Raw genomic sequence first — 230686 nt, forward strand, 5'->3', positions numbered from 1 at the left:
GACCGCCGCGGCTTCGTCACCGACACCCTCGGTGCCGCGGCCGGCGTCACCCTCGTCGCCTCCACCCCGAACGCCACAGGTACCGCACACGTGGAAGAGCTGCGCGAGGGCCTGCGGTCGCTGTACGCCCTCGACGACGCCTACGGCGGCGGCGACGTGCGCTCGCTCGCCGTGCGCCACCTCCGCCGTATCCGTCGTGTGATCAACACCGGCAGCTATCCCGACAGCATCGGACGCCAACTGGAGCTGCTCGGCGGAGAGACCGCCGAGCAATGCGCGTGGCTGTACTACGACGCCGACGACCAGGAGGCCGCCCGTCGTTACTGGGGCGAGGCGCTGACCACCGCCACCATGCTCCGCAACACCTCGCTTGAGGTGCTGGTGTTGGCCTCCCTGTCGATGCAGGCCACCTACGAGGACCGGCCACGGGACGGCTACAACCTCGCCCGCGCGGCGCGGCAGCGTGCCGAAGGCATGGCCTCGCCGGTGCTGCTGTCCCTCATTGCCGCTCGCGAGGCCCGCGCGCTGGCCGTGATGCGCGACGGCCGGGCCGCCCGGCAAGGTCTCGCTCAAGCCATGCGCTTGGTCGAACGCGCGAACCGCGGCCAACCGCCGCCTGTGTGGGCGGCCTTCCACGGCCCTGCCGAGCTGGAGTACGCACACGGCCTGATGTACGGCACGCCGCCGCAGTGCCGTTCTTACGCGCCGCCCTGACCCACCAGGACCGCGCGTACGGCCGCAACCGGGCCTTGTACCGGCTGACGCTCGCCCGCGGCCTCATCAAGGCCCGCGAGGTCGACGAGGGAGCCGCGGAGGCCATGGGCGCGGTTGAGCAACTGGCCGAAGTCGAATCGCAGCGCGTGAACCGCCGCGTCGTCGAGGTGCGCAACCTCCTCACAGCGGCCGACACCGCCAGCGCCCGCGAGACCGTCGAGGCGCTGGCCGAGTACGTCCACTGAGGAGAACCCGCATGTCTGAGGTGTCGGTGCAGCGCTATGACGGACCTGAAGCGGCCGGGACGTTGGAGACTTTCCTGCCCGCGTACCGCGACATCTATGTCGAGCCGCCGTACTGCGAGGGCCCGCAGGACGTCGCCGACTTCATCGGAATGTTCGCCGTCCAGGCCGAGCGGCCGGTCTTCCGCGTCGCGCTGGCCCGGGACGCCGACGAGGTCGTCGGCTTCGCCTACGGCTTCTGCCTGCCGCCGGACACCGGCTGGTGGCGCAACCTCCGTGAGCCCGCGCCGGCCGAGTTCACCGCCGAGGACGGGCAGCGCACCTTCGCCGTCATCGAGCTGGCCGTGCGCAAGCCCTGGCGGCGACAGGGCATCGCCCGCCGACTGCACACCGCGCTCCTTGAGGGCCTGGCGGCAGAGCGAGTCACCCTCACCGTGCGGCCAGAGCCCGAGGCGGCACCGGCGCAGGCCGCCTACGACTCCTGGGGGTACCGGAAGCTCGGCGCGTCGCAGCCGGGCGACGACGCCCCGGAGTACGAGGCGATGATCCTGCGACTGCGCTGACCCGCCACGCGTCTGCACGGCGTCATCGCCGACCGGAGCGACGTCGAGCAGGCCGCCGGGGGCAATCGGGGTACGGGGCGCAGCCCACGGGGCCTCAGGGGCGGGGGCTCGGGGCGCGGCCCTGAGTCTCGGGAAGGGGCGGGTCAGGGGAGCGACCCCCGCCGCGACCCCGGGTGCGAATCGAGCTAAAGCCGCATATCCTCCCGTACAGGGCGCGCCGATCTGTGGCGCGTACCGGTGCGGGAGGCGCGCGCATGCGGAGACGGCGGCGACGGCGGCTGGCTGCCCGGCTCACCACGGCCGCGGCCCTCGCGCTCCTGCCCGTCGCCGCCACCGCGCACGCCGCACCCGCCGCCCCCGCACCCGCCGCACGCCCGCACACCACTCCACCGGCCTACGCTCCGCACGCGTACGCCGCCCCCCTGTCCCCCGCCACCGACCCCGTCGGCGGGGCGGACGGGTACGCCGTCGTGCTCGACGGCCGGCCCGTGCCCGCGCCCGACATCACCCCCGGGCCCGCCGACCCCGGCGGCGATCCCGGCGCCGACTCCGCCCAGGGCGACGCCCGCGCCTCCGACTTCGTGGCGCCGGTCGCCGCCGCCGTCGTCGTCGTGGCCCTGGCCGCGTACTCCTACCGGCGACGGAGGTCGACCCCCCGGCCGGTGCACCTGCAAGAGGGCGGCCCGCCCCCGCCTCCGCCGACTCCCGTCTCCGAACTCGACGCCCGCGCCAAGGAACTCCTCGTCGAGACCGACGACGCCGTCCGCACCAGCCAGGAGGAACTCGGCTTCGCCACCGCCCAGTTCGGCGACGAGACCGCCCGCCCCTTCGCCGACGCCGTCGCCCACGCGCAGGCCGAGCTGATCGCCGCCTTCCGCCTCCGGCAGGCCCTCGACGACGCGGCCCCCGAGGACGACGCCGCCCGCCGCGCCATGCTGGAGGAGATCCTCACCCGCTGCACCGACGCCAACGCCCGCCTCGACGCCGAGTCCGACGCCTTCGACCAGCTGCGCGCGATGGTGTCGCGGGCCCCGGAGGTCCTCGCCGCCGCCGAGGACGCCGCGCAGCGGCTTCCGGACCGTATCGACGCCGCCGAGGGCACGCTCACCGCGATGGCCGACGCCTACGCCCCCGGCTCCTTCGCCGCCGTCGCCGGCAACCCCGCCGCCGCCCGCGACCGCCTGCAGTTCGCCGTCGAGAACCTCACCCACGCCCGCGCCGCCCTCGCCGCCGACGACCGGCCCACCACCGCCGTCCACGTACGGGCCGCGGAGAGCGCCGTCGGCCAGGCCGGCACCCTCGCCGACGCCGTCGGCCGCCGCGAGCAGGAGCTGCGCGAGGCAGCCGCGGCGCTCACCGACGCGCTGCGCGACATCCGCACGGAACTCGCCGACGCGCAGGGCGTGGTGCGGGGCACGGCCGCGGACGAGTCGAGCGCCGATCTGCAGGGCCGGGTCGCGCGGGCGCAGACAGTGCTGGCGGAGGTGGAGCGGGGGGTGGAGCAGGGGGCGGTCGGCGGCCGGTACGACCCGCTCGCCGCGCTGCGCCGCGTGGAGGAGGCGGACGCGGCGCTGGAGGAGGCGCTCGCCGGGGCCCGGGAGCGGGCGGAAGCCGGGCGGCGGGCGGGGCGGCTGCTGGACCAGGCGCTGGTCGGCGCGCGCAGCTCGGTGGCCGCCGCCCGGGACTTCGTCACCACCCGCCGCGGCGGCGTCGGCCCCGCCGCCCGTACCCGGCTGGGCGAGGGCGAGCGGCACCTGCAGCAGGCCGTCGAGCACGCCGGCACCGACCCGGCGGGCGCGCTCCGGCACGCCCAGCGCGCCGACGAACTCGGCCGCGAGGCACTCCGGCTGGCGGAGCAGGACGTCCAGGGCTTCGACGGCTCGTACGGCGGCGGGCCCTTCGGCGGCCGGTACGGCAGCGGCTACGGCCAGGGCGGCGGACGCGGGCGCATGGGCACGGGGATGCTCGGCGGGATCATCCTCGGCGGCATGCTCGGCGGCTTCGGCGGAGGCCGGGGCGGGGGCCGGGGCGGCGGCTTCGGGGGCGGCTTCGGCCGCGGTCCCGGGAGCTTCGGCGGCGGGGGTACCCGGGGGCGGATGGGCGGCGGAGGCCGTTTCTAGGAGCAACGGACACGGCGTACGCCCCGGAACGTACCCACGACACCCCAGGGAGACCGGGCGGCGGCCTGAGCGGCCCGGCCGCCCGCACCGCCCGCACCGTCCCCGCCCGCACCGTCCGCGCCGCTCGCGCCGCCCGCGTCATCCGCGCCGCCCCGGGCCGCCGCACTCAGTACGCCGACAGCAGCGCTTCCGCGTCCGGTTCCGCCCGCGGGCCGCTGCCCGGCAGCGCCAGCTCGTACCAGACCGTCTTGCCCCGGTGCGTGCGCCTGCTGCCCCAGTTGTTGCTGAGCATGCTGACCAACTGCAGCCCCCGCCCGCCCTCGTCGGTGTCCCGGGCGCGGCGGCGGCGCGGCTGGACCAGGTTGCTGTCCCACACCTCGCACACCAGCGTGCGGTCCAGCAGCAGCCGGAGCCGTATCTCCGGCTCGCCGCCGCCGCTGCGGCCGCCCTCGCCGTGCCGGAGCGCGTTCGTCACCAGCTCGCTGACGAGCAGCTCGGTGGTGTCGATCAGCGGCTCCAGCTGCCAGGCGGCGAGCTGCGTACGGGCGTGTTCGCGCGCGAGCGCGACCGAGCGGGGTTCCGCGGGCAGCAGCCAGTCGCCGACGGTGTCGGCGGGCAGTCCGTGGATACGGGCCATCAACAGGGCGATGTCGTCCTCTCCGTGCCGGGTGTAGAGCGTGTCGAGCACGTGGTCGCAGACGTCCTCCAGCAGCTGGGCGGGGTCGGAGAGCGCCTTGCGGAACTCGTCCAGGCCCTCGTCCAGGCCGTGGTCGCGGGACTCTACGAGGCCGTCGGTGTAAAGCGCGAGCAGCGCGCCGTCCGGCAGCTCGACCTCGACCTCCTCGAACGGCTCGCCGCCGACGCCCAGCGGCATCCCGGTCGGCACCTCCAGCAGCAGCGGCGGCTCGCCGGGCTCGACGACGACCGGCGGCAGGTGGCCTGCGTTGGCGATGGTGCAGCGCCGGGTGACCGCGTCGTAGACGACGTACACGCAGGTGGCGAGGTAGACCTCGTCGGAGACCCCGCCGAGGCCGGCGGCGATCTCGTCGAGCGCGGCGAGCACCTCGGCCGGTTCCAGGTCGAGCATGGCGAGGGTGCGTACGGCGGTGCGGAGTTCGCCCATGGCGACGGCGGCGCGCAGGCCGCGGCCCATGACGTCGCCGACGATGAGGGCGGTGCGGTGGCCGGGCAGCTCGATGACGTCGAACCAGTCGCCGCCGACCTCGGTGGCGGTGTTCCCGGGCAGGTAGCGGCAGGCGATGTCGAGGCCGGCGGCCTCGGGGTCGCCGGGCGGGAGCAGGCTGCGCTGGAGGATGAGGGCGCGGGAGTGCTCGCGGCGGTAGAGGCGGGCGTTGTCGATGCAGACGGCTGCGCGGGCGGCGAGCTGTGCGGCGAGCGCGGCGTCGCGTTCGCCGAAGTCCTCGCTGCCGCGGGCGCGGGAGAACTGGACGAGCCCGACGACGGTGTCGCCGGCGACGAGCGGCACCGCGAGGGTCGTCTGCACCAGCCCGCTGTCGCCGCCCGGCACCCGGCGCACCTGCGCAGTGCGCAGCGCGGCGGCGTGCGGGGAGTGGAACGGGAAGCGGTGGGTGGAGCCGACGGCGGTCACGGGGGCGTCGGAGACGGCGCTGGCGAAGGCGACGCGGCGCAGTTCGGCGCTGCCGTCGGCGATGCCGGGGCGGCCCTCGTCGCCGTCGAGGAGGCTCTGGTAGACGTCGACGCAGGCCATGTCGCAGAACTGCGGGACGGTGACGCCGAGCAGTTCGCGGGCGGTGGTCTCCAGGTCGAGCGAGTTGCCGATGCGGGCGCCGGCCTCGTTGAGCAGCGCGAGGTTGCGGCGGGCGCTGGCGGCCTCGCTCTCGGCGCGGCGGCGGCCGGTGACGTCGGCGGCGATGGCGGCGACGCCCATGGGCCGGCCCGTACCGCTGTGCACCCGGTACAGCGATATCGACCACCGCAGGCTGCCCACCTGCCCCTCCCGCGCGGACGCGGCGCCGCCCGGCGGCTCCTCGGGGGCGGGCCCGAGGATCTGCATGTCGGTGACGGGCTCGCCGGTGTCGAGGACCTGCTTGAGGGCGGCGGTCACGCGCTCGGCCTCGGCGCGCGGGAGGTAGTCGCGGGGGGTACGGCCGGCGTGCGAGGCGACGGTGCCGCCGAAGGCGGCGGCGAAGCGGTCGTTGACGCGTACGAGCCGCAGATCGGTGCCGAACAGCAGGAAGCCCATCGGGGCTTGGCCGAAAACGGCCTGCGAGGCGGCGAGGTCGGTCTCGATACGGCGCAGCGCGTACGCGTCGACGGCGACGCACAGCGCGCCGCGGGCGCCGCCGACGCCGGTGGTGGGCATGACGTACAGCTCGGCGATGCCGTCGACGGCGGGGTGCACGGCGCCGGTCGCGTCCCTCGCGGCCGGTCTGCGGTACGGCAGCAGACCGGTCCACTCCCGCCCGTCGAGGATCTCCGCGACCTTCGCCCCCACGTCCGCCCGCAGCTCCTCCGGAACCAGCGCTTCGGCGGCGTCGCGGCCCAGCACCTCGGCGGCGGAGACGCCGAGGAGTTCCTCGGCGCGGGCGCTCCACTGCTCGATGCGCCCGTCCGCGTCCAGGGCGAAGGAGGCCACCTGGATGTGGTCGTAGATAGAGCCCGGCGGACTGCTCTGCCAGAACGGTGCCTCCACGCGACCGCCCCCTTTGCTGATCCTGCACCGGGTACGCACCGCAGAGTATGCGGGAAGACCCGTATCCGGAACATGGTCGTCGGGTCACGGGTTCGGAACACCCCACCGCTCCCGGCCCCGTCACCGCTGCGTCTGCGAAGTGGTGCCCGCTCGGCACCCGGCGCTACGCCCCCGCCCAGCCCCCTTCCGTACGCCGATGAAGCCCTCCCCCGTACGTTCTAACCAGCAGGCCCCAGCTCGAACCACACCGTCTTGCCCGTTCCCCCGCGCTCGGTCCCCCAGCGCAGCGCGACGCTGGCGACGAGCTGCAGGCCACGGCCGCCTTCCTCGTCCGGCGCGGCGGTACGCACCCGCGGCGGCACCGGCAGCGTGTCGGACACCTCGACGCGCACGCCGCCGCCCGCGCCGGGCCCGCCGACGGGGCGCAGGCGCAGGCCGACGGGGCCGGGGGCGTGCCGCAGGGAGTTGGTGACCAGCTCGCTGACGAGCAGGACGGCGATGTCGCTCACGGGGTCGAGATGCCAGGTGTGCAGGGTTTCGCGGACGACGGCGCGGGCGGTGCGGACGCAGCCGGGGTCGTCGGGGAAGCTCCACTCGGCGGGGCCGACAGGACCGGCATGACCGGCAGCACCGGAGAGCGGAGCGGGAGCAGCGAGAGGGGAAACGGGAGAAAGAGGCGTCACCGCGGCGTGGCGCAGGAACGGGGGGTTGCTCACGCCTACCACATCCCAGCGGAGTTCTGTCGGATTTGCCCGACGTGACGGGAGTAGTAGGTATATACCCATTTCGGGACGAAATATCACCTACGCGCGCGGAGCTACGCGGAGTTGGCGGCGTCCCCGCCGCCGACGCGCTCCACGCGGTATATCTGCCGCTGCTCCGCCGGCCCGAAACGGGAGACCACTTTCTCGGCCTCGGCGCGCGTGGCGTAGCGCCCGACGCGGTAGCGGTTCCCGTTCCCGTCCTCGCGGACGACGACCCACGGGCGTGCGGCGCCGCTGTCGCCCATAAGCCCCACCCCCAGGAAATGTCTGCCCAGGGCACACCCGACGGCCTTCGCCCGGGCACCCTGCTTGCCTGCCGAATATGCCAGAGCTTACGCCCGGTATTCACTCCCCGCATACGGCTTTTCACAAGAAGGGCACTTCCCGGCCGGAAGTTCGAATCGGGGAACCGGAGAAGAGCCCGGGGCGGGGCGCGCGAGGGCGGTCCCGGGCCGGGCTACTTGACGGGCAGGTGGTAGCTGACGCGGTAGCGGTCGGCCGGAATGATCACATCCGCCGTCTCGACCGCCCGCCCCGAGGCGTAGAACGTCCGCTGGACACACAGCACCGGCTGCCCCGGCACCGCACCCAGCGCCTGCGTCTCGTCGGCCAGCCCGGGGCGGGTGCCGACTTCCTCCACGACGTTGTCCACGACGACGTCGATCGCCGCCATCCGCTCCACCACCCCGCGCCCGGCGAGCGGCCCCTCCTCGGGCAGCATCACGGGCGTACGGCCGGTGAGGGCCAGCGGCTCCCAGGAGGTGGACAGCAGCACGGGCTCGCCGGCCGAGCGGAAGACGTAGCGGGTGCGCATCACCGGTTCGCCCGCGGCCACGTGCAGCCGGACCGCGACGCCTCCGCCGGCGGGCTCCTGCGCGCTGCGCGACTCCCAGGAGCCGGCGACCGACTCGTCGGCCTGCTCCTGGCGGAAGGGGGTGAGGTCGCCGAGGCCGCGGTAGCCGGTACGGACCAGCCGCTGCGGCTCGGGCCGCGGGCGGACGTACGTACCGGACCCGGACCGGCCCTCGACCAGCCCTTCCGCCATCAGCACCTTGCGCGCCTCCAGCGCGACGGTGTCGGAGACCCCGTACAGCCGGCGGATGCGGGCCTGGGAGGGAAGCCGCGCGTGCGGGGGCAGTTCGCCGCTGGCGATCTTCCGGCGCAGATCCGCGGCGACCCGGAGATAGGCGGGCTGCTCACCTAGAGGCACCGTTTCTCACCCTCGTCGATGCGGTCGCCGTCCCGGCCCACGCCGTCCCCGGCCTGCACCGTTCCGGTCTGAACACGCGCGAAAGCCTGGCAACCGGCGGCCCGGCCCGCAACCTCAGGGGAGAGCTTTACGGGGCGCGTTCGGCGACCGGCGTACGCCGGGGCACGCCGGGCGTACGAGGTCGCGTCCCGCGAGGCGGTGTAAGCGATCACGAGCTTCGCCCTCCGGTGCCTGGCTCGCGGCGACCTCTCCCTGGGCGCCCCACGCGAAATGGCCCGGTCAGGCGCCGGGAGGGAGTGCCCCGGCCGGTCGAAGCGCCGACGTGACCTGCACGTTCCGGTCCATTGACCGGCTACACCACCCGGCGGGACGCCATCGCGTACGACGGGCCCTACAGACCCAGCACCGCGCGGGCGAGGAGGAAGTAGATCACCAGCCCCGTCGCGTCGACCAGCGTGGTCACCAGCGGGGCCGAGATCACCGCCGGGTCGATCCCCGCCTGCCGGGCCAGTAGCGGCATCACGGAGCCCACCACCGCCGCCCAGGAGCAGATCACCACCAGGGACAGCGACACGGTCAGCGCGATCCGGCCGTCGGTCATGATCGTCGCCAGCACCATGCCCACGACGCCGAGCCCGACGCCCAGCAGGAAGCCCACCCGGCACTCCCGCCACGCCACCCGGGCCACGTCGCCGGGCCGCAGCTCACCGACCGCGATCGCGCGCACCGCGGCCGTCGCGGCCTGGGCGCCGACGTTTCCGCCGGTACCGACGAGCAGCGGGATGAACACCGCCAGCGCGGTCACCTCCGCCAGCTCCCCCTCGAACGCCTGCAGCACGCCGGCGGTGAGGGTGGCGGCGAGGATGAGGAGGAACAGCCAGACGATGCGCGCGCGGGCTAGCCGGAAGACCCCGACCGACAGGTAGTGGCCCTCGACCGGCTCGGCGCCGGACAGCCGCGCCACGTCCTCGGTGTCCGCCTCCTCGATCAGCTCGATCGCGTCGTCGACCGTCAGGATGCCGACGACCCGCTCCTCGCTGTCCACGACGGGCAGGCCGAGGAGGTTGGCCTCCTGCATCAGGCGGGCGGCGGTCTCGGCGTCGTCCGTGGCGTAGACCCGCGGGAACTCGGTGTCCACCAGCTCGATGAGCGGGCGCGCCGGCGGGGCCAGCACCACGTCCCGCAGGGAGGCGACGCCGACCAGGTGCCGGCGGTCGTCCACGACCGGCAGCGTGTAGACGGTCTCGGCGTCCGCTCCGGTGCCGCGCACCCGTTCCAGCGCCTCGGCGACCGTGGAGCGCTCCTTGAGCAGCACCAGCTCCGGCGACATGTACCGGCCGACGGCGTCCTGTTCGTAGCCGAGCAGCGGGGCGGTCAGGGCGCGCTCGCGCGGGCTGAGGCCGGCCAGCACGCGCTGGGCGAAGTTGGCGGGCGCCTCGCCGAGCAGCCGGGCACGGTCGTCGGGGGCCATCTCCTCGACGACGTGCCGGAAGGTCTGGTCGCGCAGCCCTTCGAGGATCTTCTGCTGGTCGCCGGCGCGCAGCTCCTCGAAGACCTCGACCGCGCGGTCCTTCTCCAGCAGCCGGAAGCAGAAGACGGCCGTGACCTCGTCGGCGCGGGCGAGTTCGTCGGCGACGACGTGCGCGGGGTGGTCGGCGAGCCACTGCTGCAGGCCGGCGACGTCGTTGCCGTCGAGGAGGTCGCCGAGGTCGACGTCCGCGGTCATGCCCGTACCTCCCGCCGCACCCGTCGCTGTCGGCTTCACCCTAGATCGTGCCGATTACCGCGCTGAGCAGGGACGTGCCGCACACGTTCGGGGACTACGCGCTTGACCTTGACGTAACGTCAACTTCTACGGTGAGACCTCACCGGCCGTCCGACCGGACCGAGGAGCGAGCAACGCCATGGAGTGGTCCATCCAGGAGATCGCCCGCACCGCGGGCACCACCAGCCGCACCCTGCGCCACTACGGCGAGGTGGGGCTGCTCCGCCCCAGTCGCCTCGCGGCCAACGGCTACCGCTACTACGACGAGCACGCCCTCGTACGGCTGCAGCGCATCCTGCTGCTCCGCGAGCTCGGCCTCGGCCTCCCGGCCATCGCCGAGGTGCTCGACGGCGACCGCGGCCCCGAGGACGCCGCCGCCGCGCTCGACACGCACCTGGAGCTGCTGGTGCAGGAGCGGCGGCGCATCGGCCGGCAGATCGCGTCGGTGAAGACCACACTGCGGAAACTGAGGGAAGGTGAGCCGCTCATGGCGGACGAGGTGCTCGACGGATTCGACCACACCCGGTACGAGGAGGAGGTCACGCGGCGCTGGGGGAAGGCGGCGTACGAGCGGGGCGACCGCTGGTGGCGCTCGCTGAGCGCGGCGGAGCGGGACGAGTTCCAGCGCCGCCAGCGGGACATCGCCGGCGACTTCGCCGCGGCGCACGCCGCCGGCGAGGCGCCGGACGGCGCGGCGGTGCAGGAGATCACCCGGCGCCAGTACGAGTGGATCAGCGCGGGCTGGCAGGGGCAGGGGCCGTCGGCGGAGGCGTTCGCGGGGCTGGGGCAGATGTACGTGGACGACCCGCGGTTCACCGCGAACTACGACGCGCACAGGGAGGGCACGGCGGTCTTCGTACGGGACGCGATGCGGGTGTACGCGGACCGCAACCTGGCGTAGCGGGGGCAACGCCCGTACGGGGTGGGCCGGTACGCCCGGCGCCCGGGTCGCGCCCGTACGCCCGTGCCGCTCGCCCGGCCGTCGTACCCACGCCGAAGGGCCCGTCGACCCCGTCGACGGGCCCTTCCGTACGCCCCCTCACGCCGCCAGCGCGACCGTCTCGACCGCCGGCGTCCGCAGCACCCGCCGGGTGGTGCCCAGCGCGGTGACCATCGTCGCCGCCACCGCCACCCCGGCGACCGCCGCCCAGATCCCGTACCCGGCCTGGGGCAGGACGTCGTCCGTACGCGCCACCGTGAAGGGCACGATCCCGGCCACCGCCGCCAGCGTCCCGAAGAACACCCCGGTCACCGTCAGCAGCAGCCCCTCCAGGCCGACCCCCGCCAGCACCTGGCCGGGCGTCGCGCCCGCCAGCCGCTGCTGGCCGAACTCGCGGCTGCGGTACGAGGTCGCCGCGTACAGCGTGTTGATCAGCATGACGCAGGCGAAGACCGCGATGATCCCGACGACCACGAAGTTCAGCGTCTCCAGGTTCTTGTCGTCGACCGACTGCGTCAGCCCGGCGGCCTCGATGTGGTCGTTCTCGACGGACTGCATGTACAGCGTCGCGACCGAGATGCCCACGAAGAGGACCATCGGCATCAGCACCCCGGACAGCTGCGCGGCCCGCTGCCGCAGCCCGTGCACCGTCAGGTAGCCGCTGCCGCCGCCGAACACCGTCAGGAGCCCGCCGGTGAGCCGCAGCAGCCCGCCGAGCAGCGCCGGCGAGAAGGCCGCGAAGCCGACCGACAGCAGGATCGCCCCGTACGCCGGCGGGCCCATGGCCTCCGGGCCCGCGTCGCCCATGGCGAAGCCGGTCAGGCACAGGACCGCGCCCAGGCCCAGCGCGGCGAAGCCGCCCCAGGTGCGCAGCCGGCGCCGCGGGGCGCGCTGCTCGCGCGCCTTGTTGGCCCGCCGCACCGCGAGGAACGCGGCGCCGACCGAGGCCAGCAGCGTGATGTCGACGCCGGACATCAGCGCGACGGTGCCGAAGACGTGGTCCACGTCGTCCGCGACCTGCCCGCTGTCCTGGAACATGTCCAGCAGGATCCGCCCGCCGATCATGCCGGGCACGATCGCCAGCAGCGACCCGACGAGGGCGACGACCGCCGACTCGCCGACGATCATCCTGGTGATCTGCCCCGGCGTCGCGCCGGTGGAGCGCAGCAGGTCGATCTCGGTGGTGCGCTGCCGTACGGCCACCGTGAGGGTGGAGGCGACGGCGAAGAACACCAGCAGCGAGCCGTAGCCGCCGACGACCATGGCGGCCGTGGAGAGCGACTCCGAGCTGGTGTCGTCGACACCCTCGGCGCCCGCGGTGTCGAGCAGCGAGTTGAACATCATGATGATCGTCGCGCCGAGGAAGGCGGACAGCAGCGTGGCGGCGAAGCGGCCGGGCCGCTGCCGGATCGAGCGCATGGCCAGCGAGAACATCGGTCAGACCCCCATCGGCGCGGTGTGGTGGGCGGCGGGCTGCCGGGTGCTGTGCGGGGCGCCGCCGCCCTCGTACACGTCGCCGAGGTGCGTCATCCGCTCCGCGACGGCGTCGGCGGTCGGGGCGTTCAGCTGCCCCACCAGCCGGCCGTCGGCCAGGAACAGGACCGAGTCCGCGTACGAGGCGGCCACGGGGTCGTGCGTCACCATCACCACCGTGCGGCGGTCGACGCGCACGGTCTCCTGCAGCAGGCCCAGCACGTCGCGGGCGCTGCGGGTGTCGAGCGCGCCGGTCGGCTCGTCGGCGAAGACCACGCTCGGCGCGGCGACGAGCGCCCGGGCGATGGCGACGCGCTGCCGCTGGCCGCCGGAGAGCTGGTCGGGCCGGTGCCGCATCCGGTCGGCGAGGCCGACGCGGGCCAGCACCTCGCGGACCCGGGCGCGGTCCACGCGGCGGCCGGCGAGCTTCAGCGGCAGCACGGTGTTCTGCGCGACGTTCAGCGTGGGCAGCAGGTTGTACTGCTGGAAGACGAACCCGATCCGCTCGCGGCGGAACTTCGTCAGCTCCGTCTCGCTGCCCCCGGTCATCTCCGCGCCGTCGACCATGACCACGCCGCTGTCCGGCCGGTCCAGGCCCGCGGCACACTGCAGCAGCGTCGACTTCCCGGAGCCGGAGGGCCCCATCACGGCGGTGAACGACCCGGCCGGCAGGCTCAGCGTCACCCCGTCGAGCGCGGTGACGGCCGCCTCCTCGGCGCCCCCGGAGCCGTAGACCTTGGTCACCTTGACCAGTCGCAGCGCCTCGTGCGGCGCGCCGCCGGCGACGGGACCCGTGGTCCCGCGGCGCTCGTTGCGTCCGAACATCGTCTTCACCCCTCGTTATCCCGGCACTCCCTGTGCCTGACAACGAAGCTACGGACGGTGACGGGCGCGGACACTGGGCGCACGACCCCAATGCGGGGTGGTGTTACGTACACCCCCGGCGCGCGAGCCCGGCTTTCACCGGCGTCTCCGGGGTTTTCCTGCTCTGGCCGCTGGCCACCGCCGACGGCGCCGCGGGAGGCGTACGTGGCGATGGGGCCACGGTTCCTGCGCCCCCCGCGGAGACGGGGCTCGTCAGCAATAGCCGCCGTAGCAGGTGCGAGTGTAGGTACACCCGCCAGGCAAGCGGCAGTAGACGTACGCATAGTTGCCGCTGCACGATATGCCGCAGTTCCTGAAGGGCGCGCAGTTGCGGCAGTCCTCCGCGTGCGCCTCGGACTTGGGGACCACCCGGGCGAGCATACGGTCGCCGAGAGCTTCGAAGATCTTCTTCATCGGTGTCGGTTCCTTCCGGCTGATGTCGGCACGGTCACGGACGTCACTTCTTGTCGTCGCTGTGCCCCAGCGGCGCTACCAACTTGTCGTCCGAGTGCCCCAGCGGAGCAACCAGCTTGTCGTCGCTGTGCCCCAGCGGGGTGACGTCGGTGGGCATGCATACGGCGCTTGCCAGCGATGCTGTACCGAACATGGCACCGCCGATGAGGGCGACGGTGACGACAGCCCTGGCGGCAATTCTCACTTTGCACTCCTTGTCCTCGTCCACAACCAGCGCCCCCAAAATGACGCACAGCGCGTACAGGTGGTGTACAGGGATCCCTGTACACCACCTGTACGCGGGCCCGCCTAATCTGCTCGCCGAACTCGGTGGTCTGCGGAAGGGATCCCGTCCTATGCCTGTCATCGCCTCCCTCCTGGCCGTCGTCGGCGTGGTGGCCGTGGCCAACCTGGCGTTCACCATGGCGGTCGTCCGGCGGCTCCGGGAGCACGAGGAACGCCTCAGCGGACTGGCCGGGACCGGGGCGATGGCGCCCGCCACACTGGAGATCGGGGACCGCCCCGATGCCTTCGCGACCGTGGACACCGAGGACGGGCCCCTGGACGAAGGCTTCCTCAGCGATGCCGACGGCGCCCTGGTGGGCTTCTTCGCCCCCTGGTGCGAGCCCTGCAAGGAGTGGCTGCCGCGGTTCGTCGAGGCTGCCGCCGCGGACCCCGGGACACCTGCCCTGGCCGTGCTGCTCTCGGACGAGGGCTGGGAGGAGATGGCCGAGCGGCTGAGCCCGGTGGCGCGGGTGGTCGCGGAGCGCAACGAAGGGGTGGTGCACACCGCGTTCCGGTCCATGAACTATCCGACGCTGTACCGCCTGGACGCCTCCGGCGCCGTGGCACGGAACGAGAACGCCGAGGTCGTGCAGGCGTCGACCCGCGCATGACCCGTCGGCAGCGGAAGGACACGGTGGCTGCCGGGGAGAACGGGGCGGCGAAGGCCGCACCGAGCCCCCGGGATCCGGTGCGGCTCACGCCGCGGCTGGCGGCCGGGCATCTCAAGGCCGCCGTAGCCCTGGCGCTTGCCGCGGCGCCTGTCGCCACGGTCGGACACGTTGCGCTCACGCTGCTCGTCGGCGTCCTTCCCGTGGCGGTCACCTGGCTGACCAAGGTGGTGCTGGACTCGCTGGCCGAGGGCGGCACCGGGTCGCTGCTGTGGCCCGCGCTGGGCCTGGCGACGGCCGCGGGCGTGCTGAGCCTCACTCCCCGGGTGATCGGCTATCTCCAGGCCGAATCGCGCCGCCGCATGCAGCTGTTGGCGCAGGAGCGCCTCTTCGCCGGGCTCGATGAGCGGCTCAAGGGCCTGTCGACGCTGGAGAACCCCTGGTTCCACGATCGCGTACGGATCGCCGGCGGGACCGGCAGCGTCGCGCCGGGGCAACTCATCGCGGGCGCCTCCGGGGTCGGGCAGAGCACCGCGACGCTCACCGGGTTCTTCGCCACCGTGCTCTACCTCAGCCCGTGGCTGGCGGCGGCGCTCGCCGCCGCCGCGATACCGACCCTGCTGGTCGAGCTGTCGGTCTCCCGCCGCCGTGCCCGGGTGCTGTGGCGGCTCTCCTCCGCCGAGCGCCGCCGCATCTTCTACGAGTCGCTCCTGACGGACCCCCACAGCGGCAAGGAGGTGCGGCTGCTCGGTCTCGGCCGCCTCTTCCGGACCCGGATGGGCGACGAACTGCGGGCGGCCAACGCCGCCGAACGCGCGCTGGACCGGCGTGAACTCGTCCTGCAGACGTCACTGATGCTGCTGGGCGCCGCCACCGCGGGCGCGGGCCTGGTGTGGGCGATCGGCCGCGCCCGGCACGGTGACATGTCCGTGGGCGACGTCACCGTGTTCGTCGCCGCCGTGGCCGGCGTGCAGGCCGGCCTCTCCGAACTCATCGGGCAGCTGGGCAACGTGCACCAGAGCATGCTGGAGTTCGACCACTACCAAGTGGCCTCCGCCGTGCCCGCGGACCTGGCCGTGCCCGCCCCGGCCGCGGCCGTGCCGCCGCTGCGCAGCGGCATCGTCCTGCGGGACGTCTGGTTCCGCTACACCGACGACCAGCCGTGGATCCTGCGCGGCGTCGATCTCACCATCCCCGCCGGGCGGAGCCTGGCGCTGGTCGGACCCAACGGCTCCGGCAAGAGCACCATCGTCAAGCTGCTGTGCCGGCTGTACGACCCCACTCGCGGCAGCATCACCTGGGACGGCGTCGACCTGCGGGAGACGGATCCGGACCAGCTGCGGAACAGGATCTCCGCGGTCTTCCAGGACTACCTGCAACTCGAACTGCCAGCCGCCGAGAACATCGGCCTGGGGGACATACCACACCGCGAGGACCGCGCCCGCATCGTCGCGGCTGCCCGCGCGGCGCAGGTCCACGACGACCTCTCCCGGCTGCCGCACGGCTACGACACCATGCTCACCCGGATGTTCGTGGACAACGCCGACCGGGACGACCCGGCAACCGGGGTCTTCCTGTCCGGCGGGCAGGGCCAGCGGGTGGCCATCGCCCGTGGGCTCTTCCGCGCCGGACGCGACCTGCTGATCCTCGACGAGCCCAGCTCCGGCCTGGACGCGGAGGCGGAGCACACCATCCACTCCCGGCTGCGGGAGCACCGGGAGGGCCGGACCAGCGTGCTGATCTCCCACCGCCTCAACACCACCCGCGACGCCGATCAGATCGCCGTGCTGCGGGAAGGCCGCATCAGCGAACTCGGCGACCACGACGCCCTGATGCGGGCCGCGGGGAGCTACGCCGAGCTGTTCTCCCTGCAGGCCGCCGGATACGCGGAACCGGTGCGACCGTGACGGCGGCGTGGCCGCTGGCCGGTGGCGCCGTGCTCGCGGCGACGTCGCTCGGCGTCTGGTGGCTCCGCCGCAGCTACCGGGTCGTCTCCATCGTCGGCCCCAGCATGCTGCCCGCCTACGCCGACGGCGACCGGGTGCTCGCCCGCCGCCGCGGCGGGCGGCGGCTGCGGGTCGGCGACGTGGTCGTCTTCGGTGCCGACAGTGGGCTCGGCAGGACGCTGAAGATCAAGCGGGTGGCGGCGCTGCCCGGTGACGCGGTGCCCGACGAGATGGCGTCGGCCGGGAGCGCTCGCGTGCCGCCCGGTCGTTTCGTCGTGCTCGGGGACAACCGCGCGGACAGCCTCGACTCCCGCCAGCTGGGCCCGCAGCCGCTGTCGAGCGTGTACGGCGTCGTGCTCCGCCACCTCGGACCGTCTCGCTAGTTCGGACCATCTCATCAGGAGGAGGCGCACGTGCCTGCCGGCCAGTATCTCGATCTCGCCATCCGGGTGCTCCTGGGCGTGGTCTTCGCCACGGCGTTGGTGTCGAAGCTCCGCCCGGCGGACTTCCGGGAGTTCGTGGAGACGACAGGGGCGCTGCTGCCTGCCGGTCTCCGCCCCCGCCGTCGCCCGCTGGGTACCGCCTACCTGGTCTGCGAGGCCGCCATCGTGCTGCTGGTCGCCGTGCCCTCCGCGGTTCCCGCGGGAATGGCGCTGGCCGCCGGAGTTCTCCTGATGCTGGCTGTCGCGATCAGCCGGCAGGAGCGGAGAGGTGGCCACGTGCTGTGCCGCTGCTTCGGCGCCGGCACCGCCCCGTTGGGCAGGCCGCATCTCGTGCGCAACGTCGTGCTGGCCGTCCTCGCCGTGACCGGGCTGGCGGCGAACGCGCTCGGCTCAGGGGATGCGGACAGCGCCGCCGCGGCGATCTCGGCGGTGGCCGGAGGGCTGTTCTGTGCCCTGCTCGTCATTCGCTTCGATGACCTCCTCTCGCTCTTCACGCCCCCGCCCGCGCCACGCCCGGCCGCGCCGCGCCCCGTCGTCAGGACCCGGCGGGCAGCGGATGGTGATTGAGGACGGCGTTGTGCAAGGCCGACAGCCGCGGCCCCGGCAGCATGCCGATCCGGGCGAGTTCGCGGTACGCCTGCCGGTAGACGGCCAGCGCGGCACCGCCGTCTCCCGCGGTGTACAGCGCCTGCATGAGCAGCAGGTACACGGCCTCGTCGCCCGCGTGCTCCAGCAGATGGCCCCGCAGCAGGCGCTGGGCGTCGTCGCACCGGCCGCCGTGGATGAGCAGTTCAGCGAGATCGAGGAGGGCCCGCCGCCGGTGGTCTCGCACGGATGCCACCCAGTTCCCCAGCATCGGACCGTGCGGGACGTCGCTGAGGACCGGCCCGTCGCAGAGAGCAAGAGCCTGCTTGAGGAGGATCATCCGCTCGTGCGGGACGTCTGTCGCCCGAGACCGGTCCAGCAGGTCGAGGAACATCCGGTAGTCCACCCGGGCCTCGGGCAGCCGCACCGCGTACACACCGTCGTGCAAGGTCTGCACCACCTCCGGGCCGAGGGCCCGGCGGATGAGGTGGACGTAACCGCGTACGTTGACGGTGGCGGACTCCGGCGCCTCGCCCGGCCACAGCTCGGCGACGATCCGCCGCATCGGCACCGGCGCGTCGGCCACCAGCAACTGGGCCAGCAGCGCCCGGGGTTTCGGCCACAGCCGGACGGGGGCACCGCCGTCACGGGCCACCTCGAAGGTGCCGAGCAGTCGAACGGTAAACCGGTTTCGAGACAAGACTTCTCCCGGTCCTGGGACGACATTCCTGGGTGTGGGATACGGCATGCGCGAGTGCTCGGTAGCTAACAGCAGGCCACGGGGTATGTGAAGACCCTGCCGAGGCGTGCCAGGTTTTGCTCAGGTCCTTGTCAAGGTTTACCCGGCAAGGTTGCGCTGCACAATTGCGGAACCGGGAATGGAGCGGGGAATTGCGCGCAAGGAATAAACTGAAAGCGGCGCGGGTTCGTCGCTACGGTGCGGGGCGCGGCGGTGGGCACTGGGCGCACGGGTGTTGACCTGAACCCCGGTTGAGGCCGCAGGCTGGACGGGTGCCACCGACGAGAGGGGAACGGCCGTGATCCTGGTGACCGGAGCGACGGGCAGGGTGGGCGGCCAGGCCGTCGCCCAGCTGCGCGGGGCGGGCGCGCCCGTACGCGCCCTGGTGCGCGACCCCGCCCGCGCGGACCTCCCGGAGGGGGTCGAGGTGGTACGCGGAGACCTCGCCGACCCCGCGTCGATGGGGCCGGCCTTCGCCGGCGCCGAGGGCGTCTTCCTGCTCTGGCCGCTGCCCACCGCCGACACCGCCCCCGCCGTCCTCGACGCGGCGCTCGCCGGGGGCGTACGGCGTATCGCCTACGTCTCCGCCTGGGGCGCGTCCGACGACCCCGACGAGGAACCCGAGGGCATCCTCGGCTTCCACACCGCCATCGAGCGCCTGCTCCGGGCCTCGCCGCTGGAGTGGACCCTGCTGCGCGCCGGCGGCTTCGCCGCCAACACGCTGCACTGGGCGGCCCAGATCCGCGCGGGCGACGTGGTCCACGCCCCGTACGCGGACGCGGGCCGCTCCCTCATCCACGAGGCCGACGTGGCCGCGGTCGGCGTCCACGCCCTGACGCACGACGGCCACGCCGGCGCGACGTACCACCTGACGGGCCCGGAAACCCTCACGCAGGCCGAGCAGGTCCGCACGATCGGCGAGGCCCTGGGCCGCGACCTCCGCTTCGCGGAGTCCCCGCCGGAGGCGGCGCGGGAGGCGTACGTGGCGGCGGGGCTGCCGCCGTCGTTTGCGGACGGGATCCTGGCGGCGCAGGCGCGGCTGGTGGCGCACCCGGAGCCGGTGACGCAGACGGTGGCGGAGGTGACGGGCGTGAAGGCCCGCACGTTCGCAGAGTGGGCGAGGGACCACGCGGCGGACTTCGGCGGGTGACGGCGGCTTACGGTTGACGGCGCTGCCGGCGGCCGGTGCGGATTCCCTCCGTTCGGGGCGCCGGCCGGCCGCCGCCGTCGTCAGCGAGTGCTGCTCGCGGGCGCACTCTGGCACGGGGCGCCGCGTGTGGCTGCGGCCTCAGGGGTTGGTCCAGGCGTCGGGGTCCTCGGCCAGCTCGTGCACGTACCCCGGCAGCCGGGCCGACGCCACGTCCGCGAGGGTGACCTCCCCCAGGATCCTGCGCACGTTCACGCGCAACGCGATCCACAGCGGCAGCAACGACTCCGCCGGACCCACGTACGACAGCTCCGGCGGCCGGGCACCGCGCACCGACACCAGCGGGCCCTCCACCACCCGGATGACGTCGGCGATGGTGATCTCGTCGGCGGGCGCGGCGAGCCGGTAGCCGCCCCGGCCGCCGCGCTGGCTGACCACGAGCCGGCCGCGGCGCATGTCGCCGAGGATGCTCTCCAGGAACTTGTGCGGGATGCCCTGCGCGTCCGCGATGGCCTCCGCCTTGACCGGGGCGTCCTCCTTCGCCGCCGCCAGCTCAAGTGCCGCGCGCACCGCGTAGTCTGCTCGTGCCGAGATCCGCATGCCGGTCATTATGTCTGCAAGGCGCCTTCCCGCTCTGTCAGGGGCATGCGCGTCACCCGCCGCGCCGTTCCCGCAGCCCCGTGGCGGGCCGGCGCGGGCAGGTGCGGGCCGGTGGATGCGGAGTGGCACGGTGTTACGTTCTGTGACATGACCGACCACGCGCTACGGCTGCTGCGGCAGGACCGCCGCCTGGCCGAACTGGCCGCCTTCCCCTTCGACTTCGACCTGGACCGCGCCGCCCACGGCCACGTCGAGGAGGTCCGCCTCGCCTCGGGCGAGCCGCTGGAGACGGTGGCCGGGGACGACACCGGCGGTACGTACTTCGTATGCGCGGACGGCCCGGTGCTCTACGCCGACTCAGAGGGTGGTGCGGGGATCATCGGCTCCAGTGTCGACGAGACCCTGGAACTCCTGATCGGCCTGCCCGGCTGGCGCGACTACACACACCTGTCGCCAGACGACGGCGAGCAGAAGATCCTGGCGTGCGTCGCGGAGACCGAGGACGAGACCCGTAAGCACTACGGAATCGACGAGGAGCGGGCCGAGCTCCGTGCCGCGCTGGGCTTCCCGACACGCTCCCCGGTCGAGCTGGTGGGCATGCTGCGCGCCGCACTGCTGCGCACCGAGCCGGACTACGTACTGCTCAACGCGGACGAGGGGTGCGCGTACAACCGGATAGGCCCGGCCGGTCCCCCGCTGTGGGAGCCGGTGCTCGCGGCGGGCCGCGCCGATCTCGCCCGGCTGCGGGAGGGCGACCGCACGGCATGGCGTGAAATCGCCGAGGACCCGGTGCGGCGCCGGATCACCCTGCGGGCCGCGCAGTTCGACCGCGCCGAGAGCGATCTGGAACTGCTGCGGCAGTTGCTACGGCACGAGACACGGTCGTCGATGACGGACGAGCTGCGGCTCGCGGCCGTGCTGGTGGGGCTGCGCGGGGACACCGGAGATCTGCCGCTGCTGCTTGAGGTCCGGGAGACGGACTACGACACTGCGTTGGGCCTGGGCGGTATGCCGGAACCGGGTGCAAGCGCGGACGAGTTGCGGCAGTGGGCGCAGGCGCTCGACGAGTCGTTGTTCGGGGCAGACCCGTCTGACGAGCCGGTCTCCACATGGACCGACCTGGCGCGGGACCAGGGGATGACGGAACTCGCGCGGGTGACGCTGATCCGCGAACTCGACGACATCTTCATGGACCAGAGCAGACTCCGCCGCCCCGAGGCGCCCCGCACCCTGGCCACGGCTCCGCCGCGCGGGCTGGCCATGGACTTCGAGGAACTAGGCGACCTTCCCCAGGCGCTGCGCGCCCAGCGCCTGTACGCCGCCCTTCAGGAGACGGCATGGGACCGGGCCTCGGCCCGGCACACCCTGGCCCGCATGGAGCGGGAGGCGGGCCGGCTACCGCAGGCAGCGGACAGCCTGGCCGCCGTGCGCGACGCCCTGGCCACCCCGGGCGACGACTCACTGCGCCACTGGCAGCAGGTCAACCTCGGCCGCTTCATCGCCGAGGAGCACTACCGGCTCACCCTCGCCCTGGCCGACGCGGGCAGCCCCGAGGAGGCCCGTGCCCTCCTCACGGCCGCCGACGCCATACTCGGCGAACTCACGGAAAACGCTGCGAACGGCATCCGCGAACTCGCCGAGCAGACCGCCGCGAGAGTGCGGAAGCTCAACTGAGGACGGGAACGCCGGACGGGCGGTCCCGGCACCAGTCGACGAGGCCGTCGGCGTAGCCGCCGTCGGCCCAGACGAGGGTATGTCGCGGTGCAGTGGCAGAGGCGGCCGTTACGGTGGCCGCATGACTGACGAAAGCTTTTGGGACAGCCCCGCGGATCAGCCGGTAGCCCGTCACGGAGAGGGGCGCCTGACCGTGGTCCGCGCGCCTTTCCCCGGCCCGGAAGGGATTCTTCCTGCGCACGATGCGCAGCGGGCCGGGGAGTTCACGGAAGCCTTCGGCACGATTGATGCCGTCCTGGAAGACCTTGGCGCCGTCACCGCCACCGAGGCGATCCCGATGGACACCCGCGCAGACCTCGATCGGGTGCGAGTCGGCTGCTGGGGGAACGTGACCGAGATCTGTGACCCCGCGCTTGCCAACACTCCGGGCATGTTCTCCGTGGACGCGCACGTCCACGCCCTGGCCGAACGGTTCCCCGACGCCGTGATCATCGCCTCCGCCACCATCGACCACAACCCGCGCTACGGGGCATGGAGCATCCTCCACCCCTCCGGACTGGACGTGTTCGCCGAGTTCTGGCACGACGAAGGCGACTGGCAAATCGACGGGGAACCGGCGGACGTCATCGACGTCTTCGGCATCGATCCAGCCCATGCCGAGGCGGAAGGAATCGAAGCCAACGCCGCCCCAGAAACCATCAATTGGGAAAACCTCGCGCGGCTTGCCTGCGCCCGCGTCTACCCGATCGATCGGCGTGGCATGACGGCCTCCGTCTTCCGCGTGCGCCACACCAAGGAGGTCACCAGAGAAATGGAAGAGACCTGGATTGAACGACGGTAACGACCCAAAATCCTCAGCCAATTATCAGTCGGCACACACTGAAGGGCTTCAGGGCCTGCCCGCGGCGAGCATTCCCGCGGACGAATTGATGGTGCCGGGATACTTTGGGTTCCTCGCGAACATAGTCACGCAGAACTACCCGGCGTCCAACCTCATCACCCGCCGGACCCTCGGCTGGGAACCCGCCCAGGCCGGCCGTCAGCCGCTGCCACACCTGCTGCCAGCCGATCCCGGGGAACAGGGCTCCGGCCAGCAGCAGGTACACCACCAACGTGAAGGAAGATCGCGTACCCGCTGCTGCGTCCTGCCGGTCTCGGCCAGCACCTCGTCGACCATCTCGAACGGGATGATCTGCGTCAACTCCCCCAGATGACCCGGCGCGAACGATCCCGCGGCAACCGCTACCGGCCCGGCTCAGCCGGGCGGGGAACAACCGCACTGTGCGGCACGGGGGCCCGGTGCCGCACGGCCTTGCGAGGGGTTGCTACCGAGCGCGCCACTTGGCCGACTTCGAGTCGAATCCCGGGGTGCACTTGATGGCACCCTTCGGGACAACCTTCAGGTAGCAGCTGTTCCCCCCCATGGCGCGGTAGCCTTGGCTTGGGTCCGGGACGCCTCCGATCCAGGCCTGGCCCGGGCCCGCGCACCCCTTGATCGTGGTGATGGGTCCGTTGGTCATGCACCGGAGCGTGCTGTCGTTGTCGTCGAGCGCGATTCTGTTTTCCGTGAAGTTGAACCAGAACTGCCGATCATCATTCTTGTCGCACGTGTCCTGGACCACGAGACCGCTCGACGCGCCCTTAAGACACTTTCCGGTCGCCGCGTTCTGGATCTGGACCATCCCCGCCTTGGGCCGCACGTCGTCCGTCTGGACCGCGTCCGCCGACGGCCGGGCCTCCTCCGACTGAACCGCATTCGCCGCCACCGGAGACAGGCAGAGTGCCAGCGCCCCGACGGCGATCCACGCCTTCTTGCGCACAAAATTCCCTTTCCTCGGCACCGCCCGGCGATCGGCCGGGCCGAGAAGAGCCTCTACCCGGCCCTGGCCATCACGGAATCACCCGACCGGACTAAACTGGAACCCCCGCCACCGGCCGGACAATTGACAACGGAAAGCCACGCGTGTAGGGGTCCACCGCCACGAGGCTGCCAGCGGCCGACCTCCCGCATGGTCTCGGTGGAGTCCTCCCAGATGGCCCACGGTGACGTGCACGGCGGTGATCCCGGCGGCGCGCCACTCCTCGAAGCGTTCGCGGGCGGGATTGTTGAACTGCAGTGCGTCTACGAGCACGGTGGTGTTCCTCTGCGGTGCGGTGGGGGTGTGGATCGGTGGCCGGGTGCGTTCAGCCGGGGAGGCGGGAGAGGCCGCCGAGCTTGCCGAGGGCCGGCAGCTCGTCCCGTAGGCCCAGGTGGCGCAGGGCCCGCCAGAGGGATGCCTGATTGCTCGTCACGACGGGCGGCCCGGTGTCGAGTTCGAGGTACGGCAGCACCTCGAACGTCCGGAACGTGCCGCAGGAGATGAGGAGCGCGTCCGCGTCGGGCGCCGCCTTGTGCAGCCGGCGGCCGAGCCGGTACGCGCTGTCGGCGTCGTGCACGCCGGCCTCGTACGGGTCGGTGAGCTGCAGCCCCTCCATGGCCACCACCTCGAAGCCGAGTTGCGGTGAGGTACGTGCGCAGCGCCTCGTTGACCTCGTCGGTGCAGATGGTGCCGACGGCGACCTTCGTCGCGCCGAGCGCGCGGAGCGCGTCGTTGGCCGCCTGCTGCACCCCAATGCCACCGGGCCACACACCACGTTCCGGCGAGACGCGTCGACCGGCCGCGTGACCCACTACGCTGAGTGGGCTCCGCAGTCCAATCCGAGGAATCCGGCGCCGTGGGAGATGGTGAAGCGTGCCGACATGCAAGGGCAGCCGCACTTCGACAAGAAGAGCGGGCAGGTAATCCCCACACCACACGTCAACTTGCCGGACGGTTCGGCGAGGCCGACCGAGGATTGGGAGATAACCCCTGGTGGCTGACGACCTCTTCACAAGGCTTGACGCCTGGTATGCCGAGCAGTGCGACGGCGAATGGGAGCACGAGTTCGGCATCAAGATCCAGACTCTGGACAACCCGGGCTGGCTCATCCAGGTCGACCTCTCCGGCACGGGTTCGGAAGGGGCCACCCTTCCCGCGAACCTGGATGAGGACGAGTCCGGCACGTGGGTGCACAGCTCCGCGGACGGAACCGAACTTCGCGTTGCCTGTTCCCCCCGAGCGATGGAGAAGGCGATGCGGGTAGTCCTGGAATTCCTGTCGGCCTGAAGAGGGCCGGTACCGGATCATGCCGTATACACGGGCAGCGGTCACGAGGTGGCCGTCTCCTGGCACAAGTCCGGCTACAGTGCGGCGGAGACGGCGACTGCGTCGAGGTCGCCGCCTGCCCCTCCGTCATCCACGTCCGCGACTCCGGGGAGAACCGGCCCACAGCTCACCTTCAGCCCCGACGCCTGGGCCGACTCCGTCGCCTTCGCTCAGACCTGGTCGTCGTCCACCGCGTAGCGGCGTTCCGCCAGCCGCATCGGGCGGGCCGGCTCCGGGGTCGTGGCCACCGTGACGCCCGGGCGGCCCGCTTCGATCACGAACTCCGCGGATGTGGTCGCCGTGGTGTTGTCGGGGCGCCAGACCGTGTCGACGGTGCGGAGGGAGGCGGTCATCCGCTCGCGGGTCACGTCGCAGAGGACGTACGCGCGGCGGTTGTCGATGTACTTCCAGTGCGGGCTCTCCGCCATGATCGGGTCGTACGTCGCGTGGAAGGCCGCCGGGTCGCTGTCGCCGCCGGAGGAGATCGACGAGCCGGTCAGCTCCGCGCCCACCACCGGGCTGGCCGGGTCGTCGAAGTCGGGCTTGAGGTCGCAGACCCAGGTGGCGTGCCGGTCGCCGGTGAGGATCACCGGGTTCTCCGTGCGGCCCGAGCCGAAGAACTCCAGCAGGCGGCGGCGCTGGGCGCGGTAGCCGTCCCAGTTGTCGAGGTCGAAGACCTGCTCGGGGCCGGCCGTGCGGTCGTTCTGGGCCCACATGAGCTGGTTGGCCAGCAGGTTCCAGCGGGCGCCGGAGCGCTCCATGCCGCGTACGAGCCAGCGCTCCTGGTCCGCGCCGGTCATGGAGCGGGCCGGGTCCTCGGACTGTTCGAGGGTGGTGATCTGGTCGCTGCGGTACTGGCGGGTGTCGAGGACGTGGACGGTGGCGAGGTCGCCGTAGCGCACCGACCGGTAGAGCTGCATGTCCAGGCCGTCGGGCATCGAGGCGCGGCGCAGCGGCATGTGCTCCCAGTACGCCTGGAGCGCGGCGACGCGGCGGGCGCGGAAGGCTTCGGGGGTCTGCAGGTCGGGGTCCTGGGGGATCTCGTCGGCCCAGTTGTTGTCGATCTCGTGGTCGTCGAGGGTGACGATCCAGGGGGCGTGGGCGTGCGCGGCCTGGAGGTGGACGTCGCCGCGGTACTGGGCGTGGCGGTTGCGGTAGTCGGTGAGGCTGTACGGCTCGTCGGTGCCCTCGTGCCTGCGGACGGTGGTGTCGCGGGGGACGGACTCGTAGATGTAGTCGCCGAGGAAGGCGACGAAGTCGACGTCCTCCTGCGCGGCGTGGTGCCAGGCGGTGAAGTAGCCGTCCTGCCAGTTCTGGCAGCTGGCGAAGAGGAAGCGCAGGTTGCGCGGGCTGGCGTCGGCGGCGGGGGCGGTGCGGGTGCGGCCGGGCGGGGAGGTCTCGGTGCCGGCGCGGAAGCGGTACCAGTACTCGCGGTCGGGCCGCAGGCCGTGCACCTCGACGTGGACGGAGTGGCCGTGCTCGGGGCGGGCGAGGGCGGCGCCCGACTCGCGTATCCGCGTGAAGGAAGGGGTGTCGGACACCTGCCACTGCACGGGCACCGCTCGCGCCGGCATGCCGCCGCCGGCGAGCGGGTCGGGCGCCAGCCGGGTCCAGAGCACGACCCCGTCGGGCAGCGGGTCGCCGGAGGCGACGCCGAGGGTGAACAGCCCGGAGGGCAACCCGTCGGCGGTGCCGCTGCGTTCGGCGGCGGTGGCGGTGGAGGGGGCGAGCAGGGCCGGGGCGCCGGCGGCGGCGCCGAGGGTACCGAGGGCGAGGGCGCCGCCGGTGCCGAGCACGCTGCGCCTGTCCAGGTTTGAGCGAGAACTCACAGGTTCTTCCTTCTTGGGTGGGAAGATGCCGAGAACTCGCATGACCATGACAGCGGGAAGAGAAGACGCGAGGAAGCGGCGACTACGCCCAGATGGGCACCGCCTGAAGGCTGGGCGACCGGTGTGAGCAGGTGACGGCCGGATGCCGCGCGTGACCGCCGGAGGCCGCGCGGGCGCCGGGCGTACGGAACCGGGAACGGACCGGCGCGTAGCCGACCGGGGCCTGGCTGAACGGCACCGGCTGACCGGGCCCTGCCGACCGGCGCTTGGCTGACCGGAATGCCCGATCTCACCGCCCGGGGGCGGGGACTGACAGCAATCTGCCAACCCCCCCACCGCCTCCGCCGGGTGATGATGGCTGGTACGGCTCCGAAGCGGTGACGCCTGAAGTGGGGTATCAGGATGGCCAGTGGCACCTCCCGCACTCCGTCGTCGCCGACCCCCGGAACCGCGGTCGCCACCCACTGCCCGTACTGCGCGCTCCAGTGCGGCACACGGCTGCGGCCCGACGCTTCCCCGAGCGCGCCCCTGCACGTCGAGCCCGACGCCGACTTCCCCGTCAACCAGGGCGGCCTGTGCCAGAAAGGCTGGACCGCCCCCGCCGTCCTGCGCGCCCCCGACCGGCTGCGCACCCCGCTCCTGCGCGACGGCGCCGGCCGCCTCGCCCCCGCCGGCTGGGACACCGCCCTGGACACCGTCGCCTCCCGGCTGGCGCAGATACGCGCCGCGCACGGCCCCGACTCCGTCGCCGTCTTCGGCGGCGGCGGGCTGACCAACGAGAAGGCGTACCTGCTCGGCAAGTTCGCCCGGGTCGCCCTCGGCACCCGGATGATCGACTACAACGGCCGGTTCTGCATGTCCTCCGCCGCCGCGGCCGGCGTCGCGGCCTTCGGCCTGGACCGCGGGCTGCCGTTCCCGGTCACCGACCTCGCCGGGGCCGACACCGTCCTGCTCGCCGGCGCCAACCCCGCCGAGACCATGCCCCCGCTCATGCGCCACCTCAACAAGGCCGGCGCCCTCGTCGTCATCGACCCCCGCCGCACCCCCACCGCCGAGCGCGCCGCGCTCCACCTGGCCCCCGCCCCCGGCACCGACCTCGCGCTCGCCCTCGGCCTGCTGCACATCGCCGTCGCCGAGGGCCGGCACGACGAGGAGTACGTCCGCACCCGCAGCGTCGGCTTCCGCGCCGCCTGGCGGCGGGCCGCCGGCTGGTGGCCGGAGCGCGTGGAGCTGGTGACCGGGGTCCCGGCGGCGGCGCAGCGGGAGGCGGTACGGCTGCTGAGCGAGGCCCGGCGCGCGTACGTCCTCACCGGGCGCGGCGCCGAGCAGCACAGCAAGGGCACGGACACGGTCGCGGCGTTCGTCAACTTCGCGCTCGCGCTGGGCCTGCCGGGCCGCCCCGGCTCCGGGTACGGCTGCCTGACCGGCCAGGGCAACGGCCAGGGCGGTCGCGAACACGGCCAGAAGGCCGACCAGTTGCCCGGCTACCGGCACATCACCGACCCCGGGGCCCGCGCCCACGTCGCCGGCGTCTGGGGCGTCGAGCCGGACAGCCTGCCGGGGCCCGGGCTGAGCGCCGCGGAGCTGCTGAACGCCCTCGGTACGGCGGGCGGGCCGCGCGCGCTGCTGGTGTTCGGCTCCAACCCGGTCGTCTCCGCGCCGGACGCCGAGCGCGTCCAGCGCCGGCTGGCGGAGCTGGACCTGCTGGTCGTCGCGGACTTCGTACCGTCGGAGACCGCGACCGCGGCGGACGTCGTGCTGCCGGTCACCCAGTGGGCCGAGGAGGAGGGCACGCTCACCAACCTGGAGGGCCGCGTCCTGCGCCGCCGCCGCGCCCTGGCCCCGCCGGCGGGCGTACGCACCGACCTCGCCGTACTCCGCGAACTCGCCGTCCGCCTCGGCGAGCCGGCCGACCGCTTCCCGGACGACCCGCGCCGCGTCTTCGACGAACTCCGCCGCGCCTCCCACGGCGGCACCGCGGACTACGGCGGCATCAGCTACGAGCGGCTGGACGCCGGCGAAGCGCTCCACTGGCCCTGCCCCGCCACCCCCGACGGCGACCCGCCGCACCCGGGCACCCCGCGGCTGTTCCTCGACCGCTTCGCCCACCCGGACGGCATGGCGCGGTTCCAGGACGTCGACCACCGCGAGCCCGCCGACGCGCGCGACGACCGCTTCCCGCTCTGGGCGACGACGGGGCGGCAGCTCGCGCACTACCAGTCGGGCGCGCAGACCCGCCGGGTGCCGGAGCTGGTACGGGCCGCGCCGGAGGCGACGGTGGAGATGCACCCGGACACGGCGGCGCGGGCGGGCCTGGCGGAGGGCGAGCTGGCGCGGGTGCGCTCGGCGCGGGGGGCGGTGCTGGCGCGGGTGCGGCTGGTGGCGACGCTGCGGACGGACACGGTGTTCCTGCCGTTCCACTTTCCGGGGCACGGGCGGGCGAACCTGCTGACGGGGACGGCGCTCGATCCGCGCAGCCGGATGCCGGAGTTCAAGGTGAGTGCGGTGTCCGTGGAGCCGGTGGGGGCGGAGGGTTCGGTGGGGCTGCCGGAGCGGGAGCGGGTGGCGGCGGCGGTACGGGGCGCGGTGGGTTGAGGGGTACGGGCGGTGGTGCGGGCGCCGGTGCGGGCGCGGGGACAGGCGGCGCCCACGTCGTCATCGTCGGCGGCGGCCCGGTCGGCCACCGCGTGGCCGAACGCCTGCGCCACCACGGCCACGACGGCCCCGTCACCCTCCTCGACGCCGAACCCGGCCCCGCCTACCACCGCGTCCTCCTCCCCTCCCTCCTCGACGGCAGCCTCACCCCCGACGACCTCCGCCTGCCCGACCTGCCCGGCGTCCACGTCCGCCACGGCGTCTCCGCGGCCGGTATCGACCGCCGCCGGCGCCAGGTCCGTACGACGGAACACGACCGGCTCCCGTACGACAGCCTCGTCCTGGCCACCGGCGCCCGGCCGCACCTCCCACCCGTGCCCGGACTGCGCCACGCCTCCGGCTGGCCGGTCGACGGCGTCACCGGGCTGCGTTCGCTGGCGGACTGCGCCCGCGTGCGCGGCGACGACGTCGTCGTCCTCGGCGGCGGCCCGCTGGGCGTGGAGACCGCGTCGGCACTCCGCCGCGGCGGCCGGAACGTCACGCTGGTGCACCCCGGCCCGTACCCGCTGGACGGCCTCCTCGACGCCGGGGCCGGCGAGCTGCTGACGCGGTATCTGGCCGGGCTGGGCGTCGGGTTGGAGCTGGGCCGGGTGGCCGCCGAGGTGCGGCCCGGCAAGGTCGTGCTCGACGACGAATGGCCGCTGGCCTGGGACACCCTCCTGTGCTGCACGGGTGTCCGCCCCCGCACCCGGCTCGCCGAGGCGGCGGGCCTGGCGGTACGGACCGGGGTGCTGGTCGACGCCGAGGGGCGGACGAGCGACCCGGCGATCCGCGCGGTGGGCGACTGCACGGAGCCCGCGGGTTCGCTGTTCACGGGCTGGGAGCAGGCGGAGGCGGTGGCGAGGTCGCTGACGGGCGGCAGGGGTTCGTACGGGGGCGGGCGTCGCCACCGGCCGGTGTTCCGGCTGCGGGTTCCGGGGCTGACGCTGGGGGTGCTGGGCGGCGGCCGGGGCGGTGCGGGGGACGAGGCCGTGACGTACCGGGACCCGGCCGGCGGCCGGTACGCCCGCCTGTCGGTGGACGCGCAGGGCCGGCTCACGGCCGCGGTGCTGGTCGGCCTCCCCCAGGCGCTGGCCACGCTGACCCAGCTCTACGACACGGACGCCCCTCTCCCGGAAAGCCGCCTCGCACTCCTCCTCGGCCGCCCCGCGGCGCCTTCCGGCCCGCCGCCGACGCTGCCGCCGGAGGCGGTGGTGTGCCGGTGCAACAACGTGACGAAGGCGGCGCTGGCGACAGCCTGGGACGGGGGCGCCCACGACCCGGGCGCGCTGGCGAAGGCCACGCGGGCGACGACGGGGTGCGGCTCGTGCACGGACGAGATCCAGGGCCTCTGCCGGGAGTTCGCGGAGAGTACGCCGTGAAGCGCCTGCTGGTCATCGGCTACGGCATGACGGCACACCGGCTGGTGGAGGAGCTGCGCTCCCGCGACCGGGAGGACCGCTGGCGGATCCTGGTGCTGGGCGAGGAGCCGCACGAGGCGTACAACCGGATAACGCTGGCGGACAGGTTGCGGGGCGTACCGCCGGAACAGCTCGGGCTCAGCGCCCTGGCCGGCCCGGGCTTGCGGGTACGTACCTCCACGAGAGCGGCGGCGATCGACAGAGCGGCGCACGAGGTGGTGACGGCGGACGGCGAACGGCTGCCGTACGACGCGCTGGTGCTGGCCACGGGCGCGGTACCGGCGCGACCGCCGCTCCCGGGGGCGGAGCTGCCGGGGTGCCACGTGTACCGGACGCTGGACGACGTCAACGCGATCCACGCGGCGGCGTCGGCGGCGGCGGGGCACAGGGCGGTCATCGTCGGCGGCGGCCTCCTGGGCCTGGAGACCGCGGAGGCACTCCACCGCCACCTCGGCGTACGCCCGCACGTGGTGGAGGCGGCCCCGCACCTGATGCCGGCCCAGCTGGACCCCGCGGCGGCAGACCTCCTGGCGACCTGCCTGAGCCGCAAGGGAATCCGGCTGCACGCGGGCACGGCACTCCGCTCCATAGACCCCGGCCCCGCCGGGAGGGTCGCCGGGATAACCCTGGCGGACGAAACCCGCATCAAGACGGGCCTGGTGGTCTTCACCGCGGGCACGCGCCCCCGCGACGACCTGGCCCCGGCGGCCGGGCTGCCGCGCGGCGACCGGGGCGGCTACCTGGTGGACGACGACTGCCGCACACCGGACCCGGACATCTGGGCGATCGGCGACTGCGCCGCGATCCACGGCCGCCGCACGGGCACGGTGGCCCCCGGCTACCACATGGCGGCAACGGTGGCGGGCCACCTCCTGGGCACCCCCACACCCCCACCGCCGCTGTCCCCGGCGGAACCCTCGACGGTGCTGAAGCTCCCCGGCGTGGACGTGGCCAGCATGGGCAACCCCCACGCGACCGCCCCCGGCGCGATAGAACTCACCTACACCCACCCGGCCGCCCGCTACGCCAAACTGATCCTGGACCCCGAAGCCCGCACCCTCCAGGCCGCCATCCTCCTCGGCCACCCCCGCGCCTACCCCCGCCTCCACGCCCTGGTGGGCCACGAACTCCCAGCCCCCGCGGAACAGCTCCTCAGCTGAGCCCCCGCCCGGTGCTTACTGCCGAGTGAGTCCAGCCGGGTCGATGGCGATGGGGACTCTCGAACAAGCGTGCCGCGCGGTGGTCGCCGTGACGTAGCTCGTCATCGACCGGCGGCCCCCGGCTGCTCACGCCCCCGTGAAGACGAAGCCGGCCCAGTGCACGGGATGGGCGAAACCCCTGCGGTCCGGTTCGAGCCGGACGAGGGTACGCCACAGGCTGCGCGCCGCCTCCGCCGGCAGCCCGTGCGGCGCGCCCGGCGCGAAGTGGTCGGCCTTCTCCTTGTTGGTGGTGTCGCGGAGCCAGCGCTGCGCCGCGGGCAGCGCCTCGACCGGCGGGCGGCCGGCGTCCTTCCACTCGGCGTAGAAGCGCAGCATCAGCAGCGCCGTGGACAGGTCGGGGACGCGCCACTGGGAGGCGATGACACCCGCCGCGCCCGCTTCGAGGAGGCCGCTCGCCAGGCTGACGACCTCGTTGGGTACGTGCACGCCGACCGCGCCGGTCTCGCAGGCCGACAGGACGACCAGGCGCAGCGGGCGGCTCCCCCCGCGGAGCCCGAGGATGTCCCGGAGCCGCAGCGGCGCGTCCCCGGCGAGGGTCAGCGAACTGTCGAGTGGCCGGAGGAGATCGGCGCTGCCGTGGCAGGCGAAGTGCGCCACGTCGTACTCGCGAAGCAGCGGAAGAACCGCGTCCGGGGTGGCCTCCTCGCCGGTCAGGACGGCGCCGGCGGCGAAGCGGGCGCGTACCCCGGCGGCTTCGGCCGCCGCGCCCCGCAGGGGTGGGGCCGACACCGGCCGCGGGTCGTGGACGGCGAGGACGCCGGCCTCGGCGGCGCGCCCGGCGCGGGCGACGGCGGCGGCGAGGACGCGGGCGTTGGGGGCGGTACGGATCGTCAGCACGTCGATCGCGTGCCGGCGGCCGTCCGGGGCGTGCGGGGTGTCCGGGGCGTCCGGGGCGTCCGGGGCGGGGGTCCAGGCGGCGTTGAGCGGCAGCATTTCGAGGTAGCCGCTGCGGATCAGCGTCACCGGCCCGCGGCCGGCCAACTCCTCGGTGAGCGGGCCGAGAACCGCCTCCCCCAGCTCACGGGTGACCCGCTCCACGCGCGCCCACCAGTTCAGCGTGCCGTCCTGCAGCAGCGCCCGCGCCCACTGCACGGCCTGCTCGCTCGTCAGCGCGGGCAGGTCCAGGGACCGTACGCCGCCGTCCGCCACGATGAGCGCCACCCCGCCGAACTCGGTCGCGACGAGGTACACCAGCGTCTCGGGCGCGCCGGCCACCACGTCGGTGAAGGACGGCGGGCGGAGGAAGTCGTCCCGCCCGGTGGCGGCCCTGATCTCCTCGACGAGCCCGTCCAGTTCGGCGCGGGCGGCTCGTACGGCGGCGTCCTGGCCGGCGGCGTCCGCGGCCCGGGCGCCGTCGCCCACGTCGCGGTCCAGCCCCGTCGCCGAGGCGGCCAGCCACCGGGCGGCGGCGGCCTCGTAGCGCCGGGCCAGCCCGGTCCCGCCGTGCTCGTTCAGCCACGCGACGTCCGCGGAGCCGAGCCGGAGTGCTTCGCTGAGCGAGACCGCCCGGGCGTTCTCCACCGCCATGACCGCGGCTTCCAGATCCCCGTCCCGGGCGAGGGCGTACGCGGCGAACGCCCCGAAGTCCGGGTTCTGCCCCAGCACCCGGTTGCGCAACCCGCGGCTCACCTGGAGGTGCGCCAGGTCGGCGACCACCTCGGTCGCGGTACGCGACGCCTCCGCCGCCTCCGCCCAGGCTCCGCGACGGGATGCCCGGCGCGACCACTCCTCGGCCGCGGCACGCCGCACCTCGGCGAAGGTCCCGGGCGCGCACAGCTCCCGGAACAGGGCGGTGGCCTCCGCACCGGCCGCCGCATCTCCCCGTGCGGTGTGGGACTCGCTCAGCGCCCGCGCGAGCTGGAAGGCCGCGCGCTGCGCGGGGTACGTCCCGGGCCGGGCGGACCGTATCGCTCGGCGGCCCAGGTCGACCGCCTCGGTCAGATCCGCCGGATCCTCGGTGAGACGGAAACCGAGGTCCGTGACGCCGGCGAGCAACGTGAGCGCATCCGGGCGCATCGGCGAGTCGGCGGGCAGGTACTCCAGCGCCCGCAGCAGCAGCTCCCGGGCGCGGTCGAGGTCGGCGCGCCCGTCCGCGGCGGTGAACCTGGCCATGTACGCGGAGGCGAGGTTGATCAGGCGCTGCGGCAGGCCGGGGTGGCCGGCGGGGTACGTCGCCACCGCCTGCTCGTGCAGGTCGATCGACCGGTCGAGGCGGTCCCGGTCGCCCGTGGCCTCGTAGGACGCGCGCAGCGCGTTGGCGAGGTTGCTGACGGGGATCGCCCGGTCCTGTGTGCCGCCGTCCCAGCCGGACACCGCCCGCTCGTACGCGGCGACGGCCTCGTCGAGGTACGCGAGGTCGCCCGTGACGTTGAAGCGGGCCCGGTACGCGGTGCCGAGGTTGCCCGTGGCGATCCGGTGGAACGAGCCGTCCGGCTCGGCCCCTTCCAGGACTTCTTCGAGCCGCCTGACCGCCGCCGTGAAGTGCGCGGGATCGGCGGAGACGGTGTACCGCTCCCTCCACCGGGCGCCGGCCAGGTTGAGCAGGCTGTCGCGCAGCGGCGCCCCGGGCGGCGTGCGCGCGAGCCGGTCCTCCAGGACGTCGGTGGCGTGCCGCAGCTCTTCCGGGTCGCCGCACGTCTCGTAGCGCCGCACGAGAAGATGGCTGGCGAGCACGGCGAACACATCCCCCGCGGGCCCCTGCGTCTCCAGGCGTCCGCGGACCAGGCCGAGCGCGGTGCCGACGATGTCCCGCCCGTCGGCGAGCGTGGGATGGCGGCCGGCCACATCGATGATCCGGTCGACCACGAGGGTCCAGCCGTACGGTCGGGACTGGGCCAGCACGTCGGGGTGGGCGAGGGATTCCAGGGCCCGGTCCAGGTCGTCCGGGTCGCGGGTCAGCGCGAACCGCTCGGTCCGGCCGCGGGCGAGCACCGGCCCGTCCGCCGCCTCGGCGGCCAGCCGGACGCCCGTGCCCAGGTCGGCCGCGGATGACCCGGCGATACCGCGGTCGATGTAGAGGTCGGCCAGCATGACTCTCACCTCTGCCGGGCGCGGCGGCTCGTCGTCACCGTCCGGTTCGTACGCCTCAAGCCGGGCGATGGCGCGTGTCATCTCTCCCGGATCGCCGCTGCTCCGCGCGTGGCCCGGCTCCGTCATGAGCAGAAGTCGTGACAGGTCCCGGCGGTACGGCAGCGACGCCGGCAACTCCGCGAGGGCGGCGCGCAGCACGGCCACCGTGCCGGCGAGGTTTTCGGGCGTCTCGTAGGCCGTCAGCCAGGGCCCGTGCGCGAGGGCGTGCTTGTACACCGCCAGGTCCCGCAACCGCGACCCGGGTTCCGCCACCGCACGCGCCTGCTCCAGCATCGCCACGCCCCGCCGGAACTCCGCCTCGTCGTCCCGGGCCGCCGCGCGCCCGGCCAGGGTCTCGCCCAGCTCCGTCAGCGCCTGGACGAGCACAGTCCCGCGCGGCCCGAGGGCCACCGCGCGCTCGCCGGCCGCCACGGCGCGGTCGAGGTCGGCCGCCGCGAGCCGCAGTTTGTGGCGCATACGCAGGGTGGAGGAGTAGTCGGCCAGCACACGCGGCAGGTGGTGGTCCGTGTCCGTGGTGGCCGTGGTCAGGCGCTCGAACATCTCGACGGCCCGGTCGAGGTCCGCCGGCTCGCGGTCGCGGTGGAACCGGTCGCGCAGCGACACCGCGAGGTTGTTGGTGTAGAGGGTGTGGTCCCCCAGCGCGACGGCCCGCTCGAACCACTCGATGGCCCGGTCCAGTTCGGCCGGCTCCTCCGCGAGGTGGTGGACGTCGCGGTGGGCGGCCCCGACGTTGTTCAGGCGCTCCGCCCGCTCGGGCGCGCCTTCGGGGGTGAGGCTCAGCGCCTCCTCGTAGAACGTCGCCGCCAGCCGCAGGTCGTCGGCCGCGCCGGTGTACTCGCCGCGGTCGGACAGGGCGTGCCCCATGAGGTCGATGAGTTCCGCGCGCGGGCCCGGCTCGCGAGGGGGCGGGTTCAGGGCCGCATCGGCCGCGCGGACCCGTAAGTCGTGCAGTCCCGGGACGGGACGGGGCGCGAACAGGTGGGCGGCGCGCAGCACATTGCCCACCAGCGTGAGTATCTGCACATGGGAACCGGGGACGAGGACCAGCCGGGCCGGATGGTCGAGGAGCCGCGCGCACAGCGGCACGGCCTCCGGCAGGCTTTCCGGGGAACGCATCCGCTGCTGGATCGTCAGGAGCAGCGTCTGGAACTCGCCCGTACGGTCCGCCCCCGCGGCGAGCCGGGCGATCCCCTCCTCGTCGCCGGCCTCCCGGCAGACATGGATGACGCGCAGCGCGAACCTCGCGGTGGCGGCCAGCAGCGCGTCCTCGTCGGTCTGTCGCCGGCCCTCGGCCTCGTCGGCGAGGACGCCCCGCAGGAACACCGCGAACTCCGGGCTCAGCGCGCGGGGATGCGCCCGGAACCAGTCGCTCAGCCGGGAGAGCTGCTCGGGTGTCTGCGCGTACGCGACCCGGCCGGCCAGGGAGTGCAGCAGGCCGGTCGCCTCGTCGAGGGACTTGCCGTCGGTCGTCATACCCGTCGCACCCGCTTCTCCATGGGCATCCCGCTTGTCTGCGCCGCCCGGTACGCCAGAATGGACCGTGCCCTTCGACGACTTCGACGACGACGACGATACTTCGGCCGGTAGTGCCCGTCTGGCCGATGCCGTCGAACGCCTCGCAGAGGAGCTGCCCCGGCTGCTGCCGGACGAGCCGGGCTTACGGGCCGACTTCGGTGCGCTGCTCGCCGGGCTGCGGCCCGGGGGCCGGCCGGCCGTGGACGAGGACACCCTGGACGAGGCCCTGGCCTTTCTGACCGGCCACCCCCGCACCCGGGAGCGGCTGAACGAACTGCTCGTCCGCAAGATCAGCGAGATCAGCTACGAGCGGACCCACGCGCGCCTCGCCGGCGACCCGTTCGTCGAGTACGACCGCCGCGTCTGCCCCCGGTGCGGGCGGGCCTGGGTGATCCTCGGGGCCGACGATGAGGACGAGCCGCCCGAGCGCTGCCCCGACGACGACGCCGTACTGACCGACGTGCCCGGCGGCGGTACGGGCCCGCCGTGATCGGGGACTTCTGGCGGGGCGTCGGCGGCCAGCTGGCCGAGCGCTGGGCCGCGGCGCTGTTCTCCCCCGCGTTCGCGTTCTGGGCGGGCGGCCTGCTCGCCTGGATGTCGCGCCCCGGGGCGCAGGGCGGTGGCTGGACGGACAGGGCGGTCGCGCTCGGGCGTGAACTCCAGGGCCAGCCGGTGGTCGTGCAGGCGATCTACGTCATCGGCCCGCTGGTCCTGATCGTGCTGTCCGGCCTGGCGCTGCAGCAGCTCGCCTTCCCCGTACTGCGCGCCCTCGAAGGCTACTGGCCGGCCCTCCTCGACCCGCTGGCCGGCCGCATGCGCGCCCGCCACTCGCGCCGGGCCGACGCCCGGTCCGTACGACTGCGGGAGCTGGCGGCCAGGTCGCTCGCGGACCTGACGCCGGAGCAACTGGCGGAACGTGCCCGGCTGGAGCGCCGGCACCGCCGCGTGCCCGCCCGGCGCGTCCAGCGGATGCCGACCCGGCTGGGGAACGTCCTCCGGGCGTCGGAGTCCCGCGTGGGCGCCCGCTACGGCCTGGACGCCGTCGTGTGCTGGCCGCGGCTGTGGCTGCTGCTGCCCGACACGGCACGGCGGGAGACGGCGGCGGCCCAGACCTCGGTGCTGCTGACGGTCCAGGTGTGCGTGGGCGGGCTGCTCTTCACGGTGTGGACCGTGTGGGCGTGGTGGGCGCTGCCCGTGGGCGTGCTGGTGGCCGCCGCGGCGTACGCGAGGATGCTGCCCGCCGCGTCGGCCCTCGGCGACGTCGTGGAGTCGTGCTTCGACCTGCACCGCCGGCTGCTCTACGAGGCGGTGCACTGGCCGCTGCCCGCCAACCCGCGCGACGAGCGGGCCGCGGGCAGGCGCCTGACGGTCTACCTGTACGCGGGCTCCCGCCGGCCGGAGCCGGCCTTCGTCCCGCCGGCACCGCCGGAGCCGCCGCCGCCCGGATAGCCGGCCCGCGTCAGGGCTTGCGCAGCAGGCCGCCGTACTCGTACAGCCGGTTGCTCTCCTTCGTACGGCCGACGTACTCCTTCAGCTCCGGCGGGACCGGCGGCAGCGGCGGCTGGAACGGGTCCGGGCGCCACTTAGCGAGGTTCACCATGCCCGGGGAGACCGGCACCAGGCCGTCGGTGAAGGCGTCGACCTGCTGCGGGGTGCGGGTCTGCCAGGGGACGCGGTTGTTGTTCATGTACTCGGACGAGACCCTGGCGTGCTCCTCGTCGTCCGTGACGGCCTGGGACAGCGCGATGTAACTGCCCGGCACGGCACGGTCGATGACGGTACGCAGGACGGTCCGCGGGTCGTCGGCGTCGGTGAGGTGGTGGACGACGGACAGGAAGAGCACGGCGAGCGGCTCGTTGAAGTCGATCAGCCGCTGCAGGTCGGGGTGGCCGAGGACGACCTCCTGGTCGCGCATGTCGGCGGTGATCACCACGGTGGAGTCGTCGTCGGCGAGCAGCGCGCGGCCGTGGGCGAGGACGATGGGGTCGATGTCGACGTAGACGACGCGAGTGTCCTTGTCGAACTCCTGGGCGACCTGGTGGACGTTGTTGTCCGTGGGCAGGCCGCAGCCCATGTCGAGGAACTGGCGGATCCCGCACTCCTGCGCGAGGTAGCGCACCGCCCGGTACAGGAAGAGACGGTTCTGCCGGGTCATGTCCAGGCCCTCGGGGAAGCGCGGTAATCCGGCGCGGATCATGTCGCGGTCGACCTCGTAGTTGTCCTTGCCGCCGAGCATCCAGTCGTAGGCGCGTGCGGAGGTGGGACGGTCGGTCGGGATGCCGGGTATCGCGGGTCCTTCGTCAGGCGACATTGCCCACTCTCCTTCGTCTCAAGAACGTTCGAACAGACCGACGGACGCCGGGAGATGAGACTATCCACCCCCGCCCACCCGGACCACCGGGCCCCCGATCGCATGACCGAGCCCCGACGGCCCTGGCCGCGATCATCCGGGCCCGGGTTCCTAGTAGTGGTACCTGGCGGCCAGGATCACGATCTCCTCGTCCATGACCAGGTAGACGAGGCGGTGCTCGTCGTCGATCCTTCTCGACCACGCTCCGGGGAGGTGGTACTTGAGCGGCTCGGGCTTGCCGATCCCGCTGAAAGGATCACGTTTGACGTCCTCGATGAGCCTGTTGATCCTGGCCGGCATCTTGCGATCGTGCCTGAGCCAGGACGTGTAGTCGTCCCAGCCCTGATCCTCGAAGGCAAGTCTCACTCGTCACCTTCACCAGGATCAGCCGCGTCCGGATCGACCAGCTCGCGCTCCGACACGTTGACGCGGCCCAGAGCGTTCTCGTACGCCTTGAGCAGCCGCCGCGCGTTCGCGGGCGAGCGCAGCAGGTACGAGCCCTCGCGCAGGGCGGCGTAGTCCTCGGCCGAGACGAGGACGGCGTTGCCGTGCCTGGAGACGATCTCGATGGCCTCGTGATCGTCGTTAACCTTCTTGATCAGCGGAAAGAGAGCCTTGCGGGCTTCGCTCGCGGTTATCGACATGGACTGACTCCCTCCAGCATATGGTACTGAATAACGTACCACTCATTCCTCAGGCGCGGCGGGGCGGCCCGGGTCGCCGGGCCCCGGCACGCGGCGCCCGGCACGCCGGCGGCCCTCGCTCCGACCAGGCCGGCGGGCGTCGCGGAGGTGGACGCGGACGCGGAGCGGGATCGTCCCCCCGATCGATGAACCCCGCCCCGCGCGAGCCACGTCGGTCGCGCGGCCGTCCCCCGTGTGACGGCCGCGCGGCCGGTGACCTCATCCACCATGCGGAACGCACCTGGCATGAACCTTGCAGGCACCTAGAATCCGCTGGTGGTGCCGCCGCCGGGCGGCCTGGCCGACGGGGGACGGTGGGACGGGATGGAGTTTCGGCTGCTGGGCGGGATCGAGGCCGTGGCGGACGACGGCCGTCCGGTGGACCTCGGCCCCGCGCGGCAACGGAGCGTGCTCGCCGCGCTGCTGCTCGACACGGGCCGCACGGTGCCCACCGAGCAACTGGTCCACCGGGTGTGGGGGTACACCGCACCGCAGCGGGCCAGGGAGACGCTCTACAGCTACCTCTCCCGGCTACGCCCTACCCTCTCCGCCTCGGACGCAACCCTCGCCCGCGGGCCGGACGGCTACGCACTCGCCGTCGAGGCGGCGTCGGTGGACGTGCACCGCTTCCGCCTGCTGCTCGCCCGGGGGCGGGACGCGGAGGGGGACACCGACGCCGCGGACCTCTTCCGCGAGGCGCTGGCGCTGTGGCGCGGCGAGCCGTTCCCCGCTGTCGACACCCCGTGGTTCAACACCGCGCGCGACGCCCTCGCCAAGGAGAAGCTGGCCGCGGAGCTGGACAGCGCCGACGTACGGCTGCGCCTCGGTGACCACGCCGCGCTGCTGACCGCGCTCGCCGAGCGCAGCGCCGCGCACCCGCTGGACGAGCGGCTGGCCGCCCAGTACATGACCGCCCTGTACCGCTGCGGCCGGCCGGCCGACGCGCTGGCCCACTACCGGCGGACACGCGGCCTGCTCGCCGGGGAGCTGGGCATCGACCCGGGGCCGCACCTGCAGCGGGTGCACCAGGCGGTGCTCGGCGGCGACCCGGAGCTGAGCACGCCGCCGTCCGCCCGGGCAGCGGCCACCGTACGGCCGCCGTCGCCTGCCCCTGCCACGCCCGCCCCGCCCGCCCCGCCCGCCTGGTCCGCCCAGTGCCAGCTCCCGCCCGCGGTAGGGGGCTTCGCCGGCCGCGCCGACCTCGTCACCCGCCTCGCCGGGCTGCTCGAAGCCCCCGACGCCGCCCCCGTCGTCGTCTCCGGCTCGCCCGGGGTCGGCAAGACCGCGCTCGCCGTCCACCTCGGCCACCGGCTGCGGCCGGCGTTCCCGGACGGCCAGTGGTACGTACGGCTGCAGGGCACCCGCGAACGCCCGCGCGAGCCCGCCGACGTGCTCGCCGGCCTGCTGCGCGTCTCCGGCGTGGACCCCGCCGCGATCCCCGAGTCGCCGGAGGACCGCGCCGGGGCGTTCCGCGGCCGGGTCGCCGACCGCCGCGTCCTGCTGGTGCTCGACGACGCCGCGGACGCCGAGCAGGTACGCCCCCTGCTGCCCGGCACCGCGGGCGTGGCGGTGCTGGTCACCAGCCGCTCCGACCTGCGGGGCCTGACGGCCAGCCACGCGGCCCACCCCGTACCGCTGGACGTCCTGCGCCCCGGCGAGGCGAACGACCTGCTCGCCGGCGTCCTCGGCGAGCGCCGGGTCGCCGCGGAGCCCGCGGCGGCGGCGCAACTGGCGGAGCTGTGCGCGCGGCTGCCGCTGGCGCTGCGCATCGGCGCCGCCAACCTCGCCGCGCGGCCGGGGCGTTCGCTGGGCGCGTACGCGGCCGAGCTGGCGGACGACGGGCGGCTGGCCAAGCTGTCCATCGCGGGCGACCGCGAGGCCGCGGTCCGTACCGCCTTCGACCACTCCTACGCCGCCCTGGAGCCGGCCGCGGCGCGGCTGTTCGGCCTGCTCGGGCTGCACCCGGGGCCGGACTTCACGGCCGCCGCGGCGGCGGCCCTGCTCGGCTGCGCGCCCCCCGACGCCGAGGAGCCGCTGGACCGGCTGGCCACCGCGGGGCTGGTGCAGCACACCGGCGCCGACCGGTTCCAGTTCCACGACCTGCTGCGCCTCTACGCCGCCGAGCGGGCCGCGGCCGACCCGGGCCGCGCGGGCGCGTGGCGGCGGCTGTGCGACTGGTACCTGGCCACCGCGGACGCCGCCACCGCCGTCGACTTCACCGGCCTGGCCCAGCTCCCCCGGCCCCGTACCCCGTCCGGCCGCTTCCGCGACCGGCAGCAGGCGCTCGGCTGGCTCGACGAGGAGCGGGCCAACCTCGTCGCCGTCGCCGCCCGCGCCGCCGCGGCCGGCCCGTACGAGATCGCCTGGCAACTGGCCGACCAACTGCGCATGTTCTTCTACTACCGCCGCCACCTGCCCGAGTGGGAGGCGATCGTCGCCGCCGGCCTGCGGGCGGCGGAACACCGCGGCGAGACCTCGGCCCTGGCGGCGATGCAGCACAGCCTCGGGCTCATGCGCCAGAGCACCGGTGACACCGACGCCGCCCTCGTAGCCCTGCGGCGCGCGCTGGACGGCTACCGCAGCAGCGGCCTGGCGGTGGGCGAGGCCGCCATCCTGAGCAACCTGGCGGTACACGCCGGGCAGCGCGGTGAGATGCGCCGGGCGCTGCGCTGGCAGGAGGCCGGCATCGAGGCGCTGCGCGGCCTTGACCGGCCGGTGCAGTTGGGCACGTCGCTCAACACGCTGGGCCTGATCCACGCGTACCTGGGCCAGTTGGACCGCGCACTCGACCGCACCACCGAGTCGATCGAGGTCTGCCTGCGCCACGGGCAGCCGTCGCGCACCATCAGCCCGCTGATCAACCGCTCCCTCGTCCACCACGACCTGGGACGCTACGAGGAGGCGCTGACGGACGGCGCGGAGGCCCTGCGGCTGTGCCGGGAGCACCGCGAACGCCACAACGAGGCCGACGCCTACGAGGCCCTGGCCCGCGCCCACCGCGGCGCCGGCCGCCTCGACCTCGCCCAGACCCACGCCGAGCAGGCGCTCCAGGCCGCCCGCGAGGTCGGCGACCCCGTCGAGGAGGCGGACGTGCTGATCACCCTCGCGGGCCTGCACCGCCTGCGCGGCCACCTGGTCCCGGCCGCGGACCACCTCGCGGCGGCGCTCGACATCACCCGCCGCCGCGGCTTCCGCCACCAGCAGGCGGAAGCCCACGCCGCCCTGGCCCGCGTCCACCTCGCCACGGGCGAGGTGGCCACGGCCACGGACCACGCGGAACTCGCCCTGGCCACGGCCCGTGACCTGGACCTGCCCCTGACGGAGCACCGCGCCCTGACGGCCCTCGCGGCGATAGCCCGCGCCACGAACGAACCCGCGACGGCCGCGCGCCGCACGGCCGAGGCCCACCGCATCCAGCAACGGACGGGCTACCACCCGGGCCCGGGCGGGTAGAAGAGGCGGCCCCGGGAGGGGCGCGTACGGGCGCGGGATATTACCCGTGATTAGCCTGCGGCCTCCCTTGACGGGCTTCACGGTCCGGCGGCACAGTCCTGCTAATCCGCATTAGCACCCCGCCCTTCCGGCTCACGCCCGCGAGCTAATGCGTATTACCACCAGGAGTCGCGCAGCCCGCCCTCGTAGCCGACAAGCAGCCGACAAGGAGTCCCCCGCCATGACACTCAACCGCCGCCGCTTCCTGCGCACCGCCTCCGCCGCCACCGCGGCCACCGCCGGCGGCACCGTGCTCGCCCTCGGCGAGCCCGGCGCCGCGCCCGCGCTCGCCGCGCCGGGTGGCTTTCCCGACTACCGGTACGTGCGCACCCTGCTCGTCCCCGGCGACCTCTCCTACAACCCCACCAACGAGATCATCTTCCCCTGCATACGCGGCGTCTACGACCGCCTCCCCGCCCCCCTCGGCCGCTACTACCTCTACTACGCCCCCCACGACCGGCCCGGCGGCATCTGCCTCGCCTACGGCGACTCCCTGGAGGGGCCGTTCACCGAACACCCCGGCAACCCGATCGTCTCCAACGTCTGGACCCCGCACTACAACGTCAGCCACGTCTCCTCCCCGCACGTCATGTGGCACGCCGGACGCCGCGAGATGTGGCTCTACTTCCACGGCGAGAACAACACCACCCGGCTCGCCCGCTCCAAGGACGGCATCCACTTCACGTACGACAAGACCGTGCTCACCACCGCCATGCTCCCCGCCGGCACCACCGAGACCTCGTACGCACGCGTCTTCCCGTACGACCTCCCGGGCCGCGACGCCCACTACGTCATGGTGTTCATGCGCAACGACACCGCCAACCACCGCGACATCGGCTGGGGCTGGTCGGCCGACGGCCGCACCTGGGCGTTCGACCCCGCGCCGCTCATCGACCACGCCGCCGTCGGCGCCTCCGACGTCTCCGGCGCGCACCTGCTGCAGCGGGACGGCAACACGTACGTCGTCTACCACACCGACAAGGGCAGCGGCGGGAACATCCTCATCACCGAGGTCGGCGCCGACTTCTCCCGCCGCAACCACCTCGGCGTCTTCTATGACTCCGGCACCGCCGCCCCGGAGAACGGCCGCGCCGCGGCCCCGTCGTTCGGCACCGACCGCGGCGTGCCGTACATGATCTACGAGGCCGGTGAACGCCTCTCCGGCTCCATCGCCATGGCCCGCGGCTGACCGCGACGGACGGTCCGCCGCCGCCCCCGGCGGACCGTCCGACCGCCGCACCCCCACCGGGTCCCCGCCGCCCGCTGTCCCCCGCGCGAGCTACACGCAGGTGTCCTCCCTGCGGTGACGCTTCCGGGCCCACCCGGTCCCTAGCGTTCTGCGCAGCCTTGATTCCCGTTTCCCGGAGGACATCGTGTTCGGCAGCACCCGCAGTACCCCCAGCGTCCGCGGCATCCGCAGCGTCCGTGGCATCCGCGGCAACGGCACGGCGACGGCACTGGTCTGGCTGTGCTGCGCCGCGGCCGGCGCCGGGCTCGTCGGCTGCTCGGAGGACTCGGACTCCGCGGACTCGAAGGCGTCCGACGACGCGACGGCCGCCGCCGCCGGGGAAGGCAACGCCGACGACGACCTGCTCACCGGCACCGAGAAGATCGACGTCGGCGGCCGGTCCGTGAACGTATCGTGCTCCGGCACGCCCGCGTCCGGCCGGCCGGTGGTCGTGCTGCTCTCCGGGGGCGGTGACGACCTGACGAAGCTGGCCGGCATCCAGAAGACGCTGAGCGCGAAGGACCGCGTCTGCTCGTACGACCGGCTGGGCCAGGGCGCGAGCGACCAGCCCGACGGGCCGCAGACCTTGGAGAGCACCGGGGAGGTGCTGACCGGGGTGCTCGACCGAGTCGCCGGCGACCGGCCCGTCGTCCTGGCCGGGCACTCCCTGGGCGGGCTGATCTCCGCGCGGTACGCGCCCGACCACCGGGACCGGGTCAAGGGGCTGGTCCTGATGGACGCCACCTCGCCGACCCAGAACGCCGACCTCACCGAGGAGATCCCGGACTCGGCCACCGGCCCGGCGGTCGAGCTGCGCGAGCAGACCCTCGCCGTCCTCGGCGGCCAGGGCCCGGAGAAGCTGACGGTCACGGACGGAGAGGTACGTTCCGCGGGCGACATCCCGGTCGAGGTGATCCGGCACGGGAAGGAGTACCTCGCCCAGGTGCCGGAGTACGGGCCGGGGCTGGAGCGCGCCTGGCTCGGCGGGCAGCGCAAGTGGCTGGCGCTGTCCGAGCGCAGCAGGCTGAGCACCGCGGAGAACAGCGAGCACTACATCTACGCCGACGAGCCGGAGGTCGCCGTGCGCGCGATCCGGCGGGTGACGTCGCAGGCGGCGGACGGCGCGCAGGCGGCGGGGTAGGCGACGGTACGGCGGCGAGAGGCGGAGCAGGTCGTGCCCGTGCCCGTACGGCGAGCCCGCGGCACCCGCCGGCGCCGCGGCTACACTCCCCCGGTGACGAGTCTTCGGCAACTTCCGGAGCTGTGGCGCCGGTTCGACGTCACGGTCCGGGACCTCCCGCTCGGGCTGCTCATCCTCGTCGCCGCCCTCCTCCCGGCGTCCCACACCCACGGCACCCAGCTCGGCGGCCTTCCCGGCCGCGAGTTCGACGCCCTCGCCGTCGTCGCGGTCGCGTTCCAGTGCCTGCCCCTCGCGATCCGCCGCCGCTGGCCGCTGGTCTGCCTCGTCCTGGTGACGGCCGGCTTCGCCGTCGACCAGCTCCGCGGCTACCACTCGCTCGGCGGCACCGCCCAGGCCATCGCCCTGATGAGCGCCGGCGCCCATCTGGAGCGCCACCGCCGCACCCTCGCGCTGCTGTTCTCCGCCGCGTACGTGGCGCTGGCGGTCGCGCTCGTCGGGGTGGGCGGGACCGAGGGGCCGAGTGAGTTCGTCATGTACTACCTGGCGATGGCCCTGGTGTGGGGCATGGGGTCGTGGCTGCGCTCCACCCGGGCGGCGGAGGCCGAGCACCGGCGCCGGGTCGCCGAGGACACCCGTACCGCCGAACGCACCCGTATCGCCCGCGAGTTGCACGACGTCGTGACCCACCACGTGACGGCGATGGTCGTGCAGGCCGAGGCGGCGCGCTACCTGACCGCCGCGCCCGACCGCCTCGACACGACCCTGACCGCCGTCACCGACACCGGCCGCCGCGCCATCACGGACCTGCGGCACCTGCTCGACCTGCTCAACCCGGACTACGGCAGCGAGACCGGCACCTCGTCGACGGATCCGTCGGTCGGCAGGCTGCTGACGCTCGTGGAGCAGACGCGGCTGGCGGGGCAGCCGGTGGAGTTCACGGAGAAGGGCACGCCGCCGGAGTCGACGGGCAGCGCCGACCTGGTGGCGTACCGGGTCGTCCAGGAGGCGCTGACGAACGCGCTGAAGCACGCGCGCGGCAGCCGCACCTCGGTCGAGGTGCACCACGGCGCGGGCGAGATCACCGTGGAGGTGAGCACGGCCGGAACCACCGCGCCGACGCTCTCCCCCGGCGGCTCCCTCGGCGGTTCCCCCGGCGGCAGCGGCCGGGGACTGGCGGGCCTGCGCGAGCGGGTCGACGTCCTCGGCGGCGAGTTCAGCGCGGACCGCCGGACGGGCGGGGGCTTCGTCGTACGGGCCCGCATCCCGGCTGCGGGCAGCGCCCCATGACCGCGCCGATCCGCGTGCTGATCTGCGACGACCAAGTCCTCGTCCGCACCGGCCTGGTGACGATCATCGATGCCCAGCCCGACCTGGAGGTGGCGGGCGAGTGCGGCGACGGCCAGGCGGCGGTCGACCTCGCCGGCCGGCTGCGGCCGGACGTGGTGCTGATGGACGTACGCATGCCGGTGCTCGACGGCATCGAGGCGACCCGCCGGCTGGCCGGCGCCCGGGTGCCGCACCCCGCGAAGGTGCTCGTGCTGACGACGTTCAACCTGGACAGGTACGTGTACGAGGCGCTGCGCGCCGGCGCCGCCGGCTTCCTGCTCAAGGACGCGCCGCCGGCCCAACTGCTGCACGGCATACGCACCGTGGCCAGGGGCGCGGCGCTGCTGGACCCCGAGGTGACCCGCCGGCTCGTCGGCCGCTACGCCGCCCGCATCCGCCCCGTCGACGGCACCCCGCGCGACATCCCGCTGACGCCCCGCGAACTGGAGGTCCTCCGTCTCATCGCGGGCGGCCTGTCCAACAGCGAGATCGCGGCGGAACTCCAGCTCAGCCACGAGACGGTCAAGACCTTCGTCTCCCGCATCCTCACCAAACTCGACCTACGGGACCGCGTGCAGGCCGTGGTCTACGCCTACCGCCAGGGCCTGGTGACCTGACCGCGCGAGTCTCGCCGACGGCACCGAGCACCGATTCTTCAGGCTCGGCGCCGCCAACGTGCCGTACGGGCTACATCATCTGCTGAATCCACCAGAAGAGCAGGCCCGCCAGCCCGGTGCCGAGGCCGTAATACAGACCGGGCACCAGATGCCTGCTGATCTCACTACTTCGCCTCGGGCACCGGCAGCTCCGCCGGCGTGCGGGGTCGCGGTGCAAACGGGTCTGCTTGTTCCTCGAACGCATGGCAGTGACTTCTCCTGGGGGAAGTTTTCGTGGTACTCGTCAGTGCTGCTCGCAATAGCGTTGGATGCGGTCGGCGATCTCGCTTTCCGGGCGGCAGACCAGGTCGTCGCGGACGTCTTCGCGGGAGGCCAGGCGCTGTATTTCGCGGTGCATGCGGGGCTCCCAGCCGGGTTCGCAGTTGCGGTCGACGTAGTCGGCGAACTTGCTCATGCCGGATATGAACTCATCGTCGGGTCCGCCGTCCTTCTGCAACTGGGTGCGCCAATGGCCGGCCTCGGCGGGCTCACCCAGGCCGAGATGGTGCAGGTGCAGGCAGTAGGCGGCGGCGGGGCTGCCGGCGCCGGCGGCCAGCTGCCACCAGAACTGGGCGCTGTCCCGGTGATCGGCCTGGTACAGCATGCAGGCGAAGACCTGCATGCCGTAGATCGCCCCGTCTATGTCGGACTCCTCCAGCCACACTTCGTGGCACTGCGGCCCGTGGACGCTGAGCAGCCTGGCCAGCCTGCCGACGAAGCCGGTCGCGCCGGCCTGGTTGACGGTCCAGCGCACCAGGATCGACAGCTCGTCTCGCGCCTGCACCACGGGGGAGGCGTCCGTACCGGGGCCCGTATACCCGGCCGGTCCCTCTTGCAGCCGCCTGAGGCCGGCTGCCACGTCGAACCGCCGTCGGCCTGCCAGCATCATCTCCCCGGCCCCCGCCAGGATGTGCTCCACCGTCGTGCTCCGACTGTTCACTTGGCGCCCCCCTCCTTCTTCAGCAACTGCGCCAGCTCCCGCTCCAGGCGCTTCGTGGCCCGGCGGCAGTGATAGTCGACGGTGCTGGCCGTGACCCCCAGGTACCAGGCGATCCGCTCGGTGGGGAACGCGCACAGGTAGCGCAGGACTACCACGTCGAACTGCCGCGGCGAGAGCTTGGCGATCGCCTCGTAGAGCCCGACACCCTCGATCTGCTGCGCCAGGAGCCCCTGGTACTCGTCCAGCACGCGCGCTATCTCACGCCGGACCTCCGACTCCTCCACGTACGAGGCGACCACCCGGCGGAGGATCGCCCACGCCTGCTGACGCAGGTCGCCGTGCCGGCCCAGCTCTTCCCAGCGGTTGCGGATCTGGTGGAACGTCAGGTGGACGGCCTCCGCCGCGGTGTCGTCGTCGAGCCAGTGCTGGGCGTAGGTGTAATAGGCGTCCGCGTTGGCCAGGTACAGCGCCTCGCACACCGGCGGGACGTACAGCATGGCGTGCGTCACCGGGCTGCCGTTGTCCTCTGCTGGAGCTTCTTCGGTCATGAGTCCTTCTTCGAACGGGCCGATACCGAGAATCGGGTGACACCCTGTGTCACCCGGTGAACTGCTGCACCCCAGCCAACCGGACCAAGTGAGCGAACACGCATGCGCAGCGCATCATTTTCGCCCGATGATCACGCATTCCGCGTCACGCACGATCGATAACCAGCAGTAACACTCCATGAACTGCACGTTCCACAATCCGGCGCAACCGCGGTCTACACCAATCCCGCATCGTGACGTGTCTCACAGTGCAACCTGTGGGCTGAGCACTGCACTCTCAACCCCCGGCGGGGGACCAAACCTGACCACAATTCGCACGCTATTGCGCATTCCTCGACCGAGAATGGGAGGCACCGAATAGCTCAGCGCGCCAGGTCGTCGGACGCCGCCTGACGGGGCGCACATGTGGGCCTGATTACTCACCCTTTGCCCCTTATAGACCCGCCACATCACTCCCCGTCCGCCGCAGGCGGTCCAGGTGGCGGCGTACGACCGCCAGCGGCGGACTCTGACGCTGATAGGGGGTTCACGAGATCACGGCAAGCGGCCTTTCAGGCACCGCGCGGAGCCGGTCCAGTGGCGGGGTGTCATGGGTCGGCCCCGGCCGGTGGCGTGGCGCCATGGGTTCCGGGGCCGTGTCGGTGAGTTGGTGAGTCGGTGAGTGGGTCAGGCGTTGGGGAACTCGTCTGCCTTGACCGCCGCTACGAAGGACCGCCAGGCGTCGCCGGTGAAGACGAGGTCCGGGCCGTGGGGGTCCTTGGAGTCGCGTACGGGGACGGCGGGGTGGCCGTCGGCCACCTCGATGCAGCTCCCGTTGCTGGCCCCGCTGTAGCTGGACTTGCGCCACGACAACGTTCTACGGCGTCTGAGCCGGCAGTTGAAGCAACCGGGCGACACCGTCGCCGCGGCGTGCAGACCCTCAGGCGGCGCCGGCCTCCGGCGGCGCGCCGCCCCCGCGCGTGCGATAGCGGGGGGGGGACTCGCCCACCTCGCGTTTGAAGGCGTGGGAAAACGAGCTTTCGGACCCGTAGCCCAGTCGCGCGGCGAGGGTCCCGACGGGCACGTCGTCCTGCGTCAGCGCGCGCCGGGCGAGCAGCATGCGCCACCGCGTCAGGTAGGCGTGCGGCGGTACGCCCGCGGCGGCCCGGAACCGCACGGAACGGCGAGCAGCGTCAACTGAGCCGGCCGGCGCATCCGTTTACAGCCCGGAGAAGGAGCGCTACCGTCGGGAGCGCTCCCAAACGTATGACGTCTGCAAGGACCCGCTCTCCCGGCCGACCCCGTCGGCACCGGGAGGAACCCCCCATGACTGGTCCATGGCCCGGTCACACGAGGAAAGGGAGAAAGAGATGAGATACAGATCCCTCTTGGTGCCGCTTGTGGCTGCGGCACTTCTCGTCATGGCCGCTCCCGGCTCGGCGCTGAGCAGCAGCGCCGACGCGGGCACGACGCCCACACGTGCCGGCGCCGCCGACCCGACCGCCGGATGCGGCCAGGCTCCGACGCTGACCAGCGGTACGCACACCATCTCCAGCAGCGGCCAGAACCGTAGCTACATCCTCAGGATCCCCGCCGACTACGACAACAGCCGCCCCTACCGGTTGATCTTCGGAATGCACTGGCTGGGCGGCACCGCCAACGACGTCGACTCGGGCGGATCCGATGGGTACAACTGGTCCTACTACGGGCTCAGGCGCCTGGCGGACAGCGCGGACAACGGCACGATCTTCGTGGCGCCCCAGGGCCTCAACAACGGCTGGGCCAATTCCGGCGGTCAGGACGTGACCCTCGTCGACGACATACTCGGGGAGATCGAGGCAGACCTGTGTGTCGACACCGCGCAGGTCTTCTCCACCGGTTTCAGCTACGGCGGCGCGATGTCGTACGCCCTCGCCTGTAGCCGACCGGCGGTCTTCCGCGCGGTGGCGGTCTACTCCGGCGCGAACCTCAGCGGCTGCGACGGCGGTACGCAGCCCGTCGCGTACATGGGGCTCCACGGCCTCAGGGACAACGTGCTGCCCATCTCTTCGGGACGGTCGCTGCGTGACACGTTCGTCAGGAACAACGGCTGCGACCAGCAGAACCCGCCCGAGCCGGGGCAGGGCAGCCTGACGCACGTCGTCACCGCCTACTCAGGGTGCGACACCGGGTATCCCGTCGTGTGGGCCGCGTTCGACGGAGGTCACGACCCGGGTCCCATAGACGGGTCCACCGGCGGCGGCTGGCAGACCTGGACATCGGGAGAGGTGTGGAAGTTCTTCACCCAGTTCGACTCGTCCACGCCCCCCACGCCCACCGGCCATTAGATCCTGGGCGGGCAGGCAGAGCTGACACAGGCGTTGGGGCCAGGCACCCGCCCGGTCTGGCCCCACACCTGCCACGCCAGCCCTCTGACCACCCAACGCAATTCCTGACGTGCGCGCGATCAGGACTGCCGAGATCCGGAGGAACAATGAGGAAAGTGCTTGTGCTCGTCGGCGACGCGGCCGAGGAGCTGGACGCGATGTACCCGATCTTCCGCATGCGCGAGGCGGGCTACCAGGTGGACATCGCGGCGCTGACGCGCCGGGACGTGCAGCTGGTGATCCACGACTTCGAGCCCGAGTCGGACGCCTACACGGAGAAGAACGGGCGCAAGCTCCCCGTCGACCTGGCCTTCTCGGAGGTCGATCCGGCGGAGTACGCGGGCTTGGTCATCCCCGGTGGTCGCGCTCCTGAGTACATACGCGTCGACGCCCATGTCCGTCGCATCACGGAGTACTTCTTCGCCCAGAACCTGCCCGTGGGCACGGTGTGCCACGGACCGCAGGTGCCGGCGGCCTACGGCCTGCTGAAGGGTCGCAAGACGGCCGCGTTCGGACCGTTGGCCGTTGACATGGAGATCGCCGGCGCGACGGTCGTCGACGAGCCCGACGTCGTCGACGGGAACATGGTCTCCTGCCGGGGCTGGCCGGATCTGCCGGAGTGGTCGCGGGCGTTCGTGTCGGTCCTCGAACGCTCCAGCGCCGCGGCCTGACCGCCGTCGCGTGAGCTTTCCCGTGGGTGGCGCGCGCCCGGACGTGGCGAGGACGACGCGCCCCGGCATCGAGGGACGGACGGTCCGGGCCGCCGGGTGGGAGACCTATGTGCGCGAGGCGGGTTCCGGCCCGCAGGTCGTCCTGCTGCACGGCTCCGGCCCGGGCACCACGGGCGCCGCCTGGGAGCCGCTCATGGCCGCGATGGCGCCCCGCTTCCGCGTCATCGCGCCCGACTTCGCCGGCTTCGGCCGGAGCAGGCCGCTCCCAGGTTCGGCGTCCGACGACGGGTCCGACGGGTCCGACGGGGAGCACCCCTACGGCCGCCGCGCGTGGACGGCGCAGGTCCTTCAGCTCCTGGACGAGCTGGCGCTGGACCGCTGCGCCGTCGTCGGCAACTCCATGGGCGGCGCCATCGCACTGTCGGTGGCGCATGCCCGGCCGCGGACGGTCACCCGGCTGGTGGGGATCGGCACCCTCGGGCTCGACATGCCGCTGCCGCCGGGTCTGGACCAGCTCTGGGCGTACCGGCCCGGGCGCGCGGCGGCCCGCGGGCTCCTTGAGCTGCTGCACGTCGACGAGGCGTTCCGCACCGACGAGGCCGTCGAGGCGCGGCTGGCCGCCACGCTCGAACCGGGTCCGCGCGAGGCGTTCGCCGCCATGTTCCCGCCGCCGCGCGAGCGATGGGTGCGTGACCTCGCGCTGACCGCCGGCGAGCTGGCGCAGATCCGGGCGCCCACGCTCCTGGTGCACGGCGTGGAGGATCGCGTCGTGCCCCTGGAGTCCAGCACCCTGCGCCTTCTGCACCTGCTGACCGATGTGCGGGCGCACCTGTTCGGGGCGTGCGGGCACGCCTCACCGGCCGAACGACCGACGGAGCTGCACCGGCTCCTGACGACCTTCCTGGAGGAGTCATAGACGGCATCGACGACTTCGCGATCCTGCGCACACCCGCCCAGGTGATCTTCGGCGCCGGGATGGCCTCGGCGACGGGTCCTCTCGCCGCCGGGTACGGCGACCGCGCGCTGGTCGTCACCGATCCGAACATCGCCGGGTCGCCCGGGTTCGCCTCGGTGCGCACCTCGCTGCACGAGGCGGGTGTCGACGTACACGTCTTCTCCGAGGCCGTCGTGGACGTGCCGCAGAGCACCATCACCGAAGCGGTCGAGTACGCCGCGGAGTACCGGCCGGACGTGGTCGTCGCCGTCGGGGGCGGGAGCACCATCGACCTCGCGAAGGTCACCGCGCTGTTGGCGAGCCATCCAGGCCCGCTGAGCACCTACTACCCCGTGGAGTCGGTGCCGGGTCCCGTGCTGCCGCTGATCGCGGTGCCCACCACGGCCGGGACGGGCTCGGAGGTCACGCCGGTCTCGGTGATCACCGACGCGACGACGCAGATGAAGGTCGGCATCGCCAGTCGGCACCTCATCCCGCGGCACGCGCTCTGCGACCCGCTGCTGACCGTGGGCGCACCGCGGACGGTGACCGCTCACTCGGGGATGGACGCGCTGGCCCACGCCGTGGAGTCCTACATGGCGATCCGCCAGCCCCCGGCCCCGTCCTCGGTGCTCGCCCGGCCGCAGGTCGGCAAGAACCTGCTCTCCGACACCCTCGCACTGACCGCGGCCGGCGGCATCTCCGCGAACCTGGCCCGCGTCGTCGACGACGGGGACGACCTGGACGCCCGGTCGGCGATGCTCTACGGCAGCCTGCTCGCCGGCATCGCCTTCGGCAACGCCGGCGTCACCGCCGCGCACGCCCTCCAGTTCGCGGTCGGGGCGGCGACCCACACGTCGCACGGGCTCGGGACCGGTCTCCTGCTCCCCTACGTCATGGAGTTCAACCGGCCGGCGCGCCTCGCCGAGATGGCCGCTCTGGCCGGGGTGATGGAGTGCACCGACCCCGTGGCAGCGGTCCACGAGCTGGGGCTGCGGGTCGGGCTGCCCGCGTCGCTGGCCGAGATCGGGGTCGAGGCCGGTGAGGTCCGCGGACTTGCCGAGGCTTCGATCGGCATCAGGAGACTCATCGACAACAACCCCGTGCGGCTCGACGTGGACGCGCTCGAACAGATCCTGATGGCGGCCTGGCACGGCGAGCCGAACCGGCTCAGCGAGGCACGCGTGTGAGGTCGCGGACCGCGCGCTCAAGATGCCGAGCAGGGCCATTCGCTCAAGACCAGGGTGGTGCGGAAGCTATTGACGCTCCCGTGAACCACGGTCATCATACGTATCACATTCAGCAAGTCGACCAATGGTCGAAATATCGAACATTGCCGCTCAGGCGGCGAGCCGCACCACCCAGGCATCGCATCGCCCGCACCGTCAGGGGCTCCCCCAACCTCGTTGGCGTTCACGGCAACGCGCCACGCGGAATACCCGGGGTGGATCCGACGGCCCCACCACCGGCGCCGGACATGCGATACGGACCCCCCACGAGAGGTCAGTGTCATGCCCTCGTCACAATCGCCATCATCGCCGTTCTCATTAAGCCGCCGCGGACTGCTCGCCACGGCCGGCGCCGCCGCGGCCGGCGGCCTGCTGCTGAGGGTCGGCACCGCACGGGCCGCCGGCCGCCTGCAGGAGTACACCCCGGACTGGCCGTCGGTCGACCAGCACCCACCGGCTCCCGAGTGGTTCCAGGACGCCAAGTTCGGCATCTACTTCCACTGGGGGGTCTACAGCGTCCCCGCGTTCGGCAACGAGTGGTACCCCCGCAACATGTACGCCGGCGGCTCCGCCGAGAACGCCCATCACGGCGCCACCTACGGGGACCCGTCCGCGTGGCCGTACCACAACTTCATCAACGGCGCCCAGGACCTCGCCGGCAACCACGTGCAGTTCGCCCCGAAACTCGCCTCCCAGGGCGGCGCCTTCGACCCCGAGGAGTGGGCGCAGCTGTTCGCCGACGCCGGCGCCAGGTTCGCCGGGCCGGTGGCCGAGCACCACGACGGCTACTCGATGTGGGACAGCGCGGTGAACGAGTGGAACTCGGTCGCCACCGGACCTGGGCTCGACCTGGTGGGCCTGCACGCCGACGCCATCCGGGCGCAGGGCCTGAAGTTCATGGTGTCCCTGCACCACGCCTACCACTTCACCGGCTACTACGAGCACGTACCGGCGCAGTCCGACCCCAGCCTCCAGAAGCTGTACGGCCAGCTCGACCGGAACGCGGGCAGCCAGCTCTGGTACGACAAGCTCGCAGAGGTCATCGACGGGTACGAACCCGACCTCATCTGGCATGACTTCAACCTGCCGCAGGTCAACGAGGACAAGCGGCTGGAGTTCCTCGCGTACTACTTCAACCGGGCCCTCGCCTGGGAGAAGGACGTGGTCGTCACCTACAAGGACGGCTTCAACGACAAGGGCGAGGTCTTCGACTACGAACGCGGCGGTCCGGCCGACATCCAGATCCCCTACTGGCTGACCGACGACAGCATCTCCAGCTCCAGCTGGTGCTACACCGAGGGCATCGGCTACTACTCGCTGGCGGCCATGCTCCACTCGCTGATCGACCGGGTCAGCAAGAACGGCAACATGCTGCTCAACATCGCGCCGATGGCCGACGGCACCATCCCCGAGGAGCAGCAGGCGCTCCTGCGGGGCTTCGGGGACTACCTCGGGCGCTTCGGCGAGTCCATCTACGCCACCCGGGCGTGGACGGACTACGGCGAGGGCCCGACGGAGATGGGCGGCGGTTCCTTCACCGAGCCGGTGGCGGGAACCAGCGAGGACATCCGGTTCACCCGCGGCAAGGACAACACGGTGCTGTACGCGACGGTGCTCGGCTGGCCGGGCGGCATGCTCACCGTGACGACGCTGAGCGCGGACCGGATCGACCTGAGCACCCTGACGGCCGCTCAGCTCCTCGACTCCACGGCCGGGTCGTACATCGACCTGCCCGACACCGTCCAGGACGGTGCCGGCCTGCACGTCTCGATGCCCGCGTCCGACGCGCCGTTCGACGCCCTGGCCTACGTGATCAAGCTGACCTTCTCCGGCGAGATCCCCGACCTGCGCGGGTGAGGACTGCCCGGCACCGGCACTCCCGTCCCCGACACCCGCATCCCCCACCCTGTCACCCGCAAAGGAGCAGACAGTGCAGCCCCCATCGGTTCATCTCCCGGTACGCACCCCGCGCAGGCGGCGCTCCCCGGCCGCGATCGCGGTGTCCCTCATGGCGCTGCTGGCCGCCGTACTGGCCACCGCGTCGACGTCGTCCGCCGAGGTCTCGGCACAGGCCGAAGGCACCTGCGACATCTACGAGTCAGGCGGCACGCCCTGCATCGCCGCGCACAGCACGACCCGCGCGCTCTACGGCTCGTACGACGGCAGCCTCTACCAGATCCGGCGCGCCTCGGACGACACGACCCTCGACATCGGCGTGCTGACGGCGGGCGGCCCCGCCGACGGCACGGCGCAGGACGCGTTCTGCGCCGGCACCTCGTGCGTCGTCACCGTCGTCTACGACCAGTCCGGCAACGGCAACGACCTCTGGTACCAGGGATCGGAGCAGGTTCCCGGCTCCGACCAGAGCAGCCCCGCAGACGCGATGACCGAGTCGCTGGCGGTCGGCGGCGACAAGGTCTACTCACTCCACATCAAGCCCGGGAACAGCTACTGGCGTGACGGCCACGAGACGGGCGTTCCCACCGGCGCCGATCCCGAGGGCATGTACATGGTCACCAGCGGCACACACGTCAACGGCGGCTGCTGCTTCGACTACGGCAACAGCGAGACGACGAGGACGGCCGACGGCGCCGGCACCATGGACGCGATCAACTTCAGCACGCAGTGCTGGTTCGGCGGGTGCGAGGGAACGGGCCCGTGGGTGCAGGCGGACCTCGAATGGGGCCTCTACCCCGGCGGGAGCCAGCAGTGGAACCCCCAGCAGCGTGCCTTCACCGACCCGTACGTCACGGCGATGCTCAAGAACAACGGGACGACACGGTTCGCTCTCAAGGGCGCCGACGCCCAGTCCGGCAACCTCACCACGCTGTGGGACGGGTCGCTGCCCCCGGGATACAGCCCCATGAAGAAGCAGGGTGCCATCGTCCTGGGCAGCGGCGGCGACTGCTGCAAGCCCGGCGGCGGCGCCAACCTCAGCGAGGGCACCTTCTATGAAGGAGCCATGGTCTCCGGCTACCCGTCGGACGAGACCGAGGAATCGGTGCAGGCCAACATCACGGCCGCCGGCTACGCATCATCGGCCAACGGCGGGTGACACAGCGCCGGTCTGACAGCGACGGTTCCCGCCGCCGCCCGGACCCGGCCCGCTTGCCCAGGACACCTTCCCTTCTCCGGCCGGCAGCGCCGGAGCCGCATCCCATTCGAGAGGAACCCCCCACATGAAGAAACAACACCGCAGACGCCCACGCGCCCTCGTGGCGCTCGCCATGGCGCCGCTGCTGGCGGCCGGCGCCCTGACGGCGACCGCGTCCCAGGCCCAGGCCGCCGAGTCCCGGGTCCTGCTGTTCACCAGGGCCGTCGGCTACGTCCACGACTCCATACCGGCCGGCATCCAGATGTTCCAGGAGGAGGCGGCCGAGCAGGACATCGAACTCGTCCAGACCGACGACCCGGCCGTCTTCGACGACGCCGAGCTCGCCGGGTTCGACGCCGTCGTCATGCTCCAGAACTCCGGCATGGTCTGGGACACCGACGCACAGCGCCAGGCCATGCAGGACTACATCACCGGCGGCGGGGGCGTGGTGGCCATCCACAACACCCTCGACGCGGGCATCGAGGACCAGTTCCCCTGGTGGGACGACACCATCAACGGCGGCGCCCACATGCCCGGCCACGCCGCCGGCGGCCAGAACGGCACCGTCCACGTCGAGGACCCGGACCACCCCTCGACCCAGGAGCTCCCCGCATCCTGGACGAAGACCGAGGAGTGGTACAACTTCGCCCCCAACCCGCGGCCGAACGTCCACGTGCTCGCCACCGTCGACGAATCGACCTACGACCCGGGCCAGTTCGCGATGGGCGACGACCATCCCATCTCCTGGTGCAGCGTCGCCTCCGGCGGAAAGGTCTGGGCCACCGCCATGGGTCACGACGCCGCCACCTACGCGGAGGAGCACTTCCGCAACCACGTGATGGGCGGCGTGCAGTGGGCGACGGGCACCGCGCCGGGCGAGTGCGGGGAAGCGGCACCCAACCAGGGCACCTTCGAGAAGAAGACGCTCGACGACGACACCCTCGATCCCATGGAACTGGACGTCGCACCGGACGGCCGCGTGTTCTACATCCAGCGCGGCGGCGCGGTGCGCATCTTCGACCCGGCGACCCAGTCCACCACCAACGCCGGAAACCTCAAGGTGTACACCGGCGGTGAGGACGGGCTCATCGGGCTGGCCCTCGACCCGGACTTCGCCACCAACAACAAGGTCTACCTCAACTACTCCCCCGCCGACAGCGCGGAAGACGTCAACAGAGTGTCCGCCTTCACCCTTCAGGGAAACACTCTGGATCTGGCAAGCGAGCAGAAGGTGCTCGACGTCCCCGCCTACCGCGACCGGACGTTCCCGGAGCCCGGACACACCGGCGGCAGCCTCGACTTCGGCCCGGACGGCAGCCTGTACATCGGCACGGGCGACGACACGGCGCCCAACCTCGAACCGGCCTGGCAGGGCTACGCCCCGCTGGACTGGCGCCCGGGCCACGAGATGCAGGACTCCGCGCGCACCGCCGGCAACACCAACGACCTGCGCGGCAAGATCCTGCGTGTCCAGCCCACCGACGGCGGCGGATACACCGTCCCCGACGGCAACCTCTTCCCCGCGGGAACGGCGGACACCCGTCCCGAGATCTACGCCATGGGCTTCCGCAACCCGTTCCGCTTCTCCGTGGACCCCGCCACCGGCGACGTGCACATGGCCGACTACGGACCTGACCGCCGTGGTGGGACCGACAACCGCGGCCCCGCGGGCCTGGGCGAGTTCAACGTCATCACCGAGCCCGGCAACTACGGCTGGCCCTTCTGCCACGGCAACAACGAGGCCTACGCCCCGTACAACCCCGACAACGGCCAGGTCGGCCAGAAGTTCGACTGCGCCAATCCCGTCAACGAGTCCCCCAACAACACCGGGCTGACCGAGCTGCCGCCTGTCCAGCAGCCCGACATGTGGTACGGCTACGGCGCCTCGGCGGAGTTCCCCGAACTCGGCCAGGGCGGCATCGCCCCGATGGCCGGACCCGTCTACCGCTTCGACGCCGACAACACCTCCACCACCAAGTTCCCGGAGGCATTCGACGGCTCGTCGTTCTTCTACGAGTGGGACCGCGGCTTCATCAAGGAGATGCGCTTCGACGGCGGCGGGCTGGGGTCCGTCAACGCCTTCATGTCCGGCACCAGGTTCATCAAGCCGATGGACATGACCTTCGGCCCGGACGGCTCGCTCTACGTCCTGGAGTGGGGCAGCGCCTTCAACGGCGGCAACAACGACTCCGGCCTCTACCGCATCGACCACGTAGGCGCCGCAGCCACCGGCTGACCCGTCGGATTCCAGACGCCCTGAGTCTGGGACGTTCCCGGACCACCGGGCCACGCAGCACTCCCGCAGGCCCTCCGGTTCACCGGAGGGCCTGCGGGCACCCCACACAAGGAGGCAAAACCACCATGCGCCGCCCCCACCGCAAGCGCAGCCTGCACCGTCTCGCCGCCGCCCTCGCCGCCGCGACGGCCACAGTTCTGATCGCCACCGGCCCCGGAGCCGCCCAGCCGCCGCCCCGGACCCTCGACGACACCGTCACCGTCGACTTCTCGGCCGACCTGGGCGCTCCCCAGCACCACGCCTCCGGCATCCTCTACGGCATCACCGAGGACGGCTCCAATCCGCCGGACGAGTTCTTCACCGGCATCGACTTCCGCTACGAACGGGCCGGCGGCGCCCAACTCGCCCCCGGGGGCTGGGTCTCCGACGGCTACGAGCGGCGCTGGAACTCCACGCTCGCCCAGTACCGGCGCACCGTCGACCTCGGCGGCACGTTCCAGATGCTGCCCCACGATCTCTGGGGTGCCGACGGCAGCGCCATCCCCCGCTTCCCCGGCGACAACGGCGACTGGTCGGACTACGACGCCTTCCTCGACCGCCTGATCTCGGACATCCAGGCCGCCGACATCAATCCGCAGTGGGATATCTGGAACGAGCCCGACCTCTCGATATTCTGGAACCGGTCCCAGGAGCAATACCTGGAAATGTGGGACCGCACCTACGCCAGGATCCGCGAGGAACTCCCGAACGCGGTGATCGTCGGCCCCAGCAGCGCGAACGAGCCCGCTCAGGGCAACGGCTGGTGGAGCGCGTACCTCGACCACATTGCGGCTTCCGGCACCGTGCCCGACATCCTCAGCTGGCACGAGATCGGCGGCAGCCCGCACGGCCAGGACCCCGTGGGCAGCAAGGCAGCCCTGCAGGACATGATCGCCGCGCGCGGCATCACCGTAGACGAGTTTCAGGTCAACGAATACGCCTGGCCCGAGCAGCAGAATCCGGGCAACTCGGGGTGGTTCATCGCCCGCCTGGAGCACGCCGACGTCGACGGCCTGCGCGCCAACTGGGGCTCGGGCAACGGCCTCCACGACAACTTGGCCGGACTCGTCACCCAGGCCGGCGGTGCCTATCAGCCATTGGGCGACTGGCAGCTGTACCACGCTTACGCCCAGATGACCGGCACCCGCGCCGACGTCACCCCGGGCGCCGATCTCGACGGATACGCGACCGGCGACGACGAGGCGCACCGCGCCTCCGTCCTCCTGGGCACCAAGGGCTCCACCGGCAACATGTCCGTCGACCTCACCGGCCTCGACGCCGTGACCGGCCTGGTCCAGGACGGCACCGTGCGCGCCGTCGTCGAGCGCGTGCCGTGGAAGAACGGCGGCGTGGTGAACGGCCCGGAAGCCGTGTCCGACGAGGTGCTGACGGTCGAGGGCGACGCGGCCACGGTCACCGTCCCGTGGACCGACTATCACGACGCCTACACCGTCACGCTGCTCCCGCCGGAAGCGTCGTCACCCTGACGTACCGCACTCGGCCCGCATTCCCCGCGGGCGGGTGCAGCAGGGCCCTGACCAGGACGTGCGTCCTGGTCAGGGCCCTTTCTCGGGCGGCCGGGGCGGTAGCCCCGTGGGTCTCCCGTGGGTCTACTGGGCCGACGGCTCGTAGGGGCACTTGTGCTGGTACCTGGCGACGCCGTCGGTGTCCGCCATCTCCGGGCAGAAGAACTGGGTGTAGCGGGTGTCGTTGTCGATCCAGACCTTCAGCCACGGGATCGTCAGGCGCGTGACGTTCGCGTTCCCCCACACGGGGAATCCGTGACCGCCGCTGCTGAGCTGGACGTAGGCACCGGGGGTGCCGGCCGGCAGGGTGGCGTAGAGCCCGTCGAGAGCGCCGGGGGTGATGACGGTGTCGTCCTCTGCGCCCATGATCATCGTCGGGACCTGGAGGTTGGCCAGGTCCTGCGAGAACGAGGCGGGCGCGAAGGGAACCGCGGCCTGGAGGTCCGGCCGCTGCGTGGCCGCGTGGATGGCGCCGCCGCCGCCCATGGAGTGGCCCATCACGCCCAGCCGGTCGGGATCGACGCGGTCGCTGACCGGGCTCTGCTGGGTGAGGTAATCCAGTGCGGCCAGCAGTTGCTCGCCGCGGGCGTTGTCCCAGTCGGTGGGGGTGTTGGTGTCGATGCCGATGACGACGAAGCCGAAGGAGGCGATCCAGTGCCCCATCCAGGCGCCTTCGGCGTCCCAGCTTGCGGTGTAGCCGGGCACGACCGCGACCGCGCCCCACGTGCCCAGGCTGGTGTCGGTGGGGTAGTAGATCTTCCCGCCGTTGAAGCCGTGGCCGGGCTCGACGTCTATCTCCTCGGTGGCGAACGTCCCGCGCTCGGCCCTGACGCTCTCCACCGTGGGGTCCGGGCCCCGCTCGTACGAGTCCTGCTGGGCGGACGCGGGTTGCATCGCGACCACCGCCATGATCAGGCTGAGGACGGCGGCGAGCGCGGACGCGCCGAGCCGGCTCCACCCGCTTCTCGCGCGGGGGCGTGCCCGGCGGCTCGTCGCGAAGCCCGCGGGCACCGCGATCCTGGTGACATTGCGTTGCATGCTCGTGTGCCTCCTTGTCACTGTGCTGGCCGGGCCATCGCGTGGCTGGCTGCCGCACGAGGCCGACCGGCGTCGTTGCCGATAGGGGGCCGGATCACGGGACACCGGGACTGTTCACTCAGGTACATGCGGATGGCGCTCCGGGACGTGGGCTTGCCGGACGCCACGGAGGAGGGCACAGGTCGTACGGAATATCGAACGACGATCGGCTTTCCGAACGGAAAGTAGGCTCGAAGCGTGTCCACGTCAATGCCTGGAACACGACGAATCCGCTCCGGCCGGCTCCGGCAGGAGCCGTGCCCGCTCCGCGCCGAGCGCGGAGATGCTCCGCACCAAGCGCCTCAGATCTCCGGCCGATCGCCGGCCCACGGGTGCGCGCGCTCGAGCTGGCCGGCGAGCGACAGCAGCCGGTGCTCGGCGTACGCCGGCCCGACCAGCTGCACGCCGACCGGCAGGCCCAGCTCGTCCCGGGACACCGGAACGGCCGCCGCCGGGTAGCCGAGCACGTTCCACGTCGGGTAGTACGCGATACCCATGGTCAGCGCGGCGAGGGTGTGCGTCGCGCCCGCGCCGTGGTAGCGGCCGATCCGCGGCTGCCTGGTGGTCCAGCCCGGCTGGAGCAGCACGTCGTAGTCGCCGAAGAACGCGCGCATCACCGCGTCCAGCCGGGACTCGGCGGCCCGTACCCTGGCCAGCGCGCCGACCGGGATGCGTCGGCCGAACGCGGCGACCCGGCGGGTGCGCGGCTCCAGCCATTCCGGGTGGGGCAGGGCGCCGACGTCGTCGGCGACCCCGCGCAGGTAGCGCGCCATGAACTGGGTGCTCGGCCGGATGCCGAGCGGCGGGTCGGCCTCGGTCACCTCGTGGCCGAACGCGCGCAGGCGTTCCGCCGTCTCCAGCACGGCCTGCCTGCGCACCGGCTCGATCGGCGGCTGCTTGCCCAGGGGCGCCTTCCAGGCCAGCGCGATCCGCAGCCGGCCGGGGTCGGCGTCGGCGGAGTCGCGGTAGAGCCTGCCGGGGTGGTGGTCCTCGTCGACGACTGCGTCGAGCATCACGGCCGCGTCGGCCACTCGCCGCCCGAGCGGGCCGAGGACCGACAGGCCGTGCCAGTGCTCGTTGCCGGCCGGGTCGGTGCCCAAGTCGATCAGCCCGCGGGTGGTCTTGAGCCCGAACACGCCGCAGAAGTTCGACGGTATGCGCACCGAGCCGCCGCCGTCGGTGCCGGTGGCGAGGCCGACTATCCCGGCGGCGACCGCCGCCGCCGACCCGCCGGACGAGCCGCCCGGGGTGTGGTCGGGGCCCCACGGATTGCGGGTTGCACCGTGGGCGAGGGTCTCGGTGAACGGCCACAGGCACCGGTCCGGCGTGTGCGTGTGCCCGACGATCACGGCGCCGGCCCCACGCATCCTGGCCACGGCCGGCGCGTCCCGCTCCGCCGGCGGAAGCTGCGCCCGCCCGCCCCGCGCGGCGACCTCACCGGCCACCTCCGTGTCGTCCTTGACGGCGACGGGCACGCCGAGCAGCGGGGTGCGCACCCCGGCGTCGAGCCGCCGCTGGGCCTCGGCCGCCTGGGCCCGCGCGCTGTCGGCGTAGACGGCGCGGAAGAGGTTCAACCGCGGATTGACCGCATCCGCGCGGCGCAGCACCGCTTCGAGCAGCTCGGGTGCCGTAGCGGCGCCATCGCGCAACGCCTGCGCCTGCGCGGCGGCGCCGGCCCACAACAGCTCACCGATGTCAGCCTGCTCATCCGGCGGCTGTACAGTGCCCACGCCCGCTGCCTCCCGCCCGACCGGCTGACTTGACCAGCCTTCCAGCACACGGCCGGAACGCGGACAGCGGGGTCTAGGAGTGCGAGGCGCAACTGCCTGATCGACCGCCAAAGTCCGCGGCCAGCGCCGCGTAGATGTACTCGCTGCCCCAGCGATCCCCATCGAGGTCGTTCTCGACCAGGTGCGCCTCCCGACGCATCCCGAGGCGCTCACAGACCCGCACAGACCCGGTGTTCTCCACATCCAGCCGTGCGTAGAGCCGGTGCACGCCCAGCCTGTCGAAGGCAAACCCGGCCAGCACCACGGCCGCCTCAGTCGCATAGCCGTGCCCCTGGTGACGTGGGTCGACAGTCCAGCCGATCTCGGCCTGGGCGGCGCGGGCATCGGCCAGGGTGAGCGTCACCTCGCCAAGGAGGCCGGGCTCATCGCGTCGGCACACAGCAAGCGCCAGCTTGTCCCCGTCGGCGCACCAAACCGAGTGCGCCGCGCGCTCGGCCGCAACCTGCTCGCTGCGCTCCCGCGTGTGCGCCGGCCGATACAAGTAGCGCGCCACGCTCGACAGGCTCTGGTAGGCGTACAGGTCGTCGGCGTCGCCGGGAGTGAACAGACGCAGCGACAACCGGGGCGTGGTCATCGGCAGCAGTGAGGCGACGTCCATGCGGACCTCCGGGACGCGGATTTGGATCAAGATGCAGAACTGATCGTCGCATCACGACTGACGGACAGCCACGCCTTTTCCACAGCAGCGCCCGACAGCCCCACTCCACCACGAGGCACGGCATTCCAGGAGTTGTGTACTGACCCACGCTCCTAGCTCGCGCTTGCGGGTGGCGAAGAACGACCCTGCCAGGGCGTTGTCCCAGCCCCCCGGTCCGCGCCTCGGCAGCGCCGATCCGCAGGACGGGCCCGTCGTCCAGTCCCAGCACCACGACGAACCCACCCGTGGGCGCCGGCTCGGCCCGGACGCTGCGTACCGTCTGCCACCGGCCCAGCACCCTGACCTGCCGGCCGGGTTGAAGCGTCACCGCCGCCACCTCCCGCTCGGCGGGGACGGCCACGATGTCCGACGCTTTCAGCTCCGCCCAGACCGTCTTCCCGATGCCACACGCGCGTTCCTCTACGCCCCAGCGGTGGGCCAGGGCCTCCACGACAAGCAGGCCACGCCCGCCGGTCTCGTCCCCGCCCGGACGCCGCACCTCCGGCGTACCGTCCCCCGCGTCACTCACCTCCAGCCGCAGCAGCCCGTCCCCTTGGGAGTGCGCGATGCGCACTCCCACCTGCCGGTCAGGCGGGACGGGGACCCGCAGGGCGTTGGTCACCAGCTCGGAGAGCACCAACTCTGCGGTGTCGACGACGTCCCGGGGGACGTGCCACTCGCCGAGTGCCGCGTGCAGCAGTGCCCGCGCTCGGGGGACGGTGCTGCGGCGCCGAGGGAGGCGGAAGGTGATCTCGCGAGCATTCGGCTGCTCGGGCTGCATGGCCAAAGCGACCCCCTGAAGTTCATGGCGGACTACCTCGCCACGGCGAGGCATGACCGGGTCAACCGGCATTCGCAGCGTAGATTCCATGCAAAATTGCATAGAGCCTTTAGGGCGCGATTCACTCTTTCGAGGCGACTACCCCGTCTCCCGGTCCTGCGGCTGGTAGGCAGTTACCCATGCCTTCTGTGAAGCCCTCCACCATGCTCGGCAGACAACTCGGCGATGAACTCAAGCGACTCCGTGAAGTCGCAGGCGTGTCCATGACCGAGGCCGCTGACGCACTCGACTGCACCAAGGGGAAGATCAGCCGCATGGAGAACGGCCACGTCCCCGTCCGTGGACCTGACCTCAACACCCTGGTGACCACCTACAGGATCGAGGATCAGGAGACCCGTGACCGCCTGAGCGCGCTCGCTCGACAGGCCAACCGCCGTCGGCGCGACGGCTGGTGGCACCAGTACGGCTCCGTGCTCGGTGACGCCTACCGGGACCAGATCGAGCTGGAGGCCATCTGCGACCGGGTACGCACGTACGAAGTACAGCTCGTTCCGGGACTTCTGCAAACTGCCGAGTACGGGCGCGCAGTGACAGTCGCCTCCCGGGCCTGGCAGACAGCCGAGGAGATCGACAGCTTCGTGAACGTACGCCTGGCCCGCCAGCAGCGACTCACCGACGAGACACCGCTGGAGGTGTGGGCAGTACTGGCAGAAGGAGTCCTCCACCAGCACGTCGGCGGCCCCACGGTAATGGAGAAGCAATTGCGGCACTTGCTGACGACGGCCGAGCTGCCCAACGTCACCATCCAGGTGCTGCCGTTCGCACGCGGCGCCCATTCAGGTATGTTCGGCCCGTACCTGGTGCTGACCTTCCCCCAGGTGGCATCACTCGACCTCGTGCTGACCGAGACCCCGACCGGGAACATCTGGGTAGAGCGGGAGCCCGACGTCGCCTACTACCGCACCCTCTTCGACGACGCACGCACCACCGCGCTTCCTCCGACGGAGTCGCACGCGCTGATCCATCGCATGGCGAAGGAGTACCGACCATGAGCCGTGGCCACGGCATAGCCACCGCCCTCGCGGACGCCGCATGGCGCACCAGCAGCTACAGCGGCGGGCAGGGCAACTGCGTCGAAGTAGCTCAAGATCTCCCTCACGAAGTCGCGGTACGTGACAGCAAGGACCGCGAGGGCCCGGTACTCGTCTTCAGCCGCGACGCATGGGCCACCTTCCTCGACCACCTTCGCTGAGCCGACCAGGGTGGACGCCGGCGCTGCAGCGTGAACGCGGTAGGGAGTGGGCGGGCGCCAGAGCTCATTCAAGGAGTGATCCGCTACGGAATGTGACCCTGCGATTTCCGGGTCAGGTGAAGCCGGCGCTCATCTGCAGGGAGGGCAGCATGACGGTTATGGCCGGCCGACCAACTGACGCCCCCGGCGCAGAACTGATCCCCCGCCCGGAGCGGACGCCGGACGCCCTACATACGGCTCTCGCACAGGTTGCCCCGCACCGCCTCGCCGAGATGGAGCAGCAGAAGAACGAGGCGATCGCCTTGTCGGTGAACTCGGGCTCGATCGCTCCGCTGCGCGGCTTCTTGATCACTTGGGCCACCCACATCGAGATCGCGCGGCACGTCGGCACGGCTCACCGGTTGCGCGTCGCCGAGCGCGCTACTCAGACCCTGGACCGGGACGATCCCGCGTGGAAGATCGCGATGGACGACATCCGGGCGATCTTCGATGCAGCCCGCACGGCGGTGGGTGGTGCATGACCTGGGCTTGGGAGTACGAGCCCAACGAGCAATTCGTCATCGGAGGAGAGAGCCCCGTTCCGCCGGCCCTGGTGGTCACGAGCGCGTATAAGTCCTTCAGGTCACCGCCCTCTGACCAGCGGAGCGCGGCCACCCCGCCCCCGGCTAGCCATAACCACCCCCGGCGCCGGCCGGGCTCTAACGTCGCCGTTTCGGTTGACGCTGGTGACTGCGGGCCCTTCCAGCCTCAGACGGGATGCGTCCGTCAACTTGCGGACCGCCGACCGCGTCACAGAGGAAGAAGATCCGGGGCGCCAAGCCTGCGCATCAACGAAGAGGCCGCACAGCTCCCCAGAAGCTGTAATAGTTTCTGTACTAGACTTGCCCTCATGAAGTCACCCCGCCCCGGCGGCACGGAGAACATCTCCGTCTCGATGCCATCGGAACTCCTCGGTGCTCTGCGCACGCGCACCGGCAAGCGCGGCGTGTCCGCCTACGTGACCGCGGCGGTCCGGCATCAGCTCGCGATGGACGGCCTCGCGGAGATCGTGGCCGCCTACGAAGCCGAGCACGAACCGTTGAGCGAGGCCGAGGTCCAGGCCGCGCAGCGCGAACTGTTCGGTGACGCACCGGCACCGTACGCGTCCGGCGACAGCGCCGCATGAAGGCACCCGCGGCCAGGTCCCTGGTCCTTGACGCCCAGGCGCTGTCGCTGCTTCTGCGCAACGACCGCCAGATGATCACCCGGATCGAGGCCGCACGGCGCGTAGGCGTGCCTGTCCTCGTGTCGGCCCTGACAGTGGTGGAGGCCGTCTACGGGAAGACGGATACCGCCCGGCTGCATGGGGTGCTCTCCCGGCTTCAGGTGCAGGACGTCACTCAGGCGGACAGCCTTACCGCGGTGCAGTTGCTGAGCGACGCCGGGGGCCTGCACGGTCACAAGTACGCCATCGACGCTCTCGTCGCCGCGATGGCGCTCCGCGTCCCGGCGCCCGTCCTGGTGCTGACCTCGGACCGCGACGACTGGTCGAAACTGTGTGGCGATCGCGTACAGATCAAGGATGTCTGAGCGTGACGTCTCACCCAGCACGCCACCCGACCTGCTGATCTGCGGTTCTTCCCGGGGCAGCGGGGCGGCCGTTCTCCACGCCTTCGAGGTGTCGAGCCACGAAGGACAAGAGAACGGCCGCCGCGTGTGAGTCTCCCGGTCCGGCGCTCACTGTCAGCCGGCGCTGCCTTCCCGCAGGGTGGTCTCGGCCCGGTTCCCGGCGTAGTCCTCGATCTCGGCGGTCACCTTGCTGTCCGCGCTGGACAGCGTGACCGACAGTGCGTCCAGGGTGGTGCGGCCGCGGATCATGCGGTCGCGCTCGCCCTGGCTGTACGTGGTGTCGAACGGGATCGGCTCGCCGTTCTCGTACACCGTGAGGGTGTGCCAGTCGGCCAGGGTGGGCTGGGTGAGCCGGAGTGAGGTTCCGGACAGCTCGACGGCGGACTTCGGGTACGGCTCGATCTCGGTGTCGGCGAAGCTTCCCGTGGCCGCGACGGTGCTGCCGGCGCCGGCGGGGTCCACCGTGGCGACGAAGGCTGCGCCGTCGGCCGGAGTGCCGCGGAAGGTGGCCGAGGTCTCGCCGCCGCCCGGGGCGAGGACGATGCTCCGGTGGTAGCCCGACCGGTCTCCGTCCTCCGCTGCCAGGGTGACCACGCCGCCCGCGGGGACGGGCTCGTCCCAGGCCACGGTCACCGTGCCGGCCTCGGAGGCCCGGGCGGTGACGTCACCCGGGCCGCGGGTGAAGTCGTACGGGATGGTCGCCGGCTCGCTCTTGCTGCCGTCCTTCCCGACGGCCACCAGCTGGAGCGTTCCCTTGGTGCCGGTGAAGTGCTTGGCGTAGAGGTTGTCGTCGTAGACGCCGCCGAGGTACTCGCCGTCGGCGTAGACGTCGTAGCGGACGACGTCCTCGTAGTCGTCGAGGTCCCACCCCAGGTACAGCTCGTCGGTGGCGGTCAGGGCCTGGTCGATGTGGAAGCCGGTGGGCGCGGCCGGGGTGTGGTCGGCGCCGTCCGTGAGCGTGAGGGCGCCGAGGTTGACCTGGAAGTCGTCGATCGGGCCGGCCTCGGGGGCGAGGCCGAGCCCGAGCGTGGAGACCGTCTCGCCGGCGTACGCGGAGAGGTCGGCGGTCGCAGTGCGCCAGCCGTCGCCGGCGGCTCCGGAGTTCTCGGACTCCTCGATCGGCACGCGGACGGTGTCGTCCGGGTCCGACCCGAGTACGAGCGCGAGGCTCAGCCCGGCCTCGTCCGCGCTCGGTCCGGCATAGGTGAGCTTGACCTTGGATCCGTCCTTCACCCGCAGGTCCGTCTGGTACAGGCGCAGCACCGCGTCACCGGTCAGCTTGCCGCTCACCGCCAGCGAGGAGCCGCCCTCGTACGCGCCGACCGGCTGGTAGTCGAAGCGCTCCGCGGGGACATAGTCCGGGCCGTAGTCGTAGTCGGCCTTCAGGCCGTCCGCACCGTCCCCCTGAAACCACCACTGCCAGGTCACCGGCGTGTCCTGGATGCCGATGTTGCCCCACTCCTGCTCGCCGGCCTGCACTCCGTCGCGCCAGTAGCCGAGGCCGTGTCCGGTGTTGAAGGTGGTGGCGAACGTGGACCCGGTGACGGCGGTGCGCTCGGCGATGTAGGAGGACATGCCCTGCCACTCGCCGTCGGCCGCCGAGCCGGTCCCGGTCGCCGTGCCGGTCCACCACCGCCGCTCGCGGTCGAAGACCGCCGCCTGCTTGGCGTCGTCGGTCTTGTGCTCGTAGTCCGAGTGGACGAAGTCCGCTCCGAGGGTGGCGATGGCGTTCATCGGTGTGCCGTCATCGCCGAGGTTGTCCCGCAGGTCGTACGGCTGGTCGAACTGGTACATGCCGGCCTCGACCCCGGCGAAGACCTGCGTGCGCGGGTTCACGCCGACGGACTCGGCGTAGGCGGCGGAGTCCGTGAGCTTCTCGTGATCCCACCAGTAGTTGAGGAAGACCGAGTCGGCCAGCGGGCCGCGGTCGTCGTTCTGGACGAACGGGGCGTTCCGCTCGGTGAATTCGTTCTCGTAGAGCTTCTCGCCGGTCCCGGCGTCGACCGAGTCGTACCACTGCACGTACAGGCCCTCGGCGCGCAGTGCGGCGAGGAAGTCCATGTAGTCGTCCACGTCCTCGGCGGCGACGCGGCTCTGCTCCTGGTTGATGAAGTAGCCGTCGAAGCCGAAGTAGTCGGCGACCTCGGCGAGCTTGCGCGCGGCGGGGAAGCCGCCGTTCTCGTCGCGTACGAGCAGCTCGCTGTAGGACTGCGGGCCGCGGTCGTTGTCCGAGAAGAAGACGGTGCCCAGGGACCGGGCACCGTTCTTGTGGGCGGCGTTGGTGTAGCCGGGGTTGGGCAGGTTGACCGCGCCGAACTCGAACCAGCGCTGGGTCCACTCGGCGGCGGGGTCGTAGTACTCCTCGGGCACGCCCTCGGTGGGCATGCCGTGCCAGGAGGCGTACGCGTCGGTGTACTGCCAGTAGTTGAAGAGGTACTGGCTGAACTCGTTGGTGTACGGGTGCGATTCGAAGAACGCGTTGCCGTAGTCGCCGGCCAGGGTGAGCATCTGGGTCTCGGCGGGCAGTGCGGGGTCGCGCTGCGTGGCCGGGTCGGCGTCGGCGCGCTGCTGCAGGGGTATCCGGGCGCGCAGCCTGTCGGCGTCGGTGTCCGTGCGCGGGTCCCAGTCGAGGAGAGAGGTCGCCGAGTAGCCGTGCTGGTACGGCTGGTTCGCTCCCTTGGCGCTCTCCCCCTCCCACGGGAGGGTGTCGGACGCCGACGCCAGAGGCACGCTGACGAGCGTCGCGGTGAGGGCGACGGCGGCGAGTACCGTCCGCCGTCGGGGTACGGGTCTGGCCATGTCTCTCCTTCGAGGGGGATCCCCGCCTTCAGGCGGGGAGGGAATCCGGTCCTGAAACAGCGGGCTGGACGGTGCGGGTCAGACCCTCCACGTGCAGCTCGGTCACGGCCGTCGGCGCGCCCGGGTCTGCGAAGACCCGGGCGGCCGGGATCGTGAAGGTGATCTCGGCCGTCGCGCCGGGTTCGATGGCGAGCCGCCCGAAGGCGAGCAGCTCACGGATCCGGGGCGTGCGCCTCCCGCCCGTGCGGTGGGCGAAGACGGGGATCGCCGTCCCGCTCGGCTCGTCGGACCGGTTCGCCGCGGTCACGGTCACGTCGACGACGTCCGGCCGGACCGCCGCGTCCAGGTCGACGACGGCCACGTCGTGGTAGCCCAGGCCGAATCCGAACGGGAGCAGCACCGGCTCCGGGGCGTCGCGGTAGACGTCCGCCGCGCTCTGCCTGTCGTTGTAGCGCACCGGGACGGCCGCGGGGTGCCGGGGCAGCGTCATCGGCAGCCGCCCGGTGGGCTCTGCCGCGCCCAGGAGCGCGTCGGCGGCGGCCTCGCCACCGTACGGGCCGGGATACCCGGCCCACAGCACCGCGTCGCAGTGCGCGAAGGCGACGGTCAGGACATGTGGCCGGCCGGAGACGACGACGGCGGTCACGGGCGCGTCCGTCGCGCCCCGGACCGCCCGCAGGAGGTCGTCCTGCCCGGCCGGCAGCGAGATGTCGGCGAGGTCGACCCCCTCGCCGCCGGTGGCTTCGCCGGCCCGTCCGGCGATGGCGCCGTTGTCCGCGAAGGCGTCGTCGTAGGAGCGGTGGCTGGTGCCGCCGATCACCGCGACGACGGCGTCGGCGCCGGCGAAGGCCGCCGCCCCCACGTCGTCGAAGGTCTCGCCGACGGTGACCTCGGTGCCGGGCAGCGCGGCGCGCAGCGCCTCGGCGACGCTGCGGCCCGCCCCGGTCGGCAGCGGCGGTACGTAGTCGCCGAGCAGCGCGGGGACGTCGTCGGCGTAGGGGCCGACGACGGCGACCCGGCGCAGCCGGCCGGGGTCGAGCGGCAGCACGGCGGTGCCGTCGCTGCCCCGGTCGTTGCTCAGCAGGACGAGCGACTCGGCGGCGAGCCGCCGCGAGGCGGCGCGCGTCGCCTCCTGGGCCGCGGTGAGGCGGACGACCGACCCGGCGGCGTCGGGGCGTACAGGACGACCGGCCTCGCCAAGGAGCCCGAACCGGTCCTTCAGCGTCAGCACCCGGCGGCAGGCGGCGGCGAGGGCGGCGGCGACCTGCCGGTCGGCGGCGGCCAGGGCGGCGAGGCCGGCGAACGACTCGTCCCACAGGGAGATGTCCACCCCTGCCAGCAGGGCGGCCCGGGCGGCGCTCGGCAGGTCTCCGGTCATCCCGGCGAGCCGGTCCACGGCGAGCCCGTCCGCCATCACGATGCCGTCGAAGCCGTGCCGGCCGCGCAGGTAGGTGGTGAGGAGGTCGTGGTCGGCGCAGCAGGGGACGCCGTCGATGTCGTTGTACGCGGCCATGAAGCCGAGCGCCCCGGCGCGCAGGCCGGACTCGACGGGCGGGAGGTGGATCTCGGCGAGGTCGTGCGGGCCGAGGTGCGCGGACTGGCCGTTGCGTCCGCCGACGGCCTCGCCCTGGGCGGCGAGGTGCTTGAGGACGACGGCGACCCCGCCGGCACCCACGCGGGAGCGCGCCTCGCCCTGCATGCCCTCGACGACGGCGCGGGTCATCTCGGCGGCCAGCAGCGGGTCCTCGCCGTAGCACTCCTCGCCGCGTCCCCACCGGGGGTCGCGCAGCACGTCGAGGGCCGAGACGAGCGCGATGTGGACGCCGCTCGCCTCAAGTTCGGCGCCGACGCCGCGGGCGGCCTCGGCCAGGGACTCGGGCCGCCACGTGGCGGCGGCGGCGAGGTTGACCGGCAGAAGGGTGCCGCCGAGGGCCTGGTGCCCGTGCGGCGCCTCCTCCACCAGCAGTGCCCCGATGCCGTGCCGCCCTGCCGCGACGACGGCGTCCTGTACGACCGCGGCGGCTTCGGCCCGCTCCTCCGGCCGGATGCCGTTCACCCACGACCGGCCGGACCAGGCGTCGGCCCGGAAGAGACCGTACAGGGCGCCGAGCCCGCCCCACCGTTCGATCTCCTCGCGGGCGTAGCCGGTCAGCCGGAAACGGCCGCGCCGGTCCCGTTCGACGGCGCGCCAGCCGTAGAGGCGCTGGTTGACCTGGCCGGCCTGCTCCTCGACGGTCATGGCCGCCAGCAGGGCGTCGACGCGCGCGTCCCCGGCGCCGGCCTCGGCCTCGGCCTCCCCGGCGCCCGGTGCCCCCGGCCCCGTCACGTCGCCTCCGGCGCGAGCGCCGCGCTGTCGCTGACCGCGGAGTAGAAGCTGGTCCCGGTGGCGTCGGGCACGTGCACGGCGGTGACTCCGCGTGCCGCCAGGTCGTCGGCCGAGGCAACGGTCTTCGAGGTGGCCACGGCCGGCCTGCGGCCCTGATCCGCCAGGTCCATCCAGGCGGTGAAGACCGCGCCGCCCGGCGCGAGGTCGGCGCGGTGGACCGGGACGTCGGCGTCGTCGACCTCGACGACGACGGCCTCCCGCCGCGCGGCGGGCCCGGCGGCGCGGCGCAGTTCCTCCGCGACGTCGGCGAACGCGCGGCCGACGGGCTTGACGTTCCCGTCGGTGTCGAAGAGGCCGAGCGAGTACTCGAGTTCGGGGAAGTCCGCGAGCTTGCGGTCGACGTCGTGGGAGCACCACCACGTCACCCCCCACAGCGCCGGGCTGTCCGCGGCATGGCGGACGGCCTGCTCGCAGAACGCCGGCGCTTCGGACGCGTCGAGGCAGTTGAGGGGCGCGCCGATCTCCTGCAGCCACACCGGCCGGTCGGCGTCGGTGGCGAACGCGCGGGCGAGTTCGATGAGGTACTCGCCGTGCCGCACGCTCTGCGCCGACATGCCGCCGTAGCGCTGTGCGGTGCCGTTGAAGATCCACGAGTGGATCGCGGTGAGGTCGCCGAGCCGCGCCGCGTGCGTGGGCAGGAACGGATGGTCGTCGAGGTACCAGACGGCGTCGTACTCGGCGTGCAGGCGCAGGGCCCGGCCGTCCGCCGGCACGGCGTCCAGCAGCGTCCTGATCCAGTTCTCGGCGTGCTCGGACGACGCGCGCATCGGGGCGGGGTGCGGATCGCCGGAGAACTGGTTCACCTCGTTGCCCAGGGTGAGGCCGAGGTAGTTCGGGAGGTCGGCGAGGGCGCCGTGCAGCGCACGGGCCAGGCCGGCCTGTGCCTGCAGGGCTCCGGCATCGGTGAACATGTTCGTCGCGTGCCAGGAGGTCAGCCATGCGGGCACGAAATCGTAGCTCGACATGTGTCCCTGGATGACGTCGACCGACGCGTCGAGACCTGCCTCTCCGGCGAGCCGGACCAGCTCGCGCACGTCCGCGAGCGCCCGCGGCCGGATGAGCGTGCGGTTGGGCTGGAGTATCGGCCAGAAGGGGAAGATCCGGACGTGGTCGAGACCCAGCGAGGCGATGTCGTCCAGGTCCCGGCGGAACTCGTCCCAGTCCGGCTCCAGCCAGGAGTAGAACCAGTCCTTGCGCGGCGTGTAGTTCACGCCGAACCGCAGCGCGGTCATCCCTTGATGCCTCCTTGTTCGAGACCGCGCATGAAGAATCTCTGCAGGGCGGCGAAGAACACGATGATGGGTACGAGCGCGACGATCGTGCCGGCCGCGATGAGTCGTGGGTCGTCGTAGAACGTGCCCTTGAGCATGTTCAGCCCGACGGTGAGGGTGTAGTTCTGCTCGTCGGAGAGCACGATGAGCGGCCAGAGGAAGTCGTTCCACGAGCCGACGAACGCGAAGATCGCGACGACCGCCATCACGCCCTTGACCTGCGGCACGCAGACCCGCAGGAAGCGCTGCCAGATTCCGGCGCCGTCGAGCACGGCGGCCTCTTCTAGCTCGTCGGGGATGCCTGCGAAGGCGTTCCGCATCAGCAGCACGTTCAGCGGTGCCACGAGCGTCGGGAGCGCCACGCCGAGCAGGCTGTCGGTCAGGCCCGCGGACCTGACGAGCAGGAACTGGGCGATGATGACCGCCTCGACGGGCACGAGCAGCGCCGCGACGAAGAGCGCCGTCACCAGGCCGCGGAAGCGGAAGCGCAGCCGGGCGAGCGCGAATCCGGCGGCCGTGGCGAACAGGACGTTCCCGCCGACGACGAGCAGGGCGACCAGTCCGGAGTTCAGCACGAACCGCAGCACGGGAACCCGGTCGAGGACGCCGGTGTAGTTGTCGAGCGTCGGGTCGGACGGCACCAGCTGCGGCGGCTGCGAATAGAGGTCGTCGTCCGGGCCCTTCAGCGACAGCGAGAGCTGCCACAGCAGCGGTCCCGCGAGCAGGACCAGCATGAGGACGAGGACCGCGTACCGTACGACCGATCCCGTGGCGATGCGCCCGCGCGGCCGGCTCATCGGTCCCTCCTCTGCCGGTTCTGTGCCACGAGCTGCAGCACGAGGAGGACGGCCATGATCGCGAACATGACGAGGCTGATCGCCCCGGCGTAACCCGTCCGCGCCTGGAGGCCGGTGCCTTCCCGCTGGATCAGCATCGTCATCGTGAGGTTGTCGCCGCCGGTGCCGCCGGTGCCGTCGGTCAGCACGTAGACCTCACCGAAGACACGGAAGGCCGCGATCGAGGAGAACAGCCCGATGAGGCCCATCGTGTTGCGGACCCCGGGCATGGTCACGTGCAGGAACTTCCGCACCGGGCCCGCTCCGTCGACGGCGGCGGAGTCGTACAGCGACGGGTCGATGTTGGCCAGCGCCGCCAGGTAGATGACCATGTAGTAGCCCATGCCCATCCAGATCGTGACGAACATGGCGCTGAAGAGCAGGAGCCAGCGGTCGGTGAGGAACGGGACGGGCTCACCGACGGCCGACACCCAGCCGAGCACCGCGTTGACCAGACCCCGCCGGTCCAGCAGGTTCGTCCACACCAGGCCCACGATGACCGGGGACATGATCACGGGCAGGTAGTAGCTGGTCCGGAAGAACCCCAGAAGACGGCCCTTGCCGGCCACCAGCGCCGCGAGGATCAGCGGCAGGACGACCATGACCGGTACGACGCAGATGACGTAGAGCGTGGAGTTGAGCAGCGCCGTCCTGAAGCGCGAGTCCCCCAGGAGTTCCCGGAAGTTCTCCACTCCGATGAACCCGCCGCCGCGCAGCAGGGTGGCGTCGGTGAAGGAGAGCAGCAGCGTGTTGAAGAAGGGGAAGAGGACGAACGTCGTTATGACGAGGAGCGCGACGCCCAGGAAGAGCCATGGTACGTACCAAGGGCCCTGTGCCCAGTGCACGCGCCGGGCGGGGCGTCCGCGGCCCGCCCGGCGCACCCCCCGCCCGGGGGCGGTGGCCGTATCGGTCACTGCTTCGCGAGCCGGTCGTTGGAGTAGTCGACGGCGTCGTCGAGGGCGTCCTTCGCGGTCTTCTTGCCGAGCAGCGCGCCCGCGATCTCCTCCCGCAGGTTCTCCACGTCGGGGCCGCCGGAGAAGGCCGGCGGCCACCACACGACGGCCTCTCCGACCTGCTCGGCGGCTTCGGCCCGGAGCCGGCCCTCGTCGGTGCCGTCGTCCTTGGTGAAGTACGGGTTGTCGAGTGTGTCCGCGGTGGACGGGAAGACCGACGCCTCCTTGGCGAAGGCCATCTGGTTCCCGGGGTTGGTGACGAACTGGGCGAACGCCTTCGCGGTCGCGGTGTTCTCCGACTCGGAGTTCACCACGAGGGATTCGAGGTACATGTTCGGCGCGGTGTTGGCGATGAGCGGACCCATCGCGACCGCCTTGGCGACGTCCGGCGCGGTCTTCTTGAGGTCGCTCAGCGTGTAGGAGCTGCCGGGGAGCCAGCCGAGTTCACCGGATTTGAACGAGTCGAGTTCGCCGGTCTGCAGCGCGTTGAGGGACTCCTCCGTGAGACCGCTGTCCTTGTACAGCGCCTGGTAGCGCTCGACCAGCTCGACTCCCTTGGCGTCGTTGAACGTGAACTCGGTGCCGTCCTCGTTCATCAGCTCGGCGCCGTACATCCCGAACGTCTCGATGGTGGGCATCCGCCCGATCATGGAGATGCCCTCGTCGCCGCAGTTCTCGGACATGACGGCGGCCTGGTCGAAAAGCTCGTCGTAGCTCTCGGGGAGCTTCTTCGGGTCGAGACCGCACTGCTCGAACAGGTCGGTGTTGAAGAACGACGGGCCCGTGTTGAGGTACCAGGGGTAGCCGTAGGTGCCGCCGTCGATGCCGTCGAACGTCATGGCGTCCCAGGCGGTCGGCAGATAGCCCTTCTCGGCCTTGGGATCGGCTTCGGCGACGTTGAGGAGCATTCCGGCGCCCGCCAGCGTGTAGGCCGCCTCGGGGCCCATGTCGACGACGTCGGGGAGGTTCCCGGCGGCGGCGTCGGCGGAGAGCTTGTCCTGGTATCCCTCGGCGGGCTGGTCCACCCACTTCACCGTGGTATCGGGGTACTTCTTCTCGAAGGCGTCGACGAGCCCGTCGAAGTACTTCTCGTAGCCGCCCTTGAGGTTCCACGTCTGGAACGTGATCTTGCCGGCTATCTTCCCGTCGGCGTCGGAGTCGCCGGAGTCGGAACTCCCGCCGCCTCCCACGCCGCAGCCGGTCAGGGCGAGGGTCAGGGCCGCACCGGCGGCGACGCTCGCGGACGCCCGGCGCTTGGTTCTGCTCATCGGGGTGCTCCTTTGCGGTCGGCGGAGGGCGTCAGCCGGAGCGTGACGACCTGGAAGGGGTCGAGGGAGAGTCGGTTGCCGTCCTGCAGCGCGCGCCGGATGCCGCTGCCGGCGGTGAGGTCGCGTTCGAGGAGGTCGGTCTCGCGTACGGCGGCGTCGGCGCCGAGCACATCCGCCCACCGGAGGGTGGCGGTGGCCCGGCCGCCCTGGGCCTCGTAGACGCGGGCGACGAGGTCGCCGCTGCCGTCGTCGGCGAGCTTGACGGTGTCCAGCACGGGCAGTCCCGTGGCCTGCGTCAGCCGCAGCAGCGGCTCGACGGCGGGCAGGTTCTCGACGACGGGTGCGCCCAGGGCGTGGGCGGCGGCCACGGTCGCGGCGTGGTCCTCGCCCGGGACGACGGCCCAGCGGATCCGGTGGACGCCGAGGTCGGTCTCGGGGTCGGGGAAGGTGGGCGCGCGCAGCAGCGACAGCCGTACGACGGCGCCGCCGCCGGGTCCGCCGAGGCGGGTGACGTCGCAGCCGTAGACGGAGTCGTTGACGACACCGATCCCGAAGCCGGGCTCGGCGACGTGCACGTAGCGGTGGGCGCAGTCCTCGTAGTGGGCGGCGTCCCAGCTGGTGTTGGCGTGGATGGTGCGCTCGACGTAGCCGAACTGCGTCTCGTGGCGGGCGGTGGTGGTGTGCACGGCCAGCGGCAGCGCGACCTTCAGCAGCCGCTCGCGCTCGCGCCAGTCGGCGTCCAGCTCCATGGCGAGCTGCCGCTCGCCCGGCGCCAGGCTCAGGCTCAGGGTGAGGCGGGAGCCGCCGGGCAGGCCCGCGGTGTGCTCCACGGTCACCTCCGCCGTGCCGTCCTTGCGGGTACGGGCCGTCACGGAGACGGGCTCGGTCAGATCGGTGCGCATGCGGGCCGCGTCCCGGTCGATGTCCCAGGCGTCCCAGCGGACCGGCTCGTCGCGGTGCAGCTGCAGCACGCCGAGCGGCTGCCCCTCGGGCACCAGCTCGCGGCCGGTGGCCGCGTCGCGCAGCGAGACGACGTGGCCGGCCGCGTCCACGACGGCGCGGAGCAGGCCGTTGTCGAGTTCGTGTCCGCCGTTGTCCAGCGGGGTCAGCCGTACGGCCTCGGCGGCGGCAGGGCCGGAGGCAGAGGCAGCCGGCGCCGTCTCCCACGCGCCGCGGCCGGCCCAGGGCAGGGGGGAGAGGATCCCGGCGGTGCGGTCCGTGGCGGCGGCGGTGCCGGATCCGGCCAGCCGCGTACAGGAGCGGTCGATCAGGGCGGTGAGCCGCCCGGTCAGGTCCTCGTACGTGGCGCGGGCCTCGCGGTGCACCCAGGAGATGGACGAGCCGGGCAGGATGTCGTGGAACTGGTGGAGCAGCACCGTCTGCCAGATCGCGTCCAGCTCGGCGGCCGGGTACTCCGCGCCGGTGCGCACCGTGGCGCTGGCGGCCAGGTACTCGGCGGTGCGCAGCAGGGCCTCGCAGCGGCGGTTGCCGGCCTTCATGGCGTGCTGGGAGGTGAACGTGCCGCGGTGCAGCTCCAGGTACAGCTCGCCGACCCACACCGCCGCGCCGTCGCCGAACTCGTCCTCCACCTCGGCCGCAGCGTCGGCGAAGAACGCGGCCGGCCCGCGTACGGCGACGCGGGGGGCGCCCTCCAGGTCGGCGAAGCGGGCGGCGCGGGCCAGCATCTCGCGGGTCGGGCCGCCGCCGCCGTCGCCGTAGCCGAAGGGCACCAGCGAGTGCGAGGAGGCGGCCTTGTCGCGGAAGGTGGCGACGGCGTGGTGCAGCTCGGCGGCCGTCACCTCGGCCGCGTAGGTGTCGGCGGGCGGGAAGTGGGTGAAGACCCGGGTGCCGTCGATGCCCTCCCACCAGAAGGTGTGGTGGGGGAAGGCGTTGGTGTCGTTCCAGGAGATCTTCTGGGTGAGGAACCAGCGGAAGCCGGCCAGCCGGGCGAGCTGCGGCAGCGCGCCGGAGTAGCCGAAGCTGTCCGGCAGCCAGACCTCCTCCGGCTCCACGCCGAACCGCTCGGTGAAGTACCGCCGGCCATAGGTGAACTGCCGGACCATCGCCTCGCCGCCGGGCATCGTCGTGTCGGACTCCACCCACATGCCGCCGACGGGCACGAACCGGCCCTCGGCGACCCGGGCGCGGACCCGCTCGAACAGCTCCGGGTAGTACTGCTCCAGCCACGCGAACTGCTGCGCCGACGACATCGCGTAGACGAAGTCCGGGTCCGAGTCCATCAGCGTCAGGACGTTGGCGACGGTCCTGGCGACCTTCCGGACGGTCTCGCGCAGCGGCCACAGCCAGGCGGCGTCGATGTGCGCGTGGCCGACGGCGGTGACCCGGTGGGCGCTGGCGTGGGCGGGCTTGGCGAGCTCGGGGGCGAGCGCCGCCCGCGCCCGGGGCACGGTGGCGGCGAGGTCCTGTTCGTCGGCGGCGTCGAGCGCCGCGTCGACCGCGCGCAGCAGCCGCCAGTGCCGGGGCTCGTCCTCGCGTACCTCGGCCGCGAGGCCGCCGGCGACCTCCAGGTCGCGCACCAGCTCCCACAGGTCGGCGTCGAAGTCGCACACCTCGGCGCGGGCGAGGCGGTACAGCGGCGCGGGCCCGGCCGTGAGCTTGTCGCCGAGCGGCGTGGTGACGAACGGGGGCAGGCCGAGCACCAGCGGGTTGGCGGCGGCCTCGACGTAGACGGTGAAGGTCCCGTCCGCGCGCAACACCCGGGGCGAGGCGCCCGGGCCGGTCAGCCGGAGCCAGCCGCTGCGCGGATGGATCGCCTTGATGACCGAGCCGTCCGGCCGGTGGAGCATGCCCTCGGCCTGGCCGCCCACCGAGTGGTCCTCCCAGCCGAGTTCGAGTACGAGTTCGGTGATCCGCCGGGGGTCGCGGCGGGCCTCCTCGGGCACGGCGCCGTCCACGCGGAGCCAGGTGGTGCCCCAGGCCGGGCCCCAGGGGTCGCCGGCCGCGAGCGGCTCGTAGACGGGGGTGGACCGGCCCGGCAGCGGCGCCAGGCCCAGCGCGTGCGCGGCGGGCACGGGCTCGCCGTCGCCGTCGACGGGCCACGCGGAGACGTTCACGGCGGACGACCGCGTGTGGATCCGGGGCACCAGGCGCTGACGCAGGGCGCGTTCCAGCCGGTCGAGCGTCGTACGCGGCGCGTTGTGCATGTGTGCTTCCCTGGCCGGATCGTGATGGGTAACGAGCTGACCGGACACTAAGGCGCTTAAGTTGCCGGTGTCAACGCCTTCCGGACATGAGATTCCGGGACGTGAGATTCCGGGGCGAGCGGCGGCGGGACGCGCGGGCGCCCGCCGCCGGCGGGCGTCAGCCCGCGTCGGCGGGCGTCTCGCCGACGGTGCTGGCCCGCGGCACCAGCGTGGGCACCCGCTCCTCGAAGTCGGCCACCCGCTCCCCCGCCAGGACCTCCAGCAGGCGCTCCGCCACGTCGGCCCCGAAGCCGGCCGCGTCGCGCCGCAGCGCGGTGAGCGCCGGCTGGAGCACCGTGCACACGGGGGTGTCCTCCCACACGACCACCGCGACGTCCTCCGGGATGCGCAGCGACATCCGCCGGATGGCGCCGACACCGGCGACGGCGAGCACTTCGTTGTCGTAGATCAGGGCGGTCGGCCTGGGGTCGCCGAGCAGCGTGGACGTGGTCGCGGTGTCGCCGGCGCCGGCGGAGAAGTCCGTCGCGTGGCTGCGGCAGTCCGCGATGCCGAGGTCGGCCGACGCGCGCAGGAAGGACTCGACCCGCCGGTGGACGTGGAGCAGGGCTATCGGCCCCGACAGGTAGGCGATCCGCTCGTGACCGGTCTCTTTGAGATGACGCATGATGGACGCCATCGCCGCCGCGTCGTCGATGGACACCGACGGGACGACGCCCGCCGGGTCCGGCCCGCCCGCGATCAGCGCGGGCAGTCCGAGTTCCGCCACGGCCTCGGGGCGCGGGTCGTCGCGCCGCAGGTCAACCAGTACGACGCCGTCGACCCGGTGCTCCCGCTTCCACATGTGGTAGACGTCGACCTCCTCGTCGACGGAGTCCACGACCTGCAGCAGCAGGGCGTACCGCCGACGGCTCAGCACCGCCTGCATGCCGGTCATCAGCCGGTGGAAGAACAGCTCGGAGCCGACGTCCTGCGCGCTGCGCGCGATGACCAGGCCCACGGTCGCGGTGCCGGCGCCGGTGAGCGCGCGCGCCGCGTGGTGCGGCGCCCAGTTGAGTTCGCGGGCCACCTGGAGCACGCGCTGCCGGGTGGCCTCGGACACGCCGGGCTTGCCGTTGAGCGCGAAGGAGGCGGCGGCCTCGGAGACGCCTACCCGGTCGGCGATGTCGCGCAGGGTGGGACGGCGCGCATCGGTTCCCATGTGAAGCCCCATCGTGTCGAGGGTCGCTCATCGTAGACCTGGCCTGCGGACGAGCGGAGCGCCCGGAGTGTGGTTGCCCCGGCAACTTTAGCGCTTTACCTGTGGCTTTTCGGCCACACCCCGGCCACCCGCCACGACGCCACGGGCCGGGCCCGCCGGCTGCCGGCCGGCGGACGCGCACGGCGTCAGGCCGCGTCAGGCGGCGTCAGGCGGTGTTCCCCGGACCGAACGTGCCGCGGCCGGAGCCGGCGACGTAGCGCGCGTAGCCGTCGCGGACGCCCTCGAACCGCGGGGACCGCTCGCCGTCGGGGCCCGCGCCGCTCGCCAGCGGCGGCCGGTCGCCTGTGACCGGCACCAGGACCTCGGCGGTCACGTTCACCGGCACGTCCACGGAGACGGTGGTACCGTCGGCGGCCGTGCGCCACCGCACCCCGACCGGGCCGCGCTGGGTCGGCACCGTGCCGGCGGCGTGGGTCAGCGCGGTGTCCCGCGGCGGGCGGATCCGTACGGCCGCGGCGCCGGGCGCGGTGACCGTGACGCCGAGCAGCACCTGCTGGACGTCGACCAGGGCCGTCGAGCCCCAGCCGTGCGAGAGGCTGTCGCCCCGCTCCGGCGCCTCCCAGGACTCCCACGTGAAGGTCCCGCCCCGGGCCAGGACGTTCGCCCAGCCCCTGGTGCCGGCGTCGGTGAGACGGTGCAGCACCTCGCCGTCGCGGCCGGCCCGGTGCAGGGCGGTCAGCAGCCAGTTCGCCGTCATGGGCCCCATCTCAAGGCCCAGCGCGACGAGGTGGTCGGTGAGGGCCGGCCAGTCGCTCTCCGGGGCGACGCCGAAGGCGATGGCGTAGGCGCCGGCGATCTGGGAGGCGTGGGTGCTCTGCGCGCCCTCGGCGGTGAGCCCGTCGACGTAGATCCCGTCGGGCCGCCGCAGCCGTGCGTTGACCGCGTCGCGCAGCCGGTCGGCGTCGGCGCGCAGGGCCCGGGCCTCGGCCTGCGGCCGGCCCAGCTCGGCGGCGGTGTCCGCGGTCCGGCGCAGGACGTCGACCGCGAGGATGCTCACGGTCGTACGGGCCGCGGTCTCGGTGTCGTAGCCGTACCGGACCGGCCAGTCGATGATGCCGCCCAGGTAGGCGCCGGAGCCGCCGGCGAGGTTGGTGACGAGGCCGGTGTCCGGGTCGACGTAGCGGCGGACGTAGTCGGCGACGGCCGACATCACCGGGTAGGCGTCGCGCAGCGTCGTACGGTCTCCGGAGTTCAGGTAGTACTCCCACACCCAGCCGGGGTACATCTCGGTGAAGTCGGGGATGTCGCGCTTGCCGTCGCCGTTCGGATAGACCGCGTTGAGCCTGCCGTCCGGCCAGTGGCGCCGCTGCGACTCGGCGAACTCCCGGATCGCCTTGCGGGTCAGCGTGCGCTCTCCGTAGCCCGCCATCAGCGCCCGGGAGATGTCCACCGAGTCCGCGAGGAACTGCCCCTTCTCGCGGGTGGGCGTGTCCAGGAACTGCTCCTGCGCGCTGTACACCGCCGACCTCCGCAGCAGCGTGAAGACCGCGTCCAGCGTCTCGTCGGAGCTGTGGAGCGTCGCCGCCCTGCCGGGGTCCACGTCGGTGTGCTGGACGACCGCCGACACCGAGCGGGCGTCCAGCGGCTCGCCGGGGTTGTCGATCTGCAGATACCGGAACGCCTCGTAGGTGAACGCCTCGAACGTCTGCGGGCCGTCGTGCTGCACGTAGCCGTACGAGAGGTCGGTGTCCTGGTTGTCGTCGGCGGAGTTCGACACGCTGCCGTCGGCGGTGAGGACGTAGCCGGCGTGCATGGACACGTCCCGGCCGGCGGTCCCGGCGCGGAAGCGGATCACCGGCCGGGCCGGGACGACCTTGCCGAAGTCCACGACCACCGCACCCGAGTCGAGCGTGGTGACGCTCACAGGGCGCACGTCCTCGAAGGCGAGCCGGGGCTCCTGGCCGCGCAGCCGGGTGAAGGGCCCCGCCGGGTGCGCCCCGACGACCTGCGGCGCCGCCCAGGCGCCGGCCGCTTCGAAGCCCGGCTCGTCCCAGCCGTGCAGCTGCCGCGCGAGCCGGCCGTCGATGTGCTCGACGTAGTCGCCGCCGTCGCCGTTGCGGCGCGGGGCCGTGAGCCAGGGGGCGCGGGCGACCTGCCAGGAGGCGTCGGTGACGACGACCTGGCGGGAGCCGTCCGCGTGGTCGACGACGAGCCGGGCGAGCAGTCCGGGTGCCGCCGCCGGCCGGCCCTGGCCGCCGCCGTACCAGTGGACGAGCACGCCGACGGCCGCCGGAGCGCCGGCCCGCAGCGCGTGGGTGACGTCGGTGGCCTGGTAGTAGCCCTGGTCGGGGTGGTTGAACGCCTGGCCGCGGTCGACCGGCTCGCCGTTGACGCGCGCCTCGTACTGGTGCTGGGACGCCACGTACAGCCGGGCGCGTACCACCGGGCTCGCGCCGACGGCGAACTCCTTGCGCGCCAGGGTGTAGTCGTCCGGCTCCTCGGTCGTCCGCCGGATCCACTCCGCCTGCCAGTCGCCGTCGGCGATGCCGGTGTCGAACGACGCGGGCGGTGCCCACGGCGACGCCTGCCCCGCCCGGTCCCAGGTCCGCACCGTCCAGGTGTACGTGGCGCCGGGCGCCAGCTCGGCGCCGGCGTACGGCACGTACGACTGGAGGCCGGAGTCGACCCGGCCGCTGTCCCACACGGGCTGGGTCGGTGTGGGACGGCCGCCGCGGGTGGCGAAGACCCGTATCCGGTAGGCCGTCTGGATCTCCCCGGTCCTGCTGTCCCGGGGCAGCCAGCCGAACTGCGGTGTGCCCTCCACGTTGAGCGGCCGCGCCCGGTCGCCGACGGTCAGGCCGGCGGGCGCGAGCGGCGCCGCCCGACCGTCGTCCCCGGCATCGCGGGCGGCGCCGGAAGCGGCTGCTCCGGACGCCGCGCCGAGGGCGACCGCCGCGCCGCCCGTCGCCAGGAACGTACGCCGCGACCATGGTGTTGCCATCTGTGCCTCCTGGGCTGCGTGTGGTGGCCGCCGGTCACCGTGCTCAGCGGCCCGCCCCCGCGTCGGCGAGGACGGCCTCCTTGACGGCGCCCGGGTCGCGCACGAGCCGGTAGTCGTACACCTCGGCGGGCTCCCATCCGACGTCGGTGGTGAACTCGCGCGTGGCCCACTCCGGCACCGGCTCTCCGTTCGCCTCCGCCTCCGCGACGGCCTCCGCCCTGGCGGCCTCGAACTTGCGCTTGGCGATGCCGTCCGCGTCCACGGGCGCGTCGTTGAACGTCGAGCCGCGGTCCGTGAACTCGTTGCCCTTCCAGTTGGCGAGGACGACGTCCGCGGAGGCGTCCGGGCCCGACTGCTCGAAGGCGTTGTACTCGGAGACGATCTTCGATTCGATGCCGCTGCCCAGGAAGTAGCCGTCACCGCCCCGGTCCTGGCTGACGAGCGGGTAGTCGGGGTCGTCGGTCGCACCGGTGAAGTAGTTGTTGAACACGTGGACTTGACCGAAACGGACGCGCGGGCTGCGCTGCAGGGAGTCGTCGAAGAGGTTGCCGTGGTACGTGACGCGCAGGTGGCCGCGGTCGCGGTCGCCCTTGCCGTCGCCCGAGCCGACGAGCATGGTCTTGTCATGGCCGAGGAAGGCGCTCGACGAGACGGTGACGAGGTCGGTCCCGTCCTCCATGTCCAGGAGCCCGTCGTGGCGCTGGACGCGTTCGCCGTGGAAGCCGACGGGTGCCTCGCTGTCGGGGAAGCGGCCGTCGCTGAAGGTGCAGTGGTCGATCCACACGTTGCGGCCCGTCACCATCGACAGCGCGTCGAAGCGGGCGTTCCAGGCGCCGTCGTCCCCGTCGGCGGGGTCCCAGTTGGTGAAGTAGTCGACGGGCGCCTCGAAGTGGAGGTTCCGGATGACGATGTTCGAGGTGGCCCTGATGCTGAGGTAGACACCGAGGAGCCGGGCGTCGTCGCCGAGGCCGAGGATGGTGGTGTTGCTCGGCACCTCGGTCTGGATCTGCGCCTTCTGGTTGTTGGAGCCGGTCTGGCGCAGCTTGCTCTGCTCGTCGCACCAGGGGTGCGCGTCGTCGCTCCAGCCGGTTCCGTCGGGGCCGAAGCAGGCCATGAACTTGTCGATGTCGTAGCCGGGCGCGTAGTCCTGCTCGCCGAGGATCGAGCCGTCGGCGGCCTCGGCTCCGTCGATGGCGCCGGACACCTGGATCACCTTCGGCCCATCGGGGTTGCCGCCGTTGTCGAACGCGGCCTTCAGCTCGGCCCAGGTGGTGACGGTGTGGACGCTCTCCGGTGGCGCACCCTCGCCACCGGTGGTGCCGTCGCCGGTGGCGGCCCAGCCGACGGGGACGTCCGCCGCGGACCCGGCGGCAGGCCCGGGCAGCAGCACGGCGCCCAGCGCCACGGCACACATGAGGGCTGTCCTGGCCTTCCGCATGACTCACTCCTGTCGTCCCTCGGGTATGGACGCGGTACGGCTCTTCGACGCGGCCCTGGCCCGTTCGCCGGCCGGGCGGGGGCCGCCGGCCGGTCGCCCTCGCGGGCGGTTCGGCGACCGGATCCCCGCTCGGTCTGGCACGCCCGGCCGCTAGGGCGCCCGGCTCAGCCCCTCCCACCGGACGTGCCACGTCCCGTCCGCGGGGAAGCCCGGCGCATCGCCCTCGGCGCCGTCCCAGCCGGCCGCCATCATGGCCACCGCGTACAACAGCCCGCCCGGTCCGGGGAAGTACGGCGTGGGGACCCGGGTGCCGCCGACGGGATAGCCGGCGTCGTCGAAGGCGAGGTTCTCGTGCAGCAGGAAGTCCACCGCGCGCCCGGGTTCGCCGATACGCGCCGCGCTCATGGCCAGCATCGGGAAGTCCCAGCCCCACGCCTGGTCCCACGCCCAGACGTCCCAGACCTTGTGGGCCGTGGCGCGCGCGGTGTCCACGTCGGCTCCGTCGCCCGGCAGCCAGCCGTAGACGCCGGTCACCGCCGGGTGGTCGTCGACGTAGTCGGTCCACATGTTCTCGGCGCGCTCGTGGGCGACGTACAGCCCGTCTCGTACGGGAAGCTCCGCCAGGCCGGAGCGCACGGCCTCCCACCGGGGCTCGGGCGGCAGCCCGAGACGCCGCCGCCACTCGGCCGCCAGCCGCAGGCCGAACCGCCAGTAGGACAGCTCGAAGGCGCCGTTGACGGTGTCCCTGGGGTCGCTGTTCTCCGACACCAGGTGCAGCGGCGGGCCGAGCACGTAGCGGCCCGACTCCTCCCGGTGGGCGTAGGAGGCCATGAAGTCGGCGGTGGCGAAGACGACCTCCTGCCACTTGCGCAGGGTCCGGCGCCGCGGATGGGCCCGGTAGTCCAGCTCGGCGAGGAAGACGGGGTGGGGCTGCTGCCAGATCAGCAGCGCGTTGATCTCGCCGGGCCCCGCCCGCCCGCCGGGATCGGTCATCTTCGGCCAGCGGGCGCCGCGATAGCCCTGCTCGGCGGCCCGCTGACGGGAGGAGTCCAGGAAGCTGCCGTAGACGTCGACGCTACGCTCCAGCAGCGGCCAGCGGTTCCACAGCGCGTAGTGGGCCCCGTGCCACCAGTACATCTCCATGTGGAACTTGCCGTACCAGCCGTTGTTCACCAGCCCGGACTCCTGCGGCGGGCTGCCGCCGGCCTCGTTGACCGCCATCAGGTACTGGCTCACCACGATCCTGCGCTCCAGCTCCCGCCACCGCGCATCGGTGCTCCGCGAGAGATCGACCGCGCCGCCGGAGTTCCACAACCGCGGCCAGGCCCGGGCGCTGGCGTCGGCGACGGCACCCGCGGCCGGCACCTGGGCGGCCTGCTGGGGGGCGAACAGGCAGGTCAGCTCGATACGTTCGGACGGCCGTCCGTGGTGGCGATCACCCAGCAGGAGGTAGCGGTGCGGCCGGCCGGGGACGGGTGACGGCGCCCGGGCGCCCGTCCAGGCGAGCCCCACGTGGTAGGCGGCGTCATCCAGCGTGTGGGCGATGTCCGCACGGCCGGGACCGACGGTCTGCAGCCGGGTGGCGTGCGCCTCGGGGCGATCCCACACGCCCACGTAGGGCGCGGAGAACTTGTCCTTGCCGCTGGCGTAGGGGAAGTCGAGGAAGACCCCCAGCCGGCCGTCGGCCACCAGCGGGGAGTCGATCTGCACGGCCACCGCGTCCAGGTCGGGACAGCAGCTCGTCACCACCGACACCGCGCTGCCCTCAAGGGTGAAGCGGCTGTGCAGGATCCCGGTCCACAGGTCCAGCTCCTGATGCCGGTCCCGCAGGTCGGCCTCCGCCGCCTCGGTGCCGTCGGCGCGCAGCAGCCGCAGCCCGATGCGGGCGAGGTTCATCCGGTTCGGATTGGCCCGCAGCCACTCGGAGATCGCCGGATGGTCCGGGTCCTCGATGTCGTAGCGCACCGGCCGGCCGTGGGTGTCCCACACCTGCCCCAGATAATCGGCCGGGGTCTCCCCGGGCGGCAGCGGGTCCGTGTGCCAGCCCCAGTGAGACATGGTGGCAAAGGGCTGGAACGTCTGCAGACCGGTGATGTCCGCGCCGAAGGCGAACTGCCCGTTGCCTACTTGCAGGGGCGTGTCCGGGCTGCCGGCGGTGCGGATCACGGGATGCCGGGCGACGACGGCTCTGCGGTCGATCCGGCCGGGCGGCTCTTGCCCCCGAGGGCGGGCGGCGGCGTCACCGACCCGCCAGCCGGCGACGACCGCGGCCGCGGCGCCGGTGACGCTGGTGCGTACGAAGGTCCGACGGTCGACTGCCATACATACGCCCCCGGGGCCGGAGTCATGTCGTCGAAACGCCTGCTGAAACGTTTCGATGAGGACCGTAACAGCCGGGCAGCCGACCAACAATCCCCGCGGCACGTAGTCTTGCGCGGGGGGAGCTGCTCACGGTTGGGGCCGTAGGAGTCACCGCTTGGCAGCCTCCGGGCTCAGCGGTCGGCTCGGTGAAACGATATAAGCAAGCGCTTGTGTACGACGCTTTGGAGCGCGACGTACTTCGGCTCGTGCTTGACCCCGACCAGCACTCGGCGCAGTGGCCCCGGGCCGGTGCGGTGGAATCCGTGGAGACGTGTCCGGGCGGGGGAGGGGGTCCTACGCTGGGCTCCGTCGCCGCCGTGGCGGCACTCGGGGAGGGACAGCGTCGTGCATCTGATCGAGTTTCCGCTCGCCGGCGACGGTGCCGGCAGCGTTCGCGTCGAGGCGGACGAGGAAGCGGACGCCATCGTCCGCGCCGGCCGGCCCGGGGAGGTCGCGGCGAGCGCGGGGCGGACGCTGCAGGACGCCCTCGACGGCATCCGCCCCGTGGCGGCGGCCGTGCACGAGCGGTTGCGCGCACTGCCGGCGGCGCCGGACCGGGTGACCGTCGAGTTCGGCGTCAAGCTGTCGGCGGAGGCCGGGGTGATCGTGGCCCGGGGCACGGCGGAGGCGAACTTCACCGTGACGCTGGAGTGGGAATCCGGACAGGGCGGCCCGCGGGACCGGGACCGCGACCGCGGCGCCTGACCGTCCGGACGTCCCGCTGCGGACTGGCGCAAACCATACGGTGGCGCCGCGGGCGCGCGACGCCCTCTGTTGCGCCCGTCACTGACGGCGCATCATGGCCTCAGGGCACGCGTCGGCTCGAGACAGGGGGTACCGCGAAGTGGAGCGGTACGAAGAGTTCATGGAGACGGAGCTGGTGGACGTGGCCGGACTGGCGCTGGACGAGGTCCTCCTGTGCGATACGGCCGCACTGGAGGATTCCGCCGGGCGCGTCCTGCTCCAGGTCGACCTGCCGAAACCGCTGGTGGCCACCAGCAGCACCGAAGGCGGAGGCAACTGCTGAGCCCGGGCCGGCCGCCGGCAGCTCCGGGAGGCCCCGTGGCGCCGAGCGGCGCGCCGCTGTCGTCCGCGAACCGGCCGGCGGCCCCGGTCGGCGACGGGCTCGGCACGCATCTGCTCCCCGCGCGCGCGTACACCCAGCTCGCCACCGGGGGCGGTGACCGGGAGACCGCGCGGTTCCTCGGCCGCGCCCAGCGCAGCAAGAAACTGCTCCTGCTGCGCATGGTGCACGACGCTCTCGCGGCGGACCCCGCGGTCCTGGGGCGATTACCGGCGCCCGCGGTGGCATGGGAGTTACTGGCCGGGGCCCAGCGTGCCGACGCCGCCGCGTTCGACGCCGTCCTGATGCATCCGTCCACCGGTGTGTGGGCGTCGCGGTTGCTGCGCCGTATGCGGGGAGTCACACCGGGCGACGTGCCGCTGTGGGTCGAGGCCGGGCACCTGCACGCGCTCGCCGCCGCGGCGGCGATCCGGGCCGGGACCGAGTTCGACATCAAGGTGCCCGTGCGGGACGGCCACGGCGTCCATCTGCCCTCGCTGGGCACGGTGTCCTTTCCCGGCGACCTCCCCTACGCGGGCCTGCGGGCGCCGGGCGCGGGCCCGGGTATCGCCGCCGTGCGGCGCGTAGGGGGCAGCGTCGCCGTGATCACCCCCCGGCTGTCGTGTGTCCTGCTGCCGGACGACGTACGCTCCGAGACCCGCGGCTGGCGGCCCACACCGGCCGTCCGGGCGACTGCCGGGACGCGGCACTGGTCGGTCCAGCTGGACGACGCGGACCCGTACGGCCCGTTCGTCCGCGGCCGGGAGGTGCCGCGGCTGAGTGCGCAGCGGCTGCGTAGCTGGCAGTCGCTGCTGGACGGGGCCTGGGAGATGCTGTCACGGGACCAGCCCGAGCTGGCCGGCAGCCTCGCCGAGACGATGCGCTGCCTCATCCCGCTGGCACCCGAGGTGCGCGGCGAACCGTACAGCGCGACCTCGCCAGAGTCGTACGGCAGCGCCATGATCGGGCTGCCACGTACGCCCACGAGCCTGGCCGTCGCCCTCGTCCACGAGTTCCAGCACGTCAAACTGGGGGCCCTGCTCGACCTGGCGACCCTCTGCCGGTCACCCGGCGACGAGGTGCTGTACGCCCCGTGGCGCGGGGATCCCCGGCCCGCGGCCGGCATGCTGCAGGGCGTGTACGCGCACGTGGGCGTCACCGGCTTCTGGCGCGGCCGGCGGTTGACGGCGCCGGAGGCGGCGGCGACCAGCCTCGCGCACTTCGAGTTCGCGCTGTGGCGCGGAGGCACCCTGCGGGCCCTCGACGACCTGGGCGCCGCGGAGGAACTCACCGACCTCGGGCGGGACTTCGTGGCACGGCTGTGTGCGGTGGTGGCGCCCTGGTGCGAGGAGCCCGTCCCGGAACGTGAGGCGGCGGACGCGCGGCTGCTGGCCGCGGACCACCGGGCCATGTGGCGACTGCGCAACACGGAGCCGTCGGCGGACGCCGTCGAAGGGCTGGCGCGTGCCTGGGCAGCGGGCCGGGAGGGGCCGCGGGCAGGTGCCCCCGAACCGGCCGCCTCCGCGATCCGTCCCGGGGTGCTGCCCGCCGAACAGTCCTACCGGGCGCGGCTGGTGAAGTCGCGCTGGCGTGATCCGGAGGAGTTCGCGTGGTGGAGCGGGCGGCCCGAGCTGTCCGGCGCGCCGGCCCCGGACCTCGCCCTGGTGGCGGGCGAGTACGCCGCGGCGGTGTGCGGCTACGTGGCACAGGTGCGGCGCCGGCCCGAGGCGTCGAGCCCGTGGGCCGGCCTCGGCCTGGCGCTGGCCGGCCTCGGCGACGATCGCGCCGCCGGTGCGCTGCTCGACCGGCCCGAACTCGTACGGGCCGTCTGGCTGCGCCATGTCTCCCTTGCCGGCCCGGACGCGGCGGTGTCCCCGGTGTCCCCGGTGTCCCTGGCGGAATGGCTCGGCTCCGCCGGCTGAGCGCGGCACGGCGGAGGGCGACACGGCGGAGGGCACTCGTCCCTCCGCCGCACCGGGCCCGTCCTCAGATGACCATGATCTCGGCGTCGCAGTCGGCACGGGCACCGCGGGTGGCCGCGGTCGTCGCGGGGTGGTCCTGCCCCAGGCTCTGCCGCAGGCTGGAGAGGGCGGCGGCGTAGAGCGTCTCGGCCCGCTTGGACTTGCCGAGCGTACGCAGATCGGCGGCGAGGTTCAGGGCGCAGGCCAGCGTCGTCGGATGACCCGCGCCGAGCGCCTGGTGCGTGCGCCGGTACGTGTCCTCGTCCAGCTCGGCCGCCGCCTGGTCCTTCCCCTGGGCGGACAGATCGCTGGCGAGGTTGATGGCGGCGGTCAGCGTGTAGGGGTGCTCGGGCCCCAGCGTGGACGTCAGCCCGTCGACCGCCTCCTGATCGAGAGCCAGCGCCTGCTCGGTCTCCCCGAGATGGCGCAGCGCGACCGCGAGGTTGGTGCCGACCGCGTGGGTGTACGGGTGCGTGGCACCGAGGTTCCGGCGCAGGCGCTCCAGCAGTTCCTGCCCGGTCCGGCGCGCTTCCTCGGCCTGGCCGACCTGGCGCTGGGCGATGGCGAGGCTGGCAGCCGCGCACTGGGTGTCGAAGTGGTCGTCACCGTAGCGGCGCCGGTAGCGCTGCCACGCCTCCCGGCAGGCATCGTGCGCGCCGTCGTGGTCGCCGGCCTTGCGCCGCGCGACGCCGAGGTGCCGCAGCGCGATCAAGGTGACCGGCGTCTCGCTTCCGGCCAGTTGTTCGAGCTGCGTCGAGTTGATCTCCTGCACCTCGCTGGCCCCGACGTAGTCACCACATTCGCGCAGGTCGACCGCAAGCAGGCTGCCGAGGAGCAGAGTGAGGAGCGCGTTCTCCCCCAGCACCTCGACGGTGAGCTGCAGGGTCACTGCGTCGAGGTCGCGGGCCGACGGGAAGTCACCGACGGTGCGCAGCGCCGTGCCGTAGTCAACAGCGCTGGCCAGGGTGTACGGGTCACGCTCGCCGAAGGAGCGCATGGCGCGGTCGTAGGCGTCCTTGTTGAGTTTCACCGACGACTCGAAGTCGCCGGCGGCGCGCAGGTCGACGGCCACCGCGCGAGTGGCGAGCAGGGTGTCCTCGTGCGATTCGCCCTTGATCCGGCGGAGCCGCTCCAGGCAGTCCTTGTTCAGTTCGGCGGCCTCGGCGTACCGGCCCAGCGAGCGGAGCGCGTGACCGACGGTACGGGCCACGGACAGCGCCTGGGCGTCGTCGGGACCGTGCGTCTCCCGCCATGTCGTCAGCGCCTCGGTGCCGAGTTCGCGGCACGCCTCGTGGTCACCCCAGACGTAGAGGTACGCAACGGTGTTGGCCACGAGGCCGCGGACCCAGCGGTCCTCGCTCCTGACCGCCTCGGACGCCCGGATGTGCGGCAGCAGCTCAGCGTACCTGGCCCAGTTCGCGGTGACGCCGGGCTCCCTCGGGTCGCCGCCGGCCATCAGCAGGTGCGCGGCCTCGCGCATCGAGACGCGCTCGTCCTCGGTCATCTGGTCGATGAGCACCGCCTGGACCAGCCGGTGGAGCTGGATGCTGTTCGTGCGGTGGTCGATACGGGCGAGGGCGTACCGGTTGACCTCGCGGAGTGCGTGGCCGAGCCGGATCGGGTCGCTCAGCACGTCGCCGAGCAGCCCCGGCAGAGAGGCGTTGCGCCCCGCCATGAACAGGGTCCTGGAGACCGGCTCCGGTGCGAAGTAGGCGCACACCTGGAGAAGCTGCAGGGCGGCGGGGTTGGTGTCGCGCAGACGGTCGAGTGACACGTTCCACGCGGCTGCCACCGGGAGCTGGTAGTCCATCGGCGGGGCCAGTTCCAGGAGTTCGCTGCGGCGGTTCACGAACTCCGCCCGCTTGCCCTGGAAGAGTTCGAGATATTCCTCGGCCGGCATGCCGGTCTCGGCAAGCCAGACCGCGGCCTGCTCGATCGCCAGCGGCAGGTCGCCGAGTTCCTCGGACAGATGGTCGGCCTGCCGGTCGGTCAGCTCGGGACCGCGGCGCCGCAGGAGCGCGACGCTCTCGTCACGGGCGAAAACGTCCACCTCGATAGTCCGCGCCATGTTGACCCATTGTCCGTTCCGGGAAGTGACGAGAATCCGGCCCGTACCGCCCTGGGGGAAGAAGGGGAGCACGGACTCGGGATTCTCGGCGTTGTCGAATACGAGTAGCCAATTGCGGTACGGCTCGCCCAGCCGGAGCGCTTCCAGCACCGCGGGAATGGCGGTGTTGGCCTCCGCACCGGTCGGCAGTCGCAGCCGCTGCGCCAGGTCCACGTATCCCGCGCGGATCTGAGCAGGCTGCCCGGCCGGAATCCACCAGACGATGTCGTACTCCGAACTGTGCCGGTAGGCATACTCGATCGCAATCTGGGTTTTTCCGACCCCACCCATCCCGTGCAGCGTCTCCGGCAACACGGCGGTGGTCCCCTGCGTCAGCCTGTGATGCAAATCGCGGAGCGCATCGACACGGCCGATGAAGTTGACATTGCGGGGCGGCACGTTACCCCAGACAGGGGGTGGGCTGCCGGACTTGCGCCGGTCCGCGATAGCCCGCTCCACCACACCCGGCCGCGGCAAGTGCCGTCCCACCGTCGCACCCGATTCGAGATCGGATGCCCCGCTAGCGTTCCTGGACAGTGGACTCTCCGCTGATTCAGCCGGGGTGCCGGGATCGGTTAAGGGATTCTCGGGCACAGCAACCGCCTCATATCGTAGCGTAACGGACTTATCAACTGGAGCAGTGCGCGAGCGCGAGTCGCCGCCGGAGCGCGCCACCGGCTCGTCCCCGGAAGGCCGCAAACTGCTCAACCGGCCGGCCCACGGGCGGTAAGGCCCGGACAGCGCATGCAGCGCCCGGACGACGGGAGCGTAGTAGTCCCAGTGCTCGTCCCCCGCCGGCATGCGCACCTCTCCGGCCACCCGCGCGGGTTCCGCCAGCACGTCGCCCAGCTTCCGCAGCTCGGGCAGCGAGGGCGTCAGATGGTCGATGACCCGCCGCATCACCTCGGCGGTCTCTGTCCGCCGCCCCGAGGCCAGCAGTTCCTCGGCGACCCCCGGCAGGAACGCGTAGCGCACGGTGTCGAGGGCCGCGTCCCCGGCGGCTGCCGCCTCCGTGGCGACCAGCAGACCCGACGTGATGACCTCGGCGAGATCGGCGGGACGAGAGCCCGGTTCGGCGAAGAACTGGACCATCTCCATCACCGGAAGGGACAGCGGTGCGACCGCCAGATGCCGGGCCAGCCGGAACGCCACCGGGGAGGCGGCGGCGCGGAAGCCGACGACCCGCTCGGCCGGGGTGGGCAGCGAGCTCTCCGCCTCGTCGTCATCCGCCTCGGGGACCGCCGACAGCACCCGGGCGCCCGCCCACTCGCCGCGCTCCCCCGTCAGCAGCTGCGCCCAGCGGCCGAGCCAGCGCGGTTCGAGGCCGACCACGGGGACGACCGGCTCCTCCGGGCCGGCCTCGGCGCCGGCCGCGAGCCAGGGCTCGGCGGGCTCCGCCAGGATCCGCAGACCGGACGCCCGCAGCCGTGCGGGGCGCGTACCGAGCCAGGTCCGGTGCCACGAGAGATGTGACAGCAAATGAGTGATGACGACGGGGACGCTCTCACCCCAACGGGTGACCAGTCGCTGGCCCGCACCCGAGCGCCAGGCCGGCCCGATCCCGTCGGTGAGCACCATGACGATCCGGCGACGGGCCGCCGCCGGATCGAGAAGGCCGTAGCGCGGCCCTCCGCTGTCCGGGCCGCGCAGGGCGAGCCGCGAGTCCTGCTCCGCGTCGGTGTCCAGCAGGCGGACGGTCACCGTACGGAACGCTCCGATGCTCCGCAGCAGGTCGGAGAACTCGGCCACGGTGTGCCGCCACACCGCCATCGAGGCACCGTCATCGACGACCAGGACGAGGTCGAGCCATCGTTCCCGGGCCGGGCGGAACCGGGGCAGCCGCGGCTCGGGCTCCACGAGGGCGTCCGCGGTGGCCTCCTCGTCCAGCTCCGTCGCGTGCACCGAGGGGACCGTCCGGCGTAAAGGGCGTAACGACCGCTCCAGGAGGCGGTGATCGGTGAGCCCCGGTACGGCCGGCCAGGCGACCGGCGCCTCCTCCGCCGGGATGCTGCCCGTGGGCGGGCCCCCGGAGTCCCGTACGGACCAGGGCGGCGGCGGGCCGCCGGGCCCGGTGAAGCCGTCGTACCACGCGCCCGTCTCACCGGGGTTGCCGTGCCCGCCGCCGGAACGCTCGTCGGGCGGCGAGGTGCGCTGAAGCGGGCGGCGCGGCCCGGCGTCGGGCGCCCGCGCGCCGTCGTCGTGGCCGGGCTGACGGGCCTCGCCCGGGCGGCGGTCCTCCGCGTGGCTGTGTTCGTCGTGGGGGTGTTCGTCGTGACAGCGGTCGCCGGGGCGGGGCTCGCCGGGGGCGGGTTCGTCGTGGCGGGGCTCGTCGTGGCGGGGCTCGTCGTGGCGGGGCTCCGCCCGGCCGGACCGGCTGGACCGGCCGGGCGGCGGTGCGGCCCGGCGCGGGTACGCCGAACCGCCGGGCCACGGACGCGGCGGCAGCCTGTCCGGCGGACGGGTGCGCCCGGCCAGGCACATGGCAAGCCACAGCGCGTCCGCCACCTCGTTCGGGGAGAGGTCCCCGCCGCGGAGTGGCTCCGGCGGAGGGTCGGATGCCGTCCGCCCGGTGGTCATCCCGGCCTCGCAGCATCGAAATTGCGCCAGAGCGAGGCCAGCAGCCGCTCCCAGTCGCCGTCCGGGGTGAAGCGGTCGGAGGTCGCCAGATAGACGCTGTTGAGCAGTTGGTCCGCGGGCAGGCCGCCCTCGCGGGCGCTGCGGGCCACGAAGAGACGTACCAGCTCGTCGCCGCGCCCGCCGGCCTCAAGACCGAACCTGGCGGACACCATGGCGGCCAGCTCTTCCTGGTCGGGCACGGGCATCTCCAGGCGCAGACACCGCCGGAGCAGGGCGGGCGGGAACTCCCTCTCGCCGTTCGAGGTGATGATGATCAGCGGGAAGGCGCGGCAGCGCACCCGGCCGTCGCGGATACGCGCCGTCACCCCCGGGTCGTCGGTGAGGACGGTCGCCTCGGGCTCGCGGGGAGCGCTCCGCACGAGTTCCGGAATGGTGTATTCGCCTTCCTCGAAGACGTTCAGCAGGTCGTTCGGAAGATCAATATCCGATTTGTCTAGTTCATCGATGAGCAGCACGCGCGGCAGCCGGTACGGCAGGAGAGCCGTACCGAGCGGGCCCAGTTGTATGTAGTCGCCGACCCGGGCCTTGTCCACGATCCGGTCGTCGGCGCTCTCGGCGCCCGCCTCGGCGGCGGCGCGGTAGGTCGCGGCGTCCTGTGCGCGGGCGATGGCGTCGTAGTCGTACAAACCCGACCGGAGGGTCGTCCTCGTCGTCACGGGCCAGCGCAGCACCCGGCCCAGCCGCAGTTCCCGGGTGATCCGGTAGGCGAGAGCGGACTTGCCCGAGCCGGGCCGACCCGTGATCAGGAGGGGGCGCCGCAGGTACAGGGCGGCGTTCACCATGTCCGCCTCGTCGACGTTGACCGGACGCCCGGTGCCGGACCCCTGGTCGGCGGGGCCGATACGGCGGGTCACCTCGGCCTCGTCCTCGGGCGGACGCGGCTGCAGCGGCCCGCCGTCGAATCTGCGCCACGGCGGCGGGCCCATCAGCACCTCATCGAGATCACGCGCGGCGAGCTTCCCGCCGTCGCCGCGATACACCCACCACGCGGGGGGATTGCCGGCAGGGCCGCTCCCGCCGCCGGTTACCGGATCCGGCCCTTCGTGGGTAGGCCGATCGTCATTCACCGCTCTGTCCTCCCCATGGCCTTCGGCGACTGCCGACGCGTCGGCTGCGTATAGATGTTGCCCGGGTCGTCGTGGAGCAAAATCACCCCGCCCCGGATCTCCGTTCCCCGCCATTCGTGGACGCGCGCCGGCAGGCCGGCGACCATCCCTCCGTCGAACAGGCGTTCCGCAATCGCGTGAACGACCTCCCCTTCGGCGCTGTCGTTGTGCCACAGCATCGCGGGGATCCCCTCACGTAACGCCACGTCGTAGGCGTGCGGCGCCGCGGTGTGGGGCCGCCGCGGCGGATCGGCGAGGGCAACCGCGACGACGCGCGTGTCCGTGTCCTTGTTCAGGATGTCCTGGAGACCGGCGGCGCCGATTCCCTCCGGGCCCCCACAGAGTTGCCATCCACAGTCGCGCGGGTTCTCGCTCATCGTCCGCCAGCGCCTGTTCCACACCCGCTGCAGCGTCCGGTCCCGCTGCCGCTCCAGACACCGCAGCACGACGGGGTAGTGCTGGACTATGGGCCGCGGCAGTCCCGACTCGCGGTGGGTGGCCCATTCGTCGACGGGCAGCCAGATCAGCTCCCGGCCGAGCAGGAACTCCACCTGAACCTGGATGTCGAGGCTCGCCAGCGTGTCCTCGCCGTCGGCTATGACCTCCGCCACGGCGCTCTCCAGCTCTTCGCCCGTGCACCGGTAGTGCGCGAACCCGGGGACGGCCGACGACGACGCGTCCTCCTTCGTCCAGGACGACAGCACGTACTCGTCCGTCTCGACGTCGAACCACTCGACCTGAATGGCGAGGTAGGCGGTCGGCTCGCCGGCGGACGCCGGCACGGGGGCAAGGGTGCGGCGCAGTTCCTCCCACGCGGGGAGCAGGTCGAGCGACGTCGCCACCGCGACGTTCCAGTCGCGCAGCCGGCCGGCGGGCCCGGCGGGCGCGAACGCGGCGACGTGTTCGACGTAGACCATGCAGGGCAACAGGCCGTCGGACCGCGCGTTCGCCTCCAGGAGGTGCTCGAAGGCGCGCAGAACGTCGGCGGGTCCGGGTGGCAGCCGCTCGTAGACGCCGCGCGCCGCACGGTGCAGCTCCGCCACCGGCAACCCCGGCAGCACGGCCAGCCCGGTCAGCAGCCCGCGGATCTCCGCCAGGTCCCCCGTCGTCAGCACCGGCTGTGCGGGCACCTCGAAGACCAGTTGCCGGAACGCCTCGGTGGACCGGGCTTTGGGCGCCAAGAACTCGATCGAGTCGGCGAGCGCCTGGAGACCGCCCCTGTGGTCCTGCAGATGCCGGACGACCTCGTATAACTGGCCGCGCAGTGCCGAGTCGGCCGGCAGCTCGGCGACAAGGTTGACGCTCAGCCTGTGCCCCGTCATCTCCAGGCACTGCCGGGCCATTTCAGGGTCGCTCATCGGTCTGGTCCGTTCCAGGGCCTCGACGAGTCTGCTCACACGCTGCCAGTCCGACTGCCCACTGAGAGCGTGTGTCATGCGAACCCCCTTTGGCCCTGCGGCCCGAGAGAAAACCGATCGCGTCTGAGACTCGCCGCCCGCTCATTCCGGTGCCTCACCTTTGAAGCGCCGGACGGCATCCACCACGGACTGTACGGCCGGCGAACTCCCGACCAGGTCTTCGATGGCCTGCACGAGTTCGTCGACGCCTCCGTCGTAGTCGGTGCTGGTCTGCACTATCCGATACATGTGCGTCCTCGGCTCCGAACGCTCGGCGATCAGCAGGCGGATCTCCGGACGCAGGAGCGACACCAGGTCCAGCCGACCGGAAAGCGACTCGAAGAGCGGAATCTCCAGGATGACGCGCGCCAACTGGGCGCACTGGCGCGGCGACAGCTCATTCGCACCGTTCGCGCGCCCCTCGGCCGGGCCCCCGAGCATCCCCGCGAGCGGGCGCCACTCGCGGGCGACGGCGCCCAGGGGGTACATCCAGGAGAGCTGCTCACGACCGGGCCCGTACACCGCCACGAGCAGACCCACGACGCTGCGCAGCCGCGGATCCCACACCCCCGCGCCGCTGAAGCCCCGCTGTACGGGGACAACGCCCCCGCCCGCGCCGTCAAGCTGCCGCCAGGCGTGGTTCGGCCCACCGGCTCCGGAAACCCGGACGTCGCGCCACACCCCGTCCGCCAGACCCGGTTGGGGATACCCGTAGACGCTGACGACCCCCGGCTCCGCTCCCTCCCCCGCCGCCAGCACGGCCGGCCCGGCCGCGGGCGGCGGCTCGCCGGACTCCAGTGCCAGCACGGCGATGTCCCCGGAGCGCGGCGCCGCGGGGAACCAGCCACCGGCCACCACCCGGGCGGGCCGCGACGTGCGGTCACCGACGGCGGAGAAGTCGACGTCGACGGGGCGGTCGGGCACGGAGGGGTCAGCCTCGGCCCTCCCGAGGGCGATGTCGACGACGTGGGCACAGGTCAGGATCAGCCCATCGGGAAGCAGCACCCCGGCACCGCACACGACGTCGCGACCAGGGACGCATAACCTGACCCGCCACTCGCCCGACACCCTTCGCCCCTCCTGCGCCACGTGCACGGCTCCGCCAGTGCCCGCGGATACCCGTACGCCAGACCTGAGAGCGTAGTGAAGAGGCTACGCACACCAGGGCGGTTAGGCGAGATCCTGAAACCAACTGAGCAAGCTGTTGCCAACTGCCCACGGACTCCCATGCCGCGGCTCATTCCGGCGGTGACCGCACCGCCCGCTGAGCGCCGGCAACACCGCGGCACGCACCGCGATCCCCGACGAGATTCGGCGTCCGCGCCGTGGCCGCCGCGGCCGCGTGCGCGCCGGGACCGTGCGGCCGGAGGTAGCCGCCCGTCCTGCCGGACGCTCCCCCGGCACGGCTATCCGCGCAGCCCCTCGTCGCCCCTGTCGTCGCACGCGATCGGCACACCGGAGAGCACCTCCGGCGGCACGCCGAACCCGCCCACCAGATCGGGCAGGAACGACACGAGGTCCGCGACCGCGTCGTCCACCGCCTGGGGCAGGGCGATCACCTCGTCGACCGTCAGCCGGCCGGTGGTGAGCAGGACGTCCGCGTGTTCGCTCACGCCCTGCAGCAGGAACAGGCAGCACAACCGGCGCAGCGCGCCCCGCGCGACCGGGTCCACCACCCGGTCCACTGCCGCGAGGAACTTCTCCCCTGCCTCGCCGACGACGAAGGCGGACACCATCTCCAGCGCGGCACCCGACGCGGCGTTCCACCGGCCCAGCGAGTCCCCCGACGGACCGGACCGCAGCGCCGCCCGGGCCCGCCGCTGCCACACCCCCTCCACCGCGGCGAGCAGCCCGCGCAGGAACCACGGATCGGCCAGCCCGCCGCCGGTGGCGGCGGCCGGGCGGCACGGGTCCGCGGGCCGGTGGCCGAAGACCATCTCGGCGGCGGCCTTCGCCCAGATGACCAGGTTGTCGCCCTCCGCCGTGATGGCGCCCTCGATGTTGAGCGCCAGTTCGGTCAGCAGGTTCGACGGGAAGAGTCCCTGGGCGCCGCAGCGTTCGCGGCACTCGATCGCGATGTCCCGGGCCTGCCAGGTGATCCAGCCCTTGGCGACCGCCGCCAGCCGCTCCAGCTCCTCCACGGTGTCGTCGTCGCGCCGCGCCCAGCGGTCGACCACGGACCGGTGCAGGAACGTCATGGCGTAGGCGGTCGCCAGCGCGTGCACGAGCGGGGCGTGGTGCGTACGGTGCCGCACCACCGGGATGCGGTCGCCGGCCCGCGGGCCCGCGATCTGCCGGCTGTGGGCGTAGCGCACGGCGATCGTCAGGGCCAGCCGGGTCATGCCGAGGGCTGTCGCGCTCATGCAGAGCTTCCCCGTCGTGACCCGGCCGATGGCCCGCAGCAGACGCTTGCGAGGGCTGCCCACCGCGCTCACGAGGGTGCCGTCGGTCGACAACCGTCCGTGGTCGCCCTCGAGCAGCGCCTCGCGCGGCAGCCGCACCTGGTCGAAGGCCGTCAGCGCGTGGTCGATGGGGGCGCCGGCGCGGTGCGGCAGGGGGCGTACGCGGATCCCGGGCAGGTGACCGCACTCGTCGCTCAGCTTGACCAGGAAGAGGAAGACCCCTTGGGCCGCCCCGTCGACGACCAGCCGGGCGGCCACCACGGCGGACTTGGGGCCGCCGGCGTGGCAGGTGTTGGGCATGAACTTCTGGGCGCCCACGGTCGGGGTGTCGAGGATGAACCCGCCGGTGCGGCGGTCCAGCGTCGCGGTCGTCTCGATGGACGCGACGTCGTTGCCGTGGTCCAGTTCGGTGCACAGGAACGTGCCGGTCTCCCTCAGCTCCGTGAACGGCGCGAGGTCCCGCTGCGCGCAGTCGTGGTCGAGGATGCTGCCGAGGAAGAGGTTGTAGTGGATGCCGGCGATGGCGGTCAGCCCGCCGTCGACCAGACTCGTCCACTCGTGGAGGCTGCTGAGCAGGTGCGGGGCGTTGGCGAGTTCTTCCGCGTGCCCGACGGCGTTGTTGAGCAGCCGGAGCCGGCGATAAGACGCTCCGACGCGCTCGTCGTGGGTGAGCGTGGTGTTGTGATCGAATTCCGGCCGGGAGATGAGGGCGCGCCATTCTTTGTGGAACGATCTGTTCGCCCCCTCGTCGAAGAGGATGCGTGCGAGTTCGCCGGCCGTGTCTGCCGACGTAGTCGATAAGTTCCCGGTGATCCGGATGCTGTTCTGCGGTTGATCACCATTTGCGAGATCGTCCGCCGGGCCGGCCTTCAGCAGCGACGTGGTACGCATGTGCGTCTCCCCCAGATGACTGATGAATTGATCGTTCCTCTACAGCAGGATCAATTACCCGGCGCAGAGTTGATCGAAATCGCGCGGCGACTGCAACAATACGGGTACCGCGGTTTGTTTTCAAGGGCCGTCCGAAAGGGGTCTGGAGCGGCTGATCACGAATTAGCGATCGTCAACGGGGGCATATGTCCGGATAACTAAGGATAACCATCCCCGCTTCGCACGGCCCTCGCCTCATTGAGAAACCGCCACGCCGGTACTATCCTGGCCAACGAGAGCCGTGGATGCCGCCGGCACGACGGGCCGGTCGGCTTGGGTTGGAGGGTACTTGCAAGAACGGGCCATGAGAACGCGTCGCTCGCTCCTGATCGCCGCCGCGGAGGTTTTCGACGAAGTCGGCTTCACAGCCGCGAATGTCACGGACATCCTGGAGAGATCCGGCGTCACCAAGGGGGCGTTCTACTTCCACTTCACGTCGAAGACCGAGCTCGGACAGGCGGTCATGGACGAGCAGACGCGAGCACTGCCGGCGGTTCCGGAGCGGAAGCTGAAGCTGCAGCAGTCCGTGGACGAGGCGCTGCTGCTCACCTTCCTGCTCATGCCGGACACGGGCGACCCGATCATCAGGGGCGGGGTCCGCCTCACCGTCGAATACGGGGAGGGCAGGGGGGCGCTGGACGGCCGCTCGCCCATGAAGGCGTGGATCGAGCGCACGGAATCCGTGTTGCACGAGGCGCAGGCGCAGGAGGAGATCTGGCCGGACACCGACGTACCCACGCTCGCCCGGCTGGTCGTGGGCGCCTTCACCGGGGTCCAGGAGCTGTCGCGGATCATGACGGACCGCGCGGACATGGCCGAGCGCGTGCTGGACCTGTACCGGCACCTCTTCCCGTCCGTCGCGGTGCCGACCATCCTCGCGCGGCTGGACTTCTCCCCGGAGCGCGGGCGAAAGGTGTACGAGGAAGTGGTGGGGGCGCTGGAGGCCGGAGAGGTGGCACCGTGATCCCCCTCCCTCGCCGGCGAGGGAGGGTGAGGCGGGGGCGGACACGCCCTCCCCCGTGGAGACCCATGACCAGCCGATCGGAGGCGCGCGTATGCACGAGACCCCATGTCCGTTCATGCTGGACGTGTCGGGGAAGGAGCTGGCCGGGCAGACCGCCCTGCTGCACTCCCTGGGCCCGGCAGTACAGGTGACGCTCCCCGGCGGGGTCGTCGCCTGGGCGGTGACGCGGCAGGAGTACGTCAGGGAACTCCTCCTCGACCCGCGGGTGTCGAAGGACGCCCGGCAGCACTGGCCGGCGTTCATCGAGGGGCAGATCAAGGAGGACTGGCCGCTGTACCCGTGGGTGGCCAACGAGAACATGCTCTTCGCGTACGGCGAGGAGCACACCCGCTTACGCCGGCTCGTGGGCGGTGCGTTCACCGCCCGGCGGGTGGAGGCGTTACGTCCCGGGGTGCAGGCGGTCGCCGAGCGGCTGGCCGACGAGCTCGCCGCACTGCCCGCCGACGCCCCGGTCGACCTGCGCGAGGCGTACGCCGCGCCGCTGCCGGCGCAAGTCATCTGCAGCCTCTTCGGCGTCGCCGAGGAGGAGCGCGAGCCGCTCCGCAGCGCCGTCCTGGTGTGCTTCGGCACGGCGGTACCGGCCGGGGAGATGGCCGCCGCGCAGGTGCGGGTCTTCGAGCTGCTCGGGGCGCTGGTGGCGCGGAAGCGGTCGGCGCCGGGCGACGACCTGACCTCCCTGCTGATCAAGGTCAGGGACGAGGACGGCGGCCTGACCGAGCAGCAACTGCTGAGCACGCTCTACCTGATGATCGCCGCCGGCCAGGAGACGACCAGCACCCTGATCACCAACGCCCTGGCCCACCTGAGCGCCCGCCCCGAGCAGCTCGCGCACATCCGCTCCGGCCGGGCGCGGTGGGAGGACTTGATCGACGAGACGCTGAGCCGGCACAGCCCCGTGAGCTTCTCCCCGATGCGCTTCGCCGTCGAGGACATCACGTTCGACGGCGTGCTCATCCGCAAGGGCGACCCGATCCTGGTCTCGTTCGCGACCCCAGCGGAGCCGCCCCGGCCGGGCGGGGACGACGACTTCGACCTGCTGCGCGACGACCGGGGCGAATCGGTTGCGTTCGGCTACGGCGCCCATCGCTGCCTCGGTGCGCCGCTGGCCCGGCTGGAGACCACGATCGCGCTGTCCACCCTCTACCGGCGCTTCCCCGGCCTCCGGCCGCTCCACCCCCTGGACTCGGTCGACCCGCTGGAGTCGTTCATCGTGAGCGGCTACGGCTCCCTGCCGGTGCTGCTGCACGCGGCAGGCACGGGCCCCGTCTGACAGCGGAGCACTCATGCCCAAGCAGGCGCGTGCGGTACGCACGCGGCACAAGCTCGTCACCTCCGCCGCGGAGTCCTTCGTCCGGCACGGATACGAGAAGGTCGTCCTCGCGGACGTCGCGTCGCGCGCCGGGGTGAGCGGCGGAGGTCTCAGCTTCCACTTCGGCGGCAAGCGCGCGCTCGCCGAGGCCGTGCTGGAGGCGGCGTCCGAGCGGCTCGGCCGGATCACCGCGGAGGGTGCGGCCCGGAACACCGGGAGCGTGCTGGACGCGGTGGCCGGCACGATGCGCCGGCTCCTGGCGGAACTCGAGGCGGACCCGGTTCTGCGGGCCGGGTTCAACCTGAGCCGGGACGTGCGCGGGCTGGGCGGCGCGCAGAACCCGGACGTCCGCTGGCAGCGCTGGGTGGAGGGCATGCTGGTCCGCGCGGAGCGGGACGGCTCGCTGGCGGCGGACGTGCCGGCGAGGGGGCTGTCGTACGTCCTGACCGCCGCGACCGCCGACCTCGGCATGCGCTGCTGCGCCGGGAGCGAGGCGGCGCCCGACGCCCTGGACCGGCTCTGGTCGCTGCTGCTCCCGCGGGTCTCGACGCCCGCACCCGGCGCGGTCCGCTGACGGCGCGGCGCACCCCGCACCCCCGGGGCCGTACGCGCACGACGCCGTACGCGTACGGGGGAGGCGGCTCAGCCGCCGCCCCCACCGGACCCGCCGGGCCGGGCGTCCCGGAGCGCCGCCGGGGTGGCGATGCACGGCAACAGCGCCTCCCAGACGCCGGCGAGCGTGCCGTCCGCCAGCCAGTCGAGGTTCCGCCAGCTCAGCACCGCGAGACCGGACGTCACCCCGACCACGGCCTCGGCGGTCTCACCGCGGAGGCCGTGGTCGGCGAGGAGCCGTTCGTCCGCCGCCTCGTCGAGGAACCGGGCGACGCAGCGCAGCCACTCCTCGCGCAGGTTCAGCGTCGCCTCGCCGGCGGACATGCAGTTGATCCGCAGGCCCGCGCGCGTCACCACGTCCTCGCGGAGCCGGCCGGCGATCGCCTCCGACGTCCTCACCAATCGCTGCAGCGCGTTGCCCTCGTGTCGCGGGACCCGCCGTGCCGCGCGCCGCAGGCGCGCGGCGGCCTCGGACTCGACGGTCTCGGCGAGGGCCGCCTTGTCGTCGAAGTGGAAGTGCAGCGCCCCCGTGCTGACGCCCGCGCGCGTGCTGATGTCCACGACCTTGGCCAGCGCGTAGCCGTGGCGCTCGAACTCCACGGCGGCGGCGTGGATGAGGGATTCCCGGGTCCGGTCGGCTCGTTCCTGTCTGGCCATCATGCCTCCTGACACAGGCATTAAAGAAACCCGGATGCTGGTATCTTAATCCTCTTCCCCTGCGCCCCGCACCGCAGGTCATACATGGCAACTCAACCAAAATCTGCCGATATTGGGCACGGGAGACACCAACTCTCGCGGGGCCTTGGAAACAAACCAGCCTCCTGGTATCTTAACCGGAACACGCTTGAGGCGCCCACGGGGGAGTTGCGAGGCGTCGTCCGGCCACCGGCCGGCCCTCTTCTCCACCCGTACCGCGGGCCCGCAGCCAAGGGTCCAACGCCCTTCCGCGGCCCAACTGCCCTTCAGATCCCATCCGGACGTTCGAGGTACTTGCCGCAAGGAGCCGAACCACCCGTTGCGGCAGCGATGAGCGGGTTGGAGGAAACCTTGCGAACCAAACTGGAAACGCGCGTGGAGTTCATCCGCTGGCCGGTCGAGTCCCGGCGCCGTGAGCGCTGCCGCACGGAGGGAATCATGCGCATCCTGGTGCTGGAGGCGGGGGTCGCCGCACCGGTGTGCGCCGACATCCGTGAGGACTGGGTGCGGGCCCCGATCAGCAAGGGCGATCTCAAGGCGCGCGCCGACGCCCTGCGCATGCGCAGCAGCGCCGACTTCGTGCCGCGCATGGACTCCAGCGGCGTGCTGCGGTTCCGGTCCATGTCGGTGGTGCTCTCCCCGACCGAAGCGGACCTGGTGTCCCGGCTCGCCGAGTCGTTCGCCGAGGGCGTCGACCGCGACGTGCTCCTCTCCCTGCTCCCGGGCGGCACGAAGGCGAACAGGAACGCGCTCGATCTCCACGTCATGCGCATACGGCGGCGTATCGCGCCGCTCGGTTTATGCGTGCGGACGATCTGGGGGCGCGGTTACGCACTCGACGTCGACGAAGACGCCGAACGGTAACGACGAACAATCACGAAAGGTGATTGACATGGTCTCAGACCGCAAGGTGACAGGTCAGGGAGCGAAGGTCCTGCTGACCGTCCTCTGCCTGGCACAGTTCATGCTCATCCTCGACGTCGCGGTGGTGGCGGTCGCGGTCCCCTCCATCCAATCCGACCTGGACGTCTCCTCCGCAGACATCCAGTGGGTGAGTACCGCGTACGGACTCACCTTCGGCGGCTTCCTGGTCGCGGCGGGCCGCATCTCCGACCTCTTCGGCCCGCGGCGCCTGCTCCTCGGCGGGCTCGTCGTCTTCGTGGTGGCCTCCGCCGCCTGCGGATTCGCCCCCGATGACGTGACGCTCTTCGTCGCGCGGGCCGTGCAGGGGCTGGGCGCCGCGCTGGTCTCCCCCGCCGCGCTCTCCCTCGTCACGACCACGTTCGCCGAGGGCGAGGGGCGCAACAAGGCGCTCGGGATCTGGGGCGCGGTGGCGTCCGGTGGCGCCATCGCGGGCCAGTTACTCGGCGGCGTCCTCACCGACCTGGCCGGCTGGCGCTCCATCTTCCTGCTCAACCTGCCCGTCGCCGTCCTCGTGATGCTCGCCGTCGTCAAGCTGGTCCCCCGGGACAGCGAGCGCACCCGCGGGACCATCGACATCTCGGGCGCCACCATGCTGACGGCGGGGTTCGTGCTGCTGGTCACGGCCGTCACGTACGCGGCGGAGCACGGGTTCGGGATGCTGGTCCTGCCGATCGCCGCGGCCTCGGTCGTGGTGCTGGCCGTGTTCGTCGTGCACGAGTCGCGGGTGGCGCAGCCCATCGTGCGGCTGTCGATGTTCCGCAACCCCAACGTGCGCTACGGCAACATCATCTCGGTGCTCAGCGCCGGCGGCGCCACGGTGTCCGTCTTCCTGTGCACGCTCTACCTGCAGCAGGTCCTCGGCCTCTCCCCCATGGAGGCCGGCCTCGGCTTCGCCCCCATCACCGCGCTGATCCTCGTCATCTCCCTGCGGATCAGCCAGCTCATCAAGCGGTTCGGGGTACGGAACCTCCTGCTGGCCTCCTCCGCGCTCTTCGCGCTCGGCTCCGTGCTGCTGTACTTCGTCGCCGTCGACGGCAGCTACTGGACGCACGTGCTGCCGGGGCTGGCGATCAGCGGTGCCGGCGCCGCGCTCAGCCTCGCCCCGGCGATGATCCTTTGCACCACCGGCGTGCCCGACGAGGAGCAGGGCCTCGCCTCCGGTCTGCTGAGCACCTCGCAGCAGCTCGGTGCGGCGCTTTCCCTCGCGCTGCTCAACGCGGTGGTCGCGGCGGCAGGCGACGGGTCCGGCGACCAGGCGCTGATCGACGGCTTCCGCACCGGCTTCCTGGCGTCCCTCATCCTGCCCGTGGGCATGGTGCTGTGCGTCCTGGCGCTGCCGAGGGAGGACCGGAGCGCTCCGGTCGGCCCCGACGGTCAGGACGAACAGGGCGAGCAGGACGGTCAGGGAGAACAGGACGCGGACGAGAAGGTGGAACAGCGCTGAGAAGCGCGCCGACGGCTTGGGGGACCCCCGCGGGGTCGCCCAAGCCGTCGTCGTGTGCGGGTCGTCCGGGCCGTGCCGGGGCCGGAGGGCGCGCCGTTCACCAGTACTGCATCGGCACGGTGATGAGCTGGTCGACGGGGGCGTAGGCGTCGGTGAGCACCTGTCCGTCGCGGGCGAAGCGGGCGGTGCGCTCCTCGTCGGCGACACGGAGCATCTTCGTGCTGTCGTGGTGCTTGAGACGATCGGTGATCTCCACCTCGGGTACGGGCCGTTCGGACGCCACGACCAGGACGTTGCCCCCGGTGCTGCCGTCCAGGACGGTGTCGAACGTGATCGTGCTGACGTACGGGAACACCTCACGCACCGTGGCGACGGCGGCCCGGGCGAAGTCCCCCGGCGGGAAGTCGATGAGGTTGACGAGGTAGTAGCCGTCGGGCCGGGTCACCCGCTCGGCCTCCTCGACCACCTCCCGCGTCGTCAGGTGCCACGGCGGGCTGTGCGCGCCGAACGCGTCCTCGATGACCACGTCGTAGGAGTCGTCGGCCTGCTCCTGGAGCCCCATGCGGCCGTCGCCGGCCACCGCGCGCAGGTCCTCGTGCTCCCGGAAGCCGAGTTCGTCGCGGGCCACGTCGATCAGGCCGGCGTCGATCTCGTAGACGAGCTGGGAGCTACCCGGCCGGCTCGCGTCCAGGTAGTTGGGCAGGGACATGCCGCCGCCGCCGATATGGAAGGCGTCGAGGGGCTCGCCGGGGCGGAGGGTGTCGGCGGCTGCGGCGAGGCCCTGAACGTAGCCCATGTGCAGGTCCGCCGGGCGGTCGGGGTCCACGTAGCTGTGTTCCGACGTGTTCAGCTTGAGCACCACCGTGTCCGCGTTCTGCGGGCTCTGCTCCAGCCGCACGCAGTTGTACTCGGTCTCGATGTCGCAGACGGCGGGCCCGAGTGCGGTACCGCCCAGGGCGGCGGCGGCGAAGACTGCCGCAGCCACCGGGACGACGGCGCGGCGCCGGATCGCGAGGTCCGTCACCACGCCGCCCGCGACGAGCAGCAGCCCGACGCTCACCAGGATGGCGGTGTTGGTGAACTGCGCGACGAGCACGAACCCGGTCAGGAAGGTGGCCAGGACGGCGCCCAGGGTGCTGATCCCCGACAGCCGCCCGACGACCCGGCCGGTCCGCCCGAGGTCGTGGAGCTGGGTCTTGACGACCAGCGGCGTGATGGTGGAGAGGAGGAACGCGGGCAGGAAGCAGGCCGCCAGCGCCAGGACGATGACGGCGCCCGGGCTCGGTCCGTCGAGCGTCCGGCCCAGCCAGCGCACCGACGGCTGGACGAGCAGCGTCACCACGCCGCCGCCGATCAGCAGCACGCCGATCAGGGAGGCGGGTTGGCGCCGGTCCGCCAGCCGGCCACCGGTCCAGGCGCCGAGTGCGATGGCGGCCAGGGCGATGCCGATGACCGCGGAACTGACCTGGAGATTGATGCCGATGTACGGGGCGACCATCCGGATGGCCAGGGTTTCCAGGAGCAGTACCACCCCGGAGGAGCCGAAGGTCAGCACCACGGCGGCCCAGCCCGGCAATGTCCGACGCTGGGGCGGCGGGGAGGGAATTTCCTGCCCCGCCACCACTTCCTCGTGCAGTGATTGGGTCATCGTTACTCCGATTCGCTTTTCAGACGTACGACTCGGAGTCAACGTAAGATACTCGCCCGATTCCCGGTGACGACTACGTCAGGTCTGTTTCAGGAATTCGCGGCCGAAGTCGCGGACGTCAATTCCGGCGCCCCGCACCAGTAATTCACCGCTTTCCGCAGCGCCGGCGTGGTGCCTGCGTGGCCCGCCCAGGCGACGTATGCGTCCGGCCGTACGAGAACGGCCTCCGGCAGCTTCGTACGGCTCTCCGCGACCGCGCGGACGACCTCCACCCGACCGGGCCAGCCGCCCTCGGCGACGCCGCCGCAGAACGCCCCGCGCGACTGGTCGAGCAGGACGAAACGGCCGCCGCGGAACCGCTCGTACAGCCGCCCCGCCGGCGCGCCGTCCGGCGTGCGCAGGGGCGCGTCGGGCAGCCGGCGGCCGACGAGGGGGTGCGGGCGCCCGTCGGCGGTGCGCGGCGGTGGGTAGCGCAGCGTCAGCCCCGACAACTGCGCCGCGACGTGCGGCTGGAGGAATCCGAGCCCCAGCACGCGGGTGGCGAGCCCGCGCAGGAGCCGGGCGCCGGCGGACCGGGAGGTCTCGAAGGAGAACATGAGGTCGGTGCGTTTCAGCGTCGCCTCGGCGATCGGCCTGCGCTCCTGCTGGTACGTGTCCAGCAGGTGCGGCGGCGCCGTACCCGTCACCTGGGCCGCCAGCTTCCAGCCCAGGTTCATGGCGTCCTGGATTCCGGTCTGCAGGCCCAGGCCGCCGGAGGGGATGTGGGTGTGGGCCGCGTCCCCGGCGAGCAGCACGCGGCCGAGGCGGTAGCGGTCGCTGAGCCGCTGCTCGCTGCGGAAGCGGGACATCCACAGGGGCGAGTGCAGTCCGAAGTCCGTGCCCAGGATCGCGCGGCAGCTCGCCCGCAGCTCGTCCACCGTGACGGGCACGTCCACGGGGGTGCCCATCGTCTCGTGGTCGAGGGTGATGACGCGGAACGTGCCGTCGCCGAAGGGGAAGAAGACGACCATGCCGCGGCGGCCGGTGCGGGCGTACACCACGGGGTCGGGTGGCGTGCTCACCCGGACGTCGGCGATCGTCAGCGAGCAGTCGTAGGCCGAGCCGCGGAACGAGATGCCGGCGAGCCCCCGGACGGTGCTGTGCACGCCGTCGCAGCCCACGACGTAGTCGACCCGCATCGTGCGCGGTCCCGCCGGGCCGTCGAGTTCGGCTGTCACGCCGCCGGCGTCCTGCCGCAGCCCCGTCAGGACCGTACCGCGTTCGATGACCGCGCCGGCCTCGCCGGCCCAGCGCGCCAGCCCGGCCTCCGTGCGGTTCTGCGGGATGACCAAGATGTACGGGAACGGGCTATCGATGCCGCTGTGATCCACCCACCGCTTGCCGTCGCCCAGCGCGGAGTGCGCCCAGGGCAGGCCCAGGCGTACGAACTCCTCGGCCCGCCCGCGCAGATCGAGCAGCTCCAGGGTGCGCGGCAGCAGGCCGAACGCGCGCGAACGCGGCGAGGGCTCGGGCCGTTTGTCGACCACGTGGCAGGCGACGCCCGCCGCGGACAGCTCGGCCGCCAGGGTCAGACCCGTCGGCCCCGCCCCGACGACGAGAACGGACGGAGGCGTGTGGATCGGCGTCATGGCGCTCAGCGTAGGCACGGCCGGAGTCGCTCGCCGCGATCCGGAAAGGCACCGGAAAGACCGCTGTTCAGCCGGTCCGGTAGGTGTACATACGATCGGCGTCGATGCGCGCGTACGCGGCCGGAGCGCCCCACTCCAGCCACGAGTCCCCGTAGACCTCCAGGCAGTACGCGCGGAAGTCCGCCTCGGCCGGGTCGGAGACGTCGATCTCGTGCGCCCGGCCGTGAACGATCACCGCGAACTGCTCGCCGCGCAGCAGGACGGCGCTCACCTGGGGGCGCTTGCGCAGATGGCGGAAGCGTACGGAGTCGTGGGCGGAGCCGAACCAGAAGCGCCCACGGAAGAAGAGCCCGTCAACGGGCGCGACGCGGGGCTCGCCCGCCGCCGTGACGGTGGAGAGCGCCAACACCTGCACGCCGGTGAGTAACTCGGAGAGCTGCCGGGCGGTCATGCGATGCTCCGGTTTCATGATCGACAGCAAGTGGCTGCCCGCACTCGCGAAGCTCCGGTCGCCGAGGTCGTCGAGGTACGCCAGATCGGCTTCGGTCTCATGCATAAGCGGTCAAACTGCCCGACGCCCCGCGCGCTCGTCAAGTTCTGTCGGAGAGCTTGCCTCCCGGAAGGAGCGGGGCCCCGAGGTGGTCCATCCTGCGAAGGATGCAGGCGAGACACCCACGAGAAGGTTGGTGAGCCATGCGGATGCAAATCGACCGGGAGAGGTGTGTGGGCAGCGGGGCGTGCACCTTGCAGGCGCCCGGCGTCTTCGACCAGAGCGACGAGGACGGGTTGGTCGTGCTGCTCGAACCGGTGCCCGGACCCGCGGACCGCGCGGAGGCGCTCGCGGCGGTGGGCACGTGCCCCGCCGAGGCCATCTCCGTCGAGGGGGACCAATGACCGTCACCGCCACCCGCCCCGCTCCCCGGCTTCCCGGCCCGCCCCGCGTCCCGCTGTTGGGCTGGCGGTGGCGCGGCCTCAGCCTGCTCCGCGACCCCGCGACGCATCTGCAGGGGCTCTACGACAGGCACGGCCCCATCTCCGCCTGGGACCCCGACCGGCCGAAGCACGTCTTCGCGTTCGGCCCCGAATACCTGCGGGCGCTCTTCGCCGAGCCGCAGGTGTTCATCTCGGACGCCTTCCGCGAGGTCAAGATGCCCGAGGGGTCCGCGTTCCGGCGGCTGAGCAGCGGGCTGCTGCGGCTGAACGGGCCGGAGCACCGCAAGCACCGCAAGCTGATGCAGCCGGCGTTCACCGCGCGCCGTATCCAGGTGCACCGTGAGGCCATCGTGGAGCTCACGGAGCGGGAGCTGGCCGGCTGGCGGGCGGGTGAGACGCGGCGGCTGGACCGCGACTTCTTCCGGCTGATCATGTCCATCGCGGTGCGGACCATCTTCGACGTCACCGAGCGGGTGGAGATCGAGCAGTTGCAGGGGCTGGTCACCCGGCTGCTGAAGGTGGCGGCTGCCCCGGGCACGCTGCTCCTGCCGTACGACCTGCCGGGGTCCCCCTACCGCTCCGCGCTGCGCATCTCGGAGCAGATCGACGGCACGCTGCGCGCGCTCATCCGCGAGCGCCGGTCCACCGCGGCCGGGCGCGACGACATCCTGTCCGCGATGATCAGCGCGGAGGACGAGGACGGTTCCCGGCTGACGGAGGACGAGCTGATCGGCGAGGCGTACACGAGCTTCTGCCACGACAGCAGTTCCGCCGGACTGGCCTGGACGATGTTCCTGCTCGACCAGCACCCGGAGATCCTCGACGCGGTGACGGACGAGGTCCGCACCGTGCTGGGATCCGGCCCGCCCGACGCCGCGTCGCTGCCACGGCTGCAGCTCCTCGACCGCGTCGTCACGGAGGCCCTGCGGCTGCTGCCGCCGGCCGCGTTCGCCATCCGCTACGCCGACCGGGCGGCCCCGCTGGGCGAGTACGAACTGCCCGAGGGCGCCGCGGTGTTCTTCAGCTCGTACGTCACGCACCGCATCCCCGAGCTGTACCCCCGGCCCACGGTCTTCGACCCTTCGCGGTGGGAGTCCGTCAAGCGCCCCGTCTACGAGTACGTGCCGTTCGGCGCGGGGCCGCACCACTGCATCGGGCGGCACTTCGCCTTCTTCGAGATGAAGATCATCCTGGCGATGCTGCTGCAGCGCTTCCGGCCCTCGCTCGTGCCCGGGTCCCGGGTCGACCGGGCCCAGCGCATCTCGCTCGTGCCGAGCCACGGGCTGCCGATGGTGCTCCACCGCAGCGGGACGTCGCTGCCGGCACCGCGGGTCAAGGGCAACATCCACCGGTCGGTCAGCCTCTCCTGACCCCCCGTCCGCCCCCGCCCGCCGCCCGCCGCTGTCCGGGCGGCGGCGCGGAACGCGGCCCCGGACACCCGTGCGGGCGGGTCCGGGGCCGCGTTCCGCGCCGTGCGTACCGCGCTCAGACAGTGGCGGCGGGGCGCTCGCGGATGTCGGCCGGCGCCCGGCCCAGCCGCGGCCGCAGCGCCTGCGCGGGGCATTCGACGACGTAGTACGACAGGGTGGCGGCCACGAAGGTCCCGGCCGCGACCACCCCGAGCACGACGGCGAACGACCCCGTGCCGAACTCGTCCTCCGTCACCTTGAAGTAGCCCTCCAGGAAGGCGAGGTGCCACAGGAACAGGCCGTAGGAGATCCGGCCGAGCCAGCGCACCGCCGGGGCGGACAGCACGGGCGCGCGCCAGCCGCCCAGCGCGCAGGGCGCGACGAGCAGCACCGCACAGACCAGGTAGAGAAGCTGCTCGGCGACCGCCTCCGCGGCCGACGGATAGGAGATGTCGACGGGGCCGGTCAGCGGCGTGCAGGCCAGCGCGAACGCCGCCGCCGCGCCCGCCCAGAACAGGCCCGGCCGGTCGCCGGCCAGCCGCACCGCGGCGGGCGGCCGGAGGGGGTCGGCCTCGGTGCGGGCGAGCAGCACCGCCAGCGCCATGCCGCCCGCGAAGAAGCCGGCGTACTCGGGCAGCCAGAGGTGCGCCGGCGGGTAGTCGCCCGCGGACGGCAGGTGCGTGAGGACCGCCGAGCCGACGCCGACCGCCGCGAGCACCGTGAGCCCCGCCGTCTGCCGGCGCGCGCGGGCCGCCGGTCCGGCCGCGCCGCGGCCGAGCCGGGCGAGACCCGCCGCCAGCAGCGGCAGCAGCAGGTAGAAGGCGACCTCGGCGCTCAGGCTCCAGGTCTGCCCGATGCCCAGCGGCAGCACGTCGCGCTCGTACACGTGCAGCAGCAGCACCGGCCGGACCACCTCCCACGCGCCCGTCACCGTGTCGCGATTGAACACCGCGAGGCAGACGACGAGTGCCACCCAGTAGGCGGGCAGCACCCGCAGCCCGCGGCGCCAGAGGTAGTGGCGCGCCGAGGGCCGGCCGGCGTCCCGCAGCGACGCGACCGCGAACGGCCGGTAGAGCAGGAAGCCGGAGAGCACGAAGAAGATCGGTACGCCGATATCCCCCCGGCTGGCGACGTTGGCGAGGATCCCCGGCTCCGGCTGCAGGGTGGCCCCCGTGTAGATCGCCACGTGGTAAACGATCACGGCTATGGCCGCCAGCGCGCGCATCCCCTCCAGGGCGGGAAAGTAACGCGGGGAGGCCGTCCCGGCCCGCACCCCCGAATACATCATGGCTCACCTCATTCAACAGACGTGAAGTTCTCCGAGATTCGCCCGCCGGGAGGGCCGCAGGGCCGGTTCTTTTGGAGTCCTGACAGAGTCCGACCGGTACGCGGCGACCGCCGCCAACAATTTGCGCATCGGCCCGTCCGCATTGAATGAGGGATTCCGCGATTCCGCCCGGCGGCGAACGGCGGCCGGAACGGTTTCCCTCTTTCCGGATCCCCGCCGGTATCCCGCAGTTTCCTGACAGGAACAGCAGGAGCGCCAGGTAAGCAACCTACGGTCGTTCCCGTCGGAATTCTTCCGACGAAGGGGGAAGTCTGAGATGGATTCCACCAGGGGTACGCGAACCGTCCGCGACGTCATCCGGGCCCGGTGCGAAGCCCGGCCGGAGGCGCTCGCCGCGGTCTTCCCCGCCCAGCCGGCCGCGGGCCTGGCCGCACCGGTGAGCTTCACCCGAGGGTCGCTCGACCGCGCGGCGCGCGCGCTGGCCGCGCGGCTCGACCGCAGCGTGCGGGGCCGGCCCGTCGTGCTGCTCCTGCCCCCCGGGCCCACCTACCTCAAGGCGTTCCTCGCCTGCGTCTACGCCGGGGTGCCGGCCGTGCCGGTCTACCCGCCGGCTCCCGGCGGCCGGCCGGGCGACCTGGCCCGGGTGCGGGCCGTACTCGACCGGCTCCCCGACGCCGTCCTGCTCACCGAGCCGCCGCTGCGGGAGTCCCTGCGCGCGCTGCTCGACGGGGAGCGGACCGACGCGCCGCCGCGGCGGTTCCTCGGCACCGACGCGCCCCTGAGCACCGCCGACGGCTGGCGACCGCCGCCCCTCGGTCCGGAGGATGTGCTGTTCCTGCAGTTCACCTCCGGCTCGACCGGCGACCCCAAGGCCGCCGTCGTCACGCACGCCGCCCTGCTCGCCAACGTGGCCGCCATCACCGAGCGGTTCGGCCTCGACCGTTCGAGCACCGCGGTCCTGTGGCTGCCGCCGTACCACGACATGGGGCTCGTCGGCGGGCTGCTCACCCCACTCCTCACCGGCTTCCCCATCCACCTGCTCGCCCCCCAGACCTTCCTCGCCGACCCGCTCGCGTGGCTGCGGCTCTGCTCCGAGACCGGCGCCACCCACACCGGGGCACCCGACTTCGGCTACGCGCTGACCGCCCGCCGGGCCCGCGAGGCCGGCCTGCGCGCGGACGCCCTCGACCTGTCGTCGCTGCGGGTGGCGTTCTGCGGCGCCGAACCGGTGCGGTCCCAGACCCTCGCCGCGTTCGCCGAGACGTTCGCCCCGGCCGGTTTCCGCTCGGCAAGCTTCCTGCCCTGCTACGGGCTGGCCGAGAACACGCTCATCGTCACCGGCGGCCGTCCGGGCGCCGGCGCCCGGGTGCTGCATCTGGACGCGGACGCCCTCGCCGCCGGGCGCGCGGTGCCCGCGCCGCCGGGCGTACGCGCCGTCGACCTCGTCTCCGCCGGGCCGCCGGTCGCGGACACCCGGATCCTGGTGGCCGACCCCGCCACCGGTGCGCCGCGCGAACCGGGAGAGGTCGGCGAGGTGTTCGTCCGCTCCGGCAGCGTCGCGGCCGGATACCACGAGAGCCCGGAGGCGACCCGCGCCACGTTCGGGCTGACGGTGGCCGGCACGGGCGACGGCTGGCTGCGCACCGGGGACCTGGGCTTCCTGAGCGCGGACGGCGAGCTCGTGCCGGTGGGCCGGATCAAGGACGTCATCGTCGTACGCGGCCGCACCGTGCACCCGCAGGACCTGGAGCTGACGGCACAGCAGGCCCATCCCGCGGTCCGGCCCGGCTGCGTCGCGGCCGTGGCCGTCCCCGGGGACGACGGCGGCGAGGAGGTCCTCGTCATCGCCGAGCTGCGCGGCGGCCATGCTGACGACGCGGGTACGGCGGCGGAGACCGCCGCGGCGATCCGCAAGGCCGTGGCGGGCGGCCACTCGGTGCCGGTGCACGCCGTCCACCTCATCCGGCCCTCGACGCTGCCGAAGACCTCCAGCGGCAAGGTGCAGCGGTCTGCGGCGCGCGCGGCACACCTTCGAGGGACGCTCGACTCGGTCCTGTGCGACACGGACGCGGCGCCGACGGCGGCCCGTGCCGGCGGCGAGGGGCACGAGGGCGGCCCCGCCACCGGCGGGGCCCCCGCCCTGACGGCCCGGCAGCAGCTCGCCGAGCAGTTCGCCGGGACGCTCATCGCGCACGTCGGCGGCGACGGTACGACCCGGGACCTCGACTCGCTGGCCGCGGCCCGGCTCGTCGCCGTGATCGCCGACGTGTTCCAGGTCGCCGTGCCCATCGAGCCCGTGCTCGCCGGCGTGGACGCGGCCCGGCTCGCGGAGCTGATCGGCAGCGCTCCCCCGGCCCCGGCCGGCCCCGGGACCGGCGCGCGGTCCGGGCCCGCGGAGAGCCCCGCCACGCCCCGGCAGCAGGCGCTGTGCCTGCTGCAGGAGGTCGACGCCGCGACACCCGGTCTCGTCCTGGGCACCGCCTTCGCGCTGCCCGACGGCACCACGGTCGCGGACGCCGGCCGCGCCGTCCTGGAGTTGACGGACCGTCACGAGGCACTGCGCACCCGGCTGGTGCGGCGCGGCGAGGGCTGGGTGAAGGTCGTGGACCCGCCCGGCGCCGCGACCGCGCGGGAGGACGGCGAGCCGCCGGAGTGCCGGAGCTTCACCGTGACCAGGCTCGCCGCCGACGCCGTACCGGACACGGCGCGGCTGGCCGAGGTGCTGCGCGAGCGCTGCCGGCGCGTGCCCGACCTCACCGCCGGCCCGCTGTTCCACGTCGAGGCGGTGCTGGCCGACGGGCACGCCGCGCACCTCGTGGTCCGGCTCCATCACGCGATAGCCGACCTCTGGTCGACAGGTGTCCTGGCCGCTGAGATGACCGCACTCCTCAGCGGCCGGGGCCTGCCACCCGCGACGCCTCCGGCCGCGGCGGACACCGCCGCCGGCTTGCGGCACCTGGAGCGGACGTGGCAGGAATGGGCGGACGCGTACGAGCAGACGCCGCCGCTGCAGTTGCCGCCCGCGCCGGAGGGCGCCACCGGCGGCGGCACCACCGCGGCCGGCGGTACGGCCGGCGCCCCCCCGGCCGACGGTACGCCCGCCCGGGAGACCGTGCACGCGGCGCTCGCCCTCGGCGCCCGGCGGACCATCGCGCTCCGCGCGCTCGCCGACCGCTGCGGCACCACCCTCTACGCGACGCTGCTGGCCGTGCAGGCCGTCGTCCTGGCCCGGCTGACCGGCGCGGACCGGGTCCCGGTCGCGGTCCCCCTGCACGGCCGCTCCGCCGCCACCTTCCACGCCGTCGACTACCTCGTCTCGACCGTGCCCGTCCCGGTGGACACCGCCACGGGCACCGTCGCCGAGATGGTCGCGCGCACCTCCGAGCAGGTGCGCTCCGCGCTGGCGCGGCGCACCGTCGGCTACCCCGAGCTGGTCGCCCACTCCGCCGCCGTCCACGGCCCCGCGGTGCCCGCGCCCGACGCCGCCCTGCTGCTCCAGCAGGACACCCCCGGGGCGCCCGCCGGCCTGGCCGGCGCGCTACTCGGAACCGGCGGCCTCCCCCTCGGCAACCACCGGGTGCCGGTCGCCGTGCCCCTGCCGAGCGTCGGTCCTTTCGGGCTCGCCTCCCTGCTCTGGGAAGAGGCCGGCGCCGGCGGGGGCACGGAGCTGACCGGCCGGGTCGAGGTCGATCCCGGACGCCACCCGGCGTGGCTGGCGGCGCGGTTCGCCGACGCCTTCCTCGCCGTCGCCGACGCCCTCGCCGAGGACGCCGGGCGCCCCGTCGCGGAGGTCACCGCGGTCCGCGGCGCGGCGGCGGAGCGGCTGCGGCGCTGGTCCGTCTCGCCCGTCGGGGCGGCCGGCGAGGACACCCTGCACGGGCTCGTCGCAGCCGCGGTGCGCCGGCACCCGCGGCGCCCGGCGGTGGTCGACCGGGACGGCACGCTGACCTACGCCGAACTGGACCTGCGATCGGGCGCCGTTGCCGCCGGCCTCCGCCGCGCCGGCGCGGGTCCCGGCAGCACGGTCGGCGTCCTGCTGCCCCGCGGCAAGGACCTCCCCGCCGCCCTGCTCGGCGTGCTGCGGGCCGGGGCCGCGTACGTGCCGTTCGACACCTCCGCGCCGCCGGCCCGGCTGGCGGCCGTGCTGGAGGACGCCGGCTGCCGCTGTGTGCTCACCTCGGCCGCCTTCGCCGCGGTCGACCGCGGCCTGCCCGTCCGCACGCTGGTGCTGGAGCGGCTGGATCCCGTCGAGACGCCCCCGCCCGACCCGGGCAGCACTCCGGACGACCCCGCCTACGTGCTGTTCACCTCCGGCTCCACGGGCCGCCCCAAGGGCGTCGTGATCCCACACCGGGGGGCGGCGAACCTGATCGGCTGGGCGGGCGGCGTCTTCACCCCGGCGGAGCTGGCCATGACGCTCGCGGTCACCCCGGCCACGTTCGACCTGTCGGTGTTCGAGATGTTCGTCCCACTGGCGCACGGCGGTTCGGTCATCATGCTCGGCTCGGCGCTCGACCTGGCCGATACGCCCCCGCACGCCGCCGGGGCCACCCTCCTCAACACCGTGCCCTCCGCCGTCGCCGGGCTGTTGGAGCAGGGGGCGCTGCCTGCCGGGCTGCGGGTGGTCAACATGGCCGGGGAGCCGCTGCCGGCCGAGCTGACCCGTGCCGTGCACCGCGCCGTCCCCGGCGTCCGGGTCTTCAACCTGTACGGGCCGAGCGAGACCACCACGTACTCGACCTACGCCGAACTCGGCCCCGGCACCGTCGAACCGGTGCCGATCGGGCGTCCCGTCGGCGGCACCTCTCTGGCTGTCGTCGACGCCGCGCTGCGGCCCGTGCCGCCCGGCGGCACCGGCGAGCTGCTCATCAGCGGTGCCGGCGCGGCTCTCGGCTACGCGGGCCGGGCCGGCATGACCGCCGCCCGCTTCCTGCCCGACCCGCACGCGCCGGGCGAGCGCCGCTACCGCACCGGCGACCTGGTGCGCTGGCGGCCGGACGGGCAGCTCGAGTTCGTCGGCCGCACGGACCACCAGGTGAAGGTGCGCGGCTTCCGTATCGAGCTCGGCGACGTGGAGCAGGCGCTGCGCGCCGTGGAGCCCGGCCGGGACGTCGCCGTGATGGCGGTCGGCGAGGGGCGCGCGCGGCGCCTCGCCGCCTACCTCGCGCCGCCCTGGCCCGGGGACGCCGACCAGGCGGAGCAGTTGCGCGGCGTGCGCAGCCGGCTGGCGCGCGAGCTGCCCGGCTACATGATCCCGACCGAGTACGCGGTGCTCGACCAGCTCCCCCGCAACCGGCACGCCAAGCTCGACCGCGCGAAGCTGCTGGCGACGCCGATGCTCCAGCTCGTCAGCGGCGCGCGGGTGGCGCCGCGGACCGACACGGAACGCAGGATCGCCGACTGCTGGGCCGCGGTGCTCGGCGGCGATCCCGGCGCCGTGGGCGTGACCGACTCCTTCCTCGACGCGGGCGGCCACTCCCTGCTGCTGGCCCGCCTCGCCCACCTGCTCGGCAAGGAGTTCGAGGTGGACGTGCCGCTGGCCGAGCTCTGGCACCGCCCCACCGTCGCCGAACAGGCGGAGCTGCTGGCCGCCGCCGGGCTGCCCGCCGCCGCGCCTGCCCCGCTGCCCCGACTCGACCGCAGCCGGTTCAGAGTCTCCTCCCGCTGACGCCCGACCCTCCCGCCGACGCACTGGAGCGCCTCGTGACCGAACGGATCTCCCCCGACGCCCATCTGTTCCCCGCCTCCCCCGGTCAGCAACGGCTGTGGTTCCTGGACCGGATGAGCCCCGCCGCCGGCCGGGCGTACACGCTCGCGGTCCGTATCGACCTGCGCGGCGAACTGCGCCGCACCGCCCTGCAGACGGCGCTGAACGCGGTGGTGGCCCGGCACGAGGCCCTGCGCACGGGACTGCGGCAGGTCGACGGCCGCCTCACCCAGGTCGTCCTGCCCGGGGTGCTGGCCGCCCTGCCGCTGGCCGACCTCACCTCGTACGGGCCGGACCGGCACGCCGAGCGCGACCTGCTGCGCCGCCGGGAGGCGCAGCGCGGCTGGAACCTGGCGCAGCCGCCGCTGCTGCGGGCACTGCTCATCCGCCTCGAACCGGACCACCACGAGCTGGTGCTCTGCGTGCACCACGCCGTCTGCGACGGCCTCTCGCTGCAGGTCGTGCTGCGCGAGCTGCTGGCCCACTACGCCGGCGCGAAGCCGGCCGGCGAGGCTCCGCCGCAGTTCGCGGACTACGTCATGTGGTCCGCCGGCGAGGGGACCGGGCCCGGGCAGGCTCAGGGCCACGCGGCGGCACGGGAGTTCTGGACCGGCGCACTGCGCGGCGCGCCGCTGGTCCTGGACCTGCCCACCGACCACCGGCGGCCGGCCGTGCAGTCGTACGCCGGCGGCCGGGTGCCCGTGCGGGTGGACGCCGTGTTCGCGGACCGGCTGCGCCGCTGGTCGGCCGCGCGGGGGGCCACACTGTTCAGCACGCTGCTCACCGCCTACGCGGTGGTGCTGGCCCGCACCGCGGGGACCGACGACCTGCTCGTGGGCCTCCCGGTGGGCAACCGGGCGCACGCCGAACTCGACGGCACGGTGGGGTACCTCGCCAACACCTGCCCGATCAGGGTGGACCTGCGCGCCGGCCCCTCCTTCGAGGAGGCCGTGGCGCAGACGCACGCCGCGCTCGGCGGGGTGCTGAAGCACTCCGTGCTGCCGTTCGGGGAGCTGGTGGAGATGCTGTCCCCGCCGCGCAGCCCCGACAGGTCCCCGGTGTTCCAGGCCATGTTCGGGCTCCAGCAGGACGTGCGGCGCGACTACGCGCTGCCGTCGCTGCGCGCCGAGGTGGCGGACGTGGACTGCGGCTCGTCGCGGGTGGACCTGTCGCTCTTCCTCTTCGAGGAGCGGGCGGGCGAGGTGAGCGGGTTCCTGGAGTACGCCACCGCGCTGTTCGAGCGGCCGACGGTCGCGGGTCTCGCCGAGCGGTTCCGGGCCGTGCTGGGCCGGCTGCCGGAGGAGGCCGCGACCGCCGTGTCCACCGTGCCGCTGACCACCGCCGCCGAGGAGTACGGCGACGGCCGGGCCGGACGGCTCGACGGCGGCGCGCTCGCCGGGGGACGGCCCCCGGTGTGGGAGCAGATCCGCCGGGTGGCGGCGCGGACGCCCGCCGCCGCCGCCGTGGCCGACGGCACCGGCACGGTCAGCTACCGCGAACTGGTCCGCCGGGTGGCCGCGGTGAGCTCCGCCCTGCGCGCCGCGGGCGCCCGGCCGGGCGACCACGTGGCGGTGCACACCGAGCGCGACGCGCGCGCCGTGGTGGCGATGCTCGCCTGCTGGGACGCGGAGTGCGTCTACGTGCCCGTCGACCCGGCCGCCCCAGATGACCGTCGCCGCGCCATCCTCGACGGCGCCGCCCCCGCCGTCGTGCTGTGCACGGACCCGGACCGGGTGCCGGACGGCCACCGCTCGCGCGCGCTGGCGGTCGGCCGGGACGCCGCCGGAACGGCACCCGGCCCGGAGTCCGGCCCGGCCACGGCGGAGCCGGCCGGGGGCGGCGGCCCGCGGTCCCGGGACGCGGCGTACGTGATGTTCACCTCGGGCTCCACCGGACGGCCCAAGGGGGTCGTCGTCGGCCACGACCGCCTCAGCGACTTCCTCGGGGCGGTCGGCAAGCGGATCGGGCTGGGCGCCGGCGACCGGCTGCTCGCCCTCACCACGGTCTCGTTCGACATCTCCCTGCTGGAGCTGCTCGGCCCGCTGGTCGCCGGCGGCACCGTCGTCGTCGCCCCGGCGGGCGTGCAGCAGGATGCCGCGGACCTGGCCGAGCGGCTCGCCGACCCGGCCGTCACCGTGGCCCAGGCGACGCCCGCCGGCTGGCGGCTGGCCGCGGCGGGGGGCTGGCGGCCCCGGCCGGGACTGACCGTACTCTGCGGCGGCGAGGCGCTGCCGGAGGACCTGGGCGACCTGCTCTCCGAGGGGCCGGTCAGGGCGTACAACCTCTACGGCCCGACGGAGACGACGATCTGGTCCTGCGCGGCGCGGCTGCACCCCGCTGAGCGCGTCACCATCGGCGAGCCGCTGCCCGGCACCCACGTCGTCGTGGCCGACGGCGCCATGCGGCCCGTGCCGCGCGGGGTCTGCGGCGAACTGCTCGTCGGCGGCGCCGGGGTGGCCCTCGGCTACCTCGGCGACCCGGCGCGCACGGCCGCCCGCTTCCTGCCCGACCCCGTCCGGCCCGGCGAGCGGCTGTACCGCACCGGCGACCTGGTGCGGCAACGCGCCGACGGCGCCCTGGAGTTCGTCGGCCGGGCCGACGACCAGGTAAAGGTCCGCGGGAACCGCGTCGAGCTGGGCGAGATCGAGCAGGCCCTGCGCGCGCTGGACGGCGTCGCGGACGCCGCCGCGACGGTGCGCGACGCGCCCGGCGGCACCCGGCTCGCCGGCTACCTCGTGGCCGACGGCGGAGCGCTCGACGACGCGGACGCCGCCGCCGGGCTGCGGCGGGCGCTCGCCCGGACGCTGCCCCCGGCGCTGCTGCCGTCCGAACTGTACGAGGTGGACGCCATCCCGCTGAACCCCAGTGGCAAGACCGACCGCCGGGCGCTCGCCGGCACCGGACGACCGCTCGCCGGCGCCGCGGAGCAGGTGGCGCCCCGTACGCCCGCGGAGCGCGCGGTCGCCGCGCTGTGGTGCGAGCTGCTGGACATGCCCGACGTCGGCGTCCACGACGACTTCTTCCTGCTGGGCGGCCACTCCGCACTCGCGGCCACCCTGCTGCAGCGCGCCGAGCGGGAGCTGGGGGCCCGGGTGCCGGTGGCCGAGTTCTTCATGGAGCCGACCGTCGCCCGGATCGCCTCCGCCCGCGCCGGCGCCGCCCTCGTGCCCGCCCCCGCCGCGGAGGCCCCCGCCGAGAACACCGCCGAGAACACCGCGGCCGAACCCGCGGACGGCTGGGACTTCCCCACCGTGCACCGATCGCCCACCCGCCCCGGCGGAGCGCACCGCTCCCGCCCCGTGTCCCAGGAGGTCCCCTCGTGACCCGCCGGCAGAGCAACAAGGCGTTCGCGGCAGCACTCGACCGCGTGCTCACCGAGCGCGACGCCGAATCCGCCACCGCACTCTCCGCCGAGCAGCGCAGGCTGTGGCTGCTCGGCTCGATGGGGGCCGGTTCCTGGGCCACCGTCACCGGCCGCTACCGGATCCCGCCGGAGCTCGAACAGACCCGGCTGCAGCAGCGGCTGAGCCGGCTGACGGCGGAGCACGAGGCGCTGCGCAGCGTCTTCGTCGAGGTGGCCGGCCGACCCGTGCGGCTGGTGCTGCCGCGCGGCGACGTCGCCCTGCGCGTCGTCGACACCCCACGGTCGCCCGGGGAGCTGGTCGAGCACCTGACGGAGGAGGAGTTCTCTCTCGGCCAGGGGCCGCTGTTACGCGCCCTGCTGCTGCGCGGCGTGGACGGCGGAACGGACGAACTGGTGCTGGCCGGCCACCGGCTGGTGCTCGACGAGACCTCCTGCGACTTGCTTGCCGAGGCGCTCGTCCGCCCCGACGACGCGGACGCCGAGGCCGTGTCCGGCATGCCGACGGCCGCGCCGACGACGACGCTGACCGAGGTGCTGCAGGCCGAGATGGACCGGCTCGCCGCGCCGGACGTCCGCGAGGAGGCCGACCGGCGGGCGCGGCTGCTGGACCGCCCGGCCGCGTCCGCAGTCCCCGGCTACCGCGCCAGGCCGCCGGTCAAGGTGAACGCGACCGCCTCGCTGACCGTGCCGCTGCGCCGGCCGGTCGCGGAGCGGGCCGCCCGCACCGGCGACTGGACGGCCGCGGTCGTCGCCGCCTGGCTGGTCGTGCTGATGCGCTCGCAGGCCAGCGGCTCCGCCCAGTGCGGCGTGCGCGTGCCCCGCCCCGCGGCGACGGCCGGCGTCGTCGGCCCGCTCGACCCGCTGCGCGTCGTGCGCGTCGACGGCGCCGACAGGGTGCCGCTCCCCCGGCTGGTGGCCGATGTCGCGGAGCGGCTCGCCGGGTCCCCGGACGAGCCCCCGTTCGCGTACCTGCTGGAGGTCCGCCCGCCGCGCCGCGACGTCAGCCGTACCCCCTACGTGCAGACCGTGGTGCGGGCCGTCGACGCCCGCGGCACCCGCGCCGTGCCCGCCCAGGCGGGCGGCACCGAGTACGACCTGGAGCTGACGGCGCGGCTGGAGGACACCGGTGCGCGGCTGCAGCTCTCGTACGACTCGGGGGTCCACGACGAGCCGCGCGTCCGCGGCCTCGCCGCCCAGTTCGAGGCCGTGCTCGACGCCCTGGCGCCGGACTCCCCGGTGCCCACGGCCACCCCGGCGACGACGCGGCTGCTGCCGGAGGGCGACGACCGGGCCGCCGTGGCGGCGGGCCACGGCAACGACGCCACGCGGGAGCCCGGTTCGCTCACGGACCTCGTCGCCCGGCAGGCGCGGGCCACCCCCGAGGCGGTCGCCCTGCGGCAGGGGGACGCCACGCTCGCGTACGGGCCGCTGTGGGCGGACGCACTGCGCCTGGCCGGTGAGCTGGCCACCCGCGGCGTCCGTCCCGGGGACCGGGTGGCGGTCCGGCTGTCCCGCGGCCCGGGGGCCGTCACCGCCCTGCTGGCCGTGCTGGCCGCGGGCGGCGTGTACGTCCCCGTCGACACGGCCTACCCCGAGGAGCGCGTGCGCTACATGCTCGGCGACTGCCGCCCCGCTCTGCTGGTCACCGAGTCGTCCGCCGCGGGTGCGCCGCAGGGCGCGGGCGTCCCCGTGCTGCTGCTCGACGAGCTGCCCCCCGCCGGCTCCGGCGCCGCGCCGCTGCCCGGTCCCGTGCCGCTGGCCGGCGACGCGCCCGCGTACCTGATCTACACCTCGGGGAGCACCGGGCGGCCCAAGGGGGTCGTCGTGCGCCACACCAGCGTCGTCAACAACATCGGGTGGCGGCAGGCGAACTGGCCGATCGGGTCGTCCGACCGGGTGCTGCACAACCACAGTTTCAGCTTCGACCCCTCCGTCTGGGCCGTCTTCTGGCCGCTGTCGACCGGCGCGGCCGTCGTCCTGGCCGACGAAGAGCAGATGGCCGACCCGGCCGAGCTGCTGACGTGCGTCCGCGAAGGGGAGGTCACGCTGCTCGGCGGGGTGCCGTCGCTCCTCAGCCTGCTGGTGGACCACCCCTCCGCGGGGCTGTGCACGTCGGTGCGCACCGTGCTCAGCGGCGCCGAACCGCTCACCGAGCCGCTGCTGGAGCGCATGGGCAAGGTGTGGTCCGCCGAGGTGGCCAACCTGTACGGGCCGACCGAGGCGACGATCGACGCTACCGGTCACCCCGTCGCCACCGGGCGGCAGGCCACCGTGCCCGTGCCCATCGGCCGGGCCGTCGACAACACCGAGGTCCACGTCGTCGACGCGGAGCTGCGGCCGGTGCCCGAGGGCGTTCCCGGCGAGATCGTCGTCGGCGGCGCGGGGCTCGCCCTCGGCTACCACGGCCGGCCCGCACTGACGGCCGCCCGGTTCGTGCCGAACCCGTTCACCGGGTCCGGCGCCCGGCTCTACCGCACGGGCGACCTCGGCCGCCGGCTCCCCGACGGGACCGTGCAGTTCCTCGGCCGGCTCGACGACCAGGTCAAGGTCCGCGGGCACCGGGTGGAGGTCGGCGAGGTGGAGGCAGTCCTCGCCGGGCTGGACGAGGTGCGGGCCGCCGTCGTCGTCGCCCTGGACGCCGGTACCGAAGGCGCGCGGCTCACCGCCGCCTTCGTGCCCGCCGACCCCGCCGCGGGCACCGACGGGGTGCACGCGGCGCTGGCGGACGCGCTGCCGCGGCACCTCGTACCCGACCGGCTGCTCGCCCTGCCGGAGCTGCCGCGCACGCCCAGCGGCAAGACCGACCGCCAGGAGGCGGCCCGGCTCCTCGCCCGCGCCGACGCCCCGGACGGGGACACGCGCCGCACGCCGCCACGCAGCGAGCTGGAGCGCGCCGTAGCCGAGTCCTTCGCGCAGGTGCTGTACGCGGGGACCGCCGCGCCCGAACCCGACGTGCACGCCGACTTCTTCGCCGCGGGCGGCAACTCCGTGCTGCTCGCCCGGCTCGCGACGATCCTCACCGAGCGGCACGGGGTGGACGTGCCGCTGCACGAGTTCTTCCGCACGCCGACCGTCGCCGGCGTCGCCGAGACCATCGAGGTCTACCGGCGGGACGGCCTGTCGGGCGTGCTGGGCCGCCGGCACGCCGCCACGCTGGAGGCGGACGGGGACCTGGACGCGGACATCACCCCGGCCGGGCTGCCGGAGGCCGACTGGGAGCACCCGTCCCGGGTCCTGCTGACCGGGGCGACCGGCTACCTCGGCGTCCACGTCCTCGCCGAGCTGTTGCGGGGCACGGACGCGGAGGTCGTCTGCCTGTGCCGGGGCGAGAGCCCCGAGGACGCGCTCGGCCGCGTCAAGCGGACGATGGCCCAGTACGAGGTGGACTGCGCCGCCGAGCTCCACCGGGTGACCTGCCTGACCGGCGACCTGGGACTGCCGCGGCTGGGGCTGACCGAGGAGCAGTGGGCCGACCTGGCCGAGAGCGTGGACGTCATCCACCACAGCGGCGCCATGGTCAACTTCGTCTACCCGTACTCCGCCCTGAAGGCGCCCAACGTGGGCGGCACGCAGGAGGTCCTGCGGCTGGCCTGCGAGCGGCGGCTCAAGGCCGTCCACCACATCTCCACGATCGACACCCTGCTGGCGACGCACTCGCCGCGCCCGTTCCTGGAGGACGACGCCCCGCTGCGCTCCGCGGTCGGGGTGCCCGCCGGCTACACCGGCAGCAAGTGGGTCGCCGAGAAGGTCGTCGACGTCGCCCGCAGGCGCGGCGTCCCCGTCACGGTGTTCCGCCCGGGCCTGATCCTCGGCCACACCCGCAACGGGGCCACACAGAGCATCGACTACCTGCTCGTCGCGCTGCGCGGCTTCCTGCCGATGCGGATACTCCCCGAGTACCCGCGGATCTTCGACATCGTCCCGGTGGACTATGTGGCGTCCGCGGTCGTCCACATCGCCGGGCGGCGCGACGCCCTCGGCGGCTTCTACCACCTGTTCAACCCGGCCCCCGTGTCGCTGGCCACCTTCTGCGACTGGATCCGAAGCTACGGCTACGAGTTCGACACCGTCCCCTTCGAGGAGGGCCGGCGCCGGGCGCTGGCGGTCGGCCCCGGCCACCTGCTCTACCCGCTCGTCCCGCTCATCAAGGACGCGGAGGCCGAGCCGCACCGCGCGCTCGACCCGCGGTACCTGGCGGAGGTCCGGCCGGAGCTGGAGTGCGCCCGGACCCTGAGCATGCTCGACGGCAGCGGCATCGCCTGCCCGCCCACGTCGGAGGCGGACGCCCACCTGGTCCTCGACTACCTCGTGCGCACCGGCTTCATGGCCGGGCCGGAGGACGTGGTGCCGGAGCCGCCGCTCGTGAGCGCACGGGAGTCGTCGTGAAGCGGCCGGAGTACGTCGAGCGCGTCGCCACGGTGCCGTTCCGGCTGCCGCGGCCGTCCGACCTGCCCAACACGGTGGACCGGGTCGTGGCCGCGGACGCGGAGCGGGCGGCGACGATCCAGGCACTGCTCTACCCCGCGGCGCCGGACGGCGCCGGCCGCGAGGCCGCGGTCCTGCTGGAGCGGGTGGCGTACGCCCGGGCGGAGCTGGGCCCCGCGCCCGGCGAGCCCGTGGGCCCCGACCCGGGGGAGTCGCCGGCCAACCGCGACAACGACCTGGCCTTCGGGATCGTACGCACCCGGGGACCGGCGGGCGCGCTGCTGCAGGACGCGGTGCTGGCCTCGCTCGCCGGCGTGCTGGAAATGGCCGTCGCGCACGGCTCGGACGTGGACAAGCCGGCCTGGGACCTGCTCAACGGCGGTTTCGAGGCCCTGATCGGCTGGCTCGCCCGCCCGCGCCAGGCGCCGGTGCGCCACCGCGCGGCGCACCCTGGTGCGCTGCACCGGCAGCAGCCGGATGACGCGCTGCGCCGCTGGGTGCGCGGCCACCACGTGTTCATGACCTTCTGCCAGGGGGCGACCGTGATGATGTCGTGCCTGCAGCACAGCGCCGAGCTGGGCGCGCTGGAGGACGCGGCGGCGGCGGCAGCGGCGGCCGTGGCGCTGATGGAGGGCTCGCACGGCGCGCTGCTCTACGCCGGCGACGCGCGGCGCACCCAGTACCGCGAGGAGATCCGGCCGACCCTGATGCCGCCCGTGGCGCCGCCCAAGATGAGCGGCCTGCACTGGCGGGATCACGAGGCGCTGGTCGCGGCCATCACGGCGGCCCGCCCCGCGTGGAGCGTGCTGGCCGGGTTCCGCCCCGACCTGCTCGACGAGTACCGCACCGCGCTGGACGCGGCCTACCGGGCGCACCGGGACGTCTGCGAGCAGTTCGTGGGCGACCGGTCGCCGAGCCTGCTCGCCACCAAGGGCTCCTCCCGCTATGCCACCGACGTCCTCGGCCAGTTCCGGCGCATCCGGCTGAGGTCGCTGCCCGACACGGGAGAAGCGCGAGAAGGGGACGCCCGATGAGGAACCAGGTGAGGAAGGCGGCCGGCGCCGGGACGGCGCTCGGGCGGCTGCTCCGCTACGGCCCCGCCGTCGCCGCCGGCGCCGCGGCTGCGCAGGGACTGCGCGGACTCGGCACGCCCCGACCGCGCTCCGCGGGCGCCCCCGAGGCGGCGTTCTCGGCGCAGCGGGCCATGCGCCACGTGTGCCGGGTGGCCGCCCGGCCGCACCCGGTCGGGTCGCCGGCGGCGGACGACGTCCGCGCGTACCTGCTGGCGGAGCTGAAGGAACTGGGTTTCGAGACCGAAGTGCAGGAGGCGGTCAGCCGCGCCGACCTCGGCCCCACCCCGTACGGGCCGCGCTACCGCGCCGCCGCCCGGGTGCGCAACGTGATCGGCCGGCTCCCCGGCACCGTCGGGGGCGCGGCCGTACTGCTGATGACCCACTACGACTCCGTGCCGCAGGGGCCGGGCGCCAGCGACGCGGGCGTGCCGGTGGCGGCGCTGCTGGAGGCGCTGCGCGCCTTCCTGCCGGCCCCGGAGCCGCTCAACGACCTGCTCGTCGTTTTCACCGACGGCGAAGAGGCGGGCACCCTCGGCGGGCGCGCGTTCTTCGACGAGCACCCGCTCGCCGCGACGGTGCGCGTCGTCCTCAACTTCGAGGCGCGCGGCACGGACGGCCCGGTGCTGATGTTCGAGTCCGGGCACGGCAACGGCCCGCTGGTCGACGCGCTGGCGCGGACCGGGGTGCCGGTGGTGGCCAGCTCGCTGTTCGACGCCGTCTACCGGCGCATGGACAACGCCACGGACTTCTCGCACGCCAAGGAGCGCGGCCTGCCCGGACTGAACTTCGCCCACGTCGGCGGCTTCGCCCGCTACCACGGCCCGCACGACGACGTGCGGCACGTCGACCCGGCCGCGCTGCAGCAGCACGGCGAGCTGGCCCTCGGCCTGCTGCGGGAGCTGGCGTCGGCGGACCTCGCGCGGCTCGGCGGCTCGGACGCGGTGTTCTTCCCCGCGGGGCGGGGCCGGCTGGCCCGGGTGCCCGCCGGCGCCGTGTGGCCGGCGACCGCGGCGGCGCTGCTGCTCTGGGCGGGCGGGACGCGCCGCGCCGGCCGCCGCGGCGCGTTCACCCCGGGGAGCTGGGGTCGCGCCACCGCCGCCGGCCTGCTGCGGCTGGCGGCCGGGGCGGCCGGCACCACGGCGCTGGTGGCCGGGATGGGCGCGCGCGCCCCCGAGTTCCGCCGGCACGGCGACTTCCACGACCCCGCCGGCGTCTACGCGGCCGTCGCGGGCCTGGCCGGCGCGGTGGTGCTGGCCGCCGGCGCGGAGACAGGCACGGCGGTCGAGCGGACCGCCGGCGCCACGGCGCCGCTGGTGCTGGCCTCCGCGGCGCTGGCCGCGACGCTGCCAGGCGGCAGCTACGTCGCCGTCGTCCCGCTGCTCGGCGGGGCGGCCGGGCTGTGGCTGCTCGACACGGGCACCGACCGGCCCCGGCCGGTGCGGCACGCCGTCGGCGCCGCCGCGGCGGCGGCCCCGGCGGCGGCGCTCCTCGTCCCGCTCTCGCGGCTGCTCTTCCACGGCCTCACGCCCCGGATGGCCGGCACCTCGGCCGTGGTGCTGCAGCTCTGCGGGGAGCTGGCGGCGCCCGCGATCGCCGCCCTCCCCCGGCCCGCGCGCCGGGCCCTGGCGGCGGGCGGGCTGGCGACCGCGGCCGGGGTGGCGGCGCACCGGCTCGCCCGACGGCCGCCCGACGCGCCGGAACCGCCGGCGACGCTTAGTTACCTGCTCGCCCCCGACGACGGCCGGGCGCTGTGGATCAGCAGCGACCGGGCCGTGAGCGGCGCCACCCGGCCCGCGCTGGGCGACCGGCCGGAGCGCGGCCGGCTGGAGGCGTACTTCCCGGGCTGGCAGCGGGACTTCCTGCACGCCCCGGCGCCCGTGCTGGACCTCCCCGCGCCCGAGCTGACGGTCCTGGGCGAGGAGCCGGGGGACGCCGGCCGGCGCCTGGTGCGGCTGCGGCTGCGCAGCCCCCGGGGCGCCCGCGTCATCTCCCTCGCCGCTCCCGACGATCAGGTGCGGCGCTGGCGGGTCGCGGACGGCGCGTTCACCGAGCCCGACGACACCGCGGGTGAGGGCGGCTGGGAGCTGTGGCTGCACGCGGTGCCGGCGGCCGGCGAGGAGGTCGTCCTCGAACTGCCCACCACGCCCGTACGGCTGCGCCTGCTCGACCGCGAGGACGGGCTGCCGCCCGAGCTGGACCCGCCGGCGCTCAGCCCCGCGGCGGCCCTCGACGTCGACATCTGGGGCAACGCCGCCCTGACGGCCCGCACCGTGACCGTCCCCACATCCGGCCCCGCACCCGAACCCGGAACCGCGTCCGACGAAGGAGGTGACTGACCATGGCGGCATTCCTGGGCGACGACGACTCGGTTCCCTGCGTCGTCGTCGTGAACGGCCGCAACCAGTACTCGATCTGGCCGGCCGGGCGGGACGTGCCCGACGGCTGGCACGCCGCCGGGTTCACCGGCCCCCGCAGCTCCTGCCTGGAGCACATCGAGGCCGTGTGGCCCGACCCGACCGGCTCCGACCCCGGAGCCCGTACCACCGAACCGGCAACCCGAGGAGACGACGCATGACCACGACCGTACCCACCGGCCGGACCGACCTGGACATGGACGGCCTCGCCTGGATCCTCTTCGGCCACGCGGCCTTCCAGTACCTCAACGCGGCCTGCGAGCTGGGCCTTTTCGAGGTGCTGCAGCAGCGGCCCGGACGGACCCGGCAGGAGATAGCCGACGAGCTGGGCCTGTCGCACCGCGCCAACGACATCCTGCTGCTCGGCGTCACCTCGCAGGGCATGCTCATCAAGGAGGACGACCGGTACCAGCTCGCCCCCGTGGTCGCCGACCTCATGGCGGGCCCGGACTGGCAGCGGTTCAAGGACACGGTGGCCTTCGAGCAGTACATCGTCTACGAGGGCCAGCTCGACTTCACCGAGTCCCTGCGCACGAACAGCAACGTCGGCCTGCGCCGCGTCCGCGGCACCGGCCGGGACCTCTACCACCGGCTGAGCGAGAACCCGCACATGGAGTCGGTCTTCTACCGCTACATGCGCTCGTGGTCCGAGCTGGCCAACCAGCAGCTCGTCGAGCACCTGGACATGTCCGGCTCCCGCCGGCTGCTGGACTGCGGCGGCGGCGACGCCGTCAACGCCATCGCGCTGGCCGCGGCCAACGAGCACCTGCAGGTGACGGTGCTGGAGATCGAGGCCACAACCCCGATCACCGAGAAGAAGATCGCCGAGGCCGGGCTGAGCGACCGCATCGACGTCCAGCCCGTCGACATGCACAACGCGCCCCTCCCGACGGGCTACGACACCATCATGTTCGCCCACCAGCTCGTCATCTGGACCTTGGAGGAGAACACGCGGCTGCTGCGCAAGGCGTACGAGGCGCTGCCCGAGGGCGGCCGGCTCGTCATCTTCAACTCGATGTCGAACGACGACGGCGACGGCCCCGTGGTCGCGGCGCTGGACAGCGTCTACTTCGCCTCGCTGCCGGCCGAGGGCGGGATGATCTACTCCTGGGCCCAGCACGAGCAGTGCCTGCGTGAAGCGGGCTTCAGCACCGTCGAGCGGACCGCCTTCCCGGGGTGGACGCCGCACGGAGTGATCGTCGCCACCAAGTAGGGGGCACGGGGAGCGGCGTGGCCTGGCACGCCTCGGGTGCGCCGGGCCAGTCCCTCCCGTTCCCCGCCACCCCCGGCGGCCCTTGCCGCAACTCTCTTCTCCCCGAGGATTGATCACCATGCTGAACAGGCGTTCCCTCATCCGCGCCGGGTCCGCCGCCGCGACGGCCGGGCTGCTGGCCGGCGGCGTGGCCGGCGGGCCGTCGCCGGCGGTCGCCCGGCCGAAGTGGGGCAGGCTACGCGCCGCCCTCAGTGGCCCGCTCGTCCTGCCGGGCGACGCGGACTACGAACGGGCCAAGGCGATGGTGCTGGGGCAGTTCGACTCGGTGCACCCGCAGGCGGTGGCGTACTGCCGGACGCCGCGCGACGTCTCCGTCTGCCTGCGCTTCGCCCAGGACCACGAGCTGCCGGTCGCGCCGCGCAGCGGCGGCCACAACTACGCCGGCTGGTCGACGACGCCCGGCCTGATCGTGGACCTGTCGATGATGAACGGCGCGCGTCCGTCCGGCCGCACCGTGCGGCTCGGCCCCGGTGCCCAGTCGGTCGACGCGATCGCCAAGCTCGCCCCGTACGACCTGCAGGTCCTCTCCGGTCTCTGTCCGACCGTGTGCCCCGGCGGCTACATCTCCGGCGGCGGCATCGGGTGGGGCACGCGCAAGTACGGCCTGGCGTCCGACCACCTGCGCTCGGCGCAGGTGGTGCTCGCCGACGGCCGGGTGGTGCGCGCGGACGAGGAGAACGAGCCCGACCTCTTCTGGGCGCTGCGCGGCGGCGGCGGGGGGAACTTCGGGATCGTCACCGAGTTCGAGGTGGCCCCGGTCGCCATCCCCTCCTTGATCAACTTCACCCTGACGTGGCCGTGGGAGGCTGCGGTCGACGTCATCCGGGGCTACACCGAGTGGCTGCCCGGCGGGCCCGACGCGTGGGGCTCCTCGCTGGTGGCCTTCATGGCGGAGTCGGCCCCCGGTGCCGTGCCGGTGCTGCTGATCCAGGGCGCCTACCTGGGGAGCGAGCCGGAGTACCACGCCGCCCGGGAGTCGCTCGTCTCGGCGATCGGGCGGCCGGCCGCCACCGAGGACACCGCCGAGCTGCCGTTCGACCAGGCGGCGATGCAGTACTACGGCTGCGGGGACTTCAGCGTCGAGGAGTGTCACCTCGTCGGCAACAACCCTGAGGCGAAGCTGCCGCGCTACCACTTCGCGGTTGACCGGGGCCGGCTCGCCGACCACCCGCTGACCGCCGCCGCCGTGCGGGAGCTGCTCGAAGCCTTCGAGGCCGACCGGGCGGCGGAGCAGTTCCGCTACCTCACGTTCTTCGCGCTCGGCGGCCAGGCCAACCGGGTGCCCGCGGACGCGACCGCGTACGTGCACCGGACGTCGCACTACTACATCGGCTACACCGTCGGCCTGCAGGTCGACGAGCCCGAGGCGGGCAGCCGGGCCGCGGCGCAGTCCTGGGCGGACAAGGGCTTCGAGGTCAGCGACCGCTACGGCATCCCGGAGAACTACGTCAACTTCCCCGACCCGCACCTCGCGGACTGGCGCACCGCCTACTACGGCGCCAACTACTCCCGGCTGGTGCGGGTGAAGCGCGACTACGACCGGTACGGCTTCTTCTCGTTCGGCCAGAGCGTCGGCGGCTGAGCGGGCCGGCGCCGCGCAGCCGCGCGGGCCGGCACGCCGCCGTACCGGTGGATGGAGGACACGTTGCAGGAACTCAGCAGCACAGACCGCGACGCCGCCGTGACCGCCCGCGAGCTGCTCTACGGCCAGCTCGCCGGCCGGGCGCTGGCCGCCGCCACGGAGCTCGGCATCCCCGCGCTGCTCGCCGAACGGCCGTCGACCGCCGCGGAACTCGCCGACCGCGCCGGCGCGGACGCCGGGTCGGTCGGCCGGCTCATGCGGGCCCTGACGGTCTTCGACGTCTTCGCCGTGGACGGGACGGGGGCGTACGCCCTCACCCCCCTCGGCGCCGCCCTGACCCCCGACCACCCTGCGTCCGCCCTGCCCTCCGCCCTGCTGGTCGCCGGGGAGTTCGGCGCCGCGTGGGACCGGCTGGCCAGGACCGTGCGCGGCGGACGGTCGCCCTTCCTGGACGACCACGGGACGGACCTGTTCACGCACATGGAGTCGCCGGGCGGCGCCCGGCTGCGCGCGACGTTCGACAGCTCGCAGCGGTTCGGCCTGGCGCTCGAACTCGACGAGATCATGCGCCACGTCGACTTCTCCGGCTACCGCACGATCGTGGACATCGGCGGCGGGGACGGCGCCTTCATCCGCCGCGTCATCGACGCCCACCCGGCGGCCCGCGGGGTCCTGTTCGACCTGCCGGGCTCGGTCGCCCGGGCCGCCCTGCCGGGCGGCGGGAAGCCGACGGGCGGGCAGGAGCAACCGGCGGGCGGGCAGGAGCAACCGGCGGGCGGGGAGGAGCGGCTGACCGTCGTGGCCGGCGACTTCTTCGAGCGCGTCCCGGAGGGCGGCGACCTCTACCTGCTGTCACACATCCTCCACGACTGGGACGACGAGAGCGCCGTGCGCATCCTGCGCACCTGCCGGCGCGCCATGGACCCCGCAGCGACCCTCACGGTCGTGGACCTCACGGCGGCCGACGGCGGCGACCGGGGTCCGGAGGCCCGCGCCGCCGCGCTCATGGATCTCTACATGCTCAGCCTCTTCGGCGGCGGCGGGGGCCAGGAGCGCACGGCCGCCGAGGTGCAGGCCCTGCTGGCCAAGGCGCGGCTGCGGGTCTGCGCGACGCAGGTGCTGCCCAGCGGCATGCAGGTGATCAGCGCGGTTCCCGAGGACTGAGGAGCAGCACCATGTTCTGGCACTTCTGGCCGTTCTTCAGACGTACCGGCCGGCGGGCCGGGCCGGGTGTTCCGCCGGTGTACGGCCGGACGCCCGCGCTCCGGAGGCGCCCGCGGCCCGCGCCCCGCCGCGGCACGCCCGGGCGCCCCACGGACGGTGCACAGCCGTGACCCGTCCGCTGCGCACCGTCACCGTCATCGGCACCGGTCTGATCGGCACGTCCATCGCCCTGGCGGCCACCGCCCGGGGCATGGCGGTCCACCTGCGCGACACGCGCGCCGAGGCGCTGTGCATCGCCGAGGCCATCGGCGCGGGCAGCGCCCGAAGACCCCCGGAGCCGACCGACCTGGCCGTGGTGGCCGTGCCGCCGAACAACGTGTGCGCCGCGCTCGCCGAGGCGCAACGGCACGGTCTGGCCCACCACTACACCGACGTCGCCAGCGTGAAGGGGCTGCCGGGCGGGGACTACGACCGTTCCCGCTTCATCGGCGGCCACCCCATCGCCGGGCGGGAGTACTCCGGCCCCGGCGCGGCCCGCGCCGACCTGTTCGCGGCGAAGCCCTGGGTGCTCACCCCGACGGCCAGCACCTCGCCGGGCACGGAGCGCGCGGCGCGCACGCTGGTGGAGCTGTGCGGCGCGCGCCCGGTGACGATGACCGCCGCGCACCACGACGAGGTCATCGCGCTCACCTCCCATCTGCCGCACCTGCTGGCGAGCCTCCTCGCCGCCCGGCTGCGCGGGGTCGACCGCGCCGACCTTGTCCTGGCCGGCTCCGGGCTGCGCGACGTGACCCGGATCGCGGACGGCGACCCCGACCTGTGGACCGACATCCTCGGCGCCAACGCCCGGTCCGTGCACGCCGAGGCGCGGGACCTGGCCCGCGACCTCAACGCCGCCGTGGACGTCCTGGCCGACCTCGCGGAGGCGCCGGACCGCGGCACCGCCACGACGGCCGAGGTGGCGCGCAAGTGGCTCACCCGGCTGCTGGAGGAGGGCCGCACAGGCCGCGCCGCGCTGCCCGCCCGGTACGGGGCGGAGTCCTGCCCGTCCCGCGCCCTGCGGGTGCGGCTGACCGACCGGGAGGGCGAACTGGCCGCCCTGCTCGCCGACATAAGCACGTGCCGCGTCAACGTCGAGGACCTACGGCTCTACGGCACCCCGGAGCCGTCCTCCGGCGTGGCCGAACTCACCGTCGACGCCGTGGGCGCCGCGGTGCTCACCGAACGGCTGCGCCTGCGGGGCTGGGCGGTGCTCTGACGCACCGCGCACGGGCTTTCCGGGACGGCGGCGAAGCGGCCGGACATAGGAATGAAAGGAACCGGATCTTCCGCGGCGAACGGCTCCACTATTGCAGTCGTGTGAAATTCCCGCGATTGCACAGAAGGCTGCGATCGCCCGGAGAGAGAGGTACTCAGGTGACTTCCATCTGTCACGAGATGCCCGTCGCGCAGGAGCCCTGGCTGGTCATCGCGGGCCGATCGTTCACGTCACGGATCATCGTCGGGATCGAGCAGTACGACGACGTCGACATGGTCCGCAACGTGCTGGCCGCCAGCGGCGGCGACGTGTTCATCACCACCGTCGACCCGGACAACCGCAGGTCCAGCCTGCTGCTCTCCGATCTGGACGCGGCGCTCGACCTGGACGACTTCGTCTGGATCGGCACCACCTCGTTCGCGCGCTCGAAGGACTCCGCGCTGCGCACCGCGCGAATTCTGCGGGAAGCCCTGGGAATCGACATCCTGAAGCTGGACGTGCGCGGCGAGAACAACGTCCCGGACAACCAGTCCACCTACGAGGCGGCGGTGGAACTGAAAGAACAGGGAATGGAGCTCATGCCCTTCATCCTCCCCGACCCGGCGATGGCCCGGAAGCTGGAGGAGGCCGGCTGCGCCGCACTGCGCGTGATGGCCGCCCCGGTGGCGTCCGGCGCCGGCATCGTGCAGCCGGAGCCCATCCGGGAGATCATCGAGCAGTCCGGCATCCCGATCATCGTCGAGGGCGGGCTGGGCTGCGCCCGGCACGTGGCGCAGGCCATGGAGCTGGGCGCCGCGGCCACCCTGGTCAACACGGCGCTCGTGCGCGCGGAGGACCCGCTGAAGATGGCGTCGGCCATGCGGCACGCCGCCCTCGCCGGGCGCCTGTCGTACGAGTCCGGCCACATGCCCGAGCCCGCAGCCGCCTGACGTCCGTTCCCTTCCTCTCCAAGGTGGTCACCGTGGGGCCGTACGCATCCGGCCGGAACGACGCTCGGGGCGCGGGGCCGTCGCCGAAGCGGACACTGGTTGTGCTGTGCGCGGCGAACGCGATCGGCGGCCTGGGGCTGGCGGCCGGTGGCACCTCGGGTGTGCTGCTCGCCGTCGAGATGACCGGCACCCACGCGGCGGCCGGCCTGCCCGTCCTGCTCCACCTCACCGGCTCCGCCCTTGGCGCCCTGCTCCTCTCACGTCAGGCGGCCATCGGGCGCCGGGAACGCGGGCTCGCGCTGGGGTTCGCGCTCGGCGCGCTCGGCGCCGTCCTGGTGGTCTGCGCCGCCGGGGCCGGCTCACTGCCCGGGATGCTGGCGGGGAGTACGGTGCTGGGCTGCGCGAACTCGTCCGTGTTCCTGGCCCGTTACGCCGCCGCCGCTGCCACCGGCGAGAAGGACCGCGGCAGGGCGCTCGGCGCGGTCTTGTTCGCGACGGCCGTGGGCGCGGTGTGCAGCCCGCTCCTGCTGGGGCCGAGCGGCACCGCCGCGGAAGTCCTCGGCCTGCCCGCGCTGACCGGGCTCTACCTCGTCGCCGCCGCGGTCTTCAGCGTCTCCGCCCTGCTGCTGGCCGCCTGCCCGCAGCCGCGGACCGGCGGCGCGCCGGTCCCGGCCGGCGGGCGGCGCTCCGGCGGCTCCTGGACCGAGGCGCTGCGCGGACCGCGCGGCGCCGCCGCCCGGGCGGCGCTGTCGGCGCTCGCCGGGGCGAACTTCGTGATGGTCGGCGTGATGACGCTGGTGCCGCTCACGCTGACCGAGCACGGCCACGGCCACGAGCTGGTGGGCACCTTCGTCGCCGGCCACGTGCTGGCCATGTTCGGTCCGTCGCCGATCACCGGGCGGGCGGCGGACCGCTGGGGCGCCGGAGCCGTCGTCCAGGTCGGCGGCGCGCTGCTGCTCGCGTCGGCCCTCGGCGGTGCGCTGCCCGGCGGCGCGGACCCCGCCCGCGTGCTCGTCCAGCTCACGCTCGCCGGCCTGGGGTGGAACTGCGCCGTGGTGGGCGGAAGCGCGCTGCTCGTCCGGGCCGTGCCCGACGAGTGGCGCCCGCCCGCCGAGGGCCTCGGGGAGGTGGCAATGGGCGCGGGCGCCGCCACCGCGGCCCTGCTCGTCGGGGTGCTCCCCGTCCCGGCCGCGTTCCTCCTGCTGGCCGTCTGCTCCGCCGCCGCCCCGCTGCTCCCCGCCGATCGCCCCCACCGACTTCCGGAACCGTCTGAAACGAGGTCCCGTACATGAAGCTCCTGACCCTGAGCAACAGTTGCCCGCGCTGGAGCGGCGGCGAGCTCAGCCCCCGATCCCCCGGCGGACTCGTGCCCATGCTCATCGCGCTGCTCGACCGGCACGGCGGCGACTGGGTCTTCACCGCCCCCGCGGAGGCGGCCGGCAGCCCCGACAGCGTGTCGCTGCGCGGGGACGTCCGGCTGCACCCGATGCAGGTGGACGAGGAGCTGCGCCGGCACCACTACGACACGGTCTCCATCCGGCTCTTCCTCGGGCTGCTCCACTACCTGCACGACGCCTCGGAGCAGCCCGTCTTCGACTCCGCGACCCGGGCAGCGTGGGCCGGCTACGAGACCGTGAACCGCATGTACGCCAAGCGCCTCGACGAACTGGCCGAGGACTCCCCCGAGCTGCACATCCTCATCAACGACCCGCACCTGATGCTCGTGCCGGAGCTGTACGGCGGCTGCAGCGAGCGGCGCGCGGCCCGGCTGACGTACTTCCTCGGCACCCCGTGGTGCGAGCCCGACTACTTCACGCTGCTGCCCGGCGACATCCGCGTCCGGCTGCTGGAGAGCCTGCTGCAGTGCGACGTCGTCGGCTTCCACGCCCGGCGGTGGGCGGACGCGTTCCTGCGCTGCTGCGAGCGGTTCCTGCCCGGCGCGCGCGTCGAGGACCGGGTGGTGGTGCACCGCGGGAAGGAGACGGAGCTGGTCGCCGTCCCCTTCCCGCTCGACATCGACGTGCTGGACGAGATGGTGTCCGAACCGGCCACCGCGGAGTGGGCGGAGCGGCTGGACGTGCTGGCGGCGGGTCGCCGGACCATGGTGCGGGCCGACCGGCTGGACCTCTGGAAGAACCTGCCGCGCGGGTTCGCCGCCTACGAGGCCATGCTCGAACGCCGCCCCGGGCTGGCGTCGGAGTGCTGGTTCGGCGCGGTGGTGACCAAGCCGAGCCGCGCCGCGGGCCGCCACCTGGCGTACCAGCAGGCCACCGAGGCGGCGGTGCGGCGCATCAACGAGCGGTTCGCCCCGCCGGGCCGGGACGCGGTCTCGCTCATCTACCCCGGCAGCGGCGGCGACTCCCGCAACGCCGTCATCGCGGCGCTGCGCGGAGCCACGGCTGCGATGGTCAACTCCACGTTCGACGGCCTCAACCTGTTCGCCAAGGAGGCCGCGTACCTCCTGCGCGACGACACCTCGCTGCTGATCTCCGCCAACGCGGGCGTGCACGAACAGCTCGCCCCGTACTCCCTGACGCTCGACCCCTTCGACCTCGAACAGAACGGGCAGGTCATGGAGGCCGCCCTCGACGGCCGCCCGGCCGCGCACCCGAGCGCGGCGCGCCGCCGCGCCCTGCTGCGCGCGGAGTCGTCGGAGCGGTGGCTCACCGAGGTGTTCCGCCGCTGACGCCCCCGCGGTCCGTTCCGGACATCGGCCGCGCGGAAGCGTTACCGCTCTTCCTGGAGGGCCGCGCCCCGTTCCTGGTCTGCTCGTCACGCGCCCTCGCCTCGATCAAGGACCAGCGCATGGACGTGAGCGTCGCCGCGGTACCTCCGCTGGGTGACAGGCAAGCCGGCATTGCTCTTGGCTCAGCGAAATCAGATCACTAAGCAGGTCGTCGATGACGCTTTCCTCTTCGACACGGACCCCGAGTTCGGTGAGGGCAGCGGTCAGCCGGGGTCCCAGGGGGCGGACGCGGGGGTGCCCTGCAGCGGGCGCACGAGCCGCGTTGTGGCCGCTGCCGTGCGGTAGTCCGCCGCGGTGTAGCGCCAGGGGCGCCAGGGTACGCGGCGCAGCAGGCCGGCCGCGATGCGCAGGCCGCCCCAGTCGAAGTCGCCGTGGTAGCGCAGCGTCGCGCCGCTCGTGTGCAGGAGCCGCAGCAGGGTGAGCGCGGCGGCCGAGGGCTGGCCCTGGAGGCAGATCAGGGGGGCGCAGGCGGCGCCGTGTGCGGCGGCCGCGGCGGCGACGACCGCGGGGTTCTCGCATACGTACACCGTGGGGGCGGTGGCCGGCGCAAGGGGCGTACCGCCGGCGAGCTGGCGCAGGGTCAGCACCGCCGGCTCGCCCGCGTCGGCCAGCGCGTCGAGTGCCGCGGTGCCGCGCACGCCCAGTGGCGGACAGGGCGTCCTTCAGCAGGCCCGCCGAGGCCCAGGCCGCCCGGCGCCACTCGGCGCCCTCGCCGTCGGGGAAGCCGGTCAGGGCCCGGACGCCGGAGCGGACCAGGGTGGCGAGCGGGGTGCCGTCGTCGAGGACGTACGCGATCAGATCGGCCGAATCTGGAAGCTGCGCGCCGAGGGGGCCATGGTCTGGCACCCGGTCAGGCAGCGGTACGTCATCGCCTCGGAGGACGGCGCCAGGACGGTCATGCGCTGTGTGGACCAGGCGGGAGTAGCCGGCATCTCCGACGGCCGGCTGCTCGACCAGCTCACCGCGTACCGGGGGGGACGCCGCCGGGGCGCTCACGCATACCTGGCGATGGCACAAGGACATGGCCGCGGTGTTCGTCGTCTGCCTCATCCTCCTGGTCGCGCTGCCGACGGCGCTCAAAGTGGTGGCACTCGCCGGCTTCGTCGCACTGCCCATCCGGATGGGGCGCAAACCGCAGTGGCAGCACACCTACGACGACCTGCCGCCGCACGTCAGGCCACCGACCGGGACGGCACCATGACCACTCTTCCGGGTGACTCCCGGCCCATCGGCCACCGGGTGGACGAGCGCACGCCGCAGCGGCGGGTTGGCGTCAGCCGCCCCGTGAGCAGGTCGCCGGGCGGACATCACAGGGGTGGGTGCCCCACTGGCGTGTGCGGGCTCTGGCCGAAAGCGGCGGTCAAGCAGGCCCGGAATCGGCATGATTGCCGCTGTCAGCGTCTCGCATTCAAGGGGGAATGGGCATGACACGCGTGGTAGGCATCGACCTGGGGACGACGTACTCCGCTGTTGCGGTCGCCGACCGATCGGGCAGCCCGTCCATCGTCCGTAACCGGGAGGGCGAGAACATCACGCCGTCCGTGGTGATGTTCCAGGGCGACACCGTCGTCGTCGGCTCCCAGGCGAAGAGGTCGGCGGTCACGGCACCAGACCATGTGGTGCAGTTCGTCAAGCGGTACATGGGGGAGGCCAAGCCCGTCTATCACTCGGAGTCCGGCACGCCCTACCGGCCTGAGGAGATCTCCGCGCTGCTGCTCAAACGCCTCAAGGAGGACGCCGAGATGATGCTCGGCGAGCCGGTGGAGCAGGCGGTCATCACGGTGCCGGCGTATTTCGACGATGCCAGGCGCAAGGCGACGCAAGACGCCGGGCGGCTCGCCGGGCTCGAGGTGCTGCGCATCGTCAACGAGCCCACCGCGGCGGCCCTCGCCTACGGCATCGAGCAGTCCTCCGGGGAGGACGAGGGAGAGGAAGACGGGCCTGACGGCGCGCGGATCGGCACCGTGCTCGTCTACGACCTGGGAGGCGGCACCTTCGACGTCACCGTCATGCGCGTCGAGGACGGCGACTACGTGGTGACCGCCACGGACGGCGACCGCAACCTCGGCGGCTTCGACTGGGACGGCGCGCTGATGACCCACCTCAACGGCGCCTTCATGGCCTCGGGTGGCCCCGATCTCACCGAGGACAGCGCACTGCAGGCCGAGCTGCGCGACAAGGCCGAGATCGCCAAGCGGACCCTCTCCAACGCCCCGCAGGCCGTGGTGATGCTCTCCGCCGGCGGCCGACACGAGCAGATCCGGGTGACGCGCGAGAAGTTCGAGGAGATCACCGCCGAGCTGCTCGACCGCACCCGCATCATCACCGAAGGCGTGCTGGAGGAGGCCGGGACGGACTGGGCCGGCATCGACCGGGTGCTGCTGGTCGGCGGCTCGACCCGGATGCCCATGGTGCAGGAGCTGATCCACCGGCTGTCCGGCAAGGAGCCGGAGCGCGGCATCTCCCAGGACGAGGTGGTCGCGCTCGGCGCCGCCCTCGTCGCGCTGGACGCCGCGGTGCGTGCGGAGGAGGCGCAGGAGAAGCGGAAGTACGTGGGCAGCGGGGCGAGCACGGAGTCCGCCCCCGGTGACGGTCTGGCCCGGCTCACCAAGGGCAGGGTGAAGTCCATCAAGGACGTCACCTCGCAGTCGCTGGGCATGGTGGCCGTCCGCGAGGAGAACCACGATCTGGAGTACAACGCGGTGATCATCCCGCACAACACGCCTGTGCCGGCCAAGGAGAGCGACACCTTCCACACCATCACAGAACGGCAGCAGCGGTTGAGGGTGCAGGTGACCGAGGGGGACGACGAGGACCTGGAGTACGTGAAAACGGTGGGAGAGAGCACCGTCGACATCCCGCAGTACCCGATGGGTGCGCCGTTCGAGGTCTTCTACTCCTACGACGTCGACGGCATCATCCACGTCGAGGTCAAGGACGGCACCACGGGCAAGTGGCTCGGCGAGTTCGAGCTTGAGCGCCCCGACAATCTCGGCGCGGCCGAGATGGCCGAACTCAGCGACCGTGTCGCCCGAGTCCCGACCCTCTAGGGGATTCGAGATGACTGCCGACGACGCTCCCGACTACTACGCCGAGTTCGACATCGACCGGTCCGCGACCGGGCAGGAGATCTCCCGGCGGCTCGACCGGGCGTTTCGGACCTGGTCCAGCCGGGCCAGCCGAGCTCCCGACGCCAAGAAGCGGCGGGAAGCCGAGGACAAGGTCGAGATGATCTCCGAGGCGCGCAGGGAACTGCTCGATCGCGCCAAGCGCCACGCCTACGACCGCAGACTCGACACGGCGCGGCAGCGCCGAAGCCCCCGGTCGGACTCCGGCCCTGGCCGCGATCCCGACATCGGCCCTGAGCCGCAGCCCACTCAGGGCACCCGGGACTGGGTGGGGCACGCCCGCAGGTTCATCGACCAGGGCAACGACGAGGCCGCGCTGTACGAGCTTCGGCAGGCCGTACACCACGACGACGGCGATGGCGACGCCTGGCGTCTGCTCGCCGCCGTCCACGCCAAGCGGGGCCTGTTCGCCGACGCGCTGCAGGAGTTCGAGCGCGCCCGCGCACTGCACCCCCACGATGCCCTGACCCACACCCTGATCGCCCGGGTGCACGAGCAGGTCGGCAACAACTCCGCCGCCGCCGACTGGCACCTGAAGGCGGTCCGGCTCGCTCCGGGTGACGCAGGTCCCCTGGTCGATGCCGCCAACAGCCTCTTCCTTGCCAGGCGTTACGACGAAGCGCTTACCAACTACGAGCAGGCTCTGGTCAAGCAGCCCGACCACACGAGCATCCGGGATCAGATCGGGCGCATCTGGTCGTTACGCGCCGAGGGAGCCATGGTCTGGCACCCGATCCGGCAGCGGTACGTCATCGCCTCTGCGACCAGCGCCTCGACGGTCATCCACTGCGTGGACCAGGCGCTGGCCGTCGGCGTCTCCGACAGTCGGCTGCTGAACCAGCTCACGGCGCATCGCATGGATGCCGTCAGGGCGCCCGGCAAGACCTGGCGATGGCGCAAGAACATGATCGCGGTCATCGCCGTCTGCTTCGTACTGCTGCTTGTGCTGCCTGGTGCCGTCTCTGTGCTGGCGCTCGCCGGACTGTTCGGACTGCCGGTCGCGATGGGAGTCAAGCCGAGGTGGCAGCACACCCGCAACGACCTGCCCCCGCACGTCAGACCACCGAACGGGAGAGTCTCATGACCGCCCCACCGCCGCCGTCCCAACCGGCGGAGCCCGCCGTGCCACCCCCCGCCGAACCCGCCCGCCTGCCGCCGGACCCGCGCTCCGCGCCGGCCGCAGCCCCTCCGGAGCAGACGGCGCCGCCACCCGACCCGTTCGCCGTCGTGGCCGACGCGGTCGACGGCATGCGCGAGGAGCTGGCCGCGCTGGGTGACCAGTTCCGCCGCCGGCTGCTCAACGACCGGGAGGCCAGGCGCGGCCTCGAAGGGTTGCAGGCTGAGCTCGACCACGCGCGGCAGATCACCGAGGGCCGCATCGTGCAGCCGCTGCTGTACGACATCGTGCTCCTCGTCGACCGCGTCGAGCGGCAGGCCGCGGAGGACGACGCGTTCGCCGGCTCCGTCGTCACGGAGCTGCTGACGGTGCTGGAGAAGTACGGCATGACGCGTATCCCCGTCACCCGCGGTCCGTTCGATCCCGAGGTCCAGGAGGCCGTCGGAGCGGTCTCCGCGCTCTCCCCCGAGCAGAACGGTGAGGTCGCCGAAGTGCTGCGGCACGGCTATCGGATGGACGAGCGCATCGTCCGCCCGCAGCAGGTCCGCGTCTACACCGACCGGTAAACGGGGCTTGCGGAGCGGTACTGGCCGCCCCTCGCCGGAGAAGTCCCAGTCCGTCGTATCCGGGACGCCGTCGGCGGCCAGCCAGAAGCCGGTGTCATCGACGGCGAGGCACGAGACCTTCTCCCGCCGCCGCCAGACGCCGCGCCCGTACCACCGAACACCGGTCACCCGCGCGATGCGGGTGACCGGTGCCGGGGGTTGCCGGGGTTAGACGGGTCGACGCTGCCAGGGCTGGTTCCCGCGGCCGTGGCAGGTCCACTGCTGAACCCTGGCACCGTCAGCGGTGGACTCGTCATCGACGTCCGCGCACTTTCCGCTGTGTCGTGCCCGGAGCTGTATCGCGTCGCCGACCTCTATGGACTCCCATTCCTGGTTGGCGCCGCCGTCCCCGGGATCAGCTCCATCCAGTTCACCCGCACGCTGCTGTCCGGGAAGACGAGGTGCAGCGGGAACGTACCCGTCGTGGGCTTCAGATCCAGCGTCACGTTCTGCCAGGGCACGGCCCCCTCGGCGGGGATGATGCTCGCGTCGTTGCCCTGTGCGGAGGAGTCGACGGCCGTGGTGCCGCCGTCCTCGTCGAACTTGTACCAGGCGACGTCGCCGCCGCCTACGTCGCCGCCGGGCTTCGCGGTCAGCGACTGCACCTCGCTCTGCGTCAGGGCCCGGTCGAAGACGTTGAAGTCGTCGACAGAGCCGTTGAGCAGCGGGTCGGCGTCCCACTGCGAGTCGCCGATCCAGTTCTGCTCTGTCTGCCCGAGGTCCGCCGGGCTCACCGTCATGTTGTCGTTGGTCCCGATCGGCTCGCCGTTCAGGTACAGCGTGCCCTTCGTGCCGGAGAGGGTGACCGCGACGTGCTGCCAGCCGTCGGTGGGCAGCGGCTGCGAGCCGTTGATCTGCTGCTCGCCGGAGCCGGTGGTGATCGCGTACTTCAGGTTGCCGCTGTCGCCGGCGCTCGGGGTGAGGAACATGTAGTTGCCGGTGCCGGAGCCGAAGTCGAAGATCCGGGCCCACGTCTGGTCGCCGGACCAGTTCACCCAGGCGGAGACGGTGAATTCCTCGACCCCGTCGACGATGCCCTTGGGCATCTCCACCTTCTCCGACTGACCGGAGCCGCCCAGCGGGACGCCGTTGCCGAAGCCCTCCGGACCGCCGGTCCGCGGCACCTCGGCGTTGCCCTCGATCTGCGCGGTGCCGAGCAGCTCGCCGTCGGGCGCGCCGCGCCGCACCTCGACCGTGGTGTCGTCCGCCGCCGCGGCGCGCAGCTTCATCTCGCCGACGCCGTCGAGGTGGTACGGGTCGTACGACGCCCACGCGCCGTTCTGGCCGGTGATCGCCTCACCGCCGCCGGTCTCCTCGTCGTTCGCCGCGCCGACGCCGACGTTCGAGGAGTCGCCGAAGTGCTCGACCTCCTTTCGCTTCTGTTGCAGGAAGTGCGTCTTGCCGCCGGTCAGTTCCGGTGCGCCGGCCTCGCCCCCCAGGTCGGTGTAGCTGGCCGTCACCGTCAGCGCGATGTCCGCGGCCTCTCCGTGCTCCGCGTCGGACTGGGTGGTGAGCACGCCCTCGCAGCCGTTCTGCGACTGTCCGGGATGGACGTGGGCGTTGCCGCCCTCGTCGTGGTAGAGGCCCTGTTGTACGGTCACACGCTCGCAGTCGATCGCGTCGCCCGTGCCGTCCTCGGCGTCCGCCACCGAGACGGTGAAGGGGATCTCATCACCCCATTCGAAGACCTGGCCGTCGTGTGGCAGCGCGATGGTCACCTCTGGTCGGGTGTTCCCCGCGGTGACCGTGACGTTGGAGGTGCCGGAGCGCCCCGACGGGTCGGTGACCGTGAGCCGCGCGGTGTACTGGCCGGGCTCGGCGTAGGTGTGGGCCGGGTTGGTCTCGTCCGACGTCGTACCGTCGCCGAAGTCCCACGTGTACGTCAGCTCGTCGCCGTCCGGGTCGTTGGTGCCCTCGCTGGAGAACGTGACGTCCAGCGGAGCGGGTCCGGAGTCCTTGTCGACCGCGGCCTTCGCGATCGGCGTCCGGGCACCCTTGGTGTAGTTGATCTTGTAGAGGCCGGAGTCGGGGTTGACGCTCCCTCCCCCGTAGTTGAAGTCCATGCCCCACTCGATCAGGTACATCGCCCCGTCCGGCCCGAACTCCATGTCGTGCGGGCTGCGGAAGAGGGTGTTCGGCATGAACTGCTCGAAGCTCTTGTAGTTCCCGTTCTCGTCCAGCCGGAGGGCGCCGATCCATTTGCGCGACCATTCCATGACGAAGACGGCGTCGTCGTAGTACTCCGGGAACTGCCCGTCACCCAGCAGTTCGGGGTCGTAGTGGTACACGTCGCCGGCGTACGCGGAGCGTCCACCGCCCTCGGGAAGCTCCGGGAACTGTGGCGACGGGCCGTACGGGTACCAGATGAACGAGTCCTTGGCCGGCGGGACGGTCTCCAGGCCGGTGTTGAACGGGGACTTGTTGGCCGGGCCGTTCTCGCAGTCGAAGGACTCGCCCGGGGTGCTGGTCGCGAAGTCCCATTCGCGGTACGCCTGGCTGTCAGCGATGCAGTACGGCCAGCCGTAGTTGCCCGGCTCGCGGATCTGGTTCCACTCGTCGTAGCCGCGCGGGCCGCGGTCGGGGTTGTCGGCGCCGGCGTCGGGGCCGACCTCGCCGGCGTAGACCCAGCCGGTCTCGTCGTCGACGGCGATCCGGAACGGGTTGCGGTGGCCCATCGTGTAGATCTCGGGCCGGGTCTTCTCGGTGCCCGGCGGGAACAGGTTGCCCTCCGGGACCGAATAGGTGCCGTCGTCCTGGGGTGTGATCCGCAGGATCTTGCCGCGCAGGTCGTTGGTGTTGCCGGAGGTGCGCCGCGCGTCATAGGAGTGCTTGGCGTCCTCGCTGGTCTGCTCGTCGTGGACGCGCCCGTCGATCGGCGCGAAGCCGTCCGAGGCGAAGTGCGCGGTGTCGTCGCCGGTGGAGATGAAGAGGTTGCCGTCGGGGCCGAACCGCATCGAGCCGGCGGAGTGGCAGCACACCTCCCGCTGGTGCGTGAACTCCAGGAGGACCTTCTCAGACTCCATGTCCAGGGTGTCGCCGTCGGCGGTGAATCTGGAGACGTGCTGCACCTCGGGCGATGGAGCGCTGTAGAAGAGATAGACCCAGTTGTTCGTCTCGAAGTCGGGATCGAGGGCGATGCCCAGCAACCCGTTCTCGTTGCCGCGGTGGACCGGTATCTGCGCGGCGGTCTTCACGGCGCTGGTCTCGGGGTCGTAGATCTTCACCGTGCCGGCCAGCTCGACGTAGAAGACGCGCCCGTCGGGGGCGACGGCCAACTCCATCGGGTTGGCGGTGTTGTCGTCCAGCGCGACCTTCTCGAAGGACGCCTCCGTGGGAGGTCCTTCGCGCGGCTCGCCGCAGTCGCCTTCGGCGGCGCCTGCCGCCCACTGGATGCCGCCGAGGATGTGCTGGCGCAGCTGCGGCTCGTCGTAGTGTTCCGGCTGGTGGCCCAGCGCGGTGTACCAGGTCCGGCCGCCGTCGTAGTTGGAGCACCAGGCGATCGGGTGGTCGTCGCCCATGGCGTCCGGCCCGGGGTTGTACGTCGACTCGTCCAGCGTGGCCAGGACGTGGACCTTCTCACGCGGGTTGGCGGTGAAGTTGTACCACTCGTCCGTACGGACCCACTCGGCCGGCAGCCCGGCCGTCGACGGATGTGTGGAGTCCTCTATCCGTACGGTCGCCTCCTGGAACTGGTCGGCGCCGGAGGGGTGGCTCTTGAAGAACGCGCCGCCCATGAGGTCGGACCACCAGGGCCAGTCCGTCTTGTCCATGTTCGACGACGAGTGCAGCCCGACGAACCCGCCGCCGCGCTGGATGTAGCGCTCGAACGCGTGCCGCTGGTCGGTGTTGAGGGTGTTCTCGCCGTCGGTGAAGAACGCGATGGCCTCGTACTGCGCCAGGCCCTCGTCGGTGAAGACCGCGGCGTCCTGCGTCTCGGTCACCGTAAACCCGTTCTCTTGGCCGAGCTGTTCCACGGCCGCGAGAGCGGACGGGATCGAGTCGTGCCGGAAACCGGTCGTCTTGTGGAAGAACAGGACGTCGTACTCCGCGGCTTCCTGCGCCGCCGCGCTGGTGGCCATTCCTGGGAGGAACGAGACCAGGATGGCCATCACCGCTGTGAACAGGGTGAATCTATGGCGTTGTCGCATTGCCCTCTCCGTCGCGTCGTTGCGGATGGGACTACGGAAATCAGGGGGTACGGGGGTGCCCGGAGGACATCCCGGTGAGGAAGGCCAGGCCGTCGACGGCGATCGCGTCCTGGCTCGGCGCCAGCGGACGCCAGATCGAGGCGGCCGTCGCGATCGTCTCGTTGTCCCCGGTGAACGACTCGATCACCAGCGGCCCCCCGTAACCGGCCTCGTCGAGGGCGGTGAGGATTCCCGGCCAGTCGAGGTGGTCCGCGCCCGGGGCGCCGCGGTCGTTCCCGCAGACCTGGACGTGCGCGATCCGGTCCCCGGCCCGCCGGACGGCCGCCGGGATGTCCTGCTCCTCGATGTTCATGTGGTAGACGTCCAGGGCGACCCCGCAGCCCTCGGGCGGCAGGCCGGCCAGCGCGTCGAGCGTCTGGCCGACGGTGTTGACCACGCTCGTCTCGTAGCGGTTGAGAGGTTCGACCGCGACGGTGAGGCCGGCGCTCCGCGCGTGCTCCACCACGGGGGCGAGGTTGTCCCGCAGCTGCTCGTAGCAGGTGCGGCGCTCCGCGTCGGCCATCCGCCAGGTCCGTCCCACGGACGCGTAGACCGGCCCCGCGACCACCGGCGAGGACACCGCGGCCGCCGCGTCGACCGCCTGTCGCAGGAAGTACTGCGTGCGGGTCACCGTCGCCCGGTCGGCCGCCACCAGCTCGCGCCCCAGCCCCATCGCCACCACGACGGTGGCCGACAGGCCGAGCGAGTCGAGCAGTTTCGCCGTCCGGCCGGGCTCCCAGTCGCCGATGTTCTCCACCGGGAGTTCGATCACGTCGAAGCCCCACTCCCGGATGCGGGGCGCCAGCTCGGCCAGCCGTCCGTCGGTCACGGGCGAGGTCCACACCCAGGTATTGACCCCGAACGTCCTCGTCGCCTCCATCGGTCCTCCCATCGCGTTTCCCTTCGTCCACCGCGCGGTGCGGGGCGGACGTCTTACCGCGGCGCCCGGTCGGCGCCGCCGACGCCGAGGTACCTGCTCTGCAGGTCCGGCCGGCTGAGCAGTTCGCCGCCCGTGAACTCGGCCTCCAGCCGGCCGGACACCATGACGAGCTGGCGCCCGGCCATCCGGACCGCGGCGCGCAGGTTCTGCTCGACGACGAGTACGGCCACCCCCTCCGCGACCAGGCGGTGCACGACGTCGACGAGGACGTCGACGATGGTCGGGGCCAGCCCCTCGGAGGGCTCGTCCATGACGATCAGGTGCGCGTTGAGCAGCAGTGCCCGTCCGACGGCGAGCATCTGCTGCTCGCCGCCCGACAGCGCGGCACCGCCGTGCTTCTTGCGCTCGGCCAGCCGTGGGAACAGCTCATAGACCGCCTCGGGCGTCCACCGCTTGGCGCGCGCCCTGCGGGCCAGCATGGCCAGGTGCTCGTCGACGGTGAGGGACGGGAACAGCCGCCGGCCCTGCGGGACGTAGGCGATGCCGGCGCCCGCGATCTTCTCCGGCGTCCGGCCGTCGAGCTGCTCACCGCGCAGCCGGATCTCTCCGCGCGTCGGCGGCAGGAACCCGACCAGGGTGTCGCAGAGCGTGGTCTTGCCCATGCCGTTGCGGCCGACGATCCCGACCGCCTCGACGCCCATGCTGAAGTCGAGGTCCTCCAGGACGACGGAGGCGCCGTAGCCGGAGCGCAGCCCGCGGACCTCCAGAAGGGGTGCGGTACTCATGCCGGCGCCTCCGTACCGAGGTAGATCCGGTGGACTCGGGGATCGCCGCGGACCTCGTCCGGGGTGCCGGCCGTGACCTGCTCGCCGTCGGCCATCACCACCACCCGCTGGGCGATACGGAATGCCACGTCCATGTCATGCTCGATGAGCAGCAGGGTCAGCTCCTCGCCGAACGACTCCAGCAGCTCGACGAGCCGCTCGCGCTCGCCGCGCGACAGCCCGGACGCCGGCTCGTCGAGCAGCATCACGTCCGGCCTCGTGGCGATCGCCATGCCGAGTTCCAGCTGGCGCTGCTGCCCGTGGGACAGCGCCCCGGCCGCGGCGTCGAGCTGCCCGGACAGCCACACCCGGTCCGCCACGTCGGCGGCCTCGTCGCCCATCCGCCGGTCGGCGGACGAGCGCCACAGCGCCCGGTGCCGGCCCCGCAGCCCGGCGAGTGCGAGATAGATGTTCTCGCGCACCGTGAGGCCGGCCAGGGCCCGCGCCTTCTGGTACGTCCTGGCGACGCCGAGGCGCGGCCGGTAGCGCGACGGCCGGTGGACGCACTCGACACCCTTGATGACGACGGAGCCGCTGGTCGGGGTGACATCGCCGGCGATCACGTTGAACAGCGTGGTCTTTCCGGCTCCGTTCGGCCCGAGGACCGCCAGCCGCTCGCCCCGCGCGATGGCGAGGTCGATTCCGCGCAGTGCGAGCAGGCCGCCGAACGCCACCGTGACCGCGTGGACCTGGACGACGGGCGCCGGGCCGGTGGACCCGGACGGTGCCGCAGGGGTGTGGACCATGACCGGACCTCCTATCGCTGCGGAACGCCGTCGACGACGGGGACGGCCTTGCCCTCCCAGGGCAGGTCCCGCTCCTGGCACTTGGGGAAGTCCCGGCCGGGGGACGGGGTGTCCGGGCTGAACGTGCCGCCGAAGGTCTGGTCGACGCCGGGGACGATGGCCACGCTCTCCTGTACGACCTCGCCGGAGTCGTCGACGGCGAGGCGCGAGAGCCCGACGTCGACGATGCCGCTGCGGTTCTGGTCCAGGCTGATGTCGCCGTGCGGCAGGTCGAGGGTGAGGCCGCCGACGGCCTTCTGGAACGCCTTGGGATCGGAGATGTCACCGTCGACCGCCTTGAGCCCCTCGACCAGCGCCACGCCGGCCGTGTAGTACCCGTAGAAGAACCCGAAGGCGGCGGCGGTCGACGGCGGGGCGGGCTCGTTGCCGCTCAGCGATCCCGGGATGGTCTCCCAGGTCTCGTCGGCGGCGGCCAGGTACTCCTTGATCTCCGGGGTCTTGATGTCGCCCGGCAGGGTGGCGAAGCCGCCGATGTGCGCGCCGGCGATGTCGGTGCCGAGCGCCTGGGCGAGGTCCGGGTTGAAGAAGAAGTTGCCCGCGTGCTGTTCGCCGGTCAGGTCGCCCTTGGCGTTGACGAACGCCTCCAGCGCCGCCTGCGTGCCGGTGCCGCCCACGGCCCAGAAGTAGCCGTCCACCTCGTCGGGGTCCGGCAGCTGCGCGATGTAGGAGGAGTAGTCGGTGGTGCCCAGGGGCGCGAACACCCGGTGGGTGACCTCGCCGCCGACGCCGCAGAAGTCGGCGACGAAGCCGGCCGCCGAGGTGTGGCCGAAGCTGTAGTCGTCGGCGATGACCGCGACCTTGCGCCAGCCCTTCTCGTTGTACAGCAGGTCGCCGAGACCGGCGTTCCAGATCGCGCCGTCCCCGTAGAATCGGAAGTAGTTCGGCGCCTGGACCTGCAGGGTCTGCTCCTGCGAGCCGGAGATGCCCGCCAGCACCGTGAGATCGGGCTTGCCCTTCGCGTACTCGGCGATCGCGATGCCCTCGTCGCCGGAGAGCGGGCCGATGATGACGTTGGCCCCCTGCTTCTCCACCAGGCGGCGCACCTCCTGGAGGATGCGGTCGGCGGTGTCGTCGCCGCAGCCGATGCCGACGAGTTCGATCGGGGTGCCCGCCACTTCCGCATCTTTGAAGCCGTCGAGCGCGCTGGTGGAAGAGTGCGAACTCGCGCCGGCGTAGCGGGCGAAGGCGAGCGTCGTGCCCGCCACCACGTCCTCGTGAAATCCGCCGAACGGGCCCTCGCACTGGCCCAGGATCCCCAGCCGGACGCCGTCGCCCTTCGCGGAGAACTGCGCCGACTCCTGATCCGCGGGCAGCCCGGAGGAGCCGCCGTCCCCGCTGCATCCCGCGGCCAGCAGTGCCAGGCTCGCCGCCATGGAGAGTGTCAGTGCCGCCGGGCGGCTGAGTCTTCTCATGGTCGTGTTACCCCCAGTTCCTTCTCGGTCGTGCGAACGGGCAGCGGTTGTCCGGTGGACGGGGTCGGCCCGGTCCGGGTGGGCGGGCGGAGGCGGCGGCGCAGCCGCCGGGCGATCCCGGTCAGTCCTTCGGGCGAGAGCATCATGATCACCAGGACGATCACCCCGATCACGGTGTTGAACCGCGCCTCGGTGATGCCGATCCGGTCGATCAGCGGCAGATCACGCAGGTAGGTGAAGATCAGTACGTAGACGAAGGCACCCAGCCAGGCGCCCTCGAAGGACGAGATGCCGCCGATCACCGCGATGATCAGCAGGATCAGGGTGGGGCCGATCGCGATCGACGCGGGATCGATCTGGCCGTTCCACCACACGCTCAGCAGGCCGGCCGCCCCGGCCACGAACCCGGCCAGGGTGAAGGCCAGCGCCCGGTGCAACGGCACGTTGAACCCCAGCGACCCCATCCGGACCGGATCGTCGCGGACGCCCCGCAGCGCCAGCCCGAACGCGGTCCGCCCGACCGCCCGGAAGCCGAGGTACGCCAGCACCGAGAGCCCGAGGCCCGCGTAGTACAGCCGCACCGGCGGGCCCAGCAGGTCCGGCCGCTGAATGCTGGTGAGGCCGCCGGGCCCGGAGATCTCGACGATCTGGGCGAACACGTAGTAGCCGACGACGGCGTAGACCATCGTGAGCATCAGGAAGTAGAGCCCCGTGGAGCGGCTCGCGAGTGCGCCGAGGACGAAGGCGGCCGCGGTGGTGACCACGAGGGCGAAGGCGACCGCCGCCCAGGGATGCCAGCCGAGGTTGAGGCCGCGGGCCCCGGTCTCCTGGGCCGCGTTGCCGAACATGAAGCCGGCGACGCCGAACAGCAGAAACTGGGCGAGCGAGGTCATGCCCCCGTACTTGGCGAGGAACACGATGGTCGCCGCCGCCAGGCCCAGGACGAACGTCTGCGTCATGACGAAGTTGACGAAGTACGCCGTCGCCAGACTCGGCAGAAACAGCAGGACGACGACCAGGGCGGTCCCGAGGACGTTGCGCCGGGTGAGCAGGTCGCGCGCGGTCATGCCGGCCTCCCGAACAGGCCGTAGGGCCGGATCGCCAGGACCAGCGCCAGCAGGACGAAGGTCATGATGATCGCGTAGTAGGAGTACTCGCTCGGCAGGTAGGCGGGCGAGAACGCGACGACGGTGCCGTACAGCAGCGAGCCGGCCGCGGCGCCCCGGAGCGAGCCGAGGCCGCCGATGATGACGACGACGAGCGAGTTCAGCAGCCAGTTGCCGTCGGTGCCGGGCGCGGCTCCGGCGAAGGAGGCCCCGAGCACACCGCCCACCCCGGCCAGGAACGATCCGACGAAGAACGTGACCGCGAAGACCAGCTTGATGTTGATGCCGAGCCCGCGCACCATCTCGCGGTCGTCCACGCCGGCCCGGATCACCATCCCCGTGCCCGTCCTGGTGAGCCAGAGCCACAGCAGCACGCCGACCAGCGCGGCCACGCCGAGGATGAACAGCCGGGTGGCGGGGTAGCGCTCGCCCTCGACGGAGAAGAAGTGCGTGACCGCGCCGGGCCAGACCATCGTCTGGGCCAGCCCGCCGAACTCACGCAGCATCTGGTCGGCCAGGACGACCGTGAGGGCCAGCGTCATCAGCGCCTGCCGCAACTCCTGGCCCTCGTTCCACTGCAGGAAGAGCTGCTGGATCACCAGGCCGGCCACGGCCGCGACGCCGGCGCCGGCCAGCATCGGCACCAGCCAGTCCAGCACGCCGACCTGTCCCGGCTCGATGTTGCGGGACTGGCCGACCATCGACTCCTGCACGCGGATGGCGATATAGGCGGCCAGCAGGAACAGCGAGCCGTGCGCCATGTTCACCGTGCGCATCAGCCCGAAGATCAGGGTGAAGCCGGACGCCGCGACGAACAGCAGCCCGGCGAACGTGACCGCGTCGAGCACCGTGACGAGGAACTGGCCCGGGTCCTCCGTCGCCGGCCCGGCCGGGGTGTCGTCGGCGAGGAACGCCACCCACGCGGCAAGGGCGGCGACGGCCAGGGCCACGGCCCAGAGAGGAGTCCTTCTCAGGGCCGCGCGCCAGCGTGCCGCGGAGTCCACCGGCCCACCCCCCAGGCTCGCGTTCACGGCGATCCCGCGTAGTCGGGGAGCTGCACCTGCGCTCCCCCGTTCATGGCCGACGCGTGCGCGCAGATGCCCACCGACGTCCAGTTCGCCGCGGTGACCTCGTCGATCGCGGACGACCGGCCCTCGACGATGCACCTGATGAACTCGTGGGCCAGATGCGGATGCGAGCCGCCGTGGCCGCCGCCCTGGACGAACGAGAGGTGCTCGTTCTCGTCGTCGTAGACGCCACGGGTCGTGAACGGAGCGATCTCAGGCGGCAGCCGGTGCGCGAAGTCCGGGATCTCGATCGTCTTCGGGATCTCTCCGGTGTGCAGCACGTGCCCGGCGCCCCGAGTGTGTTCCCATTCGAAGCTCGCCCGGTTTCCGAACACCGTGAAGCTCTCGACGTACTCGTGCGCCGTCTCGAAAAGCGAGCGCGCGATCTCGGCACCGACGGGCGAGCCGCGGAGGGTGATGAGGGCACTTTCTACGGCAAAAGGCGAGTCGTACTTGCCGGCGAGATGCGGGGATATCCGGCCGGAACCGATACACACGACGCTCTCCGCCAGCGCACCGGCGAGGCTCAGCACGGGACTCACCGCATGGGTCGCATAATGCATGGGCGGCAGACCTTCCCAGTACCCGGGCCAGCCCGCCATTTCCTGGTAGTGGGCGCCGCGCAGGAACTGGACCCGGCCTATCGTGCCGTTCTCCACGAGATCGCGGACGTGCAGGAACTCGCGGGAGTAGACGACCGTCTCCATCATCATGTACTTCCGGCCCGACTCCCGGACCGCGGCGACGATCTCCCGGCACTCGTCGAGTGTCGTGGCCATCGGCACCGTGCAGGCGACGTGCTTCCCGGCGCGCAGCGCCGAGACGGTGTGCTCGGCGTGGTTCGGAATCGGGGTGTTGATGTGGACGGCGTCGATCGCGGGGTTCTGCAGCATCGCGTCAAAGCTGGTGTACCGGCCCGTGACGCCGAAGTGATCGGCGGCCTCGGAAAGCGCGTTCTCAGTGCGCTGGCAGACCGCCACCAACTCGGCATCGGGATGCGCCTGATAGATGGGGATGAACTCGGCACCGAATCCGAGTCCGGCAATCGCCACCCGTACCTTCTGCGTCATCGTTGACCTCCCATGGCCGTGTAGATTACGGAGGGCCGCGGAGACCAACCATGCGTTATCTCGCAGGGTGCCTTAGAATTTTTACATGCCCGTCCGCAGGACACGTCACGTCGCGCTGCTGGTCGAAACCTCGAACGCCTACGCCCGCGGTGTACTGGTGGGTGTGAAGAAGTACGTCGAAGCGCACCCGGGCTGGTCGATGTACCTCGCGGAACACAGCCGGCACGAGACCGACTTCTCGTGGCTCGAAGACTGGCACGGCCACGGCGTACTGGCCCGCATCGAGAGCGCCGAGACCGCCTCGTTCATCCGCCGGCTTGGCCTCCCCACGGTCGACCTCAGCGCGGCACGGCTCGTACCCGAACTGCCCGGCGTCGAGACCGACGACGCCACCATCGCGCGGTGGGCCCTCCAGCACTTCGAGGAACGCGGCCTGCGGCACTTCGCCTACTGCGGCGACGAACGCTTCGGCTGGTCGCTCAAGCGCGGCGCCTGGTTCGCGGAACATGTACGCGAACGCGGCTCCGTCCCCCGGGAGTTCCGGATGCAGCCCTCGGGGATGCGCGCCGCTGACCGCGAGCTGCTCGCGGACTGGCTTACGGGCCTCCCCAAACCGGTGGGCGTCTTCGCCTGCTACGACATCGCCGGCCAAGAGGTGCTGGAAGCCTGCAAAACCGCCGACCTGGCGGTGCCCGACTCGGTCGCCGTGATCGGCGTCGACAACGACGAACTCATCGGCAACCTCACCACACCCCCGCTGTCGAGCATCGAGCCGGACACGACGCGGACGGGATACCTCGCCGCCGAACTCCTGGACCGCATCATGCAGGGCCACACCCTCGAACCGGGCCTGCGCCTGATCGAACCGACCCGGCTCGTCGCCCGCCGGTCCTCGGACATCCTCGCCGTGGATGATCCCCTCGTCGCCGAGGCCCTGCGGTTCATCCGCGACCGCTCGGACCAGAATCTCGCGGTCACCGCCGTACTCCGGCACATCGGGCTCTCCCGGCGCGCGCTCGACCACCGGTTCCTCAAGAGCCTGGGCCGGACGGTCCACGGCGAGATCGTGCGCGTCCGGGTGGCACACATCGCCGAACTGCTGTCCTCGACCGACTGGACGCTCCAGCAAATCGCCCAACGACTCGGCTTCAGCCACTCCGAATACATGAGCGTCGTGTTCAAGAAGCACACCGGCAAGTCACCGGGCCAGTACCGCCGGTCCGTGAACGGAGCCGTGGCACGTCAGACCTTCTGGGCAGAGTAGCCGCGCCCAAGCGATCAGGCGGTGTCGCCGTCCGGCTTTGGTCCCTCCGGCTCCCCCGAGGGGAGTGTCTGAGAAGCCGTATCTCAATCGACTGTGATCCGTTGGTTTCTGCTGGTCAGGCATGGTTTCGCTCGGGGTAAGGGAGGACGGACCGCGTCCAGCAGCTGGCGGTGGCAATAGCCCTCGGGCCGTCCGCCCCGCCCCTGAAGGAAGGATGATCCTGCACACTGCTTCGCCGGGACGGGATCGTCGCCTACGGGAACCGTACGGTCACCGTCCTCGCCCCCGAACTCCTCGCGTTGCGCGCATCTGTCGTCTCTCCTGGCCCAACCGTCCCTGAACCCGCGCAGTATGACTAGGCTGCTCCTCGCCCCTCGCAGCGAGGGGATCCCATCACCCCAGTAAGGAGGCGACCTTGGCCATCCGTAAGTCGACCATGCAGGAGCAGGTCGCTCAGGCCATCGCGCAGATCAACCCGGGTGACCAGCCTGTGGTCACCATCCACACCATGACTGGTCCAAGCCCTTGGCTGACGAACAGCCTGGGCGTCCTCGGCCAGCTGCTCGTCAAGTACTACTTCGTGACGGTGACGCAGCAGGCCGTGGTGTTCCACAAGGCGGGGCGGGTCAGCAGCCGGCCCAAGGAGCTGGCGTTCACGGTGCCGCTGGCAGAGGCCGGCGGGCTCATCAGCGAGGTCACTCGCGGCGCGATGTGGAGCTCGTTCCGGTTCCAGATACCAGGGGAGGCGCAGCCGACCCGGCTCAACGTCGCCCGTTACTGGCGTTCCGAGATGGACCAGTTCATCGGGGCCCTCACCGGCCAGCGGCCTGCCGTCTGATCACCGGCAGGGCTCCACTGTCCTGGGGGCACAGGGATAGTGCAGTGGAGCCCTTACGGGGTCGGCGTCAGGAAGCCGAGTCGAGTCAGGACGCCGACCAGCTGGCCAGCCAGCCGGAGGGAGTCGTCCGACCCCGTCGTGGGGACGGGGAGATAGCCGACGAGGACCTGCTCCACGTCCCGGGCGGCGTGCGCGAAGTTCCGGTCGCCGGGCGGTCGTCCTCAGCCCGGTCCGGACAGGTGCAGCCGGCTTGCCCCTCGGCTCCGCTCGGGGCGGCCTTCCGGTGTGCTCGGCCGTGCTCGGCGCACATTGACAACAGGCGTGCAAATGGTTCTGCCCTCTGCTCTGCGCCCCCACCCAGGACTCCCTCTCGAGCCTGCGGCCAACACTCGGGCTACAGAGGGGCGAAGTGGACTCGATGGTGATCCGTGCACCCGGTGACCAGGGCTTATAACCGTTCCCATCTGTGTGGTGCCCTGCCCAGGGCACGAACTGGCGACCGGCCGTGACCTATCAAAGGGCGGTGACGGCCAGGGCCACGCCCCACAGAGGAGTCCTTCTCAGGGCCGCGCGCCAGCGTGCCGCGGAGTCCACCGGCCCCCTCATGCGTGGCGGGCGCTGAACCTCATTGCGCGCGGCGTCTTGCCGCAGTGAGCAGTTCCGCTGCGGGGCCTGTCAGGGTGCGTCCCGATGCCCAGACAGCGCGCAGGGCACGGCGTAGTTCCATGCCCTCGACATCCACCGCGACCAGGCGGCCATCGGCGAGGTCGGCCCGTACAGCGAACTCGCTGATCACTGCGGGGCCGGTGCCGGCGATCACCGCATTACGCACAGCAGTGGCTGATCCCAGCTCCAGGAGGGGCAGAGGTTCGCCCACGCCGGCCTTGCGCAGCGCCTGGTCCAGGGTTTCGCGCGTCCCCGATCCGCGTTCGCGCAGCACCAGGGGTGCGGCGGCGAGTTCGGCGATGCGCAGCGGGCGTCGGCGGCGCGTCCAGGGGTGCCCAGGCGGCACCACCACGAGCAACCGGTCGCTGGCGACCTGACGGGCTGACAGCCCGGCCGGGGCCTGCGGCGACTCGACGAACCCGAGGTCCACTGCTCCAGTGCGCAGCAGTTCCGGCACGTGCTCGCTGTTCGTCACTTGGAGGCCGACGTGCAACTCCGGTCGTGCTCGGCGCAGTTCGCCGATCCAGCCCGGTACCAGGTACTCGGCCACGGTCATACTCGCCGCCACCCTCAGCTCGGCGTCCCGCTTCGTGCGCAACGCCTCCGCGCCGGTCAACAACCCCTCCAGCTCCTGGAGGACCCGCTGCGCCCAGCCGGCCACCGCTCGGCCCGCGTCGGTGAGCTGCGATCCGCGCCGCGTTCGGTCCACCAGCAACCGCCTGCCGTGGACGATGGTCCGTGCGACGGTGAGGGCGGTGAAGGGTGCGGGTGCTGATAGTCGAGGACCACCGCGAGCACGCGGAGACGCTCGCGGACGGGCTGCGCGGCGAGTGGCTGGCGGTCGACGTGGCGTTCGACGGCCCGGCGGGGCTCGAGCGGGCCACGGTCAACCACTACGACGTCGTGGTCCTCGACCGCGATCTGCCGGGGCTGCACGGGGACGAGGTGTGCCGGACCCTGGTGACCCGCGGCTGCCCGGCGCGGGTGCTGATGCTGACCGCGTCGGGGACGATCGAGGACCGGGTGGACGGCCTGTCCTGCGGCGCGGACGACTATCTGACCAAGCCGTTCGCCTTCGCCGAGCTCGTCGCCCGGATCCGCGCGCTGGGCCGGCGGGCGCAGCCGGCCCTGCCGCCGGTGCTGATCCACGGGGACCTGCGACTGGATCCGGGCAGGCGGGTGGCCGTGCGTGCCGGGCGCCGACTCGACCTCAGCCCCAAGGAGTTCGCCGTGCTGGAGCTGCTGCTGGCCGGGCGCGGACGGGTCGTCTCGGCGGAGGAGCTGCTGGAGCGGGCGTGGGACGAGGCCGCGGATCCGTTCTCCAGCGCGGTCAAGGTCGTCATCAGCAAGCTGCGCCGCAAGCTCGGCGACCCGCCGGTCATCGAGACCGTCACACAGGCGGGTTACCGCATATGACGCATATGAAGAGCGACATGACCAGGCTGGGGCGGCCCGGCAGCCGCCGCTTCCAGTGGACGATCCGCACCCGGCTGACGCTGCTGTACGGGGCGCTGTTCCTGGCCGCGGGCGTGGCGCTGCTGGCCGTCACGTACATGCTGGCGCTGCACCCGCCGACGTGGGCCGACGTACGCCCGCCGGAGCCGCCCGAGCCCACCGCCCCTGGCGGTGCGGCGGCGCTTACGCCGCAGCCGTCCGTCCCCGCCGCCGCTCCCGGAGCCGCGGGTACGGACCGGGACCAGCTGCTCGTCGCCTCGGCCGGCGCACTGGCCCTGCTGACGGTGCTGTCCGCGGGGCTGGGCTGGCTGGTGGCGGGGCGCGCCCTGCGTCCGCTGCACGCCATGGCCGATACCGTGCGCTCCATCTCCGCGCACGACCTGCACCTCCGGCTGGCCGCCCCCGGGCCCGCGGACGAGGTTTCGTACCTGGCCGACACCTTCGACGCGCTGCTCGACCGGCTGGAGGACGCGTTCCAGGCGCAACGGCGCTTCGTGGCCAACGCCTCGCACGAGCTGCGCACACCGCTGGCGTACGAGCGCAACCTGCTGGAGATAGCCCTGTCTCGCCCGGACTTGAGCGCCGCGCACCTGCGGGACGCCTGCCGACGGGTGCTGGCCAGCAACCAACGGCAGGGACAGCTCATCGATGCGCTGCTCACCCTCGCTCGCGGCCAGCAAGGCCCCGGCAGCCGTTCGGTGTCGGATCTGGCCGTGCTCGCCGGCCCACTCCTCACCGCCGCCCGGTCCGGGGCCGGCGCAAGGCTGCGCCTGGCCTCCACGCTGCGGCCCGCGCCCGTCGCGGGCGACCCGCGGCTGCTTGAGCGGCTACTCGCCAACCTCCTCGACAACGCGGTGCGCTACAACGTCGACGGCGGCACAGTCGACGTGCGCACGCAGCTCCTCGACGGACGGCCGACACTCGAGGTGCGCAACACCGGCCCGGTGATCCCGCCCACCGAGGTCGGCCGGCTCTTCCAGCCGTTCCAGCGGCTGCAGCCGGGCAGGACGGGCGGCCGCCACGGGCACGGCCTCGGGCTCTCCATCGTCGCGGCCGTCACCGCCGCCCACGGCGCCGAGCTGCACGCCGGAGCCCCACCCGACGGCGGGCTCACCGTCAGGGTGACCTTCGCCCCGCTTCGTGCCGTGCCCGCGGAGCCGGACGGCGCCCAGCACGCACCCTGTCAAGCCCCGGGTTTTGTGGGCAAGGCCACGTAGTTGGGCTGCAGGCTGGAGCGTCAACTCGTCTGTGGAGGCAGTCGGATGGTGAAGGTTGAGCCCTTGCCGGGGGAGCTGGTGACCTCCAGACGGCCGTCGTGTGTCTCGACGAGGTGTTTGGTGATGGCGAGGCCGAGCCCGCTGCTGCCGGTGGCGCGGCTGCGGGAGGGGGCGGCGCGATAGAGCCGGTCGAAGATGTGGGGCAGGTGTTCAGGGGCGATGCCCGGCCCGGTGTCGGTGACCGTGATTGTCGGCGCGTCCGTGGAGCCGCTCACCGTTACCGACACCGACCCGCCGGCGGGGGTATGGCGTATCGCGTTGGATACGAGGTTGCCCAGGGCTTGGCGGAGCCGGGCGGGGTCGGCGTGCACGACGACCGGCTCGACGGTGAGCCGCAGGTCCACTTCGGACGCTACGGCTTGGGCGCGGTGTGCCGCCACGGCCCGCTCGGCGAGGTCGGCGGCGTCCCGCTCCTCGGGGTGGATGCGCAGCATGCCGGCGTCGGCGAGGGCGAGGTCCTGCAGGTCGGCGACTAGCCGTTCGAGCAGGCCGGACTCCTCGATCAGTGACCGGACGAGGGTGGGGTCGAGCGGGAGGACGCCGTCGTGCGCGGCTTCGAGGTGGCTGCGTACGTTGGCCAGCGGGGTGCGCAGTTCGTGGGCGACGTCGCTGACAAGTGTCTTGTGCTGTCGGTTGGTGCTGGCGATCGAGTCGGCCATGGTGTTGAAGGCGGCCGCGAGGCGGGTGACTTCGTCGTCGCCGCGCACCGGAACCCGGGCCGCAGGGTCGCCGGCCGCCATCCGCCGGGCGGCGGCGGTCAGCGTGTTGATCTGGCGTACCAGGTGGCGACCGGCCAGTACCGTGATGGCGCCCGCGACGAGCAGGACCGCCGCCACCGTTGTCGCGGTCCGCCACCAGCCGTCCGGCGAGAACGGGTCGAACCGGTCGCTCTCGCCCAGGTACAGGTCGGCGGGTGCGGCGACGTACGGCCGTTTCGCCGCGGCGAGCGCGGTGTCCGCGCATTGCGTCCCTTCAGGACTCTCCGGCTGGGGTCGGACGGTGCGCATGCCGTGGGAGTCGGTGGCGACCTCGTAGTCCAGGTGGTGCTCGTCCAGGCAGGCGGTGGTCTGAGCGACGACCTGCTCGTGCAGGCTGCGGCTGGCCTCCGACGGTTCGACCAGCGCAGTGGGGATGCACGGGTTCACCGGCAGTGGCTGCGCCGCACCCGGACCACCGGCGGGGTGGTGTCTCGACCCCGCCTGCCCTCCTCCGCCGCCGTTGTCGCGCAGGCAGCGCTCCGCCTCGTCGGCGAGTGCCCGTCGCTCTCGCTGCTCCTGCTCGGTGAGCTGCCAGACGTAGAACCCGAAGCCGGAGCCGGGTGCGGGCTCCCGCAGGACCACATTCGGCCGCGCGGCAATGTCCTCGGTGGGGCGGGTGGTCGCGTCGATCTGGGCCGCGGCCACCGATGGCAGGCCGACCGCCGGCTGTGCGGAGTCAGCGATCGGCTCGCCGTCCAGTGTGGTGAGGGCGATTCGGCGGCCGGTGCGTTCCGCCAGCTCACGCACCAACGACTCGACCCCGTCCCAGTCGCGGTGCTCGTTGGCGTAGGTGTACAGCGCGGCGAGGATGTCGCTGTCGGTTGCCAGCAGCGACGCGTCGCCGGCCAGCTCGTCGCGCAGCTGGTGGCCCGTGCCGTAGGTGGCGAGCAACGCGGTGGCGCTCACCGCGAGCGCCGCCACCCCGAGCGACAGCCCGAGCAGCCGGGGCAGCAGACTACGACGCACCGGCACCCTCCTTGCCGGACGATTCGGTGAGCTTGTAGCCGACGCCGTACACGGTGAGCAGGTATCGGGGCCGGGTGGGTACCGGCTCGATCTTGCGGCGCAGGTTCATCACGTGCATGTCGATCGTGCGGCCGGTCACCTCCCGCTCGAACCCGCCGACCCGCTCCAGCAGCATGCACCGGGTGAACACCCGGCCCGGCGCGGCCGCCAGGCAGGCGAGGATGGTGAACTCGGCCGGCGTGGTGTCCACGGGCACGCCATTGACGTGGACCCCGCGCCGAGCCGTGTCGACGACCAGGCCGCCGACGTCGTACCGCTGCTGCTCGGCGCGGGTGGCGCGGGCGGCCCGCCGCAGCACCGCCTGGATCCGGGCGAGCAGCTCACGCGGCCGGTAGGGCTTGGTGAGGTAGTCGTCGGCGCCTTCGGCCAGGCCGGCCACCACGTCGTCCTCGCTCGCCCGTGCGGTGAGCATGATGATGGGCACGTCCCGCTCGGACCGCAGCGTCCGGCATACCTCCAGACCATCCACCGTCGGCAGCATCAGGTCGAGCACCAGCAGGTCCGGCACGCGCCGGCGCGCCTGGTCGAGGGCGGTCCGGCCGTCGTGCACGACGGTGGCCTCGTGCCCTTCATATTCGAGGTAGCGGCGGATGACCTCCGCCTGCTTGCGATCGTCCTCGGCAACGAGAATGCGCGCGGGCATGCCGGGAGTCTCTCCCACGTACCTGTGAATCGGCTAAGAAAACAGCGGGCGGACACGATCCTGACAAGATCCTGACCAGCGACCGGCACGCTCGCGCCTATGACCAAGCACCGCGAACCATCCCGGCTGTCCCGCCGATCCGTCGTCACCGCACTCGGCGTCGCACCGCTGGCCGCCGGCGGCGTGCTGGCGATCGGCGTCACCGCCGACGCCGGCACCGACGACTCGCCCCGATCCGGCCAGGTACCCGACGAGCTGCGACCCGGCGGCGAGTTCGACCGGTATCTCGACCGGCTGGCCGCCGAGGACGCCGTCTCCGGCACCGTCCTGCTGACCCATCGGAACGAGACCGTGCTGTCCCGCTCCCACGGCTGGGCCGACAAGGCACGACGGATCGCCAACGGGCCCGACACCAAGTTCTTGATCGGATCGATCCCCAAGGCGTTCACCGCCGTCGCGCTCGCCCAACTCGCCCAGCAGCCCGAACTCCCCTACAGCGCGACGGTCGGCACCTACCTCGACGGATTCCCGGCCGAGGTCGCCAAAACCGTCACCATGCACCAGCTGCTCACCCACACCTCCGGCCTCGGCGACATCCACAGCCCGGAGTTCTTCGAGCAGGCGAAGAACTGGGACACCGTCGAGGAGTTCTGGGACGGCCTGATGGCCTACGTCCGGACCCTCAAGCCGGATTTCACGCCAGGCACCGCCGAGTCCTACAGCAACGCCGGCTTCATCATCCTGGGTGCGATCGTGGCGCAGGTGTCGGGGCAGCCCTACTACGACTACATGCGCGAGCACCTCTTCACGCCGGCCCGCATGGCCAGCAGCGACTTCTCCACCACCCCCGAGGTGCTCGGCGACCGGCGCGTCGCCCACCCCTACGCCCTGCAAGAGGGCGAACGGGTCGACGTCCTCGCCCGCAATCTCCTGATCGGCACGCCTGCGGGCGGCGCCTTCGCCAGCGCACCGGACCTGACCCGCTTCGCACACGCCTTCCAGGACGGCGAGACACTGCTCGACCGCGCCAACGCCTATCTCGTCGCCAGCCCGAAGCTGCCCCTGACGGACAAAGACGGCTTCGCCGGCTACGGGATGACCGCCCGCCTCACCAACGGCCAGTGGTCCTACGCGAAGAACGGCGGCTCTCAGGGGGCGAGCAACAACGTGGAGTGGTTCCCCGAGTCGGGCTGGGTCGCCGTGGTGCTGTGCAACTACGACGACGTGGCGAATGACGTCAGTGACAAGGCCCGCGAGCTCATCACCGGCGCACGGTGACGGAAGGGAGTTGCTGCCATGACTGACCAGCCACGGTCCGCGGGTGAGCGGTCCCGACGTTCGGTACTGGGGATGCTGGCCGCCGTCCCGCTCGGCGCCGGTGGCGTACTGGCGGTTCCCGGTGCCGCGCACGCCGCCGGCACGAGCCCTGGCCGGACGAGTCCGGCTGGGGCCGCGCTGGACGCCAGGATCCGGGAGATCACCGGGCGGCCCGAGTTCGCCGACGCGGTCTGGGCCATGCGGTTCCAGGAAGTGGGCGCGTCCGAGCCCCTCTACGCGATGGCCGCCGACCGCCCGATGAACCCCGCCTCGGCCAGGAAGCACTTCATCGCCGGCACGGCGTACGAGATGCTTGGGCCGGACCACCGGATCCGCACCGCGGTCCACCGCACCGGCCCCGTCGTGCGCGGCGTGCTCAGAGGAGATCTGGTGCTGGTGGCCGGCGGTGACCTGCTGCTGGGCGGACGCATCCAGCCGGACGGCTCGCTCTGGCTGCGGACCGCGGATCATTCCTACGGGGGCGACGACTCGATTCCGGTGCCGGGCGACCCGCTCCGGTCACTGCGCGACCTCGCCGACCAGGTGGCAGCACGCGGCGTCCGGCGGATCGACGGCCGCGTGCTGGTGGATGCCTCGCTGTTCCGCCACGGCGAGGAGCCGACCGGCAACGGCGCCGTGGTGCCGATCACGCCGATGATGGTCAACGACAACATCGTCGACGTGGTCGTCAAGCCCGGCAGCGGCGTCGGCGATCGGGCGGTGCTGCAGGTGACACCGCAGCTGGGATACGTCGACATCACCAACGAGGTGACGACGGTCGCACCGGACGAGACGCCGCGGCAGCTGACGTTCGCCGACGACGTCGAGCGACCGGACGGCACCCACACGGTGCGGCTCACCGGCACCGTCCCCCTCCTCGACGGCTTCGACACGTTGCGGCCTTACGACGTCCCCGGCCCGGTGCGGTTCGCGGAGCTGGCCTTCACCGAAGCGTTGCGGGACAAGGGAATCGAGGTCGTGCACGCCTTTGATGCCGACGTATCGGCTGCGCCCGGAACGCCGCGGCACGAGGTGGCCGCGCTGGTTTCCCCGCCGCTGTCGGAGGCGGTGAAGGTGATGCTCAAGCTGAGCTCGAATCCGCACGCCGCGCACTGGCCGTACGTCGTCGGCGCGATCGCGGGCCACGAGCACGACGAGCCGGAGGCGGCGTACGAGGAGATGCGCAGCGCGCTGTTCGTACAGGCCGGCCTTGATCCGCAGCCACCCGGCTCGGAGGAGGGCAAGTACTCCCCGGACTTCTTCGTCCAGTTCCTGACCCACATCGCGCGCCAGGCCTATCTGCCGCAGTATCGCCAGGCTCTGCCCATCATGGGCAGGGACGGAACCCTGGCCAAGGTCCAGGTGGATTCGCCCGCCGCCGGTCATGTCTTCGCCAAGACCGGTGGTGGCAAGGGTCCCGACCACGCCGACCGCGCGCTGGTGGGGCTGATCGAGCTGCCCGGCGGGCGTGTACATCGACGGCAGTCTTTATCGATTTGCGGCCGAGTCAGGGGGACACCTCGTGGATCGGGACGCCGTGTGCCAGAGCTGTGGAGGCGGAGAAGTGCCGCAGGGCGTGGGGGGTGCACTCGGGACTGCGCCAGGCTTGAAGATGCCCGCTTCTGTGAGTGCCTTGCGGAAGTGGTAGGCGTAGTGGTGGCGGTGGGCATGGTGCGCTTGCCGTGCTCGCGCGGGGCGCAGAGGGTCTCGACGCCGCCCGTGGCCCTGGTGCCCCATTGCCGTAGGTGGGCCTCGATCTCGTCGGCGAGGAAGGCAGGGGTGAGGACGTCGCGGTACTCACTCTCGGCGCGGTGCTTGAGCGAGGTGAACCGGGTGAGGCAGTCCTCGCAGTGAGCCTTGGCGCTGGCCTGGCGGCGAATCGGACGAAGCCCGTCGCGGTGGCGGTCGGCGGAGAACGCGAGGGTCTCGCTGATCCGTAGCCCAGCACCGGCTTCGAAGGTAGATCGTGAGCCGGTACTGGGGCGAGATCTGCTTGGCAGTGAGGTCAACCTCATGGAGGACGGGGGTTTTGTCCTCGTCGACGGCGTCGGATCCCGCGCGCGGAAGCTTGATGCCGTCGGTGGGGTCGTCGGAGCGCCGCTTCTCCCTGATCGGGTTTTGAAGATACTGGTCATCGTCCTCTGCCGGTGCCGTACGCGTCGGGGCTCAGGGCGGGGCCTGCCATCGCGGGGACGGGCACGGGCGGCACATCGCGGACTCGTAAGTCAATTGCGCGTGGCGATCAGGAACAGTAGCGCACCCGCCAGAACGGCCAGCGCTCCGAGCAGAGTCTGCAAGCGGGCGCGGCGGAGGGCCTCGGAGACCTGCCACGCGAGGACGAGTTCCAGAAGTGTCTGGCGACGGGCCGTGGCGTGGGCCAGGTTGGCACGGGCCGCGTCGAGCCGGTGTGATGCGATGGCGCGGCGGGCCTCGTCCTGCTCCCCGGCCAGCAGTTCGGTGAGTCCGACGGCAACTCTGGCATGCAGCGTGCAGGCTCGGCCCAGAGCCTCCACGGAGTCGCCGAACGGGCCGAAGAACGTCTCAGGCGCAGCAGCGATCTCCCGGCGGAGCCCCGCCAGCTCCGGTTCGGCGACGGCCCGCAGAGTGACGAAGCGCGGCTTCAAGACCTCCTGGGTCCACCAAATGGCCCAGCCGACACCGGCCAGGGCGAGGACGAGGCCGGCTACGGCGAGGCCGATGTCGGTGGCCCCCCGGGCGTTCCCGATTGCGGCTAGCGGCACCCCGCCGAGCAGCAGCCCGCCCACGGCCGCTGTGGCAGCGATGGTCCAGCGCGCGGTGGCCCGCATATCGGCGACCGCGGCCTGAGCCGAGCTGAGCGCCGAGGCTGGTTCGGCGTGCGGCTGCGGTGTCGTCACCGGGTTCCGCCCTGGTCGCCGGCCTCGCTACTGCTGCCGTCGCCGCCGCGGAGCAGCGGGCTGTCGCCCCCGTCTGGCAGTTCGGCGTACGCCGCCCAGACGGTGCCGTCGTAGTACTCGACCCTGCCGTCCTCGGTGAACCGGACCGCGCCGGCCTCCGGCGGCTGAGCGGGCTCGAGGGTTGCCATGCGCGGGTGCTCCTTCAGAACTCGTCGTCGGCACAGGCGTTGACGTAGTAGATCTCGATCTTCACCGCATCGGCCTGCAGCCTCCCCTTCCACAGCGAGCGCATACCCACGTTGGAGCCGCAGAAGGTGTCCTGCCCGCCCTTGCGCAGCGCCCGGTTCGTGTCGTCTGCCAGTGCGGTGGCGGCATCGAGGCTGGTCTGCGGCCCCAGGCCCCAGGTGATGACCATGCCGATGCGGCGCCCGTCGGACGTACGGCGCATCTCCTTGCGCACGGCGGCGCGCACCTTGGCGGCGTCTCCTTTGGAGAGGCTGCCCCTACCGCTCGCCCGGCTCGTGGAATCGCGGCTAAGTTCGACCGTGATGGGCCGGTAGTCCGGGTCGAGACCGCCGGGGCCCTGCTCCGGGGGCTTCTCGGATTTGGTGGGCGAGGGCGTGGTGCTCGGATCCGGTTCACGTGACTTGTCACCCTCGTCGGCCCCCGTGGAAAGCATGCCAAGGGCGATGATGAAGAGCACCAGGAACAGGTCCGCGAACAGCCAGCCCGCCAGGTGCCGGGGCGCCATCCCGGCCCGGCGGCCGACGCCTCGGCGCTTCACTCGCCCTCCGGTTCGTACCACCCGTCGACCCCACCGGGTCGCTCGGCGCCCGCGGAGCGCTCGGCGCCGCGCGTGCCACCGTTGCCGTGCCCGTTCGGCTGCTCACCCCTCGGGCCCGGCATCGGGTAGGGCTCGGCGTTGCTCATGGCCAGGCCCGCCTGCGGTTCTGCCGTCCAGCCCGAGTCGAGGCGATCGAGCACGCGCTGGAGCACGGTCATGTATCCGTGGAGGCTCTCGCTCGACGCGACGAACTTCTCCATGGCGAGCGCCACTTGGCGACTGCCCTCGACGACGACCTCGGCGACCCTGCTGTGCGCCAGGTCGGAGACCCGGGAGGTCTCGGTCGCCTCGCCCAGCTCCGCGACCAGGGCCTGCAGCGCGTCGCGGGTCGCCTGCTCCTCAGAGGACAGCCGGTCACGCATGGCGGTGAAGTCCCGCAGCATGCCGTGCGGCACCGTCAGCGAACGGCCCATGGCGCCGAGTTCGTCAGCGGAGCTGCTCCACTTCTCCAGCGCCTGGGTGAAGCCCCCCTCCGGGCCCGGTTCGAAGAAAAAAACAAGCCGCTCGGTGCCGGCCCGCATCGTCTCGGCGAGGTCGCCGGTCGCGACAGTGATCTCCTGCCCGATCTGCACCAGCTTGCCGCTGGACAGCTGGGCGGCGTCGCCCGCGACAGCGATGGACACCTCGGCGTTGATCACCAGGAGCTGCTCCGCCACCTGTTGCCGCAGGGCGTCGTTCGAGGCAGCCTCGTCCATTGCGTGCAGGAGGAGGGTAAACAGGACGACGGCGCTCACCAGGCCCACCACCAGCCCAATGGCCGTACCGCCGAACCCGTGCGACCAGACATGCAGAAAGTTCGTGTCGGCCGGTTCCTCCTCGAAGTCGTCGAAGGCGAGCCACAGCGAGATCCAGGTCACGACGATCGGCACGAACACGAAGACGTCCCGCAGCGTCGCCAACCTGGCCGCCCAGCGACCGCGCTGGAACTGGCCGTCGGGCACCAGGACTTCGGGCGGATACGCAGTGATCAGGTCGACGCCGGCCAGGGCCAGGCCGCCCTCCTGCGCCTCGCGCGCGATGTGCCGGAGCACTGTCCTGCCCGACTCCCCCGGGCTGCGTTCCGCAAGCCCTTCGAGGGTCACGCCCGCCGTCTTCAGCGGACTCGGCGGCTCGCTCTGCTCCCCCTCGCGCCGCTTCCCCTCGGTCTGCTTCCCCATCCCCGTGCGCCTCTCTTCCCCGTCTTCACCGGCCCGTGTCGGACGGGTCCGTGGGTGGTTCGTTCCGGTCGCCGCGCACCGGGTGTCTGCGGAAGTACTCCTCCGTGACGATCCGCTCGACGAAGCGCCGCGCGCGGCGGTTCGACGCCGACTCGTACAGCGCCCTCAGGAGGGCCGGCGGGCAGCTGCGACCCGCCAGGGCGAGCACGTCCTCGACGTCCTCCCGCCCCACGGACCCTCCCGCCACGCAGGCGACCAGGGAGGCGTACAGCTGCACGGCCGTGCCCGGGTCGTCGCCCGCCAGCGCGGGGACCGCCTCGGCGAGGAACGCCCGGTGGTGCAGAACGTTCATGAGCTGCTCGCGCTCGTCGCCGCGCGGCGGCTTCCGGCGGGCGCAGTCGGCCAGGACCGCGCGGCCGAGGGACGGGGCGGCCTCGGCGATCCGGTGGACCTGCTCGATCAGCTGCCAGGACGGCGTCCTTTCGACCATTTTCGCGCGGAGGCCGGCCTGTTCATCCCTCCCAAGGCCGGCCCGCTGCGCCACCCGCAGGATGCGCACCACGTCCACGGCCACGCCCCTACCCCACGCCGACTGCAGCGCCGTGTGGATGGCGTCGCGGGTCACCGACAGATGCGGGTGGGATTCCCACAGGGCGCCGAGGAGGGCGGCGTCGTCACCGGGCTGGGACGAGAGCAGCCGACGCAGGACCGTCCGGTGCATGAGGTCCCGGACCTCGGCGTACGGCTGCAGATCGGCGCGATGGGGCGCCCAGGCCCGCACCAGCCCGGCGAGTGTGACGTCGTCCGTCTGGCGCAGCTGGACCTCGATGCGGGGCAGAACCGCCGCGCCGGCCAGGTAGGTCCGGGCCGCCGGTTCGAGCCGGCCGGCCAGGGCGTCCTCAAGGAGCATCCGTACGTCGGCGAGAACGCCCGGAGCCATCTGGTGGGCCTGCTGCCAGGAGGCCACCTCGCCCGCGGTGCTCAGCCGGTGGGTGGGCAGCAGCCGCTCCAGGCCCTCGGAGCCGCGGCGGCGGTGGAGTTCGACGAGCTGCGCGGCCAGTTCACGGGTGCCGCCGTCGGCGGACGCCGCCTCGGCCGGTTGCTGCCCGCCCGGGGTCTCCGCCGTGCCGGCGTCCGCGGCGCGGACCGACCGCCGGTCACTCGGTGCGTAGAGCGAACCGCGGTCGGCACCGTCGACGAAGACGAACCGTGGCAGTCCGGGACCGCTGTCACTGTTCTCGCGGGTGGCGAAGGTCCACTCCCCCGCGGTCAGCGGGCCGAGAACGCCGTGGAGCGCCCACAGCACCACCTCGGGTGGCAGTGGCGAGTCCACGACGGTGACGGGCTCGCCCGGGGCGTCGAGAACGGCGGCGGCCAGCGGCACGAGCAGGCCGACCGGCGCCTCCCGCGCCTCGGCCGCAAGCGTGTCGCCCGTGCCTTTGAGGTGTTTGCGCAGCTCGCCGAGGGGCACCCGCTGCAGCCGCTCCTTGCTGCCGTCAGCGCCGTACGGGGGCAGCCAGCCCGCCCAGTCGCTGCGGCATAAGGCCAGCGCCAGGGGCGGGTCCAGCCAGTCGGCCGGGCCAATGAGGGCGTGGGTGAGCGAGGACCCGACGCGGCCGTTCCGGTCCCGGACGGGCCGCTTGCGCAGCATGGCGGCGGTGTCCGCATGGCGCGTGTAGAGGAAGCCGTCTCGCGTGCTGCCCTCGGCTGCCCACAGCAGGGAGTCGAGCCGGCCGTCCCAGCGGCGCAACTGCTCGTCGTCGAGCGAGGTCGAGACGGGACCCACGCCGGAGCCGCCCAGGAGCGAGCGCTCGGTCGAGCGATAGACAAGCAGGTCGGCGTAGGGCGGCGCGGGGGAGGGCTGGTTCATAAGGCGCTACGTTCCCCTCCGAGTTGCCCGGTACCGGTCAGGACGCCCTTCATGGCGAGCAGGGAGAGGAGTGGCTCCACGACGCGGTGCTGCCCGAACGAGGCGGCCGGGAAACGCCGCACGCCGTCCGGGTCGAGGTGGTCGTTGGCGACCGTGCCGGTGGCGGACGCCAGATGGAGCGTGGCGTTCTCGCACTCCTTGACGGGGTCAAGCCACCGTTCGCCGCCGCGGACCCGGAGCATCCGGTAGACCGCCCTGCTCTCCTGGTCCACGGCGCCCGGGGCGCGCGGGCCGACGCCGTCGGGGCCCGGAAGGCCGCGCGGCAGCCAGGGCTCGACCTCGTCGTAGCCGCGGTGCCGCAGCAGATCCGATTTGGTCACCACCAGGGCGCACGGGAGGCGCAGGAACTCCTCGCCCCGTTCCGGCCTGCTCGCCTTGAGCCGCTGGAGCACCGCCCGGACGGAGACGTCGCCTGCCACTCCCGATGCGGGGTCGCGACCGAGGCGGGCGAGCCCGCGCACGCTCATCGGGTCGACGACGCAGATGAGACCGCCGAGCCGGTTGAGGTAGTCGACCTCGGGGCCCGTGTGTGCCAGCCGTTCGCCTGCCACGTCGAAGAAGACGACCGAGTGATGGCGTCCGGTGGCACGGTCCGTGACGACGAGGCCGGCCGCGAAGTGCAGGCGGGCGGTTCCGGGGGTCAGCTTGAGTTCCTGGCGGTCGCCGACGAGCGGGTCGATGACCCTGCGCCGGTAGTCGCCGAACTGCCGCTGGTCGAGCCCTTCCACGGTGAATCCGTGGCGGGACGCCACCTCCGCGTCGGTGATCCCGTGGATCATCGCGGCGAGGAGATGGCTCTTGCCGGTGCTGGAGGCGCCCACCAGGCCGATGCGCACCGGCTCCGTGCCGAACGACGGGTAGCGCTCGGGCAGGTTGTGCCCGTCGACCGCGCTGGTGCCCGGGCAGGTGCGGTAGGTCCGTACCTCCTGGGCTCTCTCGGCGGCGCTTCCCAGCTGGTGCCGGCCGGGTTCGAGCGGCACCAGTTCGCCGGAGCCGTCGTCGACCGTGCGCGGCAGCGTGTTCCAGTCGAGTTCGGTCAGGCACACCGGGCACTCGACACGCCACGGGGCAGGGGGCGGAGGCACGGCTGGGGCGGCCTGCCTGCTCCGGCGAAAGAGCCTGCGCCACGGGCCGGGCGGCCGTCCAGCCCCAGCTGCGTCCCCTGGCGGTGCAGCGCCGGGAGGAGGCGGGACCCCGGCGGGCCGTGGGCGTACCGCCCTGCTGCTCCTGAACGTCGCCTGGCGCTGGCGGAGCCGGGTGAACTCCGCGTCGGCCTCGCGGATGCGCTCTTCCAGCTGCTTGCGCACGCTATCCGGGAAGAGCCATTCGATCCGGGGAGTGAGGCGCTGGCGCACCGACTCGGCCGAGGGCAGCGGGGCGCCGCCCGGCCCGGGGAAGACGTAGCGCAGCAGGTCTCCGACCCAGACGTCGTACAGGTCGAGCCTGCCGCGGATGTCCTCCTGGTCCGCGCCGTACGGGAGTGTCTCCCCGGTGGCGAGCCAGAAGGTGACGAGGCCCGCGCTGTACACGTCGTCCTGGGTCCGGGCCTCCCGGCCGGGAGCCCGGCCCGGGGGGTCCCAGAGCGTCGGGGGGCGGTCGTGGGCGCGCGCCCCCGCGTACAGCGCCCGGTCGAGGCCGGCGAGTTGCAGCCCGCCCCCGTCCCACCACAGGTGCTCCGGCGAGACCGCGCCGTGCACCAAGCCGCACTCGTGCAGCGCGGCGAGCGCGGTGAACAGGTCCCGGACCGCGGGTACGAGTGCACCTCCGTCGTGGAGTGCGTCGGGGTCCTGCCAGTCGCCGAGGCAGTCACCGCGCCAGTCCAGCAGCAGCCGCGGCCGTTCCTGGTCGCGGTCACGGGCGAGAACCCGGGGGAGCTGCTGCGGCACCTGCTCGGGGCCGTAGGCACGTACGAGGGTCTCGGTGACCCCGAACTCGTGGTCGAGGTACGGGGCATCGGTGCTCGCGACCGGCTCCTTGACCATGACCTGGCTGCCGCTCACGGCCAGGCGCCGACGGTACAGTCGGAAGCCGCCGCGGATCGCCGCCTCGTCGCCCGTGGCGGCGCCGAGCCGGAAGATCCTGCTCTCTCCCTGCCGCGCACCGGGCCGCTCGCCCCTGAACTCGTCTCCCACCGCTCCGCCCTTCCCCCGCCGCTCCGGCCCGCGCCCACGCCCAAACGGCCCACCAGTGCTCTATCTACCACAGATGCATGTGCCGCCAACGCCGGTTGCAGATCCTGCGCCGGCCCTGCGCGCAAATCAGCCGACATTTTTCTGACCTTGATCAACTATTTGCATGTGACGGCCAGGTGACTGCTCGTCACGGTAGCTTGGGACCGCACGACCTCAGGGGAAGAGGGGGACGTTGATGACTCTCAGGCGGGACGCGCATCTGGCGCTGGCCGAGCTGTTCCAGGGTGAGGCCGAGGTGCGCCGGCTGCTCGATCCCCTCGGAGTCGATCTGGCCCGTCTTCCGACGCTGTCCGGCGGCACCCCGCAGGAGTTCTGGTACGCCACGTGCACCAAGGTCGACAACGGCGCCTTCCCGGTCACGCTGACAGGGTTACTCGAGGCCGCGGCCCTGGAGTACCCGAACCATCCGCAGCTGCACCGGCTCCTCACCGGGGCGGCCGAACCGGAAGGCGGCGAACTGCCCGACCCGGCAACGGTGTTGTTCCTGATCTCCGCGCCGCACGGCCCGCCACCGCTGCAGCAGTCGGAGGAGTTCCGCAACAGCCAGGAGGCCGCGGCCGTCGGCCGCGGGCGCCACCTCGACATGCGGATCCGTGTCGCCGCCCGGAACCGCGACGTGATCCCCGCGCTGCTGGCCGAGGAGCCGCACATCGTGCACTTCGCCGGGCACGGCTCCCCCAACGGCTTCCTGCTCATGGAGGGGGACGACGGCGATGTGGCGCCCGTGCGCGCCGCCTGGCTGGCGGAGGCGCTCACGTCGTACGGCGGGATCCACGCCCTGGTGCTGATGACCTGCCACCTGGGGCGCGAGCTGAACCGCTTCGACCAGAGCACGCGGGCGGCGATCGGCTGTGACGCGCCGCTGCCGGACCCGGCCACGCTGGCGTTCAGCCGCGACTTCTACGGCGCGCTGAGCCACGGCCGGTCCGTCCCCGAGGCGTTCGCGATGGGCCGTGCGGCCATCCGGATGGCCGCGGGCGGCGCCCCTGATCTGCGCCTGCGCCTGGGCGGGCGCCTGCTCGGGGAGCGGTCCGGCGCATGAGCGAGGATGCCCGGGCCTGGCAGGGCGTCGACCTGGCGGCCCGGCGCCGCCGCGCCCGTGAGAGCCTCTCCGCCTCGGTGGACGGCGGTCCCGATCGGCTGAGCGAACTCCGGCAGGAGTTCCAGCTCGGGCTCGCGGGCGGCAGCACGACGGCCGGACCCGGGACAGGCGAGCCGGGCGGGCCGGGCAGGCCGGGCGAGGGAGTCGCGGACGTGCCGGACGCAACCGTGGTGACCGCCCAACTCCTCGACAAGCTGGGCCAGATAGAGCAGCGGTGCCCGACCTGCCACCACACGTTCCGGCTGGGCGAGGAGGTCACCATCGAGCGCGCGCCCGGCACCCGGCGCCCGGTGCTCCGCCACCACGGCCCGAAGGCGAGCTGCGCCGCCCCCGGCGCGGACGACATGAGCCGGGCGGCGACCGAGTTCCACGAGGGCCTCGACGCGGCCAACCCGCCGCCCGCCGAGCTGCACCCGGTGCGCCTGTGGCCGGGACATCCGCTGCTCGCGTTGCACGCCGGGGTGCAGGGCGGCCCGCCCACCCGGTTCACCTGCTGGGTCTGCGGGATGACGCTGCGCCCTGGAGAGCTGGTCATCCACTGCACCTGCTCGCCCACAGCCCCGTCCTGCCAGTGGGCGATCCACCGCGACCCCGACCGGGGCAGCCTCTGCTACGACGAGTGGAAGGAAGAGCACGGCAGCATCCCGTGCCTGACGGTGAACGCCCCGAGGGAGAGCCTGTGAACGGCCCTCGTGCGCCGTCCCGTTACGACCGGCACGAGCTGGTACCGGGCTGGGACCAGGACCGCGTCGGCGCCGCCACGGTCGTCCTGCTCGGCGTCGGCGCCCTGGGCAACATCCTCGCCCAGACGCTCGCCCTCACCGGGGTCGGCCGGCTGCTGCTGTGCGACCCGGATGTGGTGGAGCCCGGCAACCTCAGCCGCTGCCCCCTGTTCACCACGGCCGACCTGGGCCGTCCGAAGGCGGTGGCCGCCGCCGACGCGCTCGACCGGCTTGCGCCGGACGTCCATACCGAGCCCCGCACGGCGCCGCTGCTCTCCGGGGTCGGCCTCGCGGAGCTGCGCGACGCCCAGCTGGTGGTGGGCTGCCTCGACAGCGTCAGCGCCCGCGTCGAACTCGCCACCCGGTGCAATCTGGTCGGCGCCGCGCTGCTGGACGGCGGGACCCACGAGTGGGGCGGCCAGGTCACCCACTTCGTGCCCGGCGGACGCTGCTGGGGCTGCGGGCTCGACGAGGCGGAACTCCTGGCGCAGGACAGCCCGTGGTCGTGCGCGGTGCCGCGTGCCTCCGTGCCGATCGGCGCGACCGCCGCCGTGTCCTTCCTCGTCGGGTCGTGGCTCGCCAGCCATGCGGTGCGGCTGCTGCTCGGCCTGCCGGTGGAACGCCGGCCGCTGCGGATCAGCTCGTCCGGCGCGGCCGGGGCCGTGGCACCGCGGGGGCCGATGGACCGCCCCGACCCGGACTGTCCGCTGCACGAACGCATCCGGCCGCAGGACGTGACGAGGCTGCCGTTCGGCGCCGACGCCCCCGTGGGCGACCTCCTGAAGGCGGTACGGGCCGACGAGGAGCCGCTGGCCTGGGCCGGATTCCCGCGCGCCGGCGGCGGCGACCGCTTCCGGCTCGCCACCACCTTCCGCCTGCGTGCGGCGCCGCCGGACACCACCCTGTCGGCTCTCGGCGTCGCCCCACGTGAGCTTCTCGGCATCGTAGGCCCGGAGCCTTCCCGGCCCCGCTACGCAGAACTCGCCGCCGCCCCCCACCCGTACGAAGAGGCATTCGCGTGAACAACACACTCAAGGACCGGTTCTACGCCGAACTCGCGAGCATCCTGACTATGGCGGAGTCACACATCTTCCTGGACTCCATCGAGTTCCCCAAGGACCGGGTGAACGTCCGCGTGGACACCCTCCAGGAGTTCTGGCGGATCGTCCGGCAGAAGCTCGACGCCGGAGTACTGGTCGACGGCGACGCGCTGCTCGTCCGCACGGTCGCAGCGGCATATCCGGGCAACCCCGTGGTGAGCGAAGCCTTCGCGGTGGTCGAAAGCGGCGGGAGTCTGAGCGCAGCAGGCACCTCGGGCCCGCCGGAGTCCGCCTCCCGGGAGCCGGAGGCACCCGAAAGAACGGACGCTGCGGCCACAGGCCCGCATCCGGCCGAGCACGGCACGGAACAGCCGGGTCCCGACGCCACCGACGACGGGATCACCGGCGCCGGCACCAGGTCGGCCGACGACTCGACGCCCGCCGCCGAGCCCTGCCACATCCTCGTCTTCGTCGCGGACAGCCACCATGGCGAGTTCATCCGCGGTGTCTGGGAGGAGGACGTCAAGTCGACGCTCCTGTACGTGAGCGCGGACGACGACGCCGCGGTCGGCCAGGTCGCCGTGCTTCTGTCACAACCGCTGCCGCAGGCCCGCCTGGACGCGCTGCGCAGCCGCCTCGTCGACGCGGGCGCACCGGCCGACCTGGAGATCCTGGAGCAGGAGTGCGACCACCGCCCGTACCTGCTGAAGCTGGTCCGCGCGTTCGGCCCGGACCAGCAGCCCTTCGACCTGTCCGGGGTGCCGTCCACGACTCCGGTCAGCGACATCGCGTCGGCGGTCCTGGCCCGCTACGACTCGGGCCCCATCCGCGACCGGCTGCGCCGCCGCCGTCGCACCGTGGTCGACCTGTGCATGCCGGACGGCAGCTTCCAGCGCCTCGACCCCTCGCTGTCGCTGCACGACGCCGGAGTCCGCGACGGCGACACCCTCAACGTCTACCCCGAGAGCACGGCCGGCGTCACACAGCTGCGCATCCAGGCGATCCTGCGGGTACGCCGGGAGATCTTCCGCTACGCCAACGAGCGCCGGGAGTTCTGGGTGGACCGCGTCGACGACCCGGACTTCCCCACGGAGTACGACATCCGGTTCCGGGCGCCGGGGTTCCGGCCGCCCGACGACGACTCGCCCTGCGCGCTGCCGCAGCCGCAGCCCGAGCACAGCGCCGTGATCCTGCTCGGGGCGAAGTTCCCGCTGGAGGCCCCGGCGGTGATCTGGCTCAGCCCGGTCTTCCACCCGAACATCATGCCCGAGCCGAGGGGCGACCTCCCCGAAGGGCTGGTCTGCCTGGGGCCGCTCGACGAGTCGTACCGGCCCACGCTCGACTTCGGACAGCTGTGCCAGATGCTCGTGGACATGGCGGGGTACCGCAACTACGACGTCCGGGTCCAAAGCGCCGGTGGCAGTGGCTGGTTCAATGATCGTGCGGCCATGTGGGCCGCGTCGGAGAAGGGGGCAGAGATGATCGCGGCGATCGGCGGCACGCCGTCGGCCGAGGGCGCTCCGGAGGGTGACAGCCCCACGGCGCGGGCGCTACGCCTCCGGAAGTCGGACGTGGTCAGCGATGACAGTTGAGATCGAGCTGTACCGCGACGGCGGAGACGAACCGGCCCGCAGGCTCCCGCTGCCCACGCTCCTCAAGGACGCCCTGGCGGACGAGCTGAAGGACTGTGCCTCCGACCCGGTCTTCGTGCTGGCCTTCGCGCCCCGGCCGGAACCCGCGCCCTACGCGGGGCCGCCCCGGATCACGTACCTCGACCAGGAGTTCGGCCACGTCAGTGTCGTCGTCCAGGTGGACGGCAGCGTGGTGTACCGGCAGGGACACTCGGTGATCGGACTGCTCGGCCCGGCGATTGCGCGGGTGGCGCGGGCGACCGACCCCGGCCAGGACTCCTGGAGCTTCCGCATCGACGACCCGTCGTTCGAGGACTCGCCCGGACTGCGGATGCCTCCGGAGGTGACGGGCACGATCGACGTGGACGTGGCCCGCTCCTCCCGCCTCTCGTTCGGGGTGCGCCGCGCCCGGGAGCCGCAGGTGCCGGACTTCGACGCCGAGGCGGCCCGGTTCCCAGCGAAGCTGGGCCATCACCCCGTCTCCGTACTGCTGTCACCGGACGTGAAGCGGCTCCTGGAGAAGGACCTGCCGCTCTCGGGGGAGGTGGAGGAGGGCGGGTTCCTGTTCGGCAAGGTGTTCCGCAGGCCGGACGCCCCCGACCAGCACGTGGTGCTGGTCGAGTACGTGGTGCCCGCCGAGCACAGCGGCGCCTCCCGGATGCACTTCACCTTCACCGGCGACTCGTTCCGCACCATGCGCCGCGTCCACGCCGAGCGCCACCCGGAGGACCAGCTCGTCGGCTGGTACCACACCCATCTCTTCGCCCCGTCCGGCCCGTTCGGCCTCTCCGTCACCGATGTGGAACTGCACCGCGAGACATTCCGGCGCCCCTGGCAGATCGCCGCGCTCATCAACATCCATGACAACCGCCGTCTCCTGCGCTGCTACGCGCAGACAGAGACGTCCATGCGGGTCTGTCCGCTCTGGAGCCGGGATGAGGACAGTGAGCAGTACCGTCCTACGCCTTCTGCGCTGGGCGGCGAGTGAACCCGGCGCGCAGAACGGCCCGTTGCCACGGCTGACGGACCCGGAGCGCCGCGCCGCCGCCGGGCCGGAGGCGGATGCCGCGCGCCTGCTCGCCTGCCTGGCCGCGGTGACGGCCGCCCGGCTGCGGCTGGCCGACCCTCCCCTGGGCGACAGCCGGCCGACCGGCCTCGGCTGTCTTCCCCTCGCGGTCGCCGTCACCGTGCACCAGGTGCCCGCCGGGCTCGCCACGGCCCTCGACCTGCTCGCGGCCCCCGAGTCCGAGCGCGACCTGCTCGCCCGGCACGGCCTGGTCGCCCGCGTGCTCGCCGCGCCGGACGGCCCCAGGTCGCCGTGGCTGCGCGCCGAGCTGACGCGTCACTCGCCGCTCACGGCGCTGCTCGACGAGCCGCCGGACGACGCCCCGGAGCCGTACACCGACCTGCTCAACCGGCTGCGCCGGCATCCCGACGGCCGGCAGCTCGCCACCTCGGCGCTCGCCGAACCGCCCCGCTCCCCCGCCGTGGCCCGCCACCGGGGCAGGCTGCTCAACCGCTACCGCTACCTCCCCGGAGACCGGCAGTGGCTCTACGACGTGTACGAGACCGCGCTGCTCACGCACGGGCGGTCCTGGCTGCACCGCACCTCCGAGGCCACCGCCACCCTGCGCGGGACCAGGCCGGGCGGCGGCGCGCAGGACGCCGAGGACCGGCTCGCCTGGGCCGAGGCGCTCGCGGTGTGGTGGCGCCCACTGGCGGTTCTCGTCCACCGCCACCCCGACGAGCTGCGCAAGCGCGGCGGTCTGCGCGGCCACGAGCCCGGGATCGAACTCTGCCGCATCCACACGCGGCTCCAGGCCCGCGCCGGATTGGAGGCGTTCCTCACCCCATGACACACCCCCTGTACCTGGTGGCGGAGACCGAGGAGGAGAGGAGGGCGCTCTACTCGGCCGACCCGCGCGAAGTCCTGCGCACCGTCCTCGCGCGCGGCGCCTACCGCCTGACCGAGCCGCTGCCTGCGGACCTGCTCGACCGGCCGTTCGGCGAGTTCGCCGCGGACTGCCTGCTCAGGAGTGAACTGCCCCCGGACAGGCCGCTGTTCGATCCCGACGGGAGCGCCTGCGCGCCGCCGTCCGGGCCCCCGCCGTCCGGGCCCCCGCCCCCGGCCGGCCCCGACGTCCCGCCGTCGCTGCACAAGCCGGCCGCGGGCGGCGCCGCCGCGGACGCGCACCCGGTGCAGATGACCGACGTCGAGGCCGTGCAGCTCGCGTACCGGCCCCAGATCCAGCAGGTGGCCTCGCTGCTCAGGCACGACCTGCCCGTCCTGGTGATCGCCGAGAAGCTGGTCGTGTCCCACCTGTGGCGGGGCATCACGGATCTCGCAGAGCGGCGCGGCGTCCTCCTGGAGGAGACCGCGGAGCCGGCCGACGCGCAGATCGGCGGGGCCGGGCCGCCCCGGGGCCCGGGGGGAGGGCCCGGAGGAGGTCCGGGAGGGAGTCCGGGCGGGGGTCCGCCGACCGTGCCGCCCGTCGGACTCCCGCCCCTCGGACCCGCGCCCCCGGAGGCGGCGGGCGACCTCGTCGCCAGCCCGCGCCAGCGGCGCCTGCACCAGCTCCGCTCGCGGCTGGAGAGCCTCAAGGAGGGCGACGTCATCGTGCTGCCCCACCTCGACCTGCTGTGCGGCGGCGACGACCTCAGCCGGCACGCGGAGGCGCGCGAACTGGTCGAGTTGCTCTACGAGTACCCGGAGAGCCTGGTGCTCGCCTTCGCCGACACCACGCTGCCGCTGCCCGACGTGCTGGCCGAGCGGTTCAGCGTCCGGGTGTCCATCACGGGCCTGCCCCCGCAGGTGGCCACTCCGGACGGGACCACCAAGGTGCCGCTCGGCCGCGCCCTGGTGACCAGGCAGGAGGCGGACTGCTTCGAAGGGTTCAACCCGATCGAGTTCTACAAGCACGTGGCGGGCATGAACGCCGTCCGGCTGCGGCAGGCCATGCGCTACGCGCGCCAGACCCACGAGGGCAAGAGCGACGCCACGCTCAGGGACCTGCGCCAGACGCTCCTCAGCTTCAAGGCGCAGCAGTCCTCGCACTTCGAGATCCCGCAGGTCGTCTTCGACGACATCGGCGGCTACAGCGACGTCAAGGCGGAGATCCTGAAGGCCCTCGCCATCGTCTCCCGCGCCCAGGGCTTCCCCCCTGCCATGGAGAGCGTACGCAACGAACTGGTGCCGCGCGGCTTCATCTTCCACGGCCCGCCCGGCACGGGAAAGACACTCTTCGCCAAGGCGATCGCCAACCAGATGAACGCGACGATCCAGGTGATCTCCGGCCCCGAGGTCATCGACATGTACGTGGGCGAGAGCGAGCGCAAGGTACGCGAGGTGTTCGCCGCGGCCCGCCGGAGCGCGCCCTCCGTCATCGTCTTCGACGAGATCGACGCCATCACCATGCAGCGCTCGGCCCGCCCCGACGGCGGCACCCGGGTCGGCAACAGCGTGGTCGCACAGATCCTCACGGAGATGGACGGCTTCCGGCCCGAGGTCCCGCTCCTGGTCATCGGCACCACGAACCGGATCGACATCATCGACGAGGCGCTGAAGCGCCCCAGCAGGTTCCGCTGCATCGCCATCGGCCTGCCCGACCTGGCGGCGCGCCGGGCGATCCTGCGGCGGCACGCCCAGCGGTACGCCGTCACCCTGGACGACGAGCTGATCGAACTCATCGCCGAGGCCACGGAGAACAGGAACGGGGATGAGCTGCGGTCGCTGATGAGTGAGGCGTGTGTGGCCCAGCACCTCGACAAGAAGCCGCTCACCGCCCGTCAGATCGGGATGCTGGTCGGCAAGTTGCAGCAGGACCGGCGCGAGCAGAAGGCGGGGACCCAGCAGTGACGCGGCCACCCGGGCAGCGTGTCGGCGCGTCGCCGTGGAGCCAGGGCGACCTGGACGCCGTGCGTGCGCTGAAGTCCCTCGGCGTGCACGTGGCGCACCAGTTCGTGGGGCGGCGGGTCGCGGTCGACGTGCTGGAGATCGCGGTCATCGCCCGCGAGCACGTGCTGCTGCTCGGGCCGCCCGGCACCGGCAAGACCGATCTGGTCTCCCGGTTCGCGGCGGGCCTCGGCACGCTGCCCTTCGTACGGCTGCTCACGCGGTTCACCGAGCCCGCCGAGGTGTTCGGCCCGGTGGACATCGCGGCGTTCCGCGCCGGCAGGCACGTCGTACGCACCGAGGGCATGCTGCCCGAAGCGCACATCGCGTTCCTCGACGAGATCTTCCAGAGCGGCAGCCCCATCCTCAACACCCTGCTCACCGTCATGAACGAGCGCCTCTTCCACCACGGCACCCTCGCCCAGAACGTGCCGCTGATCTCGCTGATCGGGGCGTCCAACGCGGTCCCGCAGGACCCCGCCCTGCTCGCCTTCGCGGACCGCTTCCTGCTGCGCCTCCAACTCGCCCCGGTCGCCGACACCCACTTGGAGGACCTGCTCCACCGCGCGTTCACCCAGGCGGCCAGGCCCCCGAGCGCGGATCACCAACGCGTGTCCCTCGCCGCGCTCGACCGGCTCGGCCGCCAGGTGTCCCACGTCGACCTGAGCCACGTGCAGGCGCCGTACCAAGCGCTGATCAAGGAGCTGGCCGCCCAGGGGGTCACCCTCTCGGACCGGCGCATCGTGCGCGGCACCCGGCTCGTGGCCGCGGCGGCCCTGCGCGCCGAGCGCGGGCAGGCGGAGCCGCGCGACCTGTGGCCGCTGCGCCACTTCTGGTCGGACCCGCAGCACGAGCAGGTCCTCGCCGACACCCTGCGCCGGCTTGTCGGCGTCGCGGAGGGCGACCCGGAGGGCCCGGCGGACAACGCCCAGCGGATCCTCACCGAAGCGAGGCTCCAGCTGCGGCAGTTGGGTCCCGGGCCGACCAGAGCGGCGATCGTTCCCGTGCTGCAGCAGCTCAGAAGGCTGGAACTGCGGCTGAACTCGGCCGAACCGCACAACCAGCCTGCAAAGCAGGAGCTTCTCGATATCATCGACAAGGCCATCGCTCTCCTGCCCCGGTGAGGGTCCGGGAGACACGGTCGGACAGGGGGCCCCACCCATGTGCAATCCACGCCGGGTCCATGTCGTGGCGACCAGGACGGTCGTCGAGGCATGGCAGAGCGAGGTCCGGCGCACCGCCTCGGTGAGCGACACGGTGAACAGCGAGGTCCGCATAGCCCGCCCCTTCGGCAGCACGCTCGGCGAACGCACCCGCGCCGTCTTCGAACAGGCCCTGGCGGCGGACCCGCAGTGGCAGGAGGCGGACGGCGTGCACCGGCTCCCCCTTGAGGACGCCGAGGTCACCTACCGGCCGAGCACCGGCGAGCTGACCATCACAGCGCGGCTGCGCAGCACGATCACCGCCGAGGCGGAGGCGTCCGAGGACCTCCACGGGGTCGAGCAGGACGTCGCGACCGGTTCGGGGTTCGGCAGCCCGTACGGCGAGGCGGACCGCGCTGCCCGGTCCGACGCCGAGCGCAACGCGGCGGCGATGCGCGACCGGCTCCGGCAGCGCGCCGACACGGCGGCACGGGAGGCGGCCGAGGCAGCGGCCGACCGCGTACAGGCCCGGGCCGAGCGCGCCGCCCGCAGCGACCTCGACGCCCGGCGCGCCGAGGAGCAGCAGGCCCTCGACGAGCAGAACCGCAACCGCCTGAACGAGCTGGGGCAGGCGGGCATGAACGCCGTCAACGCGGTGCTCGGGCAGGCGTACCGGGAAGCGCTGCTCGTCTATGCGCGTGAGCACGGGGCGACGGACATCAGGGTTGACGACTCCGAGGACGGTGTCCTCGACATGGAGTTCCAGGTGGAGGCGTGACAGATGCGGCTGAGAGTCCGGTTCCGGTACAACCTCGAAACCGGTGTGGTCGAGCGCTTCCAGGTGGATGACACGGGCAGCGGGTCCGGGGCGGCACACGACGCCACGCACGACCAGGTGAGCGCCGAGGTGGGCGCGGTCGTCGCCAGCCAGCCGGACATCGAGGAGGTCACGTCCGGGGTGCCGGCGGCGCGCTCCCCGGCGCGGCACGACCCCGCGGGACTCGACGGCTGGACAGCGGTCGACGACGACGTCACCGAGGGCCCGGAGGCCGCCGCGCTGTGACCGACCGCACCGCGCTGCTGCTGCGCGCGGCCCGCTGCTACGCCGAGGCGGGCGCCCATCGGGATGCGGCCCGCTGCTACGACGCACTCGGCCGCAGCTGGACCGCCGCGGAGACCTACCGGCAGGCGGGAGACCTCGCGGCGGCTGCGGAGAGCTACCAGCGGGCCGGCCGGCCGTACGACGCGGCCCGCTGCTTCCGTGCCCTCGGCCGCCCCGACCAGGGTGCACGCTGCCTGCGGCAGCACGGCGACCTGCTGGGGGCCGCCTGGGAGCACCTGCTTGCCGGAGAGCCGCACGTGGCCGAGCCGTTGCTAGGGGCTGCCGCGACCGGCCGGACCGCTGCCGAGCCGCCGGCGCGACGGCTGCGGCTGCGGCTCGCGCAGGAGGTGTCGGCGCTGCTGCGGCAGCACACCCGCGAGCCGCTGCTCGCCCTGCTCCCGGACGTGGCGGCGCAGTTGACCGGCGACGGCACGGCCACGGCGGCTGTGCGTGAGCGCCTCACGCTGCTGGAGTGGGGCGTCGAGGCCGCCGACCTCCTCGCCCGCTTCGACTGGGGGGCCCGCCTCTTCCACACCGCGTATGGCTCGCTGCCGGCGGGCGCCCCGCAGCGGGGGGACCTGCGGTCGCGCTGGGAGGAGTGGGCCACGGACCGGCTCGGTGGCACGGCGTGGCTGCCGGGCCGGGAGGCGGACGTCGCGACCGCCGGCGGGTGACGGCCGGCACAGACGGGATCAGGAGGAACAGGAGGAAGGCGTGCACCTGTCCGAGGACACGACGGGCCGGCAGCCCTGGCGCTGCCTGGGCCGGTTTACTTCGGCGCGGCAGACGCTCGCCGCCCTGGGTTCGCTGTACACCGCGGGTGGCGCCGACTGGGCCTGCCACCGGGATCCCGGCGGGGACGGGTCGGTGTACTGGCTGCTGAGTTCCCTGCGCGGCACCGTAGGCCGCCAGGTGATGGCCCTGCAGGGCGGGGAGCCCGCCCCGCCGGCGGAGCATGTCCCCCAGGTTGTGGACCTTCCGCCGGTGACGGCCCTGGAGCTGCTCGCCGCGGTCCCGACCCAGGGGACGCCGGCACCCGGCCACCGCCTGCTGCACGTCCTGACGGCGCCGGAACTCCTGCGCGAAGCCGTGGAACGCACCCTGACCGCCGGGGTTGCGCTCTCCTACGTCCAGGTCGACGAGCGCCACTGGACCGCGGAGCCGGGAGCGGGAGAGGTGCACGGGGAGCGGCTGCTGCTGATCCTGGGTGCGCCGGAGCAGGCCGACGAGATCCCGGATCACCTGGTGCGCTTCCTCACGGGGCTCCCCCGTACGTCCGTGTGCCGGCCCGCCGCGTTCTGCGAGCGGCTGCTGCTCGACGTACGCATGGCCGTCCCCGCCCTGGAGGAGCTGTTCCAACCGGCCGTGCCGACCGGCGAGTTGTGGCTGTTCGGCGACTCCCTGGAAGGGCCGCCCCTGGCCCTGCGCACCCGAGGCGCGCCCGCGCCGCTCCTGGTGCAGCCCCCGGACGGGCCGCCGCGCCCGCCCGCCGCCGGCCGGCCGCAGGCCGCCGCGGCGCCCGCCGTGCCACCGCCGGCTCCGGCGCTGCGCGTGGTGCCCTCGCCCCGGGCGTCCACGCGGATCGACGCGGCGCTGCTCACGGACGACGACCTGTCGCTGCTGCGCCGCTTCCTGCCGGGCAGGCCCCTGGAGGAGCGCGGCCACTTCGCCCCGGGCGACGGCCGTCATCTGCTGCTCGCTCCGGACGATCTGGCGGCCTCCCTGCCGTTCGGGGTGCCGCTGCGCCGGATCGGGCCTGGGGCCTGCTTTCTGCAGTCCGGGCATGCGCTGGTGCCGGACCTGCCGCCAGCCGCTCGCGCCCGGACACTGCGGCTGCGCACGGGAGTGGCGACGGCGTGCTGGCAGGGCGGCTGGTGCACGTTCAGCCTGGAGCGCCTGGTGCCGCTGTGGACGCTGTGGGCCCCCGCCGCGGTGCCGCCGGTCGAGCCCGCTCTGTCCGCTCTGGCGCGGGAGATCCTGGCGGAGTTCGAGACGCTGACGGGCCAGACCACGGTGCCCGGGGTGCTGCCCGCGGAGGACGACGACCCCGGAGCGGCCCTGGCGCGGGCGGCCCGCCACTACGCCGAGGGCCGCCTGGCGGAGGCCGCCGAGGAATACCGCGCGGCGGGCAGCCCGCTGGAGGCGGCCCGGCTCTACGAGGAAGCGGCGCTGCGCATCGGGGAGGGGCTGTGAGCGCACCGGGCGGGCCGGAGGGACCGGGCCCCGACCTCGCCCGCCGCCTGTGGTTCCGCCCCGACGGGCCGGCACCGGGGGGCGGCGGCTGCCACTGCTGCTGCCTCTCCGCCGACGGCTCGATGGTCGTACGCGCCGACGGGAGCAGGCTGTACGCGGTGGACGAGCAGGGGCACACCGTGTGGACGGCAGCCAAGCCCCCGAGCGGCGTGGCCCGGCTGGTGTGGAGCCCGGGTGGTGAGGTCGTCGTGCTCACGGCCGGCGGCGCGGTGGCGGTGCACGACGGTGACACGGGGGTGCTGCGCGCCGCCGACGAGGAACAGACGGCCGCCGCCGCGTCCTTCGGTCCCGGCAGCGCGGGACCCGTCGTCACCGGGGACGGTCTGCGCATCGCGTACCCGGTCGGGGACGGGGTGGCCGTGCGCCACCGGTCCGGTGCGGTCCCCGGCCAGCGGCTGCCTGTGCGCGAGCAGATCACCGGCCTCGCGTGGGATGCCGCCGGGCGGCTGCTCTGTGTGGCCACCCCCCAGGCGCTGCGGTGGTGGAACCCCGCGCTGCGGCAGCCGAACCGCCCCGCCCTGGCCGGCCGAAGCGGGCTGAGCGCGGTGGCGTGCTCGCCGGTAGACGCCACCGTCGCCTTCGCGGACGCCGCGGGAGTGCACCTCCTGTACGCGGGAACGGACGGCCCGCACGCCTCGGCGGAGCCGGGCGCCCCGGTCGTCGCGCTGGCCTTCAGCCCTTCCGGTCGCTCGCTGGTCGCGGCGACCACCGAACGGGTCCTCGTGTTCCCGCTCGACCACGGCCTGGACCGGAGCGTCTCGCTGCCCGCCGCGCCGCGTACCGCCGGGGACTTCGACATGTCCGCGTGCGGCCGGTTCCTGGTCCGCTGCGCGGAGCGCGGGGAGAGCGGCACCGCGCTGTGGGAGCTGTCCGACGCGCAGGCCCAGCCGTCGGCACACCGGCCCGCCGCACGGCTACGGCGCTGGGCCGCGGCCATGTGCGCCTCGGTCGGCCGCGCCCTGCCGCTGCCCGGCGACACGGCCCCGTCCGCCGGCCCGCCCGTGGTCCTGGCGCCGTCCGGCGGTGGCTCGGCCGCGCCCGGCTTCGCCTGGGGCGAGGACGGCCGGTACGTGTACGAGCCCCGGCCCGGCACCCTGGCCGCACGCCACCCCGACCTCCGAGAAGAGCTGTGGACCGCGGACGTACCGACCGGTGAACACGGCGCCTACGACCTGGAGATATCCCCCGCCCCCGGCGGGTCGCTGGCCGTCGCCACCCGCTCGGGCGCCGTACCACTCACCGTGGTGAGCGTGCGCCGGGGCGCCGTCCGCACCACCGTGCCGGGCGGGCAGGCCCCGGCGTGGTCGCCGGTGGACGCCGACCGCCTCGCGGTGCCGGAGCCGGGCCCGGCACCGACGCACCTCTTCGTCTACGACGTGTCCCAGGGCACCCGCCTGAGCAGCCACGTGCGCACGCACGTGGGCCGCCCCGCCTGGTCCCCGGACGGCAGGCTGCTCACGGCCGGCACCCGGGGCGGCGTACTCATGTGGCGCATGCCGGAGTTCAGCCGGACCAGGCCGGTGCTGCCGCTGCCCGCCGCCGCGTTCGCCACCCGCGTCGCCTGGTCCCCCGACGGCACCCGCCTCGCCGTGACGCCCTCCGCGGGGCAGGGCCCGCTGACGGTGTGGGACTGCGGCACCTGGCAGATCCAGCGCGAGTTGGGCGCTCCGGGCGGCATCGCCTGGGCACCCGCTCTGGCCTGGTCGCCCGACGGCACGCTGCTGGCCGCGCCCGGCCCGGGCGAGGGCACCGCGCTGGTGCAGGTCTGGGACGTCAGCGCCGCTGCCGTCGTGCTCACCCTGGAGCCGCCCTCGCCGGTGTCCGGCCACCTGTGGTCGGTGCGCTGGTCCCCCGACGGCCGCCGCTTGGCGACCACGTACCGCGGCGGTACGACTCTGCTGTGGGAGATACGTCCGCGGCGGGGTGGGGCGAGCCCGGCGGCAGCCGGGCTCGGCGCTTCCGGTGCGCCCGCACCCGAGGCGCGCGACCCGCGACGAAACGCGCTGGCGACCGCCCCGCACCGGGCGCTCCCGCTGCAGCCCGCCGCCCTGGCCGGCCTCGGTGCCGCCGCTGCCGCGGCCGGTGCCGCCGTACCCCTGTCCGCCCTAGCCGAACTGGCCGGTGTACTGACCCCGTTGGAGCCAGACGCTGCCGACGCCACGCGCCCGCACGACAGCCGGGCCGCCGCCGCGCTGCGCTCCCTGCAGTGGCCCCCCGCCGCCCGGGCCGCCCTGACCGCGGTGGTCGCGGCACAGCTACCCCCGGACAGCCGGTTCGCGCCACCGGAGCACGTCCGCCCTGCCGAGCTGCGGGACGCCCTCGAATGGGGGTTACGTGGCGCCCCCGTACCGCCCCTGGTCGCCCGCGTGCCCACATCCGACGTGGCGGCGGCGCTGGAACGGACGCGCGGCGACCTGCTGCCCACACTGCGGCTCCTCGGGCCGGACGCCCTCGCCAGGGACCCGGGCCTGGCCCTGAGCCTGACCCGTGGGCTGGTACGCGACATGGACGCCGCCGTACGGCGCCGCCGCTCGACCGGAACCGACCGGAGCGTCCCCGCAGGCGACGAGACCGACGGCCCCGCCGCCCAGGGCGTGCCGGCCGGGCTCGTCCGCAGCGGATCGCCCGACCGGCTCGTGCCGAGCCACCAAGCCCTGCCGGACGACGTGCTCGACGCGCTCGACGCGCAGGACGCCCTGCTCTACCGCACCCGGCGCGGCACCGCCCCCGAGGCGGCGAGCGGCGGCGCCGCGCTGGTGCTCGACACAGGACCCGGCGCCCACGGCCAGGTCGGCACCTGTCTACGGGTGTGCGCGCATATCCTGGCCGACACTCTGCTGCGCGCAGGCCGCGGCGTCGAACTGCTGCACCTCGGGACAGCAGAGTGCGGCCGACGTCTTCTCCGCCCGACCGACCTGCGGCTGCTGTGGCTGCCGACGCCCGCCACGGCACCCGGGCCGCCAAGTGCCGCGCATACGGGCCACCGGGTCCGGGCCACGCTCGCCCGTCTGTCCGACAGCGCCGCAGCCTCGCCCCGCGCCGTGATGCTCACCCACCCGTACGAGCCGCGCCTCGACGTGCCCGGCACCCTGACGCTCCGGGTGCACTACCCCGGCCGCCCGGTCCGTACCGCCGAGCCGGACTGCTGGACCCTCTCACCGACACCGCGCCCGGAGCGGCTGCGCGCGGTCCTAGACACGATGCTCGCGGCACTCTGAGCGCTCCCTTGCACGCTCAGCCGCACATCATCTGCTCGATCTCCTCCGGCCCCAATGCCTCAAGCAACTCCTCCAGCCGATCGGGCCGGAAGGCGTCCGCAAGCACCTCCACCCCGTCGGCGGACCAGGAGATCCGGACACGTACGAGGCGACCCTCCGGATGCGCGGCGTACTCCTCGGCCTCAATCAGGTCGGGCAACTCCGGCACAAGGCGGTAACACACCTCCGCGGACGCCTGCTCCGTCGGTTCCGATGCTGCTGCACGCATGGCCCGTACCTCCTCGTCGTCGGAAGAATCCTCCCGGGATACTTCGTACGCGCATAAGGGCAGTTGGCGCTGCTGGCACTGGCGCCAGATCACCGCCATACCCCCGCCACCTCCACCCGACAGTGCCCGCACGCACCATCCTTGAGGCCCCCTGCCGTTTCGAGCCCCCACACTTTGCGGGTGACCAGGGGCCGCACACACCGGGGGCAGTAGGTCGTGCGGCCTTCCGCTCCCAGGGCACGTTCCACGTAGACATGGCGCAGACCAGCGGCGTGCCCGATGGCGCGTGCGTCGGCGAGGCGGTCCGGGCTCGTCGGCAGGCGATCGGCCATCCGGAAGGTCGGTGTGAAGCGCAGCAGGTGCCACGGGATGTCCCGGTCGAGCGACACCAAGAATCGGGCGATCCGCTCCAACTGGCCGTCGTCGGCGCTGGTCCCTGGGATCAGCGGGGTACTCACCTCCACCCAGACCCCGGCGTCGCAGAGCCGCCGCACCGTGTCGAGCACTGGGGTGAGCGAGGCACCCGTGAGACGCCGGTGTGGCTCATCCTCGGCGGCCTTCACGTCGATGTTGACGGCGCTGAGCGCGGGGGCGAGCCGGCGCGTGGCCTCCGTTGAGAGGAAACCGTTGCTCTTCCATATGACAGGTACGCCCGACGGCCGTGCCTGCTCAGCGAGTTCGAGGGTCAGTTCGGCGGCAAGCGAGGGCTCGGAGTAGGAGAGGCCCACCGCTGCCCCCTCCCGGGCCGCTGACTCGACGACCTCGAAGACGTTCACCGGCTCCGTGGCAAGCTCGGTGCCGCCGTCGCGGCCGTACTGCGAGAGCCGGTGGTTGACACAGTAGGAACATCGGAAGGTACAGCCCGGCGGGGCGAGCGTGAGCACCCGCGTGCCGGGGCGGAAGTGGTAGAAGGGCTTGCGCTCGACCTGGTCCCAGTGGGTGACCGCGGTGGACCGGGTCAGCGTCTCGATCGCGTTGCCGCGCCGCCTGCGCACCTGACATGCACCGGACTCGCCATCCCGCAACCTACAGCGCAGAGGGCACAGGGTGCATCTGACCCCGCTCTCCGACGCTGCATAGAAGTCAGCCGGTAACCAAGTCAACTACTGTCCTCTCTGGCTCAGTTCAGCCGGATGGCCAGAAACTCAGGGTACGGCAGCGGCCTGTCGCATTGCGCCGTCCGTCCAGCGTCAGCCCACGCAGGTAACAATCCAAACGCACGCTGATCCTTGCGCTTCAACGAAGCCGCCCGCGCCCCCGCGCCCGCCGCCCGGGTTGCGTCCCACGGCGTGGTGTTGGCGACGCGCACCACCGGGTGCGGCTATCCCGACTCCGCATGCCGGCTTCGCGCTCAGCGCGACGAAGTGGCCGCTCCGGCGGAGGAAGTGCCGGCTGTGGGCGGCCGAGGGCCACACGTCGGGGCCACGACCTGCGGCGTCGGATCCACCACACCACGTCGCGAGACGCGATCTTCGTCCGTGACCCACGCCAGATCGAGCAGGAGATCGAGCCGCACGGTATCGGCGTTACAGGCCAGTACCAGGTCGATGACCGGCCGGCGATGCCCAGTGGGTCACTCCCCCTGGATCCGCCGGCTGAGCGGCACACCAGGCAACGCAACGCGAGACCGGCGGCCACCATCCCGTGCACGCATTCAACGCGATGGACATGACGGCACGTCAGTTCATCCAGCCACAATCCAGCCACCGTGACGGTGACCGCACCGTCACACACCGCTCCCGGCAGCCCTCCCGCGCCCCCGACCTGCGAACACGTGCAACCCGTAGCTGTCACCCAAGCTGCTCAAACATTCCCCGGGACCGCGACAACACACCATCCACACAACCCACAAAGCGCCCCTGACCTGCGAATTCATCACGCGAGACCAAGGATGGAATCATTCACACGTTGAACCGAAACTCCAGGTGCACAGTTTTGACCTGCGGAAATGCCCGGAGGACCGGAAAAGATCCAGCCAGGATCCAGCCGTCGAAACCGGGCGAAGGTTGCCACCGGCAAGCACACCTCCTGTCTGGGCGCAGACCCAGCGCGAATCCATCTGGGGTGCAAGCAGTGCCTTCGCTGTCAGTGCTCTTGGACTCAGCGAATCAGATCACTAAGCAGGTCGTCCATGACGCTTTCCTCCTCGACGCGGACCCCGACTTCGGTGAGAGCGGCGGTCAGCCCGGGGTCCCAGGGGGCGGACGCGGGGGTGCCACGCAGCGGGCGCGCGAGCGGCATGGTGGCCGCCGCCGCCCGGTAGTCCACCGCGGTGTATCGCCAGGGGTGCCACGGCACACGGCGCAACAGCCCGCCCGCGATACGCAGGCCGCCCCAGTCGAAGTCGCCGTGATAGCGCAGCCGCGCTCCGGCCGTGTGCAGGAGCCGCAGAAGGGTGAGCGCGGCGGCCGAGGGCTGGCCCTGGAGGCAGACCAGAGGGGCGCAGTCGGCGCCGTACGCATCGGCTGCGGCGGCGACGACCGCGGGGTTCTCGCATACGTACACCGTGGGGGCGGTGGCCGGCGCAAGGGGCGTACCGCCGGCGAGCTGGCGCAGGGTCAGCACCGCCGGCTCGCCCGCGTCGGCCAGCGCGTCGAGTGCCGCGGTGCCGCGCACGCCCAGCGCCAGCACAGTGGCGGACAGGGCGTCCTTCAGCAGGCCCGCCGAGGCCCAGGCCGCCCGGCGCCACTCGGCGCCCTCGCCGTCGGGGAAGCCGGTCAGGGCCCGGACGCCGGAGCGGACCAGGGTGGCGAGCGGGGTGCCGTCGTCGAGGGCGTGGGCGTCGCCGAGCGTCTGGGCCGCGAACTCGGGCAGCGAGCGGGCCGGCTCGGCGGGGAGCGCGACGAGCGCCGACACGGTCGCGGCGAGAAGAGGGCGGGCCGCATCAGGGGTGCGGGCGAGGCGGCGTACGAGGCCGTCCCGGCGGATGCCATCGGCCCAGTCCGCCAGGTCCGCGGGCAGGGTGGCGAGTGGCGCGTACGCCTCCTCCCATGCCCGCATCTCCCCCTCACGGGCCTCTGTGAGCGGCAACACGGGGCCGGTCAAGGCAGTCACGGCGGCGGCCAGGCCCGCGGAGCTGGCACGCGAGCGCCGCAGCACCGCGTCGACCTCGTCCAGCCGTACGCTCAGTGAGCGGCCCGGACGCGGGGCGCGGCCCAGCAGGCGTTCGACGGCCGCGCGCTGTGCGGCCGTGGCGGAGGCGAGCGTGACCGTGCCGGCCAAGGGCTCGCCGCGGGCCATCCGACGGCGGGCGCGCTTCACCAGCCAGTCGAGGCCGGGATCGCCGAGCAGGCGGGTGAGGCGGTCAGGGTCGATGAACACCGCTTCGTCGCCGGCGGGCGGCCCGGCTCCGGCGGGCAGCAAGTCCCCGCTCACTTCCACAGCGGCTCCGCTCCGGGTTCATGGGCGGCGCCGTCCCGCGGCAGGGGGATATCGCCCGGCCCTGCCGCCCTGCGCTCCGGCTCCACCCCCTGGTCCAGGTTCGCCCCATCCCACTCCCAACGCGTGACCAGCACCGCCGCGATCTCGTCCACCCGCGACAACTGCGCGATGGCGATCCCCGGCACCTGCGGATAGCAGGCCCACTCCCGCTCGCTCGTCATCACCACGTCGAGATCGAAGGCGTGCAGCAGGCCGAGGCATTTGGCACGGGAGTCGTCGTCGACACCGGCGAACGCCTCGTCCAGGGCGACCAGCCGCGGCGCGTCCGGTGCGGCGGTGGCGTAGTGGGAAGAGGCCGCCGCGAACAGTGGCACGCTCATGGCCAGCACCCGCTCTCCCCCGGAGGCGGGTCCGGTGGCCGGCACCCACCGGCCCTGCTGGTGGCGTTCCACGCCGAACTCGTGCCAGGAGCGATAGTCCAGTGCCGCGGTGAGCACCTCCAGCCAGTTGCCCTTCCCTCCTCCTGCCCCTTCGTCAGTCTGCTGCCGGGCGATCTGGGCCTGCAGGAACTCCCCGACCGCGGCCCGGTCCTCCGGCGCCCAGGCGTCGGCGGCCTGCCGCAGCCGCGTCCGGGCCCGGTCCAGGCCGGCCGGAGCGTTGCGGGAGGGGCGCCAGATCAGGCGCAGCCGCATTCCGGTGGAGGTGGGGCGGTGTTCCAGCTCGTCGTTCATGCGCCGCACCTGCCGCTCGGCGGCGCCGATCAGCTCCTGGAGGGTGCCGGCGACCTCGGTGAGCAGGTGGGTCTCCAAGATCTCGCGCTCGTGCGCGGACAGGATGCGCTGCAACTCGGCCACCTCGACCGCCAGCGCCTCCGCGAGTTCGGGCACGGCCCGCTCCCTGCCCTGGTAGCGGACGTCGACGACCATGCCGTCGTCGGTCATCCGCGCGCTGGCGCCGTGGCCGCCGCGGGAGAGGGCGTCCTGCAGCTTCTTGTACTCCTCGCCGAGCCGCTTCTGCACCCGCTCCCAGGCGCCGTCGGAGTCGTCGACGCCGGCTTCCGCCAGCTCCGCCTCCACGGTGCGGGCGAGCGTGATCGCGGGCTTCGGCGCCCAGCCGCCGATGTCCTGCGCCAGCACCGCCACATCCGGCAGCGCCACGGCGAGCAGCCCGGTGGCGGCGAACCGTTGCAACGCGGCGATCGCCTCGGCGCGGGCGGCGGTGGCCTCCCGGGTGTCCTTCTCCAGTTGCTCGATCCGCCCCTCCGCGCGCCCGGCGCTCTTCTCCGCCGCGGTGTGGTCCGTACGCGCCTGCCGCTGTCCCCGCTCGCACACGTCCCGTGCGTCCGCGGTCGCCGCCAGCCGCCGCTGCAGCTCGGCGACGGCTGCGCCGACCGTGCCGCGGAGCGTGGCGTGGCGCTCCCCGGCCGCCGCTGCCGCACGGGCCGACTCCTCGGCGCGTACGGCCAGTTCCGCCACCCGCTCCCCGGCCCGCTCGGTCTCGCCGCGGTCCTCGGCGGCGGCGCGCGCGGCGGCGGCCCGTTCGCGCAGAGCCGGCCACAGCGCCGCAAGTACGGCGGTGTAGTCGGCCAGTGCCTGCCGTACGGCGGTCAGGCCCGGCCGGTCTGCGGGCAGGTCCACGGCCGCGGCGGTCTCCGCCAGTTCGGTAGCGGCGGCCTCCGCCGCGCGGACGGCCTCGCGGGCCGTCCCGGCGTGCTCGTCGCGGCGGCTACGGGCCCGGTGGGCGGCCTCCGCGGCGGCGGCGGTCCGCGCGTGGGCGTGACGAAGGTCCGCCTCGTCGGGGACCGCGGCGAGTTCGGCGTCCAGGGCGCGGCGGCGGGCGGTGAGTGCGTCCCGCTGTGCCTCCAGCCCTTCCCGTGCCGCCGCGAGTTCGCCGAGTTCACCACGCAGCTCGGCGATACGGGTCCGACGGGCCTCCTCGCGGGCGCCTTCGCCCACGTACACGGCGGCGTCCTTCGCCCAGCTGCCGGTCAGCGCACCGACGCGGAAGCGGCCGTCCGAAGCCACCCAGGTGTCACCGTGTCCGCTGCCGGGACCGCCCTCCGGGCCGGCACCCAGGCCGATCGCCCCGAGCAGCCGGACCACCGCCGCCTCGCCCACCGCGGCGGCCCGCGTGTCGCCGTGGTCCACCGCCGGGCGCAGGGCCCCGTCGAGCCGGGGGCGCGCGGTGAGCACAGCGCCGGGGGCGAGGAGCACGTCGTGTCCGTCCGCCGTGAGCGCCGTGCCGTCCGGGCACACCCAGGCGTCCAGCAGCCCGGATGCCTCCAACGCCGCTTCCAGGCCGGCGCGTTCCTCCGCACCGACATGCTCACTAAAGTCGACAAGACGCCACAGCGGCGCGCCCGGCGCCTCCTCGCGTAGCCCGGGGGTACGGGTGTGGGGCACCGGCGGCCCAACCTGGCCGCCCGCTTCGAGCCCTGCCAGCTCCCGCTCGGCCGCCTCCCGCCGGGCGCCGAGGTCCGTCAGCCGCCGACCCAGCGCCGCCGACTCGTCGGCCAGCCGCGCGGCCCGTACGCCATGGGCCCGGGCGGCGTGCTCGCGGGCGGGTGACGGGCCGGTGAGATGAGTCGTCCAGTCCGTCAGGACGTCGAGCAGCCCCTCGGGGTCGTCGACGGCCAATTCGGCGCAGTCCCGGAGATGGTCGCGTACGGCGGCGACGAGCACCCGTCCCGCGGCGGCAGCCGCCGCCTCGGCCTCGGCCTGCCGCTCGGCGGTGTGCCCGGCCTCCTGCTCGGCCTCGTCCAGGCGGCGGGCGGCGGCGTGGCGCTCGGCCGCCGCCTGCTCGGCCTGCGCCGCCAGGTCCGCTACGTGGTCCACGGTGCGTCGCCTGCGGTCCACCGCCTCCTCGGCCGCCCGGCGCAGCTCCGCTTCCGGGACGCCGTCCGTCCGCAGGCCGCCGGTGAGCCGGGCGGCCCGGGCAATCTCCCGCTCCTGCTCCAGGGTCCGCGCAAGCTGGTCCTCCGCTTCCCCCAGCCGGGCGGTGGCATCCGCGAGCCGACCCAGCGCACGGGTGTGGTCCTGCGCTGCCTGCTCCCGGTCGGCCTCGGCACGCCGCAGCTCTGCCTCCGTGCGCCGGGCGTCGTCCGCGGCCTGCTCCAGCTCGCGGGCGCTGCGCATCTCCGGCCCCGCCCGCAGCGCCTCCTCCTGCGCCTTCAGCCGTACGGCCGTCTCCTCCAGCTCCGCGATCCGGGCCTCGGCCACCTGCCGGTTCGCTTCCGCCTGCGCCAACTCGTCCCGTGCTGTGCCGAGGTCGCGGCCCAGCTGCTCGTAGCGGGCGTGCTCGGTACGCGGCAGCCGTGCGCGGCGGCGGGCCGCGACGCGGGCGTAGCGGCGGTAGTGAGCGAGGAACGCGGAGGAGGCCCGCTCCGCCTCGGCCGCCTGCCGCAGCTCCTCCTTCTCCTCGTCCAGCGAACGGAACGCCTCTGCCACGTCCGCGACCACCGCCTGGTCCAGCGGCGGCAGCGCCTCCGTCAGCGCCCGCGACAGAGCGGCCTCACTGGGCCGCTTCGAAAGCTGCGGCTGACGCAACTGGATGAGCAGGTCGACCAGGGCGGCGTAGCGCCGCTCGCCGAGCCCGAACAACGTCTCGTCGACCGCTCTGCGGTACGCCTTGGCCTGGTCATAGACCATGCCGCGGCCCGCGACGGCCTCCGTGAGCCGGTCGCGGGACAGCGCGGTGCCGGTGGCGTCGACGAGGCTCAGCTCCGCGCCGATCCGCTGGTCGGTGACGGCGTACCAGTGGCGGGCGATACCGCGGCCCGCGACGGCCTTCAGCCCGCACAGGAGGGTGACGAAGTGCGGCTGCCCGGTGCCGGGGTCGAGTCGGCCGAACTCGATCCACGTGTAGCCGAGCCGCTCGGAGTGCGGGTGTTCGCCGCCGAGCAGCAGGTTCCACTCCATGCGCTTGCCCGGGTCGGCGTCCGGCTCCACGCGGCGCGCGGACAGGTCGCCGTCCAGCAGGAACGGCAGGGCGAGGGCGAGGACCTTGGATTTCCCGGTGCCGTTGTTGCCGCGCAGGAGCAGGCGGCCGTCGCGGAACCAGAACTCCTCGGTGTCGTAGTAGAAGAGGTCGACCAGGCCGATGCGCAGCGGACGCCACCGGCCGGGCGCGGGGCGCGGGAGGGCAGTCACTGATCGGGGGCCTTTCGGGAGCCGGGGAGGGGGCGTACGACGGGTTCTCCCACCGCGTAACGGGCGAGTGCCGGCCGTGGGACGACTCCTGCTGCCGTACGGGCCACCAGGCCCAGCGCGGTGAGCCTGTCCAGGGCCTGGCCGGTCAGCTCCGCCTCGGCGCCGGGCTGCCGGGCGCTCTTGGCCCAGAACCCGGCGTGCTGCCGGGCCAGCTCCCGCACCCTGGCGCCGAGCGCGGCCTCGGTCACGGGTCCATCCGCCGCGGCCAGGTGCTCGGCGAGCAGCAGCGTGACATGTCCGTACGTGCCCTGCTCGGGCATACGTACGTCGGTCAGGTCGTAGGAGGCGCCGCCCGGGCGAAGGTCGCCGGGAGGGTCCACCATCGCGATGCCTTCGGCCCTCACCTCCGCGACCAGCCCGGTCAGTTCGGTGATACGGGACGTGAGGAAGGCCCGCTGCCGGGTCAGATACATCAGCTCCTCGTCGGTCAGCTCGTCGTAGTACAGCACCGGGTCGTCGAGCAGCAGCCGGGTGAGGCGGTAGCGGATGGCGCGGAAGCGCAGCTCATCACTGTCCAGCTCGGTCTCGGCGGTGATGTCGGCCAGCCGCTCCGCGAAGCCGGCCGCGGTGACGAGCGAGGGGCCGCGGCGGGCGGCCAGCAACCCCGCCAGCACCCGCCGCTCCACGTCGTACAGCACGTCGCCGGAACCGGAGACGTACGCGTCCTCGTCCCCCGCCACCCGGCGCAGCACCCCCAGGTGCAGCAGCAGCCGCACCACGGCCGCGAGGTCGAGGCGCTCGTCGCGCCGATCCAGGGTGAACTCCAACCCGGCCGCGGCCAGGTGCTCGTCCGCGGCGTCGAGGACCACCTGCTCCGCGAGCCGGCCGAGCGCGATCTGTGCCTCGCCGCGCTCCAGCGCTGCCAGCGCCAGGCACAGCAGCACGTACCGGCGCCGGGTGAACGGCGCCCGCGACCGGCTCACTTCGCGCGCCGGATGCGTGGGGTCCGCCAGAGCGCCGGGGACGCGCAGCAGCCGGGCGGACTCGGCGTCCACCCGCAGCGGCCAGCCGGTGTTGCGGTCGAACCACTCGCGCAGCTCGGCGGCATGGCGCCGGACCAGTCGGAAGCTGTCAGCCTGCGGGCCGCGGGCGAGCAGCAGCGGCTCCTTCAGCAGCGCGCGAGCCGCCTTCTGCAACTCGGCGCTTCGGTGGGCGTCCAGGAACTCGCCGAGAGGGCTGCTCACGCACGGACCCCCGTGTCCACCGGCATGTCCGCGGACGTGTCCACGGCCTGTACGGCGCCCACCCGGGTGATGATCTCCACCAGGTGATCCGGCCCTCGGAACACGCCGCCCGGCGTGCGCACTTCCGCCCGCCCGCCGTCCTTGAGAGCCGTGAGGCGGATCTCCATCGTGCCGTCGGTGCTGGTCGCCGTGGTGGTCAGGGTATCGGGGCACCAGGTGGCCAGCGCATCCCCGAGCAGCCGCAGGAACAGGCCGAACGCCACCGGGTCGAGTTCGCCGACCTGGGACAGCCGGATCTCGCCGCCGGTGGCCAGCCGGGCCCGGGCCTCGGCGATCTCGGCCGCCTGCCTGCCCGCGTACTCGGCCAGCCGCCGCCGCTCGGCGGAGCGGTCCCGCACCCGCCGCGGTTTGCCGCGCCGCTCGTAGCTGCCGGTCCTGCGCAACTGCGGGCTGATCCTGAGCGGCTCCGCCTCCGCCCAGGGCGTGGCGGGGGGCACCGGTTCCGCGGCCCGCGCCGCGAGGGTGTCGGCGTCGATGGTCAGGTGCCGGGCCGGATAGAGACCGAAGGCGGCGCGCCACAGCCGGTGCCGGGCGCCGTCATCGGGTGCCTCGGCGAACCAGCGGGCCAGCGTGCGGAAGTCCGCGGAGCGGTCGGTGCGTCCGGCCCGCCGCTCGTTGAGCTGCCGTACGACGGCCAGCAGTTGCGGGATCGCACCGAGTGCCCGGCCGCGGAGCAGCCGGGCCTGCGACTCGCGGCCGTCCGCGGAGACGAACCAGGAGGCCAGCCCCGACCACCGGGCGGCCCACCGCTCATACGCCTGGGCCTGCGCGGACTCCGCTTCCTCCGGGGCGGCGTCGGCCGCTTCCCGGCCGGCCGCGAGCCGCAGCAGGACCTCCACCCGCCCCTGCTGCTCCAGCTCCCCGATCAGCCGGGCGATCCGCCCGCCGAGGGCGATCAGGTCCTGGATGAACCGTTCGAGATACTGGATCAGCCGGTCCTTGTACGCGAGGAAGACCTCGACCTCCACGCCGTGCAGATCGATGGTGCGCTGCAGGGAGCCCATGAAGGCCCGCGCGTTCTCCGCCAGCGCCGCGAACCGGTCCGCGAGCGCGGCCAGCGCCAGATGCGCCTTGGCCGCGTCCGGCTCCTCGTCCGCCGCGAGCACCAGCAGCGCCCGCAGCTGGGTGATGATGTCGTGCAGCGCGACTGCCTGCAGTGCGCCGCGCCGCCCCAGCGCCTCGTCGTACGCCGCAAGGGCCACCTCCACCGCCTCGCCGGCCGGAGTGAGCTGGTAGATGAACCGCTTGCGGTAGAAGTCCTCGACCGCGGTGACGCGCGAGGTGTCCGGATCGGCCCGCAGGTTGCCCCACTGCACGAGGCTGTCCAGCGCCTTGGCCACGGCCTCCACCTCGGCCGGCCGCTCCTCCGGCGGCAACGCGGCGTGCACGTCCTCCGGCCGCAGATGCACCGCGAAGCGCTCCTTGGCCCCGGTGAAGACGGCCATCACCTGCCGGTAGAGGGCGGCACGGGGAACCGTGAGGTGGGCGAACGGGCCGTGCCCGGCCTCGTGCGGCGCGGATTCGGGAGCACTCATCGCAGGGCATTCTTCCCGAGCGACACCGCGTTGGTGCAACTGTGGCCGGATCCTCCCGCACCGCAACCGCTTTCCGGCACGGATACCGTTCGCTGCCACCGATGCCGACGCCCTGGGACGCGGCCCCGGCCCAGATCCCCGACACCCACCGCCCCGGCACCGCCGTCCTCATCCGCGCCGACAGCGCCGGAGGCGCGAAAGCCTTCCTCGCCCACATCCGAGCACTGCGCGAGCGGGGTACCCACACCTCCTTCTCCGTCGGACATCCCGTCACCGAACCGGTCCGCCGCGCAATCCGGGCCCTGCCCGACCATCTGTGGCGCCCCGCACTCGAGCAGGACGGCACCCTGCGCACCGGCGCCGAAGTGGCAGAACTGACCGGCATGGTGGACCTGGCCGACCACCCGGACGACACCCGGATCATCGTCCGGCGCGAGCGCCCGCACCCCGGCGCCCAGTTGTCCCTGTTCGATCTCGACGAGGGCATGCGCCACCAGGTCCTCCTCACCGACACCCCTCACGGCGAAAGCTCCCTGCAGCATCTGGAGGTCCGCCACCGCGCACACGCCCGCATCGAGGACCGCATCCGCTGCGGCAAAACCACCGGCTTCGGCCGATTTCCCTCCCGCCGCTTCGCCATCAACACCGCCTGGCTCGAACTGCCCCCGACCGCCATCGACCTACTCACCTGGGCCCAAGTTCTGCTACTGGACGGCGAACTGGCCTACGCCGAGCCGAAGAAGCTCCGCTACCGGCTGCCACACGCAGCCGCCCGCACCACCCGCGGCGGACACCGCCTCCACCTGCGGACCTCCGCCACCTGGCCCTGGCGCAACGATCTCGTCACAGCGTTCACCCGCCTCGCCACCCTGCCACGGCCAGCCACCTGACCGGCAGCACCGTCCCTGCCCACCCACGACCCGAGGAACTGGAGCACCCGACCCGAACGTCGGGCCCCAGCCATGCCCGCATGACAACAGGCGACCAACAACCACAGTCCGCCGCGACCAGCCCGGGTGACCCCTCCAACCGAAACGGGGAGGCTAGGGGGTCGTGGGTGCTTGGGGGCGCGTTCGCATCCCGCGGATCCGGGGTGACCCCCGTGCCGACGGTGTTGCCGCCGTCCGGAGCCAGCACCGTGTTGACCCGCCTGCGGGCGATCGCCCACTCCTGCCATTCCAGCTCGGCCGCGGCCAGCTCGGCCTGGATACGGCAGCCTCCTCACTCAGCCCGTCGGCTCGACGGCGAGCGGCGAACTCGTACTGTCTCCAGTAGCCCGACCCCGACGGCATTCGAGGCCTCCCGGCGAGCGACGACACAACAGGCCACAGCTCCCACGGAATCACCAACCCCAAGCTTGACCAGCTGAAACGCCGTCCTCAAGTTCGGCAAGCCAACAGCCACCCACCCTTACCGCTTCAGGGGCGGCGGCGCCGTGCTGCTTCTGACCACCAGGCGGGTGGGAACGATGTCCGTGCCGGATCGGGGGACGTCGTGTTCGTGGATCTGCCGCAAGACCTCCTGGGCACTTTTCCGGCCCACCTCGGCGAAGTCCTGGTGGACGGTGGTCAGGGGCGGGGCGAAGTGGGCGGCATCGGGGAGGTCGTCGAAGCCGACCACGCTGATGTCGCCGGGGACGGCCTTGCCTCGTTCTTGGAAGGCGTGCAGGAGACCGAGTGCCATCTGGTCGTTGGAGGCAAACACCGCGGTGCAGTCCGGCTCTTGTGCGAGTTCGAGGCCGGCCGCGTAGCCCGATTCGGCGGTCCAGTCGCCGTGCAGGGGCGGTGGCACAGGCCGTCCGGCTTCCTCGAGCACGGTCTGCCATGTCTGGGCTCGGCGCTGGCTTGCGTACGACGTCTCCGGACCGGTCACGTGCCAGACGGTCTCATGTCCGAGTTCCAGCAGGTGGCTGATGGCCTCTCGGGTGCCGCCGGCCTGGTCGGTATCGACCACGCGATAGCGGTCTCCGGCGTCGGAGTCCACGACGACCACGCGCACGCCGGGCGGCAGCTTCACGGTTCCCGCGTCAAGCAGGTGGACCTCGATGAAGACGATGACTGCGTCGACGGCCAGTTCGCCCATCCGGGTGAAGGCGCCCAGCACACTGTCCTGGGTCGGAATATCGACGGGGATCACCGTGATCGCGTATCCCTCGGCCGCGGCCTGGGCCGCGATCGCTTGCACGGTGTCGCTGTGGCCGGTGGCGGAGAGGCTGTGGAGGATCACGCCGATGGTCTTGAACTGCCCGTACCTGAGGGCGCGCGCGGCACTGTTGGGCCGGTAGCCCAGTTCCCGCATCGCGGCCTGCACCCGCTCCCGGGTCGAACCGATCACGCCGGGATGGCCGTTGGCCACCCTGGACACGGTCTGACGTGAAACGCCGGCAAGCGCGGCGACGTCGGCCCTCGTGACGTGCTGCCTGTGGCGCCCGCCCGGTACGGCCGAACCGACTTGCTGTGCGCCCACCGCAGGAACAGGATCCTGCTGTCCCCGCTCACTCAGGTCCATCGGGCCTTTGCTCCTGTCTGTCCACTCGTCGCCGTCCGCTGAAGGCTCCGCGGCGGAAGTTTTAACGTGCGAGAAACCTTGACCTCTCGCCGTGACGGGTGCCACGCTACCGCATCATGGTCACGTGACCATCCCTCTGCGGGCTGGATGGTCACGCGAACAAGGTTTGAGTCGGCGCGTTGAGCCGGACTCTATGTTCACGTGACCACGCAGTGTGGTCAGCGTTCGCGCAGCAAGGAGTGAAGCGGTGGTCGCAGCACCACAGGCAGGGGTTCTAGGTGCCAGGAGGCCATCGGCCTCGAGACGGCGGTCATGGGTCGGCTGGCGGTTCGTCGGGCCGTTCGTGGCGGTGTTTGCGCTGGTCTTCCTCGCGCCGATCGGCTACTCGATCTACCTGAGCCTGTTCCGTACGCAGCTGATCGGCGGAACGACCTTCGTCGGGGCCGACAACTACACCGAGGCGCTGGGGGACGCGCAGTTCTGGTCCGCCTTCGGGCGGGTGGCGGTCTTCCTTGCCGTGCAGGTCCCGATCATGTTGCTCCTCGCGCTTCTGCTGGCCCTGGCGATCGACAGCGGCCGCCTGTACGGGGCGGGCTTCTTCCGGATCTCGGTGTTCCTGCCTTACGCGGTGCCGGCCGTCGTCGCGACGCTGATGTGGGGCTTCATGTACGGAACCCAGTTCGGCCTGGTCGGCAACATCAATGAGGCGTTCGGGATCTCGCTTCCCGACCCGCTGTCGCCCGGTCTGGTCCTGGCGTCGATCGGCAACATCGTGACCTGGCAGTTCGTCGGCTACAACATGCTGATCCTCTACTCGGCGCTGAAGGTGATCGATCCGGCGCTGTACGAGGCCGCGGAGATGGACGGGGCCGGGCAGCTGCGGATTATCCGGGCGATCAAGCTCCCGGCGCTGCGCGGGGCTCTGTCGATCGCGACGATCTTCTCGATCATCGGCAGTTTCCAGCTATTCAACGAGCCGAGCGTCCTCAAGAACCTGGCGCCAAATTCGATCACGTCCAACTTCACGCCGAACCTCTACGCCTACTCGCTGTCGTTCGCCGGACAGAGGTTCAACTACTCGGCCACGGTCGCCATCGTCATGGGCGTGATCACGATGATCATCGCCTACGCCGTCCAGCTGCGCGGCATGCGAAAGGAATCCTGATCATGGCGACCACGACTCCCCGCGTTGGGCACAAGCCGCGCACCGCACGGCACGCGGGTGCCAATGCGGGCCCGCTGCTGGTCCGCCCAGCCCGGCGCGCCTCCCGCCGGAAGCGGCGCAGCGCCACGCTGACCGCCCTGACGGTGATCATGCTGGTGTACACGTTGCTGCCGCTGGCCTGGCTGGTGATCAACGCGACCAAGACGCAGAAGGGGCTGTTCGACTCCTTCGGCCTGTGGCTGGATGGCGACTTCGCCCTGTTCGGCAATATCGCCGACACCTTCAGCTACGACGACGGGATCTTCACCCGCTGGCTGCTCAACACCGTGCTGTATGTGGTGGTCGGGGCGGGCGGCGCTACGTTCCTCGCGACGCTCGCCGGATACGGGCTGGCCAAGTTCGACTTCCCCGGCAAGAAGGCTGTGTTCGCGACCGTCATCGGAGCGGTCGCGGTGCCCGGTACCGCACTGGCGGTTCCCACCTTCCTGATGTTCTCCGAGATGGGGCTGACCAACACTCCGTGGGCGATCATCATCCCGTCGCTGGTCTCGCCGTTCGGCCTCTACTTGATGTGGACCTTCGCCACCGACGCCGTCCCGAAAGAGATCCTGGAGTCGGCGCGCGTCGATGGCGCCGGCGAGTTCCGCACGTTCTTCCGGATCAGCCTGCCGATGCTTGCGCCGGGAGTCGTCACCGTTCTTCTCTTCAACGTGGTCGCGACCTGGAACAACTACTTCCTGCCGCTGATCATGCTGAAGGATCCCGACTGGTACCCGCTGACCCTCGGCCTGAACAGCTGGAACGCCCAGGCTTCCACCGTGGGTGGCGAAGCGGTCTTCAATCTCGTGATCACCGGATCACTGCTCACCATCGTCCCGCTGATCGTGGCGTTCCTGCTGCTCCAGCGGTACTGGCAGTCCGGCGTGTCTGCCGGAAGCGTCAAGGGCTGATCTGCGCCCGCCGACTGCCATCCCTCCCCAGGTACACCGCACGAAAGGGAACACCCCATGACGAGAACCCGTCGTCGCGTCCTGCTGCTGGGCGCCGCGGCCCTGTCGGTGGCACTCACCGCCACCGCCTGCAGCTCCTCCGGCACCGAGGACTCGGGCAGCCCCAAGCCTGCGTCCAACTCCGACATCCAGGCCGCCCTGAACGCCGGCGGCGAGATCACGGTCTGGGCCTGGGACCCGACGCTGAAGGAGGTCGTCAGCGATTTCGAGGCCAAGTACCCCAAGGTCAAGGTCAAGCTGGTCAACGCCGGTACCAACGACGACCAGTACACCGCGCTGCAGAACGCGGTCAAGGCCGGATCGGGTGTCCCTGACGTCGCCATGATCGAGTACTACGCCTTGTCGCAGTTCTCGCTCGCCAAGTCCCTCACCGACCTCAGTGCCCTGGGTGCGGACAAGCTCAAGGGCACCTTCTCCGCCGGCCCGTGGAGCGCCGTCCACGCCGGCACCGAGGATATCTACGCCCTGCCGTTGGACTCCGGCCCGATGGCCCTGTTCTACAACAAGGAGGTCTTCGACAAGCACAAGATCGAGGTGCCGGCCACCTGGGAGGAGTACATCGCCGCGGCCAAGAAGCTGCACAAGGCGGACCCCGAGGCGTATCTCGCCGCCGACACCGGCGACGCCGGCTTCACCACCAGCATGATCTGGCAGGCCGGCGGAAGGCCGTACACCGTGAACGGCACCCAGGTCGGTGTGAACTTCGACGACGCCGGGACCAAGGAGTTCACCACCGCCTGGCAGCAGCTCATCAGCGACAAGCTGCTCGCCCCGGTCACCCCCTGGAGCGATGCGTGGTACAAGGGCCTCGGCGACGGCACGATAGCCTCCCTCGTCACCGGCGCGTGGATGCCCGCGCCCCTCGCATCGGGCGTCAAGTCCGGCGCCGGCAAGTGGCGTGTGGCACCCATGCCGCAGTGGAAGAGCGGGCAGGAGGCCACCGCCGAGAACGGCGGCAGCTCGCTGGCCGTCATGGAGGCAAGCACCAAGAAGAAGCTCGCCTACGCCTTCCTCAAGTACGCCACCGTCGACGAGGGCGCGCAGACCCGCGTCGACGCCGGGACGTTCCCCTCCACCACCAAGCAGCTGAAGTCCCCGGACTTCCTCAATAAGAAGGACCCGTACTTCGGCGGCCAGAAGATCAACGAGGTGCTCGCCGAGTCGGCCGACAACGTCCTCATCGGATGGTCGTACCTGCCCTTCCAGGTCTACGCCAACAGCATCTTCAACGACACCGTCGGCAAGGCCTACGTCAGCGACACCACCCTGCAGGACGGCCTCGAAGCCTGGCAGGACGCCTCCCGCGAGTACGGCCAGGAACAAGGCTTCACCGTCGAGTAACACGCCCCCGGCCCGTGGCCCGCCCGCCTGTTGGCGGGACAGCAGGACCGTCCAACGGCACTTCTTCGCACCTCCACCCTGAGGGCATGAGGCCGCACGACCGGCCGCCAACGGCCGCCGCTGACGACGACCTCAGCGACCCGCCCCCACCATCGCCCCGTCGGCCACCTGACAGGCCGGCGGGGTCCCACCCCGGGCTCACCGAGCCACACGCGGCCTCCCTCCCCCATGCCCTGAGCCGCCCCTACCCGAAGGAGCAACCCGGATGCGCAGACGCTCGCCCGGCATCCTGCCCAGGCCACCGCCCGCGCGGATTCGGGCACCGGTGGTCGTGATCACCGCGGTCGGCCGCGCAGCCGCCAACAGCATCCCGTGCCGCCGTCCCGAGCAAGGACATCAGCGGGCGGTGACAACGCCGTAGCGGCCCCATCCGCAGTGGCCCGTTCTCCACAACAAAGGCCGTGCCCGCCAGCCCAAAGTGAGCACGTCAACTCGGCCGACCCCACGTTCCCCGGCCGCCCGGCGCCCATCACCACCTCGCGCCGTGCCCTCTCCGGAACACACCCAGGCGACACCACCGCATCACAACCGCCCACCGCGGCAGATCGCTTCGTGGCGCCCAAGGCGGCAACGACCGCCTGCACAGAGCCGCATGCAGAAAAGGAACACGACATGCCCAATTCCCCACGCACCCGACCCAGTCCTCACTCAGCCGCACTCCCCCCCGCCCGTACCCGCTTCCTCCGCCGCGCGCTGGCCTGCCTCGCGGCCGCACTGATCGCCGCGCCGATCACCATGCTGTCCACCGCGTCGCCGGCGGCTGCGGAAACCAACCCGACGGACGCCAGCAAGTTCCAGGGCGTGAACTGGGCCAGGCCGGGGGACAACTTCGTCCACGGCGCCGTCGTCCCCGAGGGGTTGGACAGCTCCGACAGCTACGACACCGTCAAGGCCAAGGCCAACTCCATCCTCAGCGGGTTCCAGAGCACGCTCGGCGCCAACACCGTCCGGCTGCCGATCAACACCCACTCCGTCCCCGGCACGACGTGGGGCGACAAGTACACCGGCGCCATCGACGCCGCAACCGCCAAGGGCTTCAAGGTCATCCTCTCCTACTGGGAGGGGGACGAGGCGGCCGGGGGCGGCAGGATCACCAATATGGCCGCCTTCAACTCGATGTGGGACGCGGTCATCGGTAAGTACGGCTCCAACAGCCTGGTCTACTTCGAGCCGATGAACGAGCCCAACGGCTACAGCGCCACCGACTGGGCGAACGTCGCCGCCACCTGGATCACCGACCGCCCCTCGGTCCCCAAGAACCGGATCATCGTGAGCGGACCCGGCTCGAACGACTACGTCACGACCGTGTGCGCCGACTCCCGCCTCGACGGGACCTACCTCTCGCTCCACCACTACGCCTTCGGTAAGCCGGCGATGACCTACAGCGAATGGGTCACCGACTTCAAGAGCAAGGTCGGCACCTGCGGCACGCGTACCATCCTGGACGAGTTCGGCGCGCCGATGGACACAGGTCTCAACTACAACGACGCGACGAGCACCGACAACTTCGTGCGGTACCTGCGTGCCGACACCGACACCGCCCGTTCCCTCGGCATGGGCGCGGTCTACTGGCCGGCCCTCGGCGGTAAGCACAGCAACCGGCCCGACCACGACTGGTACTCCCTGTTCGACCTCGAGGGCAGCGGCACCAACCTGGTGCTGGGCGTTCGCAACATCAGCGGCATCGACCGCCTGAAGCACGCCTGGGGCAGCGACCCCGGCTCGCACACGAGCATCCTGCGCAACGTCGGCAGCAACGGCTGCCTCGACGTCCCCCTCGGCCAAGACGACGACCAGGTCCAGGTCTACGCCCCGTGCTGGGGCGGCGACAACCAGCAGTGGACCCGGACGCCCTCCGGGCAGATCACCGTCTACGACGGCGACAAGTGCCTGGACGCCTACCGCGAAGGCACCACCGACGCCACCGTGGTCGGCACCTATGACTGCAACGGGCAGGACAACCAGAAGTGGATGTTCTACTCCGACGGCACGATCCGGGGAGTGCAGTCCGGTCTTTGCCTGGACATGGACGGGGACACCTCCAAGGTCCAGCTCTGGTCCTGCTGGGGCGGCAACAACCAGAAGTGGCAGACCAGCTGAGAGGCCACCCCCCGCCTGACACACCCACAGGCCGGTCGCGGACTCAAGAGCCCGCGACCGGCCTCATCCCCGGCGCTCCCCCTCCGGGCCCGAGCAGCGGACCGGTCCATCCACGGTCCCATCGGCACTCCGAACGTCTTTCCACCACGAAGCGAGGAAAGCTGTGCCCCTTGACGACCTGACCGCATTCCACTCCGGCTTTGCCTGGGGAGCGGCCACCTCCGCCTACCAGATCGAAGGCGCGGTCGCCGAAGACGGCCGAGCACCATCCATCTGGGACACCTTCTGCAAGCAGCCCGGCACCATCGCCGGCGGGGACACCGGCGACATCGCCTGCGACCACTACCGCCGGTGGCCCGACGACGTGGCGTTGATGAAGGCCCTCGGCCTCAACGCCTACCGATTCTCCATCGCCTGGCCCCGCGTCATGCCGGACGGGGACAGCCGCGTGAACCCGGCAGGGCTGGCCTTCTACGACCAACTGGTCGACGCACTGCTGGAAGCGGGCCTTGCTCCTCATGCCACCATCTACCACTGGGACCTGCCGCAGGCCCTCGAGGACCGCGGTGGCTGGCCCGCCCGCGACACCGCCCTGCGATTCGCCGACTACGCCACCGTTGTCGCCGACAGGCTCGGTGACCGGGTCACCAACTGGGCGACGCTGAACGAGCCGTACTGCTCCGCATGGCTCGGCCACCTCCAGGGGGTCATGGCGCCGGGCCGCACCGACCTGACCGCCGCCGTGCGCGCCTCACACCACCTGCTGCTCGCCCACGGGCTCGGCATCGAGGCCCTCCGGTCCACCGCCTCACAAGCGCGGGTCGGCATCGTCAACATCCTCACGCAGTCCGAGCCTGCGAGCGACCGGCCCGAGGACATCGCCGCCGCCCGCCGCGACGACGGGCACAACAACCGCTGGTGGCTCGATCCCATCCACGGCCACGGTTACCCGGCCGACATGGTCGAGGTGTACGGGACCGAACCACCCGCCAAACCCGGTGACCTGGAGGTGATCGCCGCGCCGCTGGACTGGCTCGGCGTCAACTACTACAAGCGGTCAGTCACCGTCGACGATCCGCAGGGGCCCGCACCGTTCGCCCGTCCCGTCACACCGCCGGGCACACCCCGCACCGGGATGGACTGGGAGATCCACCCGGATCGGCTGGAACACCTGCTCGTCCGGATCAGCGAGGACTACGCACCGCGATCGGTCCTCGTCACCGAAAACGGCTCCGCTTTCCCCGACCGTGTAGCGCCCGACGGCAGCGTCCACGACGTCGAGCGCATCGCCTTCCTGGAGTCCCACCTGGCAGCCTGCGCGCGGGCTGCCCGCCGCGGCGTCCCGCTCGACGGCTACTTCGCCTGGTCCCTGCTGGACAACTTCGAATGGGCCTACGGCTACTCCCAGCGGTTCGGCATCGTCCACGTCGACTACGAGACCCAGACACGCACCATCAAGGACAGCGGCCACCGCTACGCCGAGATCATCCGCGCACACGGGCGCACCACACAATACGCAGCTTCCGTCGCGATTCCCACCCCCGAGAAGAGAACCTCGGAGGAGCGGCGCAGTAACTGAAGACCCTCGTCACCAGGGGACTGTCTGACGCTTACATGTCCCGGGCCGACAGGACGCGGCGAAGCGGTGCATGGATGCCGCCGAGGCCGAGGCTCTTGGTAGCTGTTGTTTTTTCGATCTTGAGAAAGCCCGTCGGGCGGGAGTCCCGATTGGGTGGTCGCGGGATGCTTGGCGCATACGGGTGGGGCCTCCTGAACAGCTCGTTGGTATCGAATCACCGAGCAGCAGGAGGCCCTGATGCAGCAGTCTTCCGTGCCGATGGCCGGGCGGTCCAGCTCGGTCACCTGGGGGTGTGACTGTCTGGCTCACCGGTTCGGAAACGCCGCCGACAACGGGTCCCGGCAGCCGCGTTTTCCGACGGACATGACGGACCGGGAGTGGACGGCTGTCCGGCCGTTGCTGCCGGTGCCGGGCTGGCTGCGCGGTCGCGGCGGCCGGCCGAAGGCGTACTGCCACCGGGCCGTACTTGATGCGATCCGCTACCTGGTGGACAACGGCATCAAGTGGCGGGCGATGCCTGCTGACTTCCCGCCGTGGGACCGGGTGTACGCATTCTTCCGCCGCTGGCGCGACCACGGTCTGGTCAGGGAGTTCCACGACCGGCTGCGCGCCAGGGCCCGCCTGATGGTGGGCCGCGACGCGGAGCCGAGCGCAGGCGTGATCGATTCGCAGGCGGTCAAGGCGGACGCGGTGGTCGGGGCGGACAGTCGGGGCTTCGACGGCGGCAAGCTGGTCAACGGCCGCAAACGGCACGTCGTGGTCGACACGCTCGGTCTGCTGCTGGGGGTGATGGTCACCGCCGCGGACACCGGCGACCGCACCGCCGCCCGCGTGCTGCTGAAAGCGGATATCGGCGACCTGGCCCTGGAGAAACGAACTGGCCACGGCCTTCCATCGCCTCGCCGCACTGCCCCGCCCCGCCGGCTGACCGGCAAACCCTGACCGCCCACGACCCGAAGGACCCTGGGGAACCCGACCACCGCGCCGGGCCTCCGCCATGTCCGAACACCGAAATCGCGTCGGCCACCCGACAGTTACCCCGCAACGACGCCTCATCGCCGCAACCGAAACGGCGAGGCTAAGGGCCCGCCGACCCCGAAGAGCCGGACCCTCGCTGACCTGCATGTTTGTCAAATCAGCGACGTGGCGCTAAGTCACCCGTTACACCCTGAAGCGGAACTCCACCACGTTCGCGACCACACCTTCCACGAGGACACCCTCGAAGATCCGCACCCGCACCTGCCCCGCGTCATGGCCGGCCTCTGAAGGTCCTGACGAACCCGGACATGAGATCACTCCTCAAAGACCCTGCACACGCCTGGCGCCTCTGTGTTCGATAGCAGGGCGCCGTGCCGTAGGGCGTTCTGCCTGATCGACGGCATATGTTTTCACGGGCAGTTCGCTGTGTGTAATGGGTGTGTAATGGACCGTAGTGAAGCATGAGAAACGCCAGGTCAGGCGCAAGAACGCGAGAGGCGCAACTGTCCCCGGCGTACAGGCCGACTCGTCCGCCTTCACGGCTCTGACCTGGGTGTTTACCTGGATCAGGGCCGTTTTCCACACCAAGATGCGTAACGTCTCTACCTGCGGTTTCCCGGGAGTTCCCGCGCGGTTGTGTAATGGATGTGTAACGCGATCTTGGTGCCGGAGCAGAGGTGGAACGAGCGGGGAGCCCGAGCCTTTCGGGCCGACGCTCGGGGCATCGACGAGCGGCTACTCGCGCACGAACGCCCACACCCAGGGCAAACAAGGCGATCGTCATACCCCGTGAAGGTCACCGAGCCCGGTGAGCTGCTGCCGACCGTACGCAGTCAGGACCCCGGAGCCGCCCTACTACGGCGCGCTTTCGCGGATGGGCCTCCGGCAACGGCGGCTCGGACAACCGCGAGGTGCTGCAGTTTCACGGGCACTCCGGCCCGCTCCCGCTCGGCCTCGTAGCCCATCCCGGGAGCGGTGCCCGCGTGGACGAGTCCGGTGGCGTCGACCGCCTCCGGACTTGACGACCTTGACCGCGACCTTGTGTGCCTGGTCCGTCAAGGTCACACCGGCTGCCGGGGCATCGGTTGCGCTCAGTAGAGGGAGTCGAGCGTGTACGCACCCGCCTCGCCTGCCCGGCGGGCACCGTGGGTGATGACGCGTCGCTTGGCGAAGTCGCGCTTACGCGCCGACGCCGAATCGGTCGGTCATGTCGGCGGAAGCAGCCCTCTCCCAGGGGAGGCACATCAGGACTTGTGATGGTCAGTGAGGGGTGGTGAACTCAGAGTGATCATTCGCACATGGACGTCGGGGGTGCTAGCGTTGACAGGTAGAGTGACCGGTCTACCTACTTGCAGGGGTGGCCGGTAAGTCATCCCACTCGGCCACCTTTCCGGAACGGCTGCCGTGGGTCGCCGGTGCACATCGGCGTGTGATCAGGGGATTCCATGAAGTCTGTCCGAGTCCGGGCCTGGCCGGGCGACTGCGCGGAGCCGGTGCTCCGCCCGGTCGCGCACGGGTCAGCCTCCGGACCGAATCAGCCGGACGGCGTCCAGCAGCGTCCTGTGGGCGGTCGTCGAGTCGTCCAGGTAGCCGGCTGCCATCGCGCCGTCGTACAGCATCAGCAGCGCACCGGCGGCCGACTCCGGGTCGGTGTGGCCAAGGCGGGTGAGCAGGCCCTGGAAGAGGTCGCGGATCCAGTCCCGGTGCGCCGTTACCAGGATGCGGACCGGGTGGTCTGCGTCCGGGTACTCGGCGGCCGCGTTCAGGAAGGGCGATCCGCGAAAGCCGCGCTCGCGCGCGTGCTCGGCGATGGCCTCGAAGATCAGGTCGATCGCCTCGGCGGGCGGGTGCCCGGCGGCCAGCGGTTCGGCCACCTCTTTGTAGTAGGCGTCCTTGGTCAGCAGATAGGCCACGACCAGGTCGTCCTTGGCGGCAAAGTGCCGGTAGAAGGTCACCTTCGTCACCGCGGCCTCGGAGATCAGCCGTTCCACACCGACCGCACGGACGCCCTCGTAGTAGAAGAGCCGCGACGCGGCCTGCACCAGGCGCTCGCGGGGTGGAAGACCTGCGTCCGACCGGAACCCCTGGCGCGTCGTGTCGGTCGTCTGCTGCCTGCTGATGCCCACCTCCCCATTGTGCCTTTGACTCGGTACTGCACCGACAGGGGCGTTTCTACCCCCGTACGCCGCACGACGTGGCTGTACTCCCTCACCACCATCGAAAGGCTTGAACATCATGACTCGTCGTCTTGAAGGAACCGTCGCCCTGGTCACCGGGGCATCCAGCGGCATCGGCCACGCCACCGCCCTGGAGCTGGCCCGCGAAGGCGCCTCCGTGGCCCTCGTCGGCCGCCGCGAGGACCGGCTCGCGGCCCTCGCCGCGGAGATCTCCGATGCCGGCGGCAAGGCCCTGGCCGTGCCCGCCGACGTCACCGACGCGACCGCCGCCGCGGCAGCGGTCGAGCGGACCGTCGAGGGCCTGGGCCGTCTGGATGCCGTGGTCAACAACGCCGGCCTCATGCTGCTCGGGCCCGTCCCCGGTGCGGACCCGAACGAATGGCGCCGCATGATCGACATCAACCTCATGGGCCTGATGTACACCTCCCACGCGGCCATCCCCCACCTGGTGAAGGCCGCCGCCGACGGGCCGCGCCAGGTCGCCGACATCGTCAACGTCGGCTCACTCTCCGGGCGCAACGCCTACGCCATGCAGGCGGCGTACTGCGCCACCAAGTTCGGTGTCGGCGCGTTCAGCGAAGCGCTGCGCCAGGAAGTGGCACGCCAGCACGTCCGTGTGTCCGTGGTCGAGCCGGGCAGCGTCGACACCGAACTGCGCAGCCACAACTCGGACGCCGTACAGCAGCAACTCGCCGCCGTCATAGGAGGCATCGAGCGGCTGCAGAGCCAGGACGTCGCCGAAAGCATCGGCTTCATCCTCACCCGCCCCCGGCATGTGGCCGTCGCCGAGGTACTGGTTCGCCCCACCGAACAGGTCTGACCATCAAACCCGAGGCCAACACCCGGGACAGCTTCGTGATGACGAGGGCGTTCCTCCTGGTCATAGCGTGGCCATGGCCGGCCTGGCGCTCCGCCGCTGGCCCCTCCCCCGCTACCAGCATCGATGACAGCAGTCACGGTGAGGCCGCCTCGACCTCCCTTTGAGCTGGAACATCTCGGGTCACTGCGCAGGAAAGGACCGCGATCTGATGGATCAGGAACGCATCATCGACGACACGCTGCTGGAGCAGCTCGGCACAGGCAAGCACGTGCTGATCACCAGCTACCGCAAGAACGGCACCCCCGTCGCCACCCCCGTGTGGGTGGTGCGCGACGGCGACACGCTGGGCGTGCGGACCCCCGCCGACTCCTGGAAGGTCAAGCGGATCCGGGCACGCGGCGACATCCTCATCGGCCCCTGCGACCTGCGCAGCAACCCGACGGGCGGCCAGGGGCCACCGCCGAGATCGTCGACGAGGCGACCGGCGCCCGCTACCGCAAGCTGATCGCCCGCAAGTACGGCATCCTCGGCCGCCTCATGATCCTCAACAGCCGACTGAGCCGCGGAGGGGACAGGACGCTGGGCATCCGCGTGCGCCTTGCTCCGTAGCAGGTCACGGGCCACCGCACCGCAAAGGGCCAGTGCACCACGGAGGCCACTGGACGCCACGAGGAAGCGGGGCTGGCGAGCTTCGAGGAGAACGACGCTGCCATGCCCTCCACAGTGAGGGCTGCGCCCACGCATGCGTGGGCAATCGGTCGGCGGTGCCCGCGGGAGTGCGGGGTCGGGGAACCGTGAGCCCCAGGCCGAGTCTCTGGTCTATGTCCAGACGCAACGTGCTCTTGAGCGCCGCGTGGGCCGTCGCCTGATCCCACATATGAGGTGCGGCAAAGCAGCTGGCGGCTCGCGTCGACAGCGCGTGTCAACGGCCTTTTCGATCTCCCCATCGTGTGAAGTCCCACGGGATATTGGACACTTCTGTCCCGGCTGATGCTGGACAGGTCCCACGGCATCGTTGACGGTCTCGGCACATCCTTGACTCCTGTGGCGTTGGTGATGATGTGACAGGAGTGAAGAGTGATTCGGAGCCGGCGGACGACCGGCGATGGATGGCTGAGCATCGGTACCGCGCGGTGCTCCAGGTACTAGAAGGGGCCCCAGTTGCCGAGGTGGCCCGCCGCTTCGGTGTGTCCCGGCAGTCGGTGTACACCTGGGTCGCCCGGTACCACGCCGGAGGGCTGGGCGGGCTGGTCGACCAGTCGCGCCGCCCGCACCTCTCGCCGCACCAGGTGCCCGGCGAGGTCGAGGCCCTGGTCTGCGAGCTGCGCCGGTCGTATCCGCGTTGGGGAGCCCGCCGGATCGTTCACGAGCTGGGCCGCCGGGGCCTGGTGCCGGTGCCGGGCCGCTCCACGGTGCACCGGATACTGGCCCGGAATGGTCTGATCAACCACCAGGAGCAACACCACCGCCGGGTCTACCGGCGCTGGCAACGCGACGCCCCGATGCAGCTGTGGCAGATGGACATCATGAGCGGGGTGTTCCTGGCCAGCGGCCGGGAGTGCAAACTCGTCACTGGCATCGACGACCACTCCCGGTTCATCGTGATCGCCAAGGTCGTCGCCGAGCCGTCCGGCCGCGCAGTGTGCACCGCCTTCGCCGAGGCCATGTCCACCTACGGGGTGCCTTCGGAGGTGCTGACCGACAACGGCAAGCAGTTCACCGGCCGCTACACCAAGCCGTTCCCGGCCGAGGTGCTCTTCGAGCGGATCTGCCGGGAGAACGGCATCACCGCCCGGCTGACCAAGCCCCGTTCCCCGACCACGACGGGGAAGATCGAGAGGTTCCATAAGTCCCTGCGGCGCGAACTCCTCGATCACGTCGGGCCGTTCGCGGACCAGCCAACCGCCCAGGCCGCCATCGATGCCTGGGTCCACGGCTACAACCACAGCCGGCCGCACCAGGCGCTGAAGATGGCCACCCCGGCCTCCGCCTTCCGTCCCGCACCCGCGGAGGACACGTCGCTCGCACAACGGCGGGAGGTCCACGTGCCCGAGCCGGAAGAGGCGGCGACGCCCACGGTGACCGAACTGCTGGCGCCGCAGCTTCCCGCGGCGCTGCCCTCGCCGCAGTTGCCCGTGGACGAGTCGTACATCCGGGCCGTGGAGTTCGAGGCGCTGATCTCGCCGATCGGCCGCCTGTGCCTGCCCAACAACCAACAGCTGAAGTTCTCCGCTGCCCTGGGCGGACGCACCGCCACCGTCTGGGCTGACGAGCGCAGCGTCCACGTCTTCATCGACGGTGAACTTGCCCGGACACGCGTCTCCACGTTCACCGCGACCGACCTGAAGACCCTGGTGCAACGCGGTGGGCGCATCGCCGGACCGCAGCCGGCCGCACCCGCCCTGCCCGACGAGTCGAAACCGCCGTCCGTCGTCGAAGTCGACCGACTGGTCGCCCGGGACGGTGAAGTCGGCCTCGGCGGCCAGAAAGTGAAGATCGCACACCACATGGCCGGACAACACGTCACCCTGCGCTTCGACGGGCAGCTGATGCACGTGATCGCCGACGGCCGCGTGGTCAAGACGATGCCCGCACCCATCCCACCCGAACAGCGGGCCCGACTCAGCGGGGCCCGCAGCCCTCGCACCAAGGTCGTCCCGCCCACAGCCCAGGCCCTCCGGGCGCAGAGGAAGGTGCCATCCGATGGACGCATCACGGTCGGCGGCCAGCGCCTGCGAATCGGACGCGCGCATGCCGGGAAGACCGTGACCGTCTTCATCGAAGACACCGTCTTCCGCGTCCTGGACGGCGACGTCGAGCTGTCCACCCACCCCCGATCCGGCGACAAGCCGATCAAGCAGTTCAAGGCGATCGTGCACACGAAGAAGTAGCGAGCTGTCCAGCATCTACCGGTAACGTCCAGCATCTCGTGGAACCGAAGTGTCCAAGATCTCGCGGGACCTCACACCGTCAAGCGCGCCGCAGGCGCATCCGGGCGTGCGGCCTCGGGGCAGGACGCCGGTGTCCCGCAGACCGGCCAGGAACCTGCGTCGAAGCTGTCACCTACGCCGACGGTGTCCACGGGGTCAACCGGGGTACCAGGCGCGATCAGGATCCGACCGTCACGCCAGGCGTCTGCTCCCTCGCGGCAGGCCGGGCAGCCGCGCGGCCAGTCATGGCTGGAGGACGTAGGAGGCGGCGTGCACGTGCCGCGCTGCGGGCAGCTCCACCGGGTCGAAGGACGCCAGACAGCCCGCGGCGGTGAGGATGGCGGTGTCCGCCGGGTCCGCCGAAGCTCACGGCCTTGACGGCCGAAGCGGCTGCGACGACGAGCTCCACGACGTTCAGCACGTGCCGGTTGACCGCCGCGAGGTGTACTGGCAGGCGCCGACATGGCACGGGTGGATGCCGAGGCGGTTCAGGGTGGCTCGGCATCCACCATCGGATCGGCATGAGTCGGCCGAGCGCGTCGCCCCGGTACGTGAAACGAAGCGAGGGCGTGTCGTAGTAGTTGGCGGTGATGCCGATGACCGGGGAGTGCGGGTTGCCCTCGCCTGCGTTCCACCAGTCGTTCAGGCCGAGCAGATAGAGGTGGTCGCCCTTGACGGCGAACGCGACCTGCCCGTCGCCCTTGGTGAAGTAGGTGAACCGCGCGGTTGAGTCGTCGGAGGTGCACGTGCGCGACTGTCGGACCGGGGCTCCGTCTTTGGCGGCGCCGGAGTGGGTTGACTCTGGGTGAGCACTGGTCCAGATCCGTGACGTCGAGCACATGGTCTTCGTCAAGATGGGGACGGGAATCGGATCCGGGCTCACACGGAGCACTGGCTGCATCGCGGCTCCCAGGGGGGCCGCGGGTGACATCGGGCATGTCAGGGTTGCGGGCGCCGGGGACGACGTGCTCTGCCCGTGCGGCAACAGCGGCTGCCTCGAAGCCGTGGCCGGTGGCGCCGCGCTCGCGGCCCGACTTCGCGCGCAGGGGGTCGAGGCGAGCACGGCCTGGGATGTCATCGGCCATGTCAGGGCCGGGGAACCGGCGGCCATCTCCCTGGTCCGGCAGGCCGGGCGTGATGTCGGTGATGTCCTCGCTACGTTGGTCAGCTTCTTCAATCCCCGTGTCATCGTCATCGGAGGCGAACTCGCCGTGCCGGCGAGCATCTGCTGGCCGGCGTCCGCGAGCGCGTCTACAGCCGCTCGCTGCCGCCGGCCACCGCCGATCTCCAGATCCGTGTCTCGCGGCTGGGCGAGCAGGTCGGTGTCATCGGTGCGGCGGTCCTGGTCATCAACGAGACCCTGACGCCGGATGCGGTAGACCGCTCGCTGGCCTGACGCGCCCCGGCGCACGCGGTGCCCGGCAGCGGCGACCGGCGGCGACCGGGAAGCCCGGACGCCACCGGCTCGGCACGGTCAGAGGCCCAGGAGCACCCACGTCTGGTTGGCGCCGCCCCAGCAGGTCCACCTTCGTACCCGGCGCGGTTCCCGCCGTACCCGGCGCGGTTCCCGCTTCCGCGACGTCCACGCACTTCCCGGAGTGCGGGTTCACCAGTTCTGCGACGCGGTCCCCTGGCTGTGGCCGAGGTGGTGATGAGGGTGCCCGGGCAGCACCCATGCGGCCTGCTGCCGCTGGGCGCCAGGCATCGGCGCGGGGATGGAGCGGGGCACCCGCGTGGTCGAGGTTGCGGAAGTGCCGCGGTGCGGAGTGGGGCTGGCCCCAAGAGCGGGCGTATGCGGTCGTCAGGGGGTGCATACGGGCCAAGGCACTGTCCGGAGTGAGGCGGGGTGCGCGGTCTCGTTGGACTACAGTACCCGTGGCCGGACCGTTTGGCTGGGGGATCTTGCGGCCTGGCGACCGGGTGGCTGGGTTGTCAGTGCGCCGGGGTGGTGCAGCAGGTCGGTTACGGCTGGCTGAGTGTTCCGTTCGGCTGCGGACCCAGGATCCGGCTGCCTCTCCCGTCGTGGCTGTCCACGGGTGGCTGGGGTCGGGCCCTGTTGGTGTCCGCAGCCGGACCGCGGTCACACACCCATCGGGTACGCAGGTCAGTTAACGGTGATCGTGTCGAGGTCGGGTGCCCAGCCGGTGTCGTTCCAGAACTCGATCTTGTTGGGTCCGGCGTTGAGGTTCACGTTGAGAGTCCTGGTGACGAAGGTGGTCCATGAACCGCTGGAGGGGAGGGAGACGGTGACCGGCGTTCCGCCGTTGATGCGGTAGGTGAGGTTCCGGTCCTCTGTGGAGGCGTAGCGGAGTGTGAGCGTGCGGGCGCCTGCGGACGGTGCGTACAGCTGCGAGTAGACAGCCCTGTTGGCGTGGCCTTGTCCGAGCCATCCGACCAGCCGGCCACCGGAGGCGCTGGACACCGATGAGGAGCGCGCGCTGCCGTAGAGGGCGGAATCGTCGAGTTCGACGGTGTAGGGCAGGGTCGGGATCTTCTGGTACGCGCGCCAGTAGTCGATCTCGAACTGCTTGGGGTAGGGGATGGTGGGGTCGAAGGGGCCGGTCCAGCCGCCGTGCCGCTTCTCGTACAGGCCGAGCAGCGTGAGCATCGGGTAGTCCGGGCTCTTGTTGATGGTCTTGACGGGCCTGCCGTCGAAGTACAAGGTCATGCTCGTCGGCGTCCAGTCGAAGCCGTAGACATGGAACCCCTGCGTAGTGTCCGCGCCGACGTCGACGTTGTAGGTCTCACCCGGCTGCGGGTCGCCCCACGGAATCCAGTTGTACTTGGTGACGTTCGGCTCAAGGCCTTTGACCTCGAAGATGTCGATCTCGCCACTTTGCTTGGTCGAACCGCCGTTGACCTGGTCTTGCTGGGCGCCGATCATCCACCATGCCGAGTGGATGCCGCCGCCGATCTGGGTCTTGGCGCGGATCTCGAAGTAGCCGTACTTCTGGATGTGCTGGAGCCGGGTTTCCTCGTGGTGGTCGATGGAGGTGTATCCGGCCCAGTTGTGCAGCCAGTCCTTCTCGGCGGTCTGAATACCGGAGACCACCGTCTCTTGGTCCTTCTCTGGGTCCCATGGGACGCTGTCGGGCTGGACCTTCAGCTTGATCGAGCCGTTGTTGATGTCGTACTTGGCCGAGGAGTCGACATCGGTCCAGTGCGGCAGGTACTTGCTGTTCCACAGGTCCGGAGTGACCTGGACGTTGTCCACGTTGAACTCGTCGTTGGCGGTCAGGAAGTATCCCGGCTTGCCGATCGGGTTCGGGGGTGTGTCCGCCGCGTGGCTGGGCTGCGCGGGGGCGAGAACGGCCACGCTCGCGCCGAGAGCGGCGACGGCGGACAGAACGGTGGGTTTGTTGGGGCGCGAATACTTCATCGGCTCCTCCTTGAAGCGGTGGGTGCGGGTTGCGATGGATGAGATTCGGCGACGGGTTCGAGTGGATGAGGCGGCGTGGGCGTGGTGTGGGTGCACGCGAGCCGTCAGTCCGGCTGGGTGCTGCGCGGCCATGGACGACGCCGGGGACCTGTCTGCGTCTTAGCGGAGAAGGCTGTTGACGTCGGTATTGACGTCGGAAAGCGCGGTCTTGGCGTCGGCCTTGCCGAGCATGACGCTCTCGTAGGCGGCGAGGACTTGCGCGTCGATCTTCTCGGCGCCGTCGGTGATCGGGTAGAGGAAGGTGCCGTCGGGGCCGCGGGCGGTGTCGGCGAAGGCGCTGACGTCACGGCCGGCGGCCTTGTGTGCCGCGAGGGCCTTGTCGGCCGAGCTGGTGATGGCCGGGAACACCACGGCTTCCTTCGCGATGAGGTCCTGGCACTGGGCGGAGGCAAGGAACTTGACCCACTGCCACGCCTGGTCCTTGTGCTTGGTGCCTGTGTAGATACTGTCGGCGAGGCCGTTGATCATGGACTTGCGGCCCTGCGGTCCCTCGGGGAGCGGCGCGAAGGCGAACTTCTGCGCCGTGGAGTCGGCGAAGGTGCGGATCGTCCAGGAGCCGGTGGTCACCATAGCGGCCTTGCCGGCGTCCATCATCGATGTCACACCGAGCTTGCCGGCCTGGTCATAGGGGGGCATGTAGCCCTTCTTGATGAGCCCTGCGTACCACTCGAGGGTCTCGGCCAGCCGGGGGTCGTCGTAGTTGTACTTCGAGCCGAACGGATTCTTGTCGGTGAATACGAAGCCGTTGCTGGCGGCGAAGCTGCTCCACTGGGTCTGGCCGTAGGCCCCGCCACCGGTCTCCAGGGCCAGGCCGTACCGGGCGACTTTGCTCTTGTCGAAGTCCGGGTCGAGCCCGTTGCGTCCGCGGGAGTCGACAGTGAGCTTGGCGACGGTCTTCTCGAACTCACCGCCGTCGTCCGGGTTCCACGTCCAGGTGTTCAGGGTGGCCGGGTCGATGCCGGCTTCCTGGACGAACGTGGTGTTGTAGGCGACGGCGACGGTGTCCCAGTCCTTGGGCAGCCCGTAGCGTTTGCCCTCCCGCACCCACAACTCTGCCAGGCCCTTTTGGTAGATGGACAGGTCCAGCTTGTCGGCTGAGATGTCGTCCTGTAGATCGAGCACCTGATTGTTGCGGGCGAGTTCCGGATAGCGTGACACATGGTTGGTGAAGACATCGGGCGCGGTGCCGGCGGCCAGCTCGGCAGTCAGGTCCGTCCAGTACTGGTCCCACGCCGTCTGCGTGATCTCGATGGTGAAGTCCGGGTTGTTCGCCTCGAACGCGTCGGCACATTTCTGGTAGCCCGCCGCCTGCTTGTCATCCCACAGAGCGTACTTCAGCGTGACCTTTCCGTCCCCCTCGCTGCCGCTGCCGCACCCGGCGATGACGAGGGCACTCACGGCTGTTGGTATGGCAATGAAAACGCGAGGTGAGCGTTTCATAGTTCCTCCTGAGGAATTGGGCTACTTGATTCCGCTGAAGCGTATGGAGTCGACCAGCCTGCGGCCGAAGACGATGAGCAGCAGCAGCGCGGGGATGAAGGCCAGGGTGGCTCCCGCCATCAGCCCGGACCAGTCCGGCGTGGCGTTGGGGGTCTGCTGCTGGAAGACCGCCAGCGCGGCGGTGAGCACGCGGACCTCTTCGTCCTTACCGACCAGCAGGGGCCACAGGAACTCGTTCCAGGTCTGGACGGCGGTGACGATCGCCAGTGTGAGGAGCGGTCCCCGGTTCATCGGCAGGACGATGCTCCAGAACATCCGCCACCGGCTCGCGCCGTCCAGGGTGGCGGCCTCCTCGATCTCATGCGGCATGCTGAGGAAGAACTGCCGCAGGAAGAAGACCGCGAACGGCGTCATGAAGAAGTAGGGCGCCACCAGTCCCCAGAAGGTGTTGATGCCGCCGAGGCTCTTGATGAGCACGAAGTTGGGCAGGATCAGGAAGATCGGCGGAATCATCAGCGTGCTGAGGTACAGGTAGAACAGTGCGTCGCGGCCACGGAAGCGCAGCCGGGCGAACGCATAGGCCGCCATCGCACTGAAGAGCACCTGACCGATGACCACGACGATGACGAACAACAGGGAGTTGCGCAGGTAGAGCCCGAAGTTCAACTGGGCTGCGGTACCGCCGGCGGTGGTGGCTTCCTCCGCAGTCGTAAGGCCCAGGACCCGGGCGAAGTTGACCAGCGTCGGGTCGTCGGGCAACGGCGTGTAGCTGCCGTCGAACAGGCTCTTGTTGCTGCTCAGCGCTGTGCGCAGCATCCACCAGAAGGGGAACAGCGTGATGGCGAGTGCGAAGAGCAGCGCGATCCACGCCGTGGCGCGGCCCAATTGTAGTGTTTTCATGACGCCGTTCTTCCTAAGCGAGATCCGAGGAGGAGGCGCGTAGCAGCCGCATCTGGAGCAGAGTGAGCGCCACGAGGATGCCGATGAGGACGACGGCCATCGCGGAGGCGTAGCCGAATTCGAACTGGGTGAACGCCTTCTCGTAGATGTAGTAGTAGATGACCCTGGTGGAGTTCACCGGACCGCCCTCGGTGGTCACCGCCACCGTGTCGAAGATTTGGAACGATCCGATCAGAGAGATCACCAGCACCATCGCCAGGACCGGACGCAGCAGCGGAAGCGTGATCGATCGGAACATCCGCATCTCGCTGGCGCCGTCCATCTTGGCGGCCTCGTAGAGGTTCTTGGGTATGAGTTGCATGCCGGCGAACAGCAGCAACGCCGCATAGCCCGCGTGGCGCCAGGTATTCACGGCCGCGATCGTGGCTATGCCCTCGTCGGGACTGAAGAAGAAGCCGTGCCTGGCCATCTCCATCTGCTCGAGTACGTGATTGGCGAAGCCGAGGTTGGCGTCCAGCAGCCACATCCACAGCAGCGCCACGGTCACGTTGGGCACCAGCCAGGGCATCAGCAGCATCGTGCGGATCATGACTGACCGGGTCAGCCGTTCGAGCACGACGGCGAGCCCCAGCGCCAGAACCGTCTGCGAGCCGACATTGATCAGCACGTAGACGCCGGTGACCTTGAGCGCATTCCAGAACACCGCGTCATCAAGGAGTGCGCTGTAGTTGCCCAGGCCCACGAACTCCGGATCGGACAGCAGGTTGTAGTCGGTGAAGCTGAACCACACACCCCGTGCGGTGGGCAGCAGATAGAAGACGACGAAGCCGACGAGGCTGGGCAGCAGGAAGAGCAGCGCGACGCGGCCGTGGCCGCGCCGACGTGGCGGCCTCGGCCGCGGCGCGGTGTGCGCGCCGGCACCGGCGCGCACCGCCGTGGTCGCGCTCATCGGTTCTCCTCGGCGATCTCCACGTCGAGGCCGACCTCGCGGCAGCTTTCCACCACCTGCTTGTTCGCGGAGGCGCCCGTGATCAGCAGGTCGGCTTCCTCGAACTGGCAGATGGGCGCCAGCTCCACCCGCCCCACCTTCGACCCGTCTGCCACGAAGATCCTTCGGGCGGCGGAGCGGATCATGACCTGCTTCAGTTCCGCCTCGGGAAGGTTGATGTTCGTGAAGCCGTGCGCGGGATGCGCCCCGTTGCAGCCCAGGAGGGCCGTGTCGGCGTTGATGCTCGCCAGCATGCCCGTGCCGAGCGGGTTGACCAGGGAGTGCTGCAGCGGACGCAGCGTCCCTCCGGTGACGATGATCGTGAACCGGGGGATCGCCCGCTCCAACTCCATGGCGATCGACAGGCCGTTGGTGAACACCACGACATCACGCAGGTCGGCGCGTTCGACAAGCGCCCGGGCCACGGCCATCGTCGTCGTTCCCGCGTCGAGGATCACGCTCTCTCCGGGGCTGATCATCTGCGCGGCGAGACGACCGATGCATGCTTTCTCCGCCCCGGCGGCGGTCGTGGCGTCCTCGAACGACGACTCGATCAGCCCACCTGCCCTGCTCGCCGACAGGCCGCCGGCGCGATGCGTAGCCAACGCTCCCCCGCGCACTCGCCGCAATCGCCCCTGCTTCTCCAACACATCGAGATCAGCGCGCGCCGTCACGCGGGAGATGCCGAACGTCTCCGCCAGATCACCGACGTGGACAAACCCACGCTCTTCGACCGTGGCGGCGATGCGCTCACGGCGTTCGTCGGCTGGTACTCCTTCAAGGTCCGTCACCATGGCGAGATATTGCGGAAACCTTCCGTAGCTTGTCAATAGAAAACTCAAAGCCAGGCAAGGTCGCACTATTCGTCCATGAATACCCGATTTGCACCTGCGGGCTCATCCCTTGCCATCATCAGAAGTTTCTGTTTGATCGCTGTTGACAAGGGATGGGTAGCCCACCAACGTTGGACGCCGACCCCAACAACGGAAGGGCAACACAGGTGGGCACACCTCTTGGAGCAACGGTGACCCTGCGCGTGGCCGACGGCGAACGCTGGTGGGGTGGAGCAGCCGCGGACGGCTATCAGATGCCCTTCACCGACGGCTACCGCGCCGACCTGCGCGACACGGGCGGCAACCAGGGAATGCCCGTGCTGCTGTCCAGCCACGGCCGATACGTCTGGTCGGAGCGGCCCTTCGCATTCGAGCTGACCGACGCCTCGCTCGTCATACGGACCGATCCGGCCGCAGGCGTGGTCATCGACGAAGGCCACGCGAACCTGGCGGGCGTGTACCGGCTCCTGGCCGAGGAACGGTTCCCGCCGGACGGCCGCGTGCCCGACCCGCTGCTGTTCACCGCCCCCCAGTACAACCTGTGGATCGAGACACTGTTCGCCCCCACGCAAGAAGGCGTCCTGCGCTACGCCCAGGCCGTCCTCGACCACGGCTTCCCGCCCGGTGTGCTGATGATCGACGATCGATGGCACGAGGACTACGGGACGTGGACCTTCCACAGCGGACGGTTCCCCGACCCGGCGGCGATGCTGGCCGAGCTGCACCGTATGGGCTTCAAGGTCATGGTCTGGCTGGTCCCGTACATCACCCCGGACTCCGAGGTCTTCAGGGAACTGCGCGACGCCGGTCTACTGATCCGCGACGGACGGGGCAAGATCGCCATCGGCGAATGGTGGAACGGCTACGGCGCCGCGCTCGACCTGCTCAACCCCGAGGCCCTGCACTGGCTGTCGCAAAGGCTCCGAGACCTGCGCCGACTCGGCGTCGACGGATACAAGTTCGACGGCGGCGAACCGCCGTTGTACGCATCGCTCGGCTGCCCTGACCCGCACGCCTACACCATCGCCTGGAACAGGTTCGGAGCCGCCTACCCCCTCAACGAGTTCAGGGACGCATGGCTGGCCGCGGGACTGCCCCTGGCCCAGCGCCAACGCGACAAGCACCACGCCTGGACCGGACGAGACGGACTGTCCAGTCTCATTCCGAACGCGCTCGCCCAGTCCCTGACCGGACACGCCTACACCTGCCCCGACATGATCGGCGGCGGCGAGTACACCTCGTTCACCAACGCCGACTTCGACGCCGAACTGTTCGTCCGCTATGCGCAGGCTTCGGCCCTGTTTCCCATGGTGCAGTTCTCCGCCGCCCCCTGGCGGATCCTGCCCGCCGGCCACCTGAGCCTCTGCCTGGAGGCCGCCAAGCTGCACGAGCGCCTCGGCCAGGAAATCCTCGCCCTGGCCAAGGAGTCGGCCCGCACCGGCGACCCGATCATGCGTCCGCTCGAATTCGACCACCCCGGACACGGCTACGCATCCATCACCGACCAGTTCCTCCTCGGCCCCGACATCCTCGTAGCTCCCGTACTGGTCAAGGGAGCGACCACACGCACCGTCGACATCCCACCCGGCACCTGGCGCGCCGACGACGGGCTCGAGTTCACCGGACCGACCACGGTGGAGATGGACGCCCCAATGGCACGACTGCCCTGGTTCCGCCGCATGGGGACGCCGTGAGAAACACTGGCGCACATGCCCGGACATGGCCGGGGCTTGCTGTCCTGGGCACGCTCTCCTGGACCACCGTCACCAACGACCCCGAGACGACAAGGACCGCCGGACTCCTGTGGCCGGCCGCCAGCGGCCATCAGCCCCGATATCCCAAGATCAGCCGCTAGGCTGACAATCCCTATCCAGCCAGCGTGCGGAGAACGACGGATGACGACAGGTGACGAGCCGTCAGGTCATCCAGCCAAAATCCAGCCACGGGACGCGCACGGGGGCGGCCCGAATCCGGGCCACCCCCGGCTGACCTGGTGGTTTGCTAATTCGCCAGATCCACGGTACTGCGTGGCCTATACATTGAACCGAACACCGGGTGCACAGTTTTGACCTGCGGAAACACCGGAAGGCCAGGCCGTATCCAGCCAGGATCCAGCCGCCGGAAACGGTGGGTTCGTGCCCCTGTTCACGCTGGAGCCACGGGCAGAGTGCACTCGACCGTGGGGGTGCCCGGCCCTAGGTCGTGTCCGCAATGTGGTTGGTGCGTTGGTTTGTTTGTGGTGCGTCGTCATGAGCTGACTGATCAGGCGTGGGCGGTGATCGAGCCGTTGCTGGCTCCTTCGCGGATGGGCCGTCCGGTGCGGGACCGCCGTCAGGTGGTCAACGGGATCTTGTTGGAAACTGTCCACCGGGGCGGCCTGGCGGGATCTGCCTGAACGCTACGGTCCGTGGAAAACGGTCTACGAACGCTTCCGGCGCTGGTCGGCCGACGGCACCTGGGACCGATTGCTGGCCCATGTCCAGCAGCGCTGTGATGCCGCCGGACCGGTCGACTGGAGTGTGGTGTGCGTGGACTCCACCACCGTGCGGGCTCATCAGCATGCGGCGGGGGCCCGAAAAAGGGGCAGTGCTGGCCGGGTGTGGCGATCGGCCGGTCCCGCGGCGGGCTGACCACGAAGATCCACCTGGCCTGCGACGGGCAGGGCCGGCCCCTGGCCTTCACCCTCATCGCCGGCAACGTGAACGACTGCACCCAGTTCGAGCAGGTCATGGCCCGCATCCGCATCCGGCGGCGCGGGCCGGGACGGCCCCGGACCCGGCCCGCACGCGTCGTGGCGGACAAGGGCTATTCCTCCGCGAAGATCCGCACCTACCTGCGCAGACGCGGCATCAAGGCCGCAATCCCGGAACGGATCGACCAGATCAACGGCCGCCTCCGACGCGGCGAAAGCCCCTGCCGACTCGACCGCACCGCCTACAGACACGGCAGCTGTAGTTCCGGTGCCTGTGCTGGTCAGCGAGCTGCAGGGGGCGGGTGCGGGCATGTGCACGGCCACCGTGATCATGAACGTTTGTGAGGGCGTATCAAGAGACGGTGGCCGTGGAGGTCACGATAGCCGGGCAGGCGTGGGCGGAGGCGTTCGGGGCGGCGATGGGTGCGATCGGCGGCTGCTTCGCGCGGCGTGAAGCACGCAAGACTGCCCAGGAGCTGACCGCCGGGTTGCTGCTGGAGTTGGACACCCGCAACTGCTGGACCCTGGCGGAGGCGCTCGGGCATCCGGGCCCGCATCGGCTGCAGCACCTGCTCTCCCGTGCCTGCTTCGACCACGACCAGGCGCGCGAGCAGGTCGCGAGGATGCTCATCGATCACCTCGCCGAAGAGGACGTGGTGCTGGTGGTGGACGAGACCGGGGACGTGAAGTCCTCGACCGGCTGCGTGGGCGCAGGTCGGCAGTACTCCGGCGCCCTGCGCGGGGTGGGTCTGTGTCAGGTCGCGGTGCACCTGGCGGTGGTCACGCCGACGACGCGGGTGATCATCGATCGGGCTCTGTACCTCCCGGCCGACTGGGCCGCCGACGGCGAACGGCGCGAGGCCGCCGGCGTCCCCGATGAAGTCGCCTTCGCCACCAAACCGCAACAGGCCGCACGGATGGTGGCCGACGCCTTGGCCGCCGGGGTGCGCGCTCGCTGGTTCGCCGCCGACGAGGTCTACTGCGGTCGTGAACTGCGCCTGGAGATCCGTCGGCTGGGGCTGGGCTATGCCGTCGGCGTTCCGGCCACCTACCCGGTGACCGACGGCGCCGGGCGCCGCTGGCAAGCACGTCAGCTGCTCAACAAGGTCCGCCCCGAACAGTGGATGCG

General features: G+C 72.3%; 168 protein-coding genes and 11 pseudogenes (2 of these 179 running past the window's edge). 97 read left to right on the forward strand and 82 right to left on the reverse strand.

From position 1 onward, the window contains the following. The 4 genes from T328_RS10015 to T328_RS10030 all read left to right on the forward strand — a co-directional run. Nucleotides 1-714, forward strand: partial view of an NsdA family TPR-like regulatory protein gene (locus T328_RS10015; protein WP_496495754.1) — the 3' portion only. Its footprint begins 282 nt before the window's first position; only the last 714 of its 996 coding nucleotides appear in the window; its start codon lies beyond the left edge, outside the window; its stop codon occupies nucleotides 712-714. Further along, nucleotides 690-959, forward strand: a complete 270-nt coding sequence (locus T328_RS10020) for a hypothetical protein (protein WP_496495583.1) — start codon at nucleotides 690-692, stop codon at nucleotides 957-959. The genes T328_RS10015 and T328_RS10020 overlap by 25 nt, the downstream gene beginning before the upstream one ends. 11 nt (nucleotides 960-970) lie before the next feature. Further along, nucleotides 971-1519, forward strand: a complete 549-nt coding sequence (locus T328_RS10025) for a GNAT family N-acetyltransferase (RefSeq protein ID WP_496495584.1) — start codon at nucleotides 971-973, stop codon at nucleotides 1517-1519. Nucleotides 1520-1773: 254 nt separating this feature from the next. Next, the gene (locus tag T328_RS10030) at nucleotides 1774-3639 is read left to right on the forward strand and encodes a coiled-coil domain-containing protein (protein WP_496495585.1); all 1866 of its coding nucleotides are present in this window, start codon (nucleotides 1774-1776) and stop codon (nucleotides 3637-3639) included. Between the two features lie 166 nt (nucleotides 3640-3805). Here T328_RS10030 and T328_RS10035 read toward each other — a convergent pair whose 3' ends face one another. The 5 genes from T328_RS10035 to mgtE form a co-directional block, all read right to left on the reverse strand. Beyond that, nucleotides 3806-6313 carry a SpoIIE family protein phosphatase gene (locus tag T328_RS10035; RefSeq protein ID WP_496495586.1) on the reverse strand — a complete coding sequence of 836 codons (2508 nt, stop codon included), beginning with the start codon at nucleotides 6311-6313 and terminating at the stop codon, nucleotides 3806-3808. A 218-nt stretch (nucleotides 6314-6531) separates the two neighbouring features. After that, nucleotides 6532-7029 carry an ATP-binding protein gene (locus T328_RS10040; protein WP_496495587.1) on the reverse strand — a complete coding sequence of 166 codons (498 nt, stop codon included), beginning with the start codon at nucleotides 7027-7029 and terminating at the stop codon, nucleotides 6532-6534. A gap of 101 nt (nucleotides 7030-7130) precedes the next feature. Further along, nucleotides 7131-7322, reverse strand: coding sequence for an SPOR domain-containing protein (locus T328_RS10045; protein ID WP_496495588.1), 192 nt, complete (start codon nucleotides 7320-7322; stop codon nucleotides 7131-7133). Between the two features lie 212 nt (nucleotides 7323-7534). Beyond that, entirely contained in the window at nucleotides 7535-8287 is a 753-nt protein-coding gene (locus tag T328_RS10050) for a GntR family transcriptional regulator (RefSeq protein WP_496495589.1), read from the reverse strand. A 391-nt stretch (nucleotides 8288-8678) separates the two neighbouring features. Then, nucleotides 8679-10013, reverse strand: coding sequence for a magnesium transporter (gene mgtE / locus T328_RS10055; protein WP_496495590.1), 1335 nt, complete (start codon nucleotides 10011-10013; stop codon nucleotides 8679-8681). A gap of 178 nt (nucleotides 10014-10191) precedes the next feature. Between mgtE and T328_RS10060 the strand changes: the two genes are divergently transcribed. Next, entirely contained in the window at nucleotides 10192-10953 is a 762-nt protein-coding gene (locus T328_RS10060; protein WP_496495591.1) for a MerR family transcriptional regulator, read from the forward strand. Nucleotides 10954-11091: 138 nt separating this feature from the next. Here the strand turns inward: T328_RS10060 and T328_RS10065 are convergent, their stop codons facing one another. From T328_RS10065 to T328_RS10080, 4 genes are all read right to left on the reverse strand, one after another. Continuing rightward, complete coding sequence (locus tag T328_RS10065; RefSeq protein ID WP_496495592.1) at nucleotides 11092-12426, reverse strand: ABC transporter permease; 1335 nt, start codon at nucleotides 12424-12426, stop codon at nucleotides 11092-11094. 3 nt (nucleotides 12427-12429) lie between these two features. Next, complete coding sequence (locus tag T328_RS10070; RefSeq protein ID WP_496495593.1) at nucleotides 12430-13290, reverse strand: ABC transporter ATP-binding protein; 861 nt, start codon at nucleotides 13288-13290, stop codon at nucleotides 12430-12432. A gap of 252 nt (nucleotides 13291-13542) precedes the next feature. Continuing rightward, nucleotides 13543-13743 carry a hypothetical protein gene (locus T328_RS10075; protein ID WP_496495594.1) on the reverse strand — a complete coding sequence of 67 codons (201 nt, stop codon included), beginning with the start codon at nucleotides 13741-13743 and terminating at the stop codon, nucleotides 13543-13545. A gap of 43 nt (nucleotides 13744-13786) precedes the next feature. Next, the gene (locus T328_RS10080) at nucleotides 13787-13987 is read right to left on the reverse strand and encodes a hypothetical protein (RefSeq protein WP_496495595.1); all 201 of its coding nucleotides are present in this window, start codon (nucleotides 13985-13987) and stop codon (nucleotides 13787-13789) included. A 151-nt stretch (nucleotides 13988-14138) separates the two neighbouring features. Here T328_RS10080 and T328_RS10085 point away from each other — a divergent pair, with 151 nt between their 5' ends. From T328_RS10085 to T328_RS10100, 4 genes are read left to right on the forward strand one after another with little or no spacing between them, the layout of a single operon-like run. Continuing rightward, on the forward strand, nucleotides 14139-14678 hold the full coding sequence (locus tag T328_RS10085; protein WP_496495596.1) for a thioredoxin domain-containing protein: 540 nt from the start codon (nucleotides 14139-14141) through the stop codon (nucleotides 14676-14678). Beyond that, nucleotides 14675-16582 (forward strand): ABC transporter ATP-binding protein, encoded by a 1908-nt coding sequence (locus T328_RS10090; RefSeq protein ID WP_496495597.1) that lies wholly within the window; start codon nucleotides 14675-14677, stop codon nucleotides 16580-16582. Before T328_RS10085 ends, T328_RS10090 begins: the two co-directional genes overlap by 4 nt. Continuing rightward, nucleotides 16579-17004 (forward strand): S26 family signal peptidase, encoded by a 426-nt coding sequence (locus T328_RS10095; protein WP_496495598.1) that lies wholly within the window; start codon nucleotides 16579-16581, stop codon nucleotides 17002-17004. Before T328_RS10090 ends, T328_RS10095 begins: the two co-directional genes overlap by 4 nt. A gap of 30 nt (nucleotides 17005-17034) precedes the next feature. Then, complete coding sequence (locus tag T328_RS10100; protein WP_496495599.1) at nucleotides 17035-17631, forward strand: MauE/DoxX family redox-associated membrane protein; 597 nt, start codon at nucleotides 17035-17037, stop codon at nucleotides 17629-17631. Here the strand turns inward: T328_RS10100 and T328_RS10105 are convergent. Further along, a complete protein-coding gene (locus T328_RS10105; RefSeq protein ID WP_496495600.1) occupies nucleotides 17600-18349 on the reverse strand; it encodes an AfsR/SARP family transcriptional regulator in 750 nt (249 codons plus the stop codon). The two genes, T328_RS10100 and T328_RS10105, sit on opposite strands and share 32 nt — an antisense overlap. 337 nt (nucleotides 18350-18686) lie before the next feature. Here T328_RS10105 and T328_RS10110 point away from each other — a divergent pair, with 337 nt between their 5' ends. Next, nucleotides 18687-19538 (forward strand): NAD(P)H-binding protein, encoded by an 852-nt coding sequence (locus T328_RS10110; RefSeq protein ID WP_496495601.1) that lies wholly within the window; start codon nucleotides 18687-18689, stop codon nucleotides 19536-19538. A 138-nt stretch (nucleotides 19539-19676) separates the two neighbouring features. Here T328_RS10110 and T328_RS10115 read toward each other — a convergent pair whose 3' ends face one another. Beyond that, nucleotides 19677-20135, reverse strand: a complete 459-nt coding sequence (locus T328_RS10115) for an RrF2 family transcriptional regulator (protein ID WP_496495602.1) — start codon at nucleotides 20133-20135, stop codon at nucleotides 19677-19679. Nucleotides 20136-20282: 147 nt separating this feature from the next. On the opposite strand from T328_RS10115, the gene T328_RS10120 reads away from it, so the two are divergent. Both T328_RS10120 and T328_RS10125 read left to right on the forward strand, forming a co-directional pair. After that, the gene (locus T328_RS10120; protein ID WP_496495603.1) at nucleotides 20283-21809 is read left to right on the forward strand and encodes a hypothetical protein; all 1527 of its coding nucleotides are present in this window, start codon (nucleotides 20283-20285) and stop codon (nucleotides 21807-21809) included. 121 nt (nucleotides 21810-21930) lie between these two features. After that, the gene (locus tag T328_RS10125; RefSeq protein WP_496495604.1) at nucleotides 21931-22650 is read left to right on the forward strand and encodes a DUF6333 family protein; all 720 of its coding nucleotides are present in this window, start codon (nucleotides 21931-21933) and stop codon (nucleotides 22648-22650) included. Nucleotides 22651-22848: 198 nt separating this feature from the next. Here T328_RS10125 and T328_RS10130 read toward each other — a convergent pair whose 3' ends face one another. From T328_RS10130 to T328_RS10140, 3 genes and pseudogenes are all read right to left on the reverse strand, one after another. Further along, nucleotides 22849-22986 (reverse strand): hypothetical protein, encoded by a 138-nt coding sequence (locus T328_RS10130; protein ID WP_496495755.1) that lies wholly within the window; start codon nucleotides 22984-22986, stop codon nucleotides 22849-22851. Between the two features lie 148 nt (nucleotides 22987-23134). Then, the gene (locus T328_RS10135; protein WP_496495605.1) at nucleotides 23135-23629 is read right to left on the reverse strand and encodes a hypothetical protein; all 495 of its coding nucleotides are present in this window, start codon (nucleotides 23627-23629) and stop codon (nucleotides 23135-23137) included. A gap of 364 nt (nucleotides 23630-23993) precedes the next feature. Further along, nucleotides 23994-24411: pseudogene (locus tag T328_RS10140) on the reverse strand (maleate cis-trans isomerase family protein); the annotation flags it as partial. 250 nt (nucleotides 24412-24661) lie between these two features. Between T328_RS10140 and T328_RS10145 the strand changes: the two are divergent. Beyond that, a complete protein-coding gene (locus T328_RS10145) occupies nucleotides 24662-24955 on the forward strand; it encodes an Imm53 family immunity protein (RefSeq protein WP_496495606.1) in 294 nt (97 codons plus the stop codon). A 48-nt stretch (nucleotides 24956-25003) separates the two neighbouring features. Further along, nucleotides 25004-25192: pseudogene (locus T328_RS10150) on the forward strand (DUF397 domain-containing protein). Here T328_RS10150 and T328_RS10155 read toward each other — a convergent pair. Continuing rightward, nucleotides 25165-26790, reverse strand: coding sequence for an alkaline phosphatase D family protein (locus tag T328_RS10155; RefSeq protein ID WP_496495756.1), 1626 nt, complete (start codon nucleotides 26788-26790; stop codon nucleotides 25165-25167). The pseudogene T328_RS10150 and the gene T328_RS10155 overlap by 28 nt on opposite strands. Nucleotides 26791-27225: 435 nt before the next feature. On the opposite strand from T328_RS10155, the gene T328_RS10160 reads away from it, so the two are divergent. The 3 genes from T328_RS10160 to T328_RS10170 are packed head-to-tail and all read left to right on the forward strand — an operon-like array spanning nucleotide 27226 to nucleotide 32038. After that, a complete protein-coding gene (locus T328_RS10160; RefSeq protein ID WP_496495607.1) occupies nucleotides 27226-29418 on the forward strand; it encodes a molybdopterin oxidoreductase family protein in 2193 nt (730 codons plus the stop codon). Next, nucleotides 29415-30839, forward strand: coding sequence for an FAD-dependent oxidoreductase (locus T328_RS10165; RefSeq protein WP_496495608.1), 1425 nt, complete (start codon nucleotides 29415-29417; stop codon nucleotides 30837-30839). The genes T328_RS10160 and T328_RS10165 overlap by 4 nt, the downstream gene beginning before the upstream one ends. After that, the gene (locus T328_RS10170; RefSeq protein WP_496495609.1) at nucleotides 30836-32038 is read left to right on the forward strand and encodes an NAD(P)/FAD-dependent oxidoreductase; all 1203 of its coding nucleotides are present in this window, start codon (nucleotides 30836-30838) and stop codon (nucleotides 32036-32038) included. The genes T328_RS10165 and T328_RS10170 overlap by 4 nt, the downstream gene beginning before the upstream one ends. Before the next feature lie 126 nt (nucleotides 32039-32164). On the opposite strand, the gene T328_RS10175 is transcribed toward T328_RS10170, so the two are convergent. Then, the gene (locus tag T328_RS10175; RefSeq protein ID WP_496495610.1) at nucleotides 32165-36661 is read right to left on the reverse strand and encodes a CHAT domain-containing protein; all 4497 of its coding nucleotides are present in this window, start codon (nucleotides 36659-36661) and stop codon (nucleotides 32165-32167) included. A gap of 67 nt (nucleotides 36662-36728) precedes the next feature. Between T328_RS10175 and T328_RS10180 the strand changes: the two genes are divergently transcribed. Further along, nucleotides 36729-37193: a hypothetical protein gene (locus tag T328_RS10180; protein ID WP_496495611.1), complete on the forward strand. Its 465-nt coding sequence runs from the start codon at nucleotides 36729-36731 to the stop codon at nucleotides 37191-37193. Beyond that, nucleotides 37190-38152, forward strand: a complete 963-nt coding sequence (locus T328_RS10185) for a hypothetical protein (RefSeq protein WP_496495612.1) — start codon at nucleotides 37190-37192, stop codon at nucleotides 38150-38152. The genes T328_RS10180 and T328_RS10185 overlap by 4 nt, the downstream gene beginning before the upstream one ends. Before the next feature lie 10 nt (nucleotides 38153-38162). Here T328_RS10185 and T328_RS10190 read toward each other — a convergent pair whose 3' ends face one another. From T328_RS10190 to T328_RS10200, 3 genes are all read right to left on the reverse strand, one after another. Further along, nucleotides 38163-39014, reverse strand: coding sequence for an SAM-dependent methyltransferase (locus T328_RS10190; protein WP_496495613.1), 852 nt, complete (start codon nucleotides 39012-39014; stop codon nucleotides 38163-38165). A 150-nt stretch (nucleotides 39015-39164) separates the two neighbouring features. Next, nucleotides 39165-39419 carry a Txe/YoeB family addiction module toxin gene (locus T328_RS10195; RefSeq protein ID WP_496495614.1) on the reverse strand — a complete coding sequence of 85 codons (255 nt, stop codon included), beginning with the start codon at nucleotides 39417-39419 and terminating at the stop codon, nucleotides 39165-39167. Beyond that, on the reverse strand, nucleotides 39416-39697 hold the full coding sequence (locus T328_RS10200) for a type II toxin-antitoxin system Phd/YefM family antitoxin (RefSeq protein ID WP_496495615.1): 282 nt from the start codon (nucleotides 39695-39697) through the stop codon (nucleotides 39416-39418). Before T328_RS10200 ends, T328_RS10195 begins: the two co-directional genes overlap by 4 nt. Before the next feature lie 363 nt (nucleotides 39698-40060). Between T328_RS10200 and T328_RS10205 the strand changes: the two genes are divergently transcribed. The 5 genes from T328_RS10205 (at nucleotide 40061) to T328_RS10225 (ending at nucleotide 47540) form a co-directional block, all read left to right on the forward strand. Next, nucleotides 40061-43189 (forward strand): AfsR/SARP family transcriptional regulator, encoded by a 3129-nt coding sequence (locus T328_RS10205; RefSeq protein ID WP_496495757.1) that lies wholly within the window; start codon nucleotides 40061-40063, stop codon nucleotides 43187-43189. A 220-nt stretch (nucleotides 43190-43409) separates the two neighbouring features. Beyond that, nucleotides 43410-44417 carry a glycoside hydrolase family protein gene (locus T328_RS10210; RefSeq protein WP_496495616.1) on the forward strand — a complete coding sequence of 336 codons (1008 nt, stop codon included), beginning with the start codon at nucleotides 43410-43412 and terminating at the stop codon, nucleotides 44415-44417. Between the two features lie 223 nt (nucleotides 44418-44640). Then, nucleotides 44641-45597: an alpha/beta fold hydrolase gene (locus T328_RS10215; protein WP_496495758.1), complete on the forward strand. Its 957-nt coding sequence runs from the start codon at nucleotides 44641-44643 to the stop codon at nucleotides 45595-45597. 93 nt (nucleotides 45598-45690) lie between these two features. Continuing rightward, complete coding sequence (locus T328_RS10220; protein WP_496495617.1) at nucleotides 45691-46884, forward strand: sensor histidine kinase; 1194 nt, start codon at nucleotides 45691-45693, stop codon at nucleotides 46882-46884. Next, nucleotides 46881-47540, forward strand: coding sequence for a response regulator (locus T328_RS10225; protein ID WP_496495618.1), 660 nt, complete (start codon nucleotides 46881-46883; stop codon nucleotides 47538-47540). Before T328_RS10220 ends, T328_RS10225 begins: the two co-directional genes overlap by 4 nt. Before the next feature lie 283 nt (nucleotides 47541-47823). Here T328_RS10225 and T328_RS10230 read toward each other — a convergent pair whose 3' ends face one another. The 4 genes from T328_RS10230 to T328_RS10245 all read right to left on the reverse strand — a co-directional run bounded on the left by T328_RS10230 (nucleotide 47824) and on the right by T328_RS10245 (nucleotide 50223). After that, nucleotides 47824-48519, reverse strand: coding sequence for a hypothetical protein (locus T328_RS10230; protein WP_496495619.1), 696 nt, complete (start codon nucleotides 48517-48519; stop codon nucleotides 47824-47826). After that, a complete protein-coding gene (locus T328_RS10235; RefSeq protein WP_496495620.1) occupies nucleotides 48516-49067 on the reverse strand; it encodes a sigma-70 family RNA polymerase sigma factor in 552 nt (183 codons plus the stop codon). Before T328_RS10235 ends, T328_RS10230 begins: the two co-directional genes overlap by 4 nt. A 666-nt stretch (nucleotides 49068-49733) precedes the next feature. Beyond that, nucleotides 49734-49919: a DUF397 domain-containing protein gene (locus tag T328_RS10240; RefSeq protein ID WP_496495621.1), complete on the reverse strand. Its 186-nt coding sequence runs from the start codon at nucleotides 49917-49919 to the stop codon at nucleotides 49734-49736. 67 nt (nucleotides 49920-49986) lie between these two features. Then, entirely contained in the window at nucleotides 49987-50223 is a 237-nt protein-coding gene (locus T328_RS10245) for a helix-turn-helix transcriptional regulator (RefSeq protein WP_496495622.1), read from the reverse strand. Nucleotides 50224-50416: 193 nt separating this feature from the next. Here T328_RS10245 and T328_RS10250 point away from each other — a divergent pair. The 8 genes and pseudogenes from T328_RS10250 to T328_RS10285 form a co-directional block, all read left to right on the forward strand. Then, nucleotides 50417-51361: pseudogene (locus T328_RS10250) on the forward strand (CE1 family esterase); the annotation flags it as partial. 158 nt (nucleotides 51362-51519) lie between these two features. Further along, nucleotides 51520-52083, forward strand: coding sequence for a DJ-1/PfpI family protein (locus tag T328_RS10255; RefSeq protein ID WP_496495623.1), 564 nt, complete (start codon nucleotides 51520-51522; stop codon nucleotides 52081-52083). 10 nt (nucleotides 52084-52093) lie between these two features. After that, on the forward strand, nucleotides 52094-52999 hold the full coding sequence (locus tag T328_RS10260; protein WP_496495624.1) for an alpha/beta fold hydrolase: 906 nt from the start codon (nucleotides 52094-52096) through the stop codon (nucleotides 52997-52999). Beyond that, nucleotides 52924-54207 carry an iron-containing alcohol dehydrogenase gene (locus T328_RS10265; RefSeq protein WP_496495625.1) on the forward strand — a complete coding sequence of 428 codons (1284 nt, stop codon included), beginning with the start codon at nucleotides 52924-52926 and terminating at the stop codon, nucleotides 54205-54207. The genes T328_RS10260 and T328_RS10265 overlap by 76 nt, the downstream gene beginning before the upstream one ends. Nucleotides 54208-54528: 321 nt before the next feature. Beyond that, nucleotides 54529-56097 (forward strand): annotated as a pseudogene (locus T328_RS10270) (alpha-L-fucosidase); the annotation flags it as partial. Nucleotides 56098-56323: 226 nt separating this feature from the next. Continuing rightward, nucleotides 56324-57301: pseudogene (locus T328_RS10275) on the forward strand (arabinofuranosidase catalytic domain-containing protein); the annotation flags it as partial. 124 nt (nucleotides 57302-57425) lie between these two features. Further along, a pseudogene (locus T328_RS10280) lies at nucleotides 57426-59552 on the forward strand (ThuA domain-containing protein); the annotation flags it as partial. Nucleotides 59553-59701: 149 nt separating this feature from the next. Next, nucleotides 59702-61102: a beta-xylosidase gene (locus tag T328_RS10285; RefSeq protein ID WP_496495626.1), complete on the forward strand. Its 1401-nt coding sequence runs from the start codon at nucleotides 59702-59704 to the stop codon at nucleotides 61100-61102. A gap of 123 nt (nucleotides 61103-61225) precedes the next feature. Here the strand turns inward: T328_RS10285 and T328_RS10290 are convergent, their stop codons facing one another. The 4 genes and pseudogenes from T328_RS10290 to T328_RS10305 all read right to left on the reverse strand — a co-directional run. After that, nucleotides 61226-62179, reverse strand: a complete 954-nt coding sequence (locus T328_RS10290) for a dienelactone hydrolase family protein (protein WP_496495627.1) — start codon at nucleotides 62177-62179, stop codon at nucleotides 61226-61228. Nucleotides 62180-62520: 341 nt separating this feature from the next. Next, the gene (locus tag T328_RS10295) at nucleotides 62521-63948 is read right to left on the reverse strand and encodes an amidase family protein (RefSeq protein WP_496495628.1); all 1428 of its coding nucleotides are present in this window, start codon (nucleotides 63946-63948) and stop codon (nucleotides 62521-62523) included. A 73-nt stretch (nucleotides 63949-64021) separates the two neighbouring features. Further along, nucleotides 64022-64606, reverse strand: a complete 585-nt coding sequence (locus T328_RS10300; protein WP_496495629.1) for a GNAT family N-acetyltransferase — start codon at nucleotides 64604-64606, stop codon at nucleotides 64022-64024. A 421-nt stretch (nucleotides 64607-65027) separates the two neighbouring features. Then, nucleotides 65028-65528: pseudogene (locus T328_RS10305) on the reverse strand (ATP-binding protein); the annotation flags it as partial. Between the two features lie 77 nt (nucleotides 65529-65605). Between T328_RS10305 and T328_RS10310 the strand changes: the two are divergent. The 5 genes from T328_RS10310 (at nucleotide 65606) to T328_RS10330 (ending at nucleotide 68247) form a co-directional block, all read left to right on the forward strand. Then, nucleotides 65606-66478: a helix-turn-helix domain-containing protein gene (locus T328_RS10310; RefSeq protein WP_496495630.1), complete on the forward strand. Its 873-nt coding sequence runs from the start codon at nucleotides 65606-65608 to the stop codon at nucleotides 66476-66478. Then, nucleotides 66475-66678 carry a DUF397 domain-containing protein gene (locus T328_RS10315; RefSeq protein ID WP_496495631.1) on the forward strand — a complete coding sequence of 68 codons (204 nt, stop codon included), beginning with the start codon at nucleotides 66475-66477 and terminating at the stop codon, nucleotides 66676-66678. The genes T328_RS10310 and T328_RS10315 overlap by 4 nt, the downstream gene beginning before the upstream one ends. Nucleotides 66679-66827: 149 nt before the next feature. After that, entirely contained in the window at nucleotides 66828-67199 is a 372-nt protein-coding gene (locus T328_RS10320; protein ID WP_496495632.1) for a DUF6247 family protein, read from the forward strand. Between the two features lie 368 nt (nucleotides 67200-67567). Beyond that, complete coding sequence (locus T328_RS10325; protein WP_093723595.1) at nucleotides 67568-67843, forward strand: hypothetical protein; 276 nt, start codon at nucleotides 67568-67570, stop codon at nucleotides 67841-67843. After that, nucleotides 67840-68247: a type II toxin-antitoxin system VapC family toxin gene (locus T328_RS10330; protein WP_496495633.1), complete on the forward strand. Its 408-nt coding sequence runs from the start codon at nucleotides 67840-67842 to the stop codon at nucleotides 68245-68247. The genes T328_RS10325 and T328_RS10330 overlap by 4 nt, the downstream gene beginning before the upstream one ends. A 153-nt stretch (nucleotides 68248-68400) precedes the next feature. Here T328_RS10330 and T328_RS10335 read toward each other — a convergent pair whose 3' ends face one another. From T328_RS10335 to T328_RS10385, 11 genes are all read right to left on the reverse strand, one after another. Next, complete coding sequence (locus T328_RS10335) at nucleotides 68401-71085, reverse strand: endo-beta-N-acetylglucosaminidase (RefSeq protein ID WP_496495634.1); 2685 nt, start codon at nucleotides 71083-71085, stop codon at nucleotides 68401-68403. Nucleotides 71086-71113: 28 nt separating this feature from the next. Continuing rightward, nucleotides 71114-73411, reverse strand: a complete 2298-nt coding sequence (locus T328_RS10340) for a glycoside hydrolase family 3 N-terminal domain-containing protein (RefSeq protein ID WP_496495635.1) — start codon at nucleotides 73409-73411, stop codon at nucleotides 71114-71116. After that, entirely contained in the window at nucleotides 73408-74703 is a 1296-nt protein-coding gene (locus T328_RS10345) for a glycoside hydrolase 5 family protein (RefSeq protein WP_496495636.1), read from the reverse strand. Before T328_RS10345 ends, T328_RS10340 begins: the two co-directional genes overlap by 4 nt. Next, the gene (locus T328_RS10350; protein ID WP_496495637.1) at nucleotides 74700-75539 is read right to left on the reverse strand and encodes a carbohydrate ABC transporter permease; all 840 of its coding nucleotides are present in this window, start codon (nucleotides 75537-75539) and stop codon (nucleotides 74700-74702) included. The genes T328_RS10345 and T328_RS10350 overlap by 4 nt, the downstream gene beginning before the upstream one ends. Beyond that, complete coding sequence (locus T328_RS10355) at nucleotides 75536-76423, reverse strand: carbohydrate ABC transporter permease (protein WP_496495638.1); 888 nt, start codon at nucleotides 76421-76423, stop codon at nucleotides 75536-75538. The genes T328_RS10350 and T328_RS10355 overlap by 4 nt, the downstream gene beginning before the upstream one ends. A 65-nt stretch (nucleotides 76424-76488) precedes the next feature. Further along, nucleotides 76489-77799 (reverse strand): ABC transporter substrate-binding protein, encoded by a 1311-nt coding sequence (locus T328_RS10360; RefSeq protein ID WP_496495639.1) that lies wholly within the window; start codon nucleotides 77797-77799, stop codon nucleotides 76489-76491. After that, nucleotides 77796-80963, reverse strand: coding sequence for an alpha-mannosidase (locus T328_RS10365; protein WP_496495640.1), 3168 nt, complete (start codon nucleotides 80961-80963; stop codon nucleotides 77796-77798). The genes T328_RS10360 and T328_RS10365 overlap by 4 nt, the downstream gene beginning before the upstream one ends. Before the next feature lie 157 nt (nucleotides 80964-81120). After that, nucleotides 81121-82161, reverse strand: coding sequence for a LacI family DNA-binding transcriptional regulator (locus T328_RS10370; RefSeq protein ID WP_496495641.1), 1041 nt, complete (start codon nucleotides 82159-82161; stop codon nucleotides 81121-81123). Nucleotides 82162-82366: 205 nt separating this feature from the next. Then, complete coding sequence (locus T328_RS10375) at nucleotides 82367-85162, reverse strand: family 78 glycoside hydrolase catalytic domain (protein WP_496495642.1); 2796 nt, start codon at nucleotides 85160-85162, stop codon at nucleotides 82367-82369. Between the two features lie 43 nt (nucleotides 85163-85205). Continuing rightward, a complete protein-coding gene (locus tag T328_RS10380; RefSeq protein ID WP_496495643.1) occupies nucleotides 85206-86600 on the reverse strand; it encodes a pectate lyase family protein in 1395 nt (464 codons plus the stop codon). A 150-nt stretch (nucleotides 86601-86750) separates the two neighbouring features. Further along, nucleotides 86751-88922: a hypothetical protein gene (locus T328_RS10385; protein ID WP_496495644.1), complete on the reverse strand. Its 2172-nt coding sequence runs from the start codon at nucleotides 88920-88922 to the stop codon at nucleotides 86751-86753. 384 nt (nucleotides 88923-89306) lie between these two features. On the opposite strand from T328_RS10385, the gene T328_RS10390 reads away from it, so the two are divergent. The 3 genes from T328_RS10390 to T328_RS10400 all read left to right on the forward strand — a co-directional run bounded on the left by T328_RS10390 (nucleotide 89307) and on the right by T328_RS10400 (nucleotide 91946). Beyond that, nucleotides 89307-89666, forward strand: a complete 360-nt coding sequence (locus tag T328_RS10390) for a CU044_2847 family protein (RefSeq protein WP_496495645.1) — start codon at nucleotides 89307-89309, stop codon at nucleotides 89664-89666. A gap of 139 nt (nucleotides 89667-89805) precedes the next feature. Further along, complete coding sequence (locus T328_RS10395; protein ID WP_496495646.1) at nucleotides 89806-89988, forward strand: hypothetical protein; 183 nt, start codon at nucleotides 89806-89808, stop codon at nucleotides 89986-89988. 35 nt (nucleotides 89989-90023) lie between these two features. Next, nucleotides 90024-91946, forward strand: a complete 1923-nt coding sequence (locus T328_RS10400; protein WP_496495647.1) for an HEXXH motif domain-containing protein — start codon at nucleotides 90024-90026, stop codon at nucleotides 91944-91946. Nucleotides 91947-92010: 64 nt separating this feature from the next. Here T328_RS10400 and fxsT read toward each other — a convergent pair whose 3' ends face one another. The 5 genes from fxsT to T328_RS10425 form a co-directional block, all read right to left on the reverse strand. After that, nucleotides 92011-96669, reverse strand: coding sequence for an FxSxx-COOH system tetratricopeptide repeat protein (fxsT, locus tag T328_RS10405; RefSeq protein WP_496495648.1), 4659 nt, complete (start codon nucleotides 96667-96669; stop codon nucleotides 92011-92013). Then, nucleotides 96666-97655, reverse strand: coding sequence for an AAA family ATPase (locus T328_RS10410; RefSeq protein ID WP_496495649.1), 990 nt, complete (start codon nucleotides 97653-97655; stop codon nucleotides 96666-96668). The genes fxsT and T328_RS10410 overlap by 4 nt, the downstream gene beginning before the upstream one ends. A gap of 137 nt (nucleotides 97656-97792) precedes the next feature. Further along, a complete protein-coding gene (locus T328_RS10415) occupies nucleotides 97793-99271 on the reverse strand; it encodes a VMAP-C domain-containing protein (RefSeq protein WP_496495650.1) in 1479 nt (492 codons plus the stop codon). 63 nt (nucleotides 99272-99334) lie between these two features. Next, entirely contained in the window at nucleotides 99335-100237 is a 903-nt protein-coding gene (locus T328_RS10420; RefSeq protein ID WP_496495651.1) for an effector-associated domain 2-containing protein, read from the reverse strand. A gap of 401 nt (nucleotides 100238-100638) precedes the next feature. Then, nucleotides 100639-102525: an acyl-CoA dehydrogenase family protein gene (locus tag T328_RS10425; protein ID WP_496495652.1), complete on the reverse strand. Its 1887-nt coding sequence runs from the start codon at nucleotides 102523-102525 to the stop codon at nucleotides 100639-100641. Between the two features lie 343 nt (nucleotides 102526-102868). Between T328_RS10425 and T328_RS10430 the strand changes: the two genes are divergently transcribed. The 3 genes from T328_RS10430 (at nucleotide 102869) to T328_RS10440 (ending at nucleotide 105471) form a co-directional block, all read left to right on the forward strand. Further along, nucleotides 102869-103528: a ScbR family autoregulator-binding transcription factor gene (locus T328_RS10430; RefSeq protein ID WP_496495653.1), complete on the forward strand. Its 660-nt coding sequence runs from the start codon at nucleotides 102869-102871 to the stop codon at nucleotides 103526-103528. Nucleotides 103529-103619: 91 nt separating this feature from the next. Next, nucleotides 103620-104858 (forward strand): cytochrome P450 family protein, encoded by a 1239-nt coding sequence (locus T328_RS10435; protein ID WP_496495654.1) that lies wholly within the window; start codon nucleotides 103620-103622, stop codon nucleotides 104856-104858. 13 nt (nucleotides 104859-104871) lie between these two features. Continuing rightward, on the forward strand, nucleotides 104872-105471 hold the full coding sequence (locus T328_RS10440; protein ID WP_496495655.1) for a TetR family transcriptional regulator: 600 nt from the start codon (nucleotides 104872-104874) through the stop codon (nucleotides 105469-105471). A 68-nt stretch (nucleotides 105472-105539) separates the two neighbouring features. Here T328_RS10440 and T328_RS10445 read toward each other — a convergent pair whose 3' ends face one another. Continuing rightward, a complete protein-coding gene (locus T328_RS10445; RefSeq protein ID WP_496495656.1) occupies nucleotides 105540-106166 on the reverse strand; it encodes a ScbR family autoregulator-binding transcription factor in 627 nt (208 codons plus the stop codon). A gap of 390 nt (nucleotides 106167-106556) precedes the next feature. Between T328_RS10445 and T328_RS10450 the strand changes: the two genes are divergently transcribed. After that, on the forward strand, nucleotides 106557-107069 hold the full coding sequence (locus T328_RS10450; RefSeq protein ID WP_496495657.1) for a winged helix-turn-helix domain-containing protein: 513 nt from the start codon (nucleotides 106557-106559) through the stop codon (nucleotides 107067-107069). A 28-nt stretch (nucleotides 107070-107097) separates the two neighbouring features. Next, nucleotides 107098-108573, forward strand: coding sequence for an MFS transporter (locus T328_RS10455; RefSeq protein ID WP_496495658.1), 1476 nt, complete (start codon nucleotides 107098-107100; stop codon nucleotides 108571-108573). A gap of 97 nt (nucleotides 108574-108670) precedes the next feature. Here the strand turns inward: T328_RS10455 and T328_RS10460 are convergent, their stop codons facing one another. The 3 genes from T328_RS10460 to T328_RS10470 all read right to left on the reverse strand — a co-directional run bounded on the left by T328_RS10460 (nucleotide 108671) and on the right by T328_RS10470 (nucleotide 112405). After that, a complete protein-coding gene (locus tag T328_RS10460) occupies nucleotides 108671-110221 on the reverse strand; it encodes a fused MFS/spermidine synthase (RefSeq protein ID WP_496495659.1) in 1551 nt (516 codons plus the stop codon). 89 nt (nucleotides 110222-110310) lie between these two features. Continuing rightward, on the reverse strand, nucleotides 110311-111849 hold the full coding sequence (locus T328_RS10465) for an FAD-dependent monooxygenase (protein WP_496495660.1): 1539 nt from the start codon (nucleotides 111847-111849) through the stop codon (nucleotides 110311-110313). Between the two features lie 67 nt (nucleotides 111850-111916). Next, nucleotides 111917-112405, reverse strand: a complete 489-nt coding sequence (locus T328_RS10470) for a pyridoxamine 5'-phosphate oxidase family protein (RefSeq protein ID WP_496495661.1) — start codon at nucleotides 112403-112405, stop codon at nucleotides 111917-111919. 137 nt (nucleotides 112406-112542) lie between these two features. On the opposite strand from T328_RS10470, the gene T328_RS10475 reads away from it, so the two are divergent. Beyond that, nucleotides 112543-112743, forward strand: a complete 201-nt coding sequence (locus tag T328_RS10475; protein WP_496495662.1) for a ferredoxin — start codon at nucleotides 112543-112545, stop codon at nucleotides 112741-112743. Beyond that, nucleotides 112740-114152, forward strand: a complete 1413-nt coding sequence (locus tag T328_RS10480) for a cytochrome P450 (protein ID WP_496495663.1) — start codon at nucleotides 112740-112742, stop codon at nucleotides 114150-114152. Before T328_RS10475 ends, T328_RS10480 begins: the two co-directional genes overlap by 4 nt. Nucleotides 114153-114267: 115 nt before the next feature. Here T328_RS10480 and T328_RS10485 read toward each other — a convergent pair whose 3' ends face one another. Continuing rightward, on the reverse strand, nucleotides 114268-115479 hold the full coding sequence (locus T328_RS10485; RefSeq protein WP_496495664.1) for an acyltransferase family protein: 1212 nt from the start codon (nucleotides 115477-115479) through the stop codon (nucleotides 114268-114270). A gap of 316 nt (nucleotides 115480-115795) precedes the next feature. Here T328_RS10485 and T328_RS10490 point away from each other — a divergent pair, with 316 nt between their 5' ends. The 13 genes from T328_RS10490 (at nucleotide 115796) to T328_RS10550 (ending at nucleotide 141354) form a co-directional block, all read left to right on the forward strand. Continuing rightward, entirely contained in the window at nucleotides 115796-121147 is a 5352-nt protein-coding gene (locus tag T328_RS10490) for an amino acid adenylation domain-containing protein (RefSeq protein WP_496495665.1), read from the forward strand. Between the two features lie 35 nt (nucleotides 121148-121182). Beyond that, nucleotides 121183-124509, forward strand: a complete 3327-nt coding sequence (locus T328_RS10495; RefSeq protein WP_496495666.1) for a non-ribosomal peptide synthetase — start codon at nucleotides 121183-121185, stop codon at nucleotides 124507-124509. Further along, complete coding sequence (locus T328_RS10500) at nucleotides 124506-128936, forward strand: non-ribosomal peptide synthetase (protein WP_496495667.1); 4431 nt, start codon at nucleotides 124506-124508, stop codon at nucleotides 128934-128936. The genes T328_RS10495 and T328_RS10500 overlap by 4 nt, the downstream gene beginning before the upstream one ends. Then, the gene (locus tag T328_RS10505; RefSeq protein ID WP_496495668.1) at nucleotides 128933-130009 is read left to right on the forward strand and encodes a 3-methyl-L-tyrosine peroxygenase-related protein; all 1077 of its coding nucleotides are present in this window, start codon (nucleotides 128933-128935) and stop codon (nucleotides 130007-130009) included. The genes T328_RS10500 and T328_RS10505 overlap by 4 nt, the downstream gene beginning before the upstream one ends. Continuing rightward, the gene (locus tag T328_RS10510) at nucleotides 130006-132384 is read left to right on the forward strand and encodes a M28 family peptidase (RefSeq protein WP_496495669.1); all 2379 of its coding nucleotides are present in this window, start codon (nucleotides 130006-130008) and stop codon (nucleotides 132382-132384) included. Before T328_RS10505 ends, T328_RS10510 begins: the two co-directional genes overlap by 4 nt. 2 nt (nucleotides 132385-132386) lie before the next feature. Further along, nucleotides 132387-132623, forward strand: a complete 237-nt coding sequence (locus tag T328_RS10515; RefSeq protein ID WP_496495670.1) for an MbtH family protein — start codon at nucleotides 132387-132389, stop codon at nucleotides 132621-132623. Further along, nucleotides 132620-133675, forward strand: a complete 1056-nt coding sequence (locus T328_RS10520) for a methyltransferase (RefSeq protein WP_496495671.1) — start codon at nucleotides 132620-132622, stop codon at nucleotides 133673-133675. The genes T328_RS10515 and T328_RS10520 overlap by 4 nt, the downstream gene beginning before the upstream one ends. A gap of 118 nt (nucleotides 133676-133793) precedes the next feature. After that, nucleotides 133794-135317 (forward strand): FAD-binding oxidoreductase, encoded by a 1524-nt coding sequence (locus T328_RS10525; RefSeq protein WP_496495672.1) that lies wholly within the window; start codon nucleotides 133794-133796, stop codon nucleotides 135315-135317. Between the two features lie 63 nt (nucleotides 135318-135380). Next, complete coding sequence (locus tag T328_RS10530) at nucleotides 135381-136481, forward strand: methyltransferase (protein ID WP_496495673.1); 1101 nt, start codon at nucleotides 135381-135383, stop codon at nucleotides 136479-136481. Between the two features lie 166 nt (nucleotides 136482-136647). Continuing rightward, nucleotides 136648-137739, forward strand: coding sequence for a prephenate dehydrogenase (locus T328_RS10535; protein ID WP_496495674.1), 1092 nt, complete (start codon nucleotides 136648-136650; stop codon nucleotides 137737-137739). Between the two features lie 158 nt (nucleotides 137740-137897). Continuing rightward, nucleotides 137898-138668, forward strand: coding sequence for a HisA/HisF-related TIM barrel protein (locus T328_RS10540; protein WP_496495675.1), 771 nt, complete (start codon nucleotides 137898-137900; stop codon nucleotides 138666-138668). A gap of 32 nt (nucleotides 138669-138700) precedes the next feature. Next, nucleotides 138701-139960: an MFS transporter gene (locus tag T328_RS10545; protein ID WP_496495676.1), complete on the forward strand. Its 1260-nt coding sequence runs from the start codon at nucleotides 138701-138703 to the stop codon at nucleotides 139958-139960. Continuing rightward, on the forward strand, nucleotides 139957-141354 hold the full coding sequence (locus T328_RS10550; RefSeq protein ID WP_496495677.1) for a trehalose-6-phosphate synthase: 1398 nt from the start codon (nucleotides 139957-139959) through the stop codon (nucleotides 141352-141354). Before T328_RS10545 ends, T328_RS10550 begins: the two co-directional genes overlap by 4 nt. A gap of 263 nt (nucleotides 141355-141617) precedes the next feature. Here the strand turns inward: T328_RS10550 and T328_RS10555 are convergent, their stop codons facing one another. Beyond that, the gene (locus T328_RS10555; protein WP_496495678.1) at nucleotides 141618-142052 is read right to left on the reverse strand and encodes a DUF2399 domain-containing protein; all 435 of its coding nucleotides are present in this window, start codon (nucleotides 142050-142052) and stop codon (nucleotides 141618-141620) included. Nucleotides 142053-142068: 16 nt separating this feature from the next. After that, nucleotides 142069-142464: pseudogene (locus T328_RS10560) on the reverse strand (TIGR02679 domain-containing protein); the annotation flags it as partial. Here T328_RS10560 and T328_RS10565 point away from each other — a divergent pair. From T328_RS10565 to grpE, 4 genes are all read left to right on the forward strand, one after another. Beyond that, nucleotides 142436-142615: a hypothetical protein gene (locus T328_RS10565; RefSeq protein ID WP_496495679.1), complete on the forward strand. Its 180-nt coding sequence runs from the start codon at nucleotides 142436-142438 to the stop codon at nucleotides 142613-142615. The pseudogene T328_RS10560 and the gene T328_RS10565 overlap by 29 nt on opposite strands. A gap of 223 nt (nucleotides 142616-142838) precedes the next feature. Next, nucleotides 142839-144464, forward strand: a complete 1626-nt coding sequence (locus T328_RS10570; RefSeq protein ID WP_496495680.1) for an Hsp70 family protein — start codon at nucleotides 142839-142841, stop codon at nucleotides 144462-144464. 10 nt (nucleotides 144465-144474) lie between these two features. Next, nucleotides 144475-145626, forward strand: a complete 1152-nt coding sequence (locus T328_RS10575) for a tetratricopeptide repeat protein (RefSeq protein ID WP_496495681.1) — start codon at nucleotides 144475-144477, stop codon at nucleotides 145624-145626. Continuing rightward, nucleotides 145623-146225 carry a nucleotide exchange factor GrpE gene (gene grpE / locus T328_RS10580; RefSeq protein ID WP_496495682.1) on the forward strand — a complete coding sequence of 201 codons (603 nt, stop codon included), beginning with the start codon at nucleotides 145623-145625 and terminating at the stop codon, nucleotides 146223-146225. Before T328_RS10575 ends, grpE begins: the two co-directional genes overlap by 4 nt. 207 nt (nucleotides 146226-146432) lie before the next feature. Here the strand turns inward: grpE and T328_RS10585 are convergent, their stop codons facing one another. From T328_RS10585 to T328_RS10625, 9 genes are read right to left on the reverse strand one after another with little or no spacing between them, the layout of a single operon-like run. Then, nucleotides 146433-146633 carry an RICIN domain-containing protein gene (locus T328_RS10585; RefSeq protein ID WP_496495759.1) on the reverse strand — a complete coding sequence of 67 codons (201 nt, stop codon included), beginning with the start codon at nucleotides 146631-146633 and terminating at the stop codon, nucleotides 146433-146435. Beyond that, on the reverse strand, nucleotides 146579-150412 hold the full coding sequence (locus tag T328_RS10590) for a ThuA domain-containing protein (protein WP_496495683.1): 3834 nt from the start codon (nucleotides 150410-150412) through the stop codon (nucleotides 146579-146581). The genes T328_RS10585 and T328_RS10590 overlap by 55 nt, the downstream gene beginning before the upstream one ends. 40 nt (nucleotides 150413-150452) lie before the next feature. Next, on the reverse strand, nucleotides 150453-151331 hold the full coding sequence (locus tag T328_RS10595; RefSeq protein ID WP_496495760.1) for a sugar phosphate isomerase/epimerase family protein: 879 nt from the start codon (nucleotides 151329-151331) through the stop codon (nucleotides 150453-150455). 53 nt (nucleotides 151332-151384) lie between these two features. Next, nucleotides 151385-152116, reverse strand: a complete 732-nt coding sequence (locus T328_RS10600; protein ID WP_496495684.1) for an ABC transporter ATP-binding protein — start codon at nucleotides 152114-152116, stop codon at nucleotides 151385-151387. After that, entirely contained in the window at nucleotides 152113-152901 is a 789-nt protein-coding gene (locus T328_RS10605) for an ABC transporter ATP-binding protein (RefSeq protein WP_496495685.1), read from the reverse strand. Before T328_RS10605 ends, T328_RS10600 begins: the two co-directional genes overlap by 4 nt. An 11-nt stretch (nucleotides 152902-152912) precedes the next feature. Beyond that, entirely contained in the window at nucleotides 152913-154373 is a 1461-nt protein-coding gene (locus T328_RS10610) for an ABC transporter substrate-binding protein (RefSeq protein WP_496495686.1), read from the reverse strand. Then, entirely contained in the window at nucleotides 154370-155440 is a 1071-nt protein-coding gene (locus tag T328_RS10615; RefSeq protein WP_496495687.1) for a branched-chain amino acid ABC transporter permease, read from the reverse strand. The genes T328_RS10610 and T328_RS10615 overlap by 4 nt, the downstream gene beginning before the upstream one ends. Then, nucleotides 155437-156483: a branched-chain amino acid ABC transporter permease gene (locus T328_RS10620; RefSeq protein ID WP_496495688.1), complete on the reverse strand. Its 1047-nt coding sequence runs from the start codon at nucleotides 156481-156483 to the stop codon at nucleotides 155437-155439. The genes T328_RS10615 and T328_RS10620 overlap by 4 nt, the downstream gene beginning before the upstream one ends. Nucleotides 156484-156506: 23 nt before the next feature. Next, nucleotides 156507-157664: a Gfo/Idh/MocA family protein gene (locus T328_RS10625; RefSeq protein WP_496495689.1), complete on the reverse strand. Its 1158-nt coding sequence runs from the start codon at nucleotides 157662-157664 to the stop codon at nucleotides 156507-156509. Between the two features lie 37 nt (nucleotides 157665-157701). On the opposite strand from T328_RS10625, the gene T328_RS10630 reads away from it, so the two are divergent. Beyond that, on the forward strand, nucleotides 157702-158880 hold the full coding sequence (locus tag T328_RS10630; RefSeq protein WP_496495690.1) for a XylR family transcriptional regulator: 1179 nt from the start codon (nucleotides 157702-157704) through the stop codon (nucleotides 158878-158880). 415 nt (nucleotides 158881-159295) lie between these two features. Continuing rightward, entirely contained in the window at nucleotides 159296-159718 is a 423-nt protein-coding gene (locus T328_RS10635) for a hypothetical protein (protein ID WP_496495691.1), read from the forward strand. 625 nt (nucleotides 159719-160343) lie between these two features. Here T328_RS10635 and T328_RS10640 read toward each other — a convergent pair. Further along, nucleotides 160344-161093 (reverse strand): LysR substrate-binding domain-containing protein, encoded by a 750-nt coding sequence (locus T328_RS10640; protein ID WP_496495692.1) that lies wholly within the window; start codon nucleotides 161091-161093, stop codon nucleotides 160344-160346. 53 nt (nucleotides 161094-161146) lie between these two features. Here T328_RS10640 and T328_RS10645 point away from each other — a divergent pair, with 53 nt between their 5' ends. Next, a complete protein-coding gene (locus T328_RS10645) occupies nucleotides 161147-161800 on the forward strand; it encodes a response regulator transcription factor (protein ID WP_496495693.1) in 654 nt (217 codons plus the stop codon). 17 nt (nucleotides 161801-161817) lie between these two features. Beyond that, nucleotides 161818-163056: an ATP-binding protein gene (locus T328_RS10650; protein WP_496495694.1), complete on the forward strand. Its 1239-nt coding sequence runs from the start codon at nucleotides 161818-161820 to the stop codon at nucleotides 163054-163056. 20 nt (nucleotides 163057-163076) lie between these two features. On the opposite strand, the gene T328_RS10655 is transcribed toward T328_RS10650, so the two are convergent. Both T328_RS10655 and T328_RS10660 read right to left on the reverse strand, forming a co-directional pair. Further along, on the reverse strand, nucleotides 163077-164840 hold the full coding sequence (locus T328_RS10655) for a sensor histidine kinase (RefSeq protein ID WP_496495695.1): 1764 nt from the start codon (nucleotides 164838-164840) through the stop codon (nucleotides 163077-163079). Then, complete coding sequence (locus T328_RS10660; protein WP_496495696.1) at nucleotides 164830-165543, reverse strand: response regulator transcription factor; 714 nt, start codon at nucleotides 165541-165543, stop codon at nucleotides 164830-164832. The genes T328_RS10655 and T328_RS10660 overlap by 11 nt, the downstream gene beginning before the upstream one ends. A 99-nt stretch (nucleotides 165544-165642) precedes the next feature. Here T328_RS10660 and T328_RS10665 point away from each other — a divergent pair, with 99 nt between their 5' ends. Both T328_RS10665 and dacB read left to right on the forward strand, forming a co-directional pair. Beyond that, nucleotides 165643-166821, forward strand: a complete 1179-nt coding sequence (locus tag T328_RS10665) for a serine hydrolase domain-containing protein (protein ID WP_496495697.1) — start codon at nucleotides 165643-165645, stop codon at nucleotides 166819-166821. 18 nt (nucleotides 166822-166839) lie between these two features. Then, nucleotides 166840-168714 (forward strand): D-alanyl-D-alanine carboxypeptidase/D-alanyl-D-alanine endopeptidase, encoded by a 1875-nt coding sequence (gene dacB / locus T328_RS10670; protein ID WP_496495698.1) that lies wholly within the window; start codon nucleotides 166840-166842, stop codon nucleotides 168712-168714. A 371-nt stretch (nucleotides 168715-169085) separates the two neighbouring features. On the opposite strand, the gene T328_RS10675 is transcribed toward dacB, so the two are convergent. Genes T328_RS10675 through T328_RS10700 form a run of 6 tightly spaced genes read right to left on the reverse strand, consistent with a single transcriptional unit; the run spans nucleotide 169086 to nucleotide 175799 of the window. Then, nucleotides 169086-169736, reverse strand: coding sequence for a hypothetical protein (locus tag T328_RS10675; protein ID WP_496495699.1), 651 nt, complete (start codon nucleotides 169734-169736; stop codon nucleotides 169086-169088). Continuing rightward, complete coding sequence (locus T328_RS10680) at nucleotides 169733-169924, reverse strand: hypothetical protein (protein ID WP_496495700.1); 192 nt, start codon at nucleotides 169922-169924, stop codon at nucleotides 169733-169735. The genes T328_RS10675 and T328_RS10680 overlap by 4 nt, the downstream gene beginning before the upstream one ends. A gap of 14 nt (nucleotides 169925-169938) precedes the next feature. Beyond that, the gene (locus T328_RS10685) at nucleotides 169939-170520 is read right to left on the reverse strand and encodes a hypothetical protein (protein WP_496495701.1); all 582 of its coding nucleotides are present in this window, start codon (nucleotides 170518-170520) and stop codon (nucleotides 169939-169941) included. Beyond that, nucleotides 170517-171737 (reverse strand): hypothetical protein, encoded by a 1221-nt coding sequence (locus tag T328_RS10690; protein WP_496495702.1) that lies wholly within the window; start codon nucleotides 171735-171737, stop codon nucleotides 170517-170519. Before T328_RS10690 ends, T328_RS10685 begins: the two co-directional genes overlap by 4 nt. Before the next feature lie 25 nt (nucleotides 171738-171762). Next, a complete protein-coding gene (locus T328_RS10695; RefSeq protein ID WP_496495703.1) occupies nucleotides 171763-173607 on the reverse strand; it encodes a hypothetical protein in 1845 nt (614 codons plus the stop codon). Next, the gene (locus T328_RS10700; protein ID WP_496495704.1) at nucleotides 173604-175799 is read right to left on the reverse strand and encodes a serine/threonine-protein kinase; all 2196 of its coding nucleotides are present in this window, start codon (nucleotides 175797-175799) and stop codon (nucleotides 173604-173606) included. The genes T328_RS10695 and T328_RS10700 overlap by 4 nt, the downstream gene beginning before the upstream one ends. Nucleotides 175800-176034: 235 nt before the next feature. On the opposite strand from T328_RS10700, the gene T328_RS10705 reads away from it, so the two are divergent. The 13 genes from T328_RS10705 to T328_RS10765 are packed head-to-tail and all read left to right on the forward strand — an operon-like array spanning nucleotide 176035 to nucleotide 191961. Next, nucleotides 176035-176901 (forward strand): effector-associated domain EAD1-containing protein, encoded by an 867-nt coding sequence (locus tag T328_RS10705; RefSeq protein ID WP_496495705.1) that lies wholly within the window; start codon nucleotides 176035-176037, stop codon nucleotides 176899-176901. Further along, nucleotides 176898-177644, forward strand: a complete 747-nt coding sequence (locus tag T328_RS10710; protein ID WP_496495706.1) for a hypothetical protein — start codon at nucleotides 176898-176900, stop codon at nucleotides 177642-177644. Before T328_RS10705 ends, T328_RS10710 begins: the two co-directional genes overlap by 4 nt. Next, on the forward strand, nucleotides 177641-178705 hold the full coding sequence (locus T328_RS10715) for a HesA/MoeB/ThiF family protein (RefSeq protein ID WP_496495707.1): 1065 nt from the start codon (nucleotides 177641-177643) through the stop codon (nucleotides 178703-178705). The genes T328_RS10710 and T328_RS10715 overlap by 4 nt, the downstream gene beginning before the upstream one ends. Then, nucleotides 178702-180315 (forward strand): ubiquitin-conjugating enzyme family protein, encoded by a 1614-nt coding sequence (locus tag T328_RS10720; protein WP_496495708.1) that lies wholly within the window; start codon nucleotides 178702-178704, stop codon nucleotides 180313-180315. The genes T328_RS10715 and T328_RS10720 overlap by 4 nt, the downstream gene beginning before the upstream one ends. After that, on the forward strand, nucleotides 180305-181342 hold the full coding sequence (locus tag T328_RS10725; protein WP_496495709.1) for a JAB N-terminal domain-containing protein: 1038 nt from the start codon (nucleotides 180305-180307) through the stop codon (nucleotides 181340-181342). The genes T328_RS10720 and T328_RS10725 overlap by 11 nt, the downstream gene beginning before the upstream one ends. Beyond that, a complete protein-coding gene (locus T328_RS10730) occupies nucleotides 181299-182210 on the forward strand; it encodes a hypothetical protein (protein ID WP_496495710.1) in 912 nt (303 codons plus the stop codon). The genes T328_RS10725 and T328_RS10730 overlap by 44 nt, the downstream gene beginning before the upstream one ends. Further along, entirely contained in the window at nucleotides 182207-184210 is a 2004-nt protein-coding gene (locus T328_RS10735) for an ATP-binding protein (RefSeq protein WP_496495711.1), read from the forward strand. The genes T328_RS10730 and T328_RS10735 overlap by 4 nt, the downstream gene beginning before the upstream one ends. After that, nucleotides 184207-185370 (forward strand): AAA family ATPase, encoded by a 1164-nt coding sequence (locus tag T328_RS10740; RefSeq protein ID WP_496495712.1) that lies wholly within the window; start codon nucleotides 184207-184209, stop codon nucleotides 185368-185370. Before T328_RS10735 ends, T328_RS10740 begins: the two co-directional genes overlap by 4 nt. A 37-nt stretch (nucleotides 185371-185407) precedes the next feature. Continuing rightward, nucleotides 185408-186166, forward strand: coding sequence for a hypothetical protein (locus T328_RS10745; protein ID WP_496495713.1), 759 nt, complete (start codon nucleotides 185408-185410; stop codon nucleotides 186164-186166). A gap of 3 nt (nucleotides 186167-186169) precedes the next feature. Continuing rightward, nucleotides 186170-186451 carry a hypothetical protein gene (locus T328_RS10750; RefSeq protein WP_496495714.1) on the forward strand — a complete coding sequence of 94 codons (282 nt, stop codon included), beginning with the start codon at nucleotides 186170-186172 and terminating at the stop codon, nucleotides 186449-186451. After that, a complete protein-coding gene (locus tag T328_RS10755; RefSeq protein WP_496495715.1) occupies nucleotides 186448-187164 on the forward strand; it encodes a hypothetical protein in 717 nt (238 codons plus the stop codon). The genes T328_RS10750 and T328_RS10755 overlap by 4 nt, the downstream gene beginning before the upstream one ends. 40 nt (nucleotides 187165-187204) lie before the next feature. Beyond that, complete coding sequence (locus T328_RS10760) at nucleotides 187205-188683, forward strand: DUF8588 domain-containing protein (RefSeq protein WP_496495716.1); 1479 nt, start codon at nucleotides 187205-187207, stop codon at nucleotides 188681-188683. Next, nucleotides 188680-191961: a hypothetical protein gene (locus T328_RS10765; RefSeq protein ID WP_496495717.1), complete on the forward strand. Its 3282-nt coding sequence runs from the start codon at nucleotides 188680-188682 to the stop codon at nucleotides 191959-191961. The genes T328_RS10760 and T328_RS10765 overlap by 4 nt, the downstream gene beginning before the upstream one ends. 16 nt (nucleotides 191962-191977) lie before the next feature. Here T328_RS10765 and T328_RS10770 read toward each other — a convergent pair whose 3' ends face one another. The 6 genes from T328_RS10770 to T328_RS10795 form a co-directional block, all read right to left on the reverse strand. Continuing rightward, nucleotides 191978-192229 (reverse strand): radical SAM-modified peptide, FtsH ternary system-associated, encoded by a 252-nt coding sequence (locus T328_RS10770; protein WP_496495761.1) that lies wholly within the window; start codon nucleotides 192227-192229, stop codon nucleotides 191978-191980. An 89-nt stretch (nucleotides 192230-192318) separates the two neighbouring features. Beyond that, on the reverse strand, nucleotides 192319-193332 hold the full coding sequence (gene amrS / locus T328_RS10775) for an AmmeMemoRadiSam system radical SAM enzyme (protein ID WP_496495718.1): 1014 nt from the start codon (nucleotides 193330-193332) through the stop codon (nucleotides 192319-192321). Nucleotides 193333-194329: 997 nt separating this feature from the next. Beyond that, entirely contained in the window at nucleotides 194330-195604 is a 1275-nt protein-coding gene (locus tag T328_RS10780) for a TIGR02679 family protein (protein ID WP_496495719.1), read from the reverse strand. Next, nucleotides 195601-199758 carry a TIGR02680 family protein gene (locus T328_RS10785; protein ID WP_496495720.1) on the reverse strand — a complete coding sequence of 1386 codons (4158 nt, stop codon included), beginning with the start codon at nucleotides 199756-199758 and terminating at the stop codon, nucleotides 195601-195603. The genes T328_RS10780 and T328_RS10785 overlap by 4 nt, the downstream gene beginning before the upstream one ends. Then, nucleotides 199755-201002, reverse strand: coding sequence for a TIGR02678 family protein (locus tag T328_RS10790; RefSeq protein WP_496495721.1), 1248 nt, complete (start codon nucleotides 201000-201002; stop codon nucleotides 199755-199757). Before T328_RS10790 ends, T328_RS10785 begins: the two co-directional genes overlap by 4 nt. Continuing rightward, nucleotides 200999-202597, reverse strand: coding sequence for a TIGR02677 family protein (locus T328_RS10795; RefSeq protein WP_496495722.1), 1599 nt, complete (start codon nucleotides 202595-202597; stop codon nucleotides 200999-201001). Before T328_RS10795 ends, T328_RS10790 begins: the two co-directional genes overlap by 4 nt. Before the next feature lie 116 nt (nucleotides 202598-202713). Between T328_RS10795 and T328_RS10800 the strand changes: the two are divergent. Continuing rightward, nucleotides 202714-203487, forward strand: a pseudogene (locus T328_RS10800) (transposase); the annotation flags it as partial. 520 nt (nucleotides 203488-204007) lie between these two features. On the opposite strand, the gene T328_RS10805 reads toward T328_RS10800, so the two are convergent. Beyond that, on the reverse strand, nucleotides 204008-205105 hold the full coding sequence (locus T328_RS10805; RefSeq protein ID WP_496495723.1) for a LacI family DNA-binding transcriptional regulator: 1098 nt from the start codon (nucleotides 205103-205105) through the stop codon (nucleotides 204008-204010). 247 nt (nucleotides 205106-205352) lie between these two features. On the opposite strand from T328_RS10805, the gene T328_RS10810 reads away from it, so the two are divergent. The 6 genes from T328_RS10810 (at nucleotide 205353) to T328_RS10835 (ending at nucleotide 213302) form a co-directional block, all read left to right on the forward strand. Beyond that, complete coding sequence (locus tag T328_RS10810; RefSeq protein WP_496495724.1) at nucleotides 205353-206270, forward strand: carbohydrate ABC transporter permease; 918 nt, start codon at nucleotides 205353-205355, stop codon at nucleotides 206268-206270. A gap of 2 nt (nucleotides 206271-206272) precedes the next feature. Then, nucleotides 206273-207220 (forward strand): carbohydrate ABC transporter permease, encoded by a 948-nt coding sequence (locus tag T328_RS10815; protein WP_496495725.1) that lies wholly within the window; start codon nucleotides 206273-206275, stop codon nucleotides 207218-207220. Nucleotides 207221-207277: 57 nt separating this feature from the next. Then, on the forward strand, nucleotides 207278-208621 hold the full coding sequence (locus T328_RS10820; RefSeq protein WP_496495726.1) for an ABC transporter substrate-binding protein: 1344 nt from the start codon (nucleotides 207278-207280) through the stop codon (nucleotides 208619-208621). 672 nt (nucleotides 208622-209293) lie between these two features. After that, on the forward strand, nucleotides 209294-210781 hold the full coding sequence (locus tag T328_RS10825) for a ricin-type beta-trefoil lectin domain protein (protein ID WP_496495727.1): 1488 nt from the start codon (nucleotides 209294-209296) through the stop codon (nucleotides 210779-210781). Between the two features lie 163 nt (nucleotides 210782-210944). After that, nucleotides 210945-212360 carry a GH1 family beta-glucosidase gene (locus T328_RS10830; protein WP_496495728.1) on the forward strand — a complete coding sequence of 472 codons (1416 nt, stop codon included), beginning with the start codon at nucleotides 210945-210947 and terminating at the stop codon, nucleotides 212358-212360. A 258-nt stretch (nucleotides 212361-212618) separates the two neighbouring features. After that, complete coding sequence (locus T328_RS10835) at nucleotides 212619-213302, forward strand: IS5 family transposase (protein WP_496495762.1); 684 nt, start codon at nucleotides 212619-212621, stop codon at nucleotides 213300-213302. A 1553-nt stretch (nucleotides 213303-214855) separates the two neighbouring features. Here T328_RS10835 and T328_RS10840 read toward each other — a convergent pair. Beyond that, nucleotides 214856-215464: a TetR/AcrR family transcriptional regulator gene (locus tag T328_RS10840; RefSeq protein ID WP_496495729.1), complete on the reverse strand. Its 609-nt coding sequence runs from the start codon at nucleotides 215462-215464 to the stop codon at nucleotides 214856-214858. Nucleotides 215465-215573: 109 nt separating this feature from the next. On the opposite strand from T328_RS10840, the gene T328_RS10845 reads away from it, so the two are divergent. The 3 genes and pseudogenes from T328_RS10845 (at nucleotide 215574) to T328_RS10855 (ending at nucleotide 219226) form a co-directional block, all read left to right on the forward strand. Beyond that, nucleotides 215574-216335, forward strand: a complete 762-nt coding sequence (locus T328_RS10845) for an SDR family NAD(P)-dependent oxidoreductase (protein WP_496495730.1) — start codon at nucleotides 215574-215576, stop codon at nucleotides 216333-216335. Between the two features lie 226 nt (nucleotides 216336-216561). Beyond that, nucleotides 216562-216944: pseudogene (locus tag T328_RS10850) on the forward strand (PPOX class F420-dependent oxidoreductase). Nucleotides 216945-217444: 500 nt separating this feature from the next. Next, entirely contained in the window at nucleotides 217445-219226 is a 1782-nt protein-coding gene (locus T328_RS10855) for an IS481 family transposase (RefSeq protein WP_496495731.1), read from the forward strand. A gap of 217 nt (nucleotides 219227-219443) precedes the next feature. Here T328_RS10855 and T328_RS10860 read toward each other — a convergent pair whose 3' ends face one another. Beyond that, a complete protein-coding gene (locus T328_RS10860) occupies nucleotides 219444-220118 on the reverse strand; it encodes a hypothetical protein (protein ID WP_496495732.1) in 675 nt (224 codons plus the stop codon). Nucleotide 220119: 1 nt separating this feature from the next. Between T328_RS10860 and T328_RS10865 the strand changes: the two genes are divergently transcribed. Beyond that, nucleotides 220120-220629 carry an ROK family protein gene (locus T328_RS10865; RefSeq protein WP_496495763.1) on the forward strand — a complete coding sequence of 170 codons (510 nt, stop codon included), beginning with the start codon at nucleotides 220120-220122 and terminating at the stop codon, nucleotides 220627-220629. Nucleotides 220630-221369: 740 nt separating this feature from the next. On the opposite strand, the gene T328_RS10870 is transcribed toward T328_RS10865, so the two are convergent. The 5 genes from T328_RS10870 to T328_RS10890 all read right to left on the reverse strand — a co-directional run bounded on the left by T328_RS10870 (nucleotide 221370) and on the right by T328_RS10890 (nucleotide 226826). Next, nucleotides 221370-222644, reverse strand: a complete 1275-nt coding sequence (locus T328_RS10870) for a family 16 glycosylhydrolase (protein WP_496495733.1) — start codon at nucleotides 222642-222644, stop codon at nucleotides 221370-221372. A 159-nt stretch (nucleotides 222645-222803) separates the two neighbouring features. Next, the gene (locus T328_RS10875; RefSeq protein WP_496495734.1) at nucleotides 222804-224102 is read right to left on the reverse strand and encodes an ABC transporter substrate-binding protein; all 1299 of its coding nucleotides are present in this window, start codon (nucleotides 224100-224102) and stop codon (nucleotides 222804-222806) included. A 63-nt stretch (nucleotides 224103-224165) separates the two neighbouring features. After that, nucleotides 224166-225044, reverse strand: a complete 879-nt coding sequence (locus T328_RS10880; RefSeq protein WP_496495735.1) for a carbohydrate ABC transporter permease — start codon at nucleotides 225042-225044, stop codon at nucleotides 224166-224168. A gap of 13 nt (nucleotides 225045-225057) precedes the next feature. Next, nucleotides 225058-225993: a carbohydrate ABC transporter permease gene (locus T328_RS10885; RefSeq protein ID WP_496495736.1), complete on the reverse strand. Its 936-nt coding sequence runs from the start codon at nucleotides 225991-225993 to the stop codon at nucleotides 225058-225060. After that, nucleotides 225990-226826, reverse strand: coding sequence for a DeoR/GlpR family DNA-binding transcription regulator (locus tag T328_RS10890; RefSeq protein WP_496495737.1), 837 nt, complete (start codon nucleotides 226824-226826; stop codon nucleotides 225990-225992). The genes T328_RS10885 and T328_RS10890 overlap by 4 nt, the downstream gene beginning before the upstream one ends. Nucleotides 226827-227056: 230 nt before the next feature. Here T328_RS10890 and T328_RS10895 point away from each other — a divergent pair, with 230 nt between their 5' ends. From T328_RS10895 to T328_RS10905, 3 genes and pseudogenes are all read left to right on the forward strand, one after another. Then, entirely contained in the window at nucleotides 227057-228559 is a 1503-nt protein-coding gene (locus T328_RS10895) for a glycoside hydrolase family 31 protein (protein WP_496495738.1), read from the forward strand. Nucleotides 228560-229050: 491 nt separating this feature from the next. After that, nucleotides 229051-229806, forward strand: a pseudogene (locus T328_RS10900) (IS5 family transposase); the annotation flags it as partial. 92 nt (nucleotides 229807-229898) lie between these two features. Further along, nucleotides 229899-230686, forward strand: partial view of an IS701 family transposase gene (locus T328_RS10905; RefSeq protein ID WP_496495739.1) — the 5' portion only. The gene runs 589 nt beyond the window's last position; only the first 788 of its 1377 coding nucleotides appear in the window; the start codon lies at nucleotides 229899-229901; its stop codon lies beyond the right edge, outside the window.

It is taken from the genome of Streptomyces sp. CNX435, assembly GCF_059570575.1.

Coding starts and splice junctions, on each gene's coding strand:
- mgtE (WP_496495590.1), bottom strand. CDS start 10,013: ATGACCGCGGACGTCGACCTCGGCGACCTCCTCGACGGCAACGACGTC.
- T328_RS10725 (WP_496495709.1), top strand. CDS start 180,305: ATGACAGTTGAGATCGAGCTGTACCGCGACGGCGGAGACGAACCGGCC.
- T328_RS10630 (WP_496495690.1), top strand. CDS start 157,702: ATGCCCGTCCGCAGGACACGTCACGTCGCGCTGCTGGTCGAAACCTCG.
- T328_RS10365 (WP_496495640.1), bottom strand. CDS start 80,963: ATGCACAACGCGCCGCGTACGACGCTCGACCGGCTGGAACGCGCCCTG.
- T328_RS10385 (WP_496495644.1), bottom strand. CDS start 88,922: ATGGCAGTCGACCGTCGGACCTTCGTACGCACCAGCGTCACCGGCGCC.
- T328_RS10815 (WP_496495725.1), top strand. CDS start 206,273: ATGGCGACCACGACTCCCCGCGTTGGGCACAAGCCGCGCACCGCACGG.
- T328_RS10335 (WP_496495634.1), bottom strand. CDS start 71,085: ATGGCCAGACCCGTACCCCGACGGCGGACGGTACTCGCCGCCGTCGCC.
- T328_RS10255 (WP_496495623.1), top strand. CDS start 51,520: ATGAGGAAAGTGCTTGTGCTCGTCGGCGACGCGGCCGAGGAGCTGGAC.
- T328_RS10300 (WP_496495629.1), bottom strand. CDS start 64,606: ATGGACGTCGCCTCACTGCTGCCGATGACCACGCCCCGGTTGTCGCTG.
- T328_RS10200 (WP_496495615.1), bottom strand. CDS start 39,697: ATGTCGATAACCGCGAGCGAAGCCCGCAAGGCTCTCTTTCCGCTGATC.
- T328_RS10440 (WP_496495655.1), top strand. CDS start 104,872: ATGCCCAAGCAGGCGCGTGCGGTACGCACGCGGCACAAGCTCGTCACC.
- T328_RS10190 (WP_496495613.1), bottom strand. CDS start 39,014: ATGTCGCCTGACGAAGGACCCGCGATACCCGGCATCCCGACCGACCGT.
- T328_RS10410 (WP_496495649.1), bottom strand. CDS start 97,655: ATGGGCCCGCCGCCGTGGCGCAGATTCGACGGCGGGCCGCTGCAGCCG.
- T328_RS10880 (WP_496495735.1), bottom strand. CDS start 225,044: ATGAAAACACTACAATTGGGCCGCGCCACGGCGTGGATCGCGCTGCTC.
- T328_RS10865 (WP_496495763.1), top strand. CDS start 220,120: ATGGGGACGGGAATCGGATCCGGGCTCACACGGAGCACTGGCTGCATC.
- T328_RS10825 (WP_496495727.1), top strand. CDS start 209,294: ATGCCCAATTCCCCACGCACCCGACCCAGTCCTCACTCAGCCGCACTC.
- T328_RS10125 (WP_496495604.1), top strand. CDS start 21,931: ATGACTGACGAAAGCTTTTGGGACAGCCCCGCGGATCAGCCGGTAGCC.
- T328_RS10470 (WP_496495661.1), bottom strand. CDS start 112,405: ATGCATGAGACCGAAGCCGATCTGGCGTACCTCGACGACCTCGGCGAC.
- T328_RS10735 (WP_496495711.1), top strand. CDS start 182,207: ATGACACACCCCCTGTACCTGGTGGCGGAGACCGAGGAGGAGAGGAGG.
- T328_RS10445 (WP_496495656.1), bottom strand. CDS start 106,166: ATGGCCAGACAGGAACGAGCCGACCGGACCCGGGAATCCCTCATCCAC.
- T328_RS10415 (WP_496495650.1), bottom strand. CDS start 99,271: ATGACACACGCTCTCAGTGGGCAGTCGGACTGGCAGCGTGTGAGCAGA.
- T328_RS10115 (WP_496495602.1), bottom strand. CDS start 20,135: ATGCGGATCTCGGCACGAGCAGACTACGCGGTGCGCGCGGCACTTGAG.
- T328_RS10175 (WP_496495610.1), bottom strand. CDS start 36,661: ATGACGACCGACGGCAAGTCCCTCGACGAGGCGACCGGCCTGCTGCAC.
- T328_RS10045 (WP_496495588.1), bottom strand. CDS start 7,322: ATGGGCGACAGCGGCGCCGCACGCCCGTGGGTCGTCGTCCGCGAGGAC.
- T328_RS10455 (WP_496495658.1), top strand. CDS start 107,098: ATGGTCTCAGACCGCAAGGTGACAGGTCAGGGAGCGAAGGTCCTGCTG.
- T328_RS10870 (WP_496495733.1), bottom strand. CDS start 222,644: ATGAAGTATTCGCGCCCCAACAAACCCACCGTTCTGTCCGCCGTCGCC.
- T328_RS10315 (WP_496495631.1), top strand. CDS start 66,475: ATGAGCCGTGGCCACGGCATAGCCACCGCCCTCGCGGACGCCGCATGG.
- T328_RS10605 (WP_496495685.1), bottom strand. CDS start 152,901: ATGGTCCACACCCCTGCGGCACCGTCCGGGTCCACCGGCCCGGCGCCC.
- T328_RS10570 (WP_496495680.1), top strand. CDS start 142,839: ATGACACGCGTGGTAGGCATCGACCTGGGGACGACGTACTCCGCTGTT.
- T328_RS10550 (WP_496495677.1), top strand. CDS start 139,957: ATGAAGCTCCTGACCCTGAGCAACAGTTGCCCGCGCTGGAGCGGCGGC.
- T328_RS10435 (WP_496495654.1), top strand. CDS start 103,620: ATGCACGAGACCCCATGTCCGTTCATGCTGGACGTGTCGGGGAAGGAG.
- T328_RS10090 (WP_496495597.1), top strand. CDS start 14,675: ATGACCCGTCGGCAGCGGAAGGACACGGTGGCTGCCGGGGAGAACGGG.
- T328_RS10360 (WP_496495639.1), bottom strand. CDS start 77,799: ATGAGCAGAACCAAGCGCCGGGCGTCCGCGAGCGTCGCCGCCGGTGCG.
- T328_RS10610 (WP_496495686.1), bottom strand. CDS start 154,373: ATGAGAAGACTCAGCCGCCCGGCGGCACTGACACTCTCCATGGCGGCG.
- T328_RS10520 (WP_496495671.1), top strand. CDS start 132,620: ATGACCACGACCGTACCCACCGGCCGGACCGACCTGGACATGGACGGC.
- T328_RS10680 (WP_496495700.1), bottom strand. CDS start 169,924: ATGGCAACCCTCGAGCCCGCTCAGCCGCCGGAGGCCGGCGCGGTCCGG.
- grpE (WP_496495682.1), top strand. CDS start 145,623: ATGACCGCCCCACCGCCGCCGTCCCAACCGGCGGAGCCCGCCGTGCCA.
- T328_RS10225 (WP_496495618.1), top strand. CDS start 46,881: ATGACCGCGCCGATCCGCGTGCTGATCTGCGACGACCAAGTCCTCGTC.
- T328_RS10665 (WP_496495697.1), top strand. CDS start 165,643: ATGACCAAGCACCGCGAACCATCCCGGCTGTCCCGCCGATCCGTCGTC.
- T328_RS10085 (WP_496495596.1), top strand. CDS start 14,139: ATGCCTGTCATCGCCTCCCTCCTGGCCGTCGTCGGCGTGGTGGCCGTG.
- T328_RS10310 (WP_496495630.1), top strand. CDS start 65,606: ATGCCTTCTGTGAAGCCCTCCACCATGCTCGGCAGACAACTCGGCGAT.
- T328_RS10705 (WP_496495705.1), top strand. CDS start 176,035: ATGACTCTCAGGCGGGACGCGCATCTGGCGCTGGCCGAGCTGTTCCAG.
- T328_RS10745 (WP_496495713.1), top strand. CDS start 185,408: ATGTGCAATCCACGCCGGGTCCATGTCGTGGCGACCAGGACGGTCGTC.
- T328_RS10690 (WP_496495702.1), bottom strand. CDS start 171,737: ATGGGGAAGCAGACCGAGGGGAAGCGGCGCGAGGGGGAGCAGAGCGAG.
- T328_RS10600 (WP_496495684.1), bottom strand. CDS start 152,116: ATGAGTACCGCACCCCTTCTGGAGGTCCGCGGGCTGCGCTCCGGCTAC.
- T328_RS10490 (WP_496495665.1), top strand. CDS start 115,796: ATGGATTCCACCAGGGGTACGCGAACCGTCCGCGACGTCATCCGGGCC.
- T328_RS10060 (WP_496495591.1), top strand. CDS start 10,192: ATGGAGTGGTCCATCCAGGAGATCGCCCGCACCGCGGGCACCACCAGC.
- T328_RS10615 (WP_496495687.1), bottom strand. CDS start 155,440: ATGACCGCGCGCGACCTGCTCACCCGGCGCAACGTCCTCGGGACCGCC.
- T328_RS10565 (WP_496495679.1), top strand. CDS start 142,436: ATGGCCGCGGTGTTCGTCGTCTGCCTCATCCTCCTGGTCGCGCTGCCG.
- T328_RS10030 (WP_496495585.1), top strand. CDS start 1,774: ATGCGGAGACGGCGGCGACGGCGGCTGGCTGCCCGGCTCACCACGGCC.
- T328_RS10290 (WP_496495627.1), bottom strand. CDS start 62,179: ATGCAACGCAATGTCACCAGGATCGCGGTGCCCGCGGGCTTCGCGACG.
- T328_RS10430 (WP_496495653.1), top strand. CDS start 102,869: ATGAGAACGCGTCGCTCGCTCCTGATCGCCGCCGCGGAGGTTTTCGAC.
- T328_RS10795 (WP_496495722.1), bottom strand. CDS start 202,597: ATGAGTGCTCCCGAATCCGCGCCGCACGAGGCCGGGCACGGCCCGTTC.
- T328_RS10345 (WP_496495636.1), bottom strand. CDS start 74,703: ATGACCGCGCTGCGGTTCGGCGTGAACTACACGCCGCGCAAGGACTGG.
- T328_RS10885 (WP_496495736.1), bottom strand. CDS start 225,993: ATGAGCGCGACCACGGCGGTGCGCGCCGGTGCCGGCGCGCACACCGCG.
- T328_RS10320 (WP_496495632.1), top strand. CDS start 66,828: ATGACGGTTATGGCCGGCCGACCAACTGACGCCCCCGGCGCAGAACTG.
- T328_RS10375 (WP_496495642.1), bottom strand. CDS start 85,162: ATGGCAACACCATGGTCGCGGCGTACGTTCCTGGCGACGGGCGGCGCG.
- T328_RS10485 (WP_496495664.1), bottom strand. CDS start 115,479: ATGATGTATTCGGGGGTGCGGGCCGGGACGGCCTCCCCGCGTTACTTT.
- T328_RS10380 (WP_496495643.1), bottom strand. CDS start 86,600: ATGCGGAAGGCCAGGACAGCCCTCATGTGTGCCGTGGCGCTGGGCGCC.
- T328_RS10425 (WP_496495652.1), bottom strand. CDS start 102,525: ATGCGTACCACGTCGCTGCTGAAGGCCGGCCCGGCGGACGATCTCGCA.
- T328_RS10460 (WP_496495659.1), bottom strand. CDS start 110,221: ATGACCCAATCACTGCACGAGGAAGTGGTGGCGGGGCAGGAAATTCCC.
- T328_RS10710 (WP_496495706.1), top strand. CDS start 176,898: ATGAGCGAGGATGCCCGGGCCTGGCAGGGCGTCGACCTGGCGGCCCGG.
- T328_RS10590 (WP_496495683.1), bottom strand. CDS start 150,412: ATGCGACAACGCCATAGATTCACCCTGTTCACAGCGGTGATGGCCATC.
- T328_RS10325 (WP_093723595.1), top strand. CDS start 67,568: ATGAAGTCACCCCGCCCCGGCGGCACGGAGAACATCTCCGTCTCGATG.
- T328_RS10525 (WP_496495672.1), top strand. CDS start 133,794: ATGCTGAACAGGCGTTCCCTCATCCGCGCCGGGTCCGCCGCCGCGACG.
- T328_RS10750 (WP_496495714.1), top strand. CDS start 186,170: ATGCGGCTGAGAGTCCGGTTCCGGTACAACCTCGAAACCGGTGTGGTC.
- T328_RS10890 (WP_496495737.1), bottom strand. CDS start 226,826: ATGGTGACGGACCTTGAAGGAGTACCAGCCGACGAACGCCGTGAGCGC.
- T328_RS10845 (WP_496495730.1), top strand. CDS start 215,574: ATGACTCGTCGTCTTGAAGGAACCGTCGCCCTGGTCACCGGGGCATCC.
- T328_RS10510 (WP_496495669.1), top strand. CDS start 130,006: ATGAGGAACCAGGTGAGGAAGGCGGCCGGCGCCGGGACGGCGCTCGGG.
- T328_RS10660 (WP_496495696.1), bottom strand. CDS start 165,543: ATGCCCGCGCGCATTCTCGTTGCCGAGGACGATCGCAAGCAGGCGGAG.
- T328_RS10835 (WP_496495762.1), top strand. CDS start 212,619: ATGGCCGGGCGGTCCAGCTCGGTCACCTGGGGGTGTGACTGTCTGGCT.
- T328_RS10475 (WP_496495662.1), top strand. CDS start 112,543: ATGCGGATGCAAATCGACCGGGAGAGGTGTGTGGGCAGCGGGGCGTGC.
- T328_RS10285 (WP_496495626.1), top strand. CDS start 59,702: ATGCGCCGCCCCCACCGCAAGCGCAGCCTGCACCGTCTCGCCGCCGCC.
- T328_RS10480 (WP_496495663.1), top strand. CDS start 112,740: ATGACCGTCACCGCCACCCGCCCCGCTCCCCGGCTTCCCGGCCCGCCC.
- T328_RS10120 (WP_496495603.1), top strand. CDS start 20,283: ATGACCGACCACGCGCTACGGCTGCTGCGGCAGGACCGCCGCCTGGCC.
- T328_RS10770 (WP_496495761.1), bottom strand. CDS start 192,229: ATGCGTGCAGCAGCATCGGAACCGACGGAGCAGGCGTCCGCGGAGGTG.
- T328_RS10650 (WP_496495694.1), top strand. CDS start 161,818: ATGACCAGGCTGGGGCGGCCCGGCAGCCGCCGCTTCCAGTGGACGATC.
- T328_RS10465 (WP_496495660.1), bottom strand. CDS start 111,849: ATGACGCCGATCCACACGCCTCCGTCCGTTCTCGTCGTCGGGGCGGGG.
- T328_RS10515 (WP_496495670.1), top strand. CDS start 132,387: ATGGCGGCATTCCTGGGCGACGACGACTCGGTTCCCTGCGTCGTCGTC.
- T328_RS10130 (WP_496495755.1), bottom strand. CDS start 22,986: ATGGTCGACGAGGTGCTGGCCGAGACCGGCAGGACGCAGCAGCGGGTA.
- T328_RS10805 (WP_496495723.1), bottom strand. CDS start 205,105: ATGGACCTGAGTGAGCGGGGACAGCAGGATCCTGTTCCTGCGGTGGGC.
- T328_RS10370 (WP_496495641.1), bottom strand. CDS start 82,161: ATGGGAACCGATGCGCGCCGTCCCACCCTGCGCGACATCGCCGACCGG.
- T328_RS10575 (WP_496495681.1), top strand. CDS start 144,475: ATGACTGCCGACGACGCTCCCGACTACTACGCCGAGTTCGACATCGAC.
- T328_RS10065 (WP_496495592.1), bottom strand. CDS start 12,426: ATGTTCTCGCTGGCCATGCGCTCGATCCGGCAGCGGCCCGGCCGCTTC.
- T328_RS10210 (WP_496495616.1), top strand. CDS start 43,410: ATGACACTCAACCGCCGCCGCTTCCTGCGCACCGCCTCCGCCGCCACC.
- dacB (WP_496495698.1), top strand. CDS start 166,840: ATGACTGACCAGCCACGGTCCGCGGGTGAGCGGTCCCGACGTTCGGTA.
- T328_RS10330 (WP_496495633.1), top strand. CDS start 67,840: ATGAAGGCACCCGCGGCCAGGTCCCTGGTCCTTGACGCCCAGGCGCTG.
- T328_RS10855 (WP_496495731.1), top strand. CDS start 217,445: ATGGCTGAGCATCGGTACCGCGCGGTGCTCCAGGTACTAGAAGGGGCC.
- T328_RS10160 (WP_496495607.1), top strand. CDS start 27,226: ATGGCCAGTGGCACCTCCCGCACTCCGTCGTCGCCGACCCCCGGAACC.
- T328_RS10025 (WP_496495584.1), top strand. CDS start 971: ATGTCTGAGGTGTCGGTGCAGCGCTATGACGGACCTGAAGCGGCCGGG.
- T328_RS10595 (WP_496495760.1), bottom strand. CDS start 151,331: ATGGAGGCGACGAGGACGTTCGGGGTCAATACCTGGGTGTGGACCTCG.
- T328_RS10350 (WP_496495637.1), bottom strand. CDS start 75,539: ATGAGCCGGCCGCGCGGGCGCATCGCCACGGGATCGGTCGTACGGTAC.
- T328_RS10820 (WP_496495726.1), top strand. CDS start 207,278: ATGACGAGAACCCGTCGTCGCGTCCTGCTGCTGGGCGCCGCGGCCCTG.
- fxsT (WP_496495648.1), bottom strand. CDS start 96,669: ATGACCACCGGGCGGACGGCATCCGACCCTCCGCCGGAGCCACTCCGC.
- T328_RS10075 (WP_496495594.1), bottom strand. CDS start 13,743: ATGAAGAAGATCTTCGAAGCTCTCGGCGACCGTATGCTCGCCCGGGTG.
- T328_RS10695 (WP_496495703.1), bottom strand. CDS start 173,607: ATGAACCAGCCCTCCCCCGCGCCGCCCTACGCCGACCTGCTTGTCTAT.
- T328_RS10235 (WP_496495620.1), bottom strand. CDS start 49,067: ATGACCGAAGAAGCTCCAGCAGAGGACAACGGCAGCCCGGTGACGCAC.
- T328_RS10205 (WP_496495757.1), top strand. CDS start 40,061: ATGGAGTTTCGGCTGCTGGGCGGGATCGAGGCCGTGGCGGACGACGGC.
- T328_RS10070 (WP_496495593.1), bottom strand. CDS start 13,290: ATGTTCGGACGCAACGAGCGCCGCGGGACCACGGGTCCCGTCGCCGGC.